Below are 196,315 nucleotides of genomic sequence, written 5' to 3' on the forward strand. Positions count from 1 at the left end.
CCGATCTCGCCCGTCCGCCACAGCCAAGCCACCCCACCCCATCACCGCGCCCACCACCACTGCCCCGCCACCCCGCCACCCCGCCACTGAGCCCATCGCCCACCACCCCCGGCCACCCCAGCCGCCCGGCCACCGAGGGCACCGTGGCCCGCCCGCCCGCCACAGCCCAGCCGACCCGCCCAAGTGCCCACGCCCGCCCGGCCACCGCGCTGGCCGCGCCCCGCCGAGCCCCCGGCACCGCCCCCCGGCTTCCCTGCCGAGCCTCCCGGCACCGCTACCCGGCCCCCCTGCCGAGCCTCCCGGCACCGCTACCCGGCCCCCCTGCCGAGCCTCCCGGCCACCGCCCACCCGGCCCCCCCCGCCGAGCCGCCAGGGCACCGCACCAGCCGCGACGCCGCCACCTCCGTCCGCTACAGCCGATCCGCCTGGGCACCGCACCAGCCGCGACCCCGCAACCGCCCGTCCGCCACAGCCGAGCTGCCCCGCCACCGTGTTCACCGCGGTTCGACCACTCCAGCTGCCCCCGCTCCGCCACCGCGCTGACCGCCGCCCACCGCGTCCAGCGCCGTCCCGCCACCCAGCCCAGCTGGCCCGCCACCGCGCTGACCGCCGCCCGACCGCCCCACCCCTCCGCCCACCGCTGCCCGGCCACCGCAGCTGACCCGCCCGGTTGCGCCCGCTCACCCCAGCCGCCGCTGCTACCGCACTGACCGCGGCCCTGCCACCGAACCCACTACGGCCCCGCCGCCGCGCCACCCGTGGCGGATAACTCGCAAGCACACGTACGACGCCACAAGGGCGTCACTGGTGCCCGTGGGAAACCACCGCACCGCCGCCCCGGCACCCGGGGCTCGCCCGCACCAACCCCCCGATGGATCGCCGCCCGCTCACCTACCCGCCCCTCGGCCCCGCTTCGCCCTGGCGCGGCGCGAACGGCTGCCGCGCCACCTGGACTCCGGCATCCGGCCGCCACCCGCGGGGCACCCGCGCCACGGATCTCGCGCGCTGCCCCCGAGGCGGAACAACCTCCACCCACGCCACCGGCCGGGCGCACTGCCCCCCGGCGGAACAACCGCCACCCACCCCACCAGCCTCGGCACACTGCCCCCGAGGCGGAACAACCGCCACCCACGCCACCGGGCCAGGCGCACTGCCCCCCCGGCCGAACAAGCAGCGCCGCATGCGTATGCGTGCCCGGCGGCGGCGAAGCGCGCGCGGGCGGTCGGGTCGCCTCGGTCAAGGCCCCCGTGGGCGCCCCGTCGGCGCGCCTCCCCAGGGTCGGACCGGGGAGACCCGAGCCGGGCTGGGGGCCCGGGACGCCTACGGCCAGGCGGGCGGCGAGGAAGAGCCCCGCAGGGAACCCGTACCCTTCGGCGACAGACCCATCGACGTACGGAAGCCCGTGACCGCCGCGATCATCTCCGCCCTGGCCCTCAAGGCCCGCACAGCAGCCCACTCCCGGCCCGGCGGGCCCTGCGTCTGCGGTGACGGGGGCGCGGTGCTGGCCGACCGGGCGGATGCCACGGTCGTCCGTCACGGCGGCATCGTCGCGAAGGCCCACGCCCCGGACACGGACCCCGCCGATCTGGCGGTACGCCTCGATGTGGCCGCCCGCCTTCCCGATGTCCTGCTCGCCCCTCTGCGCCCCGCGGCCAGCGAGCTTCAGGGGCGCCTCGTCACGTTCTGGCCCCACGGCACCCCGGTCGACCGCGACGATCCCGACGCCGCCCCGTGGGAGGCCGCCGCCAACCTCCTCGCCCGCCTGCATGCCACCCCCCTGGCCGGGCTGCCGCACCCGCTTCCGCCGATGCGTGGCCCCGTCAAGGCGGCAAGGGCCGTCGAGCGGCTCCGGGCCGCGGGCCCGCACCCCGCCGCACCCCCGGTCCTGCGCGCCTGGGCGGGCCTGCCGCCCTGGGCCCGCGCCGAGGCCCCCGCCCCCGGCCCCCGGCACCTGTGCCACGGCGACCTCCACCTGGGCCAGCTCGTGCGCGCCGCCCCCGAGGGGCACTGGCTGCTCATCGACGTGGACGACCTGGGGGCCGGCGATCCCGCGTGGGACCTGGCGCGCCCCGCCGCCTGGTACGCGTGCGGCCTGCTCACTCCGGAGGAGTGGACCCGCTTCCTGGACGCCTACCGGAGGGCCGGCGGCCGGGCGGTCCCCGCGGACGGCTCCGACCCCTGGCGGGCCCTGGACGTCCCCGCCCGCGCCCTGACGGTGCAGACCGCCGCCCTTGCGATCGCGAAGGCGGTCGCCGCGGGCCGCGCCCTGGACGAGGTCGAGCAGGCCCTGGTCGACGCCTGTGACCGGATGTCCGGAGTGCCCGCTCGCCCGCCGGAGTTGGCCTCGGAGGCGACGAAGTAGGGTGCAACGCACCGAAGCCGGGCAGCCTCCCGGCGAAGCAGTCACCACCGGCGAGGAGTTGAGCCATCCATGCAGTGCCCCAAGTGTCACGCACCGATGCACACGTACAACCGCAACGGCGTCCAGATCGAGCAGTGCAACAACTGCCGCGGCATCTTCCTGGACTACGGCGAGCTGGAGTCGCTGACCCGTCTGGAGACGCAGTGGGGCGGCCCGCAGGTTCCTCCGCCGCCCGCCGCGCCCCAGGCATACCCCGCGCCGCCCACCGCCCCTCAGGCATACCCCGCGGCCCCGGCGCCGGCCTGGGGCGCCCCGCACGGCGGCCACGGCGGTCACGGCGGTCACCACGGCCACGGTGACCACTACGGCCACAAGCGTCACAAGAGCTTCGGGCACATGCTCTTCTCGTCCTGAGTGACCCCGTTTCCCGGGACCGTCCAGGCCCCGGGAAACGACGAGGCCCCCAGCTGTGGAAACGGCCGGGGGCTTCGTATGGATGGTGCGCGATACTGGGATTGAACCAGTGACCTCTTCCGTGTCAGGGAAGCGCTCTCCCGCTGAGCTAATCGCGCGGGGCAACCTGCATGTGATGCGTGCTGCATGTGGTGCGTGCTGCGTACTGCGTGCGCGATACTGGGATTGAACCAGTGACCTCTTCCGTGTCAGGGAAGCGCTCTCCCGCTGAGCTAATCGCGCGGGACGATCTCCATGAAACCGATCTTCATCGGCCTTCACCAAGATCCAGTGGACGATACTGGGATTGAACCAGTGACCTCTTCCGTGTCAGGGAAGCGCTCTCCCGCTGAGCTAATCGTCCTTGGAGGTGGAGACGGGATTTGAACCCGTGTAGACGGCTTTGCAGGCCGTTGCCTCGCCTCTCGGCCACTCCACCAGGAGTGCGGGGGTTCGGGAAGATCCCCCACTTTCCTGCGAGCGGACGACCAGGTTCGAACTGGCGACCTCAACCTTGGCAAGGTTGCGCTCTACCAACTGAGCTACGTCCGCTTGTCTTTCCCGGTCCGCTTGCGCGTCCCGGCGACGTGTTGAACTCTAGCGGATTCCTGGGCCAGTACAAAAACGCGTTTGCGCAGCGTGCTGCGCTGTCGTCGGCCCGAGGCGCGGCCGGGACGCCGGTCATAGACTCACAGCCGTGCACAGCCCCCCTCTGACGTCCTCTTCCACGCTCCCTCCCATGGCGCGCTTCGGCGGTCTCGTGGCCACCGGTCTGCGCGACGTGACCAGCGACCCCGCGGCCCTGGACTCCACCGGCTTCTGGGCGGTCTCCGCGGACTTCGAGGGCGGCATGGTCTGCGCCCGCTTCGACGACGTGCGCCCGGAGGCCGTGCCCGCCCCCGTCCCGGGGAAGTGGCACGGCCCGGCCGCCGAGGACTGGACGTCGTCCCTCGACCGCGCCGCGTACACGGAGGGCGTACGGCGCGTACGCGCGTACATAGCCACCGGCGAGGTCTACCAGGCCAACCTCTGCCGCGTGCTGTCCGCGCCCGTCCCCGCCGACGCCGACGTGGACGCCCTGACGTCCCTCCTCGCGCGCGGGAACCCCGCCCCCTACGCCGGAACGATCCGGTTGCCGGAGCACGGCGTGGAGGTGGCCACAGCCTCCCCCGAGCTCTTCCTGCGCCGTGCGGGGCGCTTCGTGGAGTCGGGGCCCATCAAGGGCACCGGCCGGACCGAGGCGGACCTCCTGGAGAAGGACTACGCCGAGAACGTCATGATCGTGGACCTCGTCCGCAACGACCTCGGACGTGTCTGCGCGACCGGCTCGGTGACCGTCCCCGACCTCTGCGTCGTCGAGAAGCACCCCGGGCTCGTCCACCTCGTCTCCACCGTCGGCGGCGAGCTGCGCCCCGGGGCGGGCTGGCCCGAGCTGTTCGACGCGGCGTTCCCGCCCGGCTCCGTCACCGGCGCCCCGAAGTCCAGCGCGCTGCGGATCATCGACGAGCTGGAGACCGCGCCCCGCGGCCCCTACTGCGGCGGCATCGGCTGGGTCGACGCCGACCGCGGCACCGGGGAGCTCGCCGTCGGCATCCGCACCTTCTGGATCGACCGGGCCGAGGGCGTCCTGCGCTTCGGCACCGGGGCGGGCATCACCTGGGGCTCCGACCCCGAGGGGGAGTGGCGGGAGACCGAGCTGAAGGCGGCGCGGCTGCTGGCGGTAGCGTCGGGAACGTACGCAGAGAGCGGAGGAACCGAAACGTGAAGATCTGGCTCAACGGCGGGCTGCAGGACCTCGACGACGCCCGCGTCTCCGTGCTCGACCACGGGCTGACGGTCGGCGACGGCATCTTCGAGACGGTGAAGTCGGTCGATGGCAGGCCGTTCGCCCTGACCCGCCACCTCGCCCGGCTCGCGCGCTCCGCGCGCGGCCTCGGGCTGCCCGAGCCGGACCTCGACGAGGTGCGCCGCGGCTGCGCCGCCGTCCTGGACGCCAACCCGCTCCCGCTCGGCCGCCTGCGGATCACCTACACCGGAGGCCTCTCGCCGCTCGGTTCCGACCGCGGGGACCAGGGCACCACGCTCGTCGTCGCCCTCGGCGAGGTCCAGCGGCGCCCGGACACCACCGCGGTGGTCACGGTGCCGTGGACCCGCAACGAACGCGGCGCGCTGGCCGGCCTCAAGACCACCTCGTACGCGGAGAACGTCGTGGCCCTGGCCCGTGCGCGCGAACAGGGCGCTACGGAGGCGCTGTTCGCGAACACCGTCGGACAGCTCTGCGAGGGCACGGGGTCCAACGTGTTCGTCGTGCTCGACGGCGAGATCCACACCCCGCCGGTCGCCTCCGGGTGCCTCGCGGGCATCACGCGCGAGCTGGCCGTCGAATGGACGGGCGCACACGAGACGGACCTGCCCCTGGACGTCCTGGACCGCGCCGACGAAGTCTTCCTGACGTCGACGCTGCGCGACGTGCAGGCCGTGCACCGTGTCGACGGACGCCAACTCCCGTTGGCCCCGGGGCCAGTGACCACCAAGGCGATGCGGGTGTTCGACGAGCGGGCGGCGGACGACCTGGATCCGTAAGTCCGGGGAAACCCCGGTGACGCTGCGGGCCCGGGGCGGGTAGAACGAGAGGGATGACCACGACCCTGCGGCCGACCGGGCCGCTTCAGCAGGGCGCCGACGGCGCCAAGGCGCGCACGTACGACGTCTGCGTCAACAGCCGTCCCGTGGGGTCGATAGGCCTCGCCACGCACGAGGTCTTCGGTCCCCGGGTCTGCCGGCTCCACGACCTGCGGATCGCGGAGCCGGACCGCAGGCGCGGCCGCGGGACGGTGGCGGCCCTGGCGGCGGAGGAGGTGGCGCGCGGCTGGGGCTGCGCGCGCATCGAGACGACTGTCCCCGCCGACGCGGCGGCCGGGCTGCGCCTCGTCACGGCGCTCGGCTACGTCGAGCGGAGCCGCAGGCTGACGAAGCCGCTCACGGACAGCGCGCCCCCACTGCCCGCCGGCACCGAGGGGCGCCCGATGACGGAGGCCGAGTACGAGCCGTGGCTGGTGCGCGCGAAGGAGCTGTACGCGAGCACCTGGACGGACCGCGGCGTGCCCGAGCCCGAGGCGCGCGCCAAGTCCGAGGCCGACCACGCCCGCAGCCTGCCGCGCGGCCTGGCGACGCCGCACACCTGGCTGAGTGTCCTCACCCACCACGGCGCCAGGGTGGGCACGCTGTGGCTCTCGGTGCTCGACGGCGACGCGTTCGTCTACGACGTCGCGGTCGACGCCGAGCACCGCGGTCACGGGCACGGCCGGTCCCTGATGCACCTCGCGGAGGCCCAAGGCCGCGCGGCGGACCGGGACCGCATCGGCCTCAACGTCCTCGCCGACAACGACCGGGCCCTGTGCCTGTACGAGTCGCTCGACTACGAAACGGTCTCGTACTACTTCTACAAGCCGCTGCTCTAGCCGCCGTCCGCTGCTCTAGCTGCCGTCCGCCGCGAGAAGGAGGTCGGTGATCTCCTCGACGCGCTCGCGCAGGCCCTCCTGGCTCTTGCCGCCGTCCAGGCGCTCGCCACCGATGACGTACGTCGGCGTGCCGGTGACGCCGAGCGCCTTGCCCTCGGCCTGGTCGGCGTCGACGATCAGGATGTGCCGCCCGTCGATCAGGGCCGTGTCGAACTCCTCGGCGTCCAGGCCGAGTCCGCGGGCGGTGTCCACCAGGTACTTCTCGCCGTCGCGGTCGAGGTTCTCCACTCCGGCGAGCACCGCCTCCACGTACGGCCACCCCTTGCCCTGCTCGAAGGCCTCCTCGGCGGCCTGGGCCGCGGCGAAGGAGTGCTTGTGCTTCTCGAGGGGGAAGTGCCGCAGCCGCAGCTCGACGCGGTCGCCGTAGCGGGCGCGCAGGGCGCGCACGTCGTCGAGGGCGGTACGGCAGTCGGGGCACTGCAGCTCGCACCAGATGTCGAGGACGACGGGGCGGGTGGGGTGGTCGGCAGGGGAGTCGCTCATGGGCACAGTCTTCCAGCCCGTGGACGTGCTCCCCAACCGGGAGAGGGAGCCGCCGACCGGCACCTGGGGAGGAGGCCGGACCCCGAGATGACCCGGAAATGTCCCTGAGGTCCGACCGGGACATGGCTAGGCGACGCCCGTCCGGTGCAGGATGGAAGGGACGAGAGCGTCTTTTCCCGACGCACGCCTGCATGCCTGGAGGACCGGATGATTGCCGAGACCGTCTGTTCCGCCGTATCCGCGGCCGGGCTCGGCATCGCCGCGGTCACGGCCTACCGCAAGCGGTTCCTCTCCGCGGCCCGTCTCGCGGCGTACTCCCTGGTGCCGATAGGTCTGGTGCTGACGGGAGTCGTCGGCTGGGCGGCGGACACGGCGTTCAGCCTCAAGGCGTGGGTGGGCTTCGGAGTGCTCGGCGCGGCCTGGCTCATGTTCCTCGGCACGCGCGCGGTGGAGCGCCGCACGGGCGGCACCCGCAAGGAGCGCAAGGCCGCGAAGGCCGCCCAGCGGGAGGCGGTGGCCCCCGCCGCGTCTGCGCCCTCGCTCGGGGCGGGCGCCCACCTCGCCGCCGGCCGGCCCGCGGCCAAGCCGCAGAAGGCCGCCCCCGCGGAGGACTTCAGCGACATCGAGGCGATCCTGAAGAAGCACGGCATCTGACGGACCTCACCGGCCCAGCCGGACCTCCGCCAGGACGTTGACGCCGTCGACCCAGTCGACGGAGGCGTTCGCGCACCGCACGGCCCTGCCCCGGGCAGGAAAGGCGGGGTCCGGCAGGGCGAGTCCCACCCGATGCGGGCCGCGCGCGCCCGCGGGGAGGGCGAGTTCCGCGCGGACGGTCGAGGGCGCGGGCGCCGAGTGGTCGTCGTCCGTCTCCGAGCGCCCCTGGGGCAGCCAGTCGCGCCAGTCCGCCCCCGTGTCGGCCGACGCCACCGTCCGCCCCGCCGTGTCCAGCAGGACCAGCCGTACGGGACGCGGATGCTTGGGCGGCGCGAACCCGCGGTTGACCACGTCGACCTCCACCGGGAGCCGCCCGCGCCGCTGGGCCTCCCCCAGGTCATAGCGTGCCTCCCGCACCTCCACCCGGTAGCCCAGGTGGTCGCGGAGGTACTCGAACTGGCTGCGGGCCACGGCACGCCCCCGGCGGTCCTCGAAGTACCCGTCCGAGACCGGCAGCCGGGCCTCCACGGCCTGCCTCTCGGTGAGCCGCGCGGCCTTCCAGCCCGGCACCGTGACCGTGGCGTTGTGCACGAGGGAGAGGGTGTCGAAGCGGAGCGTCTGCAGCCGTCGTGCCGCGGCGATCCCCGGAATGACGGTGCTCCAGGCGTAGGGGTCGGAGCTCTGCCCCTTGTCCCAGGGCATCTCGCCGTCCACCATCCGCGTCCGTGAGACGTCGAGGTAGGCCGGCCAGCCGGGGTTGCCGGGAACGTAGTAGTCCCAGAGGCCCTCGCCGAGCGTGACGTAGTCGTTGTGGAATCCGACGCGGTCCAGGATCGCCCTGTTGGTGATCATGTCGCGCTGCTCGGCGTACCGGACCTGGGTGTGCATGCCGGGCGGCAACGCCTCGACGAGGGTCGTCATGACGGCCGTGACGGCGTCGGGATACGTCTCGTGCCGGTAGTGACTGCCGTGCCACTCGCCCCAGGTGCCGAGGAACCCCGCCTGCCAGACCGCGACGACATCGCTGTTGCGTGCCACCAGCGGCGCCAGCTGCCCGATGTGCCGCTGGACGTCCTGCACGGTGTAGCGCCGGTTCTCCCGCACCCCGTCGTCGTACACGAAGCGCAGGACGGCCGCGTACCCCTTGGCGCGCAGTCCCCGGAAGACGCTCTCGATGTTGTCGAGCGCGCTCCGCGGGATCGTCGAGGTCGCGTACTCCCAGAGGTAGAAGTACAGCTGGGTGAGGTTCGCGCCGGGGCCGTACTCGCGTTCCAGGAGGTCGAGCGTCCTCGCGGCGTCGGGGGAGTGGTCCTGCTCGTTCGGCCAGGGGCTCGTCAGGTCGCGGGCGTTGTACGACATCTCGTAACGGAAGCCGCGCCGCGGGCCCGGCAGCGGGGCGCGGCCGTCCGGGTCGTCGGGGCGGATGCCGCGGTGCGGGACGCGGTGCCACGGGCCCGGGCGGCCGGTGACGGCCGACGCGGCGCCGGGCGGTGCGGCCGCGAGCGCCGCCATGCCGAGCGCGGTCGTCAACAGCCGTCTGCGTTCCATGGACATGAGCGGCTCCCTCGTTCGAGTGCGGTCGGTGCCGCCGAGTCTGGCGAGGGAATGCGGCCGTGAGCCATGGACGGAACGTGCCGGACGCTGGACTTTCGCCTGTTCACGGGTTCCGGCGAACTCCCGCTCCGACCGGGCGTGTTGGCGGGCGGCCGCCCGTCGGCTGCGTCATCATCACCGCGAGATGCTGGACACCACCACAGAGGGCGATGCCGCCCCGCCGGACGACGGCAGGCAAGCGGCACCGGCCCATGAGCGACGACCTGCCGACGCAGAGCGGCACGCCACCGACGGCGAAGCGGAGCGGCCCATCGGCGACGGGGAGCGGCAGGGCTGTCTGTTCGCCCTCTCCCAGCCACCTTTGATGATCTTCCTGGCGGTGATCAGCACTCTGATCCTCGTGGCCTCGCTGCACGACCTGCTGCTGCTCTAGCCCTTGGCCTTGGCCCTGGCCCCGCGGCCGCGCTAGCCCGCGGCCTCCTTGCGGCGGGCGCGGTACGCGGCGACGTGCAGACGGTTGCCGCAGGTGCGGCTGTCGCAGTAGCGGCGCGAGCGGTTGCGTGAGAGGTCGACGAAGGCGTGCCGGCAGTCCGGGGCCTCGCAGCGCCGCAGCCGTTCCTGCTCCCCGGCGACGAGGAAGAAGGACAGGGCCATGCCGCAGTCGGCCGCCAGGTGGTCCGCGACGGACGCCCCGGGGGCGAAGTAGTGGATGTGCCAGTCGTAGCCGTCGTGGTCGGTGAGCCGGGGCGTGGTGCCCGCCGTCGCGATCAGCTCGTTGAGGATCGTGGACGCGGCCTGCGGCTCGGGGTCGGCGAAGACCTCCCCGAAGCGGGCGCGGATGCGGTGGACGTCGGCGAGGTCGCCCTCGGTGAGCGTTCCGACGTCGCTCACGTCGTGGCTTCGTACGAATTCACCGAGCGATGCCACGTCCGCGAGCCCGTCTGTGCCGTTCGTCTCCGGTGCGGTGTTCACCAGATCGACCACGGCGTCGAGAGAACACCGGGTGTCGTGGGTGATCAGCACGATTCGCTCCCTGGCCTGGAGGTCGGGCTCATGCCCGCCGATGCTGGCCGATGCTAGCGGCTTCCCCACGGGACGCACCGGCGCCGTCGCCGCGGAAGGTCCGCGGCGACGGCGCCGGTGTCTGCATCTGTTCGCCTTGTGTCGTTGTGTCGTGACTGCTTGCGCCGTCGCCCCGAGTCGGACGGCGTGGTGGCGGTTCTCGACGCGCCCTTGTGGCGCTTAGCTCTCGGCCAAGATGTGTGAGAGCTCCGTGTCGAGATCGAAATGGCGGTGTTCCGTGCCGGGTGGCACGGCTGCGTCCGTTCGCTTCAGGAAGGACTCCAGGGCCCGCGCCGGGGCCTCGAGCAGAGCCTCGCCCTCCGGGGAACTCAGGGCGATGCAGACAACGCCCTGACCGTGGCTCCGGGACGGCCAGACTCGGACGTCGCCGGTACCGGTGGGCCGGTGCAGGCCCTCGGCGAGGAGGTCGCGGGCGAACACCCACTCGACGGTTTCCTCGGCTCCGGTGTGGAAGGTGGCGTGCACGGCATAGGGATCGGCCGTGTCATACCGCAGTCCTGCGGGTACAGGCAGTGAGGACTCGCTCGACACAACGAGGCGCAGGTGCAGCTCGCAGCTGACCGTGGTGTTCATAAGCGCCAGGGCCTTTCGCTCAGTGTGCGCTCGGGGATTCGCACGTCGGCGAAATCGACATGCCACCTACGGTGCCGTTGTAAACCCCTCTGAGGGCTTTGCGTGTCTTTAGGTGCCTCGTATGGCGGGTTGTCCCGTCTGTTCGTGCACCCATTCCGGTGACCGGTTTCCGTCCGGTAAGGTTTGGCCGCATGAATACGGGGAGTAACGAGTCGGCGGAGGTCACCGATCCGGCCGCCGGAGTCAAGCACGACCAGCCGCTCGGCTCGCGGGCGCCGGGATTCGTCCAGGCACGCAGGGCGCTGCATCTGAGCTGGCAGGTCGGCGTCTTCATCGTGGGTCTCGCGGTCGTCGTGGCGGGCATCATCATGCTGCCCCTGCCCGGTCCGGGCTGGTTGGTGATCTTCGGCGGCATGGCGATCTGGGCGACCGAGTTCGTCTGGGCCCAGCTGGTGCTCCGCTGGACGAAGCGCAAGGTCACCGAGGCCGCACAGCGTGCGCTCGACCCCAAGGTGCGGCGCCGGAACATCATCCTGACGACGGTCGGCCTCGTGATCGTCGCCGTGCTCGTCGGTATCTACGTGTGGAAGTTCGGCATCGCGATGCCGTGGGAGATCAAGGAGTGACCTCCGGGTGACTCCGGGGCGGTCCTGAGCACCCGCTGACATGCGGTAATGTTCTCTCTGCGCCCGGGGCGATTAGCTCAGTGGGAGAGCGCTTCGTTCACACCGAAGAGGTCACTGGTTCGAACCCAGTATCGCCCACCCCGGATTACGGCCCGGAGGCTTTTGCCTCCGGGCCGTTCTCGTATTCCCGTGCCTTTCAAGGGAATTGACGGGTCCACATATGAGTCCATTGCGGCCACCTGTCGTGGCGGCGCCCCGGAATCAGTGCATTCGGCCGAGCGCATTCCGCAACCGGCGCGCGTCACGCAGGCGTTGTTCATACGTGGCGCCGACGGCGAGGAGCAGCAGTCCCGCGAGAGCCGGCGGCAGCCAGCGGGGCAGCGCGTCCACCACCTGCACGATGTAAGGGGCCAGTTCGTGCAGCGCGGTCAGGGCGAGGACCGAGCCGCCGAGGGCGAGCGGGGCGCGCAGCCGGTGGTGGGCGCCCGCCAGCGTCACGGCGAGAGCCGCGGTGCCGAGCAGCAGCGGACGCTGCCAGTACGGGTCGCTCCACGCGGCCGCGAGACTCGGCAGCAGCGTCGCCGCGAGCCCTGGGCCGTACGCCGTCCAGGAGGAGGTTCCGGGGTCGCGCCGCCGCCGCAGCAGGCCGAGGAGCAGCACGGGCACGGTCACCGGCAGCGTGTACGCCTCCGGGGCCGACACCTCCCACGAGGCGAGGCGGACCCAGCTCGCCAGGACGAACAGCGCACCGGCCGCGTACCCGACGAACCGGCGGTCCGGACGCAGCGCGACGCCGGACGCGATGAGCCCGCAGAGCGAGAGGGCGAGCGCCAGTGTGGGCGCGTCGTCCGCGGCGAGCAGGACGGCGACGGTTCCGGACGCGGCCGCCATGATCTCGACGGGTGCCGTGAGCGGGTGCCGGCCGAGACGGGCGGCGGCGAGCGCGGCGAGTGCCGGGACCGTGAGGGTGAGCAGCCCGGTGTGCTCCGGGCGCAGACCCCACGCGGCGCCCGCGGCGCAGGCCAGCGCGGTGGCTAGGGCGAGGGCCGCGCAGGCGGTGAGCACCGCTGTGCCCGCTGCTGTGCCCGTCTCTGTGCCCGCCGCTGTGTCCGTCTCTGTGTCCGAGGGGGACGCCGCAGCGCGCACCGTGCGCACGCAGGCGGCGAGGTGGAGCGCGGTGAGCACGCCCAGCGTGGTGAGGGTGGCCGTGGTGGTGGCCAGCGAGAGGAAGACGACGCTCACCGAGGACAGCAGCGCCAGGACCGAGGCGGTCAGGGCCGGGCCGGTCCTGGCCGGCGCGGCGGACGCGGCGCGTACGGCGAAGGCGAGCAGCACCGCGGTCACCACGATCTGCGCCGACACCCCGGCCGCGTACGGAAGCCGGAGCGCGGCCGGCAGCGCGACGGCCGCCGACCAGGCGAGCACCGGCGCCCCGTAGCGGGCCGCGCGCCGCGCCGCCGGTGCTCGCGGCCGTCGCCGCCGTGCTCGTCGTGGCGGCCGGCCCGCTGGGCGAGGCGGCGCGAGGAGCGGATGAGCGAAGGGAAGCTCGACCAGCAGGGCGTCCCGCGCGTCCGAGGGCGCGCCCGACCAGACCCGGGTCGCCCAGCCGGACGGCCCCAGCAGAGCCACCCCGGTGACCGGGAGCGCCCACAGCACCGCGAGCCCCTGCACCACCCCCGATGCCGCCACGACCCCGCGCCGCAGCGGCCGGGGCAGCGCGGTGCGGGCGACCGCCAACAGCGCGACGCCGCACGCCAGATGGACCGGCACCGTCCACGCCGCGGGCAGCGCGGTCCGCAGCACCCCACCGGACGCGGCCACCACGAGCAGGCCGCCGAAGGCCGCCGTGCCGGTCGTGACCTCCGTAACCTTCGCCCACCACGCGGCCGCCAGAGCGATCACGGCGGCGAACAGCAGGAGCACGCCCGCGCGAGCCGCCCCGGCCGGGTCAGTGGCCTGCACGGAGAGCCAGCCGGCGCCCGCCGCACCCCACAGACCCAGTACACAGGCACCGGCCGTGGCGACGACCCGTACGGAACGGACGCCCGCCCACAGCGCGAGGGCCGTGTCGAAGGCCGCGGTGACGAGCAGCGCGGCCGTCACCGCGTGCTCCCCCGCGTCCGCGGCGCCCGCCCACAGCACCAGCGGCAGTTGGGCCGTCGCGACCGCCGCCGGCAGCGGCAGGCGCAGCCCGCCGAGCAGCAGGCCGTACCCCGCCCACAGCGCGGCGAGGACCGCGGAGGCACCGGCCGCGTAACCGAGGGCATCGGTGTCGGGAAGCGCCACATAGCGCAGCGCGTACGCGTCGAGGACGGTCAGCGCGAGCGCCAGGCCCGCCACCGCCTCCGCCGTCGAACGCAGCGCACGGCGCAGCAGGAGCGCGGGAACGGCGAGCGCCGCCAGCGTCACCGCCGCGAGGACCGCACTGCGGCCGCCGATGCCCAAGTGGCCCCAGCTCACCACCGTGAAGGCGATCGCCGCGACGGTCAGGAGCACCCCGCCCAGTGTCAGCAGGACGTTCTGTGCGCTCGGCGGCGCGGCCGCCGGTGCGGGCGGACCGGCCGGGCGAGGGGGCGGCCCGGCCGGTCCCGCCGCGCGCAGGACGCCGAGCAGCCAGACCCGGCGCTGCAGCAACAGCGTCCTGTGCGCCTCCAATTGGCGCAGCTCCCGGTCGAGGAGGCGGAGCTCCTCGGCGGGGGGCGGAAAGTTCGTCATGACCGGGAGTGTGGTCCGCGCCACGCCGGACGGCATGGGCGCGCGTACTCAGGCGGATACTCAGATCCGGCGCGCGAGCGGGCACACTCGGTCCATGGACTGGTGCCACTACCGATTCCGCAGCGTCTGGGACCTGCCAGGCGCACCCTCCGGTGTCTACGCCGCGCTGGAGTGCGCGGAGGACTATCCGCAGTGGTGGCCGCAGGTCCGCGAGGTGAACCCGCTCGACGACCGCAGCGGCGTCGTCCGCTTCCGGTCCTTCCTCCCGTACGACCTGGTCGTCACCGCGGAGGAACGGCGCAGGGACCCCGCCGCCGGAATCCTGGAGATCGGCATGACGGGGGACCTGGACGGCTGGGCGCGCTGGACCGTCACTGCCACGCCCACCGGGGCGCGGGCCCGCTACGACCAGGAGGTCGACGTGCGCAGGCCCTTGATGAGGCGCCTCGCCCTCCCGGGGCGCCCCCTGTTCCTGCTCAACCACGCCCTGATGATGCGCGCCGGACGGAGAGGGCTCGCGGCCCGGCTGGCAGCGGTTTGAAGGAACGGCGCCAGGACCTGTATTGTTCAGTGCGTTCCCGGGCGATTAGCTCAGTGGGAGAGCGCTTCGTTCACACCGAAGAGGTCACTGGTTCGAACCCAGTATCGCCCACCCGGAGAATGCCGGTCCGTCAGCAGACGGACCGGTTTTTTCTTGCCCGCCGAGGCCCCGCCTCAGGCGGCCGCCCGCAGTTCGGGACGCAGCGGCCACGCCGGGTCCACGGCCTCCGGCGTGCCGCTCTTCGCGAACCACGCCTGCAGACCACGCGCCTGCGCCGCGTGCCAGACCGCCTGCAGCGTGTGCAGTTCGGCCGGCGACAGACGCTCCAGGCGCTCCGCGAAACGGCGCCCCACCGCGCGCACCACATCGAGTGCCGCCTGCGCGTCCGCCGCCGCGTCGTGGGCGTCGGCCAGCTCCACCTCGTAGTGCGCGCACAGGTCGGTGAGCGTGCGGCGGCCCTTGCGGTACCGGTCCAGGTGCTTGTCCAGGACCCGAGGGTCGACCACGCACAGCGATGAACCCTCCATGTAGCGGCTGAGCGACGAGGCGCGGTGCCTGCGCAACTCCCGGTCCAGGATGGTCAGATCGAACGGCGCGTTCATCACCACGATCGGCCGCCCCGCCGCGCCCTGCTCGGCCAGATCGCGCGCTATCTCCTCCATCACCGGCGCGGGCCAGCGGCCGGTGCGCTGCAGGTGATCCTCCGTCAGCCCGTGCACCGCGGTGGCGGCCTCGGGCACGGGTACGCCCGGATTCACCAGCCAGCGGGTGATGCGCGGCCGGGTGCCCGCGCCCTGCTGGACGACGACGGCGGCCGACACGATCCGGTCGGTCTCGACGTCGACGCCCGTGGTCTCCGTGTCGAATGCGGCCAAGGGGCCCTCGTACCAGCACGTCATGGCGCTGCAACTCCTCGATCAGTCCCGGCAGATGACGTTCGGTCCCCTGCCCACGACGGTGATACCCGGGCCGTTTGCGCTGTACGCGGCCCGGAGACAACAGAGGTACGGGGCTTCGGAATTGACGGCCCGAGCGAGGAACAACCGGGTTCGGAAGGCTTGTTGACCATGGCGCTCGCGCAGCCCGAACAGGGTGGGCTGCTGCCCGGGCGGATCGCACCGCCGCGCGGCACACTCGCCACCACCGCCTGTATGGAGACGCTTCAGGTGGGCTACCTGCACGCCGTCGCGGCGGCCGCGGGCTGCTCGCTCTCCCAGCCGTTCCCGGACAACGGCATCGACTGGCACGTCAGTCACAGCGCGCCCGGACACACGGTCGACGACGAGGTGACCATCAAGGTCCAGCTGAAGTGCACGTACCAGATACCGCCGAACCCGGCGGGGCCCGCCTTCTCCTTCACGCTCGACAACGCACACCTGGAGAAGCTCGCCCGCACCCCGGTCTCGGTCCACAAGATCCTCGTCGTGATGCTCGTGCCCCGGTCCCAGGACGACTGGCTGCGCGCCGGCCACGACCGGCTCGACCTGCGGCACTGCTGCTACTGGACGAACCTCGCCGGGCACCCCGTGACCGGCCGGCGCAGGACCACCGTGCGCGTCCCGACCTCGCGGATCTTCGACGACCGCGCCCTCTGCGAGATCATGACGCGCGTCGGGACGGGAGGAAGGCCCTGATGCACCGCCCCTTCGACCAGCCCTTCGACCAGCCCTTCGGCCACGACGAGCCCCTGCCTCCCGGCCGCCCGCACCCCGCCCCGGCCGCGGCCCGGTGGACGCAGCCGCCCGAACCCTCCCTCGTCGACCCCGCCGTGCTCGGCGCGCTCCTCGCCCGGCACGGCTGGCGGCGGCGTGGCGGTGCCCCCGGCCGCTATGCCCGGTGGACCCCGCCGGGCCCGGGCGGCGCCGGCACCAGCCTGCTCGTGCCCGAGAGCCGCGCGTTCCCCGATTGCGAGGACCTGATCGGCGAGGCGCTCGTCGCGCTGACCCGCAGCGGCTCGCCGGCGGCCCGCGACGTACTCGTCGGGCTCGCCGTGCCCAGCGACGAGATCCACTGGTGGCGCGACGAGCCGGTCGGGCCCGCGGACACCGCGACCTGGCCCGTGGAGGAACAACTGCGCTCCGCAGCGCGGCAGATGCTGCTCGCCGGGGCGCTCGCCGCGCGCGGCCGCGCCGGGTACCACGGCGCGCGCCACCGCGGGCCCGCCGCCGCGTCTCTGGAGAACGTCCTGGTGGGGCCCGCCACCGGCGGGCGCCGGCTGACCGCCTTCGTCCCCGTCGTGACCGGGCGGCCGCTCGCGGTCCGGCTGCACCAGGCGCTGTACGCGGCCCGGGAGGCCGTCGACTACCGGCGCGCCACCGGCGGCATGGACGCCTTCGACGGGGCGGTCGAGGCGGGCGTCAGCCACGAGCTGACCGAGGCGATCGTGTCGCTGGTGCGCGGCACGGAAGGGGCGCGCGTCGCGGTGGAGTGGGCGCCGGGCGCCGGGGTGCCCGAGGGCTGCGCGGCGGGTGCCGAGCCCGTCGAGTTCTCGCCCGGTGACCTGGCGGCGCTGCGTGAGGCGGGCGCGTGGTACCTGCGCGCCGAGCCGTCGGTGCCGGTGCGGATCACCGGGGCCGTGGTGCGGATGCGGCGGGCGGCGCCGCGCGGGGACGGCTCGGTGCGCGTCCGGGTGATCGCGGGGGCCGACGTCCCGCACGTGAGGATGACCCTGGACGAGGAGTCGTACCGCATCGCGGGCCACGCCCACCTGGTCGGGCTGCCGATCCGGGTGCACGGGAGGCTGGAGAGCAGGGGCGGCTTCCGCAGGCTGACCGGGGCGACCGGGGTGGTGCCTGTGCAGGTGGACGACGCGGAGCGCGACCGGCTCATGAAGTCGCTCCAGGAGAACCTAGACTTCTTCGAGGAGGCGTGCGGCACGGAGTGAAGGGGTCGATGGGGGTAATGAAGGGGGCGATGGGGGTGCGGAGAGATCCGTTTCGCGGCGGGGCCCCGCGGCTCGGTACGATTCCCCTTGCGCACGCGTGACAGAGAGCGGCGCACCCCCTTTCAGGTAGGAGAGACCGGTGTCAGACGTCCGTGTGATCATCCATCGCGATTCCGAGCGGGAAGAGCGCGTGGTGACGACGGGCACTACGGCCGCCGAGCTCTTCCCCGGTGAGCGCACCGTCGTCGCCGCGCGCGTGGCCGGTGAGCTGCGCGACCTCGCGTACGCCGTGGCGGACGGCGACGAGATCGAGCCCGTCGAGATCTCCTCCGAGGACGGCCTGAACATCCTGCGCCACTCGACCGCGCACGTCATGGCGCAGGCCGTGCAGGAGCTCTTCCCCGAGGCCAAGCTGGGCATCGGCCCGCCCATTCGGGACGGCTTCTACTACGACTTCGACGTCAAGGAGCCGTTCACCCCCGAGGACCTCAAGCGCATCGAGAAGAAGATGCAGGAGATCCAGAAGCGGGGGCAGAAGTTCTCGCGCCGCGTCACCACCGACGACGACGCCCGCGTCGAGCTCGCCGACGAGCCGTACAAGCTGGAGCTCATCGGCCTCAAGGGCAACGCCGCGCAGGCCGCCGACGGCGCCGACGCCGAGGTGGGCGCCGGCGAGCTGACCATCTACGACAACCTCGACGCGAAGACCGGCGAGCTGTGCTGGAAGGACCTCTGCCGAGGCCCGCACCTGCCCACGACCCGCGTCATTCCCGCCTTCAAGCTGATGCGCTCCGCCGCCGCCTACTGGCGCGGCAGTGAGAAGAACCCGCAGCTCCAGCGCATCTACGGCACCGCGTGGCCGTCGAAGGACGAGCTGAAGGCGCACCTGGAGTTCCTCGCCGAGGCCGAGAAGCGCGACCACCGCAAGCTCGGCTCCGAGCTGGACCTGTTCTCCTTCCCCGAGGAGCTCGGCCCGGGCCTCGCCGTCTTCCACCCCAAGGGCGGCGTGATCCGCAAGGTCATGGAGGACTACTCGAGGCGCCGCCACGAGGTCTCCGGCTACGAGTTCGTGAACACCCCGCACATCTCGAAGGAGAAGCTCTTCGAGATCTCGGGTCACCTGCCGCACTACTCGGACGGCATGTTCCCGCCCATCGAGTTCGACGAGCAGAACTACCGCCTCAAGGCGATGAACTGCCCGATGCACAACCTGATCTTCAAGTCGCGCGGGCGCTCCTACCGCGAACTGCCGCTGCGCCTCTTCGAGTTCGGCACCGTGTACCGGTACGAGAAGTCGGGCGTCGTGCACGGCCTGACCCGCTCGCGCGGCTTCACGCAGGACGACTCGCACATCTACTGCACCAAGGAGCAGATGCCGCAGGAGCTCGACACGCTCCTGACCTTCGTGCTCGACCTGCTGCGCGACTACGGCCTGAACGAGTTCGAGCTGGAGCTGTCCACCCGCGACGACTCCGACAAGTTCATCGGTGAGGACGCGGACTGGGCGGAGGCCACCGAGGCGCTGCGGCTCGCCGCCGAGAAGCAGAACCTGCCGCTGGTGCCCGACCCGGGCGGCGCCGCGTACTACGGCCCGAAGATCTCCGTCCAGGCCAAGGACGCCATCGGCCGGTCCTGGCAGATGTCGACGATCCAGGTCGACTTCAACCAGCCCAAGCGGTTCAACCTGGAGTACACGGCGGCGGACGGCTCGCGCCAGCAGCCCGTCATGATCCACCGTGCGCTGTTCGGCTCCATCGAGCGGTTCTTCGGCGTGCTCCTCGAGCACTACGCGGGCGCCTTCCCGGCGTGGCTCGCGCCCGTGCAGGCCGTCGGCATCCCGATCGGTGACGGCCACGTCGACTACCTCCAGGAGTTCGCGGAGAAGGCGCGCGCCCAGGGGCTGCGGGTCGAGGTCGACGCGTCGTCCGACCGCATGCAGAAGAAGATCCGCAACCAGCAGAAGGCCAAGGTGCCCTTCATGGTCATCGCGGGCGACGAGGACATGAACAACGGTTCCGTGTCCTTCCGCTACCGCGATGGCTCGCAGGAGAACGGCATCCCCGTCGACGAGGCCATCGCGAAGATCGCGAAGGTCGTCGAGGAGCGGACGCAGGTCTGATCAGTCGCCGTCGAGGCGTGACGAGGCCCCCGGGGTGTTCCCCGGGGGCCTCGTGTCGTGGGTGCCCGACCCCCTGTGGGGCGCCCTCGCGTGCGAAGACCTGCAGCAGGCCACGACGAGAACGAGCCGGTCACCGCGCCGAGCAGCGCCGGACCGCACCGCGTAGATCATCGGCCAAGCTGCACCGCGGGGCCGCGGGTATCCGCCCCGCCGACACGCTCCGAACGGGCGAAGTCATATGCTGCACCTCATGACGAGTGAGCCGGAGCAGCAGATCGGAGTCGGGTCGCAGGACGCGTTCCAGCGCCTGTGGACGCCCCACCGGATGGCGTACATCCAGGGCGAGAACAAGCCCACGGGCCCGGGGGCCGAAGACGGCTGTCCCTTCTGCTCCATCCCGGCCAAGTCCGACGAGGACGGGCTCGTCATCGCCCGCGGCGAGCACGTGTACGCGGTCCTCAACCTCTACCCGTACAACGGCGGCCACCTGATGGTCGTGCCCTACCGGCACGTCGCCGACTACACGGACCTGACGGGCCCGGAGACCGCCGAGCTCGGCGAGCTCACCAAGCAGGCGATGAAGGCGCTGCGCACCGCGTCCGGCGCGCACGGCTTCAACATCGGCATGAACCAGGGAGCCGTGGCGGGCGCGGGCATCGCCGCGCACCTGCACCAGCACGTCGTCCCGCGCTGGGGCGGCGACACCAACTTCATGCCCGTGGTCGGACACACCAAGGTGCTGCCGCAGCTGCTCGCCGACACCCGCAAGATGCTCGCGGACGCCTGGCCCACGGCCCTCTAGTCCGTACACGCCCTACGCGCCCTACGCGCCCCACGCTCCCTACGCGTCGTACACGTCCGCCTTCCTTGGCATCGGGTCCTGGATCGCCCCGCTGAGGAAGCCGGAGCGTGCGCCGAACTTCTCCGTGTTCACGCCGTTCTCGTCGAGGACCCTGATCGCCGCCGAGTGCACCACGCGCAGCACGGGCGTGGCGGCGCGCAGCGCGTCGTCGGCCATGAAACGGTGCCGCCACGGCTTGTCCGCCCAGGCGTGCCGCAGGCCGAAGGGCTCGGGCAGGACCAGCTTGCCGCCGAGGTAGTCGAGGAGCGGCGGGTACCAGGTGAAGGGGGCGCGGACCGCGAGGCGCACGACCTCGTCCGCGTCGATCAGCGGCAGGTTGCGCGTGGTGGTCTCCCAGAACCTGATCGGCTTGGCGACCGTCTTCGTCTTGGGCGAGGGCTTGGTGGTGAACAGCGAGTGCACCGGGCCCAGGGCGTGGCCCGTGACCTCGATGCGCAGTGTCTCGTGCAGCACGGTCACCGTGATCAGCATCGTGATGACCAACTGGCCGTCCCAGAGCGTGAACTGCACGCCCAGGTAGTGGCGGTTGCCGCTGCCGAACTGCTGCTCGTTGCAGATCCGCTGTATCTCGTGGCCGCGGACCTGGAAGGCCTCGACGTCCGTGCCCGTGGGGCGGGACACCGCCTTGGCGTTCTCGCCGATGGGGGAGACGATCCAGTGCTTTATGTCCGGGGTGGGGAAGCCGCCGGTGTGCAGCGGGCCACGCTCCAGCATGCGCAGCTGGTCGTGCACCGCGCGTATGACATCCCAGCTGCGGAAGGGGTGGATCTCCTTGCCCGCCTCGGCGGGCGCCAGCTCCTCGGCCAGCTGCCAGCTGCCCCAGCGGGTTCCCATGCCCAATATGCCCTTGGGCCCGGCGTAGAACACGGAGTTGCTCTGCTGCTCCGCGGAGAGCCTCGCCAGACCCTGGCGGAGCCGCTCGGCGGCCGTCTCGCCGGGGCTGCCGGGCACCGCCTCGGGAATCTTGGCGCCGATGCCGCCGCCCGCGAGCAGGCTCGACCAGCGCTCGCGCAGGTCACGTGCGGTGCGCTCGGCGATCTGCTTGGCCCAGAACCAGCCCACCACGGGCAGCACGATCGCCGCGCGCAGATACCAGGCCCAGAAGCCGCCGAACGGCAGCTTGAGGAGGGCGATGGCGGCGAGCACGCCCACGGCCACCAGGACGGCCGTCGCGAGCGCGCCCGCGCGCTTGTCCTCACTCTTGGCGACCTGCCTGCGGATGGTGAAGACGAGGAGCCAGACGAGCAGGCCCGGCAGGAACAGCACGCCGCACAGGACCGTCACGGCGGTCAGCCAGCTGTCGCGCTCCTTGCGGATGCGGTTCGCCGCGAGGCAGTGCTCGACGACCGACTGCGGCTCGGTACCGAACGACTGGATGAGTGGATTGCGGCCGCCGCCCAGCATCCGCACCTGCACGGTCCGCGCGAACGCCTCGCCGAGGTTCGGCTTGAAGAGAGTGAAGAGGCCCGGCTTCACCTCGGACTTGTGCCACTCGCTGTTGGCCGCCAGGATGCCGTCGACATCGCCGTCGCGATACGCGGCCGAGGCCAGGGCATGCGTCGCCGCGGTCTGTCCCGCGGCGCCCGAGAGCGGAACCTGGGCCCCGGGCCTGAAGTCGAATACATCGTCCGCCACTGCCGCCCCCATCGCCGCGACGCCTTCGCTGCTGCGGCTCTTCCCGACTTCCCTCTCCGGCACACCTGTTGCCGCCCGGAGCATTCGTTGATCAGGTCATCAGCGTATCCGGGAGCACCGACATCCGTCAGGGGGCAGCGGAATGCCACCCGCCCGTGAGGGCAGGCGGGCGGCCCCGGTTGTCGGGCGGTTCAACTAAGAGGCGCCCTGCGCCTGTTCGCGGATCCTCTCGGAGAGCTGGGGAGGCATCGGCTCGTGGCGCGCGTACGTGCGATGGAAACGCGCGGTGCCCTGGGAGAGGGACCGCAGGTCCACCGCGTACCGGCCGATCTCGATCTCGGGCACCTCGGCCCGCACGATGGTCCGCCCGCCGGGAGCCTGCTCGGTGCCGACCACCCGGCCGCGGCGGCCCGACAGGTCGCTCATCACCGCGCCCACATAGTCGTCGCCGACCAGCACCTGGACCTCGGCGACCGGTTCGAGCAGATGGATCTTCGCCCCGGAAGCGGCCTCGCGCAGCGCCAGCGCCCCCGCCGTCTGGAACGCGGCGTCGGAGGAGTCCACCGAGTGCGCCTTGCCGTCGAGGAGCGTGATGCGCACGTCGATGAGCGCGTACCCGGCGGCGACGCCCTTCGCCGCCTGCGCGCGCACGCCCTTCTCGACGGACGGGATGAACTGCCGCGGGACCGCGCCGCCCACGACCTTGTCGACGAACTCGATGCCGCTGCCGCCCGGCAGCGGCTCGACCTCGATCTCACAGATCGCGTACTGGCCGTGCCCGCCGGACTGCTTCACATGGCGGCCCCGGCCCCCCGACTTCCCGGCGAACGTCTCCCGGAGGGAGACCTTGTGCGGCACCACGTCGACCTGGACGCCGTACCGGCTGCGCAGCCGCTCCAGGGCCACGTCGGCGTGTGCCTCGCCCAGGCACCACAGGACCACCTGGTGCGTGTTCTGGTTCTGTTCGAGCCGCATCGTCGGGTCCTCGGCGACAAGCCGCGACAGCCCCTGTGAGAGCTTGTCCTCGTCCGCCTTGCTGTGCGCCTGGATGGCGAGCGGCAGCAGCGGGTCGGGCATGTCCCAGGGCTCCATCAGGAGCGGGTCGTCCTTGGCGGAGAGGGTGTCGCCGGTCTCGGCCCGGTTCAGCTTGGCCACGCAGGCCATGTCGCCCGCGACGCACCGGGTGAGGGTGCGCTGCAGTTTGCCGAAGGGGGAGGAGAGCGCGCCGACGCGCTCTTCGACGTCGTGGTCCTCGTGGCCGCGGTCGGCCAGGCCGTGCCCGGAGACGTGCACGGTCGCGTCGGGGTGCAGGGTTCCGGAGAAGACGCGTACGAGCGAGATCCGGCCCACGTACGGGTCGGACGCGGTCTTCACGACCTCGGCCGCCAGGGGTCCTTCGGGATCACAGGTGAGCGCGGGCCGCGGCCTGCCGTCGGGGGTGGTCACGGCCGGTGCCGGATGTTCCAGCGGGGTCGGGAAACCGCCCGTGATGAGCTCCAGGAGCTCGACCGTGCCGATGCCCTGGCGGGCGCCCTCCGCGGCGGGCGCGGCGGCGAGCACCGGATGGAAGATGCCGCGCGCGACCGCCCGCTCCAGGTCGTCCACGAGTGTCTTGAAGTCGATGGCCTCGCCGCTGAGATAGCGGTCCATGAGGGACTCGTCCTCGCTCTCGGCGATGATCCCCTCGATCAGGGTGTTGCGGGCCTGTTCGATCAGCGGCAGCTGGTCCTCGCCCGGCTCGGACTCCTTGCGCTCACCGGACGCGTAGTCGAAGACCCGCTGCGACAGCAGCCCGATCAGGCCGGTCACCGGGGCGTGGCCGTCCGGCCCCTGCGCGCCGTGGAGCGGCAGGTACAGCGGCAGTACGGCGTCGGGGTCGTCGGCGCCGAACGCCTCGGCGCACGTGCGGGTCATCTCGGTGAAGTCCGCGCGGGCCGACTCCAGGTGGGTGACCACGATGGCGCGCGGCATGCCGACCGCCGCGCACTCCTCCCACACCATGCGGGTCGCGCCGGTGATGCCCTCGATGCCCTCCGCCGCCGAGACGACGAAAAGGGCCGCGTCCGCCGCGCGCAGACCGGCCCTCAGCTCCCCGACGAAGTCGGCGTACCCGGGGGTGTCCAACAGATTGATCTTGAATCCGTCCCATTCGACGGGTACCAGGGACAGCTGCACCGAGCGCTGCTGCCGGTGCTCTATGTCGTCGTAGTCGGAGACGGTGCCACCGTCCTCCACGCGGCCCGCCCGGTTCACCGCCCCCGCGGTCAGCGCGAGGGCCTCCACCAGAGTCGTCTTGCCCGATCCGCTGTGGCCGACCAGCACCACATTCCGTACGGACGCGGGGTGGTCGGCCGCTGTTGCCCTGCCGGCGGCTCCGGGGTGTGCACTTGCCTTGTCGCCCATGCCTTGGCCTCCCGGTTACGTGCACGATGAGGAGGCTCAGCCCCCTCGGGGATGCTGGCTGCTCACGGACACGCGGGGCCCAAGTGCGGGGCGGCTCCGGCGGCGCCCGTCCTGCTTTCGAGCTTTCCACTCGGGTCACTCTGCGTCCATACGTCGTACGCGATCGTGAGGGGGCGAGCCGGTCCGTCAAGGGCGTGACTACGATGGGCCGGTCGGTGGCCAACGGGGCCGCACGGCGCACCGAACCCTCGGGAAGGCCATGCTGAACAAGTACGCGCGTGCATTCTTCACGCGTGTCCTCACACCGTTCGCCGCGTTTCTCATCCGCCGCGGGGTCAGCCCCGACGCGGTCACCTTCATCGGCACGGCCGGTGTGGTGGCGGGAGCGCTGGTCTTCTTCCCCCGGGGAGAGTTCTTCTGGGGAACGATCGTCATCACCCTGTTCGTCTTCTCGGACCTCGTCGACGGCAACATGGCCCGCCAGCTCGGCCGCTCCAGCCGGTGGGGCGCCTTCCTGGACTCGACGCTCGACCGGGTGGCCGACAGCGCGATCTTCGGAGGGCTCGCCCTCTGGTACGCCGGATCGGGCGACGACAACATCCTCTGCGCCGTCTCCATCATCTGTCTGGCGAGCGGCCAGGTGGTCTCGTACACGAAGGCGCGCGGCGAGGCCATCGGCCTGCCCGTCGCCGTCAACGGCCTGGTCGAGCGCGCCGAGCGCCTGGTGATCTCGCTGGTCGCCGCGGGCCTCGCGGGCCTCCACAAGTTCGGCGTCCCCGGCATCCAGGTCCTGCTGCCCATCGCCCTGTGGATCGTCGCGGCCGGCAGCATGGTCACCCTCGTCCAGCGCGTCGTGACCGTGCGCCGCGAGGCCGCGGAGGCGGACGCCGCCACGGCCGCCGAGACGCAGGAGAGTGAGGCCGCGCAGTGAAGGACCGACTCACCGACGCGCTGTACGGCCTGGGCTGGAGCACCGTCAAGAAGCTCCCCGAGCCGGCCGCCGAGCGGCTCGGCAGGACCATCGCCGACACGGTCTGGAAGCGCCGGGGCAAGGGCGTGCTGCGGCTGGAGTCCAACCTCGCGCGCGTGGTGCCCGACGCGAGCCCGCAGCGGCTCGCCGAGCTCTCCAAGGCGGGCATGCGGTCCTACCTGCGGTACTGGATGGAATCCTTCCGGCTGCCGTCCTGGAGCAGGGACCGCGTCGCGGACGGCGTCGACGTCAAGGACATCCACTACCTGACCGACGGGCTCGCCGCCGGCAAGGGCGTCGTCCTCGCCCTGCCCCACCTGGGCAACTGGGACCTCGCGGGCGCCTGGGTCACCACCAAACTGGAAACCCCCTTCACGACGGTCGCCGAGCGCCTGAAGCCCGAGACGCTGTACGACCGCTTCGTCGCCTACCGCGAGAGCCTCGGCATGGAGGTGCTCCCGCACACCGGAGGCGCCGCCTTCGGCACGCTGGCGCGGCGGCTGCGCGCGGGCGGCCTCGTCTGTCTCGTCGCGGACCGCGACCTGTCGGCCTCCGGGGTCGAGGTCAAGTTCTTCGGAGAGACCGCCCGGATGCCCGCCGGGCCCGCACTGCTCGCCCAGCAGACCGGCGCGCTGTTGCTGCCCGTCACCCTCTGGTATGACGACACGTCCGTCATGAAGGGGCGCGTCCACCCGCCCGTCGACGTCCCCGAGACAGGCACCCGCGTCGAGAAGACGTCTGCCATGACACAGGCGCTGGCCGACGCCTTCGCCACCGGTATCGCCGACCATCCGGAGGACTGGCACATGCTGCAGCGACTGTGGCTCGCCGACCTGGAGCCCCCCTCCGATGACGACACTGACGACGCCGCGGTCCACCGGTCGGGGGAGTCCTCGTGAAGATCGGCATCGTCTGCCCGTACTCGTGGGACGTGCCGGGCGGCGTCCAGTTCCACATCCGCGATCTGGCGGAGCACCTCATCCGCCTCGGGCACGAGGTCTCCGTCCTCGCTCCGGCCGACGACGAGACACCCCTCCCGTCGTACGTCGTATCGGCGGGACGGGCCGTTCCGGTGCCCTACAACGGCTCGGTGGCCCGCCTCAACTTCGGGTTCCTGTCGGCCGCGCGGGTGCGCCGCTGGCTGCACGACGGCACCTTCGACGTCATCCACATCCACGAGCCCACCTCGCCCTCCCTCGGGCTGCTCACCTGCTGGGCCGCGCAGGGCCCGATCGTCGCGACGTTCCACACGTCCAACCCGCGTTCCCGGGCGATGATCGCCGCGTACCCGATCCTGCAGCCCGCCCTGGAGAAGATCAGCGCGCGCATCGCCGTGAGCGAGTACGCGCGCCGCACCCTCGTCGAGCACCTCGGCGGCGACGCGGTCGTCATCCCGAACGGCGTCGACGTCGACTTCTTCGCGAAGGCCGAGCCCAAGCCCGAGTGGCAGGGCGGCACGATCGGCTTCATAGGGCGCATCGACGAGCCCCGCAAGGGCCTCCCGGTGCTGATGAAGGCGCTCCCGCGGATCTTCGCCGAGTGCCCGGACGCCCGCCTGCTGGTCGCAGGGCGCGGCGACGAGGAGGAGGCGGTGGCCTCGCTCCCCGCCGAGCTGCGCCCCCGGGTGGAGTTCCTCGGCATGGTCAGCGACGAGGACAAGGCGCGCCTGCTGCGCAGCGTCGACCTGTACGTCGCCCCCAACACCGGCGGCGAGAGCTTCGGGATCATCCTCGTCGAGGCGATGTCCGCGGGCGCCCCCGTGCTCGCCAGCGACCTGGACGCCTTCGCGCAGGTCCTCGACCAGGGCGCGGCGGGCGAGCTGTTCGGCAACGAGGACGCGGAGTCCCTCGCCAAGTCGGCGGTCCGCCTCCTCTCCGACCCCGAGCGCCGCGAGGGCCTGCGCGAGCGCGGCAGCGCGCACGTGCGGCGCTTCGACTGGTCGACGGTCGGCTCCGACATCCTCGCGGTGTACGAGACGGTCACGGACGGCGCGGCATCGGTCGCGGAGGACGAGAGGGTGGGGCTGCGGGCGCGGTTCGGGCTCACCCGTACCTGACGCTCCGCGCGCTGCCGTCCGGCGTTACGCCCGGGTTCCGTCCGGCGTGACGCCGCGCTCCGGCGCCCCGCGGGTGCCCGGTGGCGGACCGGTGGCCGCGGGGCGACTAGCCTGAACGTCCGTGACCTCCACTTTGATCTGGATCGCGGTAGCCCTCTTCGCGGTCGGCCTCTACCTGAGCTGGACCGCCGGACGGCTCGACCGGCTGCACGCGCGCATCGACGCGGCCCGTGCGGCCCTCGACGCCCAACTGCTGCGCCGCGCCTCGGTCGCCCAGGAACTGGCCACCTCCGGCGTGCTCGACCCCGCTGCCTCGATCGTGCTCTACGAAGCGGCACACGCGGCCCGGCAGGCGGAGGAGGAACAGCGCGAGGTCGCCGAGAGCGAGCTCAGCCAGGCACTGCGGGCGATCTTCGGCGAGGTCCAGCAGGTCGAGGCGGTGCGCGAGGCCCCGGGCGGGGACGAGGCGGCCACCGAGCTGGCCGCTTCCGTACGCCGGGTGCCGATGGCCCGGCGCTTCCACAACGATTCCGTGCGCGCCGCCCGCGCCCTGCGCCGCCACCGCACGGTCCGCTGGTTCCGGCTGGCCGGGCACGCGCCCTTCCCGCTGGCTTTCGAGATGGACGACGAGCCGCCGACGGCGCTGGCCGACCGTGCGACTACGTAGAGGCACAAGAGGCTGGTCAGCACGGCCCTGACCAGGCGCGTCCCCGGAAAATGAGCCACCGGTCATCCATTGGCCCTTGCTGTGGCCTGGTCGCCGGGCGTTTCCTCGGAGCTGTAGAAATCCTCTTCAGCGAGTGAGGTCAACTCCGTGTCCAGCTCCCCCTCCAGCAGCAACCCGACGCCCGAGACCGGCACCGCGCGCGTGAAGCGCGGCATGGCCGAGCAGCTCAAGGGCGGCGTGATCATGGACGTCGTCAACGCCGAGCAGGCGAAGATAGCCGAGGACGCCGGCGCCGTCGCCGTCATGGCGCTGGAGCGGGTGCCCGCCGACATCCGCAAGGACGGCGGCGTGGCGCGGATGTCCGACCCGAACATGATCGAAGAGATCATCGAGGCCGTCTCGATCCCGGTCATGGCCAAGTCCCGCATCGGCCACTTCGTCGAGGCGCAGGTCCTGCAGTCCCTCGGCGTCGACTACATCGACGAGTCCGAGGTCCTCACCCCGGCCGACGAGGTCAACCACAGCGACAAGTTCGCCTTCACGACCCCCTTCGTGTGCGGCGCCACCAACCTGGGTGAGGCCCTGCGCCGCATCGCCGAGGGCGCGGCCATGATCCGCTCCAAGGGCGAGGCCGGCACCGGCAACGTCGTCGAGGCCGTCCGTCACCTGCGCCAGATCAAGAACGAGATCGCCCGTCTTCGCGGCTACGACAACAACGAGCTGTACGCCGCCGCCAAGGACCTGCGCGCTCCCTACGAGCTGGTCAAGGAGACCGCCGAGCTCGGCAAGCTCCCCGTGGTCCTCTTCTCCGCCGGTGGCGTCGCCACCCCGGCCGACGCCGCCCTGATGCGCCAGCTCGGTGCCGAGGGCGTCTTCGTCGGCTCCGGCATCTTCAAGTCCGGCGACCCGGCCAGGCGCGCCGCCGCCATCGTGAAGGCCACCACGTTCTTCGACGACCCGAAGGTCATCGCCGACGCCTCCCGCAACCTCGGCGAGGCCATGGTCGGCATCAACTGCGACACCCTGCCCGAGGCCGAGCGCTACGCGAACCGGGGCTGGTGATGACCACTCCTGTAGTGGGCGTCCTCGCACTCCAGGGGGACGTACGGGAGCACCTGATCGCCCTGGCCTCGGCGGACGCCGTGGCCAGGCCGGTCCGGCGCCCCGAAGAGCTCGCCGAGGTCGACGGCCTGGTCATCCCGGGCGGCGAGTCCACCACCATCTCCAAGCTGGCCACCCTCTTCGGCCTGATGGAGCCCCTTCGCGCGCGCGTGCGGCACGGCCTGCCGGTCTACGGCAGCTGCGCGGGCATGATCATGCTCGCCGACAAGATCCTCGACCCGCGCTCGGGCCAGGAGACGGTGGGCGGCATCGACATGATCGTGCGGCGCAACGCCTTCGGGCGGCAGAACGAGTCGTTCGAGGCGGCCGTCGCCGTCAAGGGCGTCGAAGGTGCCCCCGTGGAGGGCGTTTTCATCCGCGCGCCCTGGGTCGAGTCCGTCGGCGCCGAGGTCGAGGTGCTCGCCGAGCACGAGGGCCACATCGTCGCCGTGCGCCAGGGCAACGCGCTCGCCACGTCGTTCCACCCCGAGCTGACGGGTGACCACCGGATCCACGCGCTGTTCGTGGAGATGGCGCGGGGTAACCGGCGCGCGGGATCCTTGTAGGATCTCGTGGGATCCCCCCGGAGCCTTAAGGTCTGGGAGAGTTCGTACTGGTTGTTGGGTAACGCGAAGGAGACAGGCAGATGTCCGGCCACTCTAAATGGGCTACGACGAAGCACAAGAAGGCCGTGATCGACGCCAAGCGCGGCAAGCTCTTCGCGAAGATGATCAAGAACATCGAGGTCGCGGCCCGCACGGGCGGCGCCGACGTGTCCGGTAACCCGACCCTTTTCGACGCCATCCAGAAGGCCAAGAAGAGCTCGGTCCCGAACAAGAACATCGACTCCGCGGTCAAGCGCGGCGCCGGTCTTGAAGCCGGTGGCGCCGACTACGAGACGATCATGTACGAGGGGTACGGCCCGAACGGTGTCGCGGTGCTCATCGAGTGCCTCACCGACAACCGCAACCGCGCCGCCTCCGACGTGCGCGTCGCCATGACGCGCAACGGCGGCTCGATGGCCGACCCGGGCTCCGTCTCGTACCTCTTCCACCGCAAGGGCGTCGTCATCGTCCCCAAGGGTGAGCTGAGCGAGGACGACGTCCTCGGCGCCGTCCTCGACGCGGGCGCCGAAGAGGTCAACGACCTCGGTGAGACCTTCGAGGTGCTCAGCGAGGCCACCGACCTGGTCGCGGTCCGCACCGCCCTCCAGGAGGCCGGCATCGACTACGACTCGGCCGACGCCAACTTCGTCCCGACCATGCAGGTCGAGCTGGACGAGGACGGCGCCCGGAAGATCTTCAAGCTGATCGACGCCCTGGAGGACAGCGACGACGTGCAGAACGTCTTCGCCAACTTCGACGTCTCCGACGAGGTCATGGCGAAGGTCGACGCGTAGCGCTGCCGCGAGCGACGCGGTTTCGGCGGGCCGGGTGGGACACACGTCCACCGGCCCGCCGCTGTTGTCGGTGCCAGCGGATAGCCTGCGTGACGTCAGAGATCGCTGCCGCGAGGGATGGGGAGGGGCCGCTCATGCGCGTACTGGGGGTGGACCCCGGACTCACCCGGTGCGGTGTCGGTGTCGTCGAGGGCGTCGCCGGACGACCGTTGACCATGCGCGGCGTCGGGGTCGTGCGCACCCCGGCCGACGCGGAGTTGGGGCTCCGTCTCGTCGCCATCGAGCAGGGCATCGAGCAGTGGCTCGACGAGCACAGCCCCGAAGTCCTCGCCGTCGAGCGGGTCTTCAGCCAGCACAATGTGCGCACGGTCATGGGCACCGCCCAGGCCAGCGCCGTCGCCATGCTCTGCGCGTCACGCCGCGGCATCCCCGTCGCCCTGCACACCCCCAGCGAGGTCAAGGCCGCCGTCACCGGCAGCGGCCGCGCCGACAAGGCCCAGGTCGGCGCGATGGTCACCCGTCTCCTGCGGCTCGACGCACCGCCCAGACCCGCCGACGCCGCGGACGCCCTGGCCCTCGCCATCTGCCACATCTGGCGCGCCCCCGCGCAGAACCGCCTGCAGCAGGCCGTGGCGCAGAACCGCCTCCAGCAGGCCGTCGCCCAGCACGCGGCCAAGACCGCCACAGCACAGAAAGGCCGTACCGCATGATCGCCTTCGTCAGCGGCCCCGTAGCCGCCCTCGCCCCCGATACCGCGGTGGTCGAGGTCGGCGGCATCGGCATGGCCGTCCAGTGCACGCCGAACACGCTCTCCACGCTCCGCGTCGGCCAGCAGGCCAAACTCGCCACGTCCCTCGTCGTCCGGGAGGACTCCCTCACCCTGTACGGCTTCGCGGACGACGACGAGCGCCAGACCTTCGAGCTGCTGCAGACCGCGAGCGGCGTCGGCCCGCGCCTCGCCCAGGCCATGCTCGCCGTGCACAGCCCCGACGCCCTGCGCCGCGCGGTCTCCACCGGCGACGAGAAGGCGCTCACCGCCGTCCCCGGCATCGGCAAGAAGGGCGCCCAGAAGCTCCTCCTGGAGTACAAGGACCGCCTCGGCGAGCCCCTCGGCACCGGCGGCCCCGCGATCGGCACGGCCGTCACCTCCGGCTGGCGCGAGCAGCTGCACGCGGCCCTCATCGGCCTCGGGTACGCCACGCGCGAGGCCGACGAGGCCGTCACCGCCGTCACCCCGCAGGCCGAGGCCACGGGGGGCACCCCGCAGGTCGGCCAACTCCTCAAGGCCGCGCTCCAGACCCTGAACCGCACCCGCTGAGCGCTCACGCGCCGGCCCTCCGCCCCCTGAACCGCATCGCGAGGCACACCGCATGAACTGGGACGACACGACCGACGACGCTGCCGGCGCGGCCGAGCGGCTCGTCGGGCCCGCCGGGGAGCGGCTGGTGGACTCTGTCGCCGGCGGCGAGGACCAGGCGGTCGAGGCCGCCCTGCGCCCCAAGGACCTCGGCGAGTTCATCGGCCAGGAGAAGGTCCGCGAGCAGCTCGACCTTGTTCTGCGGGCGGCACGCGCGCGTGGCGCCACCGCCGACCACGTACTGCTCTCCGGAGCCCCCGGCCTCGGCAAGACGACCCTGTCGATGATCATCGCCGCCGAGATGGCCGCACCGATCCGCATCACCAGCGGCCCCGCCATCCAGCACGCCGGCGATCTCGCCGCGATCCTCTCCTCCCTCCAGGAGGGAGAGGTCCTCTTCCTCGACGAGATCCACCGGATGTCGCGGCCCGCCGAGGAAATGCTCTACATGGCCATGGAGGACTTCCGCGTCGACGTCATCGTCGGCAAGGGCCCCGGCGCCACCGCCATCCCCCTCGAACTGCCGCCCTTCACCCTGGTCGGCGCCACCACCCGCGCGGGCCTGCTGCCGCCGCCGCTGCGCGACCGCTTCGGGTTCACCGCGCACATGGAGTTCTACGAACCGGCCGAGCTGGAGCGGGTCGTCCACCGCTCCGCGCAACTGCTCGACGTGGAGATCGACCCGGCCGGCGCCGCCGAGATCGCGGGCCGCTCGCGCGGCACGCCCCGTATCGCCAACCGCCTGCTGCGCCGCGTCAGGGACTACGCCCAGGTCAAGGCCGACGGCCGGATCGACCGCGACATCGCCGGCGCGGCCCTCGCGGTCTACGAGGTGGACGAACGCGGCCTGGACCGTCTCGACCGGGCCGTCCTGGAAGCCCTGCTCAAGTTGTTCGGCGGCGGCCCCGTCGGCCTGTCGACGCTCGCGGTCGCCGTGGGGGAGGAGCGCGAGACGGTCGAGGAGGTGGCGGAGCCCTTCCTGGTACGGGAGGGGCTGCTCGCCCGGACTCCGCGCGGCCGGGTCGCGACGCCCGCGGCTTGGGCGCACCTCGGCCTGGTGCCCCCACGGCAGGCGGGCGGTAAGGGACAACAGGACCTGTTCGGGACGTGACAACGGCGCGCCGGCGCCACCGCCGAAGGTCAACGGCGCGGATAGTCGACCCCTCAGGAACTGCGGTGCCATGCTGAGCGTTGTTCGTTAGGTGCGGACTCGCTTAGACTCCGCCGATGCCGCCCTTGCGGGCGGTGTACCCACCCCCATCCCAATGGCCGCTTACCTGCGCGGTCGTGCGAAGGAAACTCCGTCCCGTGAATATCGTGACCCTCCTCCCGTTCATCGTGCTCATCGGGGCCATGTTCCTGATGACCCGGTCTGCCAAGAAGAAGCAGCAGGCCGCCGCGCAGATGCGTAACGAGATGCAGCCCGGCACCGGCATCCGCACGATCGGTGGCATGTACGCCACCGTCAAGGAGGTTCACGACGAAGCCGTCCTCCTTGAGGTGGCTCCCGGTGTCCACGCGGTGTACGCGAAGAACTCGATCGGCGCCGTCCTGGCCGACGACGAGTACAACCGCATCGTGCACGGCACCGAGGACGACCTGAACGAGGACGCCCCCGTCGTTCCGGACGACGCCTCCTCCCTGACCGAGACCGACGAGCCCGCCGACGCTTCCGACGACTCGCCCATCGACCTCGGCAAGAAGGACGTGGCCGCCGGGGCCGACGACGCGCAGCCGAAGAAGACCGACGGCGAGTCCGACGCGAAGTAGTCACGGCCGGGGCCCGTGGGCGCGCCGCTCGCGCTCCACGGGCCCCGGATCACGTGCATTTCGCGCCGAATCTCGACACCACTTCATGGCCGCTCGCCCGGACCTCCCCGCACCGCAACGGGGGGCGGACCGGACGCCGGGCGGTTGGACAGGGAGAACGAGAAGGTGGCAGCACCGAAGAAGGGCCGAAGGCAGAGCGCGCCGGGCAAGCCGGGACGCTCGCTGGTCTTCATCCTGATCGCCCTCGTGGCGCTGACCGGGGGAATGTTCCTTTCCGGGCACACCACGCCTCGTCTGGGCATCGACCTCGCCGGTGGCACGAGCATCACGCTCGAGGCGAAGAACGAGCCCGGTCAGAAGAACGCGATCAACCCGACCAACATGAACACCGCGGTTGACATCATCAACAACCGCGTCAACGGCCTGGGTGTCTCCGAGGCCGAGGTTCAGACCCAGGGCGACAAGAACATCATTGTCAACATCCCCAAGGGTTCGAACGAGAAGCAGGCGCGCGAGCAGGTCGGTACGACCGCTCAGCTCTACTTCCGTCCGGTGATCACGCAGACCAGCGGCGCTCCCACGCCCGAGCCGTCCCCCAGCTCCTCGTCCGGTACGGACAAGGAGAAGGAGAAGGCCACCGACAACGCCACCGACAAGGCGACGGACAAGGCCACGGACAAGGACGGGGCGAACTCCCCGAACTCCTCCGCGTCGCCCCAGGGCCGCGCCGTCAGCGAGGCCCTGAAGGCCGACCCGACGCCGTCCGCCTCGGACAAGGGCAAGGACGGCAAGGACGGCAAGAAGAACGACGAGACGCCGGCTCCCGACCCGGCCACCGCCAAGCTTCAGGAGCAGTTCACCAAGCTGGACTGCACCGACAAGAAGGCCCGGGTCGAGGCCGGCCAGGGCATCAAGCCCTCCGAGCCCACCATCGCGTGCGGCAAGAGCCCCGACGGCAAGTCGTGGGACAAGTTCATCCTCGCCCCGGCCGAGGTGAACGGCAAGGACGTCAAGAAGGCGCAGGCGACCATCAACCAGGCGTCGGGTGCCTGGGTCGTCAACATGGACTTCACCAAGGGCGGCTCGAAGAAGTTCGCCGAGGTCACCAGCAAGCTCTCGCAGCAGCAGCCCCCGCAGAACCAGTTCGCGATCGTCCTCGACGGTGACGTCGTCTCCGCCCCCAGCGTCAACACCACGCTGAGCGCCAACGCGGAGATCTCCGGCAGCTTCAACCAGCAGTCCGCGAAGGACCTGGCGAACGTCCTCTCGTACGGCGCCCTGCCGCTCACCTTCCAAGAGCAGAGCGTCACCACGGTCAGCCCGGCCCTCGGTGGCGAGCAGCTGGAGGCGGGCCTCATCGCGGGCGCCATCGGCCTCGCGCTGGTCATCATCTACCTGGTGGCCTACTACCGCGGCCTCTCGCTCATCGCCATCGCGAGCCTTCTGGTCTCCGCGGCGCTGACGTACACGATCATGACGCTGCTCGGCCCGACCATCAAGTTCGCGCTGAACCTCCCGGCGGTCTGCGGTGCGATCGTCGCGATCGGCATCACGGCGGACTCCTTCATCGTGTTCTTCGAACGCGTGCGGGACGAGATCCGCGAGGGCCGCACGCTGCGTCCCGCCGTCGAGCGGGGCTGGCCGCGCGCCCGGCGCACCATCCTGGTCTCCGACTTCGTGTCGTTCCTCGCCGCCGCCGTGCTCTTCGTCGTCACGGTCGGCAAGGTGCAGGGCTTCGCGTTCACGCTCGGCCTGACCACCCTGCTCGACGTCGTCGTCGTCTTCTTCTTCACGAAGCCGCTGATGACGCTCATGGCCCGGAAGAAGTTCTTCGCGGGCGGCCACAAGTGGTCCGGTCTCGACCCGGAGCGGCTCGGCGCCAAGCCCCCGCTGCGCCGGTCCCGCCGCGTCACCGCTCCCCCCGCCGGCCCTGTCGACCCGAAGGAGGCGTGAGATGTCGAAGCTCGGCAATCTCGGCGCCAGGCTCTACCGCGGTGAGGTCGGCTACGACTTCGTCGGCAAGCGCAAGATCTGGTACGGCATCTCGATACTGATCACCATCGTGGCCATCGTCGGCCTGGCGGTGCGCGGCCTGAACATGGGCATCGAGTTCGAGGGCGGCGCCGTCTTCAACACTCCGAAGACCAGCGTCTCGGTCTCCCAGGCCGAGGAGTCCGCGGAGAAGGCGTCCGGCCACGACGCGATCGTCCAGAAGCTGGGCGACAGCGGTATGCGCATCCAGATCGCCGGCGTGGACATCAAGAAGTCCGACCAGATCAAGAAGGCGCTCGCCGAGGACCTGGACGTCAAGGCCGGCGACATCAACGCCGACCTGGTGGGCCCCAGCTGGGGTGAGCAGATCGCCAACAAGGCCTGGCAGGGCCTGGCGATCTTCATGGTGCTCGTGGTGGTCTACCTGGCCATCGCCTTCGAGTGGCGCATGGCCCTCGCGGCACTGATCGCGCTGATCCACGACATCACCATCACCGTGGGTGTGTACGCGCTGGTCGGCTTCGAGGTCACGCCGGGCACGGTGATCGGTCTGCTGACCATCCTCGGTTACTCGCTCTACGACACGGTGGTGGTCTTCGACAGCTTGAAGGAGCAGTCGAAGGACATCACCAAGCAGACCGGGCACACCTACAGCGAACTCGCCAACCGCAGCATCAACGGCACCCTGGTGCGCTCGATCAACACCACGGTCGTCGCGCTGCTCCCGGTGGCGGGCCTGCTGTTCATCGGTGGCGGTGTCCTGGGCGCCGGCATGCTCAACGACATCTCGCTGTCGCTGTTCGTCGGCCTCGCGGCCGGCGCGTACTCCTCGATCTTCATCGCCACGCCGCTCGTCGCCGACTTCAAGGAGCGCGAGCCGCAGATGAAGGCTCTCAAGAAGCGGGTGTTCGCCAAGCGCGCTGCGGCCGCCGCCAAGGGGGAGTCCGTACCGGAGCAGGAGCCCGCCGATGGCGAGGAGTCGCAGGACGCCGTCGTCGGTGACGCCACCCCGGCCGTCGTCGGCCCCCGCACCCAGCCCGCCTCGCGCGGCCGCGGCAAGGGCCGTCCTTCCGGGAAGCGCCGATGACCGAGCTCGCAGGCGTCACGGAGCTGCTGCTCAGCCGCATCCGTGACGTCCCGGACTACCCGGTGCCGGGCGTGATGTTCAAGGACATCACGCCGCTGCTCGCCGACCCGGTGGCGTTCTCCGCGCTCACGGAGACGCTGGCCGACCTCAGCGTGCGGCACGGCGCCACGAAGATCGTCGGCCTGGAGGCCCGCGGCTTCATCCTCGGTGCTCCCGTCGCGCTCCGCGCAGGGCTCGGCTTCATCCCCGTACGCAAGGCGGGCAAGCTCCCCGGAGCGACGCTGAAGCAGAGCTACGACCTGGAGTACGGCAGCGCCGAGATCGAGGTGCACGCCGAGGACCTGGACACGGGCGACCGTGTCATGGTCATCGACGACGTCCTCGCCACCGGTGGCACCGCGGCGGCATCGCTGGACCTGATCCGCCGCTCGGGCGCCGAGGTGGCCGGTGTCGCGGTCCTCATGGAGCTCGGCTTCCTCGACGGCCGCCGGAAACTGGCCCAGGCGCTCGGCGGGGCACCGCTCGAGGCGCTGATCACCGTCTGACGCGGCCCTCGGCACAGCACGACGGGCGTTCCGGTCACCACCGGGACGCCCGTCGTCGTTCTGGCGGGTTCCCGCTCCGGACGGCCCCGGGAATCCGGCGTACGTCCCTCGTGTTCCTCCTGTACAGGGCTGTCTCACCGGCCGAAGGCGAGCGGATGGCCCGGGATCGATACCATGGACTCTTCGGGGCCTGACCGGGGGACCCCGATCGCGCACAGGGAGCGCTCTTGCCAGACGAGTCCCAGCCACTCACCGCCGCCAAGGCCGCGCAGAAGGCCCAGCAGGCCTCGGCGGGCTCAGCCGCGCCCGCGAAGAAGGCAGAAGGCGGGCAGGGCGGCACGTCCGCGCAGCGCGCCCAGGGAGAGGTCGCCCGGGGCGACAAGCCGGCCGAGCAGCCCCGCCCCAAGCCGCCCGCGGACCACCATCCGACGGCCCCCGCGATCCGGCCCGCCACGGGCCAGCCCGCGCGCTCCGGCTCCTCCAACCGCGTCCGGGCCCGGCTCGCCCGCCTCGGCGTCCAGCGCTCGAACCCGTACAACCCGGTCCTGGAGCCCCTGCTGCGCATAGTGCGCAGCAACGACCCCAAGATCGAGACGTCCACGCTGCGGCAGATCGAGCGGGCCTACCAGGTCGCCGAGCGCTGGCACCGCGGCCAGAAGCGCAAGAGCGGCGACCCGTACATCACGCACCCGCTCGCCGTGACGACCATCCTCGCCGAGCTCGGCATGGACCCCGCCACCCTGATGGCCGGGCTCCTGCACGACACCGTCGAGGACACCGAGTACGGCCTGGACACCCTCAAGCGCGACTTCGGCGACCAGGTCGCGCTGCTCGTCGACGGCGTCACCAAGCTGGACAAGGTCAAGTTCGGCGAGGCCGCGCAGGCCGAGACCGTGCGCAAGATGGTCGTCGCCATGGCCAAGGACCCCCGCGTCCTGGTCATCAAGCTCGCCGACCGCCTGCACAACATGCGCACCATGCGGTACCTCAAGCGCGAGAAGCAGGAGAAGAAGGCCCGCGAGACCCTGGAGATCTACGCTCCGCTGGCGCACCGCCTGGGCATGAACACCATCAAGTGGGAGCTGGAGGACCTCGCCTTCGCGATCCTCTATCCCAAGATGTACGACGAGATCGTGCGCCTGGTCGCCGAGCGCGCCCCCAAGCGCGACGAGTACCTCGCCATAGTGACCGACGAGGTGCAGGCCGACCTCCGCTCCGCCCGCATCAAGGCGACCGTCACCGGCCGCCCGAAGCACTACTACAGCGTCTACCAGAAGATGATCGTCCGCGGCCGTGACTTCGCGGAGATCTACGACTTGGTGGGCATCCGCGTCCTCGTCGACACGGTCCGCGACTGCTATGCCGCACTCGGCACCGTCCACGCGCGATGGAATCCGGTCCCCGGCCGGTTCAAGGACTACATCGCGATGCCCAAGTTCAACATGTACCAGTCGCTGCACACGACGGTCATCGGCCCCAACGGCAAGCCCGTCGAGCTACAGATCCGCACGTTCGACATGCACCGCCGCGCCGAGTACGGCATCGCCGCGCACTGGAAGTACAAGCAGGAGGCCGTCGCCGGTGCCTCCAAGGTCCGCACCGACGTGCCGAGGAAGGCCGGCGGCAAGGACGACCACCTCAACGACATGGCGTGGCTGCGCCAGCTCCTGGACTGGCAGAAGGAGACCGAGGACCCGAGCGAGTTCCTCGAATCGCTGCGCTTCGACCTGTCCCGCAACGAAGTCTTCGTGTTCACGCCGAAGGGCGACGTCATAGCGCTCCCGGCGGGCGCCACCCCCGTCGACTTCTCGTACGCGGTGCACACCGAGGTCGGCCACCGCACCATAGGGGCGCGGGTCAACGGCCGTCTCGTACCGCTCGAATCGACCCTGGACAACGGCGACCTGGTGGAGGTCTTCACCTCCAAGGCGGCCGGCGCGGGACCTTCCCGCGACTGGCTCGGCTTCGTCAAGTCGCCCCGGGCGCGCAACAAGATCCGCGCGTGGTTCTCCAAGGAGCGCCGCGACGAGGCGATCGAGCAGGGCAAGGACGCCATCGCGCGCGCCATGCGCAAGCAGAACCTGCCGATCCAGCGCATCCTGACGGGCGACTCGCTCGTCACGCTCGCGCACGAGATGCGCTACCCCGACATCTCCTCGCTGTACGCGGCGATCGGTGAGGGCCACGTCACCGCGCAGTCCGTCGTGCAGAAGCTCGTCCAGGCACTCGGCGGCGAGGAGGCCGCCAACGAGGACATCGCCGAGAGCGCGCCGCCCTCGCGCGGGCGCAGCAAGCGCCGCTCCAACGCCGACCCGGGCGTCGTCGTCAAGGGCGTCGAGGACGTGTGGGTCAAGCTGGCCCGCTGCTGCACGCCCGTCCCCGGCGACCCGATCATCGGCTTCGTCACGCGCGGCAGCGGTGTATCGGTGCACCGCAGCGACTGCGTGAACGTGGACTCGCTCTCGCGTGAGCCCGAGCGGATCCTGGAGGTCGAGTGGGCGCCCACCCAGTCGTCGGTCTTCCTGGTCGCCATCCAGGTCGAGGCCCTGGACCGCTCGCGTCTCCTGTCGGACGTCACGCGCATCCTCTCGGACCAGCACGTGAACATCCTGTCGGCGGCCGTGCAGACCTCGCGCGACCGCGTCGCCACCTCCCGCTTCACCTTCGAGATGGGAGACCCCAAGCACCTGGGGCATGTACTCAAGGCGGTCAGGGGAGTGGAAGGCGTGTACGACGTGTACCGGGTGACGTCGGCCCGCAGGCCCTGACCGGGCGGAACACGGGGGAGGGCCATGGACGACAGCGCGGCGCCGGGCACCGGACCGGCGCCTGAGGCGCTCTTCGCCGAGCGCTACCGGCTGCTCGGCCAGCTGGGCCGCGGTGGCATGGGCGTGGTCCACGAGGCCGAGGACACCCGGCTCGGGCGGCGCGTGGCCGTCAAGATACTGACGGCCGTCGCGGGCCTCGCCGAGGACCGGGAAGGGCGGGAGCGGTTCCTCCGCGAGGCGCAGGCGCTCGCCCGGATCGACCACCCGGGCGTCGTCACGCTGTACGACGCAGGGGTGGTCCGCGGGACCCCGTACCTCGTCATGCAGGTCTTCGAAGGCCTGAGCCTCGCCGACCTCGTGACCCGGACCGGTCCGTTGCCGACGCCCGTCGTCGCGCAGATCGCCCTCGACGTGGTGCGGGGCCTCGCCGCGGCGCACGAGGCGGGGGTCCTGCACCGTGACGTGAAGCCCTCCAACATCGGGATCAACCGCGACGGCCACGTCATCCTGCACGACTTCGGTCTCGCCAGGCTCGCCGGAGAGCGCGCGATCACCAGGACCGGCGAGCTCGTCGGCACCCCGCAGTTCATGGCTCCCGAGGCCATCAAGGGCGTGACGCCCTCACCGGCCGCCGACCTCTACGGCCTCGGCACCTGCATGTACCTCATGCTCACCGGTGAACTCCCCTTCGGCGACGGCACGGTGGACTACGGCGCCATCGTGGAACGCGCGCTGGGCGACGGCGTCCCCCGCCTCAACGGCCGTCTCCTGACACCCCCCGCCGAGCTCCTCGACCTGGTCGACCGGCTCTGCGCGCAGGACCCCGCCGACCGCCCGGCCCGCACGGCCGAGACGGAGGCGCTGCTCCAACGGCAGACGGAGGACGGCAGGGAGACCCTCGCCGCGCTCCTGGCCGGCCAGCTGCGGGACGACGCCATACGCGCTCTCGTCCCGCCCCCGGACCTCGCCGACGACATCGAGGAGGAGCCGGAGTACGACTGGGACGAGGCCGTGCCCCACCCCAGGGCCGAGCGCGCCGACCCCCTGCACCCGCCGACACTCAGCGACGCCACCCGCCGTATCGTGCTCAGCAGCATGACCCCGCAGAACGCCCTGTCCCGCCAGCGCGAGGCGGTCAACCTGGTGCTCCGCGGCGAACTGCAGGAGGCCGCGCAGATGCTGGCGGTCGTGGTGCCCGTCTGCCTCTCGTCGCTCGGCCCCGCCCACCCGACCACGCTCACCAGTCAGTACTGGCAGGCGGTCTGCCTCGCACGCCTCGGCGCGGGCGACAAGGCGGTCGAGCTGCTGGCCCGGATCAACCGTCATACGGACCGCAGGAGAGGAAGCGAGCCGTGACCGAACTGCTGGTGGAGGTACCGGAGGCAGGCGCCGGCTCCGGGCCCGAGGACGAACTGCGGTCCCTGGCGGGCTGGCTGCGCGAGGACGAGTCGCTCGCGGGGCACCTCCGCAGCAGGATCACGGCGGCCGCGCCCGCCCCGTCCGGCCACATGGGCACCGGCTTCGATGTGCTCGAACTCGCCCTGACCAGCTCCCTCTCCACGGCCGCGCTCGTCATTTCGGTGCTCCAGTGGCAGCTCTCACGCCGCAGCGCGCCGGCCCTCGTCCTGAGCCGCGGCGACCTCCGCGTGGAACTCACCCCGGAAGCGGCGGGCGACGAGGAGACGCTGCGGCGGGTCATGGCGGCCCTGGAGGGCGGCGAAGGGGGCGCGGCCGATGACGGCGGTCCTTCCTGACCCGGCACGCTCCAGAGCCGTCCTCATCGGCACCGCCTCCTACCGTCACCTGCCCCAACTACCGGCCGTCGAGGCCAACGTGGTGGACCTGGCGGCGGAGCTGTGCGACGCCACCGTCTGGGGGCTCCCCGTCCAGCACTGCGCCGTCGTGACCGATCCGCAGAGCGCGCCCGGCATGCTCGACCCCGTGCACCAGGCGGCCGACGAGGCCACGGACACGCTGATCGTGTACTACGCGGGACACGGCATGCGCGACTCCGAGTCCGCCGACCTGTACCTCGCGCTCGGCGACTCCCGGGACGCCATGGGGTACACCGCCGTCGCCTACCAGCACCTTCGTTCGGCGCTGCGGGGGTCCCGCGCCCGGCGCAAGATCGTCGTACTGGACTGCTGCTTCAGCGGCCGGGCCGCGCGCACGCTGTCCGGCGGCGAGGTGCTCGCCGCCCAGGCCGCCGTCGACGGGGCCTATGTCCTCACCGCGTCGCCCCGCGACCGTGTGGCCCTCGCCCCGGACGGGGAGCGCTACACCGCGTTCACCGGGGAGCTGCTGGCCGTGCTGCGGAGCGGCGTCCCCGAAGGCCCCGAACTGATCGACCTGGAGACGCTCTACCAGGTTCTCGAGGAGCGGCTGCGCGCCAAGAACCGGCCGCTGCCCCAGCGTTCCCAGGAGAACGGCGTCGGCAGGCTCCCCTTCGCGCGCAACAGGGCCCGCGCCACCCGCAACACCCCCGCGGGACCGGTCCTCGCGACCGACGTACGCGCGGCCATGGTCGCCACCGGACTCAACGTGGCCCGGATGCTGCGAGCCGAGGGCAACACCCGGGACGCGCTGCCCGTGCTGCGCCTCGCCCTTCAGGAGCAGGTCAGCGACGGCCGGGGCGAACTCCTCGCCGTACAGCTGGAACTGTCCGAGCTGCTCGCCGAGACCGGCCAGATCCGCGAGGCCATCGAGGTCCTCGAACTCGCCTTCCAGCAGGTGCACAAGGTGTACGGGCCCGAGGCCGTCCTGGTCTGCCGCAGGCTCGCCGACCTGCTCCAGGAGTCCGGCAACCACATCCAGGCCTGCGAAGTCCTCAAGCACGCGCTCGACATCGCCGAGCACGGGGGAGTGCGGGCGGGCTCCTGAGCGGCGGACGAGCAGGAGGGCCCGGCCGGTGGAATCCACTGGCCGGGCCCTCCTGACGTGTACGCGGTGTCAGCCGCCGAACTCGTGCAGCCCCTTCAGCGCCTGGTCGAGCAGCGCCTGGCGGCCGTCCAGCTCCTTCTGGAGCTTGTCGGCCCTGGCGTTGTTACCCGCGGCGCGCGCCTTCTCGATCTGCTCGGTCAGCTTGTCGACCGCCGCCTGCAGCTGACCGGTGAGACCCTCGGCACGCGCGCGTGCCTCCGGGTTCGTCCGGCGCCACTCGGTCTCCTCGGACTCCTGCAGCGCCCGCTCCACGGCGTGCATCCGGCCCTCGACCTTCGGGCGGGCGTCACGCGGCACGTGGCCGATGGCCTCCCAGCGCTCGTTGATGGACCGGAACGCGGCACGGGCCGTCTTCAGATCCGTCACCGGGACGAGCTTCTCGGCCTCGGCGGCCAGCTCCTCCTTGAGCTTCAGGTTCTCGCCCTGCTCGGCGTCGCGCTCCGCGAAGACCGCGCTGCGCGCCGCGAAGAAGACGTCCTGGGCGCCGCGGAAGCGGTTCCAGAGGTCGTCCTCGTGCTCGCGCTGGGCGCGGCCCGCCGCCTTCCAGTCGGTCATCAGCTCGCGGTACCGCGCGGCCGTCGGGCCCCAGTCCGTCGAGTTCGACAGCGCCTCGGCCTCGGCGACCAGCTTCTCCTTGGCCTTGCGGGCCTCCTCGCGCTGCGCGTCCAGCGAGGCGAAGTGCGCCTTGCGGCGCTTGGAGAACGCCGAGCGCGCGTGCGAGAAGCGGTGCCACAGTTCGTCGTCCGACTTGCGGTCGAGGCGCGGCAGACCCTTCCAGGTGTCCACCAGGGCCCGCAGCCGCTCGCCGGCCGCCCGCCACTGCTCGCTCTGGGCCAGCTCCTCGGCCTCGACGACCAGGGCCTCCTTGGCGTGCCGCGCCTCGTCGGACTGCTTGGCCTTCTGCGCCTTGCGCTCCTCGCGGCGGGCCTCGACGGTCTCCACCAGCTTGTCGAGCCGCTTGCTCAGGGCGTCCAGATCACCGACCGCGTGCGCCTCGTCGACCTGCTGGCGCAGGTGGTCGATGGCGGTCATCGCGTCCTTGGCCGACAGATCGGTCGTCTTCACCCGGCGCTCGAGAAGTCCGATCTCGACGACCAGACCGTCGTACTTGCGCTCGAAGTAGGCCAGGGCCTCGTCCGGAGATCCTGCCTGCCACGAACCGACCACTCGCTCGCCGCCGTCGGCCGTACGCACGTACACGGTCCCCGTCTCGTCGACGCGGCCCCACGGGTCGCTGCTCACAGCGCCTCCTCCACATGATGCCTGCGCAGGGCCTCGGGGCCCCCGGCATCGTCCACAGTTTCGTCACCGCCAACATAGGCGACCGGCGGGGCGGCTGTCCGCATCCCGCACGACCGAAGTTTGCCTGGCGGCGCTCAGGATTTGGTGACGGTGGCCTTGTCGATGACGACCGTCGCGTTCGGGGCGCCGTCGCCCCGCCCGGTGCTCTCGCCGGCGGCGGCGATCTTCTTCAGGACCTTCATCCCGGAATCGGAAATGGTCCCGAACGGTGTGTAGTCGGGCGGCAGCTGACTGTCCTGGTAGACGAGGAAGAACTGGCTGCCGCCGGTGTCCCTGCCCTTCTTCGTCCGGGCGTCGTACTGGTTCGCCATCGCGACCGTGCCCGCCGGATACACGTTCCCCTTCAGGCGCTTGTCCTTCAGGTTCTCGTCCGGGATCTTGTAGCCGGGAGTGCCCTTGCCGGTGCCCTTCGGGTCGCCGCACTGGAGCACGTAGATGCCGCCCGTGGTCAGGCGGTGGCACTTGGTGTGGTCGAGGTAGCCCTTGTTCACGAGGAAGTCGAAGGAGTTGACGGTGTGAGGGGCCTTCGCCGCGTCCAGGTCGAGGCCGATGTCACCGCACGTCGTCTTCAGGTCCATCGTGTAGTCGGCGGACTTGTCGACGGTGAGCGCCGGCTCCTTCGCGAAGCTGAGCGGCTTCACCTTGCCGGGCGCCGCCTTCGCGCACGGGTCCTTCGGCGCGCTGCTGGGCTGCGCGCTCGCGTCGTTCTTGGTGTCGTCCCCGTCGAAGGCTCCCGCCGCGTACGACACGGCGCCGCCCGCCACGATCACCGCGAGGGCGCCCGCGATCACCGCTTTGCGCGCCCGTGCCCTGCGCCGCGCGGCCTCCCGCCGCTCCTGCTGGCGCACCATCTTCTCCCGGGCGAGCTGCTTGCGCCGCTGTTCCTGGCTGACCACCGGCTCTTCTCCCCTTCTCCCGCGCATGTCCGTGCATGCGCCCCGTAGTGCCCCGTACCGTATATGGGTTACCTGTGGAATCGGCAGCGCCGGTAGGCTCTGATCTGCCGCGTTCTCCCGCCGGGGGCCCGCGGCCGCCTCCCGCCGGACGACGAATGAAGGACGATCGTGCTGATTGCCGGGTTCCCCGCCGGGGCCTGGGGCACCAACTGCTACTTGGTCGCCCCCGCCGCAGGCGAGGAGTGCGTGATCATCGACCCGGGCCACCAGGCCGCCCAGGGAGTCGAGGACGCACTTCAGAAGCATCGGCTCAAGCCCGTCGCGGTCATCCTCACCCACGGCCACATCGACCACGTCGCCTCGGTCGTCCCGGTGTGCGGAGCGCACGACGTACCCGCGTGGATCCACCCCTCCGACCGGTACATGATGAGCGACCCCGAGAAGGCCCTCGGCCGCTCCATCGGGATGCCGCTCATGGGTGAGCTGACCGTGGGCGAGCCCGACGATCTGCGCGAGCTGACCGACGGCGCAGGGCTGAAGCTGGCGGGTCTCGACTTCTCCGTCGCGCACGCGCCGGGCCATACGAAGGGGTCGGTGACCTTCCAGATGCCCGAGACGGCCGAGATCCCCTCGGTCTTCTTCTCGGGCGATCTGCTCTTCGCCGGCTCCATCGGACGCACCGACCTGCCCGGCGGCAGCCACCCCGAGATCCTCGAGTCGCTGGCCCGCGTGTGCCTGCCGCTCGACGACTCGACCGTGGTGCTGTCCGGCCACGGCCCCCAGACATCCATCGGCCAGGAGCGCGCCACCAATCCGTATCTGCGGCAGGTGGCCGCCGGCCTGGGTCCGGACGACACGTCCGCCCCGCGACGAGGAATGTGACGAGAGAACTCCCGTGAGCACCTTCAAGGCCCCCAAGGGCACGTACGACCTGCTTCCGCCCGACTCCGCGAAGTTCCTCGCGGTGCGCGAGGCGATCGCCGCGCCGCTGCGCAACTCCGGGTACGGCTACATCGAGACGCCCGGCTTTGAAAACGTCGAGCTCTTCGCGCGCGGTGTCGGTGAGTCCACCGACATCGTCACCAAGGAGATGTACGCCTTCACCACCAAGGGCGGCGACGAGCTCGCGCTGCGCCCCGAAGGCACCGCTTCCGTGCTGCGCGCGGCACTGGAGGGCAACCTCCACAAGGCGGGCAACCTCCCGGTCAAGCTCTGGTACTCGGGCTCGTACTACCGGTACGAGCGCCCTCAGAAGGGCCGCTACAGGCACTTCTCCCAGGTCGGCGCCGAGGCGATCGGCGCCGAGGACCCGGCGCTCGACGCCGAGCTGATCATCCTGGCCGACCAGGCGTACCGCACGCTCGGCCTGCGGAACTTCCGCCTCCTGCTCAACTCGCTGGGCGACAAGGAGTGCCGTCCCGTCTACCGCGCCGCGCTGCAGGAGTTCCTGCGCGGCCTGGACCTGGACGAGGAGACACGTCGACGTGTCGACATCAACCCGCTGCGGGTCCTCGACGACAAGCGGCCCGACGTCCAGAAGCAGCTGGTGGGCGCGCCCTCGCTGCGCGACCACCTGTGCGACGCGTGCAAGGCGTACCACGAGCAGGTCCGCGAGCTGATCACGGCGGCGGGCGTCGCCTTCGAGGACGACGAGAAGCTCGTCCGCGGCCTGGACTACTACACCCGCACCACCTTCGAGTTCGTCCACGACGGCCTGGGCTCGCAGTCCGCGGTCGGCGGCGGCGGCCGCTACGACGGCCTGTCCGAGATGATCGGCGGACCCTCGCTGCCCTCGGTCGGCTGGGCGCTCGGCGTGGACCGCACGGTCCTCGCCCTGGAGGCGGAGGGTGTCGAGCTCGAACTGCCCGCCGCCACCAGCGTGTTCGCGGTGCCGCTCGGCGACGAGGCGCGCCGCGTCCTCTTCGCCAAGGTGACGGAGCTGCGCAAGGCGGGCGTCCCTGCCGACTTCTCGTACGGCGGGAAGGGCCTCAAGGGGGCGATGAAGAACGCCAACCGCAGTGGCGCGCGCTTCACCGTCGTCGCCGGTGAACGTGACCTCGCCGAGGGCGTCGTCCAGCTCAAGGACATGGAGTCGGGGGAGCAGGACGCGGTGGCGGTGGACGACATCGTGACGGTCCTCAAGGACCGGCTCGGAAAGTAGCGCCTCGCCCCCTCCGTCCTTCGTCCGTGCCTGCTTGTGTCCATCGCACGGTGGACACACAGGCGCGTACGGCACAATGTGCGTGCCCACGGACACCTCGAGCGACGGAACGGCGTGATGAGCAAAACGATCTCAGCGAAGGACGGCGCCCCGGACGAGCGGGAGCGCGCGCACGCTCCCGGTGCCGTCGGCACAAGCCGCGCGCTCGCCCTGCTTCTGGTGATCACGGGCGCCGCCGGGCTGCTCGCCTCCTGGGTCATCACCATCGACAAGTTCGAGCTCCTGAAGGACCCGAACTTCCAGCCGGGGTGCAGCATCAACCCCGTCGTCGCCTGCGGCAGCATCATGAAGAGCGAGCAGGCGGAGGTCTTCGGGTTCCCCAACCCGATGCTGGGCCTCGTCGCCTACGGCATGGTGGTCTGCGTCGGCATGAGCCTGCTGGCGGGAGCCCGCTTCCCCCGCTGGTACTGGCTGACGTTCAACGCGGGCGCGCTCTTCGGCGTCGGCTTCTGCACCTGGCTGATGATCCAGTCGCTCTACCACATCAACGCGCTCTGCCTCTGGTGCACCCTCGCCTGGATCGTCACGCTCCTGATCTTCTGGTACGTCACGTCCTCCAACATCCGGGCCGGATTCCTGCCCGCACCGGACTGGGCCAAGAGCTTCCTCGCCGACTTCACCTGGGCGCTCCCCGTGATGCACACCGGCGTCATCGCGATGCTGATCCTCACCCGCTGGGGCGCCGACCTCTGGGCCTGACCGGCGCCCGGGGGGATTGTCAGTGGGGTGACATAGGGTTCTTGACGTGGAGCCCGACCTGTTCACCGCCGCAGCCGAAGACCGCCAGGAGAAGGACCCGTCCAGCAGTCCCCTGGCCGTCCGGATGCGCCCGCGTACCCTCGACGAAGTCGTCGGCCAGCAACATCTGCTGAAGCCGGGCTCGCCCCTGCGCCGCCTCGTCGGCGAGGGAGGCGGGGGCCCCGCCGGGCCCTCGTCGGTCTTCCTGTGGGGCCCGCCGGGCATCGGCAAGACCACTCTCGCGTACGTCGTCTCGAAGGCCACGAACAAGCGCTTCGTCGAGCTCTCCGCGATCACCGCGGGCGTGAAGGAAGTGCGCGCCGTCATCGACGGCGCCCGCAGGGCGATGGGCGGCCACGGCAAGGAGACCGTCCTCTTCCTCGACGAGATCCACCGCTTCAGCAAGGCCCAGCAGGACTCCCTGCTGCCCGCCGTGGAGAACCGCTGGGTCACACTGATCGCGGCGACCACCGAGAATCCGTACTTCTCGATCATCTCCCCGCTCTTGTCCCGCTCCCTGCTCCTCACCCTCGAACCGCTCACGGACGACGACCTGCGAGCTCTGCTGCGCCGGGCGCTCATCGACGAACGGGGTCTCGCGGGCGCGGTCGAACTGCCCGCGGAGGCCGAGGAGCACCTGCTGCGCATCGCGGGCGGTGACGCCCGGCGCGCGCTCACCGCGCTGGAGGCGGGCGCGGGCTCGGCCCTCGCCAAGGGCGAGCGGGAGATCACCCTCCAGACCCTGGAGGAGTCGGTCGACCGGGCCGCGGTGAAGTACGACCGCGACGGCGACCAGCACTACGACGTGGCGAGTGCCCTCATCAAGTCCATCCGCGGCTCGGACGTCGACGCCGCCCTGCACTACCTGGCCCGCATGATCGAGGCCGGCGAGGACCCCCGCTTCATCGCCCGGCGCCTGATGATCTCCGCCAGCGAGGACATCGGCCTCGCCGACCCGACGGCACTGCCGACCGCGGTCGCCGCCGCCCAGGCCGTCGCCATGATCGGCTTCCCGGAGGCCGCGCTCACCCTCAGCCACGCCACGATCGCCCTGGCCCTCGCCCCCAAGTCGAACGCCGCGACGATCGCCATCCAGCAGGCCCAGGCCGACGTCCGCGGCGGCCTCGCCGGACCCGTCCCGCCCCACCTGCGCGACGGCCACTACAAGGGCGCGGCCAAGCTGGGCCACGCCCAGGGGTACGTGTACCCGCACGACGTCCCCGGCGGCATCGCCGCCCAGCAGTACGCACCGGACACCATCGAGGGCAAGCGCTACTACCAGCCCACGAGGTACGGAGCGGAGGCGCGGTACGCCGACGTGGTCGAGCGGGTCCGCTCCCGCCTCAAGGGCGAGCAGCCCGAGAGCTAGCCGAAAGGGCCCGGGCTGAGGCACCGTGCCGCACCCGGTACACTTGCCCGAAGTGCTGCGTCCCGTGTCCGGTCTCGTACCGGCACCACCAGAGCGGGACATCCAGCCGGAACCCCCACCGCCGCGAGGCAAGGGGGATCCAGGAGCGTCGCGCACCGTCGAAGGTGTCGCGGGCAGCCCACCACCACCTCGGAGCCCCGGGAATCGGTCGGTGGGCCACTCGCGTGCTGCACATAGTGCCCAGACCAGGGAGCGGCTGCCTCAGGAGCCACGGCTTTCGAGCCCGGCCCACGAGGTTTCCCAGGCTGCGGATGCGACCTCCCCTAACCACTGGTGAAGCCGATTTCACAGAGAACAGAGAGGTTGGTTCATGCCGAACCAGTCCCGCCCCAAGGTCAAGAAGTCGCGTGCCCTCGGCATCGCGCTGACCCCGAAGGCCGTCAAGTACTTCGAGGCCCGCCCCTACCCGCCGGGCGAGCACGGCCGTGGGCGCAAGCAGAACTCGGACTACAAGGTCCGTCTGCTCGAGAAGCAGCGTCTGCGCGCGCAGTACGACCTGTCCGAGCGCCAGCTGGTTCGCGCCTACGAGCGTGCCTCCAAGACGCAGCTCAAGACCGGTGAGGCCCTGGTCATCGAGCTGGAGCGTCGTCTCGACGCCCTGGTTCTGCGTTCGGGCATCGCCCGCACGATCTACCAGGCCCGCCAGATGGTCGTGCACGGCCACATCGAGGTCAACGGCGGCAAGGTCGACAAGCCGTCGTACCGCGTCCGTCCCGACGACGTCGTGATGGTCCGCGAGCGCAGCCGCGAGAAGCCGCTGTTCCAGGTCGCGCGCGAGGGTGGCTTCGCCCCCGACGGCGAGATCCCGCGCTACCTCCAGGTGAACCTGAAGGCCCTGGCCTTCCGCCTGGACCGCGACCCGAACCGCAAGGAGATCCCCGTGATCTGCGACGAGCAGCTCGTCGTCGAGTACTACGCCCGCTGACCCGGACGTAGCTCACCCTGCTGCAGCCCGTCGCCTCCCCGCCCTTCCTGGCGGGGCAGGCGGCGGGTTCGGTCGTTTCCGGGGCCGCTGCGCATCGCACGGGTCACCGCCGCGTCCAGCTCGAGCTCCGCACCGGCCCGCACACACTCCTCGTACCGCTCGTCGCCGAGCTCCTCGCGGGCCTGCCGCTCGCACAGCACGTGCGGCCCGCCGAAATGCACCGAGCCGAACAGCGGCAGACCCACCGAGGTCCAGATGCGGGACGCCGCGCCCTGCAGCACCGCCGCCTCCGTCGGGTCGCCCTCCGTCGCGGTGAACAGCGCCAGCAGCTCGATGCAGAGGACCGTGCCGAGCAGATCGTGAAAACGGTGGTCGAGGTCCAGCGACTCCACGAGCAGCTCCCGCGCCTTCTGCGCCTCACCGCGGGTCCACGCCGCGTAGCCGAGGACATAGAGCGCGTACGTGAGGGTCCAGCGCTCGCCGTGGTCCTCGCAGACACGGCGTACGTCCTCGCAGAGCTCCACCGCGACGCCGAGCTCGCCGCGGAAGGCCAGCGCCATGGCCAGCTCCGCCTGCCCCATCAGGACATTGCTGTTGAGCTCACCGATCTTCCGGTACTGCTCCAGGGCCGAGCGCAGCAGCGTCTCCGCGCGCGGCAGGTCGTCCGTGACCAGGGCCAGACAGCCGATGCGGTGCTCCGCGTACGCCGCGGCGATCGCGCTGCCCGTGCGCTCCGCGCCGTCACGGCACTCGTGCAGCGCGGCCAGCGCGGCGACGGCGTCGCCCTGCAGCACCGCCACATAACCGAGCACCCACAGCGCCTTGAGCCGCGAGTCGTCGTGCCCGCCGTCGAGCTCCAGGGCCCGGTCGAGCCAGTGCCTGCCCTCCGCGAGCCGGCCGCAGCCCGCCCAGTAGAACCAGAGCGTGCCGGCGAGGTACTGCCCCAGATGGGCCTCGTCTTGCTCGGTCAGACAGAACTCCAGCGCGGCCCGCAGATTCGGCAGCTCGGCGTCGACGAGCGCGGCGACCTCCGGCTGGCGCGGCGAGAACCAGTCCAGCTCGCACCAGGTGGCGAGCCCCATGTACCAGTCGCGGTGCCTGCGCCGCAGCCGCGCGCCCTCGCCCGCCGCCTCCAGCCAGTCGGCCCCATAGGCCCTGACCGTGTCGAGCATGCGGTAGCGCACGCCCGCGGGCCCCTCCTCGCGGTTCAGGACGGACTGCGCGAGAAGCTCGTCCAGGACGTCGAGCACGTCTTCGGCGGGCAGGCCGTCCCCGGCACAGACGTACTCGACGGCCTCCAGGTCGAACGGTCCGGCGAACACCGAGAGTCGCGACCACAGCAGCCGCTCCCGCGGCGCGCACAGCTCGTGGCTCCAGCCGATGGCCGTCCGCAGCGTCTGGTGGCGCGCCGGCGCGTCGCGCCGGGCGCCGGTGAGCAGCCGGAACCGGTCGTCGAGGCGGGCGAGCAGCTGGGCGGGCGAGAGCGCCCGGAGCCGCCCCGCGGCCAGCTCCACGGCGAGCGGAATCCCGTCGAGGCGGCGGCACAGCTCCATGACGTCCGAGCGGTTGCCGTCGTCGACGGCGAAGCCGGGCAGCCCGGCCGTCGCCCGGTCGGTGAAGAGCGCGGCCGCGTCGGGGCCGGGCAGCGGCGCGAGGGGCAGGAGCCGTTCGCCCTCGGTCTCCAGCGGCCTGCGCCCCACGGCGAGCACCCGCAGACCGGGGGAGTGCACCAGCAGGTCGCGCACCAGTGCGGCACAGGCGTCGACGAGGGGCTCGAAGCCGTCGACGACGAGGAGCAGCTCCCGCTCCGCGAGGTGCCCGAGCAGCACCTGGCGCGGGGGCCGCTTCGTGTGGTCCGTCAGCTCCAGGGCCTCGGCGAACGCGTGCTCCAGCAGGTCCGGGTCGCGCAGCGCCGTGAGATCCACCAGCCAGGCGCCGTCGCGCAGCCGGCTCCTCGCCGCGGCCCGCGCGGCCAGCCGGGACTTGCCGACGCCGCCGACCCCGGTCACCGTGACCAGCCGCCCTGCCTCCAACGCGGTGGCCAGCTCGGCGAGTTCGGTCCCGCGCCCGACGAAGGCGTTCAGTTCCAGGGGAAGGTTGCCGGACTGAGAAGGTCGCATGGGGTACGGAGCGTACTCAGTCGTATGCGGTCCGTACAATCTCCTCGGGTAACTCCTGGGCAAACGGCGGGGAATGCGGTACGGAGCGACGCCCCCGGCGCGATAGGGTCGGAGGACGACTTTTCGATGTTCGGGTACGAAGTTCAGGGACGAGATTCAGGGAGCGGTGCCAAGTGTCCGGTGGAGAGGTTGCCGGGGTCCTGGTGGCCGTCTTCTGGGCGATCCTGGTCTCCTTCCTCGCGGTGGCACTGGCGAGGCTGGCCCAGACGCTCAGGGCGACCACCAAGCTCGTGGCGGACGTGACCGAGCAGGCGGTCCCCCTCCTGGCGGACGCCTCCACTGCGGTGCGCTCGGCGCAGACGCAGATCGACCGTGTCGACGCCATCGCCTCCGACGTCCAGGAGGTCACGTCGAACGCGTCGGCGCTGTCCACCACGGTCGCCTCGACCTTCGGCGGCCCGCTGGTCAAGGTGGCCGCGTTCGGATACGGCGTGCGCAGGGCCATCAGCCGCAAGGCCGCCCCCGAGACAAAGGACATGCCCGCCAAGCCGTCCCGTCGTACGGTGATCGTGGGCCGCACCGTCCCGTCCGCGCGCCGGACCAAGCGGGCCAACCGGAGTAAGAGGGACTGACGCAGCGATGTTCCGCCGTACGTTCTGGTTCACCGCGGGCGCAGCCGCCGGCGTATGGGCCACCACCAAGGTCAATCGCAAGCTCAAGCAGCTGACCCCCGAGAGCCTCGCCGCGCAGGCGGCGAACAAGGCGATCGAGACGGGCCACCGCCTGAAGGACTTCGCGCTCGACATCCGCGACGGCATGGCCGAGCGCGAGGCCGAACTGGGCGAGGTGCTGGGGCTGCGGGACCACCCCGACGCCGAGCTGCCCGCCCCGCCTCGCTACGCGGTCATCGAGAGCCCCAGCAGCAAGAACGACATGAAGACGCAGTACAAGAAGACGCAGTACAAGAAGACGCAGTACAACCGGAATGAGGACCACTGATGGAGTCGGCTGAAATCCGCCGCCGCTGGCTGAGCTTCTTCGAGGAGCGCGGGCACACCGTCGTCCCTTCGGCGTCGCTCATCGCGGACGACCCGACTCTGCTGCTCGTCCCGGCCGGCATGGTGCCGTTCAAGCCCTACTTCCTGGGTGAGGTCAAGCCGCCCGCGCCGCGCGTCACCAGCGTGCAGAAGTGCGTGCGCACGCCCGACATCGAAGAGGTCGGCAAGACCACCCGCCACGGCACGTTCTTCCAGATGTGCGGCAACTTCTCCTTCGGCGACTACTTCAAGGAGGGCGCCATCACGCTCTCCTGGGAGCTGCTGACCAGCCCGGTCGACAAGGGCGGCTTCGGCCTCGACCCCGAGCGCCTGTGGATCACGGTCTACCTCGACGACGACGAGGCCGAGCAGATCTGGCGCGAGAAGGTCGGCGTTCCCGCCGAGCGCATCCAGCGCCTGGGCAAGAAGGACAACTTCTGGTCCATGGGCGTGCCCGGCCCCTGCGGTCCGTGCTCCGAGATCAACTACGACCGCGGCCCCGAGTTCGGCGAAGAGGGCGGCCCCGCCGTCAACGACGAGCGCTACGTGGAGATCTGGAACCTGGTCTTCATGCAGTTCGAGCGCGGCGCGGGCGAGGGCAAGGAGGACTTCCCGATCCTCGGCGAGCTGCCGTCGAAGAACATCGACACGGGCCTCGGCCTCGAGCGTCTCGCCATGATCCTCCAGGGCGTACAGAACATGTACGAGACGGACACCCTGCGCGTCGTCATGGACAAGGCCACCGAGCTCACCGGCGTGCGGTACGGCGCGGAGCACGGCTCGGACGTCTCCCTGCGCGTGGTCGCCGACCACATCCGTACGTCCACGATGCTCATCGGCGACGGCGTCACCCCCGGCAACGAGGGCCGCGGATATGTGCTGCGCCGCATCATGCGCCGCGCCATCCGCAACATGCGTCTGCTCGGCGCCACAGGCCCGGTCGTCAAGGATCTCGTCGACGTCGTGATCGAGACGATGGGCCAGCAGTACCCGGAGCTCATCACCGACCGCAAGCGCATCGAGACCGTCGCCCTCGCCGAAGAGGCCGCCTTCCTCAAGGCCCTCAAGGGCGGCACGAACATCCTCGACACCGCCGTCACCGAGACCAAGGCCGCCGGCGGCAAGGTCCTCTCCGGCGACAAGGCGTTCCTGCTGCACGACACGTGGGGTTTCCCCATCGACCTCACCCTGGAGATGGCGGCCGAGCAGGGCCTCTCTGTGGACGAGGACGGCTTCCGCCGCCTCATGAAGGAGCAGCGGGACCGCGCCAAGGCCGACGCCAGGGCCAAGAAGACCGGCCACGCCGACCTGCACGCCTACCGCGAGATCGCCGACGCCTCCGGCGCCACGGACTTCACGGGTTACTCCCTCACCGAGAACGAGGCCCAGATCGTCGGCCTGCTGGTCAACGGCGTCTCCTCGCCCGCCGCCACCGAGGGCGACGAGGTCGAGATCGTCCTCGACCGCACCCCGTTCTACGCCGAGGGCGGCGGCCAGATCGGCGACACCGGCCGCATCCGCCTGGACAGCGGCGCCGTCGTCGAGATCCGCGACGTGCAGAAGCCGGTGCCCGGCGTGCACGTCCACAAGGGCGTCGTCCAGGTCGGCGAGATCACCGTCGGCGCCCCGGTGTGGGCGACCATCGACGCCCACCGCCGCCGCGCCATCGCCCGTGCCCACTCCGCCACGCACCTCACCCACCAGGCGCTGCGCGACGCGCTCGGCCCGACGGCCGCCCAGGCCGGTTCCGAGAACCAGCCCGGCCGCTTCCGCTTCGACTTCGGTTCGCCGTCCGCCGTGCCCACGGCCGTGATGACGGATGTCGAGCAGAAGATCAACTCGGTGCTCTCCAGGGAACTGGACGTCCAGGCCGAGGTCATGTCGATCGACGACGCCAAGAAGCAGGGCGCCATCGCCGAGTTCGGCGAGAAGTACGGCGAGCGCGTGCGCGTCGTCACCATCGGCGACTTCTCCAAGGAGCTGTGCGGCGGTACGCACGTCCACAACACCGCCCAGCTGGGTCTGGTGAAGCTCCTCGGCGAGTCCTCCATCGGCTCCGGCGTGCGCCGCATCGAGGCGCTGGTCGGCGTCGACGCGTACAACTTCCTCGCCAAGGAGCACACGGTCGTCGCCCAGCTCCAGGAGCTGGTCAAGGGCCGTCCGGAGGAGCTCCCCGAGAAGATCTCCGGCATGCTCGCCAAGCTGAAGGACGCCGAGAAGGAGATCGAGAAGTTCCGCGCGGAGAAGGTCCTCCAGGCCGCCGCCGGTCTGGTCGAGTCCGCCAAGGACGTACGCGGTGTCGCCCTCGTCACCGGCCAGGTGCCGGACGGCACGGGCGCCGACGACCTGCGCAAGCTGGTCCTCGACGTGCGCGGCCGCATCCAGGGCGACCGCCCGGCCGTCGTCGCGCTCTTCGCCACGGCCAACGGCCGCCCGCTGACGGTCATCGCCACCAACGAAGCCGCCCGTGAGCGCGGCCTCAAGGCCGGCGACCTGGTCCGTACGGCGGCCAAGACCCTCGGCGGCGGTGGCGGCGGCAAGCCGGACGTCGCCCAGGGCGGCGGCCAGAACGCGGCCGCGGTGCCCGAGGCCATCGCCGCAGTCGAGCGCCTCGTCACCGAGACGGCCTGATGACCGAGCCTGCACAGGGCATGCGCCGCGGTCGTCGGCTCGCCATCGACGTCGGTGACGCCCGGATCGGGGTCGCCTCGTGCGACCCCGACGGGATCCTGGCCACGCCGGTGGAGACGGTGCCGGGACGCGACGTCCCGGCGGCGCAGCGCCGGTTGAAGCAGCTCGCCGAGGAGTACGAGCCGATCGAGATCGTCGTCGGCCTCCCTCGCTCCCTCAACGGGGGCGAGGGTCCGGCGGCCGCCAAGGTCCGCGCGTTCACCCAGGACCTCGCCCGCATGGTCGCCCCCATTTCGGTGAGGCTCGTGGACGAGAGGATGACCACAGTGACGGCCAGTCAGGGACTGCGCGCCTCCGGCGTGAAGTCCAAAAAGGGCAGGTCTGTCATCGATCAGGCGGCGGCCGTGATCATCCTTCAGCAGGCCCTGGAGTCCGAACGGGCGTCAGGTAAAGCTCCCGGCGAGGGCGTCGAAGTGGTCATCTGATCGCGATACGGTAACGTTCCGCGCGATGCGGCGGTGTTCGAACAGCTGCCGCACAGCATCAAGAGGCGGAACGGTTGCCCGGCCATCCAGACGGCGGCCCCGCCTCGCGGCATGTAGGGGATCGATGACTGAGTATGGCCGGGGCCCAGGCTCCGAACCGTGGCATCCGGAGGACCCGTTGTACGGGGACAGCGGATGGGGAGGACAGCAGCCCGCGGGCGGCACGTCCACCTACGGCGGCCAGGGGCAGTACCACCCTCAGCAGCCGCACCAGCATCAGCAGGCGCCGCCGCACCAGTCCCCGTACGGCGGTGACTGGAGCACCGGGCAGCAGCAGGCCTACGAACAGCATCAGCAGTACGGCGGTCAGCAGCAGTACGACGGAGACCCGGGTCAGGGCTACAACGGTGGTTCGGACCAGGGGTACGACGGCGGCCAGGGCCAGGGCCAGGGCCAAGGTCAGGGTCAGGGCCAGGGTTACAACGGTGGCTGGGACACCGGTCAGCAGGGGCAGGTCCCTTACGGCACGGACCCGATGGACCCCTACGCCGGCCAGCAGGCCGGATACGGCTCGGAGAGCCACGACTACTACTCCACGCCCGACGCCTACTCGCCGCCGGAGCCGCCCGGTCGCCGACGCCCGGCCGCACCCCCCGCCCCCGAGTCCGAGGCCGACTGGGACCCGGGCCCCGACCAGGGCGAGCACGCGTTCTTCGCGGGCGACGACTCCGATGACGACGACGAGCCCGGCCGCCGTGGCGGCCGAGGGGACCGTCGAGGCCGTGGCGGAAAGAAGCCCAAGAAGCGCCGCAACGGCTGCGCCTGTCTGGTCGTCACCCTGGTCTTCGCGGGCGGCCTCGGCGGCGTCGGCTATTTCGGCTACCAGTTCTATCAGGATCGTTTCGGCACGGCGCCGGACTTCGCGGGCGAGGGGTCGGGGACGGCCGTCGTCGACATCCCCAAGGACTCCGGCGGTTACGCGATCGGGCAGAAGCTCAAGGACGCGGGCGTCGTCAAGAGCGTCGACGCGTTCGTCTCCGCCCAGGGGCAGCACCCGGACGGGCAGTCCATTCAGTCGGGCGTCTACACGCTCAAGAAGCACATGTCCGCCAAGAGCGCCGTCGCGCTGATGCTCAGTCCGAAGAGCCGCAGCAATCTCATCATTCCCGAGGGCCGGCGGAATGTATGGGTCTACGAGCAGATCGACAGCCGCCTCAAGGTGGCCAAGGGCACCACGGAAAACGTCGCCAAGAAGGAATGGCGGAGTCTCGGACTTCCTGCCTGGGCGAATACGAACAAGGACGTCAAGGACCCCCTGGAAGGATTCCTCTATCCCTCCAGCTATCCGGTCGCCAAGGGTCAGAAGCCCGCTGACGTCCTCAAGAAAATGGTCGCCCACGCGACGGAGAAGTACGATGAGCTCGGCCTCGCCTCGAAGGCCAAGGACCTGAACCTCAAGAACCCGCTCGAACTTCTCACCGTGGCGAGCCTGGTCCAGGCCGAAGGCAAGTACAAGCACGATTTCGAGAAGGTCGCCACGGTCGTCTACAACCGTCTCAAGCCCAACAACACCGAGACGTACGGCCTGTTGGACTTCGACTCGACGGTCAACTACCTGCGCGGGAAGTCCGAGTTGGCGACGGGCTCGGTCGACGACCTCCGCAAGCTCCAGGACCCCTACAACACGTACAAGATCAAGGGCCTGCCGCCCGGGCCGATCGGAAACCCGGGCGAGGTCGCGCTGAATTCGGCACTGCATCCCGCCAAGGGCGACTGGTACTACTTCGTCTCCGTCAGCGAGGACAAGACACTCTTCGCCGAAACGAACGAGGAACAGAACAGGAACCGCGAGAAATACCTGAAGGGGCAATGAGCGCGCAGAAGCGACGAGCCGCAGTCCTCGGCTCCCCGATCGCCCATTCACTCTCCCCGGTGCTGCACAGTGCGGCATATGAGGAGCTGGGTCTCGGCGACTGGACGTACGACCGTTTCGAGATCGACGAGGCGGCGCTGCCCGACTTCGTCGAGAAGCTCGGTCCCGAATGGGCGGGGCTCTCGCTGACGATGCCGTTGAAGCGGGCGATCATGCCGCTGCTCGACGAGATCAGCGAGACCGCGGCGTCCGTCGAGGCGGTGAACACGGTGGTGTTCGGCGCCGACGGGCGGCGCACCGGCGACAACACCGACATCCCCGGCATGGTCGCCGCGCTCCACGAACACGGCATCGAGCAGGTCGAGTCCGCCGCGATCCTCGGCGCCGGCGCCACCGCGTCCTCCGCGCTGGCCGCGCTCGCCCGGATCTGCACGGGCGAGGTCGTCGTCTACGTCCGCAGCGACACCCGCGCCGCCGAGATGCGGCAGTGGGGCGAGCGGCTTGACGTGGAGGTCAGGACCGAGGCCTGGGAAGACGCCCGCGAGGCGCTGACCGCGCCCCTGGTGATCGCCACGACCCCGGCGGGCACCACGGACCCGCTGGCCGGCCTGGTGCCGGAGCGGCCCGCCACCCTCTTCGACGTGCTGTACTACCCGTGGCCCACCGACCTCGCGGCGCGCTGGTCGGCGTACGGCGGGGCGGTCGTCAGCGGCCTCGACCTGCTCGTCCACCAGGCCGTGCTCCAGGTCGAGCAGATGACGGGCCGCGCCCCCGCGCCGCTCGCCGCCATGCGCAAGGCGGGGGAGCGCGCGCTCGCCGCACGGTGAATCCCTGGTCGCGCCGTGGTCGAGGCGCGGCCGAGGGCGTCCGTCAGTTGGACCGGACGCCGGGTCACGCCTCGGCTCGTGGGAGGATCGGTGGTGGCGGGCCAGGGCCGCGCACCCGGCCGCGCCGTCGAAGACCGCAGTTCGAGGCGCGAGCATGAGGAGCACACCGTTGAGCAGGTTGCGTTGGCTGACCGCGGGGGAGTCGCACGGACCCGCGCTTGTCGCGACGCTGGAGGGTCTTCCCGCCGGCGTGCCGATCACGACGGAGATGGTGGCGGATCATCTGGCGCGGCGGCGGCTGGGGTACGGCCGCGGTGCGCGGATGAAGTTCGAGCGTGACGAGGTCACGTTCCTGGGCGGCGTGCGGCACGGACTGAGCATGGGCTCGCCGATCGCGGTCATGGTGGGCAACACGGAGTGGCCCAAGTGGGAGCAGGTCATGGCGGCCGACCCGGTGGATCCGGAGATCCTCGCCGACCTGGCCCGCAACGCCCCGCTGACCCGGCCCCGACCGGGCCACGCCGACCTCGCGGGGATGCAGAAGTACGGCTTCGACGAGGCCCGTCCCGTCCTGGAGCGCGCCTCCGCCCGCGAGACCGCGGCGCGCGTCGCGCTCGGTGCGGTGGCCCGCTCGTTCCTGAAGGAGACGGCCGGGATCGAGATCGTCTCGCACGTCACCGAGCTGGCTGCCGCGAAGGCGCCCTACGGCGTCTACCCCACCCCCGCGGACGTCGAGAAGCTGGACGCCGACCCGGTCCGGTGCCTGGACGCCGACGCGTCGAAGGCGATGGTCGCGGAGATCGACCAGGCCCACAAGGACGGCGACACCCTGGGCGGCGTCGTCGAGGTGCTCGCCTACGGAGTCCCGGTCGGGCTCGGCTCGCACGTGCACTGGGACCGGCGGCTCGACGCCCGGCTCGCTGCCGCGCTCATGGGCATCCAGGCGATCAAGGGTGTCGAGGTCGGCGACGGCTTCGACCTCGCGCGCGTGCCGGGCTCCAAGGCGCACGACGAGATCGTCACCACCGAGGACGGCATCAGGCGCACCTCCGGCCGCTCCGGCGGTACCGAGGGCGGGCTGACCACGGGTGAACTGCTGCGCGTACGGGCGGCGATGAAGCCGATCGCTACGGTGCCGCGGGCGCTCGCGACCATCGACGTGGCCACGGGCGAAGCGGCGAAGGCCCACCACCAGCGCTCCGACGTGTGCGCGGTTCCGGCGGCGGGCATCGTGGCCGAGGCCATGGTGGCGCTGGTCCTGGCCGACGCGGTGACGGAGAAGTTCGGCGGGGACAGCGTGCCCGAGACGCGGCGCAACGTGCGGTCCTACCTCGACAACCTGCAGATCCGGTGAGCGGTCCGCGCATTGTCCTCGTCGGCCCGATGGGCGTGGGCAAGACCACGGTCGGCGAGCTGCTCGCCGACCGTCTCGGCGTCTCGTTCCGGGACACCGACGCCGACATCGTGACCGCGCAGGGCCGGGAGATCTCCGACATCTTCGTCGACGAGGGCGAGGCGTACTTCCGCGGCCTGGAGCAGGCCGCCGTCGCCACCGCCCTCGGGGAGCACGACGGTGTCCTCGCGCTCGGCGGCGGCGCCGTCCTCGACGAGTCGACGCGCGCGCTGCTCTGCGAGCACCCCGTCGTCTGCCTCTCGATGGACGTGGAGGAAGCCGTCAAGCGCACGGGGCTCAACCAGGCGCGCCCGCTGCTCGCGGTCAACCCGCGCAAGCAGTGGCGCGAGCTGATGGAGGCCCGCCGCCCCCTGTACGCGGAAGTCGCCCGCGCGGTCGTCGCCACCGACGGCCGCACCCCCGAAGAGGTCGCCCAGGCGGTCCTCGACGCACTGGAGTTGAAGGAAGCATGACGACGGAGCAGACCCCCACCCGTATCCACGTCGGTGGTACCGCCGGCACGGATCCGTACGAGGTCCTGGTCGGTCGGCAGCTCCTCGGTGAGCTGCCCGGCCTCATCGGCGACCAGGCCAAGCGGGTCGCCGTGATCCACCCCGAGGCGCTCGCCGAGACCGGCGAGGCGCTCCGCCAGGACCTCGCCGACCAGGGGTACGAGGCCGTCGCCATCCAGGTGCCGAACGCCGAGGAGGCCAAGACCGCCGAGGTCGCGGCGTACTGCTGGAAGGCGCTCGGCCAGTCCGGCTTCACCCGCAGCGACGTCATCGTCGGCGTCGGCGGCGGTGCCTCCACCGACCTCGCCGGGTTCGTGGCCGCGACCTGGCTGCGCGGGGTCCGCTGGATCGCCGTGCCGACCACCGTGCTCGGCATGGTGGACGCGGCGGTCGGCGGCAAGACCGGCATCAACACCGCCGAGGGCAAGAACCTGGTGGGCTCCTTCCACCCGCCGGCCGGGGTCCTCTGCGACCTGGCGGCGCTCGACTCGCTCCCCGTGAACGACTACGTCTCCGGGCTCGCGGAGATCATCAAGGCCGGTTTCATCGCCGACCCGGTGATCCTGGAGCTCATCGAGGCGGACCCGCAGGCGGCGCGTACGCCGGCCGGGCCGCACACCGCCGAGCTCATCGAGCGCTCCATCAAGGTCAAGGCCGAGGTCGTCTCGGGCGACCTCAAGGAGGCGGGCCTGCGCGAGATCCTCAACTACGGGCACACTCTCGCGCACGCCATCGAGAAGAACGAGCGCTACAAGTGGCGGCACGGTGCCGCCGTCTCCGTGGGCATGCACTTCGCGGCCGAACTCGGCCGTCTGGCGGGCCGCCTCGACGACGCGACGGCCGACCGGCACCGCACGGTCCTCGAATCGGTCGGTCTGCCGCTGACCTACCGCTACGACCAGTGGCCCAAGCTGCTCGAGACGATGAAGGTCGACAAGAAGTCCCGCGGTGACCTGCTGCGCTTCATCGTCCTCGACGGGCTCGGCAAGCCGACCGTACTGGAGGGCCCCGACCCCGCGGTACTGCTCGCCGCGTACGGCGAAGTGGGCCAGTAGCAGCCCTTCGGTACCTTTTGCGTGGCATCCGGATCCGGCCACGGGCACCTCTCGGCCTCCCCGGCCGTTCACACAACAGCGGCCGGGGACGGTACCGTTCGGTAACGGGCGGCCCGGCCGCCGCCCGACCAGCGTCAGTCGCACGAGACGGAGTGGCACCGGATGCAGCACGCAGTGGGGTCTCCGCTGCCGCCGCCCCATCAGCCGGGGCACGGACCGGCCACCGGCTGGTCGCCGGCCGCACACCACCCGACCGCTCCGCCTCCCGGAGCGGTGCCTCCTGGAGTGGTGCCGCACGAGGCGGTGCCGCACGGCGCGGTGCCTCCCGCTCCCGGCTTCATGGGCGGTCCCGTACCTCCCGCCCCTCCCGCCCCGACGCCCCCGCAGGCGGCCCCCCAGCCCCCTCAGCCTCAGCACGGGCCCGGCCCGGTGCCTCCTGCGCCGGACACCACGGGGCACATACAACTGCCGCCGGGTGGCCCGGTAGCCGTGCCGAGCCCGCCACCGGGCACGGCACAGACCGACACCGGCGGTACGACGCTCGCCGTGCTCCTCATCGGCCCCGCGGGCGCGGGCAAGACCAGCGTCGCCAAGTTCTGGGCCGAGCACCGGCGCGTGCCGACGGCCCACATCAGCCTCGACGACGTACGCGAATGGGTGCGCTCGGGGTTCGCCGACCCCCAGTCGGGCTGGAACGACCACTCCGAGGCGCAGTACCGCCTGGCCCGCCGCACCTGCGGCTTCGCCGCGCGGAACTTCCTGGCCAACGGCATCTCGTGCATCCTCGACGACGCGGTCTTCCCCGACCGGCCGGTCGTCGGCCTCGGCGGCTGGAAGCGGCACGTGGGGCCCGGGCTGCTGCCCGTCGTCCTCCTCCCCGGCCTGGAGATCGTCCTGGAGCGCAACGCGGAGCGCAGCGGCAATCGCCGCCTCTCGGACGAGGAAGTGGCCCGCATCCACGGCCGCATGGCCGGTTGGTACGGATCGGGCCTCCCCATCATCGACAACTCCCAGCTGGACGTCCCCGCCACGGCCCGCGTCCTGGACGACGTCCTGGCCCGCGCCATCACAAGCCCTCCGAAGTGGTAGCGCCGCCCATCGGTCACGGTTGGGACACTGTGTCTCCCCGGCTCCTTCACGCCGCCTGAACCCGGCACTACGGTCATCCCCCTGCAACACGCTCGGGGGCATGACATGAGCAATCCGTACGGAGACCCACCAGACGCCCGCAGCCCCGCCCCGAAGTGGGCCCGGAAGCGGTACGTGATCCCCGCGATGGTCCTCGCTCTCGGACTGGGGTTCGGCATGGGCGGGGGCGGCACAGCGGCGGACGAGGCAGCCGAGCCGAAAGCCACCGCGACCACAACGGCCACCGCCACCCGGACCGCGCAGCCCGGCCCACGGCCGACGGCCACGGTGCGATCGACCGAGACGGTCGAAGCGACGAAGACGGTCAAGGCGACCAGGACCGTGAAGGCGACCAAGACCGTCAGGTCGACCGTCACGGCCACTCGCGACGGGGGCGGTTCCGGCGGCGGGGCCGTCTACTACGGGAACTGCGCCGAGGCCCGTGCGGCCGGTGCCGCTCCGGTTCGCCGCGGGGAGCCGGGCTACGGCCGGCATCTTGACCGCGACGGCGACGGAGTGGGCTGCGACAGCTGAGCGACCGGGCGACTGGCGGTGGAACCGAGGCGCCGCCGCCCGGTCGGACGCGTCCACCGGGCCGTGGCGCCGCAGCGCTCATAGGCTCGCCCCATGTCAGAGGTGTACGCGGTCCGCAGGGAGCGGGTTCGGGAGCGGTGTGCCGCCAGCGGTGGCGCGGCCGCGTTGGTCTCCCGGCCCGCCAACGTCCGCTATCTCGCCGGCGCGGCGCCCCACGGCGCCGTGCTCCTCGTGGGCAGGGACGAGGACGTGCTGTTGTGCGGGTGCCCGCCCGGTGAGCAGCAGGGCGAGGGGCGGCCCGACGAGGCGCTGAGAGTGCAGCTGTTGCCCGCGCCGGGCGCCGACCCGGCCGTCGCCGGAGCGGGCCTGGCGGCCGCCGAGGGCGTACCGGCGCTCGCCGTCGAGGAGCACCACCTGACCGTCGCCCGGCACCGCGCACTTGGTTCGGTCGCGCCACGGCTGCGCCTGACGGATCTCGGGACGGCCGTCGAACAGCTGCGTCTGGTGAAGGACGCGGACGAACTCTCCTGTCTGCGGATCGCCGCGGAGATCGCCGATCAGGCACTGGGGGAGCTGCTCGAGTCCATTCTCGTGGGGCGTACGGAACGCCACCTGGCGCTGGAGCTGGAGCGGCGGCTCGTCGACCACGGCGCGGACGGGCCCGCGTTCCCGACGTCCGTGGCCACCGGCCCGAATTCCGGAAAGGGCGGCCACCGCCCCTCGGACCGCAGGGTGGAGGAGGGCGACTTCCTCTCCGTCTGCCTGGGGGCGAGCTACCGCGGATACCGGTGCGAGATCGGGCGTACGTTCGTCATCGGCACGTCGCCCGCCGACTGGCAGATCGAGCTGTACGACCTCGTCTTCGCCGCGCAACGGGCCGGTCGTGAGGCCCTTCTGCCCGGTGCCGCCTGCCGTGACGTGGACCGCGCGGCACGCCACGTACTGGACTCCGCGGGCTATACGGAGGGGCTTCCTCCGCTGACTGGACATGGCGTGGGGCTCGAAATCGACGAGGACCCTCAGTTGGCGCCCGCGGCCATGGGTAAACTGGACGCTTGCGTGCCGGTCACCGTCGAACCGGGGGTTCACCTCCCTGGCCGGGGTGGTGTCCGGATCGATGACACGCTCGTCGTGCGCCCCGAGGCGGACGGCGGACCCGAGCTACTCACCATCACGACCAAGGAACTGCTCGCGCTCTAGCGGCGCGTGCGCGCCCGGGGTCGTCCACCAGTCAGTCAGTGCAGGAGATTCCGCAACCGTGGCTTCCACGAACGACCTCAAGAACGGCATGGTGCTCAAGCTCGAAGGCGGCCAGCTCTGGTCCGTCGTCGAGTTTCAGCACGTCAAGCCCGGCAAGGGCCCGGCCTTCGTGCGCACCAAGCTCAAGAACGTGCTCTCCGGCAAGGTCGTCGACAAGACGTTCAACGCCGGCGTCAAGGTCGAGACGGCCACTGTCGACAAGCGCGACATGCAGTTCTCCTACATGGACGGCGAGTACTTCGTCTTCATGGACATGGAGACCTACGACCAGCTGCACATCGACAAGAAGGCCGTCGGCGACGCCGCCAACTTCCTGATCGAGGGCTTCACCGCCACGGTCGCGCAGCACGAGGGCGAGGTGCTCTTCGTCGAGCTGCCCGCCGCCGTCGAGCTCGTCATCCAGGAGACCGAGCCGGGCGTCCAGGGCGACCGCTCCACGGGCGGCACCAAGCCCGCGATCCTGGAGACCGGCCACCAGATCAACGTGCCGCTCTTCATCACCACCGGCGAGAAGATCAAGGTCGACACCCGTGACAGCGGCTACCTCGGCCGGGTGAACAGCTAACCGTGGCTGCTCGTAATACGGCCCGCAAGCGCGCCTTCCAGATCCTCTTCGAGGCAGACCAGCGCGGCACCGACGTCCTGACGGTTCTCGCCGACTGGGTGCGCCACTCGCGGTCCGACACCCGGCAGCCGCCGGTGAGCGAGTACACGATGGAGCTCGTCGAGGGGTACGCGGAGCATGAGCGCCGCATCGACGAACTCATCTCGCAGTACGCCGTCGGGTGGACCCTGGACCGCATGCCGGTCGTCGACCGGAACATCCTGCGGCTCGGCGCCTACGAACTCGTCTGGGTCGACGGGACGCCGGACGCCGTGGTGATCGACGAGGCGGTCGAGCTCGCCAAGGAGTTCTCCACGGACGAGTCGCCGTCCTTCATCAACGGACTCCTCGGACGCTTCAAGGACCTGAAGCCGTCCCTGCGCCGGGACGAGGCGTAAGGCGTCGTCGTACGTCAACCGGAGGGCCCGCAGCAAACCGCTGCGGGCCCTCCGGTTTCTCTCCGCGGAATTCTCCGGGGAAAAGCAGAAAAACCGCCACAGCGGAAAAACCGCCGGGGTGGCCGCGGCCTTTCGGCTGCGGCCACCCCGGCGGCACGTTTCTGCTGATGTGTTGCGCGGTGCGGTCAGACCTCTTCGTGGGCGACGGCGCGGCGCGCGTCCGCGTCGAGGACACCCCAGCTGATCAGCTGCTCGGTCAGGACCGAGGGGGACTGGTCGTAGATGACGGCGAGGGTGCGCAGGTCGTCCTGGCGGATCGAGAGGACCTTGCCGTTGTAGTCACCGCGCTGCGACTGGATCGTGGCGGCATACCGCTGCAGCGGACCCGCCTTCTCGGCCGGCACGTGGGCGAGGCGCTCCAGGTCGAGGACGAGCTTCGGCGGCGGCTCGGCGGCGCCACCGGGAGCCGTACCAGGAAGAAGCTCCTGCACGGGGACGCCGTAGAAGTCCGCCAGCTCGGCGAGGCGCTGCACGGTCACGGCACGGTCGCCGCGCTCGTACGACCCCACGACGACCGCTTTCCAGCGTCCCTGGGACTTCTCCTCGACACCGTGGAGGGAAAGGCCCTGCTGGGTACGGATCGCGCGGAGCTTGGCCCCGAGCTGCTTGGCGTATTCGCTGGACATATAGCTCCCCGGACGCTGCGACAATCATGCGGCTCCGCCGCGTGGCTGGTAACTCACTGTGAGGTTACGCAGCGTTACTTGCCTGCGTCAAGCCGAAAGGTCCTTACCGCCCCTTCGGTGGAGGCTGATGACGTGCTCGGGCCCCGGTACTGGTAGTGTGGCTGGCGCAATTTCGACGTCCTTTAAGGTCCGTCCCGTGAGGCGGAGAAGGAGGTCCGTTTTCATATGGACACGCAGGAACCGAAAGACTCCGCTGTCGCCCGGCCCGTGCTCGAAGGGCCCGACATCGCGCGGGTGTTGACCCGCATCGCCCACGAGATCGTCGAGCGCGCCAAGGGCGCCGACGACGTGGTTCTGCTCGGCATTCCCACCCGCGGCGTCTTCCTCGCCCGCCGGCTCGCCGAGAAGCTCGAAGAGATCACCGGCCGCACGATCCCGGTCGGCTCCCTCGACATCACCATGTACCGCGACGACCTGCGCATGCATCCGCCGCGCGCCCTCGCCCGCACCGAGATCCCCGGTGACGGCATCGACGGCCGCCTGGTGGTCCTCGTCGACGACGTGCTCTTCTCCGGCCGCACCATCCGGGCCGCCCTCGACGCGCTGAACGACATCGGCCGCCCCCGCGCGGTGCAGCTCGCCGTCCTCGTCGACCGCGGTCACCGCGAACTGCCCATCCGTGCCGACTACGTGGGCAAGAACCTCCCCACGTCGCTGCGGGAGACGGTCAAGGTGCAGCTCGCCGAGGAAGACGGCCGTGACGCCGTGCTGCTCGGCGCCAAGCCCGCCTCCGCGTAAGACCGGTTTCCTCCCTCACGGGCCCAGGGGCACACCCCTGTGCGCCCGCGCGCCCGCAGACCTCCACACACCGGAGTACACGCAGATGATGCGACACCTCATCTCGGCCGCCGACCTCTCCCGCGACGAAGCCGTTCTCATCCTCGACACGGCCGAGGAGATGGCCCGGGTCGCCGACCGGCCGATCAAGAAGCTGCCCGCCCTGCGCGGCCGCACCGTGGTCAACCTCTTCTTCGAGGACTCGACCCGGACCCGGATCTCCTTCGAGGCCGCCGAGAAGCGCCTCTCCGCCGACGTCATCAACTTCGCCGCCAAGGGCTCCTCGGTCTCCAAGGGCGAGTCCCTGAAGGACACGGCGCAGACCCTGGAGGCGATGGGCGTCGATGCGGTCGTCATCCGGCATGGCGCCTCCGGCGCGCCCTACCGCCTGGCGACCTCCGGCTGGATCGACGCCGCCGTCATCAACGCGGGCGACGGCACCCACCAGCACCCCACCCAGGCCCTCCTCGACGCCTTCACCATGCGGCGCCGCCTCGTCGGACCCGACGCCGGCCTCGGCCAGGACCTGGCCGGCAAGCACATCACCCTGGTCGGCGACATCCTGCACAGCCGCGTCGCCCGCTCCAACGTCGACCTGCTGCACACCCTGGGCGCCGAGGTCACCCTCGTCGCCCCGCCCACCCTCGTGCCGGTCGGCGTCGAGCAGTGGCCCTGCGAGGTCAGCTACGACCTGGACCGTGTGCTGCCGAAGTCCGACGCCGTGATGATGCTGAGGGTGCAGCGCGAGCGCATGAACGCCGCGTTCTTCCCCACCGAGCGCGAGTACTCGCGGCGCTACGGCCTGGACGGCGAGCGCATGGCGAAGATGCCCGAGCACGCCATCGTCATGCACCCCGGCCCGATGGTCCGCGGCATGGAGATCACCGCCGAGGTCGCCGACTCCGACCGCTGCACGGTCGTCGAGCAGGTCGCCAACGGAGTCTCCATCCGCATGGCCGTCCTCTATCTGCTTCTGGGCGGCAACGAGCCCGCCGTCACCCACACCCGGCCCAACGATTCGGAGAGCAAGTAACCATGAGCAAGACCCTGATCCGTGGTGCGAAGGTGCTGGGCGGCGAGGCGCAGGACGTCCTGATCGACGGCGAGACCGTCGAGGCCGTCGGCACGGGGCTCTCCGCCGAGGGCGCGACCGTCGTCGAGGCCGACGGCAAGGTGCTCCTCCCGGGCCTCGTCGACCTGCACACCCACCTGCGCGAGCCCGGCCGCGAGGACTCCGAGACCGTCCTGACCGGCACGCGCGCCGCCGCCTCCGGTGGCTACACCGCCGTGTTCGCCATGGCCAACACCTTCCCCGTCGCCGACACCGCCGGCGTCGTCGAGCAGGTCTACCGGCTCGGCAAGGAGTCCGGCTACTGCGACGTGCAGCCCATCGGCGCCGTCACCGTCGGCCTGGAGGGCAAGAAGCTCGCCGAGCTCGGCGCCATGCACGAGTCCGCCGCCGGGGTCACCGTCTTCTCCGACGACGGCAAGTGCGTCGACGACGCCGTGATGATGCGCCGCGCCCTGGAGTACGTGAAGGCCTTCGGCGGCGTCGTCGCGCAGCACGCCCAGGAGCCGCGGCTCACCGAGGGCGCCCAGATGAACGAGGGCATCGTCTCCGCCGAGCTGGGTCTCGGCGGCTGGCCCGCCGTCGCCGAGGAGTCGATCATCGCGCGTGACGTGCTGCTCGCCGAGCACGTCGGCTCGCGGGTGCACATCTGCCACCTCTCGACCGCGGGCTCGGTCGAGATCGTGCGCTGGGCCAAGTCGCGCGGCATCGACGTCACCGCCGAGGTCACCCCGCACCACCTCCTCCTCACGGATGAGCTGGTGCGCTCCTACAACCCCGTCTACAAGGTCAACCCGCCGCTGCGCACGGAGCGCGACGTCATGGCGCTGCGCGAGGCGCTCGCCGACGGCACCATCGACATCGTCGCCACCGACCACGCCCCGCACCCGCACGAGGACAAGGACTGCGAGTGGGCCGCGGCCGCCATGGGCATGGTCGGCCTGGAGACCGCGCTCTCCGTCGTCCAGCAGACGATGGTCGAGACCGGCCTGCTGACCTGGGAGGCCGTCGCCGACCGGATGTCCTTCAAGCCCGCGCAGATCGGCCGGGCGACCGGTCACGGACGCCCCGTCTCGGCAGGTGAGCCCGCGAACCTCGTCCTCGTCGACGCCGATTACCGTGGGGCAGTGGACCCCGCGGGCTTCGCCTCGCGCAGCCGCAACACTCCCTATGAGGGCCGTGAGCTGCCGGGCCGCGTCACGCACACGTGGCTCCGGGGTCGGGCCACGCTCGTCGACGGGAAGCTCACGTGACATCTCCGCTGGGAACACCTCTTCTGGAACTGGCCGCCGAGAAGGAATCGGCGGAGGTGACCGACTGGGCCGCTCGCGCCGGGTGGGTCGTCGGACTCCTGGTCTTCATCGCGCTCGTCTACTGGCTGATGCGCGAGGGCTGGAAGTGGCGCGGCACGCTCCAGGGCGACCTGCCCGAGCTGCCCGCCGCGCCGGATGACCCCGGTCCGGCGAAACTTGAGCTGAGCGGCCGGTACCACGGCTCGACCACGGCAGGCCAGTGGCTCGACCGCATCGTGGCGCACGGCCTGGGCACCCGCAGCCGCGTCGAGCTGACGCTCACCGACGCGGGCCTCGACGTCGTACGCCCCGGCGCGGACGACTTCTTCATCCCGGCCGCGCAGCTGCGCGAGGCCCGCCTCGACAAGGGCATCGCCGGCAAGGTCCTCACGGAGGGCGGTCTGCTGATCGTCACCTGGGAACACGGCGGCAAGCTGCTCGACTCCGGCTTCCGCTCGGACCACGCCGCCGAGCAGTCGGAGTGGGTCACGACGCTGAACAACATGATCGACAAGACCAGCACTACGGAAGGCACCGCACGATGACGACCTCCAAGCAGGGGACGGCCTCGCAGAGGAAGGGGGCGCTTCCCGCCGTACTCGTCCTGGAGGACGGCCGCGTCTTCCGCGGTCGTGCCTACGGGGCCGTGGGGGAGACCTTCGGCGAAGCGGTGTTCTCCACCGGCATGACCGGCTACCAGGAGACCCTGACCGACCCGTCGTACGACCGCCAGATCGTGGTCGCCACCGCCCCCCAGATCGGCAACACGGGCTGGAACGACGAGGACGACGAGTCGGACCGGATCTGGGTGTCGGGTTACGTTGTCCGCGACCCCGCCCGTATCCCCTCCAACTGGCGCTCCGCGCGCCCCCTCGACGACGAGCTGGTGCGCCAGGGCGTCGTCGGCATCGCCGGGATCGACACCCGCGCCCTCACCCGCCACCTGCGCGAGAGCGGCTCCATGCGCTCCGGCATCTTCTCCGGCGAGACGCTGCCGGCCGACGCCGAGCTCGTCGAGCGCGTCCAGGCGCAGCCCCGGATGAAGGGCGCCAGCCTGTACGAGGAGGTCGCCACCAAGGAGGCCTACGTCGTCCCGGCGGTCGGCGAGAAGAAGTTCACCGTCGCCGCCATCGACCTCGGCATCAAGGGCATGACTCCGCACCGCATGGCCGAGCGCGGCATCGAGGTGCACGTGCTGCCCGCCACCGCCACCGTGGAGGACGTGTACGCCGTCGCCCCCGACGGAGTCTTCTTCTCCAACGGCCCCGGCGACCCGGCCACCGCCGAAGGACCGGTCGCGCTCATGACCGCCGTCCTCGAGCGCAGGACGCCGCTCTTCGGCATCTGCTTCGGCAACCAGATCCTCGGCCGCGCCCTCGGCTTCGGCACGTACAAGCTGAAGTACGGCCACCGCGGCATCAACCAGCCGGTGCAGGACCGCACCACCGGCAAGGTCGAGGTCACCGCGCACAACCACGGCTTCGCCGTCGACGCGCCGCTCGACAAGGCCACCGAGACGCCCTTCGGCCGCGCCGAGGTCTCGCACGTCTGCCTCAACGACGATGTCGTCGAAGGCCTCCAGCTGCTCGACCAGCCGGCCTTCTCCGTCCAGTACCACCCCGAAGCTGCCGCCGGCCCGCATGACGCCGCGTACCTCTTCGACCGTTTCGTTTCGCTGATGAGCGCAGAAGGAGTCCAGCGTGCCTAAGCGCTCCGATATCCAGTCCGTCCTGGTCATCGGCTCCGGCCCGATCGTCATCGGCCAGGCCGCCGAGTTCGACTACTCCGGCACCCAGGCGTGCCGGGTCCTCAAGTCCGAGGGCCTGCGCGTCATCCTCGTCAACTCCAACCCGGCGACGATCATGACCGACCCGGAGATCGCCGACGCCACGTACGTCGAGCCGATCACCCCGGAGTTCGTCGAGAAGATCATCGCCAAGGAGCGCCCCGACGCGCTGCTCCCCACCCTGGGCGGCCAGACGGCCCTCAACACGGCCATCTCCATGCACGAGCAGGGCGTCCTGGAGAAGTACGGCGTCGAACTCATCGGAGCCAACGTCGAGGCCATCAACAAGGGCGAGGACCGCGACCTCTTCAAGGGCGTCGTCGAAGAGGTCAAGAAGAAGATCGGGCACGGCGAGTCCGCCCGCTCGTACATCTGCCACTCGATGGACGACGTCCTCAAGGGCGTCGACGAGCTCGGCGGCTACCCCGTCGTCGTCCGCCCCTCCTTCACCATGGGCGGCGCCGGTTCCGGCTTCGCGCACAACGAGGACGAGCTGCGCCGCATCGCAGGCCAGGGCCTGACCCTCTCGCCGACCACCGAGGTGCTCCTGGAGGAGTCCATCCTCGGCTGGAAGGAGTACGAGCTGGAGCTGATGCGCGACAAGAACGACAACGTCGTGGTCGTCTGCTCCATCGAGAACTTCGACCCGATGGGCGTGCACACCGGTGACTCGATCACCGTCGCGCCGTCGATGACGCTCACCGACCGCGAGTACCAGATCCTGCGGGACGTCGGCATCGCGATCATCCGCGAGGTCGGCGTCGACACCGGCGGCTGCAACATCCAGTTCGCGGTGAACCCCGAGGACGGCCGCGTCATCGTCATCGAGATGAACCCGCGCGTGTCGCGTTCGTCCGCGCTGGCGTCGAAGGCCACGGGCTTCCCGATCGCGAAGATCGCCGCCAAGCTGGCCGTCGGCTACACCCTGGACGAGATCCCGAACGACATCACCGAGAAGACCCCGGCGTCCTTCGAGCCGACCCTGGACTACGTCGTCGTCAAGGCCCCGCGTTTCGCCTTCGAGAAGTTCCCGAGCGCCGACTCCACCCTCACCACCACCATGAAGTCGGTCGGTGAGGCCATGGCCATCGGCCGCAACTTCACCGAGGCGCTGCAGAAGGCGCTGCGCTCGCTGGAGAAGAAGGGCTCGCAGTTCACGTTCGTCGGCGAGCCCGGTGACAAGGCTCTTCTTTTGGAAGAGGCCGTCCGGCCGACCGACGGCCGCATCAACTCCGTCATGCAGGCCATCCGCGCGGGCGCCACCCCCGAGGAGGTCTTCGACGCCACGAAGATCGACCCGTGGTTCGTCGACCAGCTCTTCCTGATCAAGGAGCTCGCGGACGATCTCGCCGCCGCCGAGCGCCTGGACGCCGACCTGCTGGCCGAGGCCAAGCGGCATGGCTTCTCCGACGCCCAGATCGCCGAGATCCGCGGCCTGCGCGAGGACGTCGTGCGTGAGGTGCGTCAGACCCTCGGCGTGCGTCCGGTCTACAAGACGGTCGACACCTGCGCCGCCGAGTTCGCCGCGAAGACCCCGTACTTCTACTCCTCGTACGACGAGGAGAGCGAGGTCGCGCCGCGCGAGAAGCCCGCGGTGATCATCCTCGGCTCCGGCCCGAACCGCATCGGCCAGGGCATCGAGTTCGACTACTCCTGCGTCCACGCCTCCTTCGCGCTGAGCGACGCGGGCTACGAGACCGTGATGGTCAACTGCAACCCGGAGACCGTCTCCACGGACTACGACACCTCCGACCGGCTCTACTTCGAGCCGCTCACCCTGGAGGACGTTCTGGAGATCGTCCACGCCGAGGCACAGGCAGGGCCGATCGCGGGCGTCATCGTCCAGCTCGGCGGCCAGACCCCGCTCGGCCTGGCCCAGGCGCTCAAGGACAACGGCGTGCCCGTCGTGGGCACCTCTCCCGAGGCGATCCACGCCGCTGAGGACCGCGGCGCCTTCGGCCGCGTGCTCGCCGAGGCGGGCCTCCCCGCGCCGAAGCACGGCACCGCGACGACGTTCGCGGAGGCGAAGGCCATCGCCGACGAGATCGGCTACCCCGTCCTCGTACGCCCGTCGTACGTGCTCGGCGGGCGCGGCATGGAGATCGTGTACGACGAGACCCGGCTCTCCGCGTACATCGAGGAGTCGACCGAGATCAGCCCTTCGCGGCCGGTGCTCGTCGACCGCTTCCTCGACGACGCCATCGAGATCGACGTGGACGCGCTCTACGACGGCGAGGAGCTCTACCTCGGCGGCGTCATGGAGCACATCGAGGAGGCCGGCATCCACTCCGGCGACTCGGCGTGCGCGCTGCCCCCGATCACCCTCGGCGGCTTCGACATCAAGCGCCTGCGCGCCTCCACGGAGGGCATCGCCAAGGGTGTCGGCGTGCGCGGACTGATCAACATCCAGTTCGCCATGGCCGGGGACATCCTCTACGTCCTCGAAGCCAACCCGCGCGCCTCGCGCACCGTCCCCTTCACCTCGAAGGCGACCGCGGTGCCGCTGGCCAAGGCCGCCGCGCGCATCTCGCTCGGCGCGACCGTCGCCGAGCTGCGCGCCGAGGGCATGCTGCCGGCCGTCGGTGACGGCGGCACGCTGCCCATGGACGCGCCGATCTCCGTCAAGGAGGCCGTCATGCCGTGGTCGCGCTTCCGCGACATCCACGGCCGCGGCGTCGACACCGTGCTCGGCCCGGAGATGCGCTCCACCGGCGAAGTCATGGGCATCGACTCGGTGTTCGGCACCGCGTACGCCAAGTCGCAGGCGGGCGCCTACGGTCCGCTGCCGACCAAGGGCCGTGCCTTCATCTCGGTCGCCAACCGCGACAAGCGCTCGATGATCTTCCCGGCGCGTGAACTGGTCGCGCACGGCTTCGAGTTGTTCGCCACGTCCGGCACGGCCGAGGTGCTCAAGCGCAACGGCCTCAACGCCACGGTCGTGCGCAAGCAGTCCGAGGGCGAGGGCCCCAACGGCGAGAAGACCATCGTCCAGCTCATCCACGACGGCGAGGTCGACCTCATCGTCAACACCCCCTACGGCACCGGCGGCCGCCTCGACGGCTACGAGATCCGCACGGCCGCCGTGGCGCGCTCCGTGCCGTGCCTGACCACGGTCCAGGCGCTCGCCGCGGCCGTCCAGGGCATCGACGCGCTGGGCCGCGGGGACGTGGGCGTCCGCTCGCTCCAGGAACACGCGGAACACCTGACCGCGACCCGCGACTAGCAGCCCACAAGGGGGACACCGGAGACGGTGTCCCCCTTCTGGTGAGGACCCCCGAGGACACTCATGTACAAGCTCTTCTTCAACGTCGTCTTCAAACGCATGGACCCGGAACAGGCCCACTACCTGGCCTTCCGCTGGATCCGCCTCGTGGCCCGCATCCCGGTGCTGCGCACCTTCGTCGCGGCCGTCCTCGCGCCGCGCCACAAGGAGCTGCGCACCGAGGCTCTCGGGCTGCGGATGCACGGCCCCTTCGGGCTCGCGGCGGGCTTCGACAAGAACGCCGTCGCGATCGACGGCATGTCGATGCTCGGCTTCGACCACATCGAGATCGGCACGGTCACTGGCGAGCCGCAGCCCGGCAACCCCAAGAAGCGGCTGTTCCGCCTCGTGCAGGACCGCGCGCTGATCAACCGCATGGGCTTCAACAACGAGGGCTCGGCGGCCGTGGCGGCCCGTCTGGCGGCCCGCAAGGCGGTCTTCAGGACCGTCGTGGGCGTGAACATCGGCAAGACCAAGGTCGTCCCCGAGGAGGAGGCCGCCGCGGACTACGTGAAGTCGACCGAGCGGCTCGCCCGCCACGCCGACTACCTCGTGGTCAACGTCTCGTCGCCGAACACCCCGGGCCTGCGCAACCTCCAGGCCACCGAGTCCCTGCGGCCCCTCCTGACCGCCGTGCGCGAGGCCGCCGACCGCAGCGTCGAGGGCCGCCGCGTCCCGCTGCTCGTCAAGATCGCGCCGGACCTGGCCGACGAGGACATCGACGCGGTCGCCGACCTCGCCGTCGAGCTCGGCCTGGACGGCATCATCGCCACGAACACCACCATCGCGCGCGAGAGCCTCGGTCTGAAATCCGAACCCGCCCTCTACGGAGAGACCGGCGGGTTGTCCGGCGCCCCGCTCAAGGAGCGCTCCCTGGAGGTCCTGCGCCGCCTCTACGCGCGCGTGGGCGACCGCATCACCCTCGTGGGCGTCGGCGGCATCGAGAACGCCGAGGACGCCTGGCAGCGCATCCTCGCGGGCGCCACCCTGATCCAGGGCTACAGCGCCTTCATCTACGAAGGGCCCTTCTGGGGCCGCGCGATCCACAAGGGCCTCGCCGCACGCCTGCGGACGAGCCCGTACGCCACCCTCGCCGACGCCGTCGGCGCCGATGTGAGGAGCCCCGCGTGAGCAGCACGAGCCCCCTGGAGCCCTTCGGCGCGCGGCTGCGCCGCGCGATGGACGAGCGCGGCCCCCTGTGCGTCGGCATCGACCCGCACGCCTCGCTGCTGACCGCCTGGGGCCTGCACGACGACATCGCGGGTCTGGAGCGGTTCACGCGGACCGTCGTGGAGGCGCTGGCCGGGACCGTCGCCGTGTTCAAGCCCCAGAGCGCCTTCTTCGAGCGCTTCGGTTCGCGGGGCATCGCCGTCCTGGAGAAGGCGGTCGAGGAGCTGCGGTCGGCGGGCGCCCTGGTCGTCATGGACGCCAAGCGCGGCGACATCGGCTCGACCATGGCCGCGTACGCCGAGACCTTCCTGCGCAAGGACTCGCCGCTCTTCAGCGACGCGCTCACGGTCTCGCCCTACCTGGGGTACGGCTCCCTGAAGCCGGCCGTCGACCTCGCCCGCGAGAACAACGCCGGGCTCTTCGTGCTCGCCCTCACCTCCAACCCCGAGGGCGCCGAGGTGCAGCACGCGGTGCGCGAGGACGGGCGCAGCGTCGCGGCCACCGTCCTCGGCCACCTCGCCGCCGAGAACGCCGGACAGGCGCCCCTGGGGTCCTTCGGAGCGGTCGTCGGCGCGACGCTGGGCGACCTGTCCTCGTACGACCTCGCCATCAACGGTCCGCTGCTCGCCCCCGGCATCGGGGCGCAGGGCGCGACCCCTGCCGACCTTCCCGGCGTCTTCGGCGCGGCCGTGCGCAACGTCGTGCCGAACGTCAGCAGGGGCGTCCTGCGGCACGGGCCCGATGTCACGGCTCTGCGTGGCTCCGCGGAGCGCTTCGCGGACGAGATCAGGGCGGCGGTCGAAGCGGCTCGAGGGTGACAACGGGCCCTGCGGGTTCGTCCTGTTGACGGTTCGTTGACGGCCCGACGACTCAAATCCGGGGAGAAATGCCCGATATGTACGGCTCGGCGCAGGCTGACCAGGACTTTTCGTCTGTTCTCGCTGACTCCGGCGGCCTTGGCCGCTAGTCTCCGACGAGAGCGAACGGGCAAGCGCGTTGCACGTTGCTCACCAGGTGTGGGGCGACTAGGTTCCTCACCGGTCCGTATCCGACAGTTCGACATCCGAGGTGACGTAGGCGTGGCTCTTCCGCCCCTTACCCCTGAACAGCGCGCAGCCGCGCTCGAAAAGGCCGCCGCGGCTCGCCGGGAGCGGGCCGAGGTCAAGAATCGACTCAAGCACTCCGGTGCCTCTCTTCACGAGGTCATCAAGCAGGGCCAGGAGAACGATGTCATCGGCAAGATGAAGGTCTCCGCCCTCCTGGAGTCCCTGCCTGGCGTGGGCAAAGTCCGCGCCAAGCAGATCATGGAGCGTCTTGGCATCTCCGAGAGCCGCCGTGTGCGCGGTCTCGGCTCCAACCAGATCGCGTCGCTCGAGCGAGAGTTCGGTGGCGGTGCCGCGGGCTGATGTTCTCAGGCACTCCTGAGAACCTGGATAATCGCTGCATGGCTGCAACATCCCGGGGGACGACCCCCGCGCCCCCGGACGTACGTCCGCGGCTGACCGTGCTCTCCGGCCCCTCCGGGGTCGGCAAGAGCACGGTCGTCGCTCATATGCGCAAAGAACACCCCGAGGTCTGGCTCTCGGTCTCCGCCACCACCCGCAAGCCGCGGCCCGGCGAGAAGGACGGGGTCCAGTACTTCTTCGTCTCCGACGACGAGATGGACAAGCTCATCGCCAACGGCGAGCTGCTGGAGTGGGCCGAGTTCGCGGGCAACCGCTACGGCACGCCCCGCAACGCGGTGCTCGAGCGACTGGAGGCGGGCGAGCCCGTCCTCCTGGAGATCGATCTGCAGGGCGCGCGCCTGGTGCGCGAATCGATGCCGGAGGCCCAGCTGGTCTTCCTCGCCCCGCCGAGCTGGGAGGAGCTGGTCCGCCGGCTCACCGGCCGGGGGACCGAGGCGCCCGAGGTGATCGAGCGCAGGCTCGCCGCCGCCAAGGTGGAGCTGGCCGCCGAGGCCGAGTTCGATACGACCCTGGTCAACACCTCGGTCGAGGACGTGGCGCGTGAGCTGCTAGCCTTGATGAAGGTTCTTTGATCTTTACCCCTGTCTTGACCCTTCTGGTCTTGACCCCATCGGAAGGCGAAGAGTGTCCTCTTCCATCACCGCGCCCGAGGGCATCATCAACCCGCCGATTGATGAGCTGCTCGAAGCCACCGACTCGAAGTACAGCCTCGTGATCTACGCCGCCAAGCGCGCGCGCCAGATCAACGCGTACTACTCGCAGCTCGGTGAGGGCCTCCTGGAGTACGTCGGCCCCCTCGTGGACACGCACGTCCACGAGAAGCCGCTCTCGATCGCGCTCCGCGAGATCAACGCGGGTCTGCTGACGTCCGAGGCCATCGAGGGCCCGGCTCAGTAAGCGGTCCGCACCTTCAGGTTCGTACTTTCACCACAGGCCCGGCAGCACGGCTGCCGGGCCTGTGGTGTGTCATGGAGTCGTACGCATCCGAACGTCGTACGCACCGAGCGCGGGGAGACAGAGGCCGTGGCCGAGAAGCCGAAGGTAGTCCTGGGGGTCAGCGGTGGCATCGCCGCCTACAAGGCGTGCGAGCTGCTGCGGCGGCTGACCGAGTCCGGGCACGACGTACGTGTGGTGCCGACCGCGTCGGCGCTGCACTTCGTCGGCGCCGCGACCTGGTCGGCGCTCTCCGGCAACCCCGTCTCGACCGAGGTGTGGTCCGACGTCCACGAGGTGCCGCACGTCCGCATCGGACAGCACGCCGACCTGGTGATCGTCGCGCCCGCCACCGCCGACATGCTGGCCAAGGCGGCCCACGGCCTCGCCGACGACCTGCTCACCAACACGCTCCTCACGGCACGCTGTCCCGTGGTCTTCGCCCCGGCCATGCACACCGAGATGTGGGAGCACCCGGCCACCCAGGAGAACGTGGCCACCCTGCGCCGCCGCGGCGCGCTGGTCGTCGAGCCCGCCGTCGGCCGCCTCACCGGCGTCGACACCGGCAAGGGCCGCTTCCCCGACCCCGTCGAGCTCTTCGAGGTCGTACGCCGCGTTCTCGCCCGGGGCGATCTGGCCCAGGACCTCGCGGGCCGCCACGTCGTCGTGAGCGCGGGCGGCACCCGCGAGCCGCTCGACCCGGTCCGCTTCCTGGGCAACCGCTCCTCGGGCAAGCAGGGCTACGCGCTCGCCCGCAGCGCGGCGGCGCGCGGCGCCCGCGTCACCCTCGTCGCGGCCAACGCGGCGCTGCCCGATCCCGCGGGCGTGGACGTCGTGCCGGTGGGCACCGCCGTACAGCTGCGCGAGGCCGTCCTGAAGGCCGCGGCCGACGCCGACGCCGTCGTGATGGCGGCCGCCGTGGCCGACTTCCGTCCCGAGACGTACGCGACGGGGAAGATCAAGAAGAAGGACGGCCAGGAGCCGGCCCCGATCGCCCTGGTCCGCAACCCCGACATCCTCGCCGAGATCGCGGGGGACAGGCCCCGCGCCGGCCAGGTGGTCGTCGGTTTCGCCGCGGAGACGGACGACGTCCTGGCCAACGGCCGCGCCAAGCTCGCACGCAAGGGCTGCGACCTGCTGGTCGTCAACGAGGTCGGCGAGCGCAAGACGTTCGGCTCCGAGGAGAACGAGGCGGTCGTGCTCGGCGCCGACGGCAGCGAGACACCGGTGCCGTACGGTCCCAAGGAGGCCCTCGCGGACACGGTCTGGGATCTGGTCGCGCAGCGGCTGGCGTGACAGCTTCCTGCTCGCTCGACAGCTTTCTGTTCGTTCGCCCGCGGGCCGTTTTCGCCTTCTGGCGGAACTTGGCCACATTTCCGTGCATCTCTTGACTGAGTCTCCGCGGGCAGGGCTCAATGTCACCTTCGCCTCATCGGGCGCCTCAAACCCGGGGAAAACGGGCGCTGGGGCCTCCGATGGTGCACGATCTTCGTACCGCGCAACACAGTGCCGCAGGTCACAGGCCTCCCAAGTGGCGAGACATGTGGACCTGCGGCCGAGTGTGACCGATAAACTGGTCTCGGACGACGCCGGGCGCAGCTCCCGGCCGTCCACCAATGATCAGCCAGCAGCCGCTGCAACCACAGGGAGCGATGTGTCCCGGCGCCTCTTCACCTCGGAGTCTGTGACCGAGGGTCACCCCGACAAGATCGCTGACCAGATCAGCGACACCATTCTCGACGCGCTTCTGCGGGAGGACCCCACCTCCCGCGTCGCCGTGGAGACGTTGATCACCACCGGCCTCGTCCACGTGGCCGGCGAGGTCACGACGAAGGCGTACGCGCCGATCGCGCAGCTCGTGCGCGACAAGATCCTCGAGATCGGCTACGACTCCTCGAAGAAGGGCTTCGACGGCGCCTCCTGTGGCGTCTCGGTGTCCATCGGCTCGCAGTCCCCCGACATCGCGCAGGGCGTCGACACGGCGTACGAGAAGCGTGTGGAGGGTGCCTCCCAGAGGGACGAGGAAGACGAGCTCGACAAGCAGGGCGCGGGCGACCAGGGCCTGATGTTCGGCTACGCCTGCGACGAGACGCCGGAGCTCATGCCGCTCCCGATCCACCTCGCGCACCGTCTCTCGCGCCGCCTCTCCGAGGTGCGCAAGAACGGGACGATCCCCTACCTGCGCCCCGACGGCAAGACCCAGGTCACCATCGAGTACGACGGCGACAAGGCCGTCCGCCTCGACACGGTCGTGGTCTCCTCGCAGCACGCGAGCGACATCGACCTGGACTCGCTCCTCGCTCCCGACATCCGCGAGTTCGTCGTCGAGCCCGAGCTGAAGGCCCTCCTCGAGGACGGCATCAAGCTGGAGACCGAGGGCTACCGCCTGCTGGTCAACCCGACGGGACGCTTCGAGATCGGCGGCCCGATGGGCGACGCCGGCCTCACCGGCCGCAAGATCATCATCGACACGTACGGCGGCATGGCCCGCCACGGCGGCGGTGCCTTCTCCGGCAAGGACCCGTCCAAGGTCGACCGCTCCGCCGCGTACGCGATGCGCTGGGTCGCCAAGAACGTCGTCGCGGCCGGCCTCGCGGCCCGCTGCGAGGTCCAGGTCGCGTACGCCATCGGCAAGGCCGAGCCGGTCGGTCTCTTCGTCGAGACCTTCGGTACGGCCACGGTCGACACGGACAAGATCGAGGCGGCCATCGCCGAGGTCTTCGACCTGCGTCCGGCCGCGATCATCCGCGACCTCGACCTGCTCCGCCCGATCTACTCGCAGACCGCCGCGTACGGCCACTTCGGCCGGGCGATCCCCGACTTCACGTGGGAGAAGACGGACCGCGTGGACGCGCTGCGCAAGGCGGCGGGGCTGTAGCCCCTGCCTCCTCCAGGCTCTGGTGAGGCCCGGTATCCCTGCGGGGGTGCCGGGCCTCGGCGTTTTCCGGCCGTGTCAGTGGGGTCTGGTAGGAATGCAGCTGTGAGCAGGGAGAACGAGGGGTCCGGGGTGGGGGGAGACGAGGAGCCGGAGCAGCTTGCGCTCATTCGTGAGTCGGTGCGCAGGGCCAAGGTGCCGCGGGCCAAGCCGCGGACGTGGCGGGGGGCCGCGCTGGCCAAGGAGTTGCCGGTCGCGCGGGTGCTCGTCGACAAGGGCGTGCTGCACCTCGACCGGTACTTCGACTATGCCGTTCCCGAGGAGCTGGACGAGGCGGCGCAGCCCGGGGTGCGGGTGCGCGTGCGGTTCGGGGCCGGGTCGCGGAACGTGCGGGAGGGGCGGCGCGAAGGCGGTGGGCTGATCGACGGGTTCATTGTTGAGCGGTGTGCCGAGACGGAGTACACGGGGCCGCTCGCCGCCCTGGCCCAGGTCGTGTCGCCCGAGCCCGTGCTGGATTCCGGCCTCCTCGAGCTGTCCAGGGCCGTCGCCGACCGGTATGCGGGCAGCCTCGCCGACGTGTTGCAGCTGGCGATTCCGCCCCGGCATGCCAGGGCCGAGTCCCGGGTTCCCCCTGCTCCTCCCGCCCCGCCTCGTGCGCCCGAGCCCGGGAGCTGGCGGCGCTATGCGCATGGGCCCGAGTTCCTCCAGGCGCTGGCCACGGGAGGCGCGCCGCGTGCCGTGTGGACCGCGCTGCCGGGGCCCCGGTGGGCCGAGGAGATCGCCCGCGCCGTGCAGGCCACGCTCGCCTCGGGACGCGGCGCGCTCGTCGTCGTGCCGACCGGGCGGCCCGCCGCGCGTGTGGACGCCGCGCTCACCGAACTGCTCGGGGCGGGGCAGCACGCGCTGCTGACCGCCGACGCGGGGCAGGAGCGGCGGTATCAGGAGTGGCTCTCCGTGCGGCGCGGGACGGTGCGGGCCGTCGTCGGCACCCGGGCCGCCATGTTCGCGCCGGTGCGCGACCTCGGCCTGGTCGTCATCTGGGACGACGGCGACTCCAGCCACAGCGACGACCGCGCTCCGTTCCCGCATGTGCGGGAGGTGCTGGAGCTGCGGGCCACGCGGGACAAGTGCGGCTTCCTGCTGGGCAGCTGGAGCTGCACGGTGGAGGCGGCCCAGCTCGTCGAGAGCGGGTGGGCCGCGCCGCTCGTCGCCGACCGCGAGCAGGTGCGGGGGGCCGCGCCGCTCGTACGGACCGTGGGCGACGGTGATCTGGCGCGGGACGAGGCGGCGCGGGCCGCGCGGCTGCCGTCGCTGGCGTGGCGGGTCGCTCGGGATGGGCTGCAGCACGGCCCCGTCCTGGTGCAGGTGCCCCGGCGCGGCTATGTGCCGCGGCTCGCCTGTGAACGGTGCCGTGAGCCGGCGCGGTGTCGGCGGTGCGCCGGGCCGCTGGAGGCGCAGGAGAGCGGGGCCGCCCTGCGGTGCGGCTGGTGCGGGGTGGAGGAAGCCGCCTGGCACTGCGAGGCCTGTGGCGCGTTCCGGCTGCGGGCGCAGGTCGTCGGGGCGCGCAGGACCGCCGAGGAGCTCGGGCGGGCGTTTCCCGCGGTGCCGGTGCGGACGTCGGGGCGGGAGCAGGTCCTCGACACGGTGCCGGACGCGCCGGCGCTCGTGGTCAGCACGCCGGGGGCGGAGCCCGTCGCCGAGGGCGGTTACGCGGCCGCGCTGCTGCTCGACGGATGGGCGATGCTGGGCAGGCCCGACCTGAGGGCGGGGGAGGACGCGCTGCGCCGGTGGATCGGCGCCTCGTCGCTCGTCCGTCCGCAGGGCGCGGGCGGCACGGTGGTGGTGGTCGCCGAGCCGACGCTGCGCCCAGTGCAGGCGCTGGTGCGGTGGGACCCAGTGGGACACGCGGTGCGGGAGCTCGCGGAACGGGCCGAGCTGGGCTTTCCGCCGGTGTCACGGATGGCGGCGGTGTCCGGCCCGCCCGAGGCGCTCGCGGAGTTCCTGTCCGCTGCCGAACTGCCGCGGGACGCGGCGGTGCTGGGGCCTGTTCCGGTGTGGGACGGGGGCCCCGCTCCTGGCCCCGGCGGTTCCCGGCGGGGTGCGGGCGCGCCCGCGGGGGAGGCGTGGGAGCGGGTGCTCATCCGGGTGCCGCCCGGCAGCGGCGCCGCGCTCGCCGCTTCGCTGAAGGTGGCGCAGGCCGCGCGGATGGCCCGGGGGGCCAAGGGCGCCCGGGAGGCGGGGGGAGAGGCCGTGCGGGTCCGGGTGGACCCGCTGGACATCGGGTGACCGGTGCGGGGACGGAGCTGCCCCCTCGTCCTTGGCGGAGGAACGAGGGGGGCAGCGGTCGCGGGGGCTGAGGCCGGGGGAGGTCAGCCGTTGCGCGGGCCGGGGAAGGCGTTCGGCCTGGGCTCGTCGCGGAGCGTGGGGCTGCCCGCGGTGGGCTGGGTCGGCATCGCGCGGGCGGCGGGGACGGACGGCAGGGGGACGCCGACGGGGAGGGGGCGCGTGGCCGTGGACGTCACGGCCGGTGCCGGGGTCTCCGCGGCGCGCTCGGCCTCGGCCGCCGCCTGCGTGGTGGCCCGGCGCGCGCCGTAACGGCGGTGGACCGCCTGCTTGGTGACGCCGAGGGCCGAGCCCACCGCGTCCCACGAGAACCCGAGCGAGCGGTCGAAGTCCACCGCCGCGGTGACCAGCGTCTCGACGCTGTCCCGCAGTTCCTGGGCGAGGCGGACGGTCGGGGCGGGGGCCCGCCCGTACACGACGAAGCCGGCGGACGGGCTGGAGCGACGGGGGCGGTAGACGTTGCCGAGCTGGGCGGTCAGGGTGCGCAGTGCATCCACCTGCCGGCGGACCCGCTCGATGTCCCGGACCAGAAGGTGCAGGCTGGCCCGTGCCTGGGCGTCGTGGGTTGCGTGGTCGGCCATGAACAAGCCTCTCGAACCGGCGTTGAAAAGGATCGGGCCGCATCCGCCGCCCGTTGTGGTCAACTCTTTCTTGACCAACGCGCTAGTTCGTTTGGGGTCACGGTGCAGGGGCGTATGTGCATATGCACAGGGCGCGCGCCGCTTCGTACGCCCCCTGGAGCGTCAACCCCGGGCCCCGGGAAGACCGTCCCGGGCGGGGCCCCGGGGCGGCCCATAGACTGGTGCGCTGCCGTCGCCCCACCACTGACCCAGAGATCCGAGGTACCCACCAGTGAAGCTCGTCTTCGCAGGCACTCCCGAGGTCGCCGTCCCCGCCCTGGACGCCCTGATCGCTTCCGACCGGCACGAGGTGGCCGCCGTCGTCACCCGCCCGGACGCGCCCGCCGGCCGGGGCCGCAGGCTCGTGGCGAGCCCGGTCGCGGAGCGCGCGGAGGAGGCGGGCATCGAGGTGCTCAAGCCCGCGAAGCCGCGTGACGAGGAGTTCCTGGCACGGCTGCGGGAGATCGGCCCCGACTGCTGCCCCGTCGTCGCCTACGGCGCGCTGCTGCCCAAGGCCGCCCTCGACATCCCGGCCCGCGGCTGGGTCAACCTGCACTTCTCCCTGCTGCCCGCCTGGCGCGGCGCCGCCCCGGTGCAGCACGCGGTGATGGCGGGCGACGAGATCACCGGTGCCTCCACCTTCCTGATCGAGCAGGGGCTCGACTCCGGTCCGGTGTACGGGACGGTCACCGAGGAGGTGCGGCCGACCGACACCAGCGGCGACCTGCTGACGCGCCTCGCCTTCGCGGGCTCGGGGCTGCTGGTCGCGACGATGGACGGCATCGAGGACGGCAGCCTGAAGGCGGTGCCGCAGCCCGCCGACGGCGTCACCCTCGCCCCGAAGATCACGGTCGAGGACGCGGAGGTCGACTGGGCGGCGCCCGCGCTGCGGGTGGACCGGGTCGTGCGCGGCTGCACGCCGGCGCCCGGCGCCTGGACCGTGTTCCGCGGCGAGCGGCTGAAGATCATCCAGGCCGCGCCGGTCCAGGACCGCACGGATCTCGCGCCCGGTGAGCTCTCGGCCGCCAAGAACAACGTGTACGTCGGTTCCGGGTCGCACGCCGTCGAGCTGCTCTGGGTCCAGCCGCAGGGCAAGAAGCCGATGCGCGGCGCGGACTGGGCACGCGGGGTGCGGATCGCCTCCGGCGAGCGGGTCGGCGCGGGCGACGTAGGCTAGGTGGGTTCGACCCACACCAGCAGCGGAGCACCTTGTGAACGACCAGCCGAACCGGCAACCCCAAAAGCCGGCAGGCAAGCCGGGCAAGTCCGGCAAGCCCGGGAAGCCCTACCGCCGCCCGCAGAAGGACCCCGTCCGCATCCTCGCCTTCGAGGCGTTGAGGGCCGTGGACGAGCGCGACGCGTACGCGAACCTCGTCCTGCCGCCCCTGCTGCGCAAGGCCAGGGAGAAGAACGAGGGCTTCGACACGCGGGACGCGGCGCTCGCCACCGAGCTGGTCTACGGGACACTGCGCCGCCAGGGGACGTACGACGCGGTCGTGGCGGCCTGCATCGACCGGCCGCTGCGCGAGGTCGACCCGCCCGTCCTCGACGTGCTCAACCTCGGCGTCCACCAGCTGCTCGGCACGCGCATCCCGACGCACGCCGCCGTCTCCGCCTCGGTGGAACTGGCGCGCGTCGTGCTCGGCGACGGGCGCGCCAAGTTCGTCAACGCCGTGCTGCGCAAGGTCGCGCAGCACGATCTCGACGGCTGGGTGGAGAAGGTCGCGCCGCCCTACGAGGAGGATGCCGAGGACCACCTCGCCGTCGTCCACTCGCACCCCCGCTGGGTCGTCTCGGCGCTGTGGGACGCGCTCGGCGGCGGCCGCGCCGGCATCGAGGACCTGCTGGAGGCGGACAACGAACGCCCCGAGGTGACGCTCGTGGCGCGGCCCGGCCGCACCACCGCCGAGGACCTCCTCGACTCCGTCGGCGAGGACTCCGCGCTGCCCGGGCGCTGGTCGCCGTATGCCGTGCGGCTCAGCGAGGGCGGCGAACCGGGCTCCCTGGAGGCGGTGCGCGAGGGGCGCGCGGGCGTCCAGGACGAGGGCAGCCAGCTGGTCGCGCTCGCGCTCGCGAACGCGCCGGTCGACGGCTCCGACGAGAAGTGGCTCGACGGCTGCGCGGGCCCCGGCGGCAAGGCGGCCATGCTCGCAGGGCTCGCCGCCCAGCGGGGCGCCACGCTCCTCGCCTCCGAGAAGCAGCCGCACCGGGCCGGTCTCGTCGCGCAGGCGCTCGACGGCAACCCCGGCCCCTACCAGGTCATCGCGGCCGACGGCACCCGCCCGCCGTGGCGTCCCGGCACCTTCGACCGCGTCCTGATGGACGTCCCCTGCACGGGTCTCGGCGCGCTGCGCCGCCGCCCCGAGGCCCGCTGGCGCCGCCGCCCGCAGGACCTGGACGGCTTCGCCCCGCTCCAGCGCGGTCTGCTGCGCACGGCGTTGGAGTCGGTGCGGGTCGGCGGAGTCGTCGGGTACGCCACGTGCTCGCCGCACCTCGCCGAGACGCGGGCCGTCGTCGACGACGTGCTCAAGCAGACCGGCGGCGCCGAACTGATCGACGCGCGGCCGCTGTTGCCGGGCGTCCCGGCGCTCGGTGACGGCCCCGACGTACAGCTGTGGCCGCATCTGCACGGGACGGACGCGATGTATCTGGCGCTCATTCGCCGGACGGCCTGACCGCCTCCGCCTCCGTCCGGTCCGGTGGTTCCGTGCGGTCCGGTTCGGGCCGCCGCGCCAGCGCGTGCGGCCACCACACCTTCGGCCCCACGTCCAGGAACAGCGACGTGACCAGGACCGAACGTACGACGAAGGTGTCGAGCAGGACGCCGAGGGCCACCGCGAAGCCGATCTCGGCGAACGCCACCATCGGGAGCGTGCCGAGCGCGGCGAACGTGCCCGCGAGGACCAGGCCGGCCGAGGTGATCACCGCGCCCGTCGCGGCGAGCCCCGTCAGGACGCCCGCGCGGGTGCCCTGGCGGCCCGCCTCCTCGCGGATGCGGGTCGACAGGAAGATGTTGTAGTCGATGCCGAGTGCCACCAGGAACACGAAGACGAAGAGCGGGAAGTCGGTCGGCTCGCCCGCGTAGTCGAAGAGGTGGCGGAAGGCGAGCGCGCTCAGGCCGAGCGCGGCGGCGAAGGACAGGACCACCGTGCCGATCAGGAGGAACGGGGCGATCACCGCGCGCAGCAGCACGGCGAGGATCAGCAGGACCACGACCAGGACCAGCGGGATGATCAGCTTGTTGTCGTGGGCGGTGGCGCGGTCCATGTCGAGCAGGGCCGCCGTGCCGCCGCCCACCTGCGCTTCGGCGTCGGGGACGGCGTGGACGGCGGCACGCACCCGTTCCACGGTCCGCTTGGCGGCCGGGCTGTCGGGCGGGTCGCTCACCGTCGCCTCGAACAGCACCTTGCCGTCGTGCTCGGCCTTCGTCCCCGGTGGCCGCACGACGCCGTCGGGCACCACGCCCCGGGTGTCCCGGACGGCCCGGGCCACGTCGTCGGCGCGCGCCGTGTCCGCCACGATGACCAGCGGGTCGCCGGAGCCCGCGGGGAAGTACTCCGCCTGCACCTCCTGGCCGGTGATCGAGTCCGGTTTGTCGGTGAACGCGTCGGCGTTGCTGAGCCCCTCCGCCCGCAGTTGCAGCAGGCCGAGCGAGAGCAGGGCGAGGGCCGCCGCCGTGACGCCCCAGATCAGCCGCGGGCGGCGGTCGATGCGCCGGCCCGTGCGGGCCCACAGGCCGCGCTCGGTCGGCTCGGGGGAGCCGACGTGCGGGATCAGCGGCCAGAAGAACCACCGGCCGAAGATGACGAGGAGGGCGGGGAAGAGCGACAGCATCGCCAGGAGGCCCACCGTGACCCCGATCGCGGCGACCGGGCCGAGCCCGCTCGTCGAGTTCATCTCGGCGGCGAGCAGCACCAGCATGCTCAGGACGACGGTCGCGCCCGACGCGAGGACCGCGGGTCCTGCCCGGTGCAGGGCGAGCGCCATCGCCTCGTGCCGGTCGTCGTGGCGGCGCAGTTCTTCGCGATAGCGAGCGACCAGAAGCAGTGCGTAGTCCGTCCCCGCGCCGAACACGAGCACGGTCAGAATGCCCGCGCTCTGGCCGTTGACGGTGAGGTCCGCGTGCTCGGCGAGCAGATAGATGACGGCCTGGGCCGTGAACAGCGCGGTGATCACGGCGAGCAGCGGGGCGAGGAGCAGCGTCGGGCTGCGGTAGGTGAACAGCAGGATCACGACGACGATGCCCGCCGCCGAGAGCAGCAGCGTCGAGTCGATGCCCTCGAACGCCTCGGCGGAGTCCGCGGCCGTTCCGCCTGGTCCGGCGATGTGCACGGCCAGACCGTCGCCGCCGTCGCCCACCCGCTCCCTGATGGCGTCGACGGCGGGCCCGATGCGCTCCCAGCCCTCCGCGTCCATGGTGATCGGGACGAACACCTGGGCCGCCTCGGCGCCCGGCTTCTTGTCGTAGAGGGGGCCGCGGGTCTCGTCGCCGCGGATGCCGTGCTCGCGCAGCGCCTCGGCCTGTCGTACGTCCTCGGAGATCCGTGCGCGGTCCGCCGCGGTGAGGCCGCCTTCGCGGGCGTACACGACGATGGCGGGGACCACCTCGGGCCTGAACTCGGCGGAGATGTCCAGGACTTGGGTCGACTCCGCGGAACCGGGCAGCCAGGACTCCGCGTCGTTCTCCTGGGCGCCGGTGAGCTTCTGGGCGAGGGGCGCGGCGACGATCAGTAACGCCAGCCAGAACAGCACCACCAGCCACTTGGTGCGCCGTCCGCACACCAGCCACGCGACCCCGCGCCGATTCCGTCGCCGTACGTCCGCCATGGCTTCCCCCCGCTTGCCGTGCGCGGTGCCGCTGGACCGTCCAGCATGGCACTCGGCATGCCGGCGCGGGAGCCGCTGTGCCCATGCGGTGGACTGCGGTCAGCGCCGCGCGCCGGGCATGGCAGGCTTGGGGCATGGCCGTGCAGATCAACCCCAGCATCCTGTCCGCGGACTTCGCCCGTCTTGCCGAGGAGGCAAAGGCGGTGGAGGGCGCCGACTGGCTCCACGTCGACGTGATGGACAACCACTTCGTCCCGAACCTCACCCTCGGGGTGCCGGTCGTAGAGTCCCTGGCCCGTGCGACGGACACGCCTCTGGACTGCCATCTGATGATCGAGGACCCCGATCGGTGGGCGCCGCAGTACGTCGAGGCGGGGGCCGGATCGGTCACGTTCCACGCCGAGGCCGCCGCCGCGCCGGTCCGTCTCGCGCGTGAGATCCGCGCCAAGGGTGCCCGCGCCTCGATGGCGCTGAAGCCCGCGACGCCCATCGAGCCGTACGAGGACCTGCTCCCCGAGCTCGACATGCTGCTGATCATGACGGTCGAGCCGGGCTTCGGTGGCCAGGCGTTCCTGGACATCATGCTGCCGAAGATCCGCCGTACCCGTGAGCTCATCGCCAAGCACGGTCTGGAGATGTGGCTGCAGGTCGACGGCGGTGTCTCGGCCGAGACCATCGAGCGCTGCGCCGAGGCCGGCGCCGATGTCTTCGTCGCGGGCTCGGCCGTCTACGGCGCCAAGGATCCGGCAGAAGCGGTACGTTCATTGCGCACCCAAGCCCAGGCAAAGACCGCGTCAAGCGGCTGGGCGTGCGACCACTGAGCCAAGGGAACGTGAACGCAGTCCTTCAGGGCTGATCAGCTAGGCCGGATCTGCAAGGATGAACGGCGAACCCAGTTTGTGAACAGCAGTGAGGAGAGCGCCGTGTCGGCCATGTCGGCGGGTCGGTCAGCCATGCGGATGGGACCCGCGGAGCTGGTGCAGGCGGCGGCCATGGCCCGCCGCTTCTACCTCGAGGGCAAGTCCAAGATCCAGATCGCCGAGGAGTTCGGCGTCAGCCGCTTCAAGGTGGCCCGGGTCCTGGAGACCGCCCTCGAGCGGGATCTCGTGCGCATCGAGATCCGGGTCCCAGCGGAACTGGACGCCGAGCGCTCGGACGCGCTGCGCGCCCGCTACGGCCTGCGGCACGCCGTCGTCGTGGAGTCCCCGGCGCCGACCGACGAGATCGAGGACTCGCCCGACCCCGAGAACCTCGGCGAGGTCGCGGCGGACCTGCTCGGCGAGCTCGTCAACGAGGGCGATGTCCTCGGGCTCGCCTGGGGCCGCTCCACGATCCACATGGCGGCCGCGCTCGACCAGCTGCCGCCGTGCACGGTCGTGCAGCTGACGGGCGTGTACGACGCCGGGACCGCGGAGCGCGGCTCGGTCGAGGCCGTCCGGCGCGCCGCCCAGGTGTCCGGCGGCGAGGCCCACCCCATCTACGCGCCGATGCTGCTGCCCGACCCCGCCACCGCGGCGGCGCTGCGCAACCAGACAGGCATCGCCCGCGCCTTCGAGTACTTCGACAAGGTCACGGTCGCCTGCGTCTCCATCGGCTCCTGGGAGCCGGGCATCTCCACCGTCCACGACATGCTCAGCGACGAGGAGCGGGCGCACTACGCGTCACTGGGAGTCGCCGCCGAGATGTCCGCGCACCTGTTCGACGCCGAGGGGCGTCGGGTCGGGCGGGATCTCGGGGAGCGGTGCATCACCGTCGAGGCGGACCGGCTTCGGCGCATTCCCGAGGTCGTCGCCATCGCGGGCGGGCAGCGGAAGGCTGCCGCCATCGACGCGGTGCTGCGGTCCGGACTCGTCACCAGCCTGGTGACGGACACGGCTGCCGCTGACCAGTTGCTCGTCGCCGGGTCTGCGCCCCGGCCCGCGCTGAACCGGTCGGACCCGGACGGTAGCTGAGTCCCTGCGGGTAGTGGGGGGCTGGTCGCGCAGTTCCCCGCGCCCCTGACAGGGCGCTATGGCAAGGTCTGACGCATGGTGACCCGGTTTGTTCCTCGTGTGCTGGGGGCGGTGCTGGTCTGTCTCGCCGTGCTGGTGAGCGGATGTTCGTCCGATGCCGGGAGGGATGCCCCCGCCTGGGCCCGTGGCATGGCCACTGTCCAGGCGGACCGGCTGCCCGCCGAGGCGCGAAAGACGCTGCGCCTCATCGACGACGGGGGCCCCTTCCCGTACGAGAAGGACGGCACCGTCTTCGGGAACTTCGAGCGGGAACTGCCCCGGCAGAAACGCGGCTACTACCACGAATACACCGTCCGAACGCCCGGCGAGCGTGACCGCGGGGCCCGGCGGATCGTCACCGGCAGCCACGACGAGGTCTACTACACCGACGACCACTACGCGTCCTTCAAGGCGGTGCTGAGGTAATGGCCCACGACATCGGCGGGAATCCGCTCGCACCCGTGCTGGAGGCCGCCCGCGGCGCCGGCTGGACCACCGCGACGCTCTCCCTGGCGGGGGTGACGGACAAGGCCGCCTTCATGGAACGCTGCGCCCGCGGCCTCGGCCTGCCCGACTGGTTCGGGCGCAACTGGGACGCCCTCGCCGACTGCCTCACCGATCTGTCGTGGGCGCCCGCCTCGCGCGGACGGCTGCTCGTCGTCTCCGGGTGGCAGGAGTACGCGCGGGCGGCGCCGGGGGAGTGGCGGATCGCGCAGGAGGTGTTCTCCTCGGCGGTCGAGCACTGGCGCGAGGAGGGGACCGGTCTGGAGATCGTCCTCTCGCTCGGGCCCGTCGCCACGGAGCGCGACGGGTCCTGAACCCGCTGTTCCGCTTCGGTGCCGCTCTTGGACGTTCCGACCACCGCCCCCGCACACCGCCTGGGTGATCGTCCCAGGCGGCACAACCCCTCCGGCATGGGAGAATGAAGTACGTGCTTTTCCCTCGGCCTAACTGTCCGGGGGCCACCTCTGATCGACTGGGATGAGCAGCACGTGCGCTTCCTCAATGACATCCAGCCTGCGTACGACCTGACGTACGACGACGTCTTCATGGTCCCGAGGCGCTCCGCCGTCGGATCCCGCCAGGGCGTGGACCTCTCGTCGCCCGACGGCACCGGCACGACGATCCCGCTGGTCGTCGCCAACATGACCGCGATCGCCGGCCGCCGCATGGCCGAGACCGTCGCCCGCCGCGGCGGCCTCGTCGTCATCCCCCAGGACATCCCGATGGAGGTCGTCACCGACGTCATCTCCTGGGTCAAGACGCGCCACCACGTCCTGGACACCCCGATCGTCCTGGCCCCCACGCAGACCGTCGCGGACGCGCTGGCCCTGCTGCCCAAGCGCGCGCACAACGCCGGGGTCGTCGTCGACGCCGACCAGAAGCCCGTCGGTGTCGTCACGGACACCGACCTGAGCGGCGTCGACCGCTTCACGCAGCTCTCCGAGGTCATGTCCAGGGACCTGCTGCTCCTGGACGCCGACATCGAGCCGCGCGACGCCTTCAACAAGCTGGACCACGCCAACCGCCGGTACGCCCCCGCCGTGGACAAGGACGGCCGCCTCGCGGGCATCCTCACCCGCACGGGCGCCCTGCGCGCGACGCTCTACACCCCGGCCGTCGACGCAAACGGCGGGCTGCGCATCGCGGCCGCCGTCGGCATCAACGGCGACGTGGCGGGCAAGGCCAAGCAGCTCCTCGACGCGGGCGTCGACACGCTCGTCGTGGACACCGCGCACGGTCACCAGGAGTCGATGATCGCCGCGGTGAAGGCCGTGCGGGCGCTCGACCCGCAGGTGCCGATCGTGGCGGGCAACATCGTGGCCGCCGAGGGCGTGCGCGACCTCATCGAGGCAGGCGCCGACATCATCAAGGTGGGTGTCGGTCCCGGCGCCATGTGCACCACGCGCATGATGACCGGCGTCGGCCGCCCGCAGTTCTCCGCGGTGCTCGAATGCGCCGCCGAGGCCAAGAAGTTCGGCAAGCACGTCTGGGCCGACGGCGGTGTCCGGCACCCCCGCGACGTCGCCATGGCGCTCGCCGCGGGCGCCTCGAACGTCATGGTCGGCTCCTGGTTCGCGGGGACGTACGAGTCGCCGGGCGACCTCCAGCAGGACGCCAACGGCCGCCTGTACAAGGAGTCGTTCGGCATGGCTTCGGCGCGTGCGGTGCGCAACCGCACCAGCGAGGAGTCGGCGTACGACCGCGCCCGCAAGGCGCTCTTCGAGGAGGGCATCTCGACCTCCCGCATGTTCCTCGACCCGACCCGGCCGGGTGTCGAGGACCTGATCGACTCGATCATCGCGGGTGTCCGCTCCTCCTGCACGTACGCGGGCGCGGCCTCCCTGGAGGAGTTCGCCGAGAGGGCCACGGTCGGCGTCCAGAGCGCCGCCGGATACGCCGAGGGCAAGCCGCTGCACGCCAGCTGGAGCTAGGCACTCCCCTGTCCGATATCCGACAAAGGCCCCCGCGGAGTCTCCGCGGGGGCCTTTGTCGTGGCCGGCCGAAACCCCGTAACGCAACGGACGAAACGGACGGCGCAACGAAGACACGTATATGACGGAAGTGCGCAATGATCATCCGTCGGTACGCAAGGTTGCTGCATTACGGTCGGGAACCACGGACTCTAGAGTCAGGCGCTGTACGTGGTGTGGCGGGGACTGCCTGCTCGGTGGTTCCCGTCGCCAAGCGCGGGTGCCGCAGGTCCTCGCCGCCCTGACCGGCAGCGATGAAGGAGCCAGCGCGTGCTCGACCAAGGCGCACCCCCGCAGAACCGCCCTAGCCCCCCGGGCGCTCCCGGCCTCGGCAGCCGGCTCATGCGCCGCAAGCCGGTCGAAGCCCTGGTCGAGGAGGGTGGCCAGGGTGAGGGAGGCTCACTCAGGCGCTCCCTCGGCATGTGGCAGCTGACCATGATCAGCATCGGCGCCACCCTCGGCACCGGCATCTTCGTCGTCCTCGGCGAGAGCGTCCCCAAGGCCGGACCCGCCGTCACCATCTCCTTCGTGATCGCCGGACTCACCGCGCTCTTCTCGGCCCTCTCGTACGCCGAACTGGCGGGCACCATCCCGGTCGCCGGCTCCTCCTACTCGTACGCGTACGCAACGATGGGTGAACTCATCGCCTGGGTCTGCGGCTGGTGCCTGGTCCTGGAGTACGGCGTGTCCGTGGCCGCCGTCGCGGTCGGCTGGGGCGAGTACCTCAACGAACTGCTCGACGGCACGATCGGCGTCACCATCCCCGACGCGCTCTCCGCGGCGCCCGGCGAGGTCGACGGCGCCATCATCAACCTGCCCGGCCTCATCGTCGTGCTGCTCGCCATGGTGTTCCTGCTCGGCGGCGCCAAGGAGTCGGCGACGGCCAACACGATCATGGTCATCGTGAAGATCGCCGCGCTCGTGCTCTTCTGCACCATCGGCTTCATGGGCTTCAAGTCCGGCAACTACTCGGACTTCATGCCGCTCGGCACGGCCGGCGTCAGCGCCGCCGCCGCGAGCCTCTTCTTCTCGTACATCGGCTTCGACGCCGCGTCCACCGCCGGTGAGGAGGCGAAGAACCCGCAGCGCGACCTGCCCCGCGCGATCATGCTGTCCCTCGTCATCGTCACGGCGCTCTACGTCCTGGTCGCCGCCGTCGCCGTCGGCGCCTGGAACTGGAAGGACTTCGAGGGCTCCGAGGCCACGCTCGCCGCGATCATGAACGACGTCAGCGGCCAGAGCTTCTGGGGCACGACGCTCGCCGCGGGCGCCGTCATCTCCATCGCGTCCGTCGTGCTCACCGTGCTGTACGGCCAGACCCGCGTCCTGTTCGCCATGTCCCGCGACGGCCTCGTCCCCAAGGTCTTCGGCAAGGTCAGCAAGAAGACGGGCACGCCCCGCGTGAACACGGTCATCGTGTCGCTGTTCTGCGGAGCGCTCGCCTCCGTCATCCCGCTCGGCAAGCTCGTCGACGCCACCAGCATCGGCACGCTCTTCGCCTTCGGTCTGGTCAACATCGCCGTCATCGTGCTGCGCAGGACCCGCCCGGACATGCCGCGCACCTTCCGGGTGCCGCTCGGCTGGCTCTTCCCGGTGCTCGGCTTCGGCTTCTGCGCGTACAACATGTTCAGCCTCGACTCCCCGACCTGGACGGTCTTCGGTGTCTGGATGGCCGTCGGCCTCGTGTTCTACTTCCTGTACGGCATGAGCCGCTCCCGATTGGCCACAGCAGAGAAGTGATCCACCCCCCGTGCGACTGAACGATCTCGACGAACGCATCGTGCACGCCCTCGCCGAGGACGCCCGCCGCTCCTACGCCGACATCGGCCAGCTGGTCGGGCTCTCCGCGCCCGCCGTGAAGCGGCGCGTCGACCGGCTGCGGGCCACCGGAGCCATCACCGGCTTCACGGTCCGCGTGGACCCGGCGGCCCTCGGCTGGGAGACCGAGGGGTTCATCGAGATCTACTGTCGCCGCAACACCTCGCCCGAGGCGATCCAGCGCGGCCTCGAGCGGTACCCGGAGATCTCGTCCGCGTCCACCGTCACCGGTGACGCGGACGCGATCGTCCAGGTCTTCGCCGCGGACATGCGGCACTTCGAGCGGGTCCTGGAGCGGATCGCGGGGGAGCCCTTCGTGGAGCGGACGAAGTCCGTGCTGGTGCTCTCGCCGCTGATGCGCCGCTTCTCCTCGGGCTCGCCTGCCTAGGGCCCTGGTCGGGTCCTAGTTCCGGTCCGGTCCGGCCTGGTTCTGTGCGCCAGGGGCGTCCTGCGGCTCCGGGTACGGGACCTTCCACGGGACGACGTGGAAGTCGCCCGTGCCCTTCCTGACCTTCTCATACGGTGCCGAGCTCGCGCACTTGGCCAGGGTGTCCGGCTGCCCCTGCGTGGCGCCGTAGGCCGCCCAGCTGTACCCCACCCGGTCCTGCCCGCCCCGGTCGTCGACGGTGAAGCCGACCCGCTTGCCCTTGATCTCCTCGAAATTGGTGTCGGTGATGACGCCGGTGGCGGTGGCCACCTTGCCGCCCGTCATCAGGCAGTCGATGCGCCCCTTCGCCCAGCCGCCCTCGCCGCCCGGCTTCTCCAGGTGGACGAAGCGGAAGGTGCCGGTCGCCTTCGAGGGGTCCTTGATGTCCTCGGCCGCCAGATGCGCGTCGAACGTGAACGTCACGTCCTCGGCCGTCTTGCGGTACATCTTCGCCGAGCCGGTGAGCGCGGCGGCCTCCCGCTTCTTCGCCTGTTCGACGCCGTGCGGCACGGCGGCCGACGTGCGCGGGCGCGCCGTGTCCTCGCCGGCCGCGATGGCCACGCCCGCCGCCCCGGCGGTCATGAGGAGCGCGGCGCCCACCGCCAGGACGCGGCGGCGGTCGAGGACGCGGTCGATGGTCGTACGGCTCACGGGAAGCCTCCGTCTACGAAATGTCTCACCCGGTCTCTCCGGGTGCCCTCACGCTCTCGCGGAGCGGGGGTCCGGCACGTCCGGCCACGGGCGGCACTCCGCTTCCGCCGTGCGGCGGGGCCCGCGCCCGCGCCCTGCGCCTCCAGGCGGACACCCACCGATACCCCCGGCGCACAGCCGCCGGGCGAGACGTAGGTCACCAGAGGCCGCCGGCGCGTGGTGTCGCGCAACGAATCGCCGCTCCAGGCCCACCACGCGCAACGGATCGCGCAGCTGCCCGCAACGGACGCGCCTTGTCCCGGCAAGGCCGCCGACCGTACCGTCTAACGGACCCCACCTGCCCCTTCGTACGCCCTGAGGATCAGCCATGCCTGCGCTGCGCACCGCCCTGCTCCAGAGCTCCGGGCAGCTCGGATCCGTCGCCGAGAACCTCGCGGCGCTTGACGACGCCGCGGGCCGCGCCGCCGCGGCGGGCGCCGGTCTGCTGATCGCACCCGAACTGTTCCTGACCGGATACGCGATCGGTGACGGCATCGCCCGGCTCGCCGAGCCCGCGGGCGGCGAGTCCGCGAAGGCCCTCGCCGAGACCGCGGCGCGCCACGGGGTCGGCATCGCGTACGGCTACCCGGAGCGCGCGGGCGACCTCGTCTTCAACTCCGTCCAGCTCATCGGCCCGGACGGGGCGCGCCTCGCGAACTATCGCAAGACCCACCTCTTCGGCGGCTTCGAGCGCGACTCCTTCACCCCCGGCGAGCAGGCCGTCGTACAGGCCGAGCTGGGTGGCGTACGCGTCGGCCTCATGATCTGCTACGACGTGGAGTTCCCGGAGAACGTCCGCGCGCACGCCCTCGCAGGCACCGACCTCCTGGTCGTGCCCACCGCGCAGATGCACCCCTTCCAGTTCGTCGCCGAGTCCGTCGTGCCGGTGCGGGCCTTCGAGAACCAGATGTACGTCGCGTACGTGAACCGGGTCGGCCCCGAGGGAGAGTTCGAGTTCGTCGGGCTCTCCACGCTGGCCGGGCCCGACGGCGTGGCCCGCGCCCGCGCCGGCCGCGGCGACGAACTGGTCCTCGGCGACGTCGACCCGGAGTTCCTGAGCTCCTCCCGCGAGAACAACCCGTACCTGCGCGACCGCCGCCCCGGCCTCTACGAGTCCCTCGTCTGACCCTCGCCCGAGCCCGCGGCCGAGCCCCCCTCACACCTGCCTTTCAGTTCCGTGCAAGGAGTCCGTACCCCATGACGTCCACGGTGCCCACCGCCATCCAGCACACCGACGCGCAGCCGCCGATCACCATGTTCGGCCCGGACTTCCCCTACGCCTACGACGACTTCCTGGCCCACCCGGCGGGCCTGGGCCAGATACCCGCGACCGAGCACGGCACCGAGGTCGCCGTCATCGGTGGCGGGCTCTCCGGCATCGTCGCCGCGTACGAGCTGATGAAGATGGGCCTCAAGCCCGTCGTCTACGAGGCCGACCAGATCGGCGGCCGGCTGCGTACCGTCGGCTTCGAGGGCTGTGACGCCGACCTCACCGCCGAGATGGGCGCGATGCGCTTCCCGCCGTCCTCCACGGCGCTGCAGCACTACATCGACCTGGTGGGCCTGGAGACGAGGGCGTTCCCCAACCCGCTCGCCGAGACGACCCCTTCGACGGTCGTCGACCTCAAGGGCGAGTCGCACTACGCCGAGACCGTCGCCGACCTGCCGCAGGTCTACCGCGACGTGGCGAAGGCGTGGAACGACTGCCTCGAAGAGGGCGCGGACTTCTCCGACATGAACCGCGCCCTGCGCGAGCGCGACGTGCCGAAGATCCGTGAGATCTGGTCGAAGCTCGTCGAGAAGCTCGACAACCAGACGTTCTACGGGTTCCTCTGCGACTCGGAGGCGTTCAAGTCCTTCCGGCACCGTGAGATCTTCGGCCAGGTCGGCTTCGGCACCGGCGGCTGGGACACCGACTTCCCGAACTCCATCCTGGAGATCCTGCGCGTCGTCTACACCGAGGCCGACGACCACCACCGCGGCATCGTCGGCGGCAGCCAGCAGCTGCCGCTGCGCCTGTGGGAGCGCGAGCCGCAGAAGATCGTGCACTGGGAGCCGGGTACGTCCCTCTCCTCGCTGCACGAGGGCGGCGCGCCCAAGCCCGCCGTGACCCGCCTCCACCGCACCGCCGGCAACCGCGTCACGGTCACGGACGCCTCCGGCGACATCCGCACGTACCGGTCGGCGATCTTCACCGCCCAGTCGTGGATGCTGCTCTCGAAGATCGAGTGCGACGACTCGCTCTTCCCCATCGACCACTGGACGGCGATGGAGCGGACCCATTACATGGAGTCGTCGAAGCTCTTCGTGCCGGTGGATCGGCCGTTCTGGCTGGACAAGGATGAAGAAACAGGGCGGGACGTCATGTCTATGACGCTCACCGACCGGATGACGCGCGGCACGTATCTGCTCGACGACGGGCCGGACAAGCCCGCCGTCATCTGCCTCTCCTACACCTGGTGCGACGACAGCTTGAAGTGGCTGCCGCTGTCGGCGAACGAGCGCATGGAGGTCATGCTCAAGTCGCTCGGCGAGATCTACCCGAAGGTCGACATCCGGAAGCACATCATCGGCAACCCGGTGACCGTGTCCTGGGAGAACGAGCCCTACTTCATGGGTGCCTTCAAGGCGAACCTGCCGGGCCACTACCGCTACCAGCGGCGGCTGTTCACCCACTTCATGCAGGACACGCTTCCCGAGGACAAGCGGGGCATCTTCCTCGCCGGTGACGACATCTCCTGGACGGCCGGGTGGGCCGAGGGCGCGATCCAGACGGCGCTCAACGCGGTGTGGGGCGTGATGCACCACTTCGGCGGGTCCACCGATGCGAGCAACCCGGGTCCGGGTGACGTGTACGACGAGATCGCTCCCGTCGAGCTGCCGGAGGACTGAGCGCCGTTTCCGTGGGGCGCGTGGGAGTCTGCTGGGCCGTTGTGGCTGGTCGCGCAGTTCCCCGCGCCCCCAGGGCATGCCCCGGGCGTGCCCTACACCCCGGCCGCCCGTGCCGCCTCGTACACCTGCGCCGCCACGTCCTTCAGCTCCGCCGCGTCCCGCGTGCTCCCCGCCAGTTCGACGAGGATCTCCTCCACCGCGCCGGTCTCCGCGTGGGCCGCCAGGTCTTCGACGATCTGCGCGACATTCCCCCGGAAGGGTGCGCGCTTCTCGCCCTCGTACGGCTTGACCGTGTACCGGGCGTTGGCCCGCAGGACGCTTCGCACCGGTTTCGTGCGGCCCCGCTCGGCCGCCAGTTCCTTCAGCGCCCGGGCCTGTTCGGTCAGTTTCCCGGCGCCGGAGGCCACCGGCATCCAGCCGTCGGCACGGTCCACCAGCCTGCGCAGCGCGCGCGGGCTGTTGGCGGGCAGCAGGATCGGGATCGGCCTGGCGGGCTTGGGGCCCACCACGGACGGCGCGATGGTGGTCAGCTCCCCTTCGTACGCCACCGGGTCCGGGCCCCAGACCGCGTGGCAGACGTCGATCAGTTCGTCCAGGACCTTGCCGCGCCGCTCGAAGGGGGCGACCGAGGCGGCCGCGTACTCGTCGTGGGACCAGCCCGTGCCGAAGCCCGCGACGACCCGGCCGCCGCTCGCCGCGTCCAACGAGGCCAGCGAGCGGGCCAGTTGGAACGGGACGTGCAGCGGGGCGACGAGCACGCTGGTGCCGAGACGGGCGCGCTCCGTGGCCGCGGCGGCGAGCGTCAGGGTGACCAGCGGATCGGCGACCGAGCGGTACGTGTCGGGCCAGGGCAGGCCCGGGACCCCGTACAGCCCCTGGGTGGCGGGCTCGGGGTAGAGGACGCGCTCGTAGACCCAGAGGCTTTCGTAACCGATGTCCTCGGCGGCCCGGGCGACCGCGGGGACGTCGCGTCCGATGGCGTACTGCCGGCCCTGCGGGAGGCCCAGTCCGAGTCGGATCGCCATGCGGGTGCTCCTTCGCGTCGAGGTCAGTCAATTCAACGTACATCGACCTCAGTCCGGAAGAGGCGTGAGCAGAATCCGCCCCACCAGACCCACCGCCCCGTCGAGCCGCTCCCCGAACTCCTCGGCGACGGCGGGCAGTTCCCGCAGCGCCCACAGGGCCCGCGCCGACGCCCACGCGCCCTCCCGGGCCCGCTCCAGGCTCCAGGAACCGACCAGATGCGTCAGCGGGTCGCCGACCTGGAGCAGGTCGGGTCCTGGCATCAGCTCCTCGCGGATGCGCTCCTCCAGCGAGCCGAGGACGTCACCGACCCGGTCGAACTCGTCCTCCAGATCGGCCGGTTCACAGCCGAGCGCACGGCAGCTGTCCACGAGGGCGAACGCCAGATCGTGCCCGATGTGCGCGTTGATGCCCGCGAGCGCGAACTGCAGCGGCAGCACGCCCGGATGGCGGCGGTACTGGAACAGCGGGCGCCAGCAGGCGGGCGGGCGGCGCCCGTCGGCCGCCGCGTCGACGGCCGACAGATAGCGCCCGGCGAAGCGGACGGCCAGCGTGCCGGCGGCACGGGCGTCGGGGAACGCGCCGCCGCCGAGGTGCCGGCCGACCTCCTCGGTCACCGAGAGGTAGACGCGGTTGAAGACGGCGACCCCGTCGCGCGGCGGCAGGCCGCCGCCGAGCGCACGCATCCGTGCCGCCACGGCGTCGACTCCGTAGGCCGGGGCCCTGAATTCCGCGAACCGCTCCAACTGCGCCATGCGGGCAGGGTCCCAGCCCCGGGCGCGCCCGGGGCTCAGCGCACCGGCCGCTTCCCCGAAACGAGGGAACGGCCGCCGAGCGGGGCACGCCGAGCCCGTCGGCCGAGGCCGGCCGCCACACCGCCCGTGACCAGGGCGGCCGCCACCAGGAGCGCGCTGAGCCAGAGGGGCGAGCGGTAGCCGAGCCCCGCGGAGATCGCGAGGCCGCCGAGCCACGGGCCGAGCGCGGCGCCCACGTTGAACGCGGCCGTGGCGAACCCGCCCGACAGGTGGGGCGCGTCGACCGCCGCGTACAACGCCTGCGAGATGAGGGTGGACCCGACGCCGAACGACAGCGCCCCCTGGACGAGGACGAGCACGACAGCCGCCACCGGGTTCGCGGCGGTCACCGCGAACAGGACCCAGCCGGCGAGCAGCGCGAGCGAGCCGCACACCAGAGCCGGCACGGGCCGCACGTCGGCGAAGCGGCCGGCCGCGCCGACGCCCACGAAGGAGCCGATGCCGAAGAGCGCCAGCACCACGGGGACCCAGCCGGAGCCGAGGCCGGTGACCTGGGTGACCAGCGGTGCGAGGTAGGTGAACGTGCAGAACGTCGCGCCGTTGACCAGCGCGCCGAGCAGCAGCGTCACCAGGAGCCGCGGACCGCGCAGCGCACGCAGCTCACCGAGCGCGCTCGGACCCGAGGTGTCCGGCGCCCCCGCGGGAACGGCCCGCGCGATGGCGAGGACGGCGGGCAGGGAGAGCAGCGCCACGGCCCAGAACGCCGAGCGCCACCCCCACACCTCGCCGAGCAGCGCGCCAGCGGGCACGCCCGCGACACAGGCGACGGTCACGCCGCCGAGCAGCGCGGACGTGGCGCGGCCCTTGGCGTCGGGCCCGACCATGCTCGTGGCCGTGACCAGGGCGACGGCGAGGAACCCGGCGTTGGCGAGGGCGCCGACGACGCGAGACGCGAGCAGTACCGCGAAGCTCGTGGTGAGCGCGCCGACGACATGGACGAGCAGGAAGGTGACGAGGAAGGCCAGGAGCGCGCTCCGACGCGAGAAGCGACGGCTCAGGACGGCCATCAGCGGCGCGCCGACGATCATTCCCACGGCGAACGCAGAGGTCAGATGGCCCGCGGCCGGGATGGGGACGGCCAGGTCCCTGGCGATGTCGGAGACCAGGCCGGACAGCATGAACTCGGAGGTGCCTTGGGCGAAAACGGCGAGCCCGAGGAGGTAGAGGGCAAAGGGCACAGCGAAACTCCGCAACCACAGTGTGGATCGAAACGATCAGGACACGGGGAGCGGTGATCCGGCGGCGATGGTGCCGGGGGCGCGTCAGCGCGGCAGCACGAGAAGCCACCGGACGACCGGTGGCCGGAGTTTTGATGCCTCGGGGCTCGACATGGTGCGCACCCTAGTCAGCGGGTGCGCACCGCGTCGAACGGATTAACGCCGCTCGCTCGTCCCGCCCTCTTCGCCGTACGCCGACGTGCCCGAATCCAGCAGCGGTTCCTGGGACTTGAGGTGCGCGGGGGCGAAGGCGCGCAGTACGTGATAGCCGGTGATGACGACGATCGTGCCGAGCGCGATGCCGCTCAGCTCGAAGTTGTCGCTGATCTTCAGGGACACGCCGCCGACGCCGATGATGATGCCCGCCGCGGCCGGTACGAGGTTCAGCGGATTGCGCAGGTCAACCTTGGCGTTGATCCAGATCTGGGCGCCGAGCAGGCCGATCATGCCGTACAGGATGACGGTGATGCCGCCGAGCACGCCGCCCGGGATGGCGGCCACGACCGCGCCGAACTTGGGGCAGAGCCCGAAGAGCAGGGCGAAGCAGGCCGCCGCCCAGTACGCGGCCGTGGAGTAGACGCGGGTCGCGGCCATCACGCCGATGTTCTCGGAGTACGTCGTGTTGGGCGGGCCGCCGACCGCGGTGGAGAGCATGGAGGCGGCGCCGTCGGCGGAGATCGCTGTGCCGAGCTTGTCGTCGAGGTTGTCGCCGGTCATCTCGCCGACGGCTTTCACGTGGCCCGCGTTCTCCGCGACGAGCGCGATGACGACGGGCAGCGCCACGAGAATCGCCGACCACTCGAAGCTCGGCGCGTGGAAGGACGGCAGACCGACCCAGTCGGCCTGGCCCACGGCGGACAGGTCCAGCCGCCAGTGGTCGACGACCTTGCCCGAGGCGTCCGCCGAGTGGACCTTGCCGAAGATCCGGTCGAAGGCCCAGGAGATGCCGTACCCGAAGAGCAGGCCGAGGAAGATCGCGATGCGCGACCAGAAGCCGCGCAGGCACACCACGGCGAGGCCGGTGAACAGCATCACCAGCAGCGCCGTCCACTGGTCCTGCGGCCAGTACGTCGACGCCGTGACCGGCGCGAGGTTGAAGCCGATCAGCATGACGACCGCGCCCGTCACGATCGGCGGCATCGCGGCATGGATGATCCGCGCCCCGAACCTCTGCACCGCGAGGCCCACCAGGAACAGCGCGGCGCCGACGACGAAGACCGCGCCGGTCACCGTCGCGCTGGAGCCCCCTTGCGCACGGATGACGGCGGCGACACCCACGAAGGAGAGCGAGCAGCCCAGGTAGCTGGGCACGCGGCCGCGGGTGGCGAGCAGGAAGATGGCGGTCGCGACGCCCGACATCATGATGGCCAGATTCGGATCAAGACCCATGAGGACGGGCGCCACGAAGGACGCCCCGAACATCGCCACCACGTGCTGCGCGCCGAGCCCGAAGGTCCGCGGCCACGAGAGCCGCTCGTCGGGCCGTACGACCGCTCCCGGTGCGGGGGTGCGTCCGTCGCCGTGAAGTTTCCAGCGCACGCCGAGGTCCATGGTGAGTGCCGCTTTCTGTGCGCCGAGCCGGGCCGCGTGGAGTGGCCCGAAATGATCGACGCCATGTTAATGCGAGGTCAGGACCTCGGTCCGGGCGCCGCCGCGTCCGTCGGCGCGGCCTGGGCCGCCCTGCGGCCGCCCGTGCGCAGCACGCCCGCGAAGGCCACGAGGCCGCAGGCGAGCAGCGTCACCAGGCCGAAGGAGGTCACGAGGCTCGTCGCGTCCGCCAGCGTGCCGATCGCCGAGGGGGCGACCAGGCCCGAGGTGTACGTGATGGTGGCGACACCCGCGATGGCCTGACTCGGGTTCGGGCCGCTGCGCCCGGCGGCGGCGAAGGCGAGCGGCACCACGACCGCGATGCCGAGGCCGAGCAGCGCGAAGCCGCCCATGGCCATGACGGGGTGGGAGGCGAGCACCACGAGCAGTCCGCCGAGCACCGCGAGGAAGCCGCCCGCACGCACCGTGCGCACCGCGCCGAACCGGTCGACCACGGCATCGCCCGCGAGCCGCGCGATCGCCATGGTGAGCGTGAAGCCCGTGGTCGACGCGGCGGCGACACCGGCCGACGTGTCCAGGACGTCCCGCAGATAGACCGCCGACCAGTCCAGGCTCGCGCCCTCGGCGAACACCGCGCAGAAGCCGACGGCGCCGATGAGCAGCGCCGACCTGGGCGGCAGCGAGAACCGCGGCGGCGCCTCCTCCTCCGGTTCCGCCTGTACGTCGAGCACGCCCTGGCACGCCACGATGCCGAGCAGGGTGAGCGTCGCGGCGGCGAGGGCGTGGTGCAGGCGGGCGTCCGAGCCCAGGTGGGCGGCGACCGTGCCACCCGCGGAGCCGATCAGGGCGCCGACGCTCCACATGCCGTGCAGGCCCGACATGATCGACTTCCGCATGCGGGTCTCGGTCTCGACACCGAGGGCGTTCATCACCACGTCGGACATGCCCGAGGAGGCGCCGTACACGAAGAGCGCCAGACAGAGCGTGAGCAGGTTCGGCGCCAGCGACGGCAGGATCAGCGCGAGCGTCCATATGGCGAGGAGGCCCCGCAGTGAGGTCCGGGCGCCGAAGCGATGGCTGATCCGGCTCGCGAGAGGCATCGCGACGGAGGCGCCGATCGCGGGGAAGGCGAGCGCGAGGCCGAGCATGCCGGCGCTGACCCCGGCGTGCTCCTGGATCCAGGGCACCCGGGTCGCGAAGGATCCCGCGACCGCGCCGTGCACGCAGAAGACGGCCGCCACGGCGATCCGCGCCCGCTTCAACCGGCGTTTGTCGTAGACCACTTCACTCATCTCGTTCCGCCCCTCCCGAGTGCTGCACCGATACGGCGACGTAAACTATCAGGAACCCTGCCTGATAAATAGAAGACTTCCTGTGGGAGGATCCGGACATGCCTGTCTCGCCCGCCTCACCGAGTACCGCCCGGGCCATCAACGACCGGCTCGCCCTGGGGCTCCTGCAGAGCGAAGGGCCCCTGACCGCGAACCAGTTGAAGCAGCTCACCGGCCTGTCGAGGCCCTCGGTGGCCGACCTCGTCGAGCGGCTCCAGGGCTCCGGGCTCATCACCGTCGTCGGGGAGGCGGGTGCCCAGCGGCGCGGCCCGAATGCCCGGCTCTACGGCATAGTCGCCGACCGGGCCCACCTCGCCGCCCTCGACGTGCGCACCGACAGCGTCTCCGTCGTCGTGACCGATCTGCTCGGCGCGGTCCTCGCCGAGACCTCCGCGCCCGTCGACGGCGACACGGAGGCCGCCCTCGAACGGGCCCTCGACCTCGTCGGGCACACGGCGCGCGAGGGCGGCGTCCAGCGGCTGCACACCATCGGCATCGGCGCCCCCGGCCTCATCGACCCCGCCACCGGCGACCTGCACGACACGACCTCGCTGCCCGCCTGGCACCGCCGCCTCGCCGGCGCCCTGCACGGACGGCTCGGCGCCCGCGTCCTCGTGGAGAACGAGACCAACCTCGCGGCCCGCGCCGAACGCAGGGACGGCGCCGCGCACGACCGGGACACCTTCGTGCTGCTCTGGCTCGGCGACGGCGTCGGCGCCGCCGTCGTGCTCGACGGTGTGCTGCGCAGGGGCGCGTCGGGCGGCGCGGGGGAGATCGGCTTCCTGCCGGTGCCCCGCACGGGCTCCCTGCCCTCGGCCACCGGCTGCGAGGGCGGCTTCCACTCGCTGGCCTGCGCCGCCGCGCTGTGCGAACTCGGCGCGGAACACGGCCTGCTGCGGCCCGGCATGGCCGCCGCCGACGTGGTGCGGCAGGCGGTCGAGACCGGCGAGGACGCCTTCCTGGACGCCGTCGCCGACCGCGTCGCCGTCGGCGCGGCCGCGACGGCCGCGATCCTCGACCCCGGCTGTGTCGTCCTGGGCGGCGAGGTGGGCCGGGCGGGCGGCACCGTGCTCGCCGCCCGCGTCGCGGACCGGGTCACCGCCATGTCGCCGCTGCGCACCGAGGTCCGCGCGGGCACGCTCGGCGGCGCCGCGGTGCTGCGGGGCGCGCTGCTCGCCGCGCGCGACGCGGCGCAGGACGAGCTGTTCGGGCCGCCGGCCGGTCACTGAGGCCCGGACGTCGAGCGCCCGCGCCCGGGGCCCGCTACTTCGCGGTCGGCTGCTTGCCCGACCGCACCGCCAGATAGTCCTCGAACGTGACCTTGCCGACGGCTCGTCCGGGCGTCAGATGACCGCCCGCGCGGGCGGATTGGTACGCCCGCCCCGCGAGCGGCACCGGCAGCAGCGTGCGCCGCTTGCCGCTCGCCCGAAGGTAGGCACGGGCCAGGTCGGGGACGGTGCGCACCTCGGGGCCTCCCATGTCGTCGACCCGCCCCGCAGGCGGCGCGGCCGCCAGTTCCGCAAGCCGGCCCGCCACTTCGGCGACCTCGATCGGCTGATCGCTGAGCCCCGAGGGCAGCAGCATGACGGGGAGCTTCGCCGATGCCTCCAGTATGCGCAGCACCAGATCGTGGAACTGCGTGGCGCGAAGCACGGTCCAGCCGAGCCCGGACTCCTCGATCATCCGCTCCACGGTGAGCTTCGTCTTGTAGTAGCCGAGCGGCACGCGGTCGATGCCGACGATCGAGATGTAGACCAGGTGCGCCACACCGGCCTCGCGCGCCGCCGCGATCAGGTTCTCGGCGGCCTGCTCGTCACCGCCGCGCGGCGAGCTCGCGCAGTGCACGATCACGTCCACGCCGGCCACCGCCGCGTCCAGGCCGGTGCCCTCGCGCAGATCGACGGCGTACGGCCGGGTGCGGCGGCTGAGCACCCGCACCTCGTGACCGTCCGTCCGCAGCCGCTCGGTCACGAGGCGGCCGAGGGTTCCCGTACCGCCGGTCACCAGGATCGTGCTCATCACCAGGCTCCTCAGTCGTCAGGCAGCGGCCAAAGCCGTCAGGCGGCGGCCAACTGGCGCTCCACGAACACCAGCTTGTCCGGATTGACAACTGACCGTACCCCGGTGATCGTCCCGTCACGCCCTTCGAGGGAGGCGACGGCGGTGAGTCGCCCCGCCGCGTGTATGACCAGCGCGGGCGCGCCATTGACCTCGGCGTACGACAACTCCGCGGCGGCGAGGTTCGTCATGATGTCGACCAGGAACCGCACGACGTTGTCGCGGCCGAGAATGGGCGTGCGGGCCGCGGTGACCTTGCCCCCGCCGTCGCCCCACCACGTCACGTCCCTGGCCAGCATCTTCTCCAGGCCCGCGACATCGCCCTCACGGGCCGCGGCGATGAACGACTCCACGAACGTCTGCCGCAGCTCCTGCCCCGGCTCGAAGCGGGACCGCGCGTCGGCGACCGCGCGGGCCGCCCTGCGGTACAGCTGGCGGCAGTTGGCCTCGCTGGCGTCCAGGACGCGGGCGATCTCCCGGTGGCTGTACGCGAACGCCTCCCGCAGCACGTACACGGCACGCTCCCTGGGCGTGAGCCGCTCAAGGAGGACGAGCAGCGCCATGGACACGGCGTCCCGCTGCTCCGCGGACTCCAGCGGCCCCAGCGCGTTGCCGGAGGTGATCACGGGCTCCGGCAGCCAGGTCCCCACGTACTGCTCGCGACGGGCGCGGGCGGAGGTCAGCCTGGTCAGACAGAGGTTCGTGACGGTCTTGGCGAGCCAGGCGGCGGGTTGCGCGATGTCCTCGCGCCGCATGCCGTTCCAGCGGAGGTACGCGTCCTGCACGGCGTCCTCGGCCTCCTGCGCGGAGCCGAGTATGCGGTAGGCCAGGCCGAACATCCGGGGACGGTGGGACTCGAACTCCTCGGCAAGTGCCGCTGCGGTGCTCACGCCCACAGGGTGCCAAATCCCACGGGCGTGAGCACTTCGGAGCGTCAGCAGGCGCCGAGATCCTGCCAAACACCCCAGGTGCCGCCGGCGCCGGGCTCATCGCCCTTCGTCCACCACTTGGCCTTCCACGTGTGCGACTTGTGGGACACGGTCGTCCCGCTGCCGTACTCGGCGGACGCGCCCCACGCGGGCGCGGTGCACTTGCCCGGCGTCGGCGGGTCGGTCGGGTCCGGCGGGTCGGTCGGCCCGGTGCCGCCTCCGGGCTCGACGAGCGTGGTGCCGCGCGCCAGGTCACCGGCGAGCGCGTACGTCGTGCCGCTGATGTCCACCGTCCAGTTCCACGGGGTGGAGACCGGCAGGTAGTAGTTGAAGGACAGGTCCACGGAGGCGCCGGGCGCAAGGGACTGCCAGGCCGGGAGCTTCAGCGAGGCCCGGTGGAAGTCGCCCTTCAGGCCGCCGACGTTGCTGCCGGTGTGGTCGCTGCTGATCACCTTCGTGCCGAAGCCGGACTGGTCGGAGGCGTTGCCAGGGGCCGCGGTGGAGTAGTCGAACTGGAACTCGGTGCCGCCAGGCAGCGCCGTCTTCGTGTTGTTGGTGATCTTCACCTTCGGCGTGATCGGGTAGTTGGAGTCGCCCAGCTTGAAGTCCCCGAAGTCCACCCCGATGTCGACGGCCTTGGTGGGCAGCTCCTTGTTCGAGACCTTGGCGCCGTACGGCTTCGCGGCCTTGAACTTGTCGTACATCAGCGAGGTGAGCGTGGAGCCGATCTCGTACTGCCCCTTGGCCGCGTTCCAGTCGTAGTCCCCGGCCATCTCCCAGACCATCGTGCCGCCGATGCCCCGGTCGACCACGTAGTCGGCCTTCTTCGCGACCGACTCCTCGTCCTCCGTGGACAGGAAGACCTTCTTGTCCGCGTTCCAGAGCCAGGGCGCGACCAGCGAGGAGCTGTACTTGCGGGCATAGGTGCCGGTGAGCTTGGTGTCGGCGGGGAAGCCGTACTTGGTGACGTAGTCGCCGACGATCCCCTTCTCCAGGTTCTTGGCGTGCCACATCGGGTTGGAGCCCGCCGGTGACTCCTTGCCGTTGTCGTCCTTGTCGTGCCAGAGGTTGTCGATGCCGACCGCGCCGTCACCGCACTTGGTCAGGCCGGAGCCTGCCGGGCAGCTGGTCGCGGCGGCCTTGCCCCACAGTCCGTCGGTGCCGCCCTGCACGTTCTTGTGGCCGCGCGTGTAGTACGGCAGGCCGATGTTGATGCGCCCGGCCGGCATCGAGCCGCGGAAGTAGTGGTAGGCCCAGTCGGTGTTCAGATAGCCGATGCCGCCGTACTGCTGGCTTCCGTAGACGTTCGCCGCAGCCAGCTCCGCGTCCTTGCCGTCGTCGAAGAGCGCGGCGTTGGGGCCGACGTACTCGTTCCAGGCGCCGTGCAGGTCGTACGACATGATGTTGACGTAATCCAGGTACTTCTGGACCTGGAAGGTCTCCATGCCGCGCAGCAGATAGCCGGAGGAGGGGGCCGCCACGGTCAGCATGTAGTGCTTGCCGTCGGCCGCGCCCGCCTTGTCGAGCTTCTCGCGCAGGGACTTCATCAGCGCGGCGTAGCCCTTGACGAGGCCGCCGCGGCGGGCGTTGGAGATGGAGTAGTCGAGCGGGTTGCCCGCGTCCTTCATCGTGGTCGGGTACTCGTAGTCGATGTCGACGCCGTTGAAGCCGTACTTCTTTATGAAGGCGACCGCCGAGTCGGCGAAGGTGTCGATGCCCGCGTGGTTCACCGAGCCGTCGGCGTTGGTGGCCATCGAGTAGAACCCGCCGGAGTTCACGCGCTTGCCGTCGTCCCCGAAGTAGCCGCCGGTCTCCGCCCAGCCGCCCACCGAGATGAGCGTCTTGACGTTCGGGTGCTTCTTCTTGAACTTGTTGAGCAGGTTGAAGTGGCCCTTGTAGGGCAGCGCCGGGTCCATCTCGGCGCCCGCGACGCCCGGCCAGGTCATGCCGGTGGCGGGGTTCGTGTCGCTGTCGGAGCCGACGGAGAGCTTGTTGTCCTTGTTGACATGCCCGAAGGCGTAGTTGACGTGGGTGACCTTCTCCCACGGGATGTCCTTGGCGAGATAGGCGGGCTCGCCGTTCTTGCCGGTGCGCCAGCCGGTGAAGTAGCCGATGACGCGGCGCTGGTGGTCGGCGCCCATCTTCTCGCGGCCGTCGCTGTCGTAGACGGAGCAGTAGGGGACGTCGACGCCGGGCGTCTTGTAGAGGCCGTCGGGGCGACAGGAAGCGTCGTCGGCGGCCGCGGCCTGGGTGGCGCCGCCGGACACGAGACCGATCAGCAGACCGGCGACGGCTGTGCCGGACGCGAGCAGCGTGGGTCTCGCGCGGGTGAGGGACGGCAAGGGAGCCTCCTGGGGGCGGTGCGGAACACGAGCGGGGCGGAACAGCACAACTGGCGGAGATGTGGATCGTTCTGGGGCCCCGGCGTGCGCACACCGTCGGCTCCTGCTCCTCGGAGTGACGGTGAGATTAAGAGGACTAGACCAGTGCGTCAATAGGTCTGGACCAAGTTGGTTGAACGTGATGTTGAATGGTGCTTTGTGAGCCAGGCCACAGCGGGCCACCCGTATGGCCCGCAATCAGCCATGGCACACTGGCCTCGTACCAGAAGCAGCGCACTCCGGGGTCGGTGTAATTCCGAACCGGCGGTTACAGTCCGCGACCCGGCCACCTCCAGTGGCCGGTTGACCAGGTGAAATTCCTGGACCGACGGTGAAAGTCCGGATGGGAGGCAGTGCGCGGCGGGCGGGCATCTCTGCACGTCGCCGTCATGGCTTGTTCCTGGCCTCGGCCCGGGACGGTTCCTGGGTTTCCCGGGGACAGGTGTCATTCGGCGCAGGCGTCGCTCCAGGTGTTCCTCCCGTACGTTCTGTCGTCATCGACAGGCCCCGGAGTCCGTGCCCGAAGAGGCAGGAGGACCCGGTGGCCACCGCCGTAGCCGAAGCAGCCGCCATGCGGCGCGCCGTCACGCTGGCCGCGCGCGGCCTCGGCGCCACCAGCCCCAACCCCGTCGTCGGCTGCGTCATCCTCGACGCCGCGGGCGAGAGCGTCGGCGAAGGCTGGCACCAGCGCGCGGGCGGCCCCCACGCCGAGGTCCACGCCCTGCGCGCGGCCGGTGACAGGGCCCGTGGCGGCACCGCCGTCGTCACCCTCGAACCCTGCAACCACACCGGCCGCACCGGACCCTGCGCACAGGCCCTCATCGACGCCGGGATCGCCCGCGTCGTCTACGCGGTCGGCGACCCGAACCCCACCGCGACCGGCGGCGCGCACACCCTGCGTACGGCCGGAATCCCGGCGGAACAGGGACTCCTGGAGGCCGAGGCTTCCGAGGTCAACGCCGCCTGGCTGACTTCCGTGCGGCTCGGCCGCCCCCACGTCACCTGGAAGTACGCCGCCACGCTCGACGGCCGCACCGCCGCCGCCGACGGCACCAGCCGCTGGATCACCTCCGCCGAGGCCCGCGCCGACGTGCACCGGCTGCGCGCCGAGAGTGACGCCGTCGTCGTCGGCTCCGGCACCCAGCGCGCCGACGACCCGCACCTCGCCGCACGGAACGTCGCAGGCGCGGAAACAGCCGCCGTGCAGCCCCTGCGCGTCGTCGTCGACACGAACGGCACCGCCGTCACGCCGGGCGCCCGCGTCCTGGACGACGCGGCACCGACACTGATCGCCGTCGCCGACGACGTCACCCCCGCCCATGACGCCGAGACCGTCCGGCTCCCGCGCGCGGAAGGCGGGTTGGACATCCGAACCCTCCTCGACGTGCTCCACGCGCGTGGCGTGCGGTCCGTCCTCCTCGAAGGCGGCCCGACGCTCGCCGGGGCCTTCGTCGCCGCCGGCGCCGTCGACCGCGTCGTCGGTTACCTCGCCCCCGCCCTGCTCGGCGCCGGGCCCGCCGCCCTGACCGGCGGCGGAATCACCACCATCACCGAAGCGTTGCGGCTCGACGTGAGCGAGACCGTCCGCATCGGCCCCGACCTGCGCATCACCGCGACCCTCGTAGCGAAGGAGCACTGACGTGTTCACCGGAATCGTCGAAGAGCTGGGCGAGATCACCGCCGTCGAGAACCTGCCCGACGCCTCCCGCTTCCGCCTGCGCGGGCCCGTGGTCACCGAAGGCGCGAAACACGGCGACTCCATCGCGGTCAACGGCGTCTGTCTGACGGTCGTGGAGCACGAGGGCGACGAGTTCACCGCCGACGTGATGGCGGAGACCCTGAACCGCTCCAGCCTCGGCGCGCTCGCGGTCGGCTCCCGCGTCAACCTGGAGCGCCCCACCTCGGTGGGCGCCCGCCTCGGCGGACACATCGTGCAGGGCCACGTCGACGGCACCGGCGAGATCGTCGAGCGCGAGCCGTCCGACAACTGGGAGATCGTCAAGATCTCGCTCCCCGCAGGACTCTCCCGCTACGTCGTCGAGAAGGGCTCCATCACCGTCGACGGCGTCAGCCTCACCGTGGTCGACGCGGGCCCCGACTTCTTCACCATCAGCCTCATCCCCACCACCCTCGCGCTCACCACGCTCGGCATCAAGCAGCCCGGCGAGCCGGTCAACCTCGAGGTCGACGTCATCGCCAAGTATGTGGAGCGCCTGCTCGGCGACCGCGTCCAAGTGCCCGCCCAGGAGGCCACCAAGTGAACTGGCTCAACTCCGAAGCCTTCACGGCCTTCGACCAGCACATCATGTGGTCCGACATGATCGGCAACACCGTCGGTCTCGTCGCCCTCGCGCTCGGCTGGCGGCGCTCCATATGGACCTGGCCCGCCCAGTTCCTGTCCGGCGTCATCCTCGTCGCCGCGTACGCCTCCGCGCAGCTGTCCGGCGGCGTCGGCAAGCAGCTCCTCGTCATCGGCGTCGCGCTGTGGGGCTGGCGGCAGTGGACGCGCGGCAGGCAGCAGGCGCAGGACGGCTCCATCGCCATCCGGTTCGCCACCTGGAAGGAGCGGGGCGTCCTGCTCGCGGGCACCGCCGTCGGCACCCTCGCCGTCGGCGCCCTGTTCAGCGCCGTCCCCGACCTGTCGTGGAACCCCTGGCCCGACGCCTACATCTTCGTCGGCACGCTCGCCGCGATGGTCGCCCAGGCCCGCGGACTCGTCGAGTTCTGGTTCGCCTGGCTGCTCGTCGACGTGGTCGGCGTGCCGCTCGCCTTCAGCAGCGGCCTCGCCTTCTCCGGACTCGTGTACGTCGTCTACCTCGCCCTCGTCCTCTGGGGCATGCGCGACTGGTGGCTGCGCTCCCGCGCGGCCGCCTCGCAGCCCGTCATGGAAGGAGCCCCGGCATGAGCGCGGCACCCCTCTGGTACAGCACCGGCACCGAAGACCTCTCGCTCGACCCCGTGGAGAGGGCCGTCGCCGACATCGCGGCGGGCCGCCCCGTCGTGGTCGTCGACGACGAGGACCGCGAGAACGAGGGCGACCTCGTCGTCGCCGCCGAGAAGGCGACCCCCGAGATCGTCGCCTTCATGATGAGCGAGTGCCGCGGCCTGATCTGCGCGCCCATGGAGGCCGCCGAACTCGACCGGCTCCGCCTCCCGCAGATGGTCGAGCACAACACCGAGTCGATGAGCACGGCCTTCACCGTCTCCGTCGACGCGAGCGCCGCGCACGGCGTCAGCACCGGCATCTCCGCCGCCGACCGCGCCACCACGCTCCAGCTCCTTGCGGGCGGCGCCGCCACCGCCGACGACTTCGTGCGCCCCGGGCACATCTTCCCGCTGCGCGCCAAGGAGGGCGGCGTGCTCACCCGCAACGGCCACACCGAGGCCGCCGTCGACCTCGCCCGGCTCGCGGGCCTGCGCCCCGCCGGGGCCATCGTGGAGATCGCGGGCGAGGACGGGAAGATGCTCCGCCTGCCCGAGCTGGTCCCCTTCGCCCGCAAGCACGGCCTGACGATCATCTCCATCGAGGACCTGATCGCCTACCGCCGCTCCTCGGAACCCACCGTCCGCCGCGAGGCCGAGGTCAGCCTGCCCACCGCCTTCGGCGACTTCACGGCGTACGGCTACCGCTCCACCGTCGACGGCGTCGAACACGTGGCCCTCGTCCACGGCGACCTCGGTGACGGCGAGGACGTCCTCGTACGCCTGCACTCCGAGTGCCTCACCGGCGACGTCTTCCACTCCCTGCGCTGCGACTGCGGCCCGCAGCTTGAGGCGTCCATGCGGCGCATCACCGGTGAGGGGCGCGGCGTTGTGGTCTACCTCCGCGGCCACGAGGGACGCGGCATCGGCCTGCTCTCCAAGCTGCGCGCGTACGCCCTCCAGGAACAGGGCAGCGACACCCTCGACGCCAACCTGGAGCTCGGCCTGCCCGCCGACGCCAGGGACTACGGCGCGGGCGCCCAGATCCTGCGCGACCTCGGCGTCCTCGGCGTCCGGCTGATGACCAACAACCCCGACAAGACCGACGCGGTCCTGCGGCACGGCCTGAAGGTCACCGGGCGCGAGCCCATGCCGGTCGAGGCGGGCGAACACAATCTTCGGTACCTGCGCACCAAGCGGGACCGGATGGGGCACGACCTGCCCTGGCTGGACGCCGCCGAAGTGTCCGCCTGCGGCAACCAGTAAGAACCGGACACGGTCAGAGGATCTGAAGGAGAAGCGCGTGAGCGGCAAGGGTGCACCCGAACTGAGCGTGAAGAACTGCGGCGACCTGCGGGTCGCGGTGATCGCGGCACAGTGGCACGAGAAGGTCATGGACGGTCTCGTCGACGGCGCCCTGCGCGCCCTGAACGAACTCGGCATCAGCGAGCCGACCGTGCTGCGCGTGCCCGGCAGCTTCGAGCTGCCCGTCGTCGCCAAGGTCCTCGCCGGCCGCGGCTACGACGCGATCGTCGCGCTCGGCGTCGTCATCCGCGGCGGCACCCCGCACTTCGAGTACGTGTGCCAGGGCGTCACCCAGGGCCTCACCCAGGTCTCCGTCGACACCGGCGTCCCGATCGGCTTCGGCGTACTGACGTGCGACACCGAGGAGCAGGCGCTGGACCGCGCGGGCATCGAGGGCTCCCGCGAGGACAAGGGCCACGAAGCGGTCACCGCGGCCGTGGCCACCGCCACCACGCTCCGTACCGTCTCCGAACCCTGGCGCTGAGGGGGACCGTCCGGCCGCGTAGAGTGGCGACCATCATGTCCAAGAAGACTTTCGAGGAGCTCTTCACCGAGCTCCAGCACAAGGCCGCCAACGGCGACCCCACGACCTCCCGCACCGCCGAGCTGGTCGACAAGGGCGTTCACGCCATCGGCAAGAAGGTCGTCGAAGAGGCCGCCGAGGTCTGGATGGCCGCCGAGTACGAGGGCAAGGAAGCCGCCGCCGAGGAGATCTCGCAGCTCCTGTACCACGTGCAGGTGATGATGGTCGCCCGCGGCATCTCCCTCGACGACGTGTACGCCCACCTCTGAGCCGCACCCCGGCACCCGCAACTCATCCACGTACCACCTGACTAAGGAAGCTGACCTCATGCTGCGCATCGCCGTCCCCAACAAGGGTTCACTGTCCGGACCTGCGTCGGCGATGCTCCATGAGGCCGGCTACCAGCAGCGCAAGGAGTCGAAGGAGCTCGTCCTCGTCGACCCCGACAACGAGGTCGAGTTCTTCTACCTGCGCCCCAAGGACATCGCGATCTACGTCTCGGCGGGCCGGCTCGACATCGGCATCACCGGCGAGGACCTGCTGATCGACTCCGGTGCCGACGCCGAGGTGATCCTGCCGCTCGGCTTCGCCCGCTCCACCTTCCGCTTCGCCGCGAAGCCGGGCACGGCGGGCGACATCAATGACCTCGCGGGCAAGACCGTCGCGACCTCCTACGAGGGCATCGTCGCCAAGCACCTCGCCGAGCAGGGCGTCGACGCCTCCGTCGTCCACCTGGACGGCGCCGTCGAGACCGCCATCGAGCTGGGCGTCGCCCAGGTCATCGCGGACGTCGTGGAGACCGGCACCTCCCTGCGGAACGCCGGCCTGGAGGTCTTCGGCGACCCGATCATGAAGTCCGAGGCGGTCGTCATCCGTCGCAGGGGCGCCGACACCGAGGACCCGAAGGTGCAGCAGTTCCTGCGCCGCCTCCAGGGCGTCCTCGTCGCCCGGTCGTACGTGATGATGGACTACGACTGCCGCGCCGAACACCTGGAGCAGGCCGTCGCCCTCACCCCGGGCCTGGAGTCGCCGACGATCTCGCCGCTGCACAACGAGGGCTGGGTCGCCGTCCGCTCGATGGTCCCCGCCAAGGAGGCCCAGCGGATCATGGACGACCTGTACGCCATCGGTGCGCGGGCCATCCTGACCACGGCCATCCACGCCTGCCGCCTCTGACCGGCCCCTGATCCGGTAGGAGCACCCGCCCATGTCCGAAAGCCCCGCCCTTCCCGCCCTGCCCGTCACCTTCCGGCCGACGCGGACCCGGGCCGTCCTGCTCACCGCGGGCGCCACGATCTTCGTGGTGATCACGGTGATCGCCTTCCTGCTGCCGAAGCTCAGCCCGGGGGAGCGGACCAGTTTCGTCTTCACCGGCGCGCTGCTCTTCGGCGTGCTCGTACTGCTCAGCAGGCCCAAGGTCGTCGCCGACGAATCCGGCGTGACCGTCGTCAACATCGCGACGAGCCGCCGTCTGGCCTGGGCCGAGATCGTGCAGGTCAACCTCCGCCCCGGCGACCCCTGGGTGTTCCTGAACCTCAGCGACGGCACCAGCCTGCCCGCCCTTGGCATCCAGCCGGGCATCGGCAAACAGCAGGCCATCACCGACGCCCGCGCCCTGCGCGCACTCGCCGACGCCCGCACGGCTCGCGAGAACTAGACCCTGGACGTTCCGCGCCCCGTCTTGATTAATCTGTTGGCGGGGCGCGCGTGTGTGCCGCCCCGCTCCCGACGGGCCCGCCCGGCCCCCCGGGAGCTCCTGCTACCCGAGGAGTGACTCCCTCCGGCGATGGACGGATCGTCCTGTAGTACCTGCGCCGCCCCCTCCCGACCTACCGGGACCGGCACGACCGAAGAGGTGGCGGCATGACAGTGCCCCTGCTGCTTCTCGGGGCGGCATTCCTGCTGATTCTCGCCAACGGCTTCTTCGTGGCGGCCGAGTTCGGACTCGTCACCGTCGAACGGCCGGACGCGGAGAAGGCCGCGGCCGAGGGCGACCGAAGGGCCCGTACGGTCGTCAGCGCCCTCAAGGAGCTGTCCTTCCAGCTCTCCGGCACCCAGCTCGGCATCACCATCACCTCGCTCGTCGTCGGCATGCTCGCCGAACCGGCCCTCGCGCACCTGCTCGCGGGCCCGTTCACGGCGGTCGGCGTCCCCGAGGGTGCCGTCGGCGGTGTCTCCGTAGTGGTCGGCATGCTGCTCGCCTCCGCCGTACAGATGGTGATCGGCGAGCTGGTGCCCAAGAACTGGGCGGTGTCCAGGCCGCTGCAGGTCGCGCGGTTCGTCGCAGGACCGCAGCACGTCTTCGCGCGGCTCTTCCGGCCCGTGATCGCCCTCCTGAACGCCGTGGCCAACCGTCTGGTGCGCTCCCTCGGCGTCGAGCCCGCCGAGGAGCTGGCCTCCGCCCGCACCCCCGGCGAGCTGGTCTCCCTGGCCCGGCACTCGGCGCAGGCCGGTGCCCTGGAGCAGGACACCGCCGACCTGTTCGTCCGCACCCTGTCCCTCGGGGAGCTGACCGCGCAGCACGTCATGACGCCGCGCGTGAAGGTCAGCGCGCTGCAGTCGTCGGCGACCGCGGAGGACGTGGTCAACCTGACCCGCGCCACCGGCCTGTCCCGCTTCCCGGTCTACGACGAGCGGATCGACGAGGTCGTCGGCATGGTGCACCTCAAGGACGCCCTCGCGGTCGCTGCCCACGAGCGCCTCAGGACGCCCGTGCGACGCATCGCGCAGTCCCCGCTGCTCGTCCCCGAGACGCTCCCCGTACAGCCCCTCCTGGAGCGGCTGCGCAGCGAGCAGCCCATCGCCGTCGTCGTCGACGAGTACGGAGGCACCGCGGGCGTCGTCACCCTGGAGGACATCGTCGAGGAACTCGTCGGCGAGGTCCGCGACGAGCACGACCTCCTCGACCTGCCCGAGCTCTGCGCGGCACCTGCCGAGGACGGCAGGCCCGCCTGGGACGCCGACGGCAGCTGCCGCGTCGACACGCTCCAGCGCATCGGGCTCGCCGTGCCCGAGGGGCCGTACGAGACCGTCGCAGGACTCGTCGCGGATCTGCTCGGCCGCATCCCCGCCCCCGGCGACCGTGCGGAACTCCCGGGCTGGCGGCTCTCGGTGCGCCAGGTCGGGCACTACCGCGCGGAGCGGGTGCGGATCGTGCGCACTCAGGACGCCTTCGCCGTCATGGAAGCCGCGGAGGCACTCCGATGAGCCTGCTGCAACTCCTCTTCGCCCTCCTCCTCGTCCTCGCCAACGGCTTCTTCGTGGGCGCGGAGTTCGCGCTCGTGTCCGTGCGCCGCAGCCAGATCGAGCCCCTGGACACCAAGCGGTCCCGCCAGGTGCTGTACGGCCTGGAGCACCTGCCGCAGATGATGGCGGCCGCCCAGTTCGGCATCACCGTCTGCTCGCTGACGCTCGGCGCGGTCGCCGAGCCGACCGTCGCGCATCTCCTGGAGCCGGTCTTCGAGGCCGTGCACCTGCCCGAGGGCGTGATCCACCCCCTCGGCTACGTGATCGCGCTCGCCGTCGTCGTCTTCCTCCACCTCGTCATCGGCGAGATGGTCCCGAAGAACCTCGCGATGGCGGCCCCCGAGAAGACGGCCCTCTGGTTCAGCCCGGGGCTGGTCGCCTTCGCGCGGCTCTGCCGACCGGTGACCGCCGCGCTCGGCGCGTGCTCCAGGGTCGTCCTGAAACTCTTCGGAGTGGAGCCCAAGGACGAGGTCGAGGCGGTGTTCACCAGCGTGCAGCTGGGCCGTCTCGTGGAGGACTCAGGACAGGCGGGCCTGCTCGATCCCGTCGAGCAGGAGCGCCTGGAGGACGCCCTGGAGCTGGGCTCGCGCCCGGTCACCGACGTCCTGCTCGACCGGGCGTCCCTGGTGACCGTGGGCCCCTCGGTCACCCCGGCCCGCGTCATCGAGCTCACCGGCCGCACCGGCTACTCCCGCTTCCCGGTCTGCGCGGAGAACGGCGCCTTCATGGGCTACCTCCACGTGAAGGACGTACTGGACCTGGAGGAGACCGACCGCGCCGTGCCGCAGCAGGTGTGGCGCCCGATGACCACGCTGCGGTCCGAACTGCCGCTGGACGACGCGCTGACCGTGATGCGCCGCGCCGCCACGCACCTGGCGCAGGTCGCCGACGCGTCCGGCAAGGTGCTCGGCCTGGTCGCCCTGGAGGACGTCCTGGAACTGCTGGTCGGCGAGGTCCGCGACCCGGCGCACCGGGTCACGGTGCAGAGGACCGCACCGGAGGAGAGCAGGGACTCCGCGCTCGCCGTCAGCCGCGCGGTCTGAACCCGCCGGACCCCGGGGTGTCAGAGCCCCGGGGTGTCCTGCGGTCCCCGCCCCGAGAGCACTTCTCCGTAGGCCTGCATCAGGTCGGGCAGCCGCAGGGTGGACAGGTCGTCGCGCCCCGGTTCGCCGGGGTAGCCGGAGAGCCGCAGGTCGCGGTAGGCACAGCTCTTCTCGTAGAGCGTGCGCAGGAAGCGGCCGTTGCCGAGCTCGTCGATCCAGGCCTGGTCGACGACGTGCCCGCTGATGGAGCGGAGCTCTTCGAGAGCCTCCTCGTCCCACACGTCGCCGTTGTCGGCCGCGAGGACCTCGCCGATGGCGGTGAGTTCGAGCGGGCGGTACGAGGGGAAGTCGACGCGGGTCGTGAAGCGGGAGGACAGCCCGGGGTTGGCGGCCAGGAGCCGGTCCATGCCCTCGGGGTAGCCCGCGAGGATGACGACGAGGTGGTCACGGTTGTCCTCGGCGCGCTTGAGGAGGACCTGTAGGGCCTCGTCTCCGTAGGCATCGCCCTTGCCGTAGCCGGAGTTGGAGAGGGAGTACGCCTCGTCCACGAAGAGGACGCCGCCGATCGCCGAGTCGATCAGCTCGTTGGCCTTCACGGCGGTCTGGCCCAGGTACTCGCCGACGAGGTCGGCCCGCTGCGCCTCCACCAGGTGGTCGCCGCCGAGCAGGCCGAGTGCGTAGAAGACGCGGCCGAGGATGCGGGCCACGGTGGTCTTGCCGGTGCCCGAGGGGCCCGAGAAGACGAAGTGTCGTTTCGGCGGCTGCACGGGCAGGCCTTGCGCGGCGCGCAGACGTGCCATGTTCAGCTGTGCGGAGAGCGCCTTGACCTGGCGTTTCACCGGCTCCAGGCCTACCATGCCCTCCAGTTCGGAGAGCGCGGCCTCCAGGAGTGCGGGGTCGGTGGGGCCGGGGGGCAGCTGGGGCGGTCCCGCCTTGACCGGGATGATCGCCTTCTCGCGGACGGCGTCGGTCTGGGCAGGGCTCGAGGCGCTGTTGGGGCTGTTGGGGCTCTTGGGGCCGGTGGGACCACCAGGGCCGCTGGGTCCACCGGAACTGCTGGGGCCCGTGGGGCCGGTGGGGGTGCCGGTGACCGGGAGGCCGCCGCCCGGCGGCAGTTCGGGGTCGGTGACCTTCACGTCACGTCCCTCCGTGCCGAACAGCACGTCGATGCCGTCAGGACCCTCCAGCACGTCCTGCCCCGCGCCGGTCAGGCTGATCGCGGCGGCGAGGTCGGCCGCCTCGTCGTACCCGTCGCCCTCGGAGATCGCGGCGAGTCGCGCGGAGGTGTCCATGAAGGAGGCGTCGACCCGGTGCACCGCGCGGTACAGGGGCAGGGCGGCCGCCGAGCGTCCTGTGCCCTCGTGCGCGCGGGCCAGCCAGTAGCGCAGCTCCTTGCGCTGAGGCTGTTCGCTGCGGCAGCGCATCAGGGCGGCGGACAGCAGCGGCTCGGCCTGGCCGTACGTCTCCAGGCGGACCCGCGCCATGCCGCCGAAGAGTCCGGCCTCGATGCCCAGCATCGGGTCGTCGATCAGCGGGTCCGTGTGCCGCACCAGCTGCTCCCAGTCCTTGACCAGGTAGGAGCGGCAGGCGTGCAGGAAGCGCACCTGCGGGTCGGCGTCGACGGGCGGCAGGCCCGCCAGTGCCCGGTCGAGCTCCGGGACATGGCGTCCGTCCAGCCAGTGCGAGGCGTGTGCGAGCAGCAGGTCACGGGTGCTCTCCAGGACCGGCTGCACCCACCAGCCGAGCCAGTACCAGGAGTTGAGGGCGCGCGCGTGCCGGGTGCGCTGCTCCCCGAACCGGTTCCGGTGCTGGAACATCCGCAGCAGTGCCGTCGTCGTGTCGATGCGCAGCGCGTGCAGCCCGAGCCAGCCGTCGGCCATCCCGGGATCCATCCGCACCGCCGTCCGCAATTCCTCCTCGGCCTGCGGATAGGCGCCCATCGTGTAGGCGTCGACGCCCCTCAGCCAGGCGAGGTCGGCCGGGGCGGGTGAGCCCACCGCGTCGAAGTCCATCAGGTCCCCCACAAACCGTGCCCCCGTTTGCGTACCGCCGGACCGGTGCCCGCCGGCGACTGCGCTGAACCACTGCGCTGAACCACTGTGCTGCGGACGGGAGTTGATTCGATGCGCAGAGCAGCCGTCCGAAAAGACGCACCGAGATGCATCGTACCTGCGGAGGAGCGGTCGGCCGTAGGGTGCCGCACCGGGGGATCGGCCGGGAACGGCCGACGGGGAGTCCGCCCGATGGTGACCGACCGTGAGCGAATGGCGGCTCGCAGCGGTCGGAAATCGGACTCGCGGGGCAGAACGAAGCCCCCGATCACGGGGGAACAACCGGGGGCTTCGCGTCTGCGGGCGGTGTCGAAGACCGCACATTCAGAACGTAAGTCCTGTAAGGGCCCTGGGTCAAGCAGAGTTGAGGCACTCGCGAAAACTCGCGAGGCCAACTGGAAGCGGTTTTCCGGAGGTTCAGCGGACCGCCCACGGCCCTTCACTCTGTGTGATGACTCAGGCCTCTGTAAGCGCCACACCGGGCCCTGAAAGCACTTCGTATCCCTCTGGTCGCTGTCGTACCAAAAGTTGGGCGAAGGGTCGGGACGGGTCCTCGGCGAAGTGCCGGAGTTCCTCCGGTTCCCAGCCGTCCCAGAAGTCACTCTGGACCGCCCCGTCCCGTCGGCGCCCCCGCTGCCACGCCTCCTCGTGCGGCACGTCCATCCACAGCACCGCGGCGAGGTGGGGACGCAGCGCCCGGCGGCCCGCGCCGACCCCCTCGACGATCACGACGGGCGCGGGCGGCAGGGCCCGGTCGGCGGGACCGAAGCGGCGCTCGTGCCAGTCGTACGTCGCGTAGTGCGCCGTCTCGCCGCGGGAGAGCGGTCCGACGACCTGCCGCCACAGCCGCTCCGTCCAGCCGAAGAGTTCCGCATGGCTCGCGATGTCGTCGAGCCGCAGGACGGGCGCGTCGCCGAGTGCCTCGGCCAGGCGGCGCGCGAAGGTCGACTTGCCCGAGCCCGCGTGCCCGTCCACGGCGATCAGGCGGACGGGGCCGCAGGAGGGCGGCAGGCGGCGCAGGGTGCCGGCGAGGCGGGGGAGCTGGGTGGGCTGGTGTCCGGTCATCACGGGCAAGGGTACGGCGGTGCGGGTAGGGCCACGGAAGGATGTGTTCCGCGCGCCGCCGCAGGTCATGCCATTGGTTGAGGCCAATATTGATGCGCGCGACAGTGCCCGGAATGCTGGCAGAAGTCTGCCGGGACCGGCCATAGTTGGCCCACTTCCGTGCACCTGACCCGACCCTTCCGGCTCCGGCCGGAAACCACGTCGACTGGGGGTCCCTTCATGGACCGAGCAGAACGAGCAGACGCACCTGAGAACACCGTCAGCACCGGCGAAACCGTCAGCACCGGGGAAACCGGCCGTATCGGCGAGGCGCCCGGCATCGGCGGAGCCGGTCGTTCCGGCCGAGTCGACGACGTGTCCCGCAGATCCGTGCTCGCCACGGCCGCCGCCGTGGCCGCCCTCGCGGCGACCGCCACCCCCGCCCTGGCCGCGGCATCGGGTCCGGCGGCGCCGCAGGGCAGGGCCCCGCGCGCGGACCGCTTCGTGGACAATCGTTTCTGGACCACGCGCGAGGACTGGCGCACCGGCACCGCGGAGGGCACCGCCGTCGTCACGGAAGCCCGCCCCGGTCTGCGCATCGCGAAGCCCGCGGGCCGCACCGACTACACCGACCCGCACACCGGCAGGACCGCCGCCTGGGAGTACGCCAGGTGGACCTCGCCCGCGCACCGCTCCACCGTCCCCGCCACGGAGCTCATCGCCTCCTGGAACGCCCGCACCCCGGCCGGTACCTGGCTCCAGGTCGAGCTGCGGGGCATGTACTCGGACAAGACGGAGTCGCCCTGGTACGTGATGGGCCGCTGGGCTTCGGGCGACGACGAGGAGACCGACATCCGGCGGACCTCGGTCGACGACCAGACCGACGACAAGTCCACGGTCTGGACGGACACGCTCTCCCTGGACGACACGACCACCGGCCTGCGCGTCGTCTCGTACCAGCTGCGTCTGACGCTGTACCGCAAGCCGGGCGCCGCCGTGACCCCCACGGTCTGGCGGCTCGGCGCGATGGCGTCGGCGGTCCCCGACCGCTTCACGGTCCCCGCGTCGAAGCCTGGCCTCGCCAAGGAGCTGACGGTCCCGCGCTACTCGCAGGACATCCACAAGGGCCAGTATCCGGAGTACGACAACGGCGGCGAGGCCTGGTGCAGCCCCACCTCCTCGCAGATGATCATCGAGTACTGGGGGCGGAAGCCGACGGCCGAGGACCTGGCCTGGGTCGATCCCTCCTATGCCGACCCGCAGGTGTGCCACGCGGCCCGCTTCACGTTCGACTACCAGTACAACGGCTGCGGCAACTGGCCTTTCAACGCCGCGTACGCGTCGACGTACAAGGATCTCCAGGGCGTGGTGACCCGCCTCGCCTCGCTGACGGAGCTGGAGTCGCTGATCGCCGCGGGCATCCCGGCCATAACGTCCCAGTCGTTCCTCAAGGAGGAGCTGACGGGCGCCGGCTACGGCACGGCGGGCCACCTCATGACGGTCATCGGCTTCACGGCGGACGGCGACGTGATCGCCAACGATCCGGCGTCGCCGAGCAACCCGGCCGTGCGCCGCGTCTACAAGAGGCGCGAGTGGGAGAACATCTGGCTGCGGACGAAGCGGTACAACGCCACCGGGAAGGTCGTGTCGGGCACGGGAGGCGTCTGCTATCTGTACTTCCCGACGAAACTGTCCGCGCGCCAACGCGCGGCGCTGGCCGCCGTCGGAATCCGCTGAGCACCTACCTGTGGGCGGGCGCCCTCCAACGGGTGTCCGTCAGCGGATGTCTGTCAGCAGGCGCCCGTCAGCGGGTGTCCGTGGTCAGGGGCGGCGGCTGACGAGGGCGGATGCCGCCCGGCCGGAACTGCAACATCACGAACTGGGCGTCGATCTCGGGCAGGGGGCTGGCGGCGGACGCGATCACCCAGCCAGGCCCCTTCGCGGCGTGGTTGACCCGGCGCACGGCGCCGTCGGGGTGCAGGGGGTGCGAGCTCGCGGTCGCCAGGTAGATGGGGCCCGCGAGCGGATCGCGCCGGACGTCGCTCGCCAGGTCCACGAGCGCGGGGTCGGCCGGGCGGTCCGTGACGGCCCGGCGGAGCGCGGGACAGGCGCCGCGCGCCCAGTCCTCGGCCCAGTTCATGAGGACGCCGCACCGGGCCTGGTCGTCCAGGAGCACCCACCGCATGATGTTGGACGGCGGCCTGCCGCCCGGGAAGAGCGCCTTGAACTCGTCGTTGTACGCCACGACGTTCCAGTGCCTGTCGGCGAAGTAGGCCATCGAGCCCGTGACTCCTTCGACGACCGTCCGCCAGGCCGCTCGCATCGGCGGCCGGCCTTCCAAGTCCTGCCCGTCCGGCTGCACTTGCCCCCCTCATGTCGCCCGCAGGTCGGCGTCGGCGCGAACACAGCGTGTGCCGCAAGACTAGCCAGCGTGCGCATGCGTGCGTCCGGGGCCCCACCGCGTCTGTAGGGCGCGTGGATCTCACCTGTAGGAGAGGGGACGTGCTGCGCGCGTGTGCCCGCCCCCTCGCGGGGAACGGGCACACGCGCGCGGGCGTCGGCTCAGCGGTCGTCGCGGAACGAGTCGCGCATGCCCTCCGCCTTGTCACGCATGTCGTCCGCCGCGCCCTTGGCCTGATCGGTCTTGCCCTCGGCCGCCTTGCGGTCGTTGCCGGAGGCCTTGCCCATCATCTCTTTGGCCTTGCCCTTTGCCTTGTCCATGGCGTTGTCGCCCATGACAGCTCCTCTTGGTGGGGGTCGCCCCCACGCTATGAGGGGAGGAGGAAAGGCGCATCTCGGGCGGTTCGGACGTGCGAGGCGATCAGTTCAGCGCGGCCGAGGCGGTGCGGTGGAACCGTCGGGGAAACGCCGGTCACCCCGCCGGGTCCACCACCCAGTCCGGGTGCCCCGGCATCGGCGGAGTGCTTGGCCCGTACAGCCAGGGGTGCAGGAAGCCCTCCAGATCCTCGCCCGCGACCTTCGACGCCAGATCGACGAACTGCCGCGTGCTCGCCGTGCGCCCCTTGAAGCCGCTCACCCAGGCCCGTTCGATCTTCTGGAACGTCGCGTCACCGACCTTCTCGCGCAGCGCGTACAGGACCAGCGCTGAGCCGTCGTACCGCATGCGCTTGAAGAGGTTCGGCTCGGTCGGCTCGGCGGGGGCGCCGAAGTCCCTGCGCCACTGGTCGTGGGCCTGGTAGGCGGCCTTCATGGCGGCCTCGAAACTGTCCCCGCCGTGCTGCTCCGAGTACTCATGCTCGTAGAAGCGGGCATGCCCCTCGCTCAGCCACAGGTCGGACCAGCTCTTCAGGGCCACGCTGTCGCCGAACCACTGGTGGGTCAGCTCGTGCACCATGTTCCGCTCGGCGTCGACCTTCGTGCCCAGCAGGTCAGCCTTCGGGACGAGCGACAGGGTCTGCGTCTCCAGGGCCACACCGAGGTCGGTGTCGCCGACCAGCAGGCCGTACCGGTTGAAGGGGTAGGGGCCGAGCTTCTCCTCCAGCCACTTCAGATGGTCCGGGGTGAGCTTGCGGTACGCGGCCGTCGGCTCGACCAGCGCGTCCGGGACGACGTCGCGCAGCGGGAGGCCGCCGGGACCCTCGCTGTCGATCAGCCGGAACTTGCCGACGGCCAGCTGCACCAGCTGGGTGGAGAGCGGCTGTTCGGAGTCGTACGTCCAGCGCACCCGGCCGTCGGGGCGCTCGGTGCGCGAGACCAGTCTGCCGTTGGCGACGGCCGTGCGGTCGGCCGGCGTCGTGATGCGGAAGGTGATCGGCGCGCGTTGGCTCGGGTGGTCATTGGCCGGGAAGATCAGCCGGGCGCCGTTCGGCTGCGGGTAGACCACCGTGCCGTCGGGCGTGGGTATCCAGCCGTAGTCCTCGATCGCGTCGTCGCGGTGCCGGGTCTGCGTCGGGTCGGCGGTGTAGGCGACCTTGACCGTGAAGGAACTGCCCTTCGATATGGGGGCCTTGGGCGTGACCGTCAGCTCGTCGCCCGCGCGCGAGGCGCCGGCCGCGGAGCCGTTCACGGTGACCTTGTGCAGGGTGTTGCCGCCGAAGTCCAGATTGAAGCGGGACAGCGCCTGCGTGGACCGGGCCTTGATCGTCGTCGTCGCCTCGAAGGGCGTCCTCGGCGCCTGCCAGTCGAAGTCCAGGTAGTAGCGCTCCACCTCGTACCCGCCGTTCCCGTCCAGGGGGAACGTCGGGTCCCCGAGGCCCGGTGCGCCGGGCGACGGCTTCTCGGCGGTGGCCTGTGCGGCCTGCGAGGCGGGTGCGGTGAGGGCGGCCGTCGCGGTGATCGCGGCCGCGAGGGCGATGCGCGCCGCGCGGCGGGGTGTCGTCCGGTTCGTGCTCATCGGGAACCTCTCGGTCGTACGGTGCACGGGCGAACGGGCGGGAAGAACACCCCGCCGTCCGTGGTGAGACGCGTGGCGTCACGCCCGAGTTGCGGGGTGACCAAGGTCTCCCCCGCAAAATCGCTCCCGGCTGGCATGGTGGAGGGGGTCCCGTGGGGGTGCAGTCACCCCCCGGGGACACCGTGGGGGAGTCCTGCCAGACGAACGTCAGTGAGAAAGACATGACCGCGACCTCTGCCACCGCCGTCCGCGCGAAGGCCCGCACCGGCGGTCCCGACGAAGACGGGCCCACCCTCATGGAGCACCTCGCGGGCTGGACCCTCGTCGTCGTCCTCGCGATGCTCGTCACCCAGGCCGGTCTGCTGTGACGCCGCTCTCCGGTCCGCCCGGACCGTCGCTCTCCTGACCGTCGCTCTCCTGACCGCCGGCCTCGTCGAGGCCGGCCCGCCAGTGCCTGGCCGGCACGCCCACCAGGCCGTACAGCCACCGCACCGGCGAGCGCCCGTGCAGCAGTGTGAGGCCCGCCACGACCGCGAACAGCGGGAGGCCGAGCCATCCGTCGACGAGGCGCACCAGCACGCTCGCGAAGACCGCGCCCGCCAGCGGCAGCCCGTGGACCCCGGCCGCCGCGATGGCGATGGCCAGGAACCTCGGCACCGCGCGGTCCTCGTCGGCGCCCGGCAGCGACCAGCCCTCCATGAGCCAGCCGATCTCGGTCACCAGCATGGTGCCGATCACCGCGGCCCCGAAGAGCAGCAGCGCCAGGAATGTCCCGGACGTCAGGAAGTCCAGTACGTGGTTGACGACGCTGTCCCGCGGCCAGTCGGCGAAATCCTCGGCGCCGGGCGAGAGGAAGCGCTCGTGCCCCCTGCCGTCCCAGCCGTGGATCAGCGTCCCGAACAGCAGGAAGTACCCGCCGACGCACTGCAGGTACGCCCAGTAGCCGGCCCCCACGAGCACCAGGGACTGCGCCACCAGGAACCCGAGGATCGCGGCCACCGGGAGGCCGCCCGCGTAGAACAGCACGAACCCCGCCCACACGCCCTCGTGGCCGTCCGCCACGTGCATGGTCGACCAGGACGGGTTCTGCCAGAGCAGGAAGAGCCCCGTCGGCACCATCAGGACGGCGGCGAAGAGCGCGGTGAGCGCCAGGTAGGGGTTGGCGGCCCGGCTGCGCGTGCGCGGACCCTCGCCCGCGTTGATCCGCTCCCACACCTGTAGCTGCCGCCCGGCCGAGAGGGCGAACGTCGCCCCGACCGCGTACGCCCAGAACAGGGCGGCCTGAATCTGGATCATGCCGTGGCCTTCATGCCGCGCCCCTCATGCCGCGCCCCTCATGCCGTGGCCTTCAACGTCAGCCCGCCCGCCACGATCGAGTCCGAGGTGACCAGGGCCTGCTCGGCGCTCACATCCGTCATGAAGATGAACGGCGGCACGAGGGGCGGCACCGGCAGCTTGTCGGGCGTGAAGGTGAGGCAGAGGATGCCCTCCAGGCACCCCTTGAACTTGGTCAGATAGAGGGTGACCTGACCGCTCAGGTCCAACGTGTCGGCGCCCAGGGCGAGTTCGCGCCCGCCGTCCCGCGTCCTGAGCCGGTAGTCGGTGAGCGAGGCGGCCTTCATCCGCAGCACCATGACCTTCAGCGGCCCGTCGGCGGTCGGTATCTCGCGGACGCCCGCGACGATGAAGCCCTGCGGCGCGAAGAGCGTCGTGGTGATCGTTGGAGGCACCCGGGCGGCCACGATCGCCTCGGCGGACGGCGCCTCGGCGGGAGCCGCCTTCGCCGGGCTCCCCTGGGCGACGAGTCCGGCGACGATCACCACGGGCAGCAGCACCCCGAGTGTCCGCGTGCCCTGCCCGTCGCGCACCTTGGGACGTGCCGCGTCCTCCTCGGCGTCCTCCGGCACCGGCGTCCAGCCGAACCCCATCGCGCTGCCCGCGATGCCGAGCAGCATGCCGACGAGGAACCCGCCGAGGTTGGTGGCCGCGAACGAGAGCACCGACAGGATCAGGGCGTTGACGCTCACGTAGTGGTGCGTGTGCGGCAGCAGCCACAGGAAGAGCCCCGCCACGACCAGCGCGATCCCGATGCCGAGTGCGGCGATCCCGCCGAGCCCCAGACTGACCAGGACGGTCAGCGGGGAGAGCGGGATCAGGAGCAGTTCGGCGCCGCCGAGGATCAGCAGCAGCCCGCCCCAGAACGGCCGGGTGCGCCGCCATCTGCGGACGACCCGGCGCTGGTCGGGCCACGGCAGCCGCCGGTCGAGCGGGCCGCCGCCGTCCCCGCGGAAGGGTCTGACGCCCCCTCTGCCGCCGCCGGTCAGAAGCACTTCTTGCCGCCGAGGCTGACGTCGACCCGCATGCCCTTGAGCCGGAAGTTGCCGCCCGTCGCCGACCAGGCGTTCGACTTCACCCCGGAGACGGTGATGTCCCCGGCCTGCAGCCCGAACTTGCCCCTCTCGCCCTTGATCCCGGGCACCTCGTCGAGCGTCGAGGCGTCCCTGCCGATCTGCGCGGTGCCGAAGCGGGCGTCGCCGGTCAGGTCCTCGCCGTCGATGATGAGGTTGCTGGCGGTGACGTTGCCCGCGTCGCCGCCCGCCGTCAGCTTGAACACGACGTTCCCGAGCGGGGTCTTGACCTCGGCGGCCTGGCAGATGTCGGAGAGGGTCGCGTCACCGATCCCGAGGAGCGCCACCGGGTGCCCCTTGCCGTCGATGTCCCGGTCCGTCTGCACGTACGAGGACAGCCCCTGGCTGGACAGCTTGCCGGACGAGACCTGGAAGCTGGTGCCGGAGACGGCGAAGGACGCGGCGAGCGCGCCCTCGGCCATCACGGAGGCCATCACACCGACGGCCAGGACGGCCGGCATGGCCACCACGGCCGTCTTCTTCCAGGAGGTTCTGCCCTCGCGTAACGCGGTGCGGCTTGCGTTCACTGTTTTCCTCCCGTACGTCGTTCCGCGTCCGTAGGCGTGCGTAAGGGGAGTGCGTGGGGCCGTCGGGCCGAACCGGCGGAAGGCAGTGGTCTGCCATACTGCGGACGATCCCGAGGCAGTTGGAGACTAGGGCCGAAATTGAATAATAGTCAACAGCGCGGCACCGACCGTTCCGCGGCACGGCGCGGCGAACTCATCGCCACTGGCCGGAAGTTGTTCGCCGACACGTCCTACGACGCTCTGTCGATGGACGACATCGCGAAGCAGGCGGGCGTCGCCAAGGGGCTGATCTACTACTACTTCAAGTCGAAGCGCGGCTACTACCTGGCGATCATCGAGGACTCCGTGGCCGACCTCGTCGCGCGCGCCGGCCGCCACGACGACCTCCCGCCGGTGGAGCGGGTGCAGCGCACCGTCGACGGCTATCTGCGCTACGCCGAGCACCACCAGGCGGCGTACCGCACGATCATCAGCGGCGGCGTCGGCTTCGACGCCGAGGTGCAGGCCATACGCGACGGCGTACGCGAGGCGCTGATCGGGACGATCGCCGAGGGGGCGTACGGCCGCAAGGACATTCCGCAGCTGGCGCGCACCGCGCTGCTCGGCTGGCTGTGCAGCGTCGAGGGCGTCACGCTCGACTGGATCGGCCGCCGGGGCCTGTCGCGCGAGACGGTCGGCTCGCTCCTGGTGCGGACCCTCGGGGACACGCTGCGGGTCATCGAGGACTTCGAGCCGTCGTACCCGGCGCCGGCCCGCCCCTGAGCGGACGCAGGCGCCCGGCGTACGCGAAAGGGGCGGGAGCCGCATCGGCTCCCGCCCCGAACCACCGCATGTGCGAGGTCAGTTGATGGCCTTGATCAGCTCACCGTTGGACGTGTCCCCGCTGAGCTCCCAGAAGAAGGTGCCGCCGAGGCCCTGCTGGTTCTTGTAGTTCATCTTTCCCGCGATGGTCGCCGGGGTGTCGTAGCTCCACCAGTTGTTGCCGCAGTGCGCGTACGCGGTCCCGCCGACCGTGCCGTTGGCCGGGCACTTGGTCTTCAGCACCTTGTAGTCGTCGATGCCCTGCTCGTACTTGCCCGCGGCCGGCCCGGTCGCGGTGCCGCCGGGCGCCTTCTGCGTGACGCCCGTCCAGCCGCGGCCGTAGAAGCCGATGCCGAGCAGCAGCTTCTGGGACGGAACGCCGAGCGTTTTGAGCTTCTTGATGGTGGCGTCGGAGTTGTAGCCGTCCTTCGGTATGCCGCTGTAGGACGTGAGCGGCGAGTGCGGGGCTGTCGGGCCCTTCGCGTCCCAGGCGCCGAAGTAGTCGTACGTCATCGGGTTGTACCAGTCGACGTACTGGGCCGCGCCCGCGTAGTCGGTGGCGTCGATCTTGCCGCCCGCCGAGGCGTCCGCCGGGATCGCCGCGGTCACGAGATTCTTGCTGCCGAACTTCGAACGGACCGCGGACATCAGCTTCTTGTACGCGTCACGCCCGCTGGTGTCGCACGTCAGGCCACAGGCGTTGGGGTACTCCCAGTCGATGTCGATGCCGTCGAAGACGTCGGCCCACTTGGAGTTCTCGACCAGGTCGTAGCAGGACTGGGCGAAGGCCGCGGGGTTCTTCGCCGCCTCCGTGAAGCCGCCCGACCAGGTCCAGCCGCCGAACGACCAGAGGACCTTGAGGTCCGGGTGCTTCTTCTTCAGCTTGCGGAGCTGGTTGAAGTTGCCGCGCAGGGGCTGGTCCCAGGTGTCCGCCACGCCGTCCACCGACTGGTCGGCGGTGTAGGCCTTGTCCGTGGCCGCGTAGGCGTCGCCCATCGCGCACTTGCCGCCCTGGACGTTGCCGAACGAGTAGTTGATGTGCGTCAGCTTGTTGGCCGACCCCGACGTCTCGATGTTCTTGACGTGGTAGTTCCGGTCGTAGACGCCCCATTCGGTGAAGTAGCCGACGACCTTGGAGCCGGCCGCGGCCTTCGCCGGGGCGCCCTTGTCCTGCTCGGCGGCGGCGCTGCCCGCGCCGGCCAGCAGACCCGCGCCGAGTACGGCGCAACAGGTGGTGGCGAGGAGCGCCCGGAAGGCGGCGCGGGGGGTGTGCGGTCTGAGCATCGTGTCTCCTCGTGGGGGGAAACAGGGAGGGGGAAGTGGTGCTGTGGACCTGCGGATGTGACTTGGCATGAACGCGTTAAGACGTTCGGGGGAACAGTAGGAGGACTAGACCAGTGCGGTCAATGGTTCGTACCAATCGGCCGGGCACCAGCGATCTTCGGCTATCTTTCGAGTAAGCGGTCGTTAACTAGTGACGGGTCGCCGCTGATCGGGCATACTCAACGCGCCAGAGCCGCTGGTCAGCTGCTTTCGTGACCCGGAAGAACACCCCGGCTCGGCACGTTTCCCGGCGGCGCCGCCCCACCCAGCGCGGGCGTCCGCCGCAGCCCCACAGGGAGGAGAGCGTCATGCCCGACCACATCACGCCGTCGGTGGAGCGTCAGCTGCCCACGGATGAGGCCAGGGATCTGCTCTCGCTGGTCCGGGACATCGCCCATCGCGAGATCGCCCCGAAGGCGGCGGAGGAAGAGGACGCCGGCCGTTTCCCCCGCGAGGTCTTCGCGCTGCTCTCCGAATCCGGTCTGCTCGGACTGCCCTACGACTCCGGGTTCGGCGGCGGCGACCAGCCGTACGAGGTCTACCTCCAGGTGCTCGAGGAGCTCGCCGCCGCGCGCCTGACCGTGGGCCTCGGCGTCAGCGTCCACTCCCTGTCCTGCCACGCGCTCGCCGGGTACGGCACCAAGGAGCAGCGGAACGACCACCTGCCCGCCATGCTCGGCGGCGGTCTCCTCGGGGCGTACTGCCTCTCCGAGCCCGCGGCAGGCTCGGACGCCGCGTCCCTGCGCACGAAGGCCGTCCGGGACGGCGACGACTGGGTCATCACCGGAACCAAGGCCTGGATCACGCACGGCGGTGTCGCCGACTTCTACACCGTGCTCGCCCGCACGGGCGGCGAGGGCCCCCGCGGCGTCACGTCTTTCCTGGTGCCGGGCGACGCGGAGGGGCTGAGCGCCGCGGCGCCCGAGAAGAAGATGGGCATGAAGGGCTCACCCACCGCCCAGATCAACTTCGACGGCGTACGCATCCCCGACTCCCGCCGCATCGGCGACGAGGGGCAGGGCTTCGCCATCGCGCTCTCCGCGCTCGACTCGGGGCGGCTCGGCATAGCGGCCTGCGCGATCGGCGTGGCCCAGGCGGCGCTCGACGAGGCGGTCGCCTACGCCACGCAGCGCAAGCAGTTCGGGCGGCCCATCGCGGACTTCCAGGGCCTGCGCTTCATGCTCGCCGACATGGCGACGCAGATCGAGGCGGGGCGGGCCCTCTATCTGGCCGCGGCCAGGCTCCGCGACACGGGGCGGCCGTTCGCCAAGCAGGCGGCCATGGCCAAGCTGATGTGCACGGACGCCGCGATGAAGGTGACGACGGACGCCGTGCAGGTCCTCGGGGGGTACGGATACACCGCGGACTTCCCCGTGGAGCGCCTCATGCGCGAGGCCAAGGTGCTGCAGATCGTCGAGGGGACCAATCAGATCCAGCGGATGGTCATCGCCCGTCACCTCGCGGGTCCCGACTCGCGCTGAACTGGCCGCGGTGCACCGGCGGCGCCACGAGCCTGACCCACTCCGGGTCGTGGTGCCCGGGCAGCGTCCGCCCGCGGTCCGTCCAGTGGCGCATCAGGGCGCGGTAGATCGGCGGGTCCGGGAGGTGCGGCTCCGAGAAGTGTGGCTCCGGGAAGTGCGGCGGCTGGTAGGGCTGGTACGTCTGCCCGTACTGCTGGTGGGGCTGCTGGTGCACGTGCTGTGGGGTCTGCTGGTACACGTGCTGTTGTGGCTGGGGCGGCCGCGGCGGCTGGTGCTGCGACTGGTGAGGCGACTGGTGCTGCGGGGGATCCGGAGGGCGCCGGGAAACCGATTCTGCGGCGGGCAGCGTCACCAGGGTGCGCCGCCGCCGACCGGTGGGAAGGTGCGTCGGGCCCGCGTCCGCACCCGCTTCCATGGGGGTCATACCAGGGCAACGCGCACTGTCGGGGCGAAGTCACCGCCCGGACGAATAGGGCGTCTGTTCACGGCGTGCCCGTGAAGGCGGTGAAGGCTCGGGCAGGTGTATGACTCGCGTACCGCGAACGGCTCGGCACGCGTATGGCTCCGTCCCGCGAACTGACGTACCGTCAACTCCGCGTTGGGGGCCACCGCCTCCCGCCGCCCTGAACTGCCGTGCGACCAGGGAGGTTTGCCGTGGCAGACGACCGTCCGGTCCCGCTCGACGAGTACCCCGTGCACCAGGTGCCCCTGTCCATGAAGCACGTCGCGACGGGCGACCGCAACGCCTACGACCGGTGCATCTTCCAGCTCTTCGACCACCAGGGCCGCGCCCTGCTCATTCTCGGGCTCGGCGTCTATCCGAACACCGGTGTCATCGACGCGTACGCCACCCTGCGCATCGGGGACACGCTCCACGCGGTACGTGCGAGCGACGCCCTCGGCGAGGACCGGATGGACCTCCGCGTCGGCCCGCTGAGCATCACCGTGGACGAACCGCTGCGACGCCTGCGCCTGCGGTGTGCCGCCGACGCGGACGACCCCGCGTCCCTGTCGTACGACCTCACCTGGACGGCCGACTTCCCCGCGCTGTGGGAGCCGCACCACATCCAGCGCCGCGGCGACCGGCTCACCCTCGAAGGGCGCCGCTTCGTGCAGGCGGGCCGGCCCACCGGAGTGATCCGCGCGGGCGGCGAGGAGATCACCGTGGCGGCGGGGGAGTGGACCGCGACCCGCGACCGCAGCTGGGGCGTACGGCCCGTTCCCGGTGAGGAGCGCGGGCGCCTGGAGGAGGAGTTCGCCACCGAGGGCTTCCACTGGATCTGGTGTCCGGTGCGCTTCGACGACCGCTTCCTCATGGTCGTCGCCCAAGAGGACGCGGACGGCTACCGCACCCTCAACGACGCCACCCTCGTCCGCCCCGGCCTGCGCGACCGCCAACTCGGCTGGCCCCAGGCCGACATCACCTACCGCTCCGGCACCCGTCACCCCGAACGCGCCCTCATCCACCTCACCGACCCCGACGACCGCAAGCCCCTGGAACTCGGCGTACACGTGCTCGCCTCCCTGCCCCTGGCCGTGGGCGCGGGATACCCGCCCGCCGACGACTGGCAGCACGGCACGTGGCGTGGCCGCGACTGGACCGACCGCCGCACCTACGACCTCTCGGACCCCGCGGCCCACCCCCTCGCCGCGTACGGCGTCATCGACCACGCCGCGCGCTTCACTCTCGACGGGCGGACCGGATACGGGATCTTCGAGCACGGCAGCTTCGGCCGCCACGATCCGAGCGGTTTCACCGGCTTCGACTCCGTGGCGCCCTGAGGACGCGGGCCCGAGAAGGGAGTTACGGACATGGCAACGGCACCCCGCCCCCGCACCACCACGCGTGACCCGGAAGACCTCGCCCGCCGCCTCGGCGCCTGGCTCGACACCAGGCTGCCCGGCGCCAAGGCGGTCGAGGTGAGCGCCCCCGAGTCCAACGGCATGTCCAGTGAGACCCTGCTCTTCACCGTGGAACACCCCGAACCACCCGTCAGGCGCTGCGCGTTGCGCGTGGCGGCCGACCCGGCGGCGTACACGGTCTTCCCCGTCTACGACATGCCGCGGCAGTACCGCACGATGCGGCTCGTCGCCGAGCACACCGACCTCCCGGTGCCCCGTGTGCTGTGGCTGGAGGAGGACCCGGGCCCGCTCGGCGCACCCTTCTTCGTCATGGAGCGGATCGACGGCCACGTGCCGCCGGACGTCATGCCCTATACGTACGAGGGCAATTGGCTGCACGCGGCCACCGACGCCGAGCGCGCGCACCTCGAAGACGCGTCGGTCCGCATCGTCGCCCACTTGCACGACCAAGTCCCGCCCGGCGCCGCGCGGTTCCTGGGCCTGCCCGGCGAGGGCAGCCCGCTGCGCCGCCACGTCACCGCCCAACGCGCCTACTACGACTGGGTGGTGAGCGGACTGCCCCGCTCACCCGTCATCGAGGGCGCCTTCGACCACCTCGAAGACATGTGGCCGCAGACCGAGGGCGACGCCGTCCTCAACTGGGGCGACGCGCGCATCGGGAACATCATCTACGACGGCTTCGAGCCCGTCGCGGTGCTCGACTGGGAGATGGCGGCGCTCGCCCCGCGCGAGGTCGACCTCGGCTGGACGGTCTACCTGCACCGGTTCTTCCAGGACCTGACGGAGAGTTTCGGCCAGCCGGGACTGCCCGACTTCCTGCGCCGCGACAGGATCGAGGAGACATACGCCCGGCTGACCGGGCACACGCCGCGCGACATGGACTTCTACACGCTGTACGCGGCGCTGCGGCACGCGATCGTCATGCTGCGCGTCGCCTACCGCCAAGTCCACTTCGGTGAGGCCGGGGTGCCCGCGACCGCGGAGGCCGCGGACACGCTGATCCTGCACCATGGCAGCCTGGCCGCCATGGTGCAGGGCACTTACTGGTGAATCAGGCGGCGGGCCGGTGCTGGCGCGGCACGTGGAAGGGCTGCGAGCCCTGACCGCCCACGTGCGAGAAGGGCTGCGTCCGCCAGTCGAGTCCCTGAGGGAGCGTCAACAGCAGGGCGGTGTCCTGCTCCTGAACCTCCATCGACTCGTCGGCGGGCGCGGCGTCGGTGGCCGCACGGCCGGTGCCGGCGCAGACCGTCAGCCCGAACGGATTCCACGGAGTGGGGCACAGTGCGTGCTCGGGCAGCACGTCCTCGTCCGCGAGGAGCGCGATGGGCTGCTCGCAGTCGGGGCAGGTCACCCGGTACATCTCGAAAGTGTCGTAGGCGTCCAAGAAGGCGTCTGCCGGTTCGACGCCCTCCGGCTCGGGCTCGACGGCCGGCTGCTGCTTGGCGCGGGCAGACCGGCCGGGGCGCTTCAAATTCTGCATGGGAATCTCCCCCTCGGGTGGGCCGACAAGGCGCTGCGGCCTCGACCACAGCAAGCACTTCCCGTCCCGTCGTAGAGGTAATCGTTGCATCCCTTCGGACACGGTCACGAGAGTGTGGCGTTCGTCACATGCCAAATGGAGTTGCCCGCCCTGCGAAGACGGGCCCTCAGGTATCCGAGGAGATCAAGAGCCCTGTAGGTTCGGCGCATGGAGGAGCTGGACCGACAGATCGTGCAGCTGCTCGTCAAGGACGGGCGGATGAGCTACACCGACCTGGGCAAGGCCACGGGCCTGTCCACGTCGGCCGTGCACCAGCGGGTGCGCCGTCTTGAGCAGCGGGGCGTCATCCGCGGCTATGCCGCGGTCGTCGACCCCGAGGCCGTCGGGCTGCCGCTCACGGCGTTCATCTCGGTGAAGCCGTTCGACCCCAGCGCCCCCGACGACATCGCCGACCGGCTCGCGGGCGTGCCGGAGATCGAGGCGTGCCACAGCGTCGCCGGCGACGAGAACTACATCCTCAAGGTCCGCGTCGCGACCCCTCTGGAGCTGGAGCACCTGCTCAGCCGCCTGCGCGCCCTCGCGGGCGTCTCCACGCGCACGACGGTCGTCCTCTCCACGCCGTACGAGGCGCGCCCGCCCCAGGTGTGACCCGCGCGCCGGCCGGCCGCCGGCAGGGGCGAGACTGTGTCCCATGAGCCAGAGCACAACCCCCCAGAACCACCGCACCGTGCTGCTGCGCGGCGGCGACGTCCACAGCCCCGCCGACCCGTTCGCCACCGCGATGGTCGTCGAACGCGGGCACGTCGCCTGGGTCGGCTCCGAGGGCGCAGCCGACGCCTTCGCCGAAGGTGTCGACGAGGTCGTCGACCTCGAAGGCGCCCTGGTCACTCCGGCGTTCACGGACGCCCACGTGCACACCACGGCCACCGGCCTCGCCCTGACGGGACTCGACCTGACGGGGGCCCGCTCACTCGCCGACGCACTCGTTCTCGTACGCGAACACGCCACCGCGCGGCCGCACGACACCGTCCTCCTCGGCCACGGCTGGGACGCCGCCCGCTGGCCCGACGGCCGCCCGCCCACGCGCGCGGAGCTCGACGAGGCGACCGGCGGCAGGCCGCTCTACCTCTCCCGCATCGACGTCCACTCGGCCGTGGTCACGACGGCGCTGCTCGACCTGGTGCCCGGCGTCACCGGGCGCACCGGCTACCACCCGGACGCCCCGCTGACCGCCGACGCGCACCACGGCGTGCGCTCCGCCGCACTCGGCGCGATCACTCCGCGGCAGCGCACGGAGGCCCAGCGCGCCGCGCTCCGGCACGCGGCCTCTCTCGGCATCGGCTCCATGCACGAGTGCGCGGGCCCGGAGATCTCCGACGAGGACGACTTCACGGGGCTGCTGCGGCTCGCCGGCGAGGAGCCCGGGCCGCGCGTCGTCGGCTACTGGGCCGAACGGGACGTCCAGCGCGCCCGGGAGCTCGGCGCGGCCGGCGCCGCCGGTGACCTCTTCGTGGACGGCGCCCTCGGCTCGCACACCGCCTGCCTGCACGAGCCGTACTCCGACGAGGCCCACACCGGCACCCCCTACCTGGACGCCGCCGACGTCGCCGCCCACGTCGTGGAGTGCACGGAGGCGGGCCTCCAGGCGGGCTTCCACGCCATCGGGGACGCCGCGGTGACCTCCGTGGTCGACGGGATGCGCGCGGCCGCCGAGAAGGTCGGTCTCGCCCGCGTCCGCGCCGCCCGGCACCGCGTCGAGCACGCCGAGATGCTCACCCCCGGCACGATCGCCGGACTCGCCGAGTTCGGCCTCACCGCGTCCGTCCAGCCCGCCTTCGACGCGCTGTGGGGCGGCGAGGACGGCATGTACGCCCAGCGCCTCGGCGTCGAGCGGGCCCGCACCCTCAACCCGTACGCGGCCCTGCTGCGCACCGGCGTGCCGCTCGCCTTCGGCTCCGACAGCCCCGTCACGCCGCTCGACCCGTGGGGCACGGTCCGCGCCGCCGCCTTCCACCGCACACCCGAGCACCGCGTCTCCGTGCGCGCCGCCTTCACCGCGCACACCCGCGGCGGCTGGCGGGCCGTCGGCCGCGACGACGCGGGCGTTCTGGTGCCGGGCGCCCCCGCCGACTACGCCGTGTGGCGCACCTCCGATCTGGTGGTGCAGGCGCCGGACGACCGGGTGGCCCGCTGGTCGACCGACCCCCGCTCGGGCACGCCCGGCCTGCCCGACCTGTCGCCGGGCGCCCAACTCCCCGTGTGCCTGCGCACGGTGGTGGCCGGACAGACGGTGTTCGTGCGGCCGGAAGAGTGATGTACCGGCGGTGCGCGCCGCCGATCGCGGCCCTTCACGGGCTCGCACGACCTGGGAATCCTCGGCACTGACCTGGCGGTCTTCGAAGTAGCCGCAGATCAGCGGGGTATTGACAGAGAGCCGTCGTGGGCCGGTAGGTTCGGCCGGGTCCACCACAGGACGTCCGACCGGCGAACCTCCACGCAGTCGTCGAACGCCGCTGGATCACGGGTGGTGCGCAGCGGCGCACCACCACTGGGAGCCAGGTCCAGCGTCCGCGACGCGGAGGCGAGGGAACGTATCAGCCGGCCGGCAGGTGTGACCCGGGTCGGGCCCGGACGCTCAGTAGACAACGGCTTTCGGTCGATCCGCAGCCAGCGGGTCCCTGGCCGGCCCGAAGGGCGCCGGGCCCCGATCCGCAGTACGTCCCGTGCCGTCGCTGCGTCGCAGGCCGCGGCCACTATGGTGGTCCTCTGCGTACGAACGAAGGGGCAGTAGTGAACGACGGCGGCGGGGTCTCCGAAGCGGGGGAACAGGGGAGGCGGTTCGGCTCGCTCGGCACGGCCTTGGTGATCATTCCGACCTACAACGAGGCGGAGAACATCCAGTCCATCGTCGGCCGCGTCCGGGCTTCCGTACCGGACGCGCACATCCTGGTCGCCGACGACAACAGCCCCGACGGCACCGGCAAGATCGCCGATGAGCTCGCGGCCGAGGACGAGCAGGTCCACGTGCTGCACCGCAAGGGCAAGGAAGGGCTCGGCGCGGCCTACCTCGCGGGCTTCCGCTGGGGCCTGGAGAACGACTACGGCGTACTCGTCGAGATGGACGCCGACGGCTCCCACCAGCCGGAGGAGCTGCCCCGGCTGCTCACGGCGCTGAAGGGCGCCGACCTCGTGCTCGGCTCGCGCTGGGTGCCGGGCGGGCGGGTCGTGAACTGGCCCAAGCACCGTGAGTTCATCTCCCGCGGCGGCAGCACCTACTCGCGTCTCCTGCTCGACGTGCCCATCCGCGACGTGACGGGCGGCTACCGCGCCTTCCGCCGCGAGACCCTCGAAGGGCTCGGCCTCGCCGAGGTCGAGTCGCAGGGCTACTGCTTCCAGGTCGACCTGGCGCGCCGCGCGGTCAAGGCGGGCTACCACGTCGTCGAGGTGCCCATCACCTTCGTCGAGCGTGAGCTCGGGGACAGCAAGATGAGCCAGAACATCGTCGTCGAGGCGCTGTGGCGGGTCACCGCCTGGGGCGTGGGCGAGCGGGTCGGCAAGGTCATCGGCCGCAAGCAGCCCTGAGCACCGCGCGGCGACCTTCTTGATCATCCCCCTTACGCCGGACTGAGGCGGGCCCAGGCACACTGGGAGCATGACGACTGGCGCACCGCCTCCCATCCGACCCGCCCGGCCCCGGCGCTCCGGGCCCCTGAGGTTCCTGCCGCTCGGCATCGCCGCGTGGCTGGTCCTGGAAATCTGGCTCCTCGTTGTCGTGGCGGGGGCCACGAGCGGATTCGTGGTCTTCCTGCTCCTGGTGGGCGGCCTCGTGCTCGGCTCCGCGGTGATCAAGCGCGCGGGGCGCAGGGCGTTCCGCAAGCTCAGCGAGGCGGTGCAACAGCAGCAGAACGGCGTGACGCCCGCTCCGGAGACCGGGGGCGGCAGCGCCCTCACGATGCTGGGCGGCCTGCTGATCATCCTCCCAGGGCTTGTCTCGGACGCCCTGGGGCTGATCCTGCTGGTCCCGCCGGTCCAGAAGGCCCTCGGCAAGTACGCGGAGCGGACCTTCGAGCGCAAGGTGCGCGAGGCGACGCCCGGCGGCCTCGGGGACGCCTTCCAGCAGGCCCGGATGCACCGGCCCGACGGCAAGGTCGTGCCGGGCGAGGTCATCAGGGACGACGAGCCGCGGACGCGGAGTCCGCGTTCGGACGACCCGCAGCTGCCGCCGCACTGACGGGCCGGGCCGGGTCCGGGGTCGCACAAACGCCCCGGGTCCGTACAGACGCGCCGGGAGCACGCAAAGGGCCGGGGCCACTGCTCAGCAGTGGCCCCGGCCCTTTTATGCGTTGTGCTCTGTGCGGGTTGTGCGCCGCGGTGTCCGCCCTCAGGCGGACTTGCGGCTGCTGTCTCGCGGGTGCACCGCGATGTTCATGGCTCCGGACCGGAGAACCGCGAGACGCTCCTCGAGGACCTCTTCGAGCTCCTCTCGGGTGCGGCGCTCCATGAGCATGTCCCAGTGCGTACGCGCCGGCTTGCCCTTCTTCTCCTCAGGTCCATCGCCGTCCACGAGGAGTGCCTGGGCCCCGCAGACCTTGCACTCCCACTCCGGCGGGATCTCCGCCTCGACCGAGAACGGCATCTCGAAACGATGTCCGTTCTGGCATGCGTACTCCACGGCCTGGCGTGGAGCCAGGTCGATGCCGCGGTCGGTCTCGTAGCTTGTCACCACGAGGCGCGTGCCGCGAAGAGCTCGCTCACTCATGAATCGTGCCTCCCGGGCTTGTCGCCCACAGGACAGGTGTCGCTGTCGTCGTCATCCGGTCAACGTCCGGTCGGCGGTAAAGATTCCCGTTCTGGGTCATGCGTCGCCGTCGTATGCCGCCCCTTGTTGTACCCACCAGCGCCCGGTTTGTCACATCTAGTAGCAGATGTCACCCAGCGTTTCTGATTCTTCAGCTCGCAGTAACGGTCCGCCTGGCAGGCCAAAGGCGTACACTACCGGCCTTTGGCTCCAGTTGCTAAATCCGACGGGGTGCGGGATTGCCCGCGTCGCGCACCGCCTGCCGTACCGGAACCCGTGCGAGCAGGGCGAAACCGAGCAAAAAGAACGCCACGAGCGAGACGATCGCGTCCCGGTAGCTCCCGGTGAGCTGGTAGGTGAGGCCGAAGATCAACGGTCCCAGCCAGGCCATGCCGCGGTCGCTGATCTCGTACGCGGAGAAATATTCGGCCTCTTTCCCGTGCGGGACCAGATGTGAGAAGAGTGAACGGGACAGCGCCTGCGTGCCGCCGAGGACCAGACCGATCCCCGCCGCCAGCACGAAGAACCACGCCGGCGCGCCGGCGGGCAGGAAGTAACCGGCGCCGATCGTGACCGTCCAGGCCACCAGCGAGCCGAGAATGGTCCGCTTGGCGCCGTACGTCCGGGCGAGCCGCCCCATGGCGAGCGCCCCGGCGACCGCCAGGAGCTGCACCAGCAGGACCGCGACGATCAGCGTGGACTGGTCGAGACCGAGCTCCTCCGAGCCGAAGACGGACGCCTGGGAGATCACCGTCTGGACCCCGTCGTTGTAGACGAGATAGGCGAGCAGGAAAGCGAGCGTGTGGGGGTGGCGGCGCATGTCGCGCACCGTCGCCCGCAGCTGCCGCCAGCCGCCTCGGGCGGACGACCCGGCTCCGGACGGCGGTGTCCGCCGGTCCCGCAGCCGCTTCAGGGGTACGAGGGTGAAGGCGCCCCACCACACGCCCGCCGACGCCAGGCAGATGCGGACCGCGGTCGACTCGGAGACGCCGAAGCTGTCGTGGGCGAGGAACAGGACGAGATTCGCCACCAGGACGAGCGCGCCCGCCGCGTAACCGAAGGCCCAGCCGCGTGAGGAGACCGCGTCACGCTCCTCCGGGGGCGCGATCTGCGGCAGGTAGGAGTTGTAGAGCACCATCGAGACGGCGAGCGAGGCGTTGGCGACGATCAGCAGGAACCCGCCGAGGAGATAGCGGTCGCCCGCCAGGAAGAACATGCCGGCCGTGGCGGCCGCCCCCAGGTACGCGGCCGCTGCCAGGAGGGGCTTCTTGCGGCCCGTACGGTCGGCGGCCGCGCCCGCCAGCGGCATGACGAAGACCGACACGATCACGGACGCGGACACCGTGTACGCGAAGAAGGACCCGGCCCGGACGGGGATGCCCAGCGGGTGCACGTACCCCTCCGGGTCGGCGGCCGCCTTGGCGATCTCCGTGAGATAGGGCCCCAGGAACACGGTCAGGACGCTCGTCGAATAGACCGAGCACGCCCAGTCGTAGAAGTACCAGCCGCGCTGCTCGCGGCGCCGTTCGGCGACGGCGTTGTCGTCGTCGGCCGTCGCCGCCTTCACGGTGTCGGTGCCCACCCGTGACCTCGCTGTTCCCCGTGGTGCGACGCCGCGTCCTGGGGGCCGGGGAGGTCAGACCCAGGTCCCCCGGTCCTTCAACACCCCGCGCAGCGTCTCGATGTGATCGGAAACTATGCCATCCACCCCGAGGTCGAGGAGGGCGGTCATCTGCTCGGCGTCATTGACGGTCCACACGTGAACCTGCAGCCCACGCGCGTGGGCGGCCCGTACGAAGCGGTGGTCGACCACCCGGATCCTGCCGTGCGTCTCGGGCACCTGGGCACAGACCGCGGAACGGCGCAGGGCGGCGGGTACTCCGTAGGACACCATCCGCAGCGCCGCCACGCCCCGCGTTCCCAGGGAGGTGGCCAGGCGCGGGCCCGCCAGACGCTGGGCCCTGGCCACACGCGCCTCGGAGAACGAGCCGACGCAGACGCGGTCCCAGGAGGCGGTGCGGCGGATCAGGTCGAGCAGCGGCAGGAGCGCGGGCTCCGCCTTGACGTCCACGTTCCAGCGCACGTCGGGGAACGACTCCAGGAGCTCTTCGAAGAGGGGCACCGGCTCGCTGCCCGCCACACGAGCGCGCCGCACCTCGCTCCAGGGGAGGTCGATGATGCGCCCCGACGCGTCCGTCACCCGGTCCAGGGTCGTGTCGTGGAAGGCGACGAGCCGGCCGTCGGCCGTGGCGTGCACATCGGTCTCGATGTAGCGGTAGCCGAGGTCGACGGCGCGCCGGAACGCCGCGGCGGTGTTCTCCAGGCCGTCCGCCGCGCCGCCCCGGTGGGCGAGGGCGAGCGGTCCCGGGTGATCGAGGTAGGGGTGGCGTACGCGCGTGGTCACCGCTGCAGTATCGCCTGCTCCGCGGGGCCGCCGGAGGCCACGACGGTCTCCGCGGCGGGGCCGGGGACGGCGAAACGGCGCAGGAAGAACTGGGCGAGCGGGCCGATCGACAGCGCGTAGAGGACCGTGCCCACGCCGACCGTGCCGCCGAGGGCGAAGCCCGTGACGACGACCGTCACCTCGATCGAGGTCCGGATCAGGCGGATGGAGCGGCCGGTGCGCCCGTGCAGGCCCGTCATCAGGCCGTCCCGGGGGCCGGCGCCGAAGGCGGCCGTGATGTAGAGGCCGGTGGCCACTCCGTTGAGGACGATCCCGGCCGCGAGCAGCGGCACCCGGACGCCGAGCGCGTGCACGTTCGGCAGGAGCACCAGTGTGGCGTCCATCGCCAGACCGCAGACGAACACGTTCGAGACCGTGCCCAGGCCGGGCCGCTGCCGGAGCGGTATCCACAGCAGCAGTACCGCGGCTCCCACGACGATCGACACGGCCCCGATGGTCAGCCCGGTCAGCTCGGACAGGCCCTGGTTGAGCACGTTCCAGGGCTCGGGGCCCAGGCCCGCCGAGACCATGAGCGCGGAGCTCGCGCCGTACAGGGTCAGACCCGCGTACAGCTGGACCAGCCGTCTCGTGAGATGTGGCTTCGTACCGGACAAGGAACGCTCCCCCGTGTAGTGCTGGTGGCCCGACGCATGACACCCTGTGGCTTGGAACCGGACCGCAACCATGGCCAATTCGGGGAAGGTGGACTGGGAATCATGGCTCAGTGGACTTCGGCGATGGGGTCGACGCAGCTCGCCCGCCTGCTCGCCTCCCAGCAGGACCGCCCCGCCGGAACCGGTGCGCGCCGCCCGCCCGCCTACCGCGCGCTTGCCGACGGCATCCGCCTGCTCGTCCTCGAGGGCCGCGTGCCGGTCGCTGCACGCCTGCCCGCCGAGCGGGAACTCGCCGTCGCACTGGCCGTCAGCCGCACCACCGTGGCCGCCGCCTACGAAGCGCTGCGCACCGAGGGCTTCCTGGAGTCCCGCAGGGGAGCGGGCAGCTGGACCGCCGTCCCGGCAGGCAACCCCCTGCCCGCCCGCGGCCTCGAACCGCTGCCGCCCGAGGCGCTCGGCTCCATGATCGACCTGGGCTGCGCCGCACTGCCCGCGCCCGAGCCCTGGCTCACCCGGTCCGTCCAGGGAGCCCTCGAAGCACTTCCGCCGTACGCCCACACGCACGGCGACTACCCCGCGGGACTGCCCGCGCTGCGCGAGATGCTCGCCGAGCGCTACACCGCGCGCGGCATCCCCACCATGCCCGAACAGATCATGGTGACGACCGGCGCCATGGGCGCCATCGACGCGATCTGCCATCTCTTCGCGGGCCGTGGCGAACGCATCGCCGTGGAGTCCCCGTCGTACGCCAACATCCTGCAGCTGATGCGGGAGGCCGGCGCGCGCCTCGTTCCCGTCGCCATGGCCGAGGGCCTCCAGGGCTGGGACATGGACCGCTGGCGCCAGGTCCTGCGCGACGCGGCCCCCCGGCTCGCGTACGTCGTCGCGGACTTCCACAACCCGACGGGCGCCCTCGCCGGCGAGGACCAGCGCAGGCAGCTCGTCGAGGCGGCCCGCTCGGCGGGCACGGTTCTCGTCGTCGACGAGACGATGAGCGAGCTCGGGCTCGACCCGGACCTCACCATGCCGCGCCCCGTCTGCGGCTTCGACCCGGGGGGCTCCACCGTCATCACCGTCGGATCGGCGAGCAAGGCCTTCTGGGCGGGCATGCGCATCGGCTGGGTGCGGGCCGCGCCCGACGTGATCCGCAGCCTCGTCGCGGCTCGTGCGTACGCCGACCTCGGCACGCCGGTCCTCGAACAGCTCGCCGTGAACTGGCTGCTGAACACCGGGGGCTGGGAGTCGGCCGTGAACGTGCGCAGGGCGCAGGCCAGGGAGAACCGCGACGCGCTGGTCGCGGCCGTGCGGCGGGAGCTGCCCGGCTGGGAGTTCGAGGTGCCGAGCGGCGGCCTGACCCTGTGGGTGCGCACCGGGGGCCTCTCGGGCTCCCGCCTCGCCGAGGTGGGCGAGCGGGTCGGGGTCCGGGTCCCGTCAGGGCCACGCTTCGGAGTGGACGGCGCCTTCGAGGGGTATGTGCGGCTTCCGTTCACCGTGGGGGGCGCGGTGGCCGACGAGGCGGCGGCGCGGCTCGCGGCGGCGGCCCGCCTCGTGGAGACGGGCGCCGGGACGGGCGCGCAGGCCGCGCACCCCTTCGTGGCCTGACGGGCCTCTACGGAGTCGGCACTCTGCTCTACGGAGTCGACCCTTTGCTCTACGGAGTCAGCCCTCGGCGGGGACCGGCTGCGCCTCCGTGGCCTCGGGAGCGGGGGTGGGGGCGGGAGCGGGGGCGGGAGTGGAGGTGGAGGTGACAACGTCTGTCTCGTCCGGCGGCGTGCTGCGCTCCGGCAGCAGCTCCATGACGGCCCTCCGGTGCGCCTCGCTGGTCGCGTCGTCGTACGGGTCGGGCGTCGCGGGCACCTGGAGGCGGTGCACGGGCCCCGCGCCGAGCCGGGCGTAGCCGCGGCCGGGCGGCACGTCCGACGTGGGCGTCGTGTGGGGCGGCGCCCCGAGGACGTCCACCACCTGGTCCGGCGTCGCGTAACCGAGCACTACACGCGCGCGTGTGTGCTGGTGCACGGGATCACTCAGCGCGTCCAGACTGTCCAGCTGATCGGCGACCACGACCGTCACGTTGGCCGCCCTGCCGTGCCGCAGGGGGACCTGTAGCAGCGACTGGGGGTCCGCGCGCCCGTCGGCCGCCGCGAGGTGCCCGAGCGCGCTCGGGTGGTCGAGGAGGACCCACAGGGGGCGCTTGGTGTCCTCCGGCGGTGGGTGGCCCGCCTGCCGGGCGCGGTTGGCGGCGATGAGCCTGCGCTCGGTCTCGTGCGCCGCCCATTCGAGGCTCGCCAGCGCCCCGGCGAGCCCGCACTCGATGGCGAGGACTCCGTCGCGGCCGGTCAGGCAGGCGTAGTCGCCGGTGCCGCTGCCCTCCACGATGAGGACATCGCCGTACTGCAACGCCTGGAGGGCGATGGAGCGCAGCAGCGTCGTCGTGCCGCTGCCCGGCTGGCCCGCGACCAGGAGATGGGGCTCGGTGGAGCGGATGCCGGTGCGCCACACGACGGGGGGCACGTCGCGCGGCCCCTCGCTCCCGGCCAGCGGCAGGGTGCGCTGGACGCCGGTCTCGTCCGTGAAGCCGAGGACCGTCTCTCCGGGGGCGGTGACGAAACGCTGGGCGGCGATGTCGGTGGGCAGCGGGGCGAGCACCGTGACGACGAGCTGGTTGGCCTCCTCGTCCCACGCGAAGTGGTACTCGCGGCCGCGGCCCGCCTTGGCGTGCAGCAGTTGTTCGATCCGCGCGCGGGACTCGGGCTCGCCGTCCGTGAAGTACGCGGGGTAGTGCACGACGAGCCGGGAGACCCGCCCGGTGCCGTCGAACTCGTACTCGGGGAAGGCCTTGTCCCACTCCCCGCCGTGTGCGAAGAGCGGGGCGGGGTCCTCGGGGACCGAGAAGTACGGGACGAGCGCTTCGTAGAGGGCCTGCAGCCGCTGCACCTGTGCCTCGTCCGGGCCGGTCGGCGCGGGGGCGGTGCGCTCGCGGCCGGCCCACGCGGACGCCGCCATCAGGGAGATGAGGGCGAGCAGCGGACCGTAGGGCACGAGGGCCACCACCAGGACCACGGAGGCCACCAGGAACAGCAGCGGCCCGCGCTTGTCCTTGGGTGTGTCGGCCCACTTGCGCCGCCCGGCGGCAGCCAGCCGGCGCAGTCCACGGGTGATCGTGATCAGCGGGTGGAGAACATCGGTGGCGCTGTCGGCCGCCGACCGTGCCAGCTCCCGGCTGCGGGCGATCGACGCGGTGCCGTTGCTCAGAATGCGGGGGAGTGGGCGCCTGGCCACGTCTGTCTCCTGAAGGTGCGTACGAACGGCGGGAGCGTCAGAACTTGATCCCGCCGAGGAGGCTCGCGAGGCTCGCGCTGCCCGCCTTGATGCTCGGGGCGATGGCGGTGCCCGCCATGAAGAAGCCGAAGAGTGCGCAGACCAGCGCGTGGGAGGCCTTGAGTCCGTCCTTGCGGAAGAAGAGGAACACGATGATGCCGAGCAGCACGACGCCTGAGATGGAAAGGACCATGACGGTTCTCCTGGTTGGTGGGGACAGTCACCATGAGTTCTTCCAGGTTCACAGCATGTATCCATACGATAAAAGGTGCAAATGGGTTATTTCGCCGAGTTTTCGCCTGAATGGCGGAGCCCGGCCGGGCAGGCTGGAGCCGGGCCCGGACGGCCCGCGGCTCTCGCCGTGATCTTTGCCTCGGGCGGGCCGGGTCATGTGCCCGCGGGGGCAGTACCCTGTCGATTCACTCGTACGGCTGCACAGGCAGCACACCCAGAAAGGCGGACGCCCCCATGAGCGAAGCCCCCGACCCGGAGGTCGTGGACTTGGCGACCAAGATCTTCGATCTGGCGCGCCAAGGTGACGCGGCGGCTCTCGCGGCCTATGTGGACGCAGGCGTTCCGGCGAACCTCACGAACGACAGCGGTGACACGCTGGTGATGCTCGCGGCCTACCACGGGCACGCCGAGGCGGTCCGCGCCCTCGTGGAGCGTGGCGCCGACACGAACCGCGTCAACGACCGGGGGCAGACCCCGCTCGCGGGCGCCGTCTTCAAGGGTGAGGACGCGGTGGTCCGGGCTCTTCTGGACGGTGGCGCGGATCCGGCCGCGGGAACGCCGTCGGCCGTCGACACGGCCCGCATGTTCGGAAAGGCGGAACTGCTCCAGCTGTTCGGCGCCGCCTGAACGGGGTACCTGACCAGCAACAACGGGGGCGCTGGAAATGTGGTCGCGGCGGACCTGACCGCCGGGTCATCATGACGACGTGATTCACGGACGCGACGGCGGGGCAGATCTTGCCGCACCGCGTGGCCCGTGAGCGGCCCGCCCCCGGACCTCCCGTCCGGGAACCCCTGGGCCACCGACGAGAGGCAGAGGAAGATGGTCTTCGACAAGCAAGAGACGGCGGGCGGCCCGACGTGTTGGCGCACGGCCAGGTAATGCGTGATTCCCGGTTGCGTCGACGCTTGATGTGAGGCTGTTTCCCATGTTCGATCCGGTCATAGCGCCCAGCGGTACGCTGCTCGGCCTGCTGCAGAGGGGCCGCGGCGACGGCACCCTGCACGCGCTCACCGCCCCACGGTCCGAGGCGCTCGCGGCCCTCGACCACTGCGTGCTGAACGATCCCCGCCACGACTGGCAGGTGGAGAACCGTTCGCTGTACTACGCCCGGCTCTACCTCGACCTGCACGGCGGGCTCGGTGAGATCGAGCGCCACCTCTTCGATGCCGAGGACGTCCTGGACACGGACGACTCGCGCACAGGACTCGCCCTGGCCGTCCTCGGGCACCTCGCCTCGTACGGCAGGCAGGACGCCCTCGAACTGCTGCGGAGGTACGCGGCGTTCGGCTCCAACTGGGCCTGGGCCCTGGACGAGCTGGCGCTGCGGGACGACGACGCGGGTCTGCGCGCCCTCGCGGCCCCCGTGCTCGCCAGGTTCGCCCCCGACGCCGAGGGCGAGGCCGACCTGGCCGCCGCCGTCCGAGACGCCTACGAACCACGGCCCTGGCGCCTCTGGGAAGAGGACCCCCGCACGGATATCGGCGCCCGCGTGCGCGCCGCGCGGGAACAGGGCTCCTTCGACCGCTGGCAACGCCAGATGCGGCCCTCGGGGCCACGTCCCGAGTGGAGCGTCCAGGCCATCTTCGACTGGGCACAGGAAGGCCTCGAACGAGGCTCCGTGCTGTACGTGCCCGCCGCGCGCTGCCTGAGCGCCGTCGCCGGGCCGGAGGACCGCCCCGAGATCATCGAGGCCGCCCGCACCGGCTCGGACGGGGCGCGCGGCACTGCCCTGCGCTACCTGGCCGACGCCCACGACCCCGACGTGCTCGACCTCATCGAGTACGCCGCGGAGGGGCCCTCCCAGGTCGTGGTGGACGCCGCGACCGGCGCCTTCGAGCGGATGCGGAGCGTCGCCGCCGTGGAGCGCGCCCGACGCTGGGCCTATCGGCCGGACGACCTCGGCGCCGCCGCCGGGCGGATGCTCGCCTGCCGGGGCGGAGCCCAGGACAGCAAGCTCGTCCTGTCCGCGCTGCGCGAGGCGGTCCGGGGGGAGGGCCCCGACGCGCCCACCTTGTGGACCCTCGTCGACGGCGCGGGACGCCTCGGCATCGCCTGCGCCGCCCCCGTGTTGCGGCACGTCTACAGAGAGACCGCCTCCTCGCACCTCCGCGGCCGCGCCGCTCGCGCGCTGGCCGCCACCGACCCCACCTTCGCCGCGGGCTTCGCCGTCGAGTGCCTGTGGGACTGCGAGGAGTCCACCCGAGAGGTCGCCGCGCGGCACGCCGAGACCGGTGACGCCCGTGTCGTCAACAGACTCCGGAGGCTCGCCTCGGACCCCGCCGAGGAGGACGACGTACAGACCGCGGTACGGAGCAGGATCGGGCCGGACGCGCCCGCGGTGTAGCGCGCCTGCGGTGGAGCGGGTCAGCCCCGGGTGGCGGGCCGGCCCCGGCCGACTTCGACGAAACGCACCGGTGTTCCCGGCCGCGCCTGGGCCGCCGCGGCGAGGTCGGACTCCCGGACGACCGCGACCACCGGGTAGCCCCCGGTGGTCGGATGGTCGGCGAGGAAGACGACCGGTCTGCCGTCCGGCGGCACCTGGACGGCGCCGAGCACCATGCCCTCGCTGGGCAGTTCGCCCTGGAGCGCCCGCTCCAGGGCGGGGCCCTCGGTGCGCAGCCCGATGCGGTTGCTCGCCGACGACACCCGGTACGCGCGCGTGGTGAGCGTGGCCAGCGCCGTCGCAGTGAACCAGTCGGAGCGCGGCCCGAGCGTCACCCGCAGCACCAGCTCCCGGGGCGGCGCGGGCTGCGGAACGATGTCCACGCGCGCGTGGTGGGTGGCGGGATGCCCCAGAGGCAGGAAGGCTCCGTCCGCGAGCGGGGGAGGGCCGAGGCCGGAGAGCAGGTCGGTGGAGCGGCTGCCGAGCACCGGTTCGACGGCCACGCCGCCGTCGAACGCGACGTAGCAACGTACTCCGGAGAGAGCGGTCCCGACGTCCAGGAGCGCCCCGGCGGGCACCCGCACCGGCGCACCCCAGGGCGCGGGGCGGCCGTCCACGGTCACCGGGCACGGCGCCCCGCCGACGGCGACCGTCACGGGCCGGCGCGGGCGCACGGCGCATCCGTTGACGGTGGTCTCCAGGACGGCGGCGTCGAGCGGATTGCCCACAAGCCGGTTGACCAGACGGGCCGCGGGCGGGTCGAGCGCTCCGGAGCGGGGCACCCCGAGATGGGCGTGCCCGGGGCGGCCGAGGTCCTGCACGGTGGTCAGCGCCCCGGCCCGCACGACGGCGAAGGCACGGTCGGTCATCACGCCCCCGCCGGTGAGGTGCTGTCCGGCACGAAGCGGACGCGTGTCCCGGGGGAGAGCAGCGCGGCGGGCACGCGCGCATGGTCCCACAGCACGACGTCCGTCGAGCCGATCAGTTGCCAGCCGCCGGGGGAGGCGCGGGGGTAGACACCCGTGTACGGGCCCGCCAGGGCGACACTTCCCCGGGGGACGGAGGTGCGGGGAGTGGCCCGGCGCGGCACTTCGTAGTGCTCGGGCAGCCCGGTCAGATAGCCGAAGCCGGGCGCGAACCCGCAGAAGGCGACGCGGAATTCAGCGGCCGTGTGGATGCGCGCCACTTCGGGTACGGGCACGCCCCAGTGTGCCGCCACGTCCGCGAGGTCCGGTCCGTCGTACCGCACCGGGATCTCCAGGACGGCCCCCGCGCGCGGGGGCAGCGGCGGGATCTCCCAGGCGGGCAGCTCCGCCCCGACACGGCCGGGCTCGTCGAGACCGTCGAGGAGCACCGTGCGGGCCGCGGGGACGATCTCCCGTACCCGCAGCGAGCCGGTCGCGCGGCGGCGCAGCAGCTCGGCGTGGAGGGCCTGTGCCTCGGTGCCGTCGGCGAGTTCGACGAGCAGGGAGCGGTCGCCGACCGGCAGGACTCTCACGCGAAGGCCTCCACCCGCACGCCCGCCGACTGCAGCCCCGCCCGCACCCGGCGGGCCAGACCCACCGCCCCCGGGGTGTCGCCGTGCAGGCACAGCGAACGCGCGCGGACCGTGATCTCCCGGCCTCCGCGGGAGGTGACGACGCCGTGGCGGGCCATGCCCACGGACCGCGCGACGACGGTGTCCTCGTCCGTGACGACCGCGCCTTCGTCGGTCCGTGGGACCAGTGTGCCCTCGTCGGTGTAGGCGCGGTCGGCGAAGGCCTCCGTGACGACCGGCAGTCCGGCCCTTTCCGCCGTCTCCAGGAGACGTGATCCGGGCAGCCCCAGGAGCGGCAGCGAGTCGTCCGCGAGGAGGACACCGTCGACGACCGCGCGGGCCTGGTCGCCGTCGTGGACGACGCGGTTGTACAGCGCGCCGTGCGGCTTCACGTACGACACGCGAGTGCCCGCCGCGCGTGCGAACACCTCCAAGGCGCCGATCTGGTACGCCACTTCGGCGGCCAGCTCCGCGGCGGGCACGTCCATGGCGCGCCGCCCGAAGCCCGCCAGGTCGCGGTAGGACACCTGCGCGCCGATCCGCACCCCACGCTCGGCGGCGCGGTCGCACACCCGGCGCATGGTGACCGCGTCACCGGCGTGGAAGCCGCAGGCGACGTTGGCGCTGGTGACGACCGAGAGCAGCTCCTCGTCGTCGGTGAGGTGCCAGCGGCCGAAGCCCTCCCCGAGGTCCGCGTTGAGGTCGATGGGGGCCGTGCTCATCCTCGTGGTCTCCCGTGGTTCGTGGAGCTGCTGTCCGTGGCGGTTTTCCGTGGCGGTCAGACCACCCGGTACTGCTCGTCCCTGGCGTCGGTGATGAACATACGGCCGGGCGCGTGCGTGATGGCGAAGGGAGGCCGCGATGCCATCACAGCGGCCTGGGGTGTCACCCCGCACGCCCAGAACACAGGGATGTCGTCCGGTTCGGCGGTCACCGCGTCGCCGAAGTCGGGTCGGTCCAGGTCCTCGATGCCGAGCCCGCCGGGGTCGCCGCAGTGCACCGGACTGCCGTGCACCGCGGGCATCAGGGCGCTCTCCCTGATCGCGTCGGCGAGGCGCCGGGGCGGCACGGGACGCATCGACACCACCATGGGCCCGTGCAGCCGCCCGGCCGGACGGCAGGGGCGTGCGGTCACGTACATCGGCACGTTGCGGCCCTGCTCGATGTGGCGCAGCGGGACTCCGGAGTCGGCGAGCGCCCACTCGAACGTGAAGCTGCAGCCGAGGAGGAACGTCACCAGGTCGTCGCGCCAGCGGTCGACGACGTCCGTGGGCTCCTCCGCCAACTCGCCGTGCTCCCACACCCGGTAGAGCGGCAGATCGGTGCGGAGATCGGCGCCGGGGGCGAGCGGGGTGCCCCAGGAGCCCGCGTCCGTGACGTCGAGCACCGGGCAGGGCTTCGGGTTGCGCTGGCAGAACAGCAGCATCTCGTACGCCCAGTCGGCGGGGACGGAGATGAGGTTGGCCTGGGTGAAGCCCGCCGCCAGGCCGGCGGTGGGGCTCGTCCTGCCCGCGCGGAACTCGGCTCGGGCCTTTGCGGCGCTGTGCGCCACACGCGTTCCGCCGTTCACAGGAGTTCCCTTCCGCGCGTCTCCGGGAGGCCGAGCAGCGCGACGACGGCGAGGCCGTAACCGACCGCTCCGAAGATCAGCGCGCCGCCCACGCCCCAGCTGTCGGCGAGGAAGCCGACCATGGTGGGGAAGACGGCGCCGACCGCCCGCCCGGTGTTGTACGTGAAGCCCTGGCCCGTACCGCGCACAGCGGCCGGGTACAGCTCGCTGAGGAACGAGCCGAAGCCGCTGAAGATAGCCGACATACAGAAGCCCAGCGGAAAACCGAGCACAAGGAGAAGGCCGTTGGCGCCGTCGGGAATGTTCGTGTAGGCGAGGATGCTGGCCGCGGAGAGGAACGCGAAAAGCGTGATGTTCCGCTTCCGGCCGAGCTTGTCCGTGAGGTAGCCGCCGGTCAGATAGCCGATGAAGGCACCGGAGATCAGGAAGGTCAGATAGCCGCCGGTGCCGACAACCGTGAGGCCCCGGTCGCTCTTCAAGTACGTGGGCACCCAGGTGGCCAGCGTGTAGTAGCCGCCCTGCACACCCGTGGACAGGAGCACCGCGAAGAACGTGGTGCGCAGCAGTCCCGGTTTGAAGATGGCCGTGAACGACCCCTTGTCGGCGCTCTTGCGGCGCTCCTCGGCGGCCTCCGGGGCGTCGTGCACGTTACGGCGTACGTAGATCACGAGCAGCGCGGGCAGCGCACCGGTCCAGAACATCACGCGCCAGGCGACGTCGTCGTCCAGGAACTGGAACACCAGGGTGTAGACGATCACCGCGAGGCCCCAGCCCACGGCCCAGGAGCTCTGGATCGCGCCCAGCGTGCGGCCGCGGTGCTTGGCGGTGGTGTACTCGGCGACGAGGATCGCGCCGACCGCCCACTCGCCGCCGAACCCGAGCCCCTGGAGGGCACGGAAGACGAGCAGCGTCTCGTAGTTCGGGGCGAAACCGCAGGCCACGGTGAAGACCGCGTACGTGACGACCGTGATCATCAGCGCCTTGACCCGGCCGATCCGGTCGGCGACCACACCCGCGACGGCGCCGCCCACGGCGGAGACGACCAGCGTGACGGTGGTGAAGAGGCCGGTCTGGCCGCTGTCGAGGCCGAAGTACGCGGCGAGCGCCACCATGCTGAGCGGCAGCGTGAAGTAGTCGTACGAGTCGAGGGCGTAGCCCCCGAAGGCGCCGCCGAAGGCGCGGCGGCCGCGCGGCCCGAGCGCGCGCAGCCAGCCGAAAGGACCGCTGTCGTCGGGCGGTTCCTCCTTGCCGGGGAGCATGTCGGCCGGAGCCGTCCTGGGTGGTGGGGTCGTGCTCATGGGCACCTCGCAGAAGAGGGGGACGGAGGGTGCTGGAGCGTGCGGTCCTTCGGTGCGCCCGGAGGGGAGCGGTGCCCGACAAGGTAGAGGATCGTTGAACGATCCCTCAATACCTGTGTTGTCTCGTTCTTCCATCTGCGATTGAATCCGGGCATGGCGGAGGGGGAGGCCGAAGTGAACGGACTGGCCGGTGACCGCGCGCTCCTGGGGCGCACGAGTACGGCCGAGCGGGTCTCCGACATCCTCAGGAGCCGCATCGCCGCGGGCTTCTTCCCGCCCGGCGCACGGCTCTCCGAGGACAGCATCGGCGGAGCACTCGGCGTCTCCCGCAACACGCTGCGAGAGGCATTCCGGCTGCTCACCCACGAGCGCCTGCTGGAGCACCAGCTCAATCGCGGCGTCTTCGTGCGGGTGCTGACCGACGAGGACGTCGTCGACATCCACCGCACCCGCACGCTCGTCGAATGCGCCGTCGTACGCGGACTCGGCGAGCCGCCGTACGCCGTTGGCGGGCTCGCCGACGCCGTACGGGACGGGCGGCGAGCCGCGCGCGAGGGTGACTGGAAAGGCGTCTCCACCGCCAACATCGACTTCCACCGGGAGCTCGTCGCCCTCGCGGGCAGCGCCCGCACCGACGAGCTGATGCGCAGCGTCTTCGCCGAACTGCGCCTCGCCTTCCACGTGATGGGCGACCCCCGGCGGCTCCACGAGCCCTACATCGCACGCAACCGGCAGATCCTGGAGGCGCTCCAGGAAGGCCGCCGTGACGACGCCGAGGCCCTGCTCGTCGAGTACCTCGACGACTCGCGCCGACGGCTCGTCGACGCGTACGGTCGGCGCGACACCAAGGACGCGGCCAAGGATGCGGCCAAGGATGCGACCAAGGACGCGCGGGACGAGCGGGGCGACGGCTGAGCGCTGTCAGATCTGCGCCGTTTCGACCGTTGTCAGACCGAGGACCTAGTCTGTGCACCGTGACTTCGCCTGCCGTTACGGACACCGCTCCGCCCCAGCTCAGCGCGGGGCCGAGGCCCGCTATGGGCCCGGCCGCCGACGAGGGCCTGGCGCGCCGCCTGCGCGCCCTCGCCTGCACGGCTCCGCTGCACGACCTCGACGTGCGCAAGGCCAACCTCGCCGGCGAGTACACGGTGTACGCGATGGCGGAAGTGGCCCTCTCCGCCATCGACCTCGTCACGCTGAACATGGACTTCGACACCGGCGCCGACCATGAGCAGATCGTCGCCAGACTGCTCCCGCGCGTCGCGGCCCAGGCCCCGCAGCGGCCGGCCGCCGAGCACGAGCGCGTGGCCCGCTGGGTCCTGGAGAACCTGATCAACGTCGGCAGCGTCGACCGCGGCTTCCGCGCCGTGTACGGCACCTTCGCGCCCGACGGGACGTACGTCCGCAGGGACTACGACTTCAAACTCCTCGAAGAGGTCCCCGGGTACGGCGGCAGTGTCTATCTGCGTACGACCGACGAAGCGGTCAACGTCCTGGTCGGAGCCCTGGACACCGACGTCACCAGCGCCCAGATCGCCGCCGAGGTGAAGCTGGAGGTCCTGATCAGCCGCGGCCGGCTCGCCGACGCCCAGCTCGCCGCGGAGCAGGCGCGCTACCGGACCGTGCAGTACTCGGAAACCCTGCGCAAGGCCCTCGACGCGACCCGGCGCAACGTCCGGGCGGTGGACTGGCTCCAGGCCGTCCCCGACATGATCGCGGAGGCCCTCGACCACGTGGCCGACCGCTACCGCCACGAGAACGCCATCCTGACCAACATCCGCAAGGCCCGCGACGAGTCCGAGGACCCCGAGCAGAAGCGCCGCGCCGCCGAGCTGGTCGACATCGTCAAGGACTGCATCCGCCGCCACACCCAGCTGCAGTCCCGCCTCCTGGAGGCCGGCCCGCTGTTCCGCGCCGAGCAGGACCGGCAGGCGTTCGCCACCCCCACCGCGCGCGCGGGCTTCGATCTGTACGGCCAGCTGGTCGCGCCCCTCCTGCCGCTCCCCGCGGAGCAGGCGAGCCGCGTGACGGATGCCTTCTTCGCGCGCGGGACCGGACTGCGCACGCCGGTCTCCGTCCGCGTGGGCGACCTCGTCGACATACTGCTCACCCCGCCCATGGAGCGCGAGCACCTCGGCGCCGAGATGCCCGAGCCCGACCTCATCGCCACCCCCGACGACAGCCGCTTCAGCGAGGAGCAGCTCTCCAGCGCCATGGAGCTGCTCGACCTGCCCGCCGACGCGCCCCGACGGCTCTCCGGGCTGCTCGCCGACGCCCGCCGCCGCGATCCCGAACTGCCCTATCTGGTCGCCCTGTTGGCCGTGCACGCGGCCAGCCCGCCGGTCGGCACCGCCTACCGCCAGGGCGAGGAGAAGCTGCTCTTCGCCGTCGACGACGGCACGGAACTCGACGACGAGGAGTTCGGCGGCGCCGACCTCATCGTCGGCACGGCCCTCCTGGACGCCGTCGGCATGGCGGCCGACCGGACGGAGGCGGCCTGACCATGACCGACCCCCATCTCCCCCATCTCCACCTCGCCCTCAAGGAGCACACGCCGTGACCGACCACCCCGCAGAGCACGCCGCGTGGGGCGAGCCGGACTCCACGGCGGCGCCCGCCGCCCCCGCGCCCGTCACCCCGGCCGACGCCGCCGACGCCGCGCGGCTCGTCGCCTTCGGCCTGCAGCCCAAGCTCCAGCCGGCCCGCGACCAGGAGTACGGCGAACTGCTCCGCCGGTACCGCGAGGACCCGCCCTTCGCCCGGCTCGCCGACGCCGTCGCCACCGGCCTCGGGCTCGTCGTCCTGGAGGTGTCCCCGCGCGCGGGCATGGCCGTGACCGCCGCCGAGGACTCCGTCTTCGCCGTCCGCATGGGCGACTACGCGCGCCGCGCGGCCACCGACGCCTCCGACCGCTTCCTGCACGGCCTCGCGCACCTCGCCGTCGCCGCCATGGCGTTCCCCCGCCCCGAGGACCTCGCCGACGACGGATACATCGGCCGGGTCACGGTCAACGGCGTGGACGCGTTCGTCCGCCAGGCCTGCCGACGCCTGGAGGAGCGCGCCGAGGAACACGGCGAGAACACCGACCCCGCCACCGACGCCCCGGGCCTCGAAGCCGCCTGGCGGATCTGGGCGCGCCGCAGCTCGACCGGCGCCACCAAGGACGCCCGACGCCTCGCCGGTTCCACCACCGGCATCATCGGCAAAGCCGTCGCCTTCCTCACCGACTCCGGGTTCCTGCAGCGCACGGGAGACGACTCCGGAGGGACGTACCGCACCACGGCCCGCTACCAGCTCCAGGTCCGCGACATGGCGGGCAGCGCGGCCATGGCGGAGCTCCTGGAGCTCGGCGTCGTACCGGTCACGGACGGCTCGGCGACACTGCTGCCGCCCGAAGACACCGACGACCTGGAGCTGGCCGCCGACGCGGGACTGCCCTTCCACTCCTGACACCGACGGGCGGCCCCCGCCCCTCCCTCCTGAATTTTCTGCCGTTCCGCACGACTTACGACGAGAGTCCGCCGCCATGTACGAGCTGTCCCGGGTCCGCCTCTACTCCATCGGTCCGGCCGGTGCGCGCTACGCCGACACCGTGCTCGACCTGCGCGGCGTCGGCGCCGAGGTGCCCGACCCCGCGCCCGCCCAGGCGGAGTTCTTCGAGGACGAGCCGGTCGGCCCGCCGCGCCGCCCCGCACCCGCCGGCGTGCTCTTCCTGGAGAACGGCGGCGGCAAGTCCGTCCTGCTCAAGCTGATCTTCTCGGTGATGCTGCCGGGCCACCGGAACACGCTCGGCGGCGCCAGCTCCGGCGTGCTGCGCAAGTTCCTGCTCGCCGACGACTGCGGCCACGTCGCCCTGGAGTGGCAGCACACCCTGACCGGCGAGTGCGTCGTCGTCGGCAAGGTCAGCGAGTGGCGTGGACGCCAGGTCTCCAACGACCCGCGGAAGTTCGCCGAGGCCTGGTACTCCTTCCGGCCCGGACCCGGCATGAGCCTGGACTCGCTGCCCGTCGCCGAGTCCACCGCCGTGCGGCCGCCCGTGGAGGGCGTCTCGGGCGCCCAGGGGCGGCGCCGCACCATGAAGGGCTTCCGCGACGCCATGACCGAGGCGGTCAAGGCATACCCGCACCTCGAAGTGCACTGGGAAGAGATCCACGACCGCTGGAACGAACACCTCGGCGACCTGGGACTCGACCCCGAACTCTTCCGCTACCAGCGGGAGATGAACGCCGACGAGGGCGAGGCCGCCGGCCTCTTCGCCGTCAAGAAGGACTCCGACTTCACCGACCTGCTCCTGCGCGCCGTCACCGACACACGCGACACGGACGGCCTCGCCGACCTCGTGCACGGCTTCGGCAACAAGCTCGGCCGCCGCGCCGAGCTCATGGCCGAACGGGACTTCACCGCGGGCTCCGTCGACCTGCTCGGCCGCATCGTCGACGCCGCCGACACCCGGGCACGCGCGCGTGACGTGCACGCGGGCGCCGAGCGCCGCACCAGGACCCTGGCGCGCAGGCTCTCCGCGCGCGCCACCGAGGAGCGGGGCCGCGCCGCCGAACTGGCCGAGCAGGTCACCGCCGCCGCCCACACCGTCACCGAGGCCGAGCGGGCCCGCGGCAAGAGCGCCCTGATCTCCGCCGAACTGGCCTACCGGCACGCCTCCCTGGCGCTCACCGTCGCCGAGAAGGCCGCTGCCGCCCAGCGCCGCGAGCTCGCCGACGCGCGCACCCTGCACGCCGCCTGGCAGGCCGCCGAAGCCGTCCTGCGGCACCGCGCGGCCGCCGACCGCTCCGCACGCGTGGCCGCCGCGATCCGCGAGGCCGAGCGCGACGCCGCCCCCGCGCTCGCCGCCCGCGCGAAAGCCGCGTCCGACCTCGTCCGCGCCCTGCACACCGCCGCCGAAGGCGCGGAGAACGTCGCGAACGAAGAGGAGGAGCGCTCCGCCGCCCTCCAGGAGACCGGCGAGGCCGCGCACCGCGACGCCACAGCCGCCGCCACCGAGGCCCAGCGAGCCCGCAGCGAGGCCGGACACCTGAAGCAGCGCCTCACCGAGGTCGAGCAGGAGACCGCGGAGGCCGTCCGCGCGGGCTGGCTCGACGACACCGCCCCCGACGCCGACCCGGCCCGCGCCGCCCTCGCCGCGAGCGACGCCGAGAAGACCACCGTCGCCGCCTGGGACACCGCCCGCGAGACCGCCCGCCGCGCCGCCGACCACGCCAAGGAGACGGCCGCCGCGGAGTCCCGCGCCGAACTGACCGCCGCCCGCGCCTCGGACGCCGCGGCCGCCGCCGAAGCCGCCCACGACGCCGAGCGCCGCGCCGCCGAATCCATCGCCCGGGACCAGCGGCTCGCCGAACTGCTCAGCCTGCCGACGGGCGCAAGCATCGTGCCCCAGCCCCGTCAGGGCACCGAGACCCACACGGACGCAGCCCTCTCCGTAGGCGCCCTCTCCGTAGAGGAGCTGGACCGCTCCGCCGACGACCTGCGCGCCCTCCTCGACGACGGCGTCGCCTCCGCCGAGCGGCAGCTGTTCGAGCTGCGCACCGCGGCCGCCGACGACTCCCGCATCCTCGGCGCCCTCGGCGACGGCGGTCTCCTGCCGCCGGGCCCCGACGTCCTCGCCACCGTCGAGTTCCTCGGCGAGCACGGCATCCCCGCGCTGCCCGGCTGGCGCTACCTGGCCCAGGCCGTGGACCCCGTCGACCACGCGCGCGTGCTCGCCGCCCGGCCCGAGCTGGTCGACGGCGTGGTCATCACCGACCCGGAAACCCACGCACGCGCCCGCGAAGCCCTCGCCGACGCCGCACTGCTGCCCCGCTCGGCCGTCGCCGTCGGCACCGCAGCCGCCCTCCTCGCCCCCACCCCGGGCGAGCAGACATCGGACAGCGGCGTCTTCCTCGTACCGCCGAACCCCGCCATGCACGACGAGCACGCGGCCGACGAGGAGCGGCAGGCGCTCCGCGCGCGGGCCGCGCAGCGGGACGAGGAGATCCGGGCGCTGGCCGCCCGCCTCGCCAAGGACCGCGAGCTCGCCGCCCGCCTCGCCTCCTGGCGCACCGGCTGCCCCAGTGGCCGTCTCGCCGAGCTCGCCACCGCGGCCGCGGAGGCGCGCGCCTTCGCCGAGGAGGCCGAGGCCGAGCTCGCCGAGGCGCGCATCGCGCGGGCGGAGGCGGACGAGGCCGCGAGCGAGGCGGCACGCGTGCGTGACGAGCGCCAGGAGGCCGCCCAGCGCGCCCGGCGCGTCGCCGACGCGCTCGCCGGCCTCGCCTTCCGGCTCCGTGAGCGGGCCGGCTGGCAGGCCAAGCTGCGCGAGCTGGCCGACGACGCCGTCGAGTCCGAGGCCCGCGCCCAGACCTGCCTGGACCGCGCCCGCGCCGCCGACGAGGACCGCCGCGCCGCCCAGCGCGCCGCCGACGACGCCCGCCGCACCGCCCGCGCGCTGCGCGCCGAGCGCGCCGAGATCGCCGGCGCCCCCGAGGACGTACCGGAGGAGAGCGAGGCCCCCAAGTCGTCGCTGCCCGCCCTGCGCGAGGCCTACCGCGCGGCGTCCCAGCTCTACGAGAAGGTGGGCGTCGGCGCCGACCTCCGCGCCGAACAGGCCCGCGCCGAGAGCGACGAGAGCGCCGCCCTCGCCGAGCTCGACCGGCTCAGCAACAAGGTCCGCACCCGCGCCGCCCTTCTCCTCGAAGGCACCGACGGCTCCGACGGCCCGTCCCGGCAGGCCGCCGCCGCGCGCGCCGAGGCCCAGGTCCAGCTGATCGAAGCCCGCGCCTCCACCGCGAGCGAGCAGCTCGGCCGGCTGCGCGGCGAGGCCGAGCGGCACGCCCCCGAGGACGGCGACGCCCACACCGAGCTTCCCGAAGAGCTCGTCCCCGCCGACGCCGAGCAGGCCCAGACGCTCCTGCGCACCGCCACCGGCGAACTGGCCGCGCACACCGAAGCGCTGAGCCGCGCCAAGGAGGCGCACGCCGCCCTGCTGCACACCCACCGCGTGACCGAGGACGCGGCCGGTGGCTTCGACGAGACCGCGGCCCTGCTGCGGGACCTCCTCCGCGAACATCAGGAGGAAGAGGCCGACGAGGCCCAGGAGGGTTACGCGGGGACTCTCGAAGAGGCCCGCCAGGCCGCCGCCGAGACCCGCCGCTCCCTGCGCGGCTGCGCCGCCGACCTGTCGACGGCCGAGTCCGCCGTCCGGGAGGCGAGCGACATCCTCGTACGCCACGCGAACTCGACGCGGTACGAGCAGGTGCGCACCCCCGCCCGCCAGCAGATCCGCGAGCTGCCCGCGTCCGCGCTGCCCGAGCACGCCAAGAAGTGGGCCGACGCCTTCGCGCCCCGGCTCCGTGTCCTCACCGACGAGCTGGAGCAGCTGGAACGCAACCGCGACAGCATCGTCGACCGGCTGCGCGGCCTCGTGGAGTCCTCGCTCGCGACCCTGCGGTCCGCCCAGCGCCTCTCCCGCCTGCCCGAGGGCCTGGGGGAGTGGTCGGGCCAGGAGTTCCTGCGGGTCCGCTTCGAGGAGCCCGACCAGGCCACGCTCGTGGAGCGGCTCGGCGAGGTCGTCGACGAGGCCACCCGCGCGGCCGTGAAGAAGAACTCGGACATGCGGCGCGACGGAATGTCCCTGCTGCTGCGCGGCGTCCAGGCCGCACTGGAGCCGCGCGGTGTCGCCGTCGAGATCCTCAAGCCGGACGCCGTGCTGCGTGCCGAGCGCGTCCCCGTCGGACAGATGGGTGACGTGTTCTCGGGTGGGCAGCTCCTCACCGCGGCCATCGCCCTGTACTGCACGATGGCCGCGCTGCGCAGCAACGACCGGGGCCGCGACAAGCACCGGCACGCCGGCACGCTCTTCCTGGACAACCCCATCGGCCGCGCCAACGCGACGTACCTCCTGGAGCTCCAGCGGGCCGTCTCGGACGCGCTCGGCGTGCAGCTGCTCTACACGACCGGCCTGTTCGACACGACCGCGCTCGCGGAGTTCCCGCTGGTCATCCGCTTGCGGAACGACGCGGACCTGCGCGCGGGCCTCAAGTACATCAGTGTCGAGGAGCACCTGCGTCCGGGCCTGCCGCAGCAGGATCCCGAGGGCGAGACGGTGCACGGGGAGATCACCGCGACGCGGATGTACAAGAGGCCCGCCGCACAGCCGGAACCGGTCACTACGTAGAGAGCTGTTTCGTCAGCCACTCGTGGAAGAGCCCGATGTGGTGCTCGGTCGGCACCAGCACCCCGCCCGCGCGGTAGGCACGTGAAGCCATCGCGGGCTGGGTGCGCTCGCAGGCCGCGAAGTCCTGCGTGTTGACCCGGTGGAAGAGCTCCACGGACTGCGTCAGATCGGCGCCGGAGGCGACGACGTCGGGGGTGTACAGCCAGTCGCACTCGACGGCCGTGCGGTCCTCGGCCAGCGGGAACAGCCGGTGCAGGATCACATGGTCAGGGACGAGGTTGATGAACACGGTCGGCTTCACGGTGATCGCGTAATAGCGCCGGTCCTGCTCCTCCGACACCTCCGGGAGCCGGCCGAAGCCGGCGCTGCCGTCGACCGTGAAGCCGCCGACCTCCTCCCCGAACGCGGCACCGTGCCCCACGTAGTACTGCGCGGCGAAACCGTCCGCGAACTCCGGGAGCACATCGGTCAGTTCGGGGTGGATCGTCGCGCAGTGGTAGCACTCCATGAAGTTCTCGACGATCAGCTTCCAGTTGGCGCGCACGTCATAGGTGACGCGTTTGCCGAGCGCCAGCCGCTCGGTGCCGTAGCGCTCGATGGACGCCGCGTCGCCGAGGCGTTCGACCGCCGCGCCGACGACGGTCTCCTCGAAGGAGGGCGGCTCGTCGGCCAGGCACACCCAGGCGTAGCCGAGCCACTCCCGCAGGGCGACCTTCACGAGGCCGTACGCGCCGCGGTCCACGTCCGGCATCTTCGCCAGGTCGGGCGCGGCGATCAGCCGCCCGTCCAGGTCGTACGTCCAGGCGTGGTACGGGCATTGGAGAGCCCGGCGCACCTGCCCGGACCCCTCCGTGCATAGGCGGGCGCCGCGGTGCCGGCAGACGTTGAGGAAGGCGCGCAGTTCGCCGGTGCGCGAGCGCGTGACCAGGACGCTCTCGCGCCCCACCCGCACGGTGCGGAACGCGCCAGGCCTGTCGAGGTCGGTGGCGCGCACGGCGCAGAACCAGAGCGCTTCGAAGACGCGCTCCTGCTCCTGCCGGAAGATCTCCGGGTCGGTGTAGTAGTGGCCGGGGAGGGTCGCGATGAGACTCGGGGGCAAGGAGGTCGTCGTCACGGTTGTCGTACTCCTCAAGCGGGTGCGGCGGTGAGGCGGTCGGGGGCGAAGAGCTCGATGGGGTGTTCCGTGACGCCGTCCAGAGCCAGGTCGGCGAGGATCTCGCCGACCACGGGCACGAACTTGAAGCCGTGTCCGGAGAAGCCGGCCGCGACGGTCACCGACCCGGGGTGCTCCGGATGGCGGGCGATCACGAAGTGCTCGTCGGGAGTGTTGGAGTACATGCAGGTGGCGGCCTTGATGAAGCCGCCGGGGAGGCCCGGTATGAGCCGCCCCACCTGCTCGGCCATCGCGACGATCTCGTCGTCGCGGACCGACCGGTCGATGGTCTCCGGAGTGCAGGGGGTGCCCTTGCGGAAGAAGGCCACTTTCGCTCCCAGGCCGGGTCCGTCGATCGCGGGGAAGCCGTAGACCTGGACGCGCTCCGCGTCCTCCCAGATGTAGATCGGATGGTTCTCGGGGAGGAAGGGGCCGACTCCGCCGGAGGGCTGGAACCAGTACATGACCTGCCGCTCGATGGTGAACGGCACGCCCAGGTCGGCCAGGAGCCCCGGCGCCCACGCTCCCGGGCAGATCACCAACTGGCCGGCCGTGTAGGTGTCCTCGGCGGTGTGCACGCGGACACCGTCCCGGTACGGCTCCCACCGCGTCATCGGCTCCTCGAAGTGCAGGTCCGCGCCGTGCCGCGCGGCCAGCTGGAGGTGCGCGGCCACGGTGTTCTCGGGGCGGACGAGACCTGCCCGCGCCTCGTACAGGGCCACCTCGTCGTCGCCCGGGGCGAGTGTGGGGAAGCGGCGGCGGATCTCCTTCGCGCCGAGCATCTCGTGGGGCAGGCCCCACTGCTCGGCGGAGCGCAGCGAACCGGAGACCGTGCGGCTGTCGGGGCGCCCGAGCATCACGCCGCCGCACAGGGTCGCGATGTCGCGGCCGGTGTCGCGTTCGAGGCGGTCGTAGAGCTCGTAGGCGCGCAGCAGCAGCGGTACGTACGCGGGGTCCTCGAAGTAGGACTGCCGGGTGATGCGCGAACCGCCGTGGCTGGAGCCGCGGTTGTGCACCGGGCCGAACTTCTCCAGGCCGAGGACGCGGGCGCCGCGCGCCGCCAGGTGGTGGGCGGCGGCGCTGCCCATGCCGCCGAGGCCGATCACGATCACGTCATGGGTGGGGGACACCGTGCCTCCTGGCGGTCGGCGGTGGGTGGATCAGCGGCGGATGCGGGTCATCTCCGGGTCGAACAGGGGCTCCTCGGCGACCGTCGCGGGAACCTTCTCGCCGAAGTACTCGACGTGGACGCCGGTGCCCGGCTCCAGGGGCGGCAGCCAGGCGTAGGCGACGCAGCGGCCCAGGGTGTACCCGTAGGAGGCACTGGTGACGTACCCGGCCGGAACGCCGTCTACGTAGACGGGCTCTTTGCCGAGGACGACGGCGGCCGGGTCGTCCAGGAGCAGCGCGGTGAGGCGCCTGGTGGGCGTACCGAGCGTCTCCAGGGCGGCACGCCCCACGAAGTCACCCTTGTTCATCCGGACCGCGAAGCCGACGCCCGCCTCGTAGGGGTTGTGTTCGGTGGTCATGTCGTGGCCCCATGCGCGGTACCCCTTCTCCAGGCGCAGGCTGTTGAAGGCGGACCGCCCGGCCGCGATCACGCCGTGCGCGCGCCCCGCCTCCCACAGCGTGTCCCAGAGGCGCAGCCCCAGATCTGCGCCGGTGTACAGCTCCCAGCCCAGTTCACCGACGTACGACAGGCGCATGGCGGTCACCGGGACATGCCCGATGTACGTCTCCTTTGCCTTGAAGTAGCCGAACGCCTCGTGCGAGAAGTCGTCGTGGGTGAGCGGCTGGACGAGGGCGCGGGCCAGCGGCCCCCAGACCCCGACGCAGCACGTCCCCGAGGTGATGTCCCTGAGGTGCACGTCGTCGGGGGCGTGGCGGAGCAGCCAGTCGAGGTCGGTGGGGGAGTTGGCGCCCACCTGGAAGCGGTCGGGGGCGAGCCGCGCCACGGTCAGATCGGAACGGATGCCGCCCGCCTCGTCGAGCAGGAGGGTGTACGTGACCGAACCTGGCCTCTTGGCGAGGTTGTTGGAGGTCATGCGCTGGAGGAAGGCGAGGGAGCCGGGGCCCGTGACCTCCAGGCGGCGCAGCGGCGTCATGTCGTAGAGGGCGACCCGCTCACGGGTGGCGCGCGCCTCGGCGGCCGCGATCGGGGACCAGTGACGGGCCGACCAGGCGTCGCGCTCGGGCACGTCGATACCGTCCGCGAGCGGGGAGTTGGCCTCGTACCAGTGCGGTCGCTCCCAGCCGCCGCCCTCCAGGAACACCGCGCCGAGGTCCTGCTGGCGGGCGTGGAAGGGGCTGACCCGTAGGGGGCGGGGCCGGTTCATCGGCTGGAGCGGGTGGATGACGTCGTAGACCTCGACGAACTGCTGTGCGCCGCGCTCGGCCACGTACGTGGGGGAGTGCTGTACGTCCTCGAAGCGCGTCAGCTCGCACTCGTGCAGGTCGAGCGAGGGCCGTCCGTCGACCATCCACTCGGCGACCGCCCTTGCGACGCCCGCGGAGTGCGTCACCCAGACGGCCTCGGCCAGCCAGAAGCCGCGCAGCTTCCGGGACTCGCCGAGCACCGGCATCCCGTCGGGCGTGAACGAGAAGACACCGTTGAAGCCCTCGGCGATCCCGGCGCCCCGCAGAGCCGGGAGCAGCCGACGGCAGTCCTCCCAGCTGGGCGCGAAATCCTCCGCGGTGAAGGGGTACGAGGACGGCATGTCCTCGGCGTCGTCGTGGGCCGGGACCGTGAACGGGTCGACGGGGAGCGGCCGGTGGGCGTACGACCCGATGCCGATGCGGTCGGTGTGCTCACGGAAGTACAGGTCCCGGTCCTGGTGGCGGAGGATGGGCCGCGATGCCTCGATGCGGGGGTCGTTCAGCCCCGCGAGCTCGGGCAGGGGCGCCGTCTTCACGTACTGGTGGGCGAGCGGCAGCAGCGGGACGTCCACACCGGCCATGCGCCCGATCACGGGGCCCCAGAACCCGGCCGCCGAGACGACGTGGTCGGCGGGGAAGGTGCCGCGGTCGGTGACGACGGCGGTGACGCGGCCGCTCTCCCGCTCGATGCCTGTCACCGTGTGCCGGTCGAGAAATCGTGCTCCACGCGCGCGTGCCCGTTGCATCTGCGCGCGGCAGGCGGGCACGGCGCGCGCCAGACCGTCGTCGGGCGTGTGCAGACCGCCGTACACCTGTGCCTCGTCGAGGAGCGGCCACAGCTCCTTGCAGCGGGCCGGGCCGACGAGCTCGGCGCGCACGCCCCAGGACGCGGCGAATCCGGCTTTGCGGTGCAGGTCGGCCCAGCGCTCGGGTGCGGTGGCGAGCTCCAGGCCGCCGACGGGGTTGAAGCACGGGAGACCGTCCACCTCCAAGGAGCTGAACTTCTCCACGGTGTACGCGGCGAAGGCGGTCAGCGTCTTGGAGGGGCCCGTCCGGAAGACGAGGCCCGGCGCGTGCGAGGTGGAGCCGCCCGGCGAGGGCAGCGGCCCCTGGTCGAGGACGGTGACGTCGGTCCAGCCGCGGGTGGTCAGCTCGTCGGCGAGCGAACAGCCGACGATGCCCGCCCCGATGACGACCACGCGGGGCCCTTGGGCGGGACTCACAGGACCACCACCGAACGCAGCACCTCGCCCCTTTGCATCCTCGCGAAGGCCCCCTCCACCTGATCGAGCGGAATGGTCTCGGAGACGAATCCGCCCAGGTCGAGACGGCGGCTGAGGTACTGGTCGACGAGGATCGGGAAGTCGCGGGTGGGCAGACAGTCCCCGTACCAGGACGACTTGAGGGCGCCGCCGCGCGAGAAGAGATCGGTCAGCGGCAGATCGACGGCCATCTCCGGATCCGGCACGCCGACCTGGACGAGCACACCCGCGTGGTCACGCATGTAGAAGGCCTGTTTGTACGTCTCCGGGGTGCCGACCGCGTCGATCGCGACGTCGACACCGTGGCCGCCCGTCAGCTCGCGCACCGCCGAAACCGGTTCCGTGCCGCGGGAGTTCACGGTGTGCGTGGCGCCGAACCGTGTCGCCCCGTCCAGCTTGGCGTCGTCGATGTCGACGGCGATGACGCGGCGCGCCCCCGCCAGGGACGCCCCGGCGATCGAGGCGTTCCCGACGCCGCCACAGCCGATGACGGCCACGGTGTCCCCGCGGCCCACTCCGCCGGTGTTCACCGCCGCTCCGTAGCCCGCCATCACACCGCAGCCGATCAGGGCCACGGCCTCGGGGCGCGCCGCCGGGTCGACCTTCACGGCCTGCCCCGCGGCGACCAGCGTCTTCTCGGCGAAGGCGCCGATGCCGAGGGCGGGGCTCAGCGGGGTGCCGTCCAGGAGTGTCATGGGCCGCGCGGCGTTGCGCGAGTCGAAGCAGTACCAGGGGCGGCCGCGGAGGCAGGAGCGGCAGGCACCGCAGGGGGCGCGCCACGCGAGCACGACGCAGTCGCCGGGGACGAGATCGGTCACGTCCGCGCCGACCGCCTCCACGGTCCCGGCCGCCTCGTGGCCGAGCAGGAACGGGAAGTCGTCGTTGATCGCGCCTTCCCGGTAGTGCAGATCCGTGTGGCAGACCCCGCAGGCCTGTACGGAGACGAGTACCTCTCCCGGGCCGGGATCTGGCACGACGATCGTCTGCACCTCGACGGGTGCGCCCTTCTTCGGGGCGACGACGGCACGGACCTCGTGGGGCACGGCCAGACTCCTCTGCTGTTGCGCACGGCGTGGCGGTGTTGTTGCGTACTGCACGTTCGGTTGCGCTATGAGAGACATACTGAGAACGCCATCAAGAGGCCGTCAAGAGGGCGGAGTCGGGCCTTCGCAAATCGCCGGGGACGCACAGGGCGCACGCGGGAGGGCGGGGCCGGAAGGTTCCGGCCCCGCCCTCATTCCGCGCAGTGGACGGTCAGAAGCCGTACCCCATCCGCCGGGAGAGTTCGACGGCGGCCGCGACGGTGCGCTTGGCGAGCTCGGTCAGCCGGTCGTCGGTCAGCCGGTAGACCGGCCCGGACGCGCTGAGCGCCCCGATCACCTTGCCGTCGTGCGCGCGCACCGGCGCGGCGACCGCCGCGAGGCCCACCTCCAACTCCTCCACGGCGACGGCGAACCCCACCTCGACCACGGTCTCCAGATCCCGGCGCAGCGCCACCGTGCCCGTCACCGTGTGCTCCGTCAGACGCGGCAGGGTGCGGGCCATCAGGCCCTCGCGCAGCGTCGTCGGCAGATGGGCGAGGAGCACCTTCCCGCTGGACGTGGCGTGCAGCGGGGTGCGCCGGCCCAGCCAGTTCTGCGCGGTCACCGAGGCCGGGCCGCGGGCCTGCATGATGTTGACCGCGGCGTCGTCGTCCAGGACCGCGATGTTGACCGTCTCGCCCAGCTCGTCCGCGAGCTCGCGGCAGACCGGGCCACCCTCCTGGGAGATGTCCATGCGCACTGCGGCCGCCCCCGCGAGGCGCAGTACGCCGGCGCCGAGGAAGTACTTCCCCCGGTCCTTGGCCTGGCCGACGAGGCCGCGGTTCTCCAGCACGCCGAGGAGCCGGAAGGCCGTCGACTTGTGGACGCCCAACTCGTCGGCGATCTCGGTGACTCCGGCCTCCCCGAGCCGCGCGAGGATCTCCAGGACGCTCACCGCGCGGTCCACGGACTGGACGGATCCGGCCGCCCCCTTCGACGGCCTCTCCCGCGGCTCACCGCGTGACGCCCTGTCCTGATCAGCCTGTTTCCGCTCGCCCGTCATACCTGAACTCTCACCACCTGGCGGCCTGTTGAAGCCGCGTCTCAGGGAAGCCCTTGACGCGATGGGCGCCCCACCCGGATTCTGTTGCGCAGGGCGCTTTCTCGTGCGCCATGCGAAACGTCATGTTACCGAAGGGTCTTGGCCCCCCAAGGGTCCAGGACCGCATCGAACGACGTCAGAGACGACTGCAAAGACGACTCAGAGACGACGCAGAAACGACACCAGAGACGACCAGGGAAGACCCAGAGGGGGGCCCATGATCCCCGTATGCCGCCTTGAAGACCTCCCCGCGGGCGAGTCCGTCCGCCTCGACACCACGCCGCCCGTCGCGGTGTTCAACGCCGACGGCGAGCTCTTCGCCATCGACGACACGTGCAGCCACCAGGACGCCTCCCTGTCGGAGGGCTGGCTGGAGGGCTGTCAGGTCGAATGCCCACTGCACGCCGCCTCATTCGATCTTCGTACGGGCAAACCCACGTGCCTGCCCGCGCGCCGCCCCGTGCGCACTCATCAGGTGTACGTCGAGGACGGCGTCGTCCACGTACGTCTGACCGTCGGCGACGCGGGAGTCGCCGGCCCGGGCGGCACCAGCGCGGGCGGCACCGGCCCGGGAGTGGCGGTCGCTTCCGAGGAGGGTTCCGCGGCATGAGGACCGTCATCGTGGTGGGCGCCTCGCTCGCCGGCCTGTACGCCGCGCGGGAACTGCGTGCCCAGGGGTTCGACGACCGCCTGGTCGTCGTCGGGGACGAACCGCATCCGCCCTACGACCGGCCGCCCCTGTCCAAAGGCTTCCTCACCGGAGGCGTGGGCCAGGATCAACTCGGCCTCTGTGACGCGGAGGAGACGGCAGAGCTCGCCGCCGAGTGGATCCTCGGCACACGCGCCCGAGCCCTCGACGCACGGGCCCGCACGGTCGTCCTCGACGACGGCCGCACGGTGGCGGGCGACGGCGTCGTCATCGCCACCGGGGCGTCGGCACGGCGCCTTCCGGGGCCTCCGCTCGCGGGCGTTCACACGCTGCGCACCTTGGACGACGCCCGCGGGCTGTGGTTGGCGTTGAGCCGTGGGCCCCGTCGGGTGGTGGTGATCGGCGGTGGCTTCATCGGCGCCGAGACCGCCTCCTCGTGCGCAGCGCTCGGTCATGACGTCACCGTGGTCGAGGCCATGCCCGTGCCGCTCGTCGCCCAGCTCGGACCCGAGATGGCTTCGGTGTGCGCGCGGCTGCACGCACGCGGCGGGGCCAGGCTGCTGACGGGGGTGGGGGTGGCGGCGTTGCGGGGTGCGTCGGGTGGATCGGGTGCGTCGGGTTTGCCGGATGCGTCGGGTGCGGGTGCCGGTGCCGAGGGCCGCGCGGAGGCCGTTGCCACTGTGGAACTGTCCGACGGTCGGCTGCTGCCCGCCGACGTGGTCGTCGTCGGCATCGGAGCGGTGCCCAACACGGGCTGGCTGGCGGGTTCGCCCCTCGCCGTGGGCGACGGGGTCCTGTGCGACGACGGTTGCGTCACCGCGCTGCCCCAGGTCGTCGCCGTGGGCGACGTCGCCGCAGTGGGCGGCACGCGCGCCGAGCACTGGACGAGCGCCACGGAGCAACCCCGTACGGCGGTGAGGAACTTGCTTGCCGGTCGCACGGTCGAGACGGCGCGCCCCTTGCCGTACTTCTGGTCGGACCAGTACGGCTCCCGCATCCAGTTCGCCGGGCGGCGGGGTGACGGTGACACCGTGCGCGTCGTCGAGAGGGACAGGGAGAATGATGGCTTCCTCGCCGTCTACGAGCGCAAGGGCCGGGTCACGGCCGTCCTCGCGGTGGACCGAGCCCGCCCCTTCATGAAGGCGCGCAGGGGCCTGGCGGCCGAGTGGGCGTCGGAACGCACGGGATCTTCGGAACACACGGGATCTTCGGAACACGCGGGATCTGAGGCCGCCGTGGCATGAGGTCGTGGTGGTCCGCGGCTGTGGCGGCCTGAGGTCGAGGTGGTCTCAGCCGGCCCGAGCCGAAGCGCCCGAGACACCCGAGACGCCTGAGGCGCCCGAGACACCTGAGATGCCCGAGACGCCTGAGGTACCTGAGATGCCCGAGGTGCTGAGGTGCCCGAGTTCAGGAATGCGACAACTGCCCCGATCCACCGCGCCCCTGTATGCGCTCTTTCCCGCGCGCCGCGGCCCGCGCCTGACGACGCGCCCGGCGCCGCTCGCGCCGCAGCCGCCGAGCCGTGCTGCTCGGCATCGACACCACTCCGTGCCGCTGGTTCCACACCTGGCGGGTCACCCACACGTCGAGCACGCCCCAGGTGGCCACGACCGTGCTGGCCACGCTGCTCAGCACCATGGGGAAGGAGAGCCAGGAGCCCGCGAGGGCGGCGAGGACGGCGATCATCGCCTGCACGAGAGTGACCGCCACTATGATCACGGCCCGCACCGCGGACGTCCGCACCGGATCGGGCAGCCGCCTCCTCCGGGCGGGCTCCTCTACCCACAACGGCGGCCGCTGGGCCGGGTGGTCCCACTCCTGCGAACCGACCTCGTCCGCGGCTCTCCCCGTTTCGCACCTCAATTCGGCGGTAGCGCCCGTGAGTTCGGCGGCGCCGCTCCCGGACTTCGTGTGGCGCTCTGCCGTGCCCATCATCTCGTCACTCCCCCCGCTGATCGCGGCCGTTCCTGGGACACCCTCTGGACCAATGGACCAACTCACCACTGGCTGCCCGTTTTGCCGCGCTTTATGTCGCCTGCCCCCGTGGCATACCGGTGGCGTGCCGGTGACCTGCCCTCGATCCGCGGCTCTCCCCTCATGACGAACGGGAGATCCGAAAGATTCCCGCTCCGCTTCCGTGCAGCGAAGAGATCCGGCCAACTGGCGTACGTGGAGCGGTGGATGAGGCCCAGCAACAGGTGCCACATGCTGGGGCGCAATCTCCCGTAATGGAGGGACAACTAGGGACGTCCCTTTCGCGTCACGGCTGAAAAGCGTTCGGATGCGCCTTCGAGTTGCCCGTGAGTCAGTAGTAGGCTCGCGCCGTTTGTTGACGCACATGTGTGCCCCTGGCCCGTGCAACGGCTTCAGGGGGCCGATCTGGGGGAGGCCATGCGCTTTCGCGGGAAGTCCATCCGCCGGAAGATCGTGGCGCTGCTGATCGTGCCGCTGCTCTCCCTCACCGCGATCTGGGGCTTTGCCACGGTCGTCACCGGTCGCCAGGCACTGAGCCTCGTCGACACGGTGAACGTCGTCGACAAGCTCGCCTATCCGGTCGAGGACACGGCGCGCGTGATCCAGCAGGAGCGCCGCCAGACCCTCGTCTACCTCGCCGACCCCAGGGCGTCGGACGCACTCGCCGCGCTGCGCCGCAGCCGCACCGCTACCGACGGAATGGTCGACAAGATCCGGGCCAACGCCCAGGACCCCGACGTCCGTGACGGTGTCAACGGAGACTCGCGGAAGCGGCTCGACCAGCTCGTCGAAGCCTTCGACGGCCTCGACCCGCTGCGCCGGAGCGTCGAAGACGGCACGATCACCCGGGCCGGCGCCCTGAAGATGTACACCAAGCTGATCGACCCCTACTTCGACCTGCTCAGCACGCTCAACGGCTTCTCCGGTCTCGACGACACGAAGTACGACCAGCGAGGCCGGGCCCTGGTCGGCGCCACCCGAGGTCGTGAACTGCTGTCCCGCGAGGACGCGTTGATCGGTTCCGCGCTCGTCTCGGGCCGGATCACCGATGCCGAGATCCGGCAGGCCACCGAGTTGCGGGCCCAGCGAGCCCTCCTCTTCGAAGTGAACTTCGCGCTCCTCCCCGAGGATGACGTGGCCCGCTACGAGCGCTACTGGAACGGCGCCGACTACACCCGGCTGCGCAAGGCCGAGAAGGACATCATCGAGTCCGGCCCCGGCAGGCCGCACGCGGTCACGGCCGACCACTGGGACAAGGCGGCGGGCCCGGTCCTCAAGCAGCTCTCCGAAAGCAACATCGAGGCGACCGAACGCTTCCAGGACAGCGTGGAGCCGGCGGCCGTCGGCGTGATCGTGCGGGTCATCGCGGCCGGTGTGCTCGGTCTGCTGGCGCTGCTGGTCTCGCTCTTCCTGTCCGTGCGCATCGGCCGCAGCCTCATCCGTGACCTGCGCCGGCTGCGGCTGGAGGCCCACGAGGCGTCCGGAGTCCGGCTGCCGGGCGTGCTGCGTCGGCTGGCCGCGGGCGAGCAGGTCGACGTGGAGACCGAGGCGCCCCGACTGGAGTACGGCAAGGACGAGATCGGGCAGGTCGGGCAGGCCCTCAACACGCTGCAGCGCGCCGCTGTCGAAGCCACCGTCAAACAGGCCGACCTGCGCCGCGGCGTCTCCGAGGTCTTCGTCAACCTCGCGCGCCGGAGCCAGGTCCTGCTGCACAAGCAGCTGACCCTCCTGGACGCCATGGAGCGCAGGACCGAGGACACCGACGAGCTCGCCGACCTGTTCCGCCTCGACCACTTGACCACCCGCATGCGCCGGCACGCCGAGGGCCTCGTGATCCTCTCCGGCGCCGCCCCGTCGCGCCAGTGGCGCAAGCCGGTCCAGCTCATGGACGTCGTCCGCGCCGCCGTCGCCGAGGTCGAGGACTACGAACGCATCGAGGTCCGTCGCCTGCCCCGCATCGCGGTCACCGGACCCGCGGTCGCCGACCTCACACACCTCATGGCCGAACTCCTGGAGAACGCCACGGTGTTCTCGCCCCCGCACACCGCGGTACAGGTGCTCGGTGAGCACGTCGCCAACGGCTTCACGCTGGAGATCCACGACCGGGGCCTCGGCATGGCGGCCGACGCGCTCCTGGACGCCAATCTGCGGCTCGCGGAGACCCCCGAGTTCGAGCTGTCCGACACCGACCGGCTCGGCCTGTTCGTGGTCAGCCGCCTGGCACAGCGCCAGCGCGTCCGCGTCTCGCTGCAGCCCTCTCCGTACGGCGGCACGACCGCTGTCGTCTTCATTCCCGAGTCGCTGCTCACCGACGACGTGCCCGACACCGGTGGCGCGGGCTTCCGGCTCGACCGTGGGCCGACCAGGGAGGCCGTGGCAGGCGCCGACAAGGGAGCCGACCGCGCGGCCGCGCTCGCCCAGGTGCCCGTGCAGCTGCCGGGCCTGCCCGCTTCCGTCCTCGACGGCCCCGTCGAGTTGGAGGCGCCCGTCAGCCTGGCCGACCTCGATGCCTTCCCCGGCGCCCTCGGCGACGAGGAGAGCGAGCGCGGCGGCCTCTTCCGGCCGCGCCGCCGGGTGGCCGGTACGCCGGGCGAACAGCACCAGCAGGCCCGTGACGACCGTGAGGCGAGCCGCGCGGAGCCGACCCGCAGGGACGCCGCGCCCGCCGGGGCCGAGGACGGTCCCGGCGAGGACGCCCACTCCGGAGGACCCGTCCCGCTGCCGCGCCGAAGGACCCCGAAACTGGTCCGCTCGAACGGCCGCCCGGTGACGCACACCAGGCCCGACGGCAGGTACCAGGACAGCCGTTTCCCCGAAGGCGGGCCCCAGGACAGCCGTTTCCCCGAGGACAGTCCGCTGGACGGCCGTTTCCAGGAAGGCCGGCACCCGGACAGCAGGCCCCTGGCCCCGGCGGCCGAGGACGAGACCCCGAGGCGCCCGCAGCCGCAGCCCGCCTGGCCCGGCCTGGTGCCCCCGCACCACGACGTCACGGCCGTCGACGACATGCCGTCGGACCTCGCCCGGCGCGGCCGCCGCCCCGCCACTCCGGACCGTGCCATGCCAGGCCGTGTCAGTCCAGAGCGGGCCACTCCGGAGCGCGCAACACCGGACCGCGCCCCCTGGGACGGCACCGGGCTCCGACCGGCGGCGACGCCCGACACCACCACGACCGCTCCGGGCGGACTGCCCCGCCGGGTCCGGCAGGCCAACCTCGCCCCGCAGTTGAAGGACGGACCCGACCGCCGCCCCGAACGTGCCGAGACCCGGCCCGAGGAGCGCGACGCGGACGAGGTACGCAGCCGCATGGCCTCGCTCCAGCGGGGCTGGCAGCGCGGCCGCGACGAGAACGCCGTGGGCGACGACGCCACGAACGGCACAGCACCAGGAACCACATCCGAGGGGGACGGTCGATGACCGCACCGAATGCCGACGCACGCACCACCACGACCGGAGGGAGGGGGGAGCTGAACTGGCTCCTCGACGACCTGGTGCAGCGCGTCGCCAGCATCCGCAAGGCACTCGTGCTCTCCGGAGACGGCCTGCCGACCGGTGTGTCGAAGAACCTGACCCGGGAGGACAGCGAGCACCTCGCCGCCGTCGCCTCCGGGTTCCACAGCCTCGCCAAGGGGGTCGGCCGGCACTTCGAGGCGGGCAGGGTCCGCCAGACCGTGGTCGAGCTCGACGACGCCTTCCTCTTCGTCACGGCAGCGGGCGACGGCAGCTGCCTCGCCGTCCTCTCGGACGCGGATTCCGACGTAGGCCTGGTGGCGTACGAAATGACGCTGCTGGTCAAGCGGGTGGGTGTGCATCTGGGTACGGCGCCGCGCACGGATCTGCCCGCCGGGGGGTAGTGGGAGGTCATGAGCGACGACGGTCGAGCGACCCAGAGAATCACCGAGGCCCAGCGGAAGTTACCGGGGGCGCAGGAGGCGCCCCGCTGGTTCGACGACGACGCAGGTCCCGTGGTGCGTCCCTATGCCATGACACGCGGCCGCACCACGAGCACCGGGCAGCACCGGCTCGACCTGATCGCGGTCGTCGTCACCGAAGCCCGGGCGTCCGGCGTACACGAGGCCGACCAGACGCTGTCTCCGGAGCACGTGGACATCGTCGAGCTCTGTCGTGACACGCCCCAGTCGGTCGCCGAACTGGCGGCCGAACTCGACCTGCCCATCGGCGTGGTGCGCGTTCTCATCGGTGATCTCGTCGAGGACGAACTGGTGCACGTGACCCGTCCCGTTCCCCCTGCCGAGCTGCCGGACGAGAGTATTCTGCGCGACGTGATCAGCGGCCTCCGGGCGCTCTGAACAGCGCGGAAGCGGGAGTGGCAACGTGACTGGCTGGCAGTTCTGGGTCGACAGGGGCGGCACCTTCACCGACATCGTCGCGAGGCGCCCGGACGGCAGCCTCCGCACGCACAAGCTTCTCTCCGACAACGCAGCCGGCCCGGCCGGCCCAGACAGCCCGGCCGGCCCCACCGACCCCGTGCGCCACCGGGACGCGGCGGTCGCGGGCATCCGCGCCCTGCTCGACGACGCGGCGTCGGAAGGCGGTACGGACACCGCCTCCGTCGACGCCGTCCGCATGGGCACCACCGTCGCCACCAACGCCCTCCTGGAGCGCACGGGAGAGCCCACCGCCCTGGTCATCACCCGCGGCTTCCGGGACGCCCTGCGCATCGCCTATCAGAACCGCCCGCGGATCTTCGCCCGCGAGATCGTCCTCCCCGAACCCCTCTACGACCGCGTCATCGAGGTGGACGAGCGCGTCACCGCCGACGGCGACGTGCTGCGCCCACCCGACCTGGAGGGCCTCGCGGACCCGCTGCGCCACGCGTACGACGACGGCATCCGCTCCGTGGCGGTGGTCTGCGTGCACAGCCACCTGTACCCCGCCCACGAACAGGCCATCGGTGACCTCGCCGCCCGCACCGGCTTCCCTCAGATCTCGCTCTCCAGCGAGGTAAGCCCCCTCATGAAGCTCGTCCCGCGCGGCGACACCGCGGTCGTCGACGCGTATCTGTCGCCGGTCCTGCGCCGCTACGTCCGGCACGTCGCCGACGAACTCCACGGCGTACGGCTGATGTTCATGCAGTCGAACGGCGGGCTCACCGAGGCGGGGCAGTTCCGCGGCAAGGACGCGATCCTGTCCGGCCCCGCGGGCGGCATCGTCGGCATGGCCCGCATGTCGCGCCTCGCAGGCTTCGACCGCGTCATCGGCTTCGACATGGGCGGCACGTCGACGGACGTGTCGCACTACGCGGGCGAGTACGAGCGGGTCTTCACCACGCAGATCGCCGGGGTCCGGCTGCGCGCCCCGATGCTCGACATCCACACCGTCGCCGCGGGCGGCGGGTCCGTGCTCCACTTCGACGGCAGCCGCTACCGCGTCGGTCCCGACTCGGCGGGCGCCGACCCCGGCCCGGCGAGCTACCGACGCGGCGGGCCGCTCACGGTCACCGACGCCAACGTGGCCCTCGGCCGCATCCAGCCCGGCCACTTCCCCGCGGTGTTCGGCCCCGACGGCGACCAGCCCCTCGACGGTGACCTCGTCCGCGACCGATTCGCGGACCTGGCCGATGAGATCCGCGCGGCGACGGGCGACGACCGCACGCCCGAGCAGGTGGCGGAGGGCTATCTGCGGATCGCGGTGGCCAACATCGCGGGCGCTGTCAAGCGCATCTCGGTCCAGAAGGGCCACGACGTCACGCGCTACGCCCTGACCACGTTCGGCGGTGCGGGCGGCCAGCACGCGTGCATGGTCGCCAACTCGCTCGGCATCCGCACCGTCCTCGTACCACCGATGGCCGGCGTGCTCTCCGCCCTGGGCATCGGTCTCGCCGACACCACGGCGATGCGCGAACAGTCCGTGGAGACGCCCCTGGAGGCGTCATCGATGCCTCATGTCAGCAAAATCGCGGACGACTTGGAGAGCGCGGCCCGGGAAGAGCTCCTCGCCGAGGACGTGCCGACCGACCGCATCCGCGTCACCCGCCGCGCCCAGCTCCGCTACGACGGCACGGACACCACCCTGACCGTGGAGCTCACGGACCCGGACGGCATGACCCGGGACTTCGAGGACCGCCACCGCGCCACCTACTCCTTCACCCTGGACCGGCCCGTCGTCGTGGAGGCCCTCTCCGTGGAGGCCACCGGGATCACCGAGCCACCCGATCTCTCCACCCTCGCCGGCCCCATCACGCCCGGCACCCCCCGGCGGGTCAGCCTGCACACCGGCGGCACCCGACGCGACGTACCCCTGCACCGCCGCGAGGAACTCCCGCCCGGCGAGACCGTCACCGGACCGGCGATCATCACCGAAGCAGGCGCCACGACGGTCGTGGACGACGGCTGGCAGGCGGCGGCGACGGACGCGGGCCACCTGATCATGGAACGCGTCACGGCGCCGGAGAGTTCCACCGCGAGCACCGCGGCCGACCCCGTTCTCCTCGAAGTCTTCAACAATCTCTTCATGTCCATCGCCGAACAGATGGGCGCCCGCCTGGAGTCCACGTCCCAGTCGGTGAACATCAAAGAACGGCTCGACTTCTCCTGCGCGCTTTTCGACCCCGACGGCAACCTCGTCGCCAACGCTCCGCACATCCCCGTCCACCTGGGTTCGATGGGCACCAGCGTGAAGGAAGTGATCGCGCGACGCGGCACCGGCATGCGCCCCGGGGACACCTATGCCGTCAACGACCCGTACCACGGCGGCACGCACCTCCCCGACGTCACGGTCATCACGCCGGTGTTCGACGGACCGGGGGAGCACGCCACTTCGGAGGAGCACGGTACTTCGGCAGCGCGGATTCTCTTCTACGTGGCCTCGCGCGGCCACCACGCAGAGATCGGCGGCATCGCCCCCGGGTCCATGCCGGCCGGCAGCCGCACCATCGACGAGGAGGGCATCCTCTTCGACAACTGGCTTCTTGTGGAAGAGGGCCGTTTCCGTGAGGCCGAGACCCGCCGCCTGCTCACCGACGCCCCTTACCCCTCACGCAACCCGGACACCAACCTCGCCGACCTGCGCGCCCAGATCGCCGCCAATAAGAAGGGCGTCGACGAAGTCACCCGCATGATCGACGACTTCGGACTCGACGTGGTCCAGGCGTACATGAAGCACGTACAGGACAACGCCGAGGAATCCGTACGCCGTGTCATCGACGTCCTTGAAGAGGGCGAGTTCGCCTATCAAACCGACTCGGGCGCCACCCTCCAGGTCCGCGTCACCGTGGACCGCGCCGACCGCTCGGCGACCATCGACTTCAGCGGTACGTCGCCACAGCTCGCCACGAACTTCAACGCCCCCTTCGCGGTGGTCAACGCCGCCGTCCTGTACGTCTTCCGCACCCTCGTCGACGACGACATCCCGCTCAACGACGGCTGCCTGCGCCCTCTGCGCATCATCGTGCCGCCCGGCTCGCTGCTCGCGCCCCGGCCGCCCGCCGCCGTCGTCGCGGGCAACGTCGAGACCTCCCAGGCCCTCACGGGCGCGCTCTACGCAGCCCTGGGCGTGCAGGCCGAAGGCTCCGGCACGATGAACAACGTCACGTTCGGCAACGACCACCACCAGTACTACGAGACGGTGGCCTCCGGCTCCGGAGCGGGCGACGGCTTCCACGGCGCGCCCGTCGTGCAGACCCACATGACCAACTCGCGGCTCACCGACCCCGAGGTCCTGGAGTGGCGGCTGCCCGTCCTCCTGGAGGAGTTCGCCGTGCGCCGGGGCAGCGGCGGCAGCGGGAGATGGCGCGGCGGGGACGGAGCCGTGCGCCGCCTCCGCTTCTGCGAGCCGATGACGGTCTCCACCCTGTCGCAGCACCGCAGGGTCGCCCCGTACGGCATGGCGGGCGGCGCCGACGGCGCGCTCGGCGCCAACCGCGTGGAACGCGCGGACGGCACCGTCGTGGAGCTCGCGGGCAGCGACTCGGCCGACCTGGGCCCCGGCGACGTACTCGTGATCGAAACCCCCGGCGGCGGCGGATACGGACCGGCGCCGCGCGACACCACCGATGCAGGAGAAGTGAGCGATGATCTTCAGGCGTACTGAGCGCGGCAAGGCCCCCGTGGAGCCGGTCACGCTGAAGATCCTGGTGGCGGGCGGCTTCGGCGTCGGCAAGACGACCCTGGTCGGCGCGGTCAGCGAGATCAAGCCGCTGCGCACCGAGGAGACCCTCAGCGAGGCCGGCCGTCCCGTCGACGACACACGCGGCGTCACGGGCAAGCACACCACCACGGTGGCCATGGACTTCGGCCGCATCACGCTCCGCGAGGACCTGGTGCTCTACCTCTTCGGCACTCCGGGCCAGGACCGCTTCTGGTTCCTCTGGGACGAGCTGGCCACCGGGGCACTGGGCGCCGTGGTCCTCGCCGACACCCGCCGCCTGGAGGACTGCTTCGCCGCCGTCGACTACTTCGAACGGCGCTCCATACCGTTCGTCGTCGGCGTCAACTGCTTCGAAGGTGCCTCGCGCTATCCCGCAGACACCGTGCGCCAGGCGCTGGACCTCGACTCCGAAGTGCCGGTCGTGCTCTGCGACGCGCGTGACCGGGAGTCCGTCAAGGAGGTCCTCATCGACGTCGTCGAACACGCGAGGGCGGCGGTCGCGGCCGCCAGGGAGCCCGCGACCACCTGACCGGCCCGCGCACGGGCGCACATCCACGGCCCGTACCCCCGCCGACCGGGGTACGGGCCGCAGTCCCGCCGGGGCTCAGGTCCTCTCAGCCCTCTCCGTCCTCCAGCCAGCCGAAGCTCCGCTCCACCGCCTTGTGCCAGTTGTGGAACTCACGGTCCCGCGACGCGGCATCCATCCGCGGTGACCACTCCACGTCCTGCTGCCAGTGCGCCTTGAGCTCGTCGAGGTCGTTCCACACGCCGGTCGCGAGCCCGGCCGCGTACGCCGCGCCCAGACACGTGGTCTCCGAGACCTTCGGGCGGATCACCGGCACACCCAGAACGTCCGCCTGGTGCTGCATCAGCAGGTTGTTCTTGGTCATGCCGCCGTCCACCTTGAGGGTGGTGATCCGCACTCCGGAGTCCTGGTACATGGCGTCCACGACTTCGCGGGTCTGCCAGCTGGTCGCCTCCAGGACCGCGCGCGCGAGGTGCGCCTTGGTGACGTACCGGGTGAGGCCGGTGACGACGCCGCGGGCGTCGGAGCGCCAGTAGGGCGCGTACAGACCGGAGAACGCCGGCACGATGTACGCCCCGCCGTTGTCGTCCACGCTCGCCGCGAGCGGCTCGATCTCGTCGGCGTTGCGGATGATGCCGAGCTGGTCACGGAACCACTGCACCAGCGCCCCGGTGATCGCGATGGACCCCTCCAGGCAGTACACCGGCGCTTCGGAGCCGATCTTGTAGCCCATCGTCGTGAGCAGACCGTTCTTGGAGGGGACGGGCCGGTTACCGGTGTTGAGCAGCAGGAAGCTGCCCGTCCCGTACGTGTTCTTGGCCGTCCCCGTGTCGTAGCAGGCCTGCCCGAAGACGGCCGCCTGCTGGTCGCCAAGGGCGGAGGCGACGGGCACTCCGGAGAGCTGGCCCACGGCCGTTCCGTACACCTCGGCCGACGACCTGATCTCCGGCAGCACCGCTTCGGGGACGTTCATGGCCGACAGGATCGACCGGTCCCACTGGAGCGTCTCCAGGTTCATCAGCATGGTGCGGCCCGCGTTGGTGACGTCGGTGACGTGCTTGCCGCCGTCGGTGCCGCCCGTGAGGTTCCAGATCAACCAGGAGTCGATGGTGCCGAAGGCGATCTCGCCCCGCTCGGCGCGCGCCCTGAGCCCCGGCACGTTGTCGAGCAGCCAGGCGGCCTTGGGTCCGGAGAAGTAGCTCGCCAGGGGCAGCCCCGTCTGCTCGCGGAAGCGGTCCTGGCCGTCCGCGCCGCCCAGTTCGTTGCAGAGCGCCGAGGTGCGGGTGTCCTGCCAGACGATCGCGTTGTGCACGGGCTTGCCGGTGGCGCGGTCCCACAGGACCGTGGTCTCGCGCTGGTTGGTGATGCCGAGCGCGCTCAGCTGGTCGGCGCGGAGACCGGCTTTGGCGATCGCCCCCGCGACCACCGCCTGCACCTTGGACCAGATCTCGGTGGCGTCGTGCTCCACCCAGCCGGGCTTGGGAAAGATCTGGCGGTGCTCGCGCTGGTCCACGGCGACGATCGCGCCGTCCTGGTCGAAGATGATGCAACGGCTCGAAGTGGTGCCCTGGTCGATGGCGGCGACGAATTTCTCGGAGCTGTCCGGCATGGCTACCCCTTGATGGCCCTTGGTGGGAAGACTCAGAAGGCTGCGTTGTAGATGAGGCCCGCGAGAGCTCCGCCGATCAGCGGTCCGGCCACCGGAACCCAGGCGTAGCTCCAGTCGGACGTGCCCTTGTTGGGGATCGGCAGGAACGTGTGCACGATGCGCGGACCGAGGTCGCGCGCGGGGTTGATGGCGTACCCCGTGGGGCCGCCGAGGGAGAGGCCGATACCGACGACCAGGAAGGCCACGATCAGCGTCTGCGTGCCGGACTCGCCGAGCCCCTCGGTGAGCCCGAAGGCCAGGATGGGCAGCACCAGGGCGACGGTCGCGATGACCTCGGTGACGATGTTGGCGAGGGGGTTCCGGATCTCCGGGATGGTGGAGAAGATGCCGAGCGTCGGCGTCGGTTCGTGTGCGCTGGTCACCTTGTCCTTGACGCTCCGTGTGACGTTGGCGTTGAACTGCGCGAGGTAGACGAGATAGGCGAGGACGGCGCCGAGCATCGCGCCGACCATCTGCCCGAGGACGTAGATCCAGACCTTGTCCCACTTCTCGGTGTCGATCGCGATGCCGAGCGTGACGGCGGGGTTGAGATGACCGCCGGAGAGCGGGCCCGCGGTGTACGCGCCGGCGAGCACGCCGAAGCCCCATCCGAAGGCGATGACGACCCATCCGGAGGCCTTCGCCTTCGAATGGCTGAGCGTGACGGCGGCGCACACGCCGGCGCCGAGAAGAATCAGGATCGCGGTGCCGATGACCTCACCGACGAAGATGTCCCCGTTCGAGTACATGGCGGCTCCTAGGACCTCGCCCGGGGCGCTGGGCCCCGGTCCTCCGTGCAGGGTGCGTTCCCACGACTGCTGCCTGGATACGCCCGGCTGACGCAGCCGGGGGCTGAGGTCTCCCGAACCCCGCCCGGCGTCCGTGGCGAGCGTGCCGTCGCAGTCGAATCGCCCATGGGGGATGACCTGTTGACCAGGCCCTTCGTGCAGACCCTTCGCGCGCGCAGACGCATCCGAACGCGTGGAGCCGAAGTGCGGCGACGCCGACTGACACCCGGAAGTGTTCACCGATGGTGATGGAGCGTCAAGGTCGCGGACGGCAACGGATTACCGGCGTGTGGGGCTTCCTCCGCGGCGCCCGTGCCGGAGCGGCCCGTGGCCCCGAGGACGGGCTCAGCGCACCGCGACGACCGCAGACCCGTGACCGAACAGGCCCTGGTTCGCGGTGACCCCCACACGCGCACCATCGACCTGCCGGGCCCCGACGGTCCCCCTCAACTGCCAGGTGACTTCGCATACTTGGGCGATGGCCTGGGCGGGCACCGCTTCTCCGAAGGACGCGAGCCCTCCGCTGGTGTTCACGGGCACACGCCCGCCCGGTGCCGTCGCCCCGTCGCGCAGCAGCTTGGCGCCCTCGCCCGCGCCGCACAGCCCCAGGTCCTCGTACCACTGCAGTTCCAGGGCGGTCGACAGGTCGTAGACCTCGGCCAGCGATATGTCCTCGGGGCCTATGCCCGCTTCTTCGTACGCGGCCCGCGCGATGGACGCGCGGAACGTCCCGTCGGCGGGGTCCACGACAGCGGCCGAGTCCGTGGCGATGTCCGGCAGGTCGAGCACCGTCGTCGGATAGGTCGGCGTCACCGTGGACACCGCGCGGATGCGCACCGGGTCCGCCACTCCGTGCCGCCGCGCGAACTCCATGCTGGAGAGCACCAGGGCCGCGGCGCCGTCCGAGGTGGCGCAGATGTCGAGCAGCCGCAGCGGATCGGCCACGACGGCGGACGCGGCGACCTCCTCCGCGGTGACCGCTTTGCGGTAGCGCGCGTTCGCGTTGAGGGCGCCCACCGCCGCGTTCTTCACCTTGACCTGGGCGAAGTCCTCCAGGGTGTCGCCGTGCACCGCCATCCGACGGCGCGCGTACAGGCCGAAGTAGGCGGGGTTGGTCGCCCCGAGGACGCGGAAGCGCAGCCAGTCGGGATCGTCCGGCCGGTCCCCGCCCGCGGGCCGGAAGAACCCCTTGGGGGCCGCGTCGGCGCCCACCACCAGGACCACGTCGGCCATGCCCGCGAGGATCTGCGTACGCGCCGCGTGGATGGCCTGGGCGCCCGAGGCACAGGCCGCGTACACACTCGCCACGCGTGCGCCCTGCCAGCCGAGCGCCTTGGCGAACGTCGCCCCCGCCACGTAACCGGGGTAGCCGCCGCGCACCGTGTCCGCGCCGACGATGGAGCCCACGTCCCGCCAGTCGACCCCGGCGTCCGCGAGCGCGGCACGCGCCGCCGCCACCCCGTACTCGACGAATCCGCGCCCCCACTTGCCCCAGGGGTGCATGCCCGCGCCGAGCACCGCCACCTCTCCGGTCATGCGCCCACCCCCACAGGCCGCCAGTGCCAGGTCGTCCACGTCGTCTCGTCGTCCTCGTGCAGCACCCCGGGGACGATCTCGACCTCCATGCCGACCTCCAGATCGGCCACGGGCACCCCCGGAACCGACTGACCGAGCACCACCATCCGCTCCGCTTCCAGCTCCACAGCGATCAACGTGTAGGGCTCCCATGGAAGTTCCGGGTCGGAGACATACGGCGCGGGCGGCCGGTAGCGGCCGTCGGTGTACGACCAGACGCGCCCGCGCCGCGACAGCGGCACCTCGGCCAGCTCTCCGCCCCCGCAGCCCGGATTACGGCAGAACCCGTCCTCGCGAGGGAAGAAGACGCAGGCGCACGCCGAACAGCGCGTGCCCAGAAGGCGGAAGTCGTCACCTTCCCCGGTGAACCAGTTGGCCACTACGGGTGTGCGCGTACGCGACAAGGCCCCTCCAGCACTGGATCTGACGGAACGTCAGGAAAGTGTGCCATGGGGCATGCTCCGGCGCTACTTCCCCTGCAACGACCGCCGCGAGACGGGGAAGTCGAAGTAGGTGTCGGGGAACAGCTCAGGTTTGTGGGTGAAGTGCCACCACTCCTCCGGAAGGTTGACGAAACCCTCCTTGCCCAGCGCGCTCCGCAGGAGATCGCGGTTGACCCGCTGCTCGCCCTTGATCCGCGGGTCGTCCGTGTGTGACAGCGTGTCGAAGCAGTCGAACCCCGTCCCCATGTCCACCGAGTTGTCGGGGAAGCGCTCGTTCCGCGGACCGAAGCACGGCGTGAGGGGCTCCCCGGGGACGTACGGACGGGTCGGCAGAGCAGGCAGGCGCACCACGGTCAGATCCACGGTCGAGCCCCGGCTGTGCCCGGACTTCTCCGCGATGTAACCGTCCGCGAACAGACGCGACTTGTCGACACGGGGATAGAACTCCGCCTTCATGCGCTCATCGGCGAGATCCTCGGCCCAGCGCACGAAGTGGTCGACGGCTCGCTGCGGGCGGTAGCAGTCGTACACCTTCAGGGAGTAGCCCTTGCGAAGGAGCTTGCGCTGCGCCTTGTGGAGGGCCTTCGCCGCCGGCTCGGTGAGGATGCACATCGGCTTCTTGTAGCCCTTGATGGGCTCCCCGACGAAGTTGTGCGGGGTGAAGTAGCGCATCTCCTGGATGATCGTCGGGTCGACGTCGCGCAGCGCGACGAACTCCTCCGGAGCCTTCGGTGCGGGCTTCGCGTGCACGGGGGAGGGGGTCGCGGCCACGGCCAGCAGAGCGGTGGCACAGACGGCGAGGTTCCGCAGGGTGGGGACAAGTCGTGTCATGCCCCTGCGTCTATCAGGACCGCCGCCACCCGCGAAAGACCGACGCATCGGGGATCCGATACAGTCCGCGGCGTGTCAGCATCCCCACACCCCACCAACTCCGTTCCGGGCTCCCACTGTTCGAGCTGCGGAGCGTCCTACGAAGACCACCCCTCGGGCTGGCCCCGCACCTGCGCCACGTGCCGCACTGTGGCCTACCGCAATCCGCTGCCCGTGGCGGTCGCCCTCCAGCCCGTGTACGACACACAGGGCACCGGCCTGGTCGTCGTGACCCGAACCGTCGCCCCCGCGCTCGGCGGCATCGCGCTGCCCGGCGGGTTCATCGACGACAGGGAGGACTGGCGCGACGCGGTCGTGCGCGAGCTGAAGGAGGAGACCGGCATCGGCGCGGAGAGCCGCGACGTACGCCTGGCCGACGCCATGAGCGCCCCCGACGGATACCTCCTGCTCTTCGGCCTCCTCCCCGCACAGCCCGTCTCCGACCTGCCGGCGACCGCGCCGACCGACGAGACCGAAGGCTGGGACGTGCTGCGCCGCCCCGACGAACTCGCCTTCCCGCTGCACACGCTGGCGGCACACGCGTGGTTCGAGGGACGCTACTGACGCGCGTCACCTGCCGACCCGCAGCGGCCGCTCACTCCCAGCCGTAACCCGCTCTCAGCCGTCGAGCCCGCGCACCCGCACCGGACGCCCCGGTGCGGGCCCGCCCCCGTCCCGCTCGACGACCACTTCCCCCTCGCTCCACCGCGTCGTGAACCGCTCCAACTCCGCCTCCGCCCAGCCGTTACCCACGTCGGCGACCACGACACCGCCACCCGTGCGCCCCTCGGCGGGCGCCCACACCTCCAACTCCAGGCCACCGTCGCACCCCCGCACGGGCAACACCGTGCCCCCGCGCGCGAACACAGGAATGCGCGACAACGGAGCATCCACCAGAACCTTTACGGGCCCTTCGTAGGCCCTGCCGGTCGCCGTGTCGTACCAGCGCCCCGGCGGCAACCGCACCGTCCGCCGCACAGCACCGCTCTCCAGGACCGGCGCCACCAGCAAGGAGTCCCCCAGCAGGAACGCGTCCTCGCAGTCCCGCAGCGCCCTGTCCTCAGGATTGGCCCACCACAAGGGCCGCACATAAGGAGCACCCGTACGCCGCGCGAGATGGGCGAGCGTCACGAAGTACGGCAACAGCCGCCTGCGCTCGACCAGCACCTCGCGCGCGTGCTCCAGCACCTCGGCACCGAACTCCCACGGCTCCCGCCGACCCGCCCCGATCGCCGCGTGCGTACGGAACAACGGGAGATGGGCCCCCAACTGGAACCACCGCAGATACAGCTCCGGTGACGGACTCCCGCCGAACCCGCCCACATCAGGACCCGAGTACGGCACACCACACAGACCCAGCCCCAGCACCAGCGACAACGACGCCCGCAGCCCCGGCCAGTCCGAGGACACGTCGCCGGACCACGTCCCTCCGTAGCGCTGCATCCCCGCCCACCCGGAACGCGAGAACAAGAAGGGCCGCTCTCCGGGGTGCAGTGCGCACAGCGCCTCGTACCCGGCGCGGGCCATCCCCAGGCCGTACACGTTATGGGCCTCCCGATGGTCACCGCCACGCCCCTCCAGAGAGTGCCGCGCCGACCGGGGGAGCGTCGTCTCACCGAACGCGGCGAACGACACCGGCTCGTTCATGTCGTGCCAGAAACCCGCGAACCCCTGATCGAGACGCTCTTCGTAGAGCGTGCCCCACCACTCCCGCGCGCGTGGGTCGGTGAAATCCGGATACACCGCCTCTCCGGGCCACACCACACCGCGCACCGGTCGCCCCACTGCGTCCCGCACAAAGGCGTCGGCCGCCATGCCACTGTCGTACACCTCGACACCCGGCTCGGACTTCACCGCCGGATCGACGATCGAGACAAGCCGGATCCCGTCCCTGCGCAACTCATCGGCGAACTGCGGCAGTTTGGGGAAGCGCTCCTTGTCGACGGTGAAGACCTGATGCGCTTCGTAGTGGTCGATGTCCAGATGGACGGCGTCCAACGGCAGCCCCCGCTCCTGGTAGCCGGCGACGATCCGCCGCACCTCCTGCTCACTGCCGAAGCCCCACCGCGCGTGATGGTGCCCGAGCGCCCACGAGGGCGGCAGCGCAGGCGGACCGGTGAGGGTCGCCCAGGCATGCATCACGCGCGCGGGAGTGCCCACCATCACCCAGCTCCGCAGCGGCCCGCCACTCATCCGCACCTCGCACGAACCCGCCCGGTCGTGGCCGGACCCGTCGCCCTCCACACCCTCGTGCACCGAGACCTCGCCCTCCCACGTGTTGTCGTGGAAGACCAGGTGCGTGGCGGCATCGGCCACCACCATCTGCACCGGCATGGTGATGTACAGCGGATCGTCATCGGGCCCGAAGGAGCCGCCCGGATCGGTGTTCCACAGCCGGTACGTCCCGTTCCGCAGCCGTGCCCCGCAGGACCGGCCGCCCAGCCCGAAGAACCGCGAGTCCGCGGCCACCTCCGACCGCTGCACCCAGCGTGCGACGCCCCCCGCGGCCGGCTCCCACCACCGCGGCGGGAGATCGCGCCGCAGCATCACACCGCCCGGCGTGCGCAGCTCCACCGCCCCATGCCGAGAGACGACGACCGTGGTCCGCTCCGACACGACCCGCCAGCCACCCTCCTTGTCGGGCTCCAGCACGGCCCGCGGATCCGGCTCCGGACTCCCGCACGACAACGCGTACGACGGCTCGGGCGCCGCCCCGTCCCACCCCAGGAAGACAGCTCCACCGACGGTCACCCGCACCCGCAGCTCGGAGCGGGCGAACCGCACCACACCACCACCGGGCTCCGGCTCCATCCCCGTCACGGCCCCCGGCACCCGCGCGCGCTCCGCACCCCGGGGCGCCAGCCCCGTCGCGTCCGCCCGCCACCTGCGCCACGAGGAACGCACCGTGCGCAACCCCCGCGCCGTGCCGATCATGCCGACCGCCTTCACCGAACGCACCAGGTCACGACCGTTCATGCTGCTCACCCTGCCACCGAAGAAGCCGCGTGTGTGCCGCGTTCAACTGCCGTTCACCTGGGGCGACGGCACATGTCCGACGGCCCGACTGTGTGGGGCACACCCTGGTGCGGAAGTCGATCACGTGGCATCGTCCCTTGCAGCCGTGTTCACGCGCACACCCAGCACGTGCGCACCCCACACGCATACGACGCGTACAGTCCGGGAGCCGCCCCATGACGTCCTCAGCGAACCCTGCGCCGCTCTGGCAGCCCAGCCCGGAGAGGATCGCCGAAGCGCAGGTCACCCGATTCCAGGCCTGGGCGGCCGAGCACTACGGAGCCCCGGCCGACGGCGGCTACGAAGCACTGCACCGCTGGTCGGTGACCGAGCTCGAGACGTTCTGGAAAGCCGTCACCGACTGGTTCGACGTCCGCTTCACCACCCCCTACGCGCGCGTGCTGGGCGATCGCGCCATGCCGGGCGCCGAGTGGTTCCCCGGAGCGACCCTCAACTACGCAGAGCACGCACTGCGCGCCGCCGAGGACCCCACGCGCGCGGACACCCCCGCACTCCTCCACGTCGACGAGAGCCACGACCCGCAGCCCGTCACCTGGTCCGAGCTGCGCCGCCAGGTCGGCTCCCTCACGGCGGAACTGCGCAACCTGGGAGTACGCCCCGGAGACCGCGTCAGCGGCTACCTGCCGAACATCCCGCAAGCCGTCGTCGCCCTGCTGGCCACCGCCGCCGTCGGCGCCGTCTGGACCTCCTGCGCCCCCGACTTCGGCGCCCGCAGCGTCCTGGACCGCTTCCAACAGGTCGAACCGGTCGTCCTCTTCACCGTCGACGGCTACCGCTACGGCGGCAAGGAGCACGACCGCCGCGACACCGTCACCGAACTCCGCGCCGAACTCCCCGGCCTGCGCGCCGTCGTCCACATCCCGCTGCTCGGCACCGACGCTCCCGAAGGCGCCCTGGAATGGTCGGCCCTCACTTCAGGGGACACAGCCCCCACCTTCGAGCCGGTGCCCTTCGACCACCCCCTGTGGGTGCTCTACTCCTCCGGCACCACCGGCCTGCCCAAGGCGATCGTCCAGTCCCAGGGCGGCATCCTCGTCGAACACCTCAAGCAGCTCGGTCTGCACTGCGACCTCGGCCCCGACGACCGCTTCTTCTGGTACACGTCGACCGGCTGGATGATGTGGAACTTCCTCGTCTCCGGTCTCCTCACGGGCACCACGATCGTCCTGTACGACGGCAGCCCCGGCCACCCCGACACCGGCGCCCAGTGGCGCATCGCCGAGCGCACCGGAGCCACGCTCTACGGCACCTCGGCCGCGTACGTCATGGCCTGCCGCAAGGCGGACGTCCACCCCGCCCGCGACTTCGACCTCTCCCGCGTCAAGTGCGTCGCGACGACCGGCTCCCCGCTGCCCCCCGACGGATTCCGCTGGCTGCGCGACGAGTTCTCGGACACCCCCGGCGGGCTGTGGACGGCATCGGTCAGCGGCGGCACCGACGTCTGCTCCTGCTTCGCCGGCGCAGTCCCCACCCTCCCCGTCCACATCGGAGAGCTCCAGGCCCCCTGCCTGGGCACGGACCTGCAGTCCTGGGACCCCCAGGGCAAAGCACTGACGGACGAGGTCGGCGAGCTCGTCGTCACCAACCCCATGCCGTCCATGCCCATCCACTTCTGGAACGACCCGGACGGCACCCGGTACCACGACAGCTACTTCGACACCTACCCCGGAGTCTGGCGGCACGGCGACTGGATCACCCTCACCTCCCGCGGCTCGGTGGTCATCCACGGCCGCTCCGACTCCACACTCAACCGCCAGGGCGTCCGCATGGGCTCGGCCGACATCTACGAAGCCGTCGAACGGCTCCCGGAGATCCGCGAATCGCTCGTCATCGGCGTCGAACAGCCCGACGGCGGCTACTGGATGCCGCTCTTCGTCCACCTCGCCGAAGGCGCCACCCTCGACGACGCCCTGCGCGACCGCATCAAGCGGACGATCCGCGAGCAGCTCTCGCCGCGCCACGTACCCGACGAGGTCATCGAAGTCCCCGGCGTCCCGCACACCCTCACCGGCAAGCGCATCGAGGTCCCAGTCAAGCGCCTCCTCCAGGGCACACCTCTGGACAAGGCGGTCAATCCGGGCTCCGTCGACCGCCTCGAACTCCTCGACTTCTACGCGGACCTGGCCCGCAAGCGCACCTGACGAGGACACATTCCCCCAGCTCAGCGGCCATTGTCAGTGCCACTCGTTACTGTGAGTGAGCATTGATCGACCGTATGCAGGGGGAAATCATGGCGCACACACGACACGACACGATGCGACGCGCACTGCGCCGCGAAGTCGCCGGAACCATCGGCCTGCTGGCCGACGAGGAGGACTTCGCGGCCATGCGCCGCTACCGCACCTTCACCTTCGACGACCATGAGACGTACCTCGAGCAGGTCGAGAGCCTCCTCAAAACCCTCGCGTCCCAGGGCAACCACACCACCATCGCCCTCTTCGACCCCGAGGAGTTCGAGGAGTACTGCGCGGAGACCGGCCTCGACCCCGACACCCCGGCCAGCCGCACCCGCTTCACCGCCGAACTGGCATCAGGTGGCCCCACCGTCCCGTACGAGGGCCAGCCCCTCGCCGACCTGGTCCCCGACCTCGTCGACGAGGCGGTGCGCCAGGCCACCTGGGAGTACGCGACCGTCGTGCTCGCCCGCGCCGGCACCTGCGCCACCTGCGGCGAGGACATCGGACGAGCCGCTTTCGCCCGAGCCTCCGAGCTGATCACCCGGGCCCTCGACGCCTCCCGCCCGGGCACCCGCCATCTCGTGTGCAGCGTGCCCTCCCACCCCGAAACCCTCCTCGCCGCACTGCACGTCGACGTCCAAGCCGACGGCCGTGCCCTGCTCGACGACCAGGAGGCCCTGGAGTTCGCCACGGTCCTGGCCGTCGGCATCGCCACCCACCGCGCGGTCGGCATGGTGCTGCGCTCCAGCGCCGAGGGAACCCACGACCGCGTCCAGGGCTGGCGCATGAACGGCGGCCGACTCCACCCCCTCAACGCGGCAGAGGTCTTCGACGCCTACTGCACCGACGCCATCTCGGGGGAACTCGTCGCCCCGGAGTCAGGCGTCGACTACTGCGCCGCACCCGACATCGAAGCCGACGTTCCCGAAGGCGGACACACACACTGAAACGCCTGAGGGGCGCCCCACCGAACCGGTGGAGCGCCCCTCAGGATCGCGATCGGGCCGACCGCGGACAGGCTATTCGCCCGACAGCACAGCCTGCGCGGCCTTGCGCGCCTCTTCGGCACTGTCCGCGGCACGCGCCGCCGACGCGGCACGCTCGCACTGCGCCAGCGTGTACTTGCCGAGCGTCGCACGCACGTAGGGAATGGACGCCGCACCCATCGAGAGAGAGGTGACACCCAGACCGGTCAGCACACAGGCGAGCAGCGGGTCGGAAGCCGCCTCACCGCACACACCGCAGCTCTTGCCCTCGGCGCTCGCCGCCTCGGCGGACATCGCGACCAGGTCGAGCAGCGCAGGCTGCCACGGGTCCTGCAGCCGGGACACAGCGCCCACCTGCCGGTCGGCCGCGAAGGCGTACTGCGCGAGGTCGTTGGTGCCCAGCGACAGGAACTCGACCTCCTGAAGGATCGAGCGCGCCCGCAGCGCGGCGGACGGGATCTCGACCATCGCGCCGAACTTCGCCTGCAGCCCCGCCTCACGGCACGCGTCGGCGAAGGCCTTGGCGTCGGTGCGGTCGGCCACCATCGGTGCCATGACCTCGAGGTAGACGGGCAGCCCCTCGGCGGCCTTGGCGAGCGCGGTCAGCTGCGTCCGCAGCACCTCGGGGTGGTCGAGCAGCGACCGCAGCCCCCGCACACCGAGCGCCGGGTTCGGCTCGTCGGCCGGCGTCAGGAAGTCCAGCGGCTTGTCCGCGCCGGCATCCAGCACCCGCACGACGACGCGACCCTCGGGGAAGGCCTCCAGTACCTTGCGGTACGCCTCGACCTGCTTCTCCTCGGACGGCGCCTTCGTGCTGTCGTCCAGGAAGAGGAACTCGGTACGGAACAGACCGACACCCTCGGCACCCGCCTCCACGGCGGCCGGTACGTCGGCGGGACCGCCGACGTTGGCAAGGAGCGGCACCTTGTGGCCGTCGGACGTGGCACCCGGGCCGGTCGACGCGGCCAGCGCGGCCTTGCGCTCGGCAGCGGCAGCCTCGAGCTGGGCCCGCTTCTCCTCGCTCGGGTCCACGAAGATCTCACCGGTGCTGCCGTCCACGGCGACGACCGTGCCCTCGACAAGCTCACCGGCACCCGGCAGCGCGACGACGGCCGGCACTCCGAGAGCACGCGCGAGGATCGCGCTGTGACTCGTCGGACCGCCCTCCTCAGTGACGAAGCCGAGCACCAGAGCCGGGTCGAGAAGCGCGGTGTCCGCGGGCGCGAGGTCACGCGCGATCAGTACGTACGGCTGGTCACTGTCCGGCACACCCGGCATCGGGACGCCCAGCAGACGCGCGACGATGCGGTTCCGCACGTCGTCGAGGTCCGCCACACGCCCGGCCATGTACTCACCGGCACCGGCGAGCAGTTCGCGGTAGTGGGAGAACGCGTCGTAGACGGCGCGCTCGGCCGTGCTGCCGACGGTGATGCGCCGGTCGACGTCGGACATGAGCTCCGGGTCCTGGGCGATCATGGCCTGCGCCTCGAGCACCGCCTGGGCCTCGCCACCCGCCAGATTGCCGCGCGCATTCAGGTCGGCCGCCACAGCTTCCACGGCCTGGCGAGCGCGCCCCTGTTCGCGCTCAGCCTCCTCCGCGGGAATCTGCTTGGCCGGCGGCTCGAGCACAGCCGTACCCATGTGCCGAACCTCGCCGATCGCCACACCGTGGCTGACACCGACGCCTCGCAGCGTTGTCTCCATTTCACCCGTCTCCGGTAGTGCGGCGGGCCCAGCCGCCGCGGTGGTTGTCGTGCCTGCCGTCAGCGACGGCGTTGACGTCACTGCCAGCTGAAGAGCGCGTCGCCGGCCTTCACTTCGCCGGCCTCGACAAGGCCGGAGAGGGACTCGGCAGTTGCCTCGAGCGCCACGATCGGGCACACGGGGGACTTGCCCGCGGCCTCGACGGCGGCCGGGTCCCAGCGCACCACGGCCTGGCCGCGCTGTACGGTGTCGCCCTTGTCGACAAGAAGCTCGAAGCCCTCACCGTTCAGCTGGACAGTGTCGATGCCCAGGTGCGTCAGCACACCGTGACCCTGGTCGTCGACCACCACAAAAGCGTGCGGGTGGAGAGAGACGACGATGCCGTCCACGGGAGAGACGGCCTCGGACGGCTCACGCGCGGGATCGATAGCCGTGCCAGGCCCGACCATGGCGCCTGAGAACACGGGATCCGGTACAGCAGAGAGCCCAATGGCGCGTCCTGCAAGCGGGGACGAAACGCTGGTCATGGCAAGCCTCCCAGGGGGTGGAGATTCATAGCCGCCGTCGCTACCTGTCCTGGACGACGCACTGTTCAGAAGGGTAAGTCATAAGAAGTCCCGGTTCCGCATGAGTGGTCCCGGTTGGCGGACGTAGAAGCGGTGCACAAACGATTTGCGCCCGCCCGATGACCGATGTACAGTCGTACTCCTGCCTGAGGCCGTGGGACGCAAGCGTCCGGCCGCGGCGGCATCCTTCAGATCAGATCCTATCTCCGGGTCCGGTTCCGCATGTTCGCGGTGACCGTGGTCAGAGAGCCGAATGAGACCTGATAAAGTCGGAACCGCCGGAAAGGGAAACGCGAAAGCCGAAAGGCCGGAGCGGGAACCGGAAAGGCACCGAGGAAGTCGGACACGAAAGAGTCTGATAGAGTCGGAAA

Annotated in this window: 172 protein-coding genes, 7 tRNA genes and 1 riboswitch; of the genes, 115 read left to right on the plus strand and 64 right to left on the minus strand. The window is 71.5% G+C overall.

Annotated elements, in window-relative coordinates:
- Nucleotides 1–1,402: 1,402 nt before the first annotated feature.
- The gene (locus AB0N81_RS28110) at nucleotides 1,403–2,362 is read left to right on the plus strand and encodes an aminoglycoside phosphotransferase family protein (protein ID WP_365363058.1); all 960 of its coding nucleotides are present in this window, start codon (nucleotides 1,403–1,405) and stop codon (nucleotides 2,360–2,362) included.
- A 69-nt stretch (nucleotides 2,363–2,431) separates the two neighbouring features.
- Nucleotides 2,432–2,776: a zf-TFIIB domain-containing protein gene (locus AB0N81_RS28115; protein ID WP_365363061.1), complete on the plus strand. Its 345-nt coding sequence runs from the start codon at nucleotides 2,432–2,434 to the stop codon at nucleotides 2,774–2,776.
- An 83-nt stretch (nucleotides 2,777–2,859) separates the two neighbouring features.
- Here AB0N81_RS28115 and AB0N81_RS28120 read toward each other — a convergent pair.
- From AB0N81_RS28120 to AB0N81_RS28140, 5 genes are all read right to left on the minus strand, one after another.
- Nucleotides 2,860–2,934 (minus strand) — tRNA-Val (locus tag AB0N81_RS28120).
- A gap of 52 nt (nucleotides 2,935–2,986) precedes the next feature.
- Nucleotides 2,987–3,058 (minus strand) — tRNA-Val (locus AB0N81_RS28125).
- Nucleotides 3,059–3,107: 49 nt separating this feature from the next.
- Nucleotides 3,108–3,179: transfer RNA gene (locus tag AB0N81_RS28130), tRNA-Val, on the minus strand.
- Between the two features lies 1 nt (nucleotide 3,180).
- Nucleotides 3,181–3,254, minus strand: a tRNA-Cys gene (locus AB0N81_RS28135).
- Between the two features lie 40 nt (nucleotides 3,255–3,294).
- Nucleotides 3,295–3,367, minus strand: a tRNA-Gly gene (locus AB0N81_RS28140).
- A 187-nt stretch (nucleotides 3,368–3,554) separates the two neighbouring features.
- Between AB0N81_RS28140 and AB0N81_RS28145 the strand changes: the two genes are divergently transcribed.
- The 3 genes from AB0N81_RS28145 to AB0N81_RS28155 are packed head-to-tail and all read left to right on the plus strand — an operon-like array spanning nucleotide 3,555 to nucleotide 6,276.
- Nucleotides 3,555–4,580 (plus strand): chorismate-binding protein, encoded by a 1,026-nt coding sequence (locus tag AB0N81_RS28145; RefSeq protein WP_365363063.1) that lies wholly within the window; start codon nucleotides 3,555–3,557, stop codon nucleotides 4,578–4,580.
- Nucleotides 4,577–5,398 carry an aminodeoxychorismate lyase gene (locus tag AB0N81_RS28150; RefSeq protein WP_365363066.1) on the plus strand — a complete coding sequence of 274 codons (822 nt, stop codon included), beginning with the start codon at nucleotides 4,577–4,579 and terminating at the stop codon, nucleotides 5,396–5,398. The genes AB0N81_RS28145 and AB0N81_RS28150 overlap by 4 nt, the downstream gene beginning before the upstream one ends.
- A gap of 53 nt (nucleotides 5,399–5,451) precedes the next feature.
- Nucleotides 5,452–6,276: an N-acetyltransferase gene (locus tag AB0N81_RS28155; RefSeq protein WP_365363068.1), complete on the plus strand. Its 825-nt coding sequence runs from the start codon at nucleotides 5,452–5,454 to the stop codon at nucleotides 6,274–6,276.
- 15 nt (nucleotides 6,277–6,291) lie between these two features.
- Here the strand turns inward: AB0N81_RS28155 and AB0N81_RS28160 are convergent, their stop codons facing one another.
- Nucleotides 6,292–6,819 (minus strand): DsbA family protein, encoded by a 528-nt coding sequence (locus AB0N81_RS28160; protein WP_365363070.1) that lies wholly within the window; start codon nucleotides 6,817–6,819, stop codon nucleotides 6,292–6,294.
- A gap of 207 nt (nucleotides 6,820–7,026) precedes the next feature.
- Here AB0N81_RS28160 and AB0N81_RS28165 point away from each other — a divergent pair, with 207 nt between their 5' ends.
- The gene (locus tag AB0N81_RS28165) at nucleotides 7,027–7,473 is read left to right on the plus strand and encodes a hypothetical protein (RefSeq protein ID WP_365363072.1); all 447 of its coding nucleotides are present in this window, start codon (nucleotides 7,027–7,029) and stop codon (nucleotides 7,471–7,473) included.
- 6 nt (nucleotides 7,474–7,479) lie between these two features.
- Here AB0N81_RS28165 and AB0N81_RS28170 read toward each other — a convergent pair whose 3' ends face one another.
- Nucleotides 7,480–9,027 carry a DUF4874 domain-containing protein gene (locus tag AB0N81_RS28170; protein ID WP_365363074.1) on the minus strand — a complete coding sequence of 516 codons (1,548 nt, stop codon included), beginning with the start codon at nucleotides 9,025–9,027 and terminating at the stop codon, nucleotides 7,480–7,482.
- A gap of 184 nt (nucleotides 9,028–9,211) precedes the next feature.
- Between AB0N81_RS28170 and AB0N81_RS28175 the strand changes: the two genes are divergently transcribed.
- Nucleotides 9,212–9,460 (plus strand): hypothetical protein, encoded by a 249-nt coding sequence (locus AB0N81_RS28175; protein ID WP_365363388.1) that lies wholly within the window; start codon nucleotides 9,212–9,214, stop codon nucleotides 9,458–9,460.
- A 32-nt stretch (nucleotides 9,461–9,492) separates the two neighbouring features.
- Here the strand turns inward: AB0N81_RS28175 and AB0N81_RS28180 are convergent, their stop codons facing one another.
- The gene (locus AB0N81_RS28180) at nucleotides 9,493–10,050 is read right to left on the minus strand and encodes a CGNR zinc finger domain-containing protein (RefSeq protein ID WP_365363076.1); all 558 of its coding nucleotides are present in this window, start codon (nucleotides 10,048–10,050) and stop codon (nucleotides 9,493–9,495) included.
- A gap of 219 nt (nucleotides 10,051–10,269) precedes the next feature.
- Nucleotides 10,270–10,683: an SsgA family sporulation/cell division regulator gene (locus AB0N81_RS28185; protein WP_003959770.1), complete on the minus strand. Its 414-nt coding sequence runs from the start codon at nucleotides 10,681–10,683 to the stop codon at nucleotides 10,270–10,272.
- A 191-nt stretch (nucleotides 10,684–10,874) separates the two neighbouring features.
- Between AB0N81_RS28185 and AB0N81_RS28190 the strand changes: the two genes are divergently transcribed.
- The gene (locus tag AB0N81_RS28190; protein ID WP_365363078.1) at nucleotides 10,875–11,309 is read left to right on the plus strand and encodes a TIGR02611 family protein; all 435 of its coding nucleotides are present in this window, start codon (nucleotides 10,875–10,877) and stop codon (nucleotides 11,307–11,309) included.
- 66 nt (nucleotides 11,310–11,375) lie between these two features.
- Nucleotides 11,376–11,447: transfer RNA gene (locus AB0N81_RS28195), tRNA-Val, on the plus strand.
- 123 nt (nucleotides 11,448–11,570) lie between these two features.
- Here the strand turns inward: AB0N81_RS28195 and AB0N81_RS28200 are convergent.
- Complete coding sequence (locus AB0N81_RS28200) at nucleotides 11,571–14,024, minus strand: hypothetical protein (protein ID WP_365363080.1); 2,454 nt, start codon at nucleotides 14,022–14,024, stop codon at nucleotides 11,571–11,573.
- A 94-nt stretch (nucleotides 14,025–14,118) separates the two neighbouring features.
- On the opposite strand from AB0N81_RS28200, the gene AB0N81_RS28205 reads away from it, so the two are divergent.
- On the plus strand, nucleotides 14,119–14,565 hold the full coding sequence (locus AB0N81_RS28205; RefSeq protein WP_365363082.1) for an SRPBCC family protein: 447 nt from the start codon (nucleotides 14,119–14,121) through the stop codon (nucleotides 14,563–14,565).
- Between the two features lie 39 nt (nucleotides 14,566–14,604).
- Nucleotides 14,605–14,676: transfer RNA gene (locus tag AB0N81_RS28210), tRNA-Val, on the plus strand.
- A 62-nt stretch (nucleotides 14,677–14,738) separates the two neighbouring features.
- On the opposite strand, the gene AB0N81_RS28215 is transcribed toward AB0N81_RS28210, so the two are convergent.
- The gene (locus tag AB0N81_RS28215) at nucleotides 14,739–15,464 is read right to left on the minus strand and encodes a 3'-5' exonuclease (protein ID WP_365363084.1); all 726 of its coding nucleotides are present in this window, start codon (nucleotides 15,462–15,464) and stop codon (nucleotides 14,739–14,741) included.
- A 168-nt stretch (nucleotides 15,465–15,632) separates the two neighbouring features.
- Between AB0N81_RS28215 and AB0N81_RS28220 the strand changes: the two genes are divergently transcribed.
- The 4 genes from AB0N81_RS28220 (at nucleotide 15,633) to AB0N81_RS28235 (ending at nucleotide 20,370) form a co-directional block, all read left to right on the plus strand.
- Entirely contained in the window at nucleotides 15,633–16,199 is a 567-nt protein-coding gene (locus AB0N81_RS28220) for a DUF4365 domain-containing protein (protein WP_365363086.1), read from the plus strand.
- A complete protein-coding gene (locus tag AB0N81_RS28225) occupies nucleotides 16,199–17,449 on the plus strand; it encodes a hypothetical protein (RefSeq protein WP_365363088.1) in 1,251 nt (416 codons plus the stop codon). The genes AB0N81_RS28220 and AB0N81_RS28225 overlap by 1 nt, the downstream gene beginning before the upstream one ends.
- 139 nt (nucleotides 17,450–17,588) lie before the next feature.
- A complete protein-coding gene (gene thrS, locus AB0N81_RS28230; protein WP_365363090.1) occupies nucleotides 17,589–19,568 on the plus strand; it encodes a threonine--tRNA ligase in 1,980 nt (659 codons plus the stop codon).
- A 238-nt stretch (nucleotides 19,569–19,806) separates the two neighbouring features.
- Nucleotides 19,807–20,370: an HIT domain-containing protein gene (locus tag AB0N81_RS28235; protein ID WP_365363092.1), complete on the plus strand. Its 564-nt coding sequence runs from the start codon at nucleotides 19,807–19,809 to the stop codon at nucleotides 20,368–20,370.
- Nucleotides 20,371–20,409: 39 nt separating this feature from the next.
- On the opposite strand, the gene AB0N81_RS28240 is transcribed toward AB0N81_RS28235, so the two are convergent.
- Nucleotides 20,410–22,077, minus strand: coding sequence for a hypothetical protein (locus AB0N81_RS28240; RefSeq protein WP_365363094.1), 1,668 nt, complete (start codon nucleotides 22,075–22,077; stop codon nucleotides 20,410–20,412).
- Nucleotides 22,078–22,260: 183 nt separating this feature from the next.
- Nucleotides 22,261–24,468 carry an elongation factor G-like protein EF-G2 gene (locus AB0N81_RS28245; protein ID WP_365363096.1) on the minus strand — a complete coding sequence of 736 codons (2,208 nt, stop codon included), beginning with the start codon at nucleotides 24,466–24,468 and terminating at the stop codon, nucleotides 22,261–22,263.
- A 259-nt stretch (nucleotides 24,469–24,727) separates the two neighbouring features.
- On the opposite strand from AB0N81_RS28245, the gene pgsA reads away from it, so the two are divergent.
- The 18 genes from pgsA (at nucleotide 24,728) to AB0N81_RS28335 (ending at nucleotide 43,060) form a co-directional block, all read left to right on the plus strand.
- Nucleotides 24,728–25,399 carry a phosphatidylinositol phosphate synthase gene (gene pgsA / locus AB0N81_RS28250; protein ID WP_365363098.1) on the plus strand — a complete coding sequence of 224 codons (672 nt, stop codon included), beginning with the start codon at nucleotides 24,728–24,730 and terminating at the stop codon, nucleotides 25,397–25,399.
- Nucleotides 25,396–26,337, plus strand: a complete 942-nt coding sequence (locus tag AB0N81_RS28255; RefSeq protein WP_365363100.1) for a phosphatidylinositol mannoside acyltransferase — start codon at nucleotides 25,396–25,398, stop codon at nucleotides 26,335–26,337. Before pgsA ends, AB0N81_RS28255 begins: the two co-directional genes overlap by 4 nt.
- Nucleotides 26,334–27,494, plus strand: coding sequence for a glycosyltransferase family 4 protein (locus AB0N81_RS28260; RefSeq protein ID WP_365363102.1), 1,161 nt, complete (start codon nucleotides 26,334–26,336; stop codon nucleotides 27,492–27,494). The genes AB0N81_RS28255 and AB0N81_RS28260 overlap by 4 nt, the downstream gene beginning before the upstream one ends.
- A 121-nt stretch (nucleotides 27,495–27,615) precedes the next feature.
- On the plus strand, nucleotides 27,616–28,161 hold the full coding sequence (locus tag AB0N81_RS28265) for a hypothetical protein (RefSeq protein ID WP_365363104.1): 546 nt from the start codon (nucleotides 27,616–27,618) through the stop codon (nucleotides 28,159–28,161).
- A gap of 147 nt (nucleotides 28,162–28,308) precedes the next feature.
- Nucleotides 28,309–29,223 carry a pyridoxal 5'-phosphate synthase lyase subunit PdxS gene (gene pdxS / locus AB0N81_RS28270; protein WP_365363106.1) on the plus strand — a complete coding sequence of 305 codons (915 nt, stop codon included), beginning with the start codon at nucleotides 28,309–28,311 and terminating at the stop codon, nucleotides 29,221–29,223.
- On the plus strand, nucleotides 29,220–29,828 hold the full coding sequence (gene pdxT, locus AB0N81_RS28275; RefSeq protein WP_365363108.1) for a pyridoxal 5'-phosphate synthase glutaminase subunit PdxT: 609 nt from the start codon (nucleotides 29,220–29,222) through the stop codon (nucleotides 29,826–29,828). Before pdxS ends, pdxT begins: the two co-directional genes overlap by 4 nt.
- Before the next feature lie 80 nt (nucleotides 29,829–29,908).
- Nucleotides 29,909–30,661 carry a YebC/PmpR family DNA-binding transcriptional regulator gene (locus tag AB0N81_RS28280; RefSeq protein WP_365363110.1) on the plus strand — a complete coding sequence of 251 codons (753 nt, stop codon included), beginning with the start codon at nucleotides 29,909–29,911 and terminating at the stop codon, nucleotides 30,659–30,661.
- A 134-nt stretch (nucleotides 30,662–30,795) separates the two neighbouring features.
- On the plus strand, nucleotides 30,796–31,371 hold the full coding sequence (gene ruvC / locus AB0N81_RS28285) for a crossover junction endodeoxyribonuclease RuvC (RefSeq protein WP_365363112.1): 576 nt from the start codon (nucleotides 30,796–30,798) through the stop codon (nucleotides 31,369–31,371).
- Complete coding sequence (gene ruvA, locus AB0N81_RS28290; protein ID WP_365363114.1) at nucleotides 31,368–31,979, plus strand: Holliday junction branch migration protein RuvA; 612 nt, start codon at nucleotides 31,368–31,370, stop codon at nucleotides 31,977–31,979. The genes ruvC and ruvA overlap by 4 nt, the downstream gene beginning before the upstream one ends.
- Before the next feature lie 52 nt (nucleotides 31,980–32,031).
- The gene (gene ruvB / locus AB0N81_RS28295; protein ID WP_365363116.1) at nucleotides 32,032–33,129 is read left to right on the plus strand and encodes a Holliday junction branch migration DNA helicase RuvB; all 1,098 of its coding nucleotides are present in this window, start codon (nucleotides 32,032–32,034) and stop codon (nucleotides 33,127–33,129) included.
- Nucleotides 33,130–33,326: 197 nt separating this feature from the next.
- Entirely contained in the window at nucleotides 33,327–33,788 is a 462-nt protein-coding gene (gene yajC / locus AB0N81_RS28300) for a preprotein translocase subunit YajC (protein ID WP_365363118.1), read from the plus strand.
- A gap of 165 nt (nucleotides 33,789–33,953) precedes the next feature.
- Nucleotides 33,954–35,741, plus strand: coding sequence for a protein translocase subunit SecD (gene secD, locus AB0N81_RS28305; protein ID WP_365363120.1), 1,788 nt, complete (start codon nucleotides 33,954–33,956; stop codon nucleotides 35,739–35,741).
- Between the two features lies 1 nt (nucleotide 35,742).
- Nucleotides 35,743–36,867: a protein translocase subunit SecF gene (gene secF / locus AB0N81_RS28310; protein ID WP_365363122.1), complete on the plus strand. Its 1,125-nt coding sequence runs from the start codon at nucleotides 35,743–35,745 to the stop codon at nucleotides 36,865–36,867.
- The gene (locus tag AB0N81_RS28315; RefSeq protein ID WP_365363124.1) at nucleotides 36,864–37,412 is read left to right on the plus strand and encodes an adenine phosphoribosyltransferase; all 549 of its coding nucleotides are present in this window, start codon (nucleotides 36,864–36,866) and stop codon (nucleotides 37,410–37,412) included. Before secF ends, AB0N81_RS28315 begins: the two co-directional genes overlap by 4 nt.
- 227 nt (nucleotides 37,413–37,639) lie before the next feature.
- A complete protein-coding gene (locus AB0N81_RS28320; protein ID WP_365363126.1) occupies nucleotides 37,640–40,180 on the plus strand; it encodes a bifunctional (p)ppGpp synthetase/guanosine-3',5'-bis(diphosphate) 3'-pyrophosphohydrolase in 2,541 nt (846 codons plus the stop codon).
- Nucleotides 40,181–40,204: 24 nt separating this feature from the next.
- On the plus strand, nucleotides 40,205–41,536 hold the full coding sequence (locus tag AB0N81_RS28325) for a serine/threonine-protein kinase (protein ID WP_365363128.1): 1,332 nt from the start codon (nucleotides 40,205–40,207) through the stop codon (nucleotides 41,534–41,536).
- Nucleotides 41,533–41,934, plus strand: coding sequence for a hypothetical protein (locus tag AB0N81_RS28330; RefSeq protein ID WP_365363130.1), 402 nt, complete (start codon nucleotides 41,533–41,535; stop codon nucleotides 41,932–41,934). The genes AB0N81_RS28325 and AB0N81_RS28330 overlap by 4 nt, the downstream gene beginning before the upstream one ends.
- A complete protein-coding gene (locus AB0N81_RS28335; protein WP_365363132.1) occupies nucleotides 41,915–43,060 on the plus strand; it encodes a caspase family protein in 1,146 nt (381 codons plus the stop codon). Before AB0N81_RS28330 ends, AB0N81_RS28335 begins: the two co-directional genes overlap by 20 nt.
- Before the next feature lie 69 nt (nucleotides 43,061–43,129).
- On the opposite strand, the gene AB0N81_RS28340 is transcribed toward AB0N81_RS28335, so the two are convergent.
- Entirely contained in the window at nucleotides 43,130–44,362 is a 1,233-nt protein-coding gene (locus tag AB0N81_RS28340; protein ID WP_365363134.1) for a DUF349 domain-containing protein, read from the minus strand.
- A 134-nt stretch (nucleotides 44,363–44,496) separates the two neighbouring features.
- Complete coding sequence (locus tag AB0N81_RS28345) at nucleotides 44,497–45,318, minus strand: peptidylprolyl isomerase (RefSeq protein WP_365363136.1); 822 nt, start codon at nucleotides 45,316–45,318, stop codon at nucleotides 44,497–44,499.
- Nucleotides 45,319–45,486: 168 nt separating this feature from the next.
- Between AB0N81_RS28345 and AB0N81_RS28350 the strand changes: the two genes are divergently transcribed.
- From AB0N81_RS28350 to rpsD, 5 genes are all read left to right on the plus strand, one after another.
- A complete protein-coding gene (locus AB0N81_RS28350; protein WP_365363138.1) occupies nucleotides 45,487–46,200 on the plus strand; it encodes an MBL fold metallo-hydrolase in 714 nt (237 codons plus the stop codon).
- Between the two features lie 13 nt (nucleotides 46,201–46,213).
- Nucleotides 46,214–47,479: a histidine--tRNA ligase gene (hisS, locus tag AB0N81_RS28355; protein ID WP_365363140.1), complete on the plus strand. Its 1,266-nt coding sequence runs from the start codon at nucleotides 46,214–46,216 to the stop codon at nucleotides 47,477–47,479.
- Nucleotides 47,480–47,596: 117 nt separating this feature from the next.
- Nucleotides 47,597–48,238, plus strand: coding sequence for a vitamin K epoxide reductase family protein (locus tag AB0N81_RS28360; RefSeq protein ID WP_365363142.1), 642 nt, complete (start codon nucleotides 47,597–47,599; stop codon nucleotides 48,236–48,238).
- Nucleotides 48,239–48,284: 46 nt separating this feature from the next.
- Nucleotides 48,285–49,646 carry a replication-associated recombination protein A gene (locus AB0N81_RS28365; protein ID WP_365363144.1) on the plus strand — a complete coding sequence of 454 codons (1,362 nt, stop codon included), beginning with the start codon at nucleotides 48,285–48,287 and terminating at the stop codon, nucleotides 49,644–49,646.
- A 370-nt stretch (nucleotides 49,647–50,016) separates the two neighbouring features.
- Nucleotides 50,017–50,631, plus strand: a complete 615-nt coding sequence (gene rpsD, locus AB0N81_RS28370) for a 30S ribosomal protein S4 (protein WP_125511570.1) — start codon at nucleotides 50,017–50,019, stop codon at nucleotides 50,629–50,631.
- On the opposite strand, the gene AB0N81_RS28375 is transcribed toward rpsD, so the two are convergent.
- Nucleotides 50,619–52,751 carry an AAA family ATPase gene (locus tag AB0N81_RS28375; protein WP_365363146.1) on the minus strand — a complete coding sequence of 711 codons (2,133 nt, stop codon included), beginning with the start codon at nucleotides 52,749–52,751 and terminating at the stop codon, nucleotides 50,619–50,621. The two genes, rpsD and AB0N81_RS28375, sit on opposite strands and share 13 nt — an antisense overlap.
- A gap of 173 nt (nucleotides 52,752–52,924) precedes the next feature.
- Here AB0N81_RS28375 and AB0N81_RS28380 point away from each other — a divergent pair, with 173 nt between their 5' ends.
- The 14 genes from AB0N81_RS28380 (at nucleotide 52,925) to nusB (ending at nucleotide 66,488) form a co-directional block, all read left to right on the plus strand.
- Nucleotides 52,925–53,383, plus strand: coding sequence for a DUF948 domain-containing protein (locus AB0N81_RS28380; protein ID WP_365363148.1), 459 nt, complete (start codon nucleotides 52,925–52,927; stop codon nucleotides 53,381–53,383).
- Nucleotides 53,384–53,390: 7 nt separating this feature from the next.
- Complete coding sequence (locus AB0N81_RS28385; RefSeq protein WP_365363151.1) at nucleotides 53,391–53,750, plus strand: DUF6167 family protein; 360 nt, start codon at nucleotides 53,391–53,393, stop codon at nucleotides 53,748–53,750.
- Nucleotides 53,750–56,419 (plus strand): alanine--tRNA ligase, encoded by a 2,670-nt coding sequence (gene alaS / locus AB0N81_RS28390; RefSeq protein WP_365363153.1) that lies wholly within the window; start codon nucleotides 53,750–53,752, stop codon nucleotides 56,417–56,419. Before AB0N81_RS28385 ends, alaS begins: the two co-directional genes overlap by 1 nt.
- A gap of 20 nt (nucleotides 56,420–56,439) precedes the next feature.
- A complete protein-coding gene (gene ruvX, locus AB0N81_RS28395; protein ID WP_365363368.1) occupies nucleotides 56,440–56,904 on the plus strand; it encodes a Holliday junction resolvase RuvX in 465 nt (154 codons plus the stop codon).
- Between the two features lie 124 nt (nucleotides 56,905–57,028).
- Nucleotides 57,029–58,777: an endolytic transglycosylase MltG gene (gene mltG, locus AB0N81_RS28400; RefSeq protein ID WP_365363155.1), complete on the plus strand. Its 1,749-nt coding sequence runs from the start codon at nucleotides 57,029–57,031 to the stop codon at nucleotides 58,775–58,777.
- Nucleotides 58,774–59,604, plus strand: coding sequence for a shikimate dehydrogenase (locus tag AB0N81_RS28405; RefSeq protein WP_365363157.1), 831 nt, complete (start codon nucleotides 58,774–58,776; stop codon nucleotides 59,602–59,604). The genes mltG and AB0N81_RS28405 overlap by 4 nt, the downstream gene beginning before the upstream one ends.
- A 169-nt stretch (nucleotides 59,605–59,773) precedes the next feature.
- Nucleotides 59,774–60,958: a chorismate synthase gene (gene aroC, locus AB0N81_RS28410; RefSeq protein WP_365363159.1), complete on the plus strand. Its 1,185-nt coding sequence runs from the start codon at nucleotides 59,774–59,776 to the stop codon at nucleotides 60,956–60,958.
- Nucleotides 60,955–61,470, plus strand: coding sequence for a shikimate kinase (locus tag AB0N81_RS28415; RefSeq protein ID WP_365363162.1), 516 nt, complete (start codon nucleotides 60,955–60,957; stop codon nucleotides 61,468–61,470). The genes aroC and AB0N81_RS28415 overlap by 4 nt, the downstream gene beginning before the upstream one ends.
- A complete protein-coding gene (gene aroB, locus AB0N81_RS28420) occupies nucleotides 61,467–62,564 on the plus strand; it encodes a 3-dehydroquinate synthase (RefSeq protein WP_365363164.1) in 1,098 nt (365 codons plus the stop codon). The genes AB0N81_RS28415 and aroB overlap by 4 nt, the downstream gene beginning before the upstream one ends.
- Before the next feature lie 162 nt (nucleotides 62,565–62,726).
- The gene (locus AB0N81_RS28425; protein ID WP_365363166.1) at nucleotides 62,727–63,653 is read left to right on the plus strand and encodes a Pro-rich N-terminal domain-containing protein; all 927 of its coding nucleotides are present in this window, start codon (nucleotides 62,727–62,729) and stop codon (nucleotides 63,651–63,653) included.
- A 105-nt stretch (nucleotides 63,654–63,758) separates the two neighbouring features.
- Nucleotides 63,759–64,226, plus strand: coding sequence for an excalibur calcium-binding domain-containing protein (locus tag AB0N81_RS28430; protein ID WP_365363168.1), 468 nt, complete (start codon nucleotides 63,759–63,761; stop codon nucleotides 64,224–64,226).
- Between the two features lie 93 nt (nucleotides 64,227–64,319).
- Nucleotides 64,320–65,426 carry an aminopeptidase P family protein gene (locus AB0N81_RS28435; RefSeq protein WP_365363170.1) on the plus strand — a complete coding sequence of 369 codons (1,107 nt, stop codon included), beginning with the start codon at nucleotides 64,320–64,322 and terminating at the stop codon, nucleotides 65,424–65,426.
- Nucleotides 65,427–65,484: 58 nt separating this feature from the next.
- On the plus strand, nucleotides 65,485–66,051 hold the full coding sequence (efp, locus tag AB0N81_RS28440) for an elongation factor P (protein WP_365363172.1): 567 nt from the start codon (nucleotides 65,485–65,487) through the stop codon (nucleotides 66,049–66,051).
- A 2-nt stretch (nucleotides 66,052–66,053) separates the two neighbouring features.
- Nucleotides 66,054–66,488 (plus strand): transcription antitermination factor NusB, encoded by a 435-nt coding sequence (gene nusB, locus AB0N81_RS28445; RefSeq protein WP_365363174.1) that lies wholly within the window; start codon nucleotides 66,054–66,056, stop codon nucleotides 66,486–66,488.
- Between the two features lie 185 nt (nucleotides 66,489–66,673).
- Here the strand turns inward: nusB and bldD are convergent, their stop codons facing one another.
- Nucleotides 66,674–67,174, minus strand: coding sequence for a transcriptional regulator BldD (gene bldD / locus AB0N81_RS28450; protein ID WP_055698930.1), 501 nt, complete (start codon nucleotides 67,172–67,174; stop codon nucleotides 66,674–66,676).
- Between the two features lie 225 nt (nucleotides 67,175–67,399).
- Here bldD and pyrR point away from each other — a divergent pair, with 225 nt between their 5' ends.
- The 14 genes from pyrR (at nucleotide 67,400) to AB0N81_RS28520 (ending at nucleotide 84,150) form a co-directional block, all read left to right on the plus strand.
- Complete coding sequence (gene pyrR / locus AB0N81_RS28455) at nucleotides 67,400–67,972, plus strand: bifunctional pyr operon transcriptional regulator/uracil phosphoribosyltransferase PyrR (RefSeq protein WP_365363176.1); 573 nt, start codon at nucleotides 67,400–67,402, stop codon at nucleotides 67,970–67,972.
- 85 nt (nucleotides 67,973–68,057) lie between these two features.
- Entirely contained in the window at nucleotides 68,058–69,044 is a 987-nt protein-coding gene (locus tag AB0N81_RS28460; protein ID WP_365363178.1) for an aspartate carbamoyltransferase catalytic subunit, read from the plus strand.
- 2 nt (nucleotides 69,045–69,046) lie between these two features.
- On the plus strand, nucleotides 69,047–70,333 hold the full coding sequence (locus AB0N81_RS28465; protein ID WP_365363180.1) for a dihydroorotase: 1,287 nt from the start codon (nucleotides 69,047–69,049) through the stop codon (nucleotides 70,331–70,333).
- The gene (locus AB0N81_RS28470) at nucleotides 70,330–70,917 is read left to right on the plus strand and encodes a hypothetical protein (protein ID WP_365363182.1); all 588 of its coding nucleotides are present in this window, start codon (nucleotides 70,330–70,332) and stop codon (nucleotides 70,915–70,917) included. The genes AB0N81_RS28465 and AB0N81_RS28470 overlap by 4 nt, the downstream gene beginning before the upstream one ends.
- The gene (carA, locus tag AB0N81_RS28475) at nucleotides 70,914–72,080 is read left to right on the plus strand and encodes a glutamine-hydrolyzing carbamoyl-phosphate synthase small subunit (protein WP_365363184.1); all 1,167 of its coding nucleotides are present in this window, start codon (nucleotides 70,914–70,916) and stop codon (nucleotides 72,078–72,080) included. The genes AB0N81_RS28470 and carA overlap by 4 nt, the downstream gene beginning before the upstream one ends.
- Entirely contained in the window at nucleotides 72,073–75,381 is a 3,309-nt protein-coding gene (carB, locus tag AB0N81_RS28480) for a carbamoyl-phosphate synthase large subunit (RefSeq protein WP_365363186.1), read from the plus strand. Before carA ends, carB begins: the two co-directional genes overlap by 8 nt.
- 63 nt (nucleotides 75,382–75,444) lie before the next feature.
- On the plus strand, nucleotides 75,445–76,551 hold the full coding sequence (locus tag AB0N81_RS28485; protein WP_365363188.1) for a quinone-dependent dihydroorotate dehydrogenase: 1,107 nt from the start codon (nucleotides 75,445–75,447) through the stop codon (nucleotides 76,549–76,551).
- Complete coding sequence (gene pyrF, locus AB0N81_RS28490) at nucleotides 76,548–77,408, plus strand: orotidine-5'-phosphate decarboxylase (protein WP_365363190.1); 861 nt, start codon at nucleotides 76,548–76,550, stop codon at nucleotides 77,406–77,408. Before AB0N81_RS28485 ends, pyrF begins: the two co-directional genes overlap by 4 nt.
- A gap of 261 nt (nucleotides 77,409–77,669) precedes the next feature.
- Nucleotides 77,670–77,996 carry an integration host factor gene (locus AB0N81_RS28495; protein WP_055564204.1) on the plus strand — a complete coding sequence of 109 codons (327 nt, stop codon included), beginning with the start codon at nucleotides 77,670–77,672 and terminating at the stop codon, nucleotides 77,994–77,996.
- A gap of 38 nt (nucleotides 77,997–78,034) precedes the next feature.
- Complete coding sequence (gmk, locus tag AB0N81_RS28500) at nucleotides 78,035–78,628, plus strand: guanylate kinase (protein WP_365363193.1); 594 nt, start codon at nucleotides 78,035–78,037, stop codon at nucleotides 78,626–78,628.
- Nucleotides 78,629–78,680: 52 nt separating this feature from the next.
- On the plus strand, nucleotides 78,681–78,953 hold the full coding sequence (gene rpoZ / locus AB0N81_RS28505) for a DNA-directed RNA polymerase subunit omega (RefSeq protein WP_005319902.1): 273 nt from the start codon (nucleotides 78,681–78,683) through the stop codon (nucleotides 78,951–78,953).
- 126 nt (nucleotides 78,954–79,079) lie between these two features.
- Entirely contained in the window at nucleotides 79,080–80,285 is a 1,206-nt protein-coding gene (coaBC, locus tag AB0N81_RS28510; protein WP_365363195.1) for a bifunctional phosphopantothenoylcysteine decarboxylase/phosphopantothenate--cysteine ligase CoaBC, read from the plus strand.
- 358 nt (nucleotides 80,286–80,643) lie between these two features.
- On the plus strand, nucleotides 80,644–81,867 hold the full coding sequence (metK, locus tag AB0N81_RS28515) for a methionine adenosyltransferase (protein ID WP_365363197.1): 1,224 nt from the start codon (nucleotides 80,644–80,646) through the stop codon (nucleotides 81,865–81,867).
- A 102-nt stretch (nucleotides 81,868–81,969) separates the two neighbouring features.
- Nucleotides 81,970–84,150, plus strand: coding sequence for a primosomal protein N' (locus AB0N81_RS28520; RefSeq protein WP_365363199.1), 2,181 nt, complete (start codon nucleotides 81,970–81,972; stop codon nucleotides 84,148–84,150).
- A gap of 83 nt (nucleotides 84,151–84,233) precedes the next feature.
- On the opposite strand, the gene AB0N81_RS28525 is transcribed toward AB0N81_RS28520, so the two are convergent.
- Nucleotides 84,234–84,788 carry a hypothetical protein gene (locus AB0N81_RS28525; protein WP_365363201.1) on the minus strand — a complete coding sequence of 185 codons (555 nt, stop codon included), beginning with the start codon at nucleotides 84,786–84,788 and terminating at the stop codon, nucleotides 84,234–84,236.
- 271 nt (nucleotides 84,789–85,059) lie between these two features.
- Here AB0N81_RS28525 and fmt point away from each other — a divergent pair, with 271 nt between their 5' ends.
- Together fmt and AB0N81_RS28535 are read left to right on the plus strand one after the other, a co-directional pair.
- Entirely contained in the window at nucleotides 85,060–86,004 is a 945-nt protein-coding gene (fmt, locus tag AB0N81_RS28530) for a methionyl-tRNA formyltransferase (protein WP_365363203.1), read from the plus strand.
- Between the two features lie 34 nt (nucleotides 86,005–86,038).
- Nucleotides 86,039–87,502: a transcription antitermination factor NusB gene (locus tag AB0N81_RS28535; RefSeq protein ID WP_365363205.1), complete on the plus strand. Its 1,464-nt coding sequence runs from the start codon at nucleotides 86,039–86,041 to the stop codon at nucleotides 87,500–87,502.
- Here the strand turns inward: AB0N81_RS28535 and AB0N81_RS28540 are convergent.
- Nucleotides 87,483–89,654, minus strand: a complete 2,172-nt coding sequence (locus AB0N81_RS28540) for an MMPL family transporter (protein ID WP_365363208.1) — start codon at nucleotides 89,652–89,654, stop codon at nucleotides 87,483–87,485. The genes AB0N81_RS28535 and AB0N81_RS28540 overlap by 20 nt on opposite strands.
- A 134-nt stretch (nucleotides 89,655–89,788) precedes the next feature.
- Between AB0N81_RS28540 and rpe the strand changes: the two genes are divergently transcribed.
- The 7 genes from rpe (at nucleotide 89,789) to AB0N81_RS28575 (ending at nucleotide 96,325) form a co-directional block, all read left to right on the plus strand.
- Nucleotides 89,789–90,475, plus strand: a complete 687-nt coding sequence (gene rpe / locus AB0N81_RS28545; protein WP_365363210.1) for a ribulose-phosphate 3-epimerase — start codon at nucleotides 89,789–89,791, stop codon at nucleotides 90,473–90,475.
- 78 nt (nucleotides 90,476–90,553) lie between these two features.
- On the plus strand, nucleotides 90,554–91,606 hold the full coding sequence (locus tag AB0N81_RS28550) for a sugar-binding domain-containing protein (RefSeq protein WP_365363213.1): 1,053 nt from the start codon (nucleotides 90,554–90,556) through the stop codon (nucleotides 91,604–91,606).
- A gap of 75 nt (nucleotides 91,607–91,681) precedes the next feature.
- Nucleotides 91,682–92,071: a ribonuclease domain-containing protein gene (locus AB0N81_RS28555; RefSeq protein WP_365363215.1), complete on the plus strand. Its 390-nt coding sequence runs from the start codon at nucleotides 91,682–91,684 to the stop codon at nucleotides 92,069–92,071.
- The gene (locus tag AB0N81_RS28560; RefSeq protein WP_365363218.1) at nucleotides 92,071–92,463 is read left to right on the plus strand and encodes a barstar family protein; all 393 of its coding nucleotides are present in this window, start codon (nucleotides 92,071–92,073) and stop codon (nucleotides 92,461–92,463) included. The genes AB0N81_RS28555 and AB0N81_RS28560 overlap by 1 nt, the downstream gene beginning before the upstream one ends.
- Nucleotides 92,464–92,637: 174 nt before the next feature.
- Entirely contained in the window at nucleotides 92,638–94,080 is a 1,443-nt protein-coding gene (locus AB0N81_RS28565; RefSeq protein WP_365363221.1) for a GuaB1 family IMP dehydrogenase-related protein, read from the plus strand.
- 309 nt (nucleotides 94,081–94,389) lie between these two features.
- On the plus strand, nucleotides 94,390–95,859 hold the full coding sequence (locus tag AB0N81_RS28570; protein ID WP_365363223.1) for an amino acid permease: 1,470 nt from the start codon (nucleotides 94,390–94,392) through the stop codon (nucleotides 95,857–95,859).
- Between the two features lie 10 nt (nucleotides 95,860–95,869).
- Nucleotides 95,870–96,325, plus strand: coding sequence for an Lrp/AsnC family transcriptional regulator (locus AB0N81_RS28575; RefSeq protein ID WP_268770070.1), 456 nt, complete (start codon nucleotides 95,870–95,872; stop codon nucleotides 96,323–96,325).
- 15 nt (nucleotides 96,326–96,340) lie between these two features.
- On the opposite strand, the gene AB0N81_RS28580 is transcribed toward AB0N81_RS28575, so the two are convergent.
- Nucleotides 96,341–96,946 (minus strand): Repetin, encoded by a 606-nt coding sequence (locus AB0N81_RS28580; protein ID WP_365363370.1) that lies wholly within the window; start codon nucleotides 96,944–96,946, stop codon nucleotides 96,341–96,343.
- A gap of 445 nt (nucleotides 96,947–97,391) precedes the next feature.
- Between AB0N81_RS28580 and AB0N81_RS28585 the strand changes: the two genes are divergently transcribed.
- On the plus strand, nucleotides 97,392–98,180 hold the full coding sequence (locus AB0N81_RS28585) for a carbon-nitrogen hydrolase family protein (RefSeq protein ID WP_365363372.1): 789 nt from the start codon (nucleotides 97,392–97,394) through the stop codon (nucleotides 98,178–98,180).
- A gap of 71 nt (nucleotides 98,181–98,251) precedes the next feature.
- Nucleotides 98,252–99,946, plus strand: a complete 1,695-nt coding sequence (locus AB0N81_RS28590; protein ID WP_365363225.1) for an NAD(P)/FAD-dependent oxidoreductase — start codon at nucleotides 98,252–98,254, stop codon at nucleotides 99,944–99,946.
- Between the two features lie 92 nt (nucleotides 99,947–100,038).
- Here AB0N81_RS28590 and AB0N81_RS28595 read toward each other — a convergent pair whose 3' ends face one another.
- From AB0N81_RS28595 to AB0N81_RS28615, 5 genes are all read right to left on the minus strand, one after another.
- Nucleotides 100,039–100,971 (minus strand): LLM class F420-dependent oxidoreductase, encoded by a 933-nt coding sequence (locus tag AB0N81_RS28595; RefSeq protein ID WP_365363227.1) that lies wholly within the window; start codon nucleotides 100,969–100,971, stop codon nucleotides 100,039–100,041.
- A 48-nt stretch (nucleotides 100,972–101,019) separates the two neighbouring features.
- Nucleotides 101,020–101,724, minus strand: a complete 705-nt coding sequence (locus AB0N81_RS28600) for a DUF5995 family protein (RefSeq protein ID WP_365363228.1) — start codon at nucleotides 101,722–101,724, stop codon at nucleotides 101,020–101,022.
- Between the two features lie 35 nt (nucleotides 101,725–101,759).
- Entirely contained in the window at nucleotides 101,760–102,962 is a 1,203-nt protein-coding gene (locus tag AB0N81_RS28605; RefSeq protein ID WP_365363230.1) for a Cmx/CmrA family chloramphenicol efflux MFS transporter, read from the minus strand.
- A gap of 195 nt (nucleotides 102,963–103,157) precedes the next feature.
- On the minus strand, nucleotides 103,158–104,552 hold the full coding sequence (locus AB0N81_RS28610; RefSeq protein WP_365363232.1) for a solute carrier family 23 protein: 1,395 nt from the start codon (nucleotides 104,550–104,552) through the stop codon (nucleotides 103,158–103,160).
- A 77-nt stretch (nucleotides 104,553–104,629) separates the two neighbouring features.
- Nucleotides 104,630–105,841: an MFS transporter gene (locus tag AB0N81_RS28615; RefSeq protein WP_365363234.1), complete on the minus strand. Its 1,212-nt coding sequence runs from the start codon at nucleotides 105,839–105,841 to the stop codon at nucleotides 104,630–104,632.
- Nucleotides 105,842–105,939: 98 nt separating this feature from the next.
- Between AB0N81_RS28615 and AB0N81_RS28620 the strand changes: the two genes are divergently transcribed.
- Nucleotides 105,940–107,109 carry an ROK family transcriptional regulator gene (locus tag AB0N81_RS28620; protein WP_365363236.1) on the plus strand — a complete coding sequence of 390 codons (1,170 nt, stop codon included), beginning with the start codon at nucleotides 105,940–105,942 and terminating at the stop codon, nucleotides 107,107–107,109.
- A gap of 34 nt (nucleotides 107,110–107,143) precedes the next feature.
- Here AB0N81_RS28620 and AB0N81_RS28625 read toward each other — a convergent pair whose 3' ends face one another.
- Genes AB0N81_RS28625 through AB0N81_RS28635 form a run of 3 tightly spaced genes read right to left on the minus strand, consistent with a single transcriptional unit; the run spans nucleotide 107,144 to nucleotide 111,209 of the window.
- Nucleotides 107,144–107,899 carry an NAD(P)H-binding protein gene (locus AB0N81_RS28625; RefSeq protein WP_365363238.1) on the minus strand — a complete coding sequence of 252 codons (756 nt, stop codon included), beginning with the start codon at nucleotides 107,897–107,899 and terminating at the stop codon, nucleotides 107,144–107,146.
- Nucleotides 107,900–107,937: 38 nt separating this feature from the next.
- Entirely contained in the window at nucleotides 107,938–108,828 is an 891-nt protein-coding gene (locus AB0N81_RS28630) for an RNA polymerase sigma-70 factor (protein WP_365363240.1), read from the minus strand.
- A gap of 44 nt (nucleotides 108,829–108,872) precedes the next feature.
- A complete protein-coding gene (locus AB0N81_RS28635) occupies nucleotides 108,873–111,209 on the minus strand; it encodes a chitinase C-terminal domain-containing protein (RefSeq protein ID WP_365363242.1) in 2,337 nt (778 codons plus the stop codon).
- A 269-nt stretch (nucleotides 111,210–111,478) separates the two neighbouring features.
- Nucleotides 111,479–111,609, plus strand: a riboswitch (FMN riboswitch).
- A gap of 210 nt (nucleotides 111,610–111,819) precedes the next feature.
- On the opposite strand from AB0N81_RS28635, the gene ribD reads away from it, so the two are divergent.
- The 10 genes from ribD (at nucleotide 111,820) to AB0N81_RS28685 (ending at nucleotide 120,287) form a co-directional block, all read left to right on the plus strand.
- Nucleotides 111,820–112,887 carry a bifunctional diaminohydroxyphosphoribosylaminopyrimidine deaminase/5-amino-6-(5-phosphoribosylamino)uracil reductase RibD gene (gene ribD, locus AB0N81_RS28640; RefSeq protein ID WP_365363374.1) on the plus strand — a complete coding sequence of 356 codons (1,068 nt, stop codon included), beginning with the start codon at nucleotides 111,820–111,822 and terminating at the stop codon, nucleotides 112,885–112,887.
- Between the two features lies 1 nt (nucleotide 112,888).
- Entirely contained in the window at nucleotides 112,889–113,509 is a 621-nt protein-coding gene (locus AB0N81_RS28645) for a riboflavin synthase (RefSeq protein ID WP_365363244.1), read from the plus strand.
- 44 nt (nucleotides 113,510–113,553) lie between these two features.
- Nucleotides 113,554–114,153: a nicotinamide mononucleotide transporter family protein gene (locus AB0N81_RS28650; RefSeq protein ID WP_365363376.1), complete on the plus strand. Its 600-nt coding sequence runs from the start codon at nucleotides 113,554–113,556 to the stop codon at nucleotides 114,151–114,153.
- Nucleotides 114,150–115,436, plus strand: coding sequence for a bifunctional 3,4-dihydroxy-2-butanone-4-phosphate synthase/GTP cyclohydrolase II (locus AB0N81_RS28655; RefSeq protein WP_365363246.1), 1,287 nt, complete (start codon nucleotides 114,150–114,152; stop codon nucleotides 115,434–115,436). The genes AB0N81_RS28650 and AB0N81_RS28655 overlap by 4 nt, the downstream gene beginning before the upstream one ends.
- 37 nt (nucleotides 115,437–115,473) lie before the next feature.
- Entirely contained in the window at nucleotides 115,474–115,959 is a 486-nt protein-coding gene (ribH, locus tag AB0N81_RS28660; RefSeq protein ID WP_362994831.1) for a 6,7-dimethyl-8-ribityllumazine synthase, read from the plus strand.
- 35 nt (nucleotides 115,960–115,994) lie between these two features.
- Nucleotides 115,995–116,267 carry a phosphoribosyl-ATP diphosphatase gene (locus AB0N81_RS28665; protein WP_205039161.1) on the plus strand — a complete coding sequence of 91 codons (273 nt, stop codon included), beginning with the start codon at nucleotides 115,995–115,997 and terminating at the stop codon, nucleotides 116,265–116,267.
- 58 nt (nucleotides 116,268–116,325) lie between these two features.
- Nucleotides 116,326–117,174, plus strand: coding sequence for an ATP phosphoribosyltransferase (hisG, locus tag AB0N81_RS28670; protein ID WP_365363249.1), 849 nt, complete (start codon nucleotides 116,326–116,328; stop codon nucleotides 117,172–117,174).
- Between the two features lie 31 nt (nucleotides 117,175–117,205).
- The gene (locus tag AB0N81_RS28675; protein ID WP_365363251.1) at nucleotides 117,206–117,655 is read left to right on the plus strand and encodes a PH domain-containing protein; all 450 of its coding nucleotides are present in this window, start codon (nucleotides 117,206–117,208) and stop codon (nucleotides 117,653–117,655) included.
- Nucleotides 117,656–117,861: 206 nt separating this feature from the next.
- Nucleotides 117,862–119,205 carry a hemolysin family protein gene (locus tag AB0N81_RS28680; protein WP_365363253.1) on the plus strand — a complete coding sequence of 448 codons (1,344 nt, stop codon included), beginning with the start codon at nucleotides 117,862–117,864 and terminating at the stop codon, nucleotides 119,203–119,205.
- On the plus strand, nucleotides 119,202–120,287 hold the full coding sequence (locus AB0N81_RS28685; protein ID WP_365363255.1) for a hemolysin family protein: 1,086 nt from the start codon (nucleotides 119,202–119,204) through the stop codon (nucleotides 120,285–120,287). The genes AB0N81_RS28680 and AB0N81_RS28685 overlap by 4 nt, the downstream gene beginning before the upstream one ends.
- Nucleotides 120,288–120,307: 20 nt before the next feature.
- On the opposite strand, the gene AB0N81_RS28690 is transcribed toward AB0N81_RS28685, so the two are convergent.
- Nucleotides 120,308–122,299: an AAA family ATPase gene (locus tag AB0N81_RS28690; RefSeq protein WP_365363257.1), complete on the minus strand. Its 1,992-nt coding sequence runs from the start codon at nucleotides 122,297–122,299 to the stop codon at nucleotides 120,308–120,310.
- A gap of 495 nt (nucleotides 122,300–122,794) precedes the next feature.
- Nucleotides 122,795–123,403 (minus strand): AAA family ATPase, encoded by a 609-nt coding sequence (locus AB0N81_RS28695; protein WP_365363258.1) that lies wholly within the window; start codon nucleotides 123,401–123,403, stop codon nucleotides 122,795–122,797.
- A 219-nt stretch (nucleotides 123,404–123,622) separates the two neighbouring features.
- Between AB0N81_RS28695 and AB0N81_RS28700 the strand changes: the two genes are divergently transcribed.
- Nucleotides 123,623–125,119, plus strand: a complete 1,497-nt coding sequence (locus AB0N81_RS28700; protein ID WP_365363260.1) for a peptidase C39 family protein — start codon at nucleotides 123,623–123,625, stop codon at nucleotides 125,117–125,119.
- Between the two features lie 67 nt (nucleotides 125,120–125,186).
- Here the strand turns inward: AB0N81_RS28700 and AB0N81_RS28705 are convergent, their stop codons facing one another.
- The 3 genes from AB0N81_RS28705 to AB0N81_RS28715 all read right to left on the minus strand — a co-directional run bounded on the left by AB0N81_RS28705 (nucleotide 125,187) and on the right by AB0N81_RS28715 (nucleotide 127,736).
- Nucleotides 125,187–125,705 carry a hypothetical protein gene (locus tag AB0N81_RS28705; RefSeq protein WP_365363378.1) on the minus strand — a complete coding sequence of 173 codons (519 nt, stop codon included), beginning with the start codon at nucleotides 125,703–125,705 and terminating at the stop codon, nucleotides 125,187–125,189.
- Nucleotides 125,706–125,944: 239 nt separating this feature from the next.
- Nucleotides 125,945–126,118 (minus strand): CsbD family protein, encoded by a 174-nt coding sequence (locus AB0N81_RS28710; RefSeq protein WP_365363262.1) that lies wholly within the window; start codon nucleotides 126,116–126,118, stop codon nucleotides 125,945–125,947.
- A 136-nt stretch (nucleotides 126,119–126,254) separates the two neighbouring features.
- Nucleotides 126,255–127,736, minus strand: coding sequence for a M1 family metallopeptidase (locus AB0N81_RS28715; RefSeq protein ID WP_365363264.1), 1,482 nt, complete (start codon nucleotides 127,734–127,736; stop codon nucleotides 126,255–126,257).
- A gap of 221 nt (nucleotides 127,737–127,957) precedes the next feature.
- Between AB0N81_RS28715 and AB0N81_RS28720 the strand changes: the two genes are divergently transcribed.
- Entirely contained in the window at nucleotides 127,958–128,104 is a 147-nt protein-coding gene (locus AB0N81_RS28720; RefSeq protein WP_365363266.1) for an SCO1431 family membrane protein, read from the plus strand.
- Here AB0N81_RS28720 and AB0N81_RS28725 read toward each other — a convergent pair.
- The 3 genes from AB0N81_RS28725 to AB0N81_RS28735 are packed head-to-tail and all read right to left on the minus strand — an operon-like array spanning nucleotide 128,082 to nucleotide 130,605.
- Entirely contained in the window at nucleotides 128,082–129,032 is a 951-nt protein-coding gene (locus AB0N81_RS28725) for a hypothetical protein (protein WP_365363268.1), read from the minus strand. The genes AB0N81_RS28720 and AB0N81_RS28725 overlap by 23 nt on opposite strands.
- 38 nt (nucleotides 129,033–129,070) lie before the next feature.
- A complete protein-coding gene (locus AB0N81_RS28730) occupies nucleotides 129,071–130,060 on the minus strand; it encodes a DUF6114 domain-containing protein (RefSeq protein WP_365363380.1) in 990 nt (329 codons plus the stop codon).
- Nucleotides 130,057–130,605: a DUF6230 family protein gene (locus tag AB0N81_RS28735; protein ID WP_365363382.1), complete on the minus strand. Its 549-nt coding sequence runs from the start codon at nucleotides 130,603–130,605 to the stop codon at nucleotides 130,057–130,059. The genes AB0N81_RS28730 and AB0N81_RS28735 overlap by 4 nt, the downstream gene beginning before the upstream one ends.
- A 204-nt stretch (nucleotides 130,606–130,809) precedes the next feature.
- On the opposite strand from AB0N81_RS28735, the gene AB0N81_RS28740 reads away from it, so the two are divergent.
- The gene (locus AB0N81_RS28740) at nucleotides 130,810–131,433 is read left to right on the plus strand and encodes a TetR/AcrR family transcriptional regulator (protein WP_365363270.1); all 624 of its coding nucleotides are present in this window, start codon (nucleotides 130,810–130,812) and stop codon (nucleotides 131,431–131,433) included.
- Between the two features lie 78 nt (nucleotides 131,434–131,511).
- Here the strand turns inward: AB0N81_RS28740 and AB0N81_RS28745 are convergent, their stop codons facing one another.
- A complete protein-coding gene (locus tag AB0N81_RS28745) occupies nucleotides 131,512–132,756 on the minus strand; it encodes a glycoside hydrolase family 18 protein (RefSeq protein WP_365363272.1) in 1,245 nt (414 codons plus the stop codon).
- 347 nt (nucleotides 132,757–133,103) lie between these two features.
- Here AB0N81_RS28745 and AB0N81_RS28750 point away from each other — a divergent pair, with 347 nt between their 5' ends.
- Nucleotides 133,104–134,276 (plus strand): acyl-CoA dehydrogenase family protein, encoded by a 1,173-nt coding sequence (locus AB0N81_RS28750; RefSeq protein WP_365363274.1) that lies wholly within the window; start codon nucleotides 133,104–133,106, stop codon nucleotides 134,274–134,276.
- Here AB0N81_RS28750 and AB0N81_RS28755 read toward each other — a convergent pair.
- Nucleotides 134,239–134,700 (minus strand): hypothetical protein, encoded by a 462-nt coding sequence (locus AB0N81_RS28755; protein ID WP_365363390.1) that lies wholly within the window; start codon nucleotides 134,698–134,700, stop codon nucleotides 134,239–134,241. The genes AB0N81_RS28750 and AB0N81_RS28755 overlap by 38 nt on opposite strands.
- A 230-nt stretch (nucleotides 134,701–134,930) precedes the next feature.
- Here AB0N81_RS28755 and AB0N81_RS28760 point away from each other — a divergent pair, with 230 nt between their 5' ends.
- Nucleotides 134,931–136,058: a hypothetical protein gene (locus AB0N81_RS28760; RefSeq protein ID WP_365363276.1), complete on the plus strand. Its 1,128-nt coding sequence runs from the start codon at nucleotides 134,931–134,933 to the stop codon at nucleotides 136,056–136,058.
- A gap of 30 nt (nucleotides 136,059–136,088) precedes the next feature.
- The gene (locus AB0N81_RS28765; protein ID WP_365363278.1) at nucleotides 136,089–137,189 is read left to right on the plus strand and encodes a phosphotransferase family protein; all 1,101 of its coding nucleotides are present in this window, start codon (nucleotides 136,089–136,091) and stop codon (nucleotides 137,187–137,189) included.
- Nucleotide 137,190: 1 nt separating this feature from the next.
- On the opposite strand, the gene AB0N81_RS28770 is transcribed toward AB0N81_RS28765, so the two are convergent.
- The gene (locus AB0N81_RS28770; RefSeq protein WP_365363280.1) at nucleotides 137,191–137,619 is read right to left on the minus strand and encodes a hypothetical protein; all 429 of its coding nucleotides are present in this window, start codon (nucleotides 137,617–137,619) and stop codon (nucleotides 137,191–137,193) included.
- Between the two features lie 207 nt (nucleotides 137,620–137,826).
- Here AB0N81_RS28770 and AB0N81_RS28775 point away from each other — a divergent pair, with 207 nt between their 5' ends.
- The 4 genes from AB0N81_RS28775 (at nucleotide 137,827) to fxsA (ending at nucleotide 141,850) form a co-directional block, all read left to right on the plus strand.
- Nucleotides 137,827–138,267 (plus strand): Lrp/AsnC family transcriptional regulator, encoded by a 441-nt coding sequence (locus AB0N81_RS28775; RefSeq protein WP_150219824.1) that lies wholly within the window; start codon nucleotides 137,827–137,829, stop codon nucleotides 138,265–138,267.
- Between the two features lie 43 nt (nucleotides 138,268–138,310).
- Entirely contained in the window at nucleotides 138,311–139,933 is a 1,623-nt protein-coding gene (locus AB0N81_RS28780; RefSeq protein ID WP_365363282.1) for an amidohydrolase, read from the plus strand.
- Nucleotides 139,934–140,409: 476 nt separating this feature from the next.
- A complete protein-coding gene (locus AB0N81_RS28785) occupies nucleotides 140,410–141,201 on the plus strand; it encodes a polyprenol monophosphomannose synthase (RefSeq protein ID WP_365363284.1) in 792 nt (263 codons plus the stop codon).
- A gap of 70 nt (nucleotides 141,202–141,271) precedes the next feature.
- Nucleotides 141,272–141,850 carry an FxsA family membrane protein gene (gene fxsA, locus AB0N81_RS28790; protein WP_365363286.1) on the plus strand — a complete coding sequence of 193 codons (579 nt, stop codon included), beginning with the start codon at nucleotides 141,272–141,274 and terminating at the stop codon, nucleotides 141,848–141,850.
- Between the two features lie 150 nt (nucleotides 141,851–142,000).
- On the opposite strand, the gene AB0N81_RS28795 is transcribed toward fxsA, so the two are convergent.
- The 4 genes from AB0N81_RS28795 to AB0N81_RS28810 all read right to left on the minus strand — a co-directional run bounded on the left by AB0N81_RS28795 (nucleotide 142,001) and on the right by AB0N81_RS28810 (nucleotide 145,474).
- Nucleotides 142,001–142,378 (minus strand): RNA polymerase-binding protein RbpA, encoded by a 378-nt coding sequence (locus AB0N81_RS28795; RefSeq protein ID WP_365363288.1) that lies wholly within the window; start codon nucleotides 142,376–142,378, stop codon nucleotides 142,001–142,003.
- Between the two features lie 256 nt (nucleotides 142,379–142,634).
- Nucleotides 142,635–143,999 carry an MFS transporter gene (locus tag AB0N81_RS28800; protein ID WP_365363290.1) on the minus strand — a complete coding sequence of 455 codons (1,365 nt, stop codon included), beginning with the start codon at nucleotides 143,997–143,999 and terminating at the stop codon, nucleotides 142,635–142,637.
- 54 nt (nucleotides 144,000–144,053) lie between these two features.
- Nucleotides 144,054–144,821 carry a glycerophosphodiester phosphodiesterase gene (locus tag AB0N81_RS28805; RefSeq protein ID WP_365363292.1) on the minus strand — a complete coding sequence of 256 codons (768 nt, stop codon included), beginning with the start codon at nucleotides 144,819–144,821 and terminating at the stop codon, nucleotides 144,054–144,056.
- Nucleotides 144,818–145,474, minus strand: a complete 657-nt coding sequence (locus AB0N81_RS28810) for a hypothetical protein (protein WP_365363294.1) — start codon at nucleotides 145,472–145,474, stop codon at nucleotides 144,818–144,820. The genes AB0N81_RS28805 and AB0N81_RS28810 overlap by 4 nt, the downstream gene beginning before the upstream one ends.
- 102 nt (nucleotides 145,475–145,576) lie before the next feature.
- Between AB0N81_RS28810 and AB0N81_RS28815 the strand changes: the two genes are divergently transcribed.
- On the plus strand, nucleotides 145,577–147,076 hold the full coding sequence (locus tag AB0N81_RS28815; RefSeq protein ID WP_365363296.1) for a PLP-dependent aminotransferase family protein: 1,500 nt from the start codon (nucleotides 145,577–145,579) through the stop codon (nucleotides 147,074–147,076).
- Nucleotides 147,077–147,133: 57 nt separating this feature from the next.
- On the opposite strand, the gene AB0N81_RS28820 is transcribed toward AB0N81_RS28815, so the two are convergent.
- Nucleotides 147,134–148,753 (minus strand): hypothetical protein, encoded by a 1,620-nt coding sequence (locus tag AB0N81_RS28820; protein ID WP_365363298.1) that lies wholly within the window; start codon nucleotides 148,751–148,753, stop codon nucleotides 147,134–147,136.
- Between the two features lie 37 nt (nucleotides 148,754–148,790).
- Nucleotides 148,791–148,985, minus strand: coding sequence for a hypothetical protein (locus tag AB0N81_RS28825; RefSeq protein WP_055567030.1), 195 nt, complete (start codon nucleotides 148,983–148,985; stop codon nucleotides 148,791–148,793).
- A 275-nt stretch (nucleotides 148,986–149,260) separates the two neighbouring features.
- Here AB0N81_RS28825 and AB0N81_RS28830 point away from each other — a divergent pair, with 275 nt between their 5' ends.
- Together AB0N81_RS28830 and AB0N81_RS28835 are read left to right on the plus strand one after the other, a co-directional pair.
- Nucleotides 149,261–149,653, plus strand: coding sequence for an ankyrin repeat domain-containing protein (locus AB0N81_RS28830; protein ID WP_365363300.1), 393 nt, complete (start codon nucleotides 149,261–149,263; stop codon nucleotides 149,651–149,653).
- Nucleotides 149,654–149,954: 301 nt separating this feature from the next.
- A complete protein-coding gene (locus tag AB0N81_RS28835; RefSeq protein WP_365363303.1) occupies nucleotides 149,955–151,373 on the plus strand; it encodes a HEAT repeat domain-containing protein in 1,419 nt (472 codons plus the stop codon).
- A gap of 20 nt (nucleotides 151,374–151,393) precedes the next feature.
- Here the strand turns inward: AB0N81_RS28835 and AB0N81_RS28840 are convergent, their stop codons facing one another.
- The 5 genes from AB0N81_RS28840 to AB0N81_RS28860 are packed head-to-tail and all read right to left on the minus strand — an operon-like array spanning nucleotide 151,394 to nucleotide 155,778.
- Nucleotides 151,394–152,281, minus strand: coding sequence for a biotin-dependent carboxyltransferase family protein (locus tag AB0N81_RS28840; RefSeq protein WP_365363305.1), 888 nt, complete (start codon nucleotides 152,279–152,281; stop codon nucleotides 151,394–151,396).
- Nucleotides 152,281–152,910, minus strand: coding sequence for an allophanate hydrolase subunit 1 (locus AB0N81_RS28845; protein WP_365363307.1), 630 nt, complete (start codon nucleotides 152,908–152,910; stop codon nucleotides 152,281–152,283). Before AB0N81_RS28845 ends, AB0N81_RS28840 begins: the two co-directional genes overlap by 1 nt.
- Entirely contained in the window at nucleotides 152,907–153,671 is a 765-nt protein-coding gene (locus AB0N81_RS28850; RefSeq protein WP_365363309.1) for a 5-oxoprolinase subunit PxpA, read from the minus strand. The genes AB0N81_RS28845 and AB0N81_RS28850 overlap by 4 nt, the downstream gene beginning before the upstream one ends.
- Before the next feature lie 56 nt (nucleotides 153,672–153,727).
- Complete coding sequence (locus tag AB0N81_RS28855) at nucleotides 153,728–154,519, minus strand: putative hydro-lyase (RefSeq protein ID WP_365363311.1); 792 nt, start codon at nucleotides 154,517–154,519, stop codon at nucleotides 153,728–153,730.
- A complete protein-coding gene (locus AB0N81_RS28860; protein WP_365363384.1) occupies nucleotides 154,516–155,778 on the minus strand; it encodes an MFS transporter in 1,263 nt (420 codons plus the stop codon). The genes AB0N81_RS28855 and AB0N81_RS28860 overlap by 4 nt, the downstream gene beginning before the upstream one ends.
- Nucleotides 155,779–155,970: 192 nt before the next feature.
- On the opposite strand from AB0N81_RS28860, the gene AB0N81_RS28865 reads away from it, so the two are divergent.
- The 4 genes from AB0N81_RS28865 (at nucleotide 155,971) to AB0N81_RS28880 (ending at nucleotide 163,981) form a co-directional block, all read left to right on the plus strand.
- Nucleotides 155,971–156,732: a GntR family transcriptional regulator gene (locus AB0N81_RS28865; RefSeq protein ID WP_365363313.1), complete on the plus strand. Its 762-nt coding sequence runs from the start codon at nucleotides 155,971–155,973 to the stop codon at nucleotides 156,730–156,732.
- Nucleotides 156,733–156,791: 59 nt separating this feature from the next.
- On the plus strand, nucleotides 156,792–158,318 hold the full coding sequence (locus AB0N81_RS28870; protein WP_365363315.1) for a hypothetical protein: 1,527 nt from the start codon (nucleotides 156,792–156,794) through the stop codon (nucleotides 158,316–158,318).
- A gap of 55 nt (nucleotides 158,319–158,373) precedes the next feature.
- Entirely contained in the window at nucleotides 158,374–159,267 is an 894-nt protein-coding gene (locus tag AB0N81_RS28875) for a hypothetical protein (RefSeq protein ID WP_365363317.1), read from the plus strand.
- A 76-nt stretch (nucleotides 159,268–159,343) separates the two neighbouring features.
- Nucleotides 159,344–163,981: a hypothetical protein gene (locus AB0N81_RS28880; RefSeq protein ID WP_365363318.1), complete on the plus strand. Its 4,638-nt coding sequence runs from the start codon at nucleotides 159,344–159,346 to the stop codon at nucleotides 163,979–163,981.
- On the opposite strand, the gene AB0N81_RS28885 is transcribed toward AB0N81_RS28880, so the two are convergent.
- The 5 genes from AB0N81_RS28885 to AB0N81_RS28905 all read right to left on the minus strand — a co-directional run bounded on the left by AB0N81_RS28885 (nucleotide 163,974) and on the right by AB0N81_RS28905 (nucleotide 170,857).
- Entirely contained in the window at nucleotides 163,974–165,095 is a 1,122-nt protein-coding gene (locus tag AB0N81_RS28885) for an aromatic ring-hydroxylating dioxygenase subunit alpha (protein WP_365363320.1), read from the minus strand. The two genes, AB0N81_RS28880 and AB0N81_RS28885, sit on opposite strands and share 8 nt — an antisense overlap.
- 14 nt (nucleotides 165,096–165,109) lie before the next feature.
- A complete protein-coding gene (gene solA, locus AB0N81_RS28890) occupies nucleotides 165,110–166,264 on the minus strand; it encodes an N-methyl-L-tryptophan oxidase (RefSeq protein WP_365363322.1) in 1,155 nt (384 codons plus the stop codon).
- Between the two features lie 30 nt (nucleotides 166,265–166,294).
- Nucleotides 166,295–168,733, minus strand: a complete 2,439-nt coding sequence (locus AB0N81_RS28895) for an FAD-dependent oxidoreductase (protein WP_365363324.1) — start codon at nucleotides 168,731–168,733, stop codon at nucleotides 166,295–166,297.
- Nucleotides 168,730–169,815 carry an S-(hydroxymethyl)mycothiol dehydrogenase gene (locus tag AB0N81_RS28900; RefSeq protein WP_365363326.1) on the minus strand — a complete coding sequence of 362 codons (1,086 nt, stop codon included), beginning with the start codon at nucleotides 169,813–169,815 and terminating at the stop codon, nucleotides 168,730–168,732. The genes AB0N81_RS28895 and AB0N81_RS28900 overlap by 4 nt, the downstream gene beginning before the upstream one ends.
- 211 nt (nucleotides 169,816–170,026) lie before the next feature.
- Complete coding sequence (locus AB0N81_RS28905) at nucleotides 170,027–170,857, minus strand: IclR family transcriptional regulator (protein ID WP_365363328.1); 831 nt, start codon at nucleotides 170,855–170,857, stop codon at nucleotides 170,027–170,029.
- 256 nt (nucleotides 170,858–171,113) lie between these two features.
- On the opposite strand from AB0N81_RS28905, the gene AB0N81_RS28910 reads away from it, so the two are divergent.
- The gene (locus tag AB0N81_RS28910) at nucleotides 171,114–171,506 is read left to right on the plus strand and encodes a bifunctional 3-phenylpropionate/cinnamic acid dioxygenase ferredoxin subunit (RefSeq protein WP_365363330.1); all 393 of its coding nucleotides are present in this window, start codon (nucleotides 171,114–171,116) and stop codon (nucleotides 171,504–171,506) included.
- The gene (locus tag AB0N81_RS28915) at nucleotides 171,503–172,789 is read left to right on the plus strand and encodes an FAD-dependent oxidoreductase (protein ID WP_365363332.1); all 1,287 of its coding nucleotides are present in this window, start codon (nucleotides 171,503–171,505) and stop codon (nucleotides 172,787–172,789) included. The genes AB0N81_RS28910 and AB0N81_RS28915 overlap by 4 nt, the downstream gene beginning before the upstream one ends.
- A gap of 163 nt (nucleotides 172,790–172,952) precedes the next feature.
- Here AB0N81_RS28915 and AB0N81_RS28920 read toward each other — a convergent pair whose 3' ends face one another.
- Nucleotides 172,953–173,477, minus strand: a complete 525-nt coding sequence (locus tag AB0N81_RS28920; protein ID WP_365363386.1) for a hypothetical protein — start codon at nucleotides 173,475–173,477, stop codon at nucleotides 172,953–172,955.
- Nucleotides 173,478–173,936: 459 nt separating this feature from the next.
- Here AB0N81_RS28920 and AB0N81_RS28925 point away from each other — a divergent pair, with 459 nt between their 5' ends.
- The 5 genes from AB0N81_RS28925 to AB0N81_RS28945 are packed head-to-tail and all read left to right on the plus strand — an operon-like array spanning nucleotide 173,937 to nucleotide 182,154.
- Nucleotides 173,937–176,933, plus strand: coding sequence for a nitrate- and nitrite sensing domain-containing protein (locus tag AB0N81_RS28925; RefSeq protein ID WP_365363334.1), 2,997 nt, complete (start codon nucleotides 173,937–173,939; stop codon nucleotides 176,931–176,933).
- Nucleotides 176,930–177,370 (plus strand): roadblock/LC7 domain-containing protein, encoded by a 441-nt coding sequence (locus AB0N81_RS28930; RefSeq protein ID WP_365363336.1) that lies wholly within the window; start codon nucleotides 176,930–176,932, stop codon nucleotides 177,368–177,370. Before AB0N81_RS28925 ends, AB0N81_RS28930 begins: the two co-directional genes overlap by 4 nt.
- 9 nt (nucleotides 177,371–177,379) lie before the next feature.
- Nucleotides 177,380–177,826, plus strand: coding sequence for a DUF742 domain-containing protein (locus tag AB0N81_RS28935; protein WP_365363338.1), 447 nt, complete (start codon nucleotides 177,380–177,382; stop codon nucleotides 177,824–177,826).
- Between the two features lie 25 nt (nucleotides 177,827–177,851).
- Nucleotides 177,852–181,568, plus strand: coding sequence for a hydantoinase B/oxoprolinase family protein (locus tag AB0N81_RS28940; RefSeq protein ID WP_365363340.1), 3,717 nt, complete (start codon nucleotides 177,852–177,854; stop codon nucleotides 181,566–181,568).
- Nucleotides 181,549–182,154 (plus strand): ATP/GTP-binding protein, encoded by a 606-nt coding sequence (locus AB0N81_RS28945; protein ID WP_365363342.1) that lies wholly within the window; start codon nucleotides 181,549–181,551, stop codon nucleotides 182,152–182,154. The genes AB0N81_RS28940 and AB0N81_RS28945 overlap by 20 nt, the downstream gene beginning before the upstream one ends.
- Nucleotides 182,155–182,239: 85 nt before the next feature.
- Here AB0N81_RS28945 and glpK read toward each other — a convergent pair whose 3' ends face one another.
- The 5 genes from glpK to AB0N81_RS28970 all read right to left on the minus strand — a co-directional run bounded on the left by glpK (nucleotide 182,240) and on the right by AB0N81_RS28970 (nucleotide 187,436).
- Nucleotides 182,240–183,760, minus strand: coding sequence for a glycerol kinase GlpK (gene glpK, locus AB0N81_RS28950; RefSeq protein ID WP_365363344.1), 1,521 nt, complete (start codon nucleotides 183,758–183,760; stop codon nucleotides 182,240–182,242).
- Nucleotides 183,761–183,792: 32 nt separating this feature from the next.
- A complete protein-coding gene (locus AB0N81_RS28955) occupies nucleotides 183,793–184,548 on the minus strand; it encodes an MIP/aquaporin family protein (protein WP_365363346.1) in 756 nt (251 codons plus the stop codon).
- A 384-nt stretch (nucleotides 184,549–184,932) separates the two neighbouring features.
- Nucleotides 184,933–186,123 (minus strand): lipid-transfer protein, encoded by a 1,191-nt coding sequence (locus AB0N81_RS28960; protein ID WP_365363348.1) that lies wholly within the window; start codon nucleotides 186,121–186,123, stop codon nucleotides 184,933–184,935.
- Complete coding sequence (locus tag AB0N81_RS28965) at nucleotides 186,120–186,566, minus strand: zinc ribbon domain-containing protein (protein WP_365363350.1); 447 nt, start codon at nucleotides 186,564–186,566, stop codon at nucleotides 186,120–186,122. The genes AB0N81_RS28960 and AB0N81_RS28965 overlap by 4 nt, the downstream gene beginning before the upstream one ends.
- Before the next feature lie 63 nt (nucleotides 186,567–186,629).
- Nucleotides 186,630–187,436: a M15 family metallopeptidase gene (locus AB0N81_RS28970; RefSeq protein WP_365363352.1), complete on the minus strand. Its 807-nt coding sequence runs from the start codon at nucleotides 187,434–187,436 to the stop codon at nucleotides 186,630–186,632.
- Nucleotides 187,437–187,508: 72 nt separating this feature from the next.
- Here AB0N81_RS28970 and AB0N81_RS28975 point away from each other — a divergent pair, with 72 nt between their 5' ends.
- On the plus strand, nucleotides 187,509–188,039 hold the full coding sequence (locus AB0N81_RS28975) for an NUDIX domain-containing protein (RefSeq protein WP_365363354.1): 531 nt from the start codon (nucleotides 187,509–187,511) through the stop codon (nucleotides 188,037–188,039).
- A 54-nt stretch (nucleotides 188,040–188,093) separates the two neighbouring features.
- Here the strand turns inward: AB0N81_RS28975 and AB0N81_RS28980 are convergent, their stop codons facing one another.
- Nucleotides 188,094–190,451, minus strand: coding sequence for a glycoside hydrolase family 31 protein (locus AB0N81_RS28980; protein WP_365363357.1), 2,358 nt, complete (start codon nucleotides 190,449–190,451; stop codon nucleotides 188,094–188,096).
- A 215-nt stretch (nucleotides 190,452–190,666) separates the two neighbouring features.
- Between AB0N81_RS28980 and AB0N81_RS28985 the strand changes: the two genes are divergently transcribed.
- Nucleotides 190,667–192,652: an acetoacetate--CoA ligase gene (locus tag AB0N81_RS28985; protein ID WP_365363359.1), complete on the plus strand. Its 1,986-nt coding sequence runs from the start codon at nucleotides 190,667–190,669 to the stop codon at nucleotides 192,650–192,652.
- Between the two features lie 89 nt (nucleotides 192,653–192,741).
- Nucleotides 192,742–193,635, plus strand: a complete 894-nt coding sequence (locus AB0N81_RS28990; protein ID WP_365363362.1) for a hypothetical protein — start codon at nucleotides 192,742–192,744, stop codon at nucleotides 193,633–193,635.
- A 72-nt stretch (nucleotides 193,636–193,707) separates the two neighbouring features.
- Here AB0N81_RS28990 and ptsP read toward each other — a convergent pair whose 3' ends face one another.
- Both ptsP and AB0N81_RS29000 read right to left on the minus strand, forming a co-directional pair.
- Nucleotides 193,708–195,378: a phosphoenolpyruvate--protein phosphotransferase gene (gene ptsP / locus AB0N81_RS28995; protein WP_365363364.1), complete on the minus strand. Its 1,671-nt coding sequence runs from the start codon at nucleotides 195,376–195,378 to the stop codon at nucleotides 193,708–193,710.
- Nucleotides 195,379–195,455: 77 nt separating this feature from the next.
- Nucleotides 195,456–195,905, minus strand: a complete 450-nt coding sequence (locus AB0N81_RS29000; RefSeq protein WP_365363366.1) for a PTS glucose transporter subunit IIA — start codon at nucleotides 195,903–195,905, stop codon at nucleotides 195,456–195,458.
- Nucleotides 195,906–196,315 lie beyond the last annotated feature (410 nt).

Origin of the sequence: Streptomyces sp. NPDC093510, assembly GCF_040683555.1 — a bacterium.
Taxonomy (GTDB): Bacteria; Actinomycetota; Actinomycetes; order Streptomycetales; family Streptomycetaceae; genus Streptomyces.

What these genes read in the sequence shown, in the direction of transcription:
- AB0N81_RS28115 (WP_365363061.1), top strand. Translation starts at nt 2,432, where the DNA reads ATGCAGTGCCCCAAGTGTCACGCACCGATGCACACGTACAACCGCAAC.
- AB0N81_RS28145 (WP_365363063.1), top strand. Translation starts at nt 3,555, where the DNA reads ATGGCGCGCTTCGGCGGTCTCGTGGCCACCGGTCTGCGCGACGTGACC.
- AB0N81_RS28155 (WP_365363068.1), top strand. Translation starts at nt 5,452, where the DNA reads ATGACCACGACCCTGCGGCCGACCGGGCCGCTTCAGCAGGGCGCCGAC.
- AB0N81_RS28160 (WP_365363070.1), bottom strand. Translation starts at nt 6,819, where the DNA reads ATGAGCGACTCCCCTGCCGACCACCCCACCCGCCCCGTCGTCCTCGAC.
- AB0N81_RS28165 (WP_365363072.1), top strand. Translation starts at nt 7,027, where the DNA reads ATGATTGCCGAGACCGTCTGTTCCGCCGTATCCGCGGCCGGGCTCGGC.
- AB0N81_RS28170 (WP_365363074.1), bottom strand. Translation starts at nt 9,027, where the DNA reads ATGTCCATGGAACGCAGACGGCTGTTGACGACCGCGCTCGGCATGGCG.
- AB0N81_RS28175 (WP_365363388.1), top strand. Translation starts at nt 9,212, where the DNA reads ATGCTGGACACCACCACAGAGGGCGATGCCGCCCCGCCGGACGACGGC.
- AB0N81_RS28185 (WP_003959770.1), bottom strand. Translation starts at nt 10,683, where the DNA reads ATGAACACCACGGTCAGCTGCGAGCTGCACCTGCGCCTCGTTGTGTCG.
- AB0N81_RS28190 (WP_365363078.1), top strand. Translation starts at nt 10,875, where the DNA reads ATGAATACGGGGAGTAACGAGTCGGCGGAGGTCACCGATCCGGCCGCC.
- AB0N81_RS28200 (WP_365363080.1), bottom strand. Translation starts at nt 14,024, where the DNA reads ATGACGAACTTTCCGCCCCCCGCCGAGGAGCTCCGCCTCCTCGACCGG.
- AB0N81_RS28205 (WP_365363082.1), top strand. Translation starts at nt 14,119, where the DNA reads ATGGACTGGTGCCACTACCGATTCCGCAGCGTCTGGGACCTGCCAGGC.
- AB0N81_RS28215 (WP_365363084.1), bottom strand. Translation starts at nt 15,464, where the DNA reads ATGACGTGCTGGTACGAGGGCCCCTTGGCCGCATTCGACACGGAGACC.
- AB0N81_RS28220 (WP_365363086.1), top strand. Translation starts at nt 15,633, where the DNA reads ATGGCGCTCGCGCAGCCCGAACAGGGTGGGCTGCTGCCCGGGCGGATC.
- AB0N81_RS28225 (WP_365363088.1), top strand. Translation starts at nt 16,199, where the DNA reads ATGCACCGCCCCTTCGACCAGCCCTTCGACCAGCCCTTCGGCCACGAC.
- AB0N81_RS28235 (WP_365363092.1), top strand. Translation starts at nt 19,807, where the DNA reads ATGCTGCACCTCATGACGAGTGAGCCGGAGCAGCAGATCGGAGTCGGG.
- AB0N81_RS28240 (WP_365363094.1), bottom strand. Translation starts at nt 22,077, where the DNA reads ATGGGGGCGGCAGTGGCGGACGATGTATTCGACTTCAGGCCCGGGGCC.
- AB0N81_RS28245 (WP_365363096.1), bottom strand. Translation starts at nt 24,468, where the DNA reads ATGGGCGACAAGGCAAGTGCACACCCCGGAGCCGCCGGCAGGGCAACA.
- pgsA (WP_365363098.1), top strand. Translation starts at nt 24,728, where the DNA reads ATGCTGAACAAGTACGCGCGTGCATTCTTCACGCGTGTCCTCACACCG.
- AB0N81_RS28280 (WP_365363110.1), top strand. Translation starts at nt 29,909, where the DNA reads ATGTCCGGCCACTCTAAATGGGCTACGACGAAGCACAAGAAGGCCGTG.
- ruvC (WP_365363112.1), top strand. Translation starts at nt 30,796, where the DNA reads ATGCGCGTACTGGGGGTGGACCCCGGACTCACCCGGTGCGGTGTCGGT.
- ruvA (WP_365363114.1), top strand. Translation starts at nt 31,368, where the DNA reads ATGATCGCCTTCGTCAGCGGCCCCGTAGCCGCCCTCGCCCCCGATACC.
- ruvB (WP_365363116.1), top strand. Translation starts at nt 32,032, where the DNA reads ATGAACTGGGACGACACGACCGACGACGCTGCCGGCGCGGCCGAGCGG.
- secF (WP_365363122.1), top strand. Translation starts at nt 35,743, where the DNA reads ATGTCGAAGCTCGGCAATCTCGGCGCCAGGCTCTACCGCGGTGAGGTC.
- AB0N81_RS28315 (WP_365363124.1), top strand. Translation starts at nt 36,864, where the DNA reads ATGACCGAGCTCGCAGGCGTCACGGAGCTGCTGCTCAGCCGCATCCGT.
- AB0N81_RS28325 (WP_365363128.1), top strand. Translation starts at nt 40,205, where the DNA reads ATGGACGACAGCGCGGCGCCGGGCACCGGACCGGCGCCTGAGGCGCTC.
- AB0N81_RS28335 (WP_365363132.1), top strand. Translation starts at nt 41,915, where the DNA reads ATGACGGCGGTCCTTCCTGACCCGGCACGCTCCAGAGCCGTCCTCATC.
- AB0N81_RS28360 (WP_365363142.1), top strand. Translation starts at nt 47,597, where the DNA reads ATGAGCAAAACGATCTCAGCGAAGGACGGCGCCCCGGACGAGCGGGAG.
- rpsD (WP_125511570.1), top strand. Translation starts at nt 50,017, where the DNA reads ATGCCGAACCAGTCCCGCCCCAAGGTCAAGAAGTCGCGTGCCCTCGGC.
- AB0N81_RS28375 (WP_365363146.1), bottom strand. Translation starts at nt 52,751, where the DNA reads ATGCGACCTTCTCAGTCCGGCAACCTTCCCCTGGAACTGAACGCCTTC.
- AB0N81_RS28385 (WP_365363151.1), top strand. Translation starts at nt 53,391, where the DNA reads ATGTTCCGCCGTACGTTCTGGTTCACCGCGGGCGCAGCCGCCGGCGTA.
- alaS (WP_365363153.1), top strand. Translation starts at nt 53,750, where the DNA reads ATGGAGTCGGCTGAAATCCGCCGCCGCTGGCTGAGCTTCTTCGAGGAG.
- ruvX (WP_365363368.1), top strand. Translation starts at nt 56,440, where the DNA reads ATGCGCCGCGGTCGTCGGCTCGCCATCGACGTCGGTGACGCCCGGATC.
- mltG (WP_365363155.1), top strand. Translation starts at nt 57,029, where the DNA reads ATGACTGAGTATGGCCGGGGCCCAGGCTCCGAACCGTGGCATCCGGAG.
- AB0N81_RS28405 (WP_365363157.1), top strand. Translation starts at nt 58,774, where the DNA reads ATGAGCGCGCAGAAGCGACGAGCCGCAGTCCTCGGCTCCCCGATCGCC.
- aroB (WP_365363164.1), top strand. Translation starts at nt 61,467, where the DNA reads ATGACGACGGAGCAGACCCCCACCCGTATCCACGTCGGTGGTACCGCC.
- AB0N81_RS28425 (WP_365363166.1), top strand. Translation starts at nt 62,727, where the DNA reads ATGCAGCACGCAGTGGGGTCTCCGCTGCCGCCGCCCCATCAGCCGGGG.
- AB0N81_RS28430 (WP_365363168.1), top strand. Translation starts at nt 63,759, where the DNA reads ATGAGCAATCCGTACGGAGACCCACCAGACGCCCGCAGCCCCGCCCCG.
- AB0N81_RS28435 (WP_365363170.1), top strand. Translation starts at nt 64,320, where the DNA reads ATGTCAGAGGTGTACGCGGTCCGCAGGGAGCGGGTTCGGGAGCGGTGT.
- bldD (WP_055698930.1), bottom strand. Translation starts at nt 67,174, where the DNA reads ATGTCCAGCGAATACGCCAAGCAGCTCGGGGCCAAGCTCCGCGCGATC.
- pyrR (WP_365363176.1), top strand. Translation starts at nt 67,400, where the DNA reads ATGGACACGCAGGAACCGAAAGACTCCGCTGTCGCCCGGCCCGTGCTC.
- AB0N81_RS28460 (WP_365363178.1), top strand. Translation starts at nt 68,058, where the DNA reads ATGATGCGACACCTCATCTCGGCCGCCGACCTCTCCCGCGACGAAGCC.
- AB0N81_RS28465 (WP_365363180.1), top strand. Translation starts at nt 69,047, where the DNA reads ATGAGCAAGACCCTGATCCGTGGTGCGAAGGTGCTGGGCGGCGAGGCG.
- carA (WP_365363184.1), top strand. Translation starts at nt 70,914, where the DNA reads ATGACGACCTCCAAGCAGGGGACGGCCTCGCAGAGGAAGGGGGCGCTT.
- AB0N81_RS28485 (WP_365363188.1), top strand. Translation starts at nt 75,445, where the DNA reads ATGTACAAGCTCTTCTTCAACGTCGTCTTCAAACGCATGGACCCGGAA.
- gmk (WP_365363193.1), top strand. Translation starts at nt 78,035, where the DNA reads ATGGCTGCAACATCCCGGGGGACGACCCCCGCGCCCCCGGACGTACGT.
- AB0N81_RS28525 (WP_365363201.1), bottom strand. Translation starts at nt 84,788, where the DNA reads ATGGCCGACCACGCAACCCACGACGCCCAGGCACGGGCCAGCCTGCAC.
- AB0N81_RS28540 (WP_365363208.1), bottom strand. Translation starts at nt 89,654, where the DNA reads ATGGCGGACGTACGGCGACGGAATCGGCGCGGGGTCGCGTGGCTGGTG.
- rpe (WP_365363210.1), top strand. Translation starts at nt 89,789, where the DNA reads ATGGCCGTGCAGATCAACCCCAGCATCCTGTCCGCGGACTTCGCCCGT.
- AB0N81_RS28555 (WP_365363215.1), top strand. Translation starts at nt 91,682, where the DNA reads ATGGTGACCCGGTTTGTTCCTCGTGTGCTGGGGGCGGTGCTGGTCTGT.
- AB0N81_RS28560 (WP_365363218.1), top strand. Translation starts at nt 92,071, where the DNA reads ATGGCCCACGACATCGGCGGGAATCCGCTCGCACCCGTGCTGGAGGCC.
- AB0N81_RS28580 (WP_365363370.1), bottom strand. Translation starts at nt 96,946, where the DNA reads ATGACCGCCGGGGCGGCGGGCGTGGCCATCGCGGCCGGCGAGGACACG.
- AB0N81_RS28590 (WP_365363225.1), top strand. Translation starts at nt 98,252, where the DNA reads ATGACGTCCACGGTGCCCACCGCCATCCAGCACACCGACGCGCAGCCG.
- AB0N81_RS28595 (WP_365363227.1), bottom strand. Translation starts at nt 100,971, where the DNA reads ATGGCGATCCGACTCGGACTGGGCCTCCCGCAGGGCCGGCAGTACGCC.
- AB0N81_RS28600 (WP_365363228.1), bottom strand. Translation starts at nt 101,724, where the DNA reads ATGGCGCAGTTGGAGCGGTTCGCGGAATTCAGGGCCCCGGCCTACGGA.
- AB0N81_RS28610 (WP_365363232.1), bottom strand. Translation starts at nt 104,552, where the DNA reads ATGGACCTCGGCGTGCGCTGGAAACTTCACGGCGACGGACGCACCCCC.
- AB0N81_RS28615 (WP_365363234.1), bottom strand. Translation starts at nt 105,841, where the DNA reads ATGAGTGAAGTGGTCTACGACAAACGCCGGTTGAAGCGGGCGCGGATC.
- AB0N81_RS28620 (WP_365363236.1), top strand. Translation starts at nt 105,940, where the DNA reads ATGCCTGTCTCGCCCGCCTCACCGAGTACCGCCCGGGCCATCAACGAC.
- AB0N81_RS28625 (WP_365363238.1), bottom strand. Translation starts at nt 107,899, where the DNA reads ATGAGCACGATCCTGGTGACCGGCGGTACGGGAACCCTCGGCCGCCTC.
- ribD (WP_365363374.1), top strand. Translation starts at nt 111,820, where the DNA reads ATGCGGCGCGCCGTCACGCTGGCCGCGCGCGGCCTCGGCGCCACCAGC.
- AB0N81_RS28650 (WP_365363376.1), top strand. Translation starts at nt 113,554, where the DNA reads ATGTGGTCCGACATGATCGGCAACACCGTCGGTCTCGTCGCCCTCGCG.
- AB0N81_RS28655 (WP_365363246.1), top strand. Translation starts at nt 114,150, where the DNA reads ATGAGCGCGGCACCCCTCTGGTACAGCACCGGCACCGAAGACCTCTCG.
- AB0N81_RS28665 (WP_205039161.1), top strand. Translation starts at nt 115,995, where the DNA reads ATGTCCAAGAAGACTTTCGAGGAGCTCTTCACCGAGCTCCAGCACAAG.
- hisG (WP_365363249.1), top strand. Translation starts at nt 116,326, where the DNA reads ATGCTGCGCATCGCCGTCCCCAACAAGGGTTCACTGTCCGGACCTGCG.
- AB0N81_RS28675 (WP_365363251.1), top strand. Translation starts at nt 117,206, where the DNA reads ATGTCCGAAAGCCCCGCCCTTCCCGCCCTGCCCGTCACCTTCCGGCCG.
- AB0N81_RS28680 (WP_365363253.1), top strand. Translation starts at nt 117,862, where the DNA reads ATGACAGTGCCCCTGCTGCTTCTCGGGGCGGCATTCCTGCTGATTCTC.
- AB0N81_RS28685 (WP_365363255.1), top strand. Translation starts at nt 119,202, where the DNA reads ATGAGCCTGCTGCAACTCCTCTTCGCCCTCCTCCTCGTCCTCGCCAAC.
- AB0N81_RS28690 (WP_365363257.1), bottom strand. Translation starts at nt 122,299, where the DNA reads ATGGACTTCGACGCGGTGGGCTCACCCGCCCCGGCCGACCTCGCCTGG.
- AB0N81_RS28695 (WP_365363258.1), bottom strand. Translation starts at nt 123,403, where the DNA reads ATGACCGGACACCAGCCCACCCAGCTCCCCCGCCTCGCCGGCACCCTG.
- AB0N81_RS28700 (WP_365363260.1), top strand. Translation starts at nt 123,623, where the DNA reads ATGGACCGAGCAGAACGAGCAGACGCACCTGAGAACACCGTCAGCACC.
- AB0N81_RS28705 (WP_365363378.1), bottom strand. Translation starts at nt 125,705, where the DNA reads ATGCGAGCGGCCTGGCGGACGGTCGTCGAAGGAGTCACGGGCTCGATG.
- AB0N81_RS28710 (WP_365363262.1), bottom strand. Translation starts at nt 126,118, where the DNA reads ATGGGCGACAACGCCATGGACAAGGCAAAGGGCAAGGCCAAAGAGATG.
- AB0N81_RS28715 (WP_365363264.1), bottom strand. Translation starts at nt 127,736, where the DNA reads ATGAGCACGAACCGGACGACACCCCGCCGCGCGGCGCGCATCGCCCTC.
- AB0N81_RS28720 (WP_365363266.1), top strand. Translation starts at nt 127,958, where the DNA reads ATGACCGCGACCTCTGCCACCGCCGTCCGCGCGAAGGCCCGCACCGGC.
- AB0N81_RS28725 (WP_365363268.1), bottom strand. Translation starts at nt 129,032, where the DNA reads ATGATCCAGATTCAGGCCGCCCTGTTCTGGGCGTACGCGGTCGGGGCG.
- AB0N81_RS28735 (WP_365363382.1), bottom strand. Translation starts at nt 130,605, where the DNA reads ATGCCGGCCGTCCTGGCCGTCGGTGTGATGGCCTCCGTGATGGCCGAG.
- AB0N81_RS28745 (WP_365363272.1), bottom strand. Translation starts at nt 132,756, where the DNA reads ATGCTCAGACCGCACACCCCCCGCGCCGCCTTCCGGGCGCTCCTCGCC.
- AB0N81_RS28750 (WP_365363274.1), top strand. Translation starts at nt 133,104, where the DNA reads ATGCCCGACCACATCACGCCGTCGGTGGAGCGTCAGCTGCCCACGGAT.
- AB0N81_RS28755 (WP_365363390.1), bottom strand. Translation starts at nt 134,700, where the DNA reads ATGACCCCCATGGAAGCGGGTGCGGACGCGGGCCCGACGCACCTTCCC.
- AB0N81_RS28765 (WP_365363278.1), top strand. Translation starts at nt 136,089, where the DNA reads ATGGCAACGGCACCCCGCCCCCGCACCACCACGCGTGACCCGGAAGAC.
- AB0N81_RS28770 (WP_365363280.1), bottom strand. Translation starts at nt 137,619, where the DNA reads ATGCAGAATTTGAAGCGCCCCGGCCGGTCTGCCCGCGCCAAGCAGCAG.
- AB0N81_RS28775 (WP_150219824.1), top strand. Translation starts at nt 137,827, where the DNA reads ATGGAGGAGCTGGACCGACAGATCGTGCAGCTGCTCGTCAAGGACGGG.
- AB0N81_RS28780 (WP_365363282.1), top strand. Translation starts at nt 138,311, where the DNA reads ATGAGCCAGAGCACAACCCCCCAGAACCACCGCACCGTGCTGCTGCGC.
- fxsA (WP_365363286.1), top strand. Translation starts at nt 141,272, where the DNA reads ATGACGACTGGCGCACCGCCTCCCATCCGACCCGCCCGGCCCCGGCGC.
- AB0N81_RS28795 (WP_365363288.1), bottom strand. Translation starts at nt 142,378, where the DNA reads ATGAGTGAGCGAGCTCTTCGCGGCACGCGCCTCGTGGTGACAAGCTAC.
- AB0N81_RS28815 (WP_365363296.1), top strand. Translation starts at nt 145,577, where the DNA reads ATGGCTCAGTGGACTTCGGCGATGGGGTCGACGCAGCTCGCCCGCCTG.
- AB0N81_RS28825 (WP_055567030.1), bottom strand. Translation starts at nt 148,985, where the DNA reads ATGGTCCTTTCCATCTCAGGCGTCGTGCTGCTCGGCATCATCGTGTTC.
- AB0N81_RS28830 (WP_365363300.1), top strand. Translation starts at nt 149,261, where the DNA reads ATGAGCGAAGCCCCCGACCCGGAGGTCGTGGACTTGGCGACCAAGATC.
- AB0N81_RS28835 (WP_365363303.1), top strand. Translation starts at nt 149,955, where the DNA reads ATGTTCGATCCGGTCATAGCGCCCAGCGGTACGCTGCTCGGCCTGCTG.
- AB0N81_RS28840 (WP_365363305.1), bottom strand. Translation starts at nt 152,281, where the DNA reads ATGACCGACCGTGCCTTCGCCGTCGTGCGGGCCGGGGCGCTGACCACC.
- AB0N81_RS28850 (WP_365363309.1), bottom strand. Translation starts at nt 153,671, where the DNA reads ATGAGCACGGCCCCCATCGACCTCAACGCGGACCTCGGGGAGGGCTTC.
- AB0N81_RS28860 (WP_365363384.1), bottom strand. Translation starts at nt 155,778, where the DNA reads ATGCTCCCCGGCAAGGAGGAACCGCCCGACGACAGCGGTCCTTTCGGC.
- AB0N81_RS28865 (WP_365363313.1), top strand. Translation starts at nt 155,971, where the DNA reads ATGGCGGAGGGGGAGGCCGAAGTGAACGGACTGGCCGGTGACCGCGCG.
- AB0N81_RS28880 (WP_365363318.1), top strand. Translation starts at nt 159,344, where the DNA reads ATGTACGAGCTGTCCCGGGTCCGCCTCTACTCCATCGGTCCGGCCGGT.
- AB0N81_RS28905 (WP_365363328.1), bottom strand. Translation starts at nt 170,857, where the DNA reads ATGACGGGCGAGCGGAAACAGGCTGATCAGGACAGGGCGTCACGCGGT.
- AB0N81_RS28910 (WP_365363330.1), top strand. Translation starts at nt 171,114, where the DNA reads ATGATCCCCGTATGCCGCCTTGAAGACCTCCCCGCGGGCGAGTCCGTC.
- AB0N81_RS28915 (WP_365363332.1), top strand. Translation starts at nt 171,503, where the DNA reads ATGAGGACCGTCATCGTGGTGGGCGCCTCGCTCGCCGGCCTGTACGCC.
- AB0N81_RS28920 (WP_365363386.1), bottom strand. Translation starts at nt 173,477, where the DNA reads ATGGGCACGGCAGAGCGCCACACGAAGTCCGGGAGCGGCGCCGCCGAA.
- AB0N81_RS28925 (WP_365363334.1), top strand. Translation starts at nt 173,937, where the DNA reads ATGCGCTTTCGCGGGAAGTCCATCCGCCGGAAGATCGTGGCGCTGCTG.
- AB0N81_RS28930 (WP_365363336.1), top strand. Translation starts at nt 176,930, where the DNA reads ATGACCGCACCGAATGCCGACGCACGCACCACCACGACCGGAGGGAGG.
- AB0N81_RS28935 (WP_365363338.1), top strand. Translation starts at nt 177,380, where the DNA reads ATGAGCGACGACGGTCGAGCGACCCAGAGAATCACCGAGGCCCAGCGG.
- AB0N81_RS28945 (WP_365363342.1), top strand. Translation starts at nt 181,549, where the DNA reads ATGATCTTCAGGCGTACTGAGCGCGGCAAGGCCCCCGTGGAGCCGGTC.
- glpK (WP_365363344.1), bottom strand. Translation starts at nt 183,760, where the DNA reads ATGCCGGACAGCTCCGAGAAATTCGTCGCCGCCATCGACCAGGGCACC.
- AB0N81_RS28955 (WP_365363346.1), bottom strand. Translation starts at nt 184,548, where the DNA reads ATGTACTCGAACGGGGACATCTTCGTCGGTGAGGTCATCGGCACCGCG.
- AB0N81_RS28960 (WP_365363348.1), bottom strand. Translation starts at nt 186,123, where the DNA reads ATGACCGGAGAGGTGGCGGTGCTCGGCGCGGGCATGCACCCCTGGGGC.
- AB0N81_RS28970 (WP_365363352.1), bottom strand. Translation starts at nt 187,436, where the DNA reads ATGACACGACTTGTCCCCACCCTGCGGAACCTCGCCGTCTGTGCCACC.
- AB0N81_RS28980 (WP_365363357.1), bottom strand. Translation starts at nt 190,451, where the DNA reads ATGAACGGTCGTGACCTGGTGCGTTCGGTGAAGGCGGTCGGCATGATC.
- AB0N81_RS28985 (WP_365363359.1), top strand. Translation starts at nt 190,667, where the DNA reads ATGACGTCCTCAGCGAACCCTGCGCCGCTCTGGCAGCCCAGCCCGGAG.
- AB0N81_RS28990 (WP_365363362.1), top strand. Translation starts at nt 192,742, where the DNA reads ATGGCGCACACACGACACGACACGATGCGACGCGCACTGCGCCGCGAA.
- ptsP (WP_365363364.1), bottom strand. Translation starts at nt 195,378, where the DNA reads ATGGAGACAACGCTGCGAGGCGTCGGTGTCAGCCACGGTGTGGCGATC.
- AB0N81_RS29000 (WP_365363366.1), bottom strand. Translation starts at nt 195,905, where the DNA reads ATGACCAGCGTTTCGTCCCCGCTTGCAGGACGCGCCATTGGGCTCTCT.